This window comes from Amycolatopsis sp. MtRt-6, assembly GCF_017308975.1.
Lineage (GTDB): Bacteria > Actinomycetota > Actinomycetes > Mycobacteriales > Pseudonocardiaceae > Amycolatopsis.
Genome location: NZ_JADWPD010000009.1, coordinates 53,093 through 275,878 on the forward strand (window position 1 = coordinate 53,093; position 222,786 = coordinate 275,878).

Here is a 222,786-nt window from a genome sequence, read left to right on the forward strand (position 1 = left end):
GGGGGAAGGTCGTGAGTGAGAAACAGTGTTAGCACACTGTTTCTCACTCACGACGGCTTTTCACCGGCAGAACGAGACTTCCGGGTAGCCCGGCCGGTCGAGGATCGGCCGCGGTTCGCCACGCAGGTGCCGGTCGAAGAACGCGTTCACGTACGCGCGGGTGATCTCGCTCGCCCGCGCCGCCGCGTTCGGGCCGCGCAGGGGGACGCCGAACTCCTCGGCCAGCAGCCCGACGTCGGTGAAGGACGCGTGCTGCGTGCCCGCCACCTCGATCCACCGCTTCCACCCGGTCAGCTGCGCGTAGTCCCGTTCCCACTCCACGTTGCCCGGCGCGCACTTCGGCACCTGCTCGTGGTTGACGAACAGGAACGGCCGCGACAACCCCGGTGCGGTCAGCGGGACCTTGTTGGACCCGTCGATGTCGATCCCCGCCTTGATCCGGTCGTCCGCGACCATTGCGGGGATGGTGCTCCCGCCGCCCACGGAGTGCCCGGCCATGCCGATCCGCGCGGGGTCGATCAGACCCGGCCGGGAGCGGAGCAGCGAGTCCAGCACGAACGAGACGTCGGCGGCCCGGCCCCGTTCCAGCTTCTGCCAGAACGTGTCATCGTGCGGGACCTCGCAGGAGGCGCACCCGGCGAAGTGCCCGTCCGGGAAGCTCTGGCCGGTGTTCTCGTGCGTGTGGCCGATCAACGCGACCGCGTACCCGTGGCTCGCCAGGTCCTCGGCCAGCGTGCTCAGCGTGGCGCGGGGCTTGGTGTAGCCCGGGGACAGCACGACCAGCGGCAGCCCGCGTCCGGCGGGGCGGGCGTCGGCCACCGAGTTGGTCACCATCGTCGTGAGCAGGTCCGCGGGCACGTCGAGGCCGCTGCCCTGCAGCAACGCCGCCGACTCCGCCGGGGTCAGGTACTGCGTCTTCGGGCCCTTCGCCGACGCGGCCGGGTAGAACAGGGTCACCATCAGTTCCCGGTAGGGGACCGACGGCACCCACGGGTCGGGGCGCGAAGTGTCCTTCAGGTACACCGCCGTGCTGCCCACCAGCCGGTCGCCGGTCGGGGCGGGCAGGTACGGCGTCGACGTCCGGGCGAAGGCGACCTCCGGGTACCGCGCCGACGGCTGGTCCAGCAGCGGCTGCGGCTTGCCGCGCAGGTGCCGGTCGAAGAACGCCCGGACGTACGCCGCGGTGATCGCCTGCCCGCGCACGGCCGGGGTGGTCGCGCCGAAGCCGAGGCCCAGCTGCTCGCCCACCAGGCCGATGTCGGTGAACGACGGGTGCTGCGCGCCGGCCACGGTGAGCCAGCGTTTCCAGCCCTTGAGCTGCGCCCAGTCCCGTTCCCAGGACCCGGCTTCGTCGCCGGTGCCCGGCGTGTACGTGTTCGCCCGGCCCAGGAACAGGAACGGCCGGTCGAGCCCGGGCGCGAGCAGCGGGTCGTCCGTGGTCCCGTCGATGTCGATCCCGGCCTTGAGCCGCGGATCGGCCACCATGGTGCCGATCGCGCTCGCGCCGCCGACGGAGTGCCCGGCCATGCCGATCCGGGTGTTGTCGAGCAGCGGCGCCCACTTCGAGCGCGCCAGCGAGTCCAGGACGAACGAGACGTCCTTCGCCCGGCCGCGCCCCAGCTTCTGCCAGAACTCCAGGTCGTAGCTGCCGCAGGCCGCGCAGCCGGTGACCCGGCCGCCCGGGAAGGTGGTGGCCACGTTCTCGTAGGTGTGGTCGACCAGGATCACCAGGTAGCCGTGGCTCGCCAGGTCTTCGGACAGCGACATCAGCTCGGCGCGGGGTCGCTTGAAGCCGGGGGACAGGACGACGGCGGGCAGCCCGCGCCCGGCCGGCCGCGCGTCGACGACGGCGTCGGTGCGGACCGTCGTCATGACCAACGGCGGGATGCCTTCGATGCCGGCTTCGTCGAAGACGGCCTTCGCTTCGGCCTCCGACATGAACTGCTTTTTCGGCCCTGGTGCGGGAACCGCCGGGTAGAAGAGGGAAACCATCAGCTCGCGGTAGGGCACCGACGGCACCCACGGGTCGGGGCGCGAGGTGTCCTTGAGGTACAGCGACGTCGTGCCGACCGGCCGGTCACCGGTCGGTTCCGCCAGCGCGAGGGCCGGTTCCGCCGAGGCTGTCGATGAGGTCAGCGCGAGCGTGAGTGCGGTGACGACCATGAGGCTCTTCAGTTTCATCCGATGAAGGTCACTTCCGGGTAAGCGGGCGAGGGCGCGGTCAGCAGCGGTTGCGGACGGCAGCGCAGGTGCAGATCGAAGAAAGCGCTTACGTACGTCCGGGTGACGGCCAGCGCGCGGTAGGGGTCGATCGAGTCGCCGATGTCGACGCCCAGCTGCTCGGCGAGCACGCCGAGGTCGGTGAACGACGCGTGGACCGTGCCGGACACCATCAGCCAGCGCTTCCAGCCGGTGAGGTGCGCCCAGTCCGTTTCCCAGTCGTCGTACGGACCGGGAGCGCCCGGGGTGTAGTAGTCCGTGCTGCCCAGGAACAGGAACGGCCGGGCCAGCCCGGACGCCGGAACCGGGACGTGGACACTGCCGTCGATGTCGGCCCCGGCGCGGATCCGGGGATCGGCCAGCATCGCCTGGGTGGTGATCGCGCCACCCGCGGAGTGGCCGGTCATGCCGATCCGGTTGCGGTCGATCAGCGCGCCCCACTGCGAGGACAACAGCGAGTCGAGCACGAACGACGTGTCCTTCGACCGGACCTGCGCGAACTTCTCCCAGAACCCCGGCAGGTCGTCGACCTCGCAGGCGGCGCAGCCGGTGACGTGGCCGTCGGGGAAGGTGGTGGCGCGGTTTTCGTAGGTGTGGTCGATCGCCGCGACGGCGTACCCGCGGCTGGCGAGGTCTTCGGCCAGCGCGGTGAGCGTCGCCCGGGGCTGCGTCCAGCCGGGGGACAGCACGACCAGCGGCAGGCTGTGCCGCCGCCCGGCCGGCTTCGCGTCGACGACGGCGTTCGTCCGGACCGTGCTGAGGACGTCCAGGGGCAGGCCCGGGATGTTCTGCCGCTCGAGGTTGCGGGTGGACTCGAGCGGGGTCATGTACTGCTTCTTCGGCCCGTTCGCCGAGGTCGCCGGGTAGAAGACGGAGACCATCAGCTCCCGGTAGGGTACGGCCGGCACCCACGGGTCGGGGCGCGAAGTGTCCTTGAGGGACAGTGTGGTGACGCCGACGGGCTGGTGCCCGGCCGGGCGGGGCAGAGACGGCGTCGTGGCCGCCGAAGCGGGTGTCGACAAAGCCACGGTCAAGGCGGTGGCCACCGCGAGAGTACGCATGAATCCCCCAGTCGGATTTCGTCAGGACAGGTGGCGGAGACGGCGGAAGCAGAACCAGGTGAGCAGGGCCGTCATGGCGAGGTAGAGCGCGAGTTCGAGCCACTGCAGCGGCCAGAACCGGGACCCCGGCTGGAAGGTCAGGCGCTGCTGGTAGCCGTGCGTGCCCAGCTGGGCCATGCACCGTTCCATCGTGCCGCGCTCCGGCGGGCCCGCACCCGGCCTCGGAGCGCAGACCTGCACGAACTCCGGCAGCGGGTCGGCGACCTGCCCGGCCGGGTCCACCGTTTCGTTCGCCAGCTCCCACGCGCCGGCCGGCTTCCGCACGCCGATCTCGGTGATCCCCTCCTTGTCGTTGCCGGTGATGTTCGTGATGTCCCTGCCGACGATCGGGACCGTCAGCGTCTGCGGCGGCAGCAGGTACGGCCGCACGAAGTTCGGCACCAGGAGCAGCACGGCGGCGAGCGTCACGAGGGTGACGGCCATGGCGGCCACGGTCCGCTTCAGCAGCATCCCGACCGCGACCCCGAGCGCGAGGGCGAAGGCCGCGTAGCCGATCGGGACGATGCCGCGCGCGCCGAACACCACGGGCGCGATGCGGGGCAGCATGCCGCGATCGGTCTGCTGCGCGGCGAGCGCGTCGATCGGGCTCGCCCACCAGGAGACCGCGGCGCTCAGCACCGCGGCGGCGAGCATCGCGGCGAGGAGACCGAACCCGAGCTTGGTCGTGAGCCACTGCTTGCGCGTGACGGTCTGGTTCCAGACGAGACTGTGCGTGCCGCTCTCCAGCTCGCGGGTGATCATCGGGACGCCCCAGAAGACGCCGATCACCGCGGGCAGCAGGTACAGCACCAGGATCGTGCCGCTGAAGAGGACGTCCTGGTCGGAGAAGTCGGTGCGGCCCACCAGATCGGGTCCGGTGACCGCGAGCACGAGGGCGATCGCGATCAGGCCCGCGAACACCGACAGCGCGGGGAGGCGGAACTGGCGCCAGGTCAGCCAGGTCATCGGAGGACCTCCAGGGCGGGGCGGGCGGCGGTGGGGTTGCTCATGTACTCGAGGACGAGGTCCTCCAGGCCGAGCTGCCCGACCGTCCACGCGGGATCGAGGATCGGCGCCTCGGTACGGACGAGGACGGTGGTCTGGCGGTCGGTGTGCTTCGCCGAGACGACGTGCTGGTCGGCCGGCAGCGTGTCGAGGTCGCGGCGCGGCCCGGTGAGCCGGTGGTGCGTGGCGAGCAGCGTCTCCACCTCGCCGATCACGCGGACCTGCGAGGCCACCAGGACGACGAGGTGGTCGCAGACCCGCTCGAGGTCGTGGACCAGGTGGGAGGACATCACGACGGACAGCCCGTGTTCGGCGACGGCTTCCATGAGGTCCTGCAGGAACTCCCGGCGCGCCAGCGGGTCCAGCGCGGCGACCGGCTCGTCGAGCAGCAGCAGCTCGGGGCGCTTGGCGATGCCGATCGTGAGCGCCAGCTGGGCACGCTGGCCACCGGAGAGCTTGCCGGCGTGCTGCTTCGGGTCGAGCCCGAGCCGTTCGACGCGTTTTTCGGCGAGCGAGGCGTCCCAGCCCGGGTTGAGGCGGGCGCCGAGCCGCAGGTGCTCTTCGATGGTCAGTCCACTGTAGACCGGAGTGTTCTGGGCGACGTAGCCGACTTTGGCCAGCTGCTCCGGGCCGCTGCCCGGCACCCCGCCGCACACCTCGATCGTGCCGGTCGTCGGCTCCAGCATGCCGGCCGCGATGTTCAGCAGCGTCGACTTGCCGGCGCCGTTGGGCCCGACGAGCCCGGTGACGTGGCCGGCTTCGATCTCCAGCGTGCAGCCGGTGAGCGCGTGCTTGCGCTGGTACTTCTTGCCCAGTCCCTGGGCGCGCAGGACGGTCACGCTATTCCCTCTCTGGCGGAGTCGCGAAACGTGGACATCAGCAGGGCCTCGATGCTCTCTTCGTCGAGACCGGCCTTGCGGGCCTTGCCCAGCCAGCGGCGCAGCTCCTGCCGCAACGGGCCCATCGCGGCGAACGAGGCGCCGCCGTTGAGCGTCGCCGTCACGAAGGTGCCGACGCCGGGCCGGGCCGCGACGAGGCCGTCGTGCTCCAGCTCGCGGTAGGCCTTCAGCACGGTGTTCGGGTTGATCGCGAGGCTCGTGACGACGTCCTTGACCTTCGGCAGCTGGTCTCCCTCGGACAGCAGGCCGAGGCGCAGCGCGTGCCGCACCTGCTGGACCAGCTGCTGGTACGGCGACAGGCCGGACCTCGTGTCCAGGTGGAACTCGATCATCGGCAACTCCATTTATCTAGTTACCTAGCACTATAGCTAAGTAGTGACGCTGGGTGCCAGTGATCTTTTCGTCGCGGTGGGGCCCGCGGTCGCGTCCGCGGCACCGGCGACTGCGGGAGCGCGGCAAGTGGCCGTGGCTGTTCTCCGACGAGCTGCGCGCGCGGTTCGACCGAGGGCTACGGGCACTCGTCGATGCTCGTGCCGGGCACGTGCACCGAGAAGGCAAGCGGGACTACCGGATCTCGGGGACCTGCCCGGCCGCGGGCACGACCTGCGGGATCGACGACAGTCCCTTCGCGGGCTGATCGGGGCGGGCCGCGCCGGCTTCGGTGCGGCCCGCCGCCACGAAGGCGTCACGTGGGTGCTGCACCGACGCCAGGCTGAGGATGTCGCGGCCGAACAGCGCCTGCGTCAGCCACACCGCGAGCACCCGGACCTTGCGTTCCCAGGTGGGCACGGCGAGCACGTGGTAGCCGCGGTGCATGAGCCACGCCGGCAGGCCCTTGATGACGAGCCGCTTGTACTGGAAGATCCCGCGGCCCAGGCCGAGCGTCGCGATCGCGCCGAGGCTGTGGTGGACGTACGGCTTCGGTTCCCGGCCGCGCAGCGTCGCGACGATGTTGCGGGCCAGCAGCTTTCCCTGCCGGTAGGCGTGCTGGGCGTTGGGCACGGTCCGCGTGCCCGGCACCGGCGAGGTGAGGTCGGGTACGGCGGCGTCGTCCCCGGCGGCCCAGGCGCCGGCCACGCCCTCGACCCGCAGATCCGGCCGCACGACGAGGTAACCGCGTTCGTCGACCGGCAGGTCGGTGTGCCGCCCGACGACCGGGTTGGCGCCGTTGCCCGCGGTCCAGACGATCAGCTCGGCGTCGAACTCCTCGCCGGTCGAAAGCGTCACGTGACCGTCCTTCGCCGACGTCACCAGGGTGTTCAGGTGGACGTGGGCACCGCGGCGCCGCAGTTCCCGCACGACCCAGCGGCCCGGCTCGTCGGTGACCTCGGGCAGGATGCGGTCCGACGCCTCGACGAGGTGGAACCGCAGCTCGTCGCGGTGCAGTTCGGGGTAGCGCTTGAGCAACGCCGTCGCCAGCGACAGCAGCTCGCCGAAGCCCTCGACACCCGAGAAGCCACCGCCGACGAAGGTGACGGTGAGCAGCTTCCGGCGTCGTGGGCCTTCGGGCAGCGCGGCGGCGCGGTCGAAGGCGGTGAGCAGCCGGTCCCGGATCGCGACGGCCTCTTCGACGTGCTTGAGGCCGATGGCCTGGTCGGCGATGCCGGGCACGGGCAGCGTCCGGGTGACCGCGCCGGCGGTGACGACGATCAGGTCGTAGCTCTCTTCGAAGGCTTCGCCGTCGGCAGGCTGCACGGTGACGACGCGGTGGCTGTGGTCGATGGCGGTCACCTTCCCGGCGACGATCCGGGTGCGGCGCAGGTGCCGCCGCAGCGGCACCCCGGCGTGCCGGGCCTCGACCGAGCCGGCCACGACCTCGGGCAGGAACGGCTGGTAGGTCAGGTAGGGCCGCGGGTCGACGAGAGTGACCTCGGCCTCCCCGCGACGCAGCTTCTTCTCGAGCTTCCAGGCGGCGTAAAAACCGGCGTAACCACCACCGACGATCAGGATCCGGCGCATTTCGTCCTCTTTTCTCGCTTCACCCCCTGGACGAGACGGCGGCCGGCGGTGTGACCGCGAGCTGCGTCACAGGGATCGGGCAGAATCCGGGGGTGGCTTCCCGGCATGACGGCGACACCTGGGATCCGGCGTCGAGCGTCGGCGCGACCGCCACGATGGCCGCGGCGGCGCGGGCGATCGCGACCCGCTCGGATCCCGCGCGCGTCGACGACCGGTTCGCCGAACCGCTCGTCCGGGCCGTCGGCGTCGACCTGCTCACCCGGCTGGCGAGCGGCGAAACCGCGCCCGGCGACCTGGTCGAGCAGGTCTGGATCGACGTGGCCAAGGTGCGGACCCGGTTCTACGACGTGTTCTTCCGCGAGTCGACGCTCCCGCAGGTCGTGATCCTGGGCGCGGGGCTGGATTCGCGCGCGTACCGGCTGCCGTGGCCCGCCGGGACCGTCGTGTACGAGGTCGACCGGCCGGAGGTCCTCGAGTTCAAGACCCGCACCCTGGCCGAGTTGGGTGCGGAGCCCACCGCCGACCGGCGGGTGGTCCCGGCCGACCTGCGCGAGGACTGGCCGGCCGCGCTGTACGGCTTCGGCTTCGACCCGCGGCGGCCGACCGCGTGGAGCGCCGAAGGCCTGCTCGGCTACCTGCCGCCCGAGGCGCAGGACCGCCTGCTGGACGTCGTCACCGGGCTCAGCGCGCCGGGCAGCAGGCTGGCGACGGAAAACCGGCCCGGCCCGCGACCGGGCGACGAGGAGAAGACGAAGGCCGGCCTGGACCGGATCTCCGGGCGCTGGCGTGCGGAGGGCTTCGACACGGACATGGCGAAGCTGCGCTATTCCGGTGAACGCAGCGACGTGGAGACCTTCCTGGCGACTCGTGGCTGGGTGCTGCGCGGGAACACCGTCCGCGAGCTGCTCGCCGCTCACGGCCTCGCCCCGCTGGGGGACGACGACCTGCGCACGGGCGACGTGCGGTACGTCAGCGGCGTCCTCCCCCGGGCGTGGCCCCCGGCTTGACAGCGGGCGCCGCGTCTCGCACTATGCGAACAAGTGTTCGATGAGTCTGGGTGCGCCGGTGGGCGTCTCCGGTACGAGTACGTGGTGCTGGAGGTGAGCGGTGGTGGCGGTGCCGGAGGCGCTCACGGCCATCCCGGGGATCCGCACGGCGGCGCAGCTGCGTGAGCCGGGCGACGGGGACGTGCTGACGGTGCTGCCCGAGCTGGCCGGCCTCCTCCCCGGCGGCGGTCTGCGGCGCGGCAGCACGGTCGCGGTCCGCGGCGCGAGGTCCCTGGTGCTGGCTCTCCTCGCGGCGGCAACCCGCAACGGTTCCTGGGCGGCGGTGACGGGCCTGCCGGACCTGGGCCTGGCCGCGGCGGCGGAGCTCGGCGTCGACCTGGAGCGCGTCGCGCTGGTGCCGGACCCGGGCGCGGAGCTGGTGGCGGTGCTGTCGGCCCTGGTAGACGGCTTCGACCTGGTGGTCCTCGGCCCGGCTTCGGTGCCGCCGCAGACGGCTCGCCGGCTGACGGACCGGGTCCGCAACCGGGGAACGGTCCTGCTGAAGGCGGGGGCGTGGCCGGGAGCGGACCTGGAGCTGAAGGTGTCGGGCCGCCGCTGGCACGGCCTGACCCCGGACGGCCACGGCCACCTGCGCACCCGCGACGTGGTGGCGACGAGCCGGGGCCGGGGCGCGGCGGCGCGCCCGTCGTCGGTGGGGTTGCAGCTGCCGGGCCCGGAAGGGGCGGTGGCCGGCGCCGGCTTGCCGGGACGACGGCTGGCCGAGGTGGCCGGGTGACGTCGATGGCAAGCCGGCGAACCCCCGCGGGCGGCCGGGTCGAGGCATGACCACCCGAGTGCCGCTCCCGGTCACGCGAGTGCCGGTCCCGGTCGCGCGGGTTTCGGTCCCGGTCGCGCGGGTTTCGGTCCCGGTCACGCGAGTGCCGCTTCCGGTCGCGCGGGTTTCGGTCCCGGTCACGCGAGATCCGCTTCCGATCACGCGAGTTCCGGTCCCCCTCACGGCCGCGGCGGCAAACCTGCCCGAGCGCCCCCTGCCCGCGGCGCTCCCGCTCCCGCTTCCGCCCCGGCAGCACCCGCCGGCCGCCGGATGAGTGCTGCGCCACGGTTGCTCGTGCTGTGGTGCCCGGACTGGCCGGTCGTCGCCGCCGGGGCCGCTGCCGGCGCCCCACCCACCGCTCCCGCCGCCGTCTTCGCCGGCAACCGCGTCGTGGCCTGCTCCGCCTCCGCGCGGCAGCACGGTGTCGGGCGGGGGATGCGGCGCCGGGATGCCCAGTCGCGCAGTCCGGGGCTCCTCGTGCACCAGCACGATCCCGATCGCGATGCCCGGCTGTTCGAACCCGTGGCCGCCGCCGTCGAAGCGCAGGCCGTCGGGGTCGAGGTCGTGCGGCCGGGCATCGTCGCCGTGCCCGTCGACGGGGCCGCCGGGTACTTCGGCGGGGAGGCCGCCCTCGCCGAGCTGCTCATCGACGAGGTCGCCGCGCGGGCCGGCGTCGAATGCCAGGTCGGGATCGCCGACGGGCTGTTCGCCGCCACCCTCGCCGCCCGGCGGTCGGCTCTCGTGCCACGCGGGAAAGCGAAGGAGTTCCTCGCGCCGCTCTCCATCGCCGAGCTGAACCAGCCGGGTGACGACCGCGGCGAGCTCGTCGACCTGCTCAAGCGGCTCGGCCTGCGCACCCTCGGCGCGTTCGCCGCGCTGGCCGAACGCGACGTCGCCGGCCGCTTCCCGCAGGACGCCATCGCCGCCCACCGGCTCGCCCGTGGCCGCTCCGAACGCCCGCCCCTGCGCCGTGCCCTCCCGCCGGACCTGGCGGTCACCGAAACCTTCGACGACCCCCTGCAAAGAATCGACGAAGCCGCCTTCGTCGCGAAGACCCTCGGCGAACGCTTCTTCGCCGGGCTCGCGAACCACGGTCTCGCCTGCACGCGCCTGGCCATCGTCGCCGTCACCGAAGCCGGCGAAGAACGCGTCCGCGTCTGGCGCTGCGCCGAGCCCCTCACCGCCCGCGCGACGGCCGACCGCGTGCGGTGGCAGTGCGAAGGCTGGCTCACCACGCGGGACCGGCCCACCGCGGGCATCGTCCGGCTGCGCCTCGATCCCGAAGAGGTCGTCGGCGGCCAGGCGCTGCAGCTGCAGCTCGGCTCGGTCGGCCCCGACGCCGGCGCCGCCGAACGCGCCGGCCGCGCCCTGGTCCGCATCCAGGGCTTGCTGGGCCCGGACGCGGTCGTCACCCCGCTGCTGGACGGCGGCCGCGGCCCGGCCGAACGCGTCCGGCTCATCCCGTGGGGCGAGCCGCGCCGCCCCCTCCTCGCGGACCGCCCGTGGCCGGGCCGCCTGCCCGCGCCGTCACCGACGGTCGTGCCGCCCCACCCGGTGCCGGCGGAGGTGCTCGACGCGGTCGGCGACGTCGTCCGCTGCACCGCGCGCGGCGAGCTGGGCTACCCGCCGTCGACGGTCGCGGTCGACGGCGGGCCGCCCCGCCGGGTCCTCGGCTCGGCGGGCCCGTGGCTCGTGCACCCGGCGCTGCCCGGCCGCCGCGGCGAGCGGCCGTTCGCCCGGGTCCAGGTGGTCCTGGAAGGCGACGCCGCGGAAGACGGCGACATCGCGCTGCTGCTGAGCGCCACCGTCGGGGAGGATCCACAGTGGACTGTCGAGGGCTGTTACGACTAGCCACGGAAGTGTGATGGAGCGCTACTGACAGGCACCATTCCGGAGCGCATTTCCCGAAAGCGCAACCGCGCATCAGACTTCCGGCCGATCGACGACGTCCCGGACCGGCGGCTATAACCGAAAGGATCTGCGGGAAAGGAATCGACGTGGCCGGTTCGACGGTTCTGCTGGCGTTGAACGAAATTCCGCCGGGATCGGTGCCCGATGCGCAGCTGGCCCGGATCTGCGAGCACCTCGCGGAAGACGGCCACGACGTCGTGCGCGCCGGCACCGGCGACGACGCGCTGGCTCTCGTGCAGACCCGTGCCGACCTCGCCGCCGCCCTCGTGAGCTGGGACCTCGCGGACGGCGGAAGAGGCAGCGAAGCCGTGCTGAAAGCACTGGTCGGCCGGTTCACCCGGCTCCCGGTGTTCCTGGTGACGACGACGGCGTCGGTGGACGACCTGCCGCTGTGGATTTCGGAAGTGATCTGCGGGTACGTGTGGCTGCTGGAGGACACGCCGGGATTCATCGCCGGCCGGATCGGCGTGGCCGCGCGCCGCTACCGGGACGAAATACTGCCGCCGTTCTTCCGGGAGCTCCGCCGGTTCGACGACACCCACGAATATTCCTGGCACACGCCGGCCCACGCGGGCGGGGTGGCTTTCCTGAAATCGCCGGTCGGGCGGGCGCTGTTCGACTACTACGGCGAACGGCTGTTCCGCACCGATCTCTCGATTTCCGTGGCGGAGCTGGGATCCCTCTTCGAGCACACCGGGCCGATCGGCGACGCCGAGCGCAACGCCGCCCGGATCTTCGGCGCCGACCTGACCTACTTCGTGCTGCACGGCGATTCCACCGGTGACCGCATCGCCCTGCACGCGAGCGTCGCCACCGACGAACTGGTGCTCGTCGACCGCAACTGCCACAAGGCGATCTACCACGGGCTGACGCTCACCGGCGGCCGTCCGGTCTACCTCGTGCCCACGCGCAACGGCTACGGGCTGATGGGCCCGATCCCGCCCGCCGCGCTCACCCGCGAAGCGATCGGTGACCTCGTGCCGCGCAGCCCGTTCGCGGCTGCGAGCGCCGCGCCGGAACCGGTGTACGCGGTCATCACCAACTCGACCTACGACGGCCTGTGCTACGACGCCGTCCACGTCGCCGAGCTGCTGGGCGCCAGCGTGCCGCGGCTCCACCTGGACGAGGCGTGGTTCGCCTACGCCCGGTTCCACCCGCTCTACGCCCGCCGCTACGGCATGGCCGTCGACGGCGACGTCGTGCCCGATGCCGTGCGGCCCACCGTGTTCAGCACCCAGTCCACCCACAAGCTGCTCGCCGCGATGTCCCAGAGCGCGATGCTGCACGTCAAGAGCTCGCCCCGGTCGCCGGTCGACCACCGGCAGTTCAACGAGACGTTCATGATGCACGCGACCACGTCACCGCTCTACCCGATGATCGCCGGGCTCGACGTCGCCGCCGGCATGATGGACGGGCCGGGCGGCCGGTGGCTGGTCGACGAGGCCGTCACCGAAGCCATCCGGTTCCGGCAGGCGGTGGCCCGCATCGGCCGCCGCATCGCCACCGCGGGGGACCGGCCCGCCTGGTTCTTCGGCACGTGGCAGCCGGACGAGGTCGACGATCCGCGCACCGGACAGCGTCACCCGTTCGCGGACGCCCCGCTGGACCTGCTGCGCACCGAGCCGGCCTGCTGGAGCCTCGAACCGGGGGCGGCCTGGCACGGCTTCCCCGGCTTGGAGGCGGGCTACTGCCAGCTGGACCCGGTCAAGGTCAGTGTCACCTGCCCGGGCACCGACGCCGCGGGCACCGTGGCCGAGCAGGGCGTCCCGGCGCGGATCCTCACCGCCTACCTCGAGACCCGGCGCATCGTCGTCGAGAAGACCGACGCGTACACCTGCTTGATCCTCTTCTCGATGGGCATCACCAAGGGCAAGTGGGGCACGCTCATCGACGGGCTCCTCGACTTCAAGGCGCTCTACGACACGGGAGCGCGCCTCGCCGACGTCCTGCCCGCCCTGGTCCGGGCCCACCCCGCCCGCTACGGCGATCTGACCCTGCGGGACCTGTGCGACGAGATGCACGCGCACCTGCGCAGGAGCGACCTCATCCCGCTCCTCGACGCGGCGTTCACCCACCCACCGCGCCCGGAGCTCACCCCGGCACAGACCTACCAGCGGCTGCTGCGCGGCGGCACCGAGCCGGTCCGCCTCGCCGAGCTCGCCCACCGCACGGTCGCCACCCAGGTCGTCACCACCCCGCCGGGCATCCCGGTCCTGATGCCGGGCGAGAACGCCGGCGGCCACGACGAACCCACCTTGCGCTACCTGCGGGCGCTGGAGGACTTCGACCGGCATTTCCCGGGGTTCCCCAGCGAAACCCACGGCGTCACGCGGGACCCCGAGGGCGACTACTGGATCACCTGCCTCCGGGTTTCGTGACCGCTGCGACGCGGGTGACTTCGGTCAGTCCACAGCGAAATCGGTGGGAGCCGGCGGTGGCCTTCGACAACCCGCGCGTGCCGTGGTCCGAAGTGGAGCGGATCGCCTCCGGGCGGCCGCCCGTTCCCGGGGACGGCAACTACGCGGGCCGCCGTGTCCGCTCGCCGTGACGTACGCAGCAGGAGTTGCGTTGACCGCCTGAACCCGCACCGGCGACAGGGCGCAAGCGTCCTGCGGGCAACCGCGGTCCGGCCAGGGACTGAGAGCCCGGTGTCTATACCTTGCTCGCGACCACCATGTAGTTCTCGGCCTCACGATCGAACGTGCTCACTTCCGGCCGGAGTCCGACCCGGTGCAGCTCGACTTCGAGTTCCTCGTACCGGTAGGGCCAGCAGGACAGCAGTTCCGAGCGGACACGAACCAACCCGGTCGCATCAACCTGGGCGATCGCAATCTCGATGTGGTGCTCCTCCTCCCAATGCGGCGCGATCTCCCAGCGGTAGACCACGACGGCATCGCGACCGTTCCGGCGGACGAGCCGGTCACTGATGTCCAGCCGGGAACCTCTGGCCCTCACGAGTTCCCAAGTGCGGGATGTGAGCACCAAGCGCCCGCCAGGGCGCAAGAGCCGTGACATCGACTCCAGAGCAGCGCCCCTGCCTGTCGCGCCCGCGGCATGGTGAAGCGAGTTGCCAACGCAGAACACCATGTCGAACGTGTTGTCCTCGAAATGGCCGGGCAACTCTTCCCAGGTCGCCCGCACGGCCCGGACGGCTGCCCCGAACTCCTCAGCCAACTCTGCAGTCCGTCGGACCATCGCTTCGCTGGCGTCAGTGGCGACAACCTGTATGCCACGACCGGCGAGGCCAACCGCCAACTGTCCGGTTCCGCACGAACAGTCGAGGACGTGAGCGTCCGGCGGCAGGAGACTGATGACGTCGTCGAACGACGCGGCGAACTCGGCCGGAGGCAACTTTGCATCCGAGATGAGCCATTCGTACACCTCGGCAAGCACGTCATAATCCGTCACAACCACTACCTCCGTCACGCAGCAGACTCCCGGCGGGGCGTCAGTCCATCAGCGGAGCAAGCCGAGCACCAATGGTTTTCGCGCGGGCAACCCGTCCGCGCGTGCCGCGGATGGGGCGAGCTGATGCGCTTGGGCATGAAGGCCGCACCCGGCTGCGGTTGCCGAAGCTGACATCCGGCCGAGCCTCGCCGTCGCGGACGGTCATCCGGAGATGATCGGCAGGCCGATGTTCACCGGGCCGCTGCTGCCGCACCTGTTCCAACGCAAGATCGGCTGGCGCAGCGAGATCATCAGCAGCAGGGTTCTCTGCCGGCTGCTCAACGACACCTTGCTACGCGGCGGGTTGACCGACCGCGCCGGCCAACCCTTGCGCTACACATTTACCCGAGATTTCGTGGTAATCGATCCGCGCTGTTCTGTTTGCGCGGTGTCGCCGGCTCCGAACGGTGCCGGGTCGATCCCGGCAGCAGTCAGTCGCGGCGCCGGTGCCTACATCGCAAGGTCTATCGCCCTGGTGGGTAGACACACGGTGAGGCCATCGAAATGGTGGGGCAACAGCTGCCGACGGCATGGCTGACCTCTAGCCAATAGCCGGCCTCATTCCTCGCGACCACCCTGTCGGCGTTGTCAGCCACAGTCGAAAACCCGTTGGCCCCGAGCCAATCGCGGATGCTCGCTTGTAGCCGGTCTATCACTGCCAAGTCGCCTTCCGCTCCAAAGACAACTCGATCCTCGCCAAAGCGATCCTCACCCGGCACGCATTCGCCGGCATGGGAATCGATGCCTGGTTGGCCGGTGTAGCCGACGGTGCCTGTTCCCAAGGAGGCGCCCTGCGGCGCGAGGACCTGCTGCTCGATGTCGTGCAGATAGGCGCCCGTCCTGGCTGCAGCATCGACCGCAGCCAGAGTCGGAGCCGGCACTGCCGGCGGAGCGGTAGCCGAACACGACGCCACGGCGAAGGCGACACCTGCGACCAGGAGCCCCGGCAAGCTGACACGACTGTCGACGCGCATCCGTCCAGTCTGTCAACGAATCCACACCTTCACCAGCGCGCTGACATCAGCATGCCATCCCGCCGCGAGAGGCTGGTCATGGTGTCACCGCCGTGAGACTACGAGATGGTGGTGCGCGCGAGGAGCACGGCGGGCGTGTGGTCGTCGACGGGCAACATCACGTGGACGGTGACGAACGGTGTCCCGCGGTGACCTCGAAGGAGTTCCAGGCAAACGCGCGGGTGTTTCCCGGCGCGTTCACGTTCGATGCCCGCCAGCCGGGCGCGGTGGCGTTCGAGTACTCGTTCGACTGGGGTCCGTTCCAGCAGCTGGCCGCTCAGAACGGGCGCGCCGAGCTGGCCTGGACGCCCCCGCTGCCGCCGGAAGGCTCGGCCGACCACAACCTGCGGGTGCGTACGGTGACGGCCGGCAACGTCTCCTCGCAGGAGATCACGTACTACTTCAACATCTTGAGCGCGCCGTACGTGTCGTCCAAGGAGTACCCGGAAAGCCAGTGGTCGGGCGGTGCCGGCGTGCCGGGCACGTTCACCTTCACGCCGGGGATGCCGGGAATCGTCTCGTACACCTACTCCATCCCGGGTGCCGTGACAGAGGAGGTCACGGTGCCGGCGGACGGTTCGGGCGCGGGGACGATGACGTGGGCCCCGCCGGACCGGGGCAGCTACGCGGTCCTCGTACGGGGCAACACGGCCGACGGAACCAGGTCGGGTGGCATCGGCTACTCGGTGTACGTCAGGTAACCCGCGTGACCAGCGGCCCCGCTCCCCGCCAGGGAGCGGGGCCGCCGGGTGGCTACCGGGTCCGGCGGCCGGGCAGCGTCGCGCCACCGCCGGGCGTGGTCAGAGCGTCGGCTTGCCCGGCCGGTACAGCCAGGTGTCGAAGAACGAGCCGAGGTCGCGGTTGGTCAGCCGCTCGACGAACTCGATGAACTGCCGCGTCGAGACGTTGCCGTATCGGTGCGTTGCCGGCCACAGCGTGAGCAGCCGGAAGAAGTCGCGGTCGCCGATCTTCGTGCGCAGTGCGTGCAGTGTCATCGCGCCGCGGTTGTAGACCAGGTCGTCGAAGATGTGGTCGCGTCCGGGGTCGGCGACTTCGCCGCTCCAGTCCTTCTCGCCGGCGTAGGTCTTCGCGAAGGTCTGTTGCACCGGGATGTTGCTGAACTTCTCCTGGTAGAGCCACTCCGAGTAGGTCGCGAAGCCTTCGTTGAGCCAGATGTCCGACCAGCGCGCCGGGGTGAGGCTGTCGCCGAACCACTGGTGGCCGAGTTCGTGGGCGAGCAGGTCGCCGTCGACGTCGCTGGTGCGCTGGTCGTAGACCGGGCGGCCCTGTGTCTCGAGGGAGTAGCCGACGCCGACGTCGGCGAGGATGCCGCCGGTCGAGTCGAACGGGTACGGCCCGTACAGCGAGGATTCCCATTGGACGATCTGCGCCGTGGTCTCGTTGAACACCTTGCCCTGACCGGGCTTCGTGTCGATCGGCTTGCCGATCGCGGTGATGTTCGGCAGCCCGCCGGCCGCCACGCCGCGGGTGACGTCGTAGCCGCCGATCGCGAGCATGCTCAGCTCGCTGGCCATCGGCCGGTTCATGGACCAGCGGAAGGTGGTCCGGTGATCGCGCGTGGTGGTGGGCCCGGGTTCACCGTTGGCCAGCACGGTGAGCCAGGTCGGCACGGTGATGGTCTGGGTGTAGGTCGCCTTGTCGGTGGGGGTGTCGTTCACCGGGTAGTAGGTCGCGGCGCCGATCGGCTGGTTGAGCGCGACCGCGCCGTCCTTGGTGGCGACCCAGCCGGAGACGCCGAGGGCGGGGTCGTCGACCTTCCGCGGGACGCCGGAGTAGCTCACCGAGACGACGAACGGGCTCCCCTTCCGCAGCCCGTCCGGCGGGGTGATCACCAGCTCCTGGGCGCCGCTGCGGGTGAAGGCGGCGTTCCGGCCGTTCACCGACAGCTTGCTGATCGTCAGCGGTCCCTGGAAATCCAGGTCGAAGCGGGAAAGGTTCTGCGTGGCCGTGGCGAGAACGGTCGTGGTCGCGTCGATCGCCCCGGTTTCGGGGGTGAACGCCAGCCGGATGTCGTAGTGGCCGACGTCGTAGCCGCCGTTGCCCATGTCGGGGAAGTACGGGTCCCCGGCGCCGGGAGCGCCGGGGGAGTACAGCGGTGCCGGCGCTGCTTCCGCCGCCGGGCTCGTCGCGGCCAGCAGACCGGCGGACAGTGCGCAGCAGACGACCCACAGGTGGCCACGGTTGCGGTCGGCGCCTCGCATAGCTCCTCCTCGGCAGTCATCGACGCTGAAGACTAGGACCGATCCGAGACGCGGATCAAGCCTGGTGATCGGCCTCGAAGCCCGATTGGGGCGGTTCGTGTTCCGTTGGGGTGACTGGGATGCGCGCGATCCGCATTGACTTCCGCGACGACCGGTGGTTCTCTCTCTGAGAGCGCTCTCAGCCATCCGTTCGTGCGGGACGAGAGGATGGACCCTTCATGACAGCTCGACGTCTGCGCTGGGCAGCGTGGCCGGTGATCGCCGTGCTCGCCGCGGCGGTGCCGGGAACGGGGGCGACCGCGGGGGCGGCGGCCACGCCCACGGCGACCGTCACCGTCAACGCCCGTGCCGGACTGGCGACCATGCCGGACACCGGGATCGGCGTCAACCACGCGGTGTGGGACAGCCAGCTGGGCACCGATGAAGTCGCCGACCTGCTCGGAGGAGCGGGTGTCCGCGCGATGCGGTACCCCGGCGGCTCCTACGGCGACATCTACCACTGGAAGGACCACACCGCGCCGGGCGGTTACGTCGCGCCCAACACCGATTTCGACACCTTCATGGGCGGGGTCCGAAGAGCCGGGGCACAGCCGATCGTCATCGCCAACTACGGCACCGGCACGCCGGAGGAGGCCGCGGACTGGGTGCGGTACGCCAACGTCACCAAGGGCTACGGCGTCAAGTACTGGGAGATCGGCAACGAGCTCTACGGCAACGGCCACTACGGGGCCAACTGGGAAGCCGACAACCACGCCGACAAGAGCCCGGCCGGGTACGCCGGCCTCGTCGTCGACTACGCCAAGGCCATGAAGGCCGTCGATCCGGGCGTCAAGATCGGTGCCGTGCTGACGACCCCGGCGAACTGGCCGGACGGCATCGTCGGCACCGGCGACGCGGCGACCTGGAACCAGACCGTGCTGTCGATCGCGGGCCCGCACATCGACTTCGTCATCCTGCACTGGTACCCGAGCGGCTCGACGGCCGCCGAATCGCTCACCAGGTCCGAGCAGGTGGACGACATGATCTACCTGGCGCGCGACCAGATCACGCGGTACGCCGGCGCGAACTCGGGCCGGATCGGCATCGCGATGACCGAGATGAACACTTCGGTCGGGATGAACACCCAGCCCGGCGCGCTGTTCGCCGCCGAGGCCTACAGTTCGTTGCTGGCCAACGGCGTCTTCACTGTCGACTGGTGGAACGTGCACAACGGCGCGACCAAACTGTCCACTGTGGCCGGACAGCCCGACTACGGCGACGCCGGCCTGCTCTCCAGCGCGACCTGCTTGGAAGGCGGCTGCGAGCCCGCGCTCAACACGCCGTTCGCGCCCTACTACGCCTTGAAGATGCTGAGCACGTTCGCGCGGCCCGGCGACCAGTTCGTCCGCGCCGGCGCGGACGACCCGCTGGTGAGCGCGCACGCCGTCCGGCGGCCGAACGGCGACCTCGCCGTGCTGCTGCTCAACAAGGACCCCGACCAGGCCAGGACGGTGACGCTGGACTACGCGGGCTACACGCCGGCCGGGGGCGCGCCGCAGGTGTTCACCTTCACCAACGGCGCCACGGCTCTCGCGGAGTCGGCGACCGGGACGAGCACTTCCCAGACGCTGCCGCCGTATTCGCTCACCACCCTCGTGCTGCACCCCGCGGCCGCCGCGTCCGGCGGGCCCGGGACGCCCGGGCAGCCGACCGGGACGGCGACCGACCGGACCGCGACGATCAGCTGGCCCGCGGCCGCGCCGGGCGCCCACCCGATCGCGAAGTACGAGGTCTACCGGCAGGTGGGCGCGGTGAGCGAGCAGTGGGGCGAGACCACCGGCACGTCGCTCGACGTCGGGAACCTCGTGCCCGGCAGCCGGTACACGGTCAACGTGCTGGCGCGCGACACGGCCGGGAACGTCTCAGCGGCCTCCCCGCCGCTGACGCTCACGACCGGCGCGCCGGCGACGAGCAGCTGCACGGTCCGGATGACCGACGTCACCGACTGGGCGAGCGGCTTCGTCGGCGGCATCCGCGTGACGGCGACCGGCGTGGCGGGGGACTGGACGTTGACGTTCAGCTGGCCGACCGCGCGACAGCGGCTCACCGGCGGCTGGAACGGCACCTGGGCGCAGAACGGGACGACGGTGACGGTGTCGTCGTCGGCCCCGACGGCGGCGGGGGTGGATGTCGGGTTCACCGCTGACTACAGCGGGCCGAACATCCTGCCGACGGCGTTCACCCTCAACGGCGTCCTCTGCGCGGCGGGCTGACCGCGGGTTCCTTCCTCCTCATCGGCGGAAGAGGCCGGTGAGGAGGAAGGGCACGCCGAACAGGCCGTCGGCGGGTTCGCCGTTCATGGCCCGGAGTTCGACTTCGGTGTAGCCGTCGAACAGGCGGCGGAGGTCGTCCGGGGCGTAGGCGAGGCCGCCGTCCCGGTCCGGCTGGGCGTCGGGGTTTTCGCCGCCCGAGCAGGGGTGTGTTGAAGCGAGGCCTCCCCTGTCCACAACGGGGCCGGGCTGTGGACAAGGGAGCTCGACCGGCGGTTTCGGGCGACTTTTCGTCGGACGGTCCCGATACGCTGGAGCGGGGACGGACCCCCTGGGAGGGCGGGTCCTGGCTGGGCGGCGGATCAGGGGGCGCCGGCGCGTTCCCGCGCCCAGGCGATCGCGGTCGGCGAAAGGTCGACGGCGTCCACTTCGTAGCCCGCGGCGGCGAGGCGGAGCGCGTTGCGGCCCGGCCCGCAGCCCAGCTCCAGGGCGCGGCCGCCGCGGAGGGAGCCGTCGCGGAGCCAGCCGTCGAGGTTCTCGTCGGGGTTGCTGACGAAGAACGGCACGGGCCGGTCGCGGTCGGCGTAGAAGCGGTCCCAGCGGTCGGGGGCCGGGTGGTCGTCGAAGAGGCCGTCGAGCATCCGCAGCAGGTCGTCGACGGTGCGGACGTCCCGGTTCACCGGCCGCTCTCGACGCGGTCGCGCACGGCCCGCAGCTCCTCGCCGACGACCGCCATCTGCGCGTCGACCGCCGATGGCTCGGTGTCCGTGGGGAAGAACAGGCTGAAGATCAGTTCGGCGCCGGTCAGGTTCGGCACCACGCGGGTGAACAGGCCCAGGTTCGGGGCGTCGGCGCTGACGACGTCGACGACGCCGTGTTCGGCCGCGACGCGCACGGCCACCCGCTGGGGGCCGCTTTCGGTGTGGACGCGCCAGATGTCGTCGTGGTCGTGGTCGACGGCGGTGGCGAAGCCCGGGGCCCATTCGGGGAGGTGCCGCGGGTCGGCGAGGTATTCGACGACCCGCGCGGGCGGGGCGGCGACGGAGATGGTGCGGGTTTCGGCTCGTCCTGGTTTCATGCCGGAAACGATACGCACCTGCGTATGATTTGTCGACGCGTAAAATCCGCCCGGTGAACGAGGACGACGATCTCGGAGCCCTCTGCGCCGGGGCGGGCCGCAGCCTGGCCGAAGCCGAGCGCCCGGTGCTGGCGAGGTACGGGCTCTCGATGTGGCAGTACGTCGTGCTGTCGGCACTGGCCGCCGGGGCGGCGCCCAGTCAGCTGGTGCTGGCCCAGCAGATCCGCTACGACAAGACCCGGTTGATCGGGCTGCTGGACGCGCTGGAGGCGGAGGGCCTGGTGGCCCGCGAGCCGGACCTGGCCGACCGCCGCGCCCGAGTGGTCCGGTTGACGTCGGCGGGCATCGAACGGCACGCGGCGGTCCGGGCGGCGATCCGCGAGGTGGAGGACGCGAAGCTGGCGGGGTTGCCGCCGGAGGTGCGGCGGGTGCTGCGGTCGGCCTTGGCGCACCTGGCGAACTCGGGCTGACCGCAGCGCCTCGCTTCGCCGGCGGCCGAAACTGTCGGTGGTGCCCGGTAAGCTGGAAACCGGGGGCCGGAGGCCCAGCCGACGCGAAAAATCGCAGGCCGGGTCCGGCCGCCGCGGCCGGGGATTCGTTGCCTGGCGGGGGTGGGCGGCCCGCTCGCCACCTCCGAACCTCGGCCGGCCTCGCGTCCGGCGGGTCAGGTCATCTGCCGCCCGCTCGCCACCTCCGAATCCCGGCCCGGCCTCACGCCCGGCGAATCACCTCATCCGCCACCCACTGCGCCACCCCCTCGGGATACGGGCTCGGCAACCCCAGCACGAAATGCCCGAACCCCGCCTCCGCCGCCTCCGCGATCTTCGCCCGCACCACCGCCGGCCGCTCGTAGTCCACCGGCAAGAAGATCGACCGGGTGATCTCCGCCGGGTCGCGGCCGATCTCCGCGCAATACCCGTCCAGTACCCGGCTCCGGGCCGCCAGATCCGAGATTTCCCCGCCGCCCGGGATGTTCCACACGTCCGCGTGCTCGGCCACGACCCGCAGCGTCGCGCTCGCCCGGCCGCCGATCACGATCGGCGGGTGGGGGCGCTGCACCGGCCGGGGGTTCCCGAATGCTCCGGTCAGCGAAACGTGGGAACCCGTGAAGTCGAACGGTTCCGAAGATGTCCACAAGCGACGGATCACCGTGCACGCCTCCGCCAGCGCCGCCACCGCGTCGGCCTGGTCGTGGTACGGCAGGCCGTGTGCGTCGTACTCCCGGCGGGCCAGCGGGTGGCTCGGCCGGGAGCCCGCGCCGATGCCGAAGTCGAGCCGGCCGGCGGACACGATGTCGGCCGTTGTGGCGATCTTGGCCAGCATTGCCGGTGGGCGAAACCGGTTGCTGGTGACCAAAAGACCGACGCGCATCCGTGACGTCTGCGCCGCCAGCGCCGAAAGCAGTGTCCAGCCCTCGAGGATCGGGCCGTCCGGGGCGCCCGCGATCGGCATCAGGTGGTCGAACAGCCACGCGTGCCCGATCTCCGGCACCGTGTCGGCTTCCCGCCAGACGCGCAGGATCTCCTCGTACCCCACCTGCTGCGGTGCGGTCATGATGCCGAAGCTCATCGGCGCCGCCGCAACGACGGGTCGAGCAGCGCCGGCGGGGTGTCGAACTTCTCCTCCGGTGCCAGGTCCACGCCGGGCGCGACGACGGCGTCGATCTCGTCGAGGACGTCGGCCGGCAGCACGGTGCCCGCCGCCGCGAGCTGCGACCGCAGGTGGTCCACGGTCCGCGGGCCGATGAGCGCGCTCGTCACGCCGGGGTGCGCGGTGACGAAGCCGAGCGCCAGCTGGATCAGGGTGAGGCCGGCGGCGTCGGCGAGCTTCGCCAGCTTTTCGACGGCGTCGAGCCGGGCGCGGTTGGCGGGGACGTCGAGGTCGAAGCGCTGCGGTACCACCGCGGCGCGGTTGGTCGTGATCTCCCGGCCCGCGCGGACCACCCCCGACAGCCAGCCCGACGCCAGCGGGCTCCAGGCCAGCACGCCCATGCCGTACTCCTCGGTCACCGGCAGCACGTGGGCTTCGATGCCACGCTGCAGGATCGAATAACTCGGCTGCTCGGTGACGTACCGGCCGAGGCGGTGCTCGCGGGCCGCCCACTGCGCCTGGACGATGCGGTACGCCGGGAACGTCGACGACCCGAAGTAGCGGATCTTGCCCGCGCGCTGGAGGTCGGTCAGGGCGGAAAGCGCTTCCTCGTCGCTCGTCGCCGGGTCCCAGCGGTGAATCTGGTAGAGGTCGACGTGGTCGACGTCGAGGCGGCGCAGGCTGTCCTCCAGCGCGCGGACCAGCCAGCGGCGCGAGTTGCCGCGGTGGTTGCGCTCCTCGCCCATCGGCATGGTCGCCTTCGTGGCCAGCACGATGTCGTCGCGGCGGCCGGCGATCGCCCGGCCGACCATCACCTCCGACTCGCCCTGGCCGTACATGTCCGCGGTGTCGATCAGGTTGACGCCGGCTTCGAGGGCGGCGTCGACGATGGCGGTGGCCTCGTCCTGCGTCGTGTTGCCGATGGCGCCGAAGTTCATCGCGCCGAGCGCGAGGGTGCTGACCTGGACGCCGGTGCGGCCCAAGGTGCGGTACTGCATGGGGGATGCCTCCGTGGCAGGATGAGCAAACGGAACGTTGCTCCGCTAACGATACGGAACACTGCTCCGCTTAGCAAGGAGGATCGGTGGGCAAACCCAAGCGCGCGGATGCCCGGCGCAACGAGAAGACGTTGCTCGACGCGGCGGCCGCGGTCTTCGTCGCTTCCGGTGTCGACGCGCCCGTGCGTGACATCGCGGCGAAGGCCGGCGTCGGGATGGGGACGATCTACCGGCACTTCCCGACCCGGGCCGACCTGGTCATCGCGGTCTTCCGGCACCAGGTGGACGCCTGCGCGGCGGCGGGACCGGCCTTGCTGGCTTCGAACGAATCGCCGTACACCGCGCTGACGCAGTGGATCGACCTGTTCGTGGACTTCCTGGTGACCAAGCACGGGCTCGCCGGGGCGCTCCAGTCGGACAACACCGGCTTCGAGGCACTGCACGCGTACTTCCTGGACCGGCTGGTGCCGGCGTGCGGCGAGCTGCTCGACGCGGCGATCGCGGCCGGCGAGGTCCGGGCCGAGGTGGCGCCCCTGGACCTCATGCGCGGGGTCGGCAACCTCTGCGTCGGCGCGTACGACCCCCGCTACGACGCGCGGGGGATGGTGAAGCTCCTCGTCGCGGGGCTGCGGTGCGGGACCATGGACGCATGACGGCGTGGCGGGAGTTCGAAGCGGCGGAACCGGAGTTCGCGGAGCGGGTGCGCAAGCTGTTCGACGCGCACAAGCACAAGACGATCGCGACCCTGCGGGCGGACGGCTCGCCGCGGATCTCGGGGATCGAGACGGTCTTCGAGGACGGCGAGCTGGTCTTCGGGTCGATGCCGAACGCGCGCAAGGGCGCGGACCTGCGGCGTGACCCGCGGTTCGCGCTGCACAGTGCCACCGTCGACCCGGTCGACGGCGCCGAGGTGCAGTGGCCGGGCGAGGCGAAGATCGCCGGACGGGTGCGCACCGAAGACGGCGAGCGGTTCGTGGCCGACGTCGCCGAGGTCGTGCACACCCACCTGAACGAGGCGGCGACGCTGCTGGTCGTCGAGTGGTGGACGCCCGGTGGCGGGCTGCGCAAGGTCGAGCGCGAATAGGCCCGGTTCGGGCGGTTCCGAGCACTGCTTTGGCCCTCGATTAAGTCAACTGCTTGACTTAATCGAGGATCGTCGCCATCCTCGGGGGGCAGGGGACATTCACCAACGAGAGGCCCGTGATGACGCCAAGCCACACCGACCAGCTGCCGCGTTTCCCGTTCGAGGCCGCCACCGCGCTGGAGCCGCCCGCCGAGTGGGCCGAGTTCCGCGAGAAGTGCCCCGTCGCGCGCGTCGCCCTGGCCAGCGGCGACGAAGCCGCCCTGATCACCCGCTACGACGACGTCAAGAGCGTCCTGTCCGACCCGCGGTTCACCCGGCCGACCGCGCGGGACAAGGCGGCCCGCGTCGCGGACACCGAGTCGGGCGGGGTGTTCAACAGCGAGATGGCGACCGTGCTGCCGCAGCACGGCGAGGACCACCTGACGTGGCGGCGCATGATCGGCAAGTGGTTCACCGCCAAGCGGATGAACGCGCTGCGGCCCGGCATGGCGGCGATGGCCGAGCAGCTCATCGACGAAATGGTCGCCAAGGGCGCGCCCGGCGACCTCAAGGCCGGCCTGGCCTTCCCGCTGCCGGTCTGGGTCATCTGCGACATGCTCGGCGTGCCGGACACCGACCGCGACCGGTTCGCCCACTGGTCCGACGTCATGCTCAGCATGACCCGCTACACCCAGGCGGAGTTCGACGCGGCGCAGGCGGAGTTCGGCCGGTACATGGGCGGGCACATCGCCGCCAAGCGGGCCGAACCGGGTGACGACATCCTCAGCGCGCTGATCGCCGACGGTGCGGACTGGTCCGACGCGAAGCTGGCCGCCACCGGGATCGGCCTGCTCATCGCCGGGCACGAGACCACCGCGAACATGATCGCGAAGATGACGGCGATGCTGCTGGCCGACCGGAGCCGGTGGGAGCAGTTGCTGGCCGATCCGTCGCTCGTGCGCACGGCGGTCGAGGAAGCGCTGCGGGCGGACGCCAACGCGGGGGTCGGCATGACGCGGTACCTCTCCGAGGAGTTCGAGGTCGGCGGCACGGTGCTGCCGGCCGGGACCACGGCGATGTGCAGCATGGCCGCGGCCAACCGCGACGAGGGCGTCTTCACCAACGCCGCCGAAGTCGACCTGACCCGCAGCCCGAACCCGCACCTGGCCTTTGGTGCCGGCGCGCACGCGTGCCTCGGGCAGCCACTGGCCCGCACCGAGCTGCAGGTCGTGCTGGAGGTGCTGCTGCGCAAGCTGCCGACGCTGGAGCTGGCGGTCCCGGCCGACGAGCTGCGCCGGATCGAGGGGCTGGCCGTCGGCGGGCTGCGGGAACTGCCCGTCCGCTGGTGACGGCGCAGGAGACGCGGGAGCGGATCCTGGTCGCGGCGGAGCGCCTCTACGCCGAACACGGCGTGCTGGCCGTTTCGAACCGCCAGATCAGCGAGGTGGCCGGGCAGGGCAACAACACCGCCGTCGGCTACCACTTCGGCACCCGGACCGAGCTGGTGCGGGCCATCGTCCGCAAGCACACCGCGTCGATCGAACGGTTGCGTGGCCGCCGGCTCGACAGCGGTCCCACCCGGCTGCGGGACTGGCTCGAATGCCTCGTCCATCCCACCACCGAGTACCTCGCCGAGCTGGGTGCGCCCAGCTGGTTCGCCCGGTTCGCGGCCCAGGTCCTGACCGAGCCGTCGCTGCGGGCGGTCATCGTCGAAGAGACCCTGACGTCGCCGTCACTGGCGCGGACCGTCGAAGGGCTCTACCGATGCCTGCCCGAGCTGCCCGCCGAGGTCCGCGCCGAGCGCGATGACCTCACTCGCCTCCTGGTGATCCACGCGATGGCCGAGCGGGAACGCGCCCACACCTCGACGGCCGGCTGGCGAGCCACCGCCACCGGCCTCACCGACGCACTGGCCGGGCTGTGGCTCGCGCCGGTCACGAAGTAACCCGAACGAAAGGAACCACCATGAAGGTCACCGTGGACGAAGCCAAGTGCTGCGGGGCGGGCACCTGCGTGATGCTCGCCCCGGACGTGTTCGACCAGCGTGACGACGACGGCATCGTCATCCTGCTCGACGAGCACCCCGGCGAAGAGCTGCACGCCACCGTCCGCGAGGCGGCGAGCGTGTGCCCGGGTGTCGCGATCTCGGTCAGCGAGGAGGGATGACGGGCGACGTCCTGGTCGTCGGCGCCTCGGCCGCCGGGCTCGCGACCGTGGAAGCCCTGCGCCGCAAGGGCTACGCGGGCCGGGTCACCGTGCTGGGTGCCGAGGCGCACCTGCCGTACGACCGGCCGCCGCTGTCCAAGCAGGTTCTCGGCGGCAGCTGGACGCCCGAGCAGACTCAGCTGCGGACACCGGAAGCACTGTCCGCATTGGACACCGAGTTCGTGCTCGGCGACCCCGCGGTACGGCTGGACGCGGGCGCGCGGACCGTGCACACGGCGGCCGGGCGAGCCCTGACCGCGGACGCCGTCGTGCTCGCCACCGGGCTGCGACCGCGCACCCTGCCCGGCCAGGACGGCCTCGCCGGCGTCCACGTGCTGCGCACCCTCGACGACTCGCTGGCCCTGCGCGCGGACCTCGCGCCGGGCAAGCGGGTGGTCGTCGTCGGGGACGGCGTGCTCGGTGCGGAGATCGCCGCGACCGTGTGCGCGGCGGGCGTGCCGGTCACCCTGGCCGGGCCCCAGCCCGCGCCGCTGGCCTCCCAGTTCGGCCCGCTGCCCGCCGGGCTGCTCGCCGAGCTGCACGCGAGCCGCGGCGTCGACCTGCGGCTCGGCGCCGCGGTCACCGGGCTGGCGTCGGACGACGGCCGGGTCACCGGGGTGCGGCTGGCGTCCGGCGAGGTGCTGCCCGCCGACGTCGTCGTCGTGGCCTTCGGCGCCGCGCCGGCGACCGAGTGGCTCGCGGGCAGCGGAGTGCTGTGCGACAACGGTGTCGTCTGCGACTCCCGGTGCCGGGCGGCGGAGGGCGTCTACGCGGCCGGCGACGTCGCCCGCTGGCACCACGAAGGGCTGGACGCGCTGCTGCGGCTGGAAAACCGGACCAACGCCACCGAGCAGGCGGGTGCCGTCGCGGGGAACATCCTCGGCGAGGACCGCCCGTACACGCCGGTGCCCTACTTCTGGACCAACCAGTTCGACGCCCGGATCCACGTGCACGGAACGCTGTCCGCGGACGCCGAGGTGTCTATTGTGGAGGGTGACCCGCGCGAGGGCCGGTTCGTGGCGCAGTACCGCCGCGGCGGTGCCGTCACCGGGGTGCTCGGCTGGAACATGCCGAAGCAGGCCCGGCTGCGGCGCCAGGACATCGCCGGCGCCGTCCTCGCCGGGCGGCCCTAGCGGAATGCGAAACCCGCCGTCCGTCGGTTGACGGCGGTCGGGCGGGGGCCGATCCTGTTCACGTTAACACGTGGGAAGGACCGGCCATGGCCACAAAGAGAACGCTTTCTCGGATCTTCGGCGTGCTGGTGGCCGCGGCGTTGCCGCTGCTGCCCGCCGCGCCCGCCGAGGCGGCCGTGTCCGTGGCCAAGATCGCCGACACCCAGCTCGACGCGAAGGCGTTGTACTTCGTCTCCTACGACGGTCTGGTGAACAACGACTCCTTCCAGCAGAGCGGCATCTTCAGCTACGCGGGCTACCAGTACGCGACCTGGTACACCGCGGACCGCAGTGCGGTGGTCGCCCGGCGGGCCGTGGGTGCCGGCGCGTGGCAGACCGTCGCGCTGCCGCACAAGCTGACCGTCAACGATTCGCACAACGTCATCTCGATGGGCGTCTCGCCGGAAGACGGCCGGCTGCACGTGGCCATGGACACCCACAACAACCAGGTCTACTACGTCCAGTCGGTGGCCGGGCTGCTGTCCGCGCCCGCGTCGCACGCCTGGACGGCGTCGGCATTCGGCGCGGTCCAGCGCACGCTGAACGACGTCGACCTCGGGGCGATCACCTACCCGCAGTTCCTCGTCACGCCGGAGCGGAAGCTGCAGCTCAGCTACCGCACCGGCGGCTCCGGCAACGGCACCAACGAGCTCGCGGAGTACAGCGGCGGCAGCTGGCGCAAGCTGGGGAAGTGGTCGTCGGCGACCGGTTCGTGGACGTCCGGCAACGGCGTCACCAGCACCACACGCAACATGTACCTCCACGGCATCACCTACGGGCCCGGCGGGCGGCTGTACGCCACCTTCACCTGGCGCGAAGGCAACACCGGCGTGCTGTGCAACTCCGGCGGGCTGGCCAACCACGAGACCGGCTACGTCTACAGCGACGACCGCGGCCGGACCTGGCGCAACAACACCGGCACGGTCGTCGGGACGACGGGCGGCACCCAGGTGTCCGTGTCCTCGCCGGGCACGGTCGTCGACCCGCTCGGCGTCGACCACGCGCTGATGAACCAGGAGAGCCAGGCGATCGACTCCGCCGGGCAGCCGCACGCCGTGATCAGCTACGTGCCCGGCCGGTTCACCCAGTGCGTCACGAACTACTCCGCGCAGCGCAAGCAGTACGGCCGCAGCTTCTTCCTCAGCCGGGCCGCCGGCGGCAGCTGGACCAAGCGCGAGGTGCCGGTCGCCCCGGAGTCAACCCAGCGGACGAAGCTGGTGTTCGACCGCGGCGACAACGCCTACCTCGTCATGCCGTACGGCCGGATCGTCGCGGCGACCAGGGCGAGCGGCTGGACCGACTGGAAGACGGTGTACAGCCCGGATCTCAACGCGTTCGGCGAGGTCGACGTCGACGACTCGCGGCTGGCCACCGACGGCGTGATCTCCGTGATGTACCAGCAGGCTTCGAGCGGGACGACGCCCTCGCCGATCCGGGTGGCCGATTTCCGCCTAGGCTGAAGTGTCACTTGAATGTGACAGATTAAGTGCTACTCGACTGTGACAGATTTCGCTAGGTTGCGCGGCTTGTCGATGTCGTAGCCCAGCGTCAGGGCCGCGTGGTAGGCGAGCAGCTGCAGCGGGATGGTGAGCAGGATCGGGTCGAGCTCCGGCTCGGTCTTGGGCACCACGATCCGCGGGACGTCGAGTTCGCCGAAGTCGACGTTCTCGTGGGTGACCGCCAGGACCGCGCCGCCGCGGGCCTTGATCTGCTGGACCGCGGCCAGGTTGCGCTCGGTCAGCTCGTCCGACGGCACGATCGCGACCGTCGGGAGCGACTCGTCGATCAGCGCGAGCGGGCCGTGCTTGAGCTCGGACGTCTGGTACGCCTCGGCGTGGCGGTAGGAGATCTCCTTGAACTTCTGCGCGCCTTCGCGGGCCACCGGGTAGCCGCGGACGCGGCCGACGAAGAACAGGCTCTTCGCGGCGGCGACGGCCTTCGCGTGGTCGGCGATCTCGGGCTCGAAGTCCAGAATGGACTTGATCTGGCCCGGCAGCGCGCGGATCGCGTCGATGATCCGCTGACCGTCCGCATTGGACAGATCGCGCACCCGGCCGAGGGCGAGCGCGATCAGCGCGAACCCGACGGCCATGTTGGTCAGCGCCTTGGTCGAGGCGACCGCGATCTCGGGGCCGGCGTGCAGGTAGACGCCGCCTTCGCAGGCCCGGGCGATGGTCGAGCCGACGACGTTGACCAGGCCCACGACCCGGCCGCCCTTGCGCTTGATCTCCTCGACGGCGAAGGCGGTGTCGATCGTCTCGCCCGACTGGCTGACCGCGATGTAGAGCGTGTCGGCCTCGATGATCGGGTTGCGGTAGCGGAACTCGGACGCGGCTTCGGCGTCGGCCGGGATCCTCGCCAGCTCCTCGATCATCGTCGCGCCGATCTGGCCGACGTAGTAGGCGGAGCCGCAGCCGAGGATCTTCACGCGGGCGAACCCGCGCAGCTCGCGCGGCGTCAGGTTGAGCCCGTCGAGGCGGGCGACGCCGAACCGGTCGTCGAGGCGGCCGCGGATGATCCGCTCGACGCATTCGGGCTGTTCCTGGATCTCCTTGGCCATGTAGTGCGGGTAGCCGCCGAGGTCGAGGTCCTCGGCGTCGATGTCGATCTCGGTGGCCGGCTTGGTGGTGTCGCTCTCGTCGACGGTGAAGGTGCGGTAGCCGGTGGCGAAGACCGTCGCGAACTCGCCGTCGTCGAGGTGCGCGACCTGCGAGGTGTGCCGGACCAGTGCGGCGAGGTCGCTGGCGACGAACATTTCGCGTTCGCCGACGCCGATGATCAGCGGCGAGCCGTTGCGCGCGATGACCAGCCGGTCCGGGTGCGCGCTGTCGGTGACGGCGATCGCGTACGTGCCGGTGACCCGTGAGACCGCCTCCACGACGGCGTCTTCCAGGGTTTCGGCGGCCGAGCGCGCGATCAGGTGGGCGAGGACCTCGGTGTCGGTCTCGGAGGTGAGGGTGACCCCGGCCTCGGCGAGCTGGGCGCGCAGCGTGTCGGCGTTGTCGATGATGCCGTTGTGGACGACGCAGACGCGGCCGTCTTCGGACGTGTGCGGGTGGGCGTTGGCCTCCGACGCGGGGCCGTGCGTGGCCCAGCGCGTGTGCCCGATGCCGGCCTTGCCGGTCAGGCGCTTGGGCAGCGCGGCGGCGAGGTTGCGGACCCGGCCGACGACCCGGTGGACCTGCGGGGCGCCCTTCGCGCCGACGACGGCGATGCCGGCGGAGTCGTACCCGCGGTACTCGAGCCGGGTCAGGCCCTCGATCAGGATGGGGGCGGCGTTCTGGCCGCCGATGTAACCGACGATCCCGCACATGGGAGACCTCTTCCTAGCCGTAGACGATGCGGCGCAGCTGCCGCTCGGAGAGGACGGGCGCGGCCACCAGCCGTCCGCGGAGCTCGGTGGCGATCAGGGGGAAGATTTCGGGGTTCTTCCGGCCCTGGGCCTGCAGCTCGGCGTGCCGGCGGCGCACGTAGTCCTCGGTGGGAGTCCGGTAGAAGGCCAGGACGTCGTCGACCACGCGGGCGGCGACCCCGGGCGGCAGCCCGGTGGACGCGGCCACGCGCTCGACGATGTCGGTGTCCTCCACGTGAGGCATCATGCCCTGCGTGGGACGCGAAGCCCAAATTCTTGCCCGAAATCGGGCAAGTTTAAGGGTTGGACAAGTTAGGGGTCGCCTACGAAGGTGGAGGGCGTGCGACAGGACGAGATTTGGGACGTCGAGGCCGCCGAGCGCTACGACACCCCGGGCGAGGGCGTGTTCGCGCCGGAGGTCGTGGCTCCGATGGTTTCGCGCCTGGCCGAGCTGGCCGAGGGCGGCCGGGCGCTGGAGTTCGCGATCGGCACCGGCCGGGTGGCCGTCCCGCTCGCCGAACGCGGGGTGCCCGTGGCCGGCATCGAGCTGTCCGAGCCGATGCTCGACCGGCTGCGGGCGAAGGCGGCGATCCCGGTGGTCGCCGGCGACATGGCGACCACGCGGGTCGAGGGCCGGTTTTCGCTGGTCTACCTGGTGTACAACACGATCGGGAACCTGCTGACCCAGGACGAGCAGGTGGAGTGCTTCCGCAACGCGGCCCGGCACCTGGACCCCGGCGGCCGGTTCGTGATCGAGCTGGGCGTCCCCGAGCTGCGGCGGCTCCCGCCGGGGCAGGACGCGTTGGTGTTCCACGCCGGCGACGGGTCCGCCGGGATCGACACCTACGACACCGTGCGCCAGCACCTGGTGTCCCACCACTTCACGTTCGGCGCGGGGCGGCAGGCGCGGCTGAGCCGCTGCCCGCAGCGCTACGTCTGGCCGGCCGAGCTGGACCTGATGGGCCGGCTGGCCGGGTTCGAGCTGGAGTCCCGGCACGCGGACTGGACCGGGACGGAGTTCACGACGGAGTCGCGGTCGCACGTTTCGGTGTACCGGCTGCCACCAGCGGGAGCCGCACGCTCGCGTGCGGAATGATCCCCAGCTCGGCCAACGCCGCCTTGGCGTGCACCGCGCCCGGCCCGGCGCGCATGATGCGGTCCGTCAGCGGGAGCAGGTCGTCCTGGACGGCCCTCGCCTTGACCAGATCGCCGTCGCGGACAGTGCGGATCAGGTCGGCCGTGCGGTCGGCAGCCACGTTGGCCACGACGCTGACCAGGCCCGCCGCGCCGCACGCCAGATACGGCAGGTTGAGCTCGTCGATGCCGCAGTAGTACGCCAGTGACGTCCGGGACATGACCGTCATCGCTTCGAACAGGTCGCCCTTCGCGTCCTTGACCGCGCGGATCCGCGGATGTCCCGCCAGTTCGACCAAAGTGGACGGTGACATCGCGACACCCGTGCGCGCCGGGACGTCGTAGAGCATCACCGGCAGCTCGGTCGCGTCCGCCACGGCCACGCAGTGGGCGATCACGCCGGCCTGCGTCGGGCGCGAGTAGTACGGGCAGACGAGCAGCAGCCCGTTCGCGCCCGCCGCCTCGGCTTCGCGGGCACGGCGGATGCTCGCGGCCGTGTCGTACGTGCCGACCCCGGCGATCACCCGCGCCCGGTTCCCCACCTGGGCAGCCACCGCCCGGACGAGGCCGGCGGACTCGGCGTCGGAGAGCGTGGGGGACTCGCCGGTGGTCCCGCCGACGACGAGGCCGTCGCACCCGGTGGCCAGGAGGTGGTCGACGAGCCGCGTGCGGCCGGGTTCGCAGAGCCCGCCGCCGGGCTGCATGGGGGTCACCATCGCGACGAGGTTGGCGCCGAATTCGGTCATGTCCCGACCATGCCCGGCTCGACTGGTGCGGTCCAGCGATGCTTTTTTGCCGGTATTGCGTAGCCTGCCTTCATGATCGAGGTCGGTGCGCTGCGGGCGTTGCGGGCAGTGGCGGCGCTCGGGACGCTGGCGCGGGCCGCCGACGAGCTCGGGTTCACCGCGTCCGCCGTGTCGCAGCAGATCAAGCGGCTCGAACGGCAGGTCGGGGTGCCGGTGCTCGCGCCGGCGGGCCGCGGGGTGGTGCTGACCCCGGCCGGGCAGGCCATCGCCGACTCGGCACCCGAGGTGTTCCAGGCGCTGGAGCGCTGTGCCGAAGCCGCCCAGTCGGTGGCGGAGGGCGCACCGCGCGGCACGCTCCGGGTGGTCGCCTTCTCGACGGCCATCCGCGGCCTGCTCGCGCCGGTCATGCCCCGGCTGGCGGCGCGGTGCCCGGACCTGCGCGTGCAGCTCACCGAGCAGGACCCCGGCGAGGCACTGCACAGCGTCGGCGCGGGAACGGCCGATCTCGCCCTCGTCCACGACGCCGACGGCCTGCTGCCCGCGCCGGTACCGCCGACGCTGACACAGCGGTGGCTGCACACCGACGTCGGCGACGTGGTGATGGCGCGCACGCACCCGCTGGCCCGGCTCGGCGCGCCGCTCGACGAGGCCGCGCTGGCCGGCCACGCGTGGGTGACCAGCCCGCCGGGAACCGTGTGCCACCAATGGTTCCGGCGGCTGTTCGCCGAAGAGCCCGACGTGCGTCACCGGGTCGACGACTTCGCGACGCAGCTGTCGCTGGTGGTGTCCGGCCAGGTGGTCGCGCTGATCCCGCGGCTGGCGCGGCCGCCGCTGGGGGAGAACCTGGTGGCGCGGGAGTTGCGCCGGCCGCCGAAGCGGGAGGTCCAGGCGGTGTGGCGGCGGAGCGCGGAGGCGAGCCCGGCGATCCGGGCCGTGCTGGCCGAGCTGGCACCCGACGACGCTTGACCGGCCCGCGATACGCCCCAATGTGGCCTTGGTTGCGTCTGACGCACCGAAGGCCGCCTTGGGTGCGTTGAGCGCACCGAAGGCCACATTGGGGCGCTTGGGTCGGGCCCGTCAGTCGCCGAAGGCGGCTTCGGCGCTCGGGTAGGTCGGAAAGAAGTCACCGAGGCCGATCAGCCCGAACGTCCGGCCCAGCCGGTCGGGAACCGCCGCCAGCGCGACGCCCGCGCCGGCCGCCTCGGCGACGTTGTGCGCCGCGATCAGCGCGGAAATCCCGCTGGAGTCGCAGAACGTCACCCCGCCGAGGTCCACCACCAGCAGCTGCCCGGCCCTCAGGGCGAGCGCGTCGATCCCGGCGCGGAAACGCGGTGTGGTCGCCACGTCGAGTTCGCCCGCGACGGTCACCACCGCGCCGGTCCCGGTGGTGCGCGTGGTGACGGAGAACGGGGTGCCGGTCACGGTCGATCGCCTCCGGGAAGCGGGATGCTCAACGCCAGCAGGGCCGTGTCGTCCTCGACGCCGTCGCCGAAGCCGGCGAGCAGGCCGGTCACCGCCGTGACCACCGCGGAAGCCGTCGTCGGCGCCAGACCGCTCAGGTAGTCCCGCAGCTGCTCCTCGCTGTAGCGGACGCGGCCCTGCGTGCGGGCTTCGGTCAGCCCGTCGGTGTACAGCAGCAAGGTGTCACCCGGGTGCAGCACGACGTCCGCGGCGGCGAAGCGCGCGCGGGGCAGCGCACCCACCAGCTGGCCGCCCGGGACGGGCAGGAACTCGGCCGTGCCGTCGGCGCGGACCAGCAGCGCCGGCGGGTGGCCGCCGGTGGCCAGGGTGACCGCCGCGCCGTCGCCGTCCGGCCGGATGTGGCCCTGGATGACCGTGCAGTACCGCGGATCGTCGCCGCGGTACTCGTGGTGCAGCACGGTGTTGAGGCGGTCCAGCACGGTGACCGGGTCCGGGTCGTGCACCGCGGCGGCGCGCAGGGTGTAGCGCGCCAGCGAAGTCACCACGGCCGCGGCGGCGCCCTTCCCCGAGACGTCGCCGAGGAAGAAGCCCCACGTGTCGCCGGTGAGCGGGAACAGGTCGTAGAAGTCGCCGCCGACCTCGTCGGCCGACGCCGGGTGGTAGTAGGCCGCGACCGCCACCCCGGGCACCTCGGCCGGCGCGGGCGGCAGCAGCGTCTGCTGCAGCGTGCGCGCGAGCCGCTGCACCCGGTCGCGTTCGCGCTCGGCTTCTTCGCGCGCCCGCAGCAGTTCCTGCTCGTAGGCCCGCCGGTCGCGGGCGTCGAAGATCGTGGTGCGGATCAGCTGCGCCTGCCCGTCGGTGCCGGTCTTGACCGTCGAGGTCACCAGCACCGGCAGCCGGCTGCCGTCCGCGGCCTTCAGCTCGAAGGCGACGCCGCCCAGCTCGCCCTGCATGCGCAGGAGCGGCGCGAAGTGCGTCTCGTGGTAGATCCGGCCGCCGACGGTGAGCAGGTCGGCGAACGTCAGCCGCCCGACGACGTCGTCGCGGGCGTAGCCGAGCCAGCCGAGCAGCGTGGCGTTGATCTTCGCGATCGTGCCGTCCAGCAGCGTCGAGAGGTAGCCGCAGGGCGCGTGCTCGTAGAGGTCTTCCGCGCTGTCCTCCAGCAGGGCCGAGAATTCCGGGCCGGCGCTTTCCCGACCACCCGCGCCGAGGTGGTCTTCGCACATCACGGCCCGCTCACGAACGCCGTGATCGCGGCGGCCGTCGCCTCCGGCGCGCTCAGCTGCGGGCAGTGCCCGGTCGCGTTCAGCGTGACCAGCGTGCTGCCGTCGATCTGCTCGTGGGTGAACCGCCCGACCGCCGGCGGCGCGATGGCGTCGTTCGCGCACTCGAGCACCAGCGTCGGCACGGTGACCTTGGCCAGGTCGGCCCGGTTGTCGGAGAGGAACGTCACCCTGGCGAAGACGCGCGCGATCGCGGGATCGGTGCGGCAGAAGCTGTTCGTCAGCTCCTCGCCCAGCTCCGGGCGCTCGGGGTTGCCCATGATGACCGGCGCCATCGTCGCCGACCAGCCCAGGTAGTTCGATTCGAGCGCGGCGAGCAGCTCGTCGATGTCGGCGCGGCTGAACCCGCCGCGGTAGTCGCCGTCGTCGAGGTAGCACGGCGACGGGGTGAGCAGCACCAGCTTCGCGAACCGGTCCGGTTCCCGGTTGGCCGCCAGCACCGCGATCATCGCGCTGACCGAGTGGCCCACCAGCACGACGTCCCGCAGGCCGAGCTCGTGGCAGATCGCCAGGACGTCGTCGGCGTAGCCGTCGAGACTGCCGTAGCGCTCGGGGGTCCAGGCGGACAGGTCCGAGCGTCCGGCGCCGGTGTGGTCGAACAGCACCACCCGGTACCGCCGCGCGAGCTCCGGGACGACGAGGCGCCACAGGTTCTGGTCGCAGCCGAAGCCGTGCGCGAGCAGCACGACGGGGCCGTCTTCCCGGCCGGTGACGGTGACGTTGTTCCTGCCGCGCATGCTCACCGGGACATCCTGCCACCGGCCGGGCGCGGCGGCGGGCTGAGCGAGCGGGCTGGACATTTCGGGTACGCTGACGGCAGGCAAGATCGACATGGGGGTTCGATGAGTTCTTGGCGTCTTCGCGCGGCAGCGGTGTCGGTTTCGGTACTGGGCGGGGTGCTGGTCGCCACGCCCGCGCAGGCGGGCAGTGGCGATTGCCGCGACTGGTGGACGATCGACGACACGGCCCGCACGGTCTTCACCGACAGCACGCGCTCGGTCCGGTTCTGGGGCCACCGCAGCTGCGGCGGCTCGACGACACCGCAGTACTGGTCGGCGCCGTATCGCCCGGACGAGCCGGGCGACTACACGTGGGAGAGCGTGAAGGCCCTGCACGGCAACGATCCCGGTGCGGTCGCCTACGGTTTCGAGCTGCGCCGGCAGGGGGACGGCTGGGTGGCGGTCGGGTTCGCGGCCAGCCACGGCTGAGGTTCAGCGCCGCCGCACGGCGAAGCCGTCGAGCAGGCAGTCCAGGCCGAGCTCGAACCGGGCGTCCGTGGTGAGGTCCGGCATGTCCGTGAGCCAGGGGGCGAGCGTGTCGTCGGCCATTTCGGCCGCGTACGCCCGCAAGTCCTCGGTCGAGCCGATGCCGAACTCGCCGAGCAGCACGAGTTCCCGGCTGACGCTCATCGCGGTCCCCGTGACGTAGTTGTCGAGCAGCGACGCATAAGCGACGGCGGGTGTGAGGCCCGCGCCTTCGAGCACGGTCATGAGGAAGGCCGCCCGCCGCAGGGTGCGGGGGCCGAACGGTGGCCTGCCGTCCACGAGCTCGGCGTACCAGCGGTGCCGTCCGATCATCGCCCACAGGCTGGTGGCGAGCCCGCGCAGGTCGGCGCGCCAGTCGCCGCTCGGGGTGGCGGGCACCGCGACCTCGGCCGACACCTCGTCGAGCATCAGGTCGACCAGGCCGTCCTTGTTGAGGACGTACCGGTACAGCGACATCGGGGTCGACACGCCGAGCGCGTCGGCCACCTCGCGCATGGTCAGCGCCGCGACCCCGCCGGCGTCGGCCACCTCGATGGCCGTGCGCACCACCGAGGCGCGGGTGAGCGCGTTCTTCCGGCCGGGCGGCTCCGGGTGGTGCCAGATCAGGCGTGACATGCGCCGAGTGTACAGCGTACATTCAAGGTGTACGACGTACATTTCGGAGGCGTTGATGCAGCTCAGGGGAATCAATTACGACACCGGCTTCGGCGGCGCGGTCGGCGACCGGTCGCGCCGGGCGTTCGACCCCGCGGTGGTCCGGCGTGAGCTCGGGATCATCGCGGCGGACCTGCACTGCACCGCGGTCCGGATCAGCGGCGACGACCCGGACCGCCTGGTCGTGGCCGCGCACGCCGCGCTCGACGCCGGGCTGCGCGTGTGGTTTTCGCCGTTCCCGATGGACCTCACGCCGCCAGAGCTGACGCCCTACTTCGCGGACTGCGCGCGGCGAGCGGAGGAGATCCGGGCACGCGACCCGGAGACCGTGCTCGTGCTCGGCTGCGAGATGTCGTTGTTCTGCACCGGGTTCGTCCCCGGCGCTTTCCTCCTGGAGCGGCTGCGCAACGCCGCTGATCCCGCCGCTTGGGCCGGGTTCGAGCACGAATGGGACTTCGGCGAGATGCTGCGGGACATCGCCGGCGCCGCGCGGCAGCACTTCGGCGGCAAGATCACCTACGCCGCCGGGAGCTGGGAGGAAATCGACTGGGCGGAGTTCGACTTCGCCGCCGTCAACCTCTACCGCTCGGCCGCCAACGCCGACGACTTCGCCCGGCACGTGCGAGACCACCGAAGTCACGGAAAGCCGTTGGTCATCACGGAATTCGGCTGCTGCACCCACCGGGGCGCGGCCGACGCGGGCGGCACGGGGTGGTCGATCGTCGACTTCACGGCCGACCCGCGGGCGCTGAACGGCGACCACGTCCGCGACGAGGCCGGCCAAGCGGCGTACTTCACCGAGCTGATGGACGTCTTCGAGGCCGAAGGCGTGCACGGCACGTTCTGGTTCACCTTCGCCGGCTACGAGTATCCGACCGGCCCGGAGCCGCGGCGCGACCTCGACCTGGCGAGCTACGGCGTCGTCAAGGTCCTCGACGGACAGAGCGGCACGGCGTACCCGGGCCTCGCGTGGGAGCCGAAGGAGGTCTTCCACGCCGTCGCGGCCCGGTTCAGCCGGTGAGCGCCTCGTCCCGGGTGGCGGCGACGGCGAGCGCGTCGAGCAGGCCGGTCAGCCGGAGGGTGCGGTGGACGACGCCGGCTTCGGGGGCGACGACCCGGATCCGCGTGCCGGCGCCCGCCTCGCGGCGGGCTTCCAGCAGGACCGTGATGCCGATGGAGGCGAGGAAAGACACGTCGGTCAGGTCGATCACGAGCAGGTCCGGCGCGTTGGCGAGGGCCGTGGTGACCTCGCTGCCGAGCACCGGGGCGCTGAGCAGGTCGACCTCACCCGCCACCGCCAGCACGACGGCACCGTCGGTGTGGTGGGCCGTCACGCGCAGGAGGTCCTGGGGCCGGACGCGATTGCCGTCAGCGGTCACGATCACCCCTGGTGTGCATGCTGGGATCCCTTCTGTGCGCCGGGCGGTTCACTCCGGATCGGTGTTACCCCGGTCGCGTGACGGCGAAACATCGACCGCCGGGGCGGTGGTGCCGCCGAGCGGCATGGCGGGCAGGCCGAGCTTGCGGTGGTCCCACGACCGCGTCCGCTCGACGTCGAGGCGGACGGCGACCCGCTTGGTGAGCATGAACTCGACCATCGGCCGGACCTCTTCGCTGTACGGGCCGTGGTACCGCTCCCAGAGGCCGACGCCGACGGCCCACAGCGCGTCCGGCTCGTCGACGATGGTGGCGCGTCCTTCGAGGGCGACCCCGCGCAGCGCGTCGTAGGTGTCACCGGTTTCGACCAGCACGGTGACGCGGCCGTCCCGGCGCAGGTTCGCGGCCTTCTGCGACTTGGCCTTGGTTTCGAACCACAGCACACCGTCGAGCACGGCGTACCACATGGCGACGAGGTGCGGGTGGCCTGACGGACCGAGGGTGGCGAGGGTGGCGACGCGTTGTTCGTGGAGGAACCCGCTGACCTCGGCCGCGGACATGACGATCTGGTCGCGCTGCTTCACGCTCGGAGTCAAGCGGAAAGCCGGGCCGGCCGCAAGAGACGGGCGACGACCACGGATCGCCGCCTGCCGCGCGCTCACCGCGGTCACGGTGATCGGGTAGGCACCGCGCGTGATCCGAGCCGCGACTCGCGTGATTGAAGCCGGAACTCGCGTGTCTGGAGCCGGAACTCGCGTGATTGGCGGGGCGACTCGCGTGTCTGGAGGGGCATCACACGTGTCTGGAGGGGTATCTCGCGTGTCTGGAGGGGCATCTCGTGTGATTGGCGGGGCGACACGGTGCGGGTCAGGGCAGGGGCTCGGCGCGGTAGCGCCGGATGCGATCGGCCAGTCCCCGCGTGGCCGCGTCGCCGCGGTGCTCGCGCAGCAGGCGCTCCAGCGTGACCAGGCGGTCCTTGGGGCGGACCGAACCCACCTGCCCGGCCAGGTCGACCGCTTCCGCGCCGATCCGGGTGGCCTCGTCGAAGTCGCCGCGGAGCGCGTGGTTCTGGGCCAGCATGATCAACGTCAACGACCGGCTCCGGGCCATGTCCGCGCCGTACCGGTCCGCCGCCGACGTCAGCTGCGTGACCGCTTCGCCGCTGTAGCGGGCCGCCACCGCCGTGGCCAGCTCCGTCAGGACCGTGCCGCGCATCGCCGCCATGTCCGTCTCGCCGAAGAACGCCTCCCACGGCTTCGGCTCCGGCCACGAATCCGCCGTGGCGAAAGCCGTCTCGGCCGCCGCCAGCCGGGTCAGGGCCGCCCGCTCGTCGCCGGCCATGGCGTACGCCCATGCCTCGTTCGCCGTGAGGATCGCCAGTGCCCGCGGGGAACCCGAGCGCCGCGCGGCCTCCCGGCCTCGCGCGAACTCGGCCAACGCGGCGGGGACGTCGTGCTGGTGCAGGTACAGACGGCCGAGGCGGTAGCGGATGTTCGCCACCAGGTTGTCGTTGCCCGCCTCGGCCGCGAGCTCCAGCGCGCGCCCGAAGCGGTGCCGGGCCGGTTCCCCGTGTCCGATGTCGAACTCGGTCCAGCCCAGGAGGTTGTGCACGTCGGCCAGCACCGTGCAGAGCCTGGCGCGCAATGCGTCCGGAACCGTCCCCCAGTTCAGCAGGAGGCTCGCCGTCTTGACCACCCGGACGGCGTCGCGGCAGAACCCGCCGCCCTGCCGGTAGTCCAGGGCCCGCAGGACCCCGACGGCCGCCTCCAGCTCGGCGACGTCGGTGGTCTCGATGCTGATCGGAAGGGGTACGCCATCGCCCGTCGTCGTCACCATGACCTCACCTCGCGCAGCGCACGCGCATGGTCAGTCGTTGTTCCGGCGCCGGGGGAATACCCAGGACGGGCCGCGCGGAAACGGCGTGCCGCCGGGGTTCACCCGTCGGTGAGGCGCAGGAATCGCGCGAGCGTCAGGTACAGCGGCCAGGACACGGCTTCGCCCAGGCCTTCCACCAGGGCCCGGCTGCGCTCGGTGAGGTCGAGCAGGGGAGCTGCTGCTGCCGGGCGACGTCCCCCCAGCACCGCGGGCAGGTCCACGCCGATGGTGCTGACCACCAGGCTGAGCGGCGCGTCCGCGCCGAACCGGGGGCGTCACCAGCACCGGCGCCCACCCTGCGCGCGGACGCCGTCGACCACGGTTGCGAGGTCGGCTCCGGAACTCGCGTGATTGAAGCCGGACCTCGCGTGATTGGACGGGCCGGCCGGGCCGGGTGCTCAGGGGGGCGACCGCGATCCGGCGGGCTTCGACGTCGAGACCGGTAGGGCGATGGTGGCCAGGTTCCGCTGGGCGAAGTCGTTGGTGGCGAACGTGGCGAAGTCGCCCGCCGGGTTCGTCGTGGTCCGGGTGGGGATCTCCGTCACCGGGCCGGGTACGGCCGCGGTGCCGCTGGCCTCGGTCCGCCAGCCCCGTCACGAGATCGGCCGCGCGGCGGCGACGCTGGTCCTCGCCGAGTCGCAGGCGCCGGACGAGCACGAGCACCGGCACGTGGTGTTCACGCCGGAGCTGGTGGTCCGCGAATCCAGCCGCCGTCCACGGCAGCCGAGACGGGTGAGGTGGCCGTGATCTCCTGTCTGATGAGGACTGTTTCACCGATTTTCAGAAAACGCTTTCTGTCGATGCGGCCCGGCAGCTTAACCGTTAAGCAGGTTGGCCGGTTTCTGTCCCGGCGAACGATGTCCACCGCTGGTCTCCCGTGTTACCGTGGGAGCGCTCCCAGCCTGAAACTTTCCTGTCGAGTGGTTCTCCAGGAGGTCGGTAATGAACTGGCGATTCCTCCGCGCGCTCGTGGCCGGCGTGCTGCTGGCCGCCTGCGCCGTCGTGGCTCCGGCGGCGGCCCAAGCGGCCACGCCCACGCGAGTCATGGCGCTGGGCGACTCCATCACCGGGTCACCCGGCTGCTGGCGGGCGCTGCTGTGGAAACACCTGCAGGACACCGGTCACCCGGACGTCGACTTCGTCGGCACCTTGCCCGCCCAGGGCTGCGGCTTCGCCCACGACGGCGAAAACGAGGGCCACGGCGGGTTCCTCGCCACCGGGATCGCCCGCGACAACCAGCTGCCCGGCTGGCTGTCGGCGACGCACCCGGACATCGTCCTCATGCACTTGGGCACCAACGACGTCTGGAACAACATCCCGGCGAGCACGATCCTCGGCGCCTACACCACGCTGCTGGGGCAGATGCGCGCCGCCAACCCGGCGACCAAGCTGATCGTCGCGAAGATCATCCCGATGAACCCGGCCAACTGCGCGGCCTGCGGGCAGCGGGTGGCCGACCTGAACAACGCCATTCCCGGCTGGGCGCAGGCGCATTCGACGGCCGCGTCGCCGATCACCGTCGTCGACCAGTGGACCGGGTTCGACACCGCGGCCGACACCACCGACGGTGTCCACCCGAACGGCACCACCGGCATCCGGAAGATCGAAAGCCGCTGGTACCCCGCTTTGGTGGCGGCACTCGGCCCGGACACGCCCGCCGCGGCCGGTCTGCACGTCGACGGCACCCGGATCGTCGAGGCCGACGGCTCGCCGTTCGTGATGCGCGGGGTGAACCACGCCTACGTCTGGTACCCGAGCCAGAACCGCGCCTTCGCCGACATCAAGTCCTTCGGTGCCAACACGGTCCGCGTCGTCCTCGGCAGCGGGCAGCGGTGGGGCCCGACGCCGGCCGCGGAGGTCACCAGCGTCATCGGGCTGTGCAAGCAGAACCGGCTGATCTGCGTGCTGGAGGTGCACGACACCACCGGCTACGGCGAGCAGAGCGGCGCCGCCACCCTCGACCAGGCGGCCAGTTACTGGATCAGCGTCGCCAGTGCGCTGAAGGGGCAGGAGAACTACGTCGTCGTCAACCTGGGCAACGAGCCGTTCGGCAACAACCAGCAGGTCAGCGCGACCTGGGCCACCGAGACGAGCAACGCGGTCAAGCGGCTGCGGGCCGCCGGGCTGCAGCACCTGCTGATGGCCGACGCGCCGATGTGGGGCCAGGACTGGCAGAACATCATGCGCGACAACGCGGCCACGGTGTTCAACGCCGACCCGCAGCGCAACACGGTCTTCTCCATCCACATGTACGGCGTCTACGACACCGCCGCCGAGATCAACGCCTACTTCGACGCCTTCCGCACCGCCGGGCTGCCCCTGGTCGTCGGCGAGTTCGGGAACATGCACAGCGACGGCAACCCGGACGAGGACACGATCATGGCCCAGGCGCAGGCCCGCGGCCTCGGCTACCTCGGCTGGTCGTGGAGCGGCAACAGCGGCGACGTCGGCTACCTCGACATGACGAACAACTTCGACCCGGCGAGCCTGACGCCGTGGGGTGAGCGGTTCCTCAACGGCGCCAACGGCGTCCGCCAGACGTCGAAGGAAGCCACCGTCTTCGGGGGCGGCCAGGTCGACACCCAGGCACCGTCCGTGCCGGGCACGCCGGTCGTCTCGGGGGTGACGTCCAGTGGCGCCACGCTGAGCTGGGCCGCGTCGACCGACAACGTCGGCGTCACCGGCTACGACGTCCTTCGCGCGCCGGGGGCGAGCGGCGGGACGTTCGCGGTGGTCGGTTCGACCGCGACGACGTCGTACACCGACAGCGGACTGGCCGCGTCGAGCACTTACCGGTACCAGGTACGGGCCCGGGACGCCGCCGGGAACACCTCGGCCGTCTCGGGCGTCGCGACGGCGACGACGAGCGCGGGTGGCGGGTCCGGCGCGTGCAAGGTGACCTATTCCGCGTCGAACTGGGGCGGCGGCAACGGGTTCACCGCCAACGTCACCATCACCAACACGGGCACGAGCGCGGTCAACGGCTGGACGCTGGCCTTCACCTTCGCCGGCGGCCAGCAGGTGACCCTGCCCGGCTGGGGTGCCACCTTCGCCCAGTCCGGCGGTGCCGTCACGGCCAGGAACCTGAGCTGGAACGGCGCGCTGGCCCCGAACGCCTCGACCGGCATCGGCTTCAACGGCACCTATTCCGGCTCGAACCCGGCGCCGACGTCGTTCACGCTCAACGGCGGCACCTGCTCGGCCGGCTGAGCACCCTTCCCATCAGGACAAAGGAGTCCTCATGTCCCTCAGGCAGCGAGCGGTCATCCTCGCCGGTCTGGCCGCGGCCACCCTGGTGCCCGCGCCGGTGACCAGTGCGGCCCCCGCACCGCAGATCGACAGGCTGAACCGCGGCGTGGTCAGCGTCCACACCGCACAGGGCAACACCGTCGGCTGGCGGTTGCTCGCCGACGACCCGGCCGGGGTGGCGTTCAACGTCTACCGCGACGGCACCAGGGTCACCGCGACCCCGGTCAGCGGGCCGACGAGCTTCGTCGACGCGGGCGCGCCGGCGGGCGCCCGGTACACCGTGCGCGCGGTCGTCGGCGGGACCGAGCGGGTGTCCGCCTTCGCGGCGGCGGACTCGCTGACCCTGACCGGCACGGCCGCCGCGAGCACCCGGGACGTCCCGATCCAGCCGCCGTCCGGGGGCACGACCCCGTCCGGCGAGAGCTACACCTACACCGCCAACGACGCCAGCGCCGGCGACCTGGACGGCGACGGCCAGTACGAGCTCGTGCTGAAGTGGGACCCGACCAACGCCAAGGACAACTCGCAGTCCGGCTACACCGGCAACGCCTACGTCGACGCCTACCGGCTCGACGGCACCCGGCTCTGGCGGATCGACCTCGGCCGCAACATCCGGGCCGGCGCGCACTACACGCAGTTCCAGGTCTTCGACTACGACGGCGACGGCAAGGCCGAGGTCGCGATGAAGACCGCGGATGGCACCCGGTCGGGCACCGGCCAGGTCATCGGCAGCGCGAGCGCCGACCACCGCAACTCGAGCGGGTACATCCTGTCCGGGCCGGAGTTCCTGACCGTGTTCAACGGCCAGACCGGCGCCGCGGCGGCCACGGTGAACTACGACCCGCCGCGCGGCACGGTGTCCTCGTGGGGTGACAGCTACGGCAACCGCGTCGACCGGTTCCTCGCCGGGACGGCCTACCTGGACGGGTCGCGGCCGAGCCTGATCATGAGCCGCGGCTACTACACCCGGACCGTGATCGCGGCCTGGGACTTCCGCAACGGCGCGCTGACCAAGCGGTGGACGTTCGACTCGAACTCGGCCGGCTCCCAGTACGCGGGCCAGGGCAACCACCAGCTCTCCGTCGCGGACGTGGACGGCGACGGCCGGGACGAGATCGTCTTCGGCGCCATGGCGATCGACGACACCGGCCGTCCACTGTGGAACACGCGCAACGGCCACGGCGACGCCATGCACGTCGGCGACCTGATCCCCAGCCGGGCGGGCCTGGAAGAGTTCAAAGTGGACGAAGACAAGTCCAAGCCCGCCGCCTGGATGGCCGACGCCCGGACCGGGCAGATCATCTGGCAGAACCCCTCCTGCAACTGCGACAACGGCCGCGGGGTGTCGGCCGACATCCACGCCGGCAGTCCCGGCGCCGAGTCGTGGTCGTCCGCGGTGTCCGGGCTGCTGAACACGAGCGGGCAGAACATCGGGCGCAAGCCGTCGTCGGCGAACTTCGTCGTCTACTGGGACGGTGACGCCCAGCGCGAGCTGCTGGACGGCACGCACATCGACAAGTACGGCACCGGCGGCGACACCCGGCTGCTGACCGCCTCCGGCGTGCACGCGAACAACGGCACGAAGAACACGCCGTCGCTGCAGGCCGACCTGTTCGGCGACTGGCGCGAGGAGGTCGTCTGGCCGACGTCGGACAACCGGGCGCTGCGGATCTACTCGACCACGGACCCGACGAGCATCTCGCACGTGTCGCTGATGCAGGACCGGCAGTACCGCGAGGCCGTGGCGTGGCAGAACTCCGGCTACAACCAGCCGCCGCACCCGAGTTTCGCGCTGGCGAGGTGAGGGCGTGGCCACGCTCCGGAAACGGCCGGTACCGGACGGGGTCGGCACGGTCCGGCCGATCGGGTATTCGTGGCAGCGCAGGTGGGGTGCGCCCACGACGTCGCCGCCGGCGACCGGGCCGGGCAACCTGCGCAACGCCCACGCCGGGACGCTGACGTCGAACATGTCCGGCACGTCCGCCACGGCCAGCTCCCGGAACGTGGGCGTGACGATGTCGGACGCGGGCAGCGGCCTGGTCGACAAGGGCGTCGACGTGGGTCTGCCCTACACCGGGAAGGCGCCGGACCTGGGAGCGTTCGAGTCCTGATCAACTAGGGTGGTGGCGCCTGGGGGTAGGCGAGGACGAGGAGCGAGCGTGCCCACATTGACCGAATTGCCCCAGTGGACGATTCGGACGTCCGGCGACCAGGCCACCTTCACGCACGTCGCCGCGGAGACGCCCGCGGCAGCCCGGGTGCGGGACGGGCGCGGGCTGGCCCTGCGCGAGGAGGACCTCCCCGGCTTCGCCAAGGCGCTCGGCGAGGTGATGAAGCTGCCGACCTACTGGACGGCGCGGGCCCGGGCGGGCCGCCTGACGCTCGACGGCGACCCGGCGTGGTCGGAGCCCCGCCGCGACCCGGACGACGGCCTGGTCCACGTCGCCGGGCCGTGCGATCCGCCCGAGGCCGGCTCCTTCACGGTGGCGTTGGCCGACATCCGCGCCCTGCGCGTGCGGATCGCCGCCTACCTGCACCGGCGGGGGTAGCCCGCGGTTCGGCCCCCGCCGCGGCGGGTAGCCGTGGGCATGGCGATCAGGCTGGGCAGCACGGTGATCAACTGCACGGACCTCGACACGATGACGCGCTTCTGGTGCGCGGCGCTGGACCTCGAACCGACGTCCGAGGCCGAGGACTTCCGCCTGCTGCGCGGAAGGCACGTCAACCTGTCCCTGCAGCGGCCGGCGGCCCCGGTGCCGTCCCGCGACCAGATGCACCTCGACCTCTACACCGACGACCAGCAGTACGAGGTCGACCGCCTGGTCGGCCTGGGTGCCCGGTTCGTGCGGCACGTCGCCGACGACCCGGCGGACGACTGGGTGGTCCTGGCGGATCCGGAGGGCAACTTGTTCTGCGTGTGCGCGAAGCCGGCGGCGGAGGTGCGCGACCCTGGAGCCGGTCCGGCGGCGTAGTCTCGGTCCGTGCCGATGCCGACCGAGCGGGACAGCGGACTGTCCTGGCGGGCCCGCGACCACGTGTGCCGGGGTTACCGGCGGCGCGGCGAGTTCGTGAGCCACGCGCACGAGTCCTGGCCGCCGGCGAACGGGTGCTCGACGTCGCCCCGGGTGACGAGGCCGCGCTGACCGGGCAGCTGCGGGTGGACGAGCGCTGCGACGAGGGCCTGGAACGCGGCGCGGTCCAGGTCGCCTCGGTCGACGCCGGCTACCCCACCGGCGCCGTCGTCGACCCCGCCGGCCTGGACTTCGCCGACCGCCGCAGCCTGGTCGCGCCGGCCGGATACGCCGAGCGGCACGTCACCGCGGTGGTCCTGCGGACGCGGCTGACCGCGCTCGCCCGGCTCGTCGAGCTGCTCGACCTGGCCGGCGTGCGCGTGGAGCGTGCCGCATGAGCCGGGGCCACGACCACGCGGCCGTCCACTACGGCTGCGACGAGGAGCTGCTCGCCGTGGCCGTGCCGTTCCTCGAGGGCGGGCTGGCCGCGGGTGAGCCGACGCTCGTGTCGATGGAGCCGGAACGCGCCGAGCTGGTGCGCGCTGCCCTGCCGTCGTCCGCCCGGGTGGACTACCTGCCGACCCGCGACCGCTACGCCCGGCCCGCCGCGGCGATCAGGTCCTACCGCGAAATGCTGGCCGGGTTCGTCGCCGGCGGCGCCGCCGGCATCCGCGTCTTCGGCGAGATCCCCCGGCTCGCGATCGACACGTCGTGGGACTGGTGGGCCCGCTACGAGGCGACGGTCAACCACGCCTACGGCGAGTTCCCGCTGCGCAGCGTGTGCGCCTACGACACGCGAACCACGCCGAGCCACGTCCTCGACGACGTCACCCGCACCCACCCGTTCGTCGCCACGCCCGGCGGCGGCCACGAGACGAACACCGGCTACGTCGACCCGCGGTCCTTCCTGACCGGTCCCCGGCCGATGACGCCGCTCCCGATCGAAGGCAAGGTACCGCTGGCCGTGCTCACCGACCCCCGCCCGGCGGACGCCCGCCGGGCGGTCGTGGCCAGCGCCCCGGTGGACCTGCCGGCGGCCGAGGTCGACGACCTGGTGCTGGCGGTCAGCGAGGTGGTGGACAACGCCATCCGCCACGGCCGGCCGCCGGTGAAGGTGCGGATCTGGGCGGGCGCCGGGCAGCTGGTGGTGACGGTCCACGACACGGGAGCGGGCCCGGCCGACCCGTTCGCGGGACTCCTGCCGGCCGACCGGACGATCGGCGGCCGGGGACTGTGGATCGCCCACCAGATCTGCAGCGGGGTGACGCTGCACCGCGACGAGACGGGCTTCACCGCGCGGCTCACGGCGGGCCGGCCCTGGTAGCGGCTCAGGCGCAGCGCGGCTGCCCGGGGCAGCTGCGCAGGAACCGCACCAACGGCGCCGCCGGGACCGTCCCGTCCGCTCCCGGCATCCCCTGCGGCCACGCGATCGACAACGCCACCGCCGAAGAGTTGTTGCGGTAGTCCGTCTCCACCAGTGTCCGGTCCGCGTTCACCGTGTTCACCAGGTCGTACGTCCCGGCCGGGACGTGCGTGATGTCCAGCCACTGGAAGTCCACTGTGTACTTGTAGTCGTCGCCCGAGCCGACCGAAATGCCCTCCATCACCTCCAGGGCCGTGGGCTCGTGGTGGCGGCACTGGTTGTCGCGCAGTTTCGCGGCGAGGTCGGCGTCCGCCCCGGTGTCACCCGGGACGTGGGACAACCGGCCGGCGTCGTGGACCTGGAACCGGTCGCCGAGGCAGAAGCCGTTCTTGCGGTCGGTGACCACCGTCTTGCCCTGCCGGGACACCAGCGCGAAGTGCTCGAAGTTCATCAGGTGCCAGTGCTGGTGGGCCAGGGCCGGCTCGTAGTACGTGAACGCCCCGGTCGCGCGCTGCGCCGCCGCGTAGCTGCCCGGGATCGTGCCGTCCGTGCCGTTGCGCAGCGCCTGGCGGACGGTCATCGTCGGCTGGTTCGTGCTCTCGCGGCGGCCGTACAGCAGCAGCGGTCCGTCGCCGATGTTCTCTTCCGCGCTGGTGAACCGGAGCCGGACGGCCTTCGCCACCGACGGCGGGACGCAGCGGCCGTTGGGGGCCTCGGGCTCCATCACCGGGCAGACGTCCCAGGCGGTGCACAGGAGTATTTCGCCGGAGCTGCCGCCGGCGCACCCCGGCGGTGCCTGGCGGAGGTCGGGGAGCAGCAGGTTCGGCGCCGCGTCGGCACGGGGAGCGGAGGCGGAAACGGTGGCCGCGAGCGCCACGAGCGCCAGTACCGCGAATTTCTTGAGCAAGAGCGGGCCGTCCTGTCCGGTATTCCGACCGGGCCATTCTAGGGCGTCCGCATTTCCCCGGTGCGACACCGCATTGTCACACGATCGACTGAGTCGCCACCGGTTTCGCGGTTCCGGTCAGTAGCGTGCGGCGAACTCATCGCCCGAAAGGACCGCACCGCATGTCGACGACCACCGCAGATTTCCGTGCAAGTTCCCCGGCGGTGCGCTCCGCCGGAAGCGGGGGGATCACGCTGGTCTGCGGCACGCGGCCGGAACTGATCAAGCTCGCCCCGCTGATGCGGGTGTTCGGCGACCAGTGCGCCGTCGTCTACACGGGACAGCACTACGACCGGTCGCTGTACTCCCGCATCCGCGCGGACCTGCCGCCGTCCGACCGGTTCCACGAACTCGGCGTGGGCGCCGGCCGCCGCGGCGGCCAGCTAGGCCGGACGATCAGCGCGGTCGACGAGGTCCTGGCGGACCGGCCCGGCCGGGCGGTGGTCGTCCAGGGCGACACGACGTCCGCGCTCGCCGGCGCGCTGGCGGCCAACGCGCACGACCTGCCGCTCGTGCACGTCGAGGCCGGGCTGCGCAGCCACGACCGCGCGATGCCCGAAGAGCACAACCGCGTGCTGATCGACCACCTCGCCGACCTGTGCTGCGCGCCGACGGAGCTCAACCGCGCCCAGCTCCTGGCGGAAAACGTGCCCGCCGAACGGATCGCCGTCACCGGGAACACCGTCGTCGAGGCACTGCAGGCCGCGCTGCCGGCCACGGAGGACAGGCAGGCCGTGCTCGCCGCCCGCGGGCTCGAGCGGGACCGGTTCGTGCTGGCGACCATCCACCGCCCGGAGAACGTCGACGACGCCGGGCGGCTGGCGGTGATCCTGCACGAGCTGGGCCGCCTGCCGCTGCCGGTGGTGTTCCCGCTGCACCCGCGCACGGCCAAGAGCGTCGAGCGGTTCGGGCTGCGGCCCCTGCTCGGCCCGCTCGTCGAGCTGGAGCCGCAGGCCTACCCGGCGTTCCTCGCGCTGGCCGCGGAAGCCGCGGTGCTCGTGTCGGATTCCGGGGGCATCCAAGAGGAAGCGAGTGTCCTCAAGCGACCGGTGGTGGTGGTCCGGCGCAGCACCGAGCGGCCCGAGATCGCCGGCACGTTCGGGACGCGGGTGCTGCCGGGCCCGGCGATCGGGGCGGAGGTCGCCCGCTGGCTCGACGACGTCGCCGGCCACCGCGAGCGCCTCCGCCACCTCCCGTCACCGTACGGCGACGGGTCCGCCGCCGCCCGGATCGTGACGGCCCTGGATGCCCTGCTGGATCAGCGGGCCGGGGCGGCCGCCGGCTGATCCTCGAGCGTGGCGACGACGTCGTTCGCCAGGCCCACGCTCGAATTCCAGCTCGTGACGTCCGGGTAGACGTGGGCGGTGGTGGCCAGCAGGAGGCCGGTGCCGGCCACGCTCACCGGCGGGCGCGCGGCCAGGTAGCCCAGCGGGTACACCGGTTCCACGAACGGCGCCTTGAACACCCGCACCTCCTCGATGCCGTCGGCACCGAGCGCGGGGTACAGGCCGCGCAGCTGCGCCGACCAGCGTTCCGCGATCGCCGTCTCGTCGTCCCGGTACAGCGGTGACTCCCGGTCGGTGTAGCGCATGACGTAGACCAGGTGCCGGCCGCCGGTCAGCGCCGACATCGCGACGACCCCGTCGAACTCGGTGCCCGAGTGCAGCACCGGCGTCCAGTAGTGCTCGGTGACCGGCTGCCGGAGGAAGAACACGCCGGTGACCACGCCCTGGTAGGGCAGGTCGGTCCGCGGCAGCCGGGCGGCGAGCGCCTCGTCGGCGATGCGCCGCAGGAGGGGCAGCGGCACGGTGGAGACGACGTGGCCGGCTTCGATGACCTCGCCGTCGGCCAGCGCGAGGACCGAGCGGTCGCCGGTGCTGCTGAGCCGCCGGACGGGCGCCGACGTGCGCACCACGCCGCCGGCCCGCTCGATCGACGTCCGCAGCGCGTCGATGATCGTCTTGTAGCCGCCGTCCGGGTAGCCGCGGGTGGCGACGTTGCGCTCGCGGCCCAGCCGCTGCCACAGGTACAGCGCGGGAACGTCCCCGAAGGACGGGCCGAACTTCGAGCCGAACATCGGCGCGAAGAGCCGTTCCCAGACGACGTCGCCGTAGAGCCCGCGCAGCCAGTCCTCGGTGCGCAGCGTGTCGAGGTCGCGGCCCTGCCCGAGCCGGCGCAGCAGCAGCGAAACCACGCCGAAGCGGACGCGGTCGGGCAGCCGCAGCGGCGAGAACCGGAGCAGGTCGAGGGCGGAGTTGAACGCGTGGTGCCGGCCGTCGACGACCATGCCCATCGTCGTTTCGCGCCACCGCACGGCGTCCTGCAGGCCGAGTTCGCCGAGCAGTGCCAGCAGGTTCGCGTCCGACGGCATGACGCAGTGGTAGAAGCGCTCGAGCCACCGGCCTTCGTGGGTGAAGAACGTGCCGAGGCCGCCGAGCTGGTCGCTGCCCTCCAGCAGGGTCACGCGGGTGCCGCGGCGGGCGAGGCGGTGGGCGGCGGCGAGGCCGCAGATGCCGCCGCCGATCACGGCGACGTGCGGGGAGTCGGGAGAGGTCACCGGGTCACAGCTTCCGGTAGGGCGCCGGGCTGAGCCGGTCGCGGACGAGCAGTTTCAGGTACTGCGCGACGGTCCGCCGCAGTTTCAGCTTGCTGGGTCCCTGCTTGCGGTCGTACCGCAGGGCCAGCGGGACCTCGGTGATCACCGGGCGGCAGTGGCGCAGCTTGAGCAGCAGCTCCACCATGCAGGCGAAGCCCTGCTCCTCGATCAGCCGCTCGCCCCAGTGCGCCGACGCCCGCGCCAGCAGCGACGCCCGGTAGGCGCGGTAGCCGCTGGTGAAGTCCCGGACGCCGTCGACGTCGAGGGCGCGGTGGAACAGCTGCGCCGCGCCGCGGGAGAGCAGCCGCCGCCCGAACGGGGCGGTCCGGTCGTCGCCGCCCGGGACGAACCGGGAGCAGATGGCGACGTCGGCGCCGGCGGTGATTTCCGCCTGCAGCGCGCGGATCAGCGCCGGGTCGTGCGTGTCGTCGGCGTCCATCACGACGACGATGTCGTCGGGGCCCGCGTCTTCCAGCGCTGCCCGGAGCCCGGACTGCACCGCGCGGCCGAGCCCGAGGTTCACCAGGTGCCGCACGACGCGGACGTCGAGCCCGCCGTAGCTCTGCTCGGCCACGGCGACCGTGGCGTCCGCGGAGCCGTCGTCGACGACCCAGACGGTGACCTGCTCGGTGCGGGCCACGTCGGCGAGCCGGCGCAGCAGCGGCGGCAGGGACGCTTCTTCGTTGAACGCGGGCAGCACGACGTGCGCCCGTCCGCCGGTCCGTCCCACGGTGGGATCGGGTCCGGTGCGGTCCGGTTCGGACAGTGTGGCCAGGATGGTGTCTTCGCGCGCCACGGTTCCCCTCGTCTGGTTGTCCTCGTCTGGTGCCCGTCACCCGGCCGGAATCGGGTTTGGTGGGGCCGTCGAGTCCTATTCGGCTATGTTGTGTGGTTTCTTTAGTGGCCTCGGAAGTCCCCCGGAAGGATGCGCGCCATCAGAACTACATGGTGTTTCCTGAAATCACTGGATCGGGTCGGTCGATCGCCCCGATCGGGTGTATTTGCGGGACCTCGCGGGAAAATTCACTCGATCGGGCCGGTGTTGTCTCGAATGGCTGAGTCGTGAAGAAAGCGAGAATGGAATCCTCATGTCAAGTAGAGGTCGAGACCGGTGACTGAACTCAGAGACTCGGTCGTCACCGAAACGGTGCCGGCGCAGCGGCGGGTGCGACCGGGCGACCGGCCGCGGGACGCCGTCCGCTCCCGGCCGTTCCTCGCGCGCGTCAACGCCGTGGCCGTGCTGCTCGCCGCCGTCGACGGCGGCGCCTGGTTGGCCGCGGTGCTGTGGACCGGCCCCGGCCCGGCGTGCGCCGTGGTGACCGCCGTGGCCCTCGTGGGAGCGCGGGTGGCCGGGCGCGTCCACCGCCGTCGCCTCTGGCTCTCCTGGCTGCAGGACCTCCCGCGCTCGGTCACCGCCACCGCGCTGGCGTTCGCGCTCGTCACCGGCGTCGGGCTGGTGGCCGGGATGGACGGCGACGACACGGCCCGGATGCAGGAACTGGTGCTGTGCTTCGCCGTGCTCAGCGAAGCCGCCCGCCCGGCGGTCTTTGCGTTCGGCCGCTGGGGCCGCCGCCGGCTGCGGCGCTGCGACCGGGCCGTCGTGGTGGGGTCCGGCCGGATCGGCGGCGAGCTGGTCCGCACCATGCTGGAGCACCCGGAGTTCGGCCTGCTGCCGGTAGGCGTCGCGGCGTCCGGCCCGGACCCGGCGCCCACCGGCCTGCCGGTCGAGCGGATCGACGGCGACCTCACCGGGGCCATCGCCCGGCTGCGCGCGGGCACGGTGATCCTCGCCCCCGCCGGCGAGGGCGACGGCGCGATCGTCGACGCCGCCATCACCGCCCACCGCCTCGGCTGCGTCACCCTGGTGCTGCCGCACCTGTTCGAGCTCTGCCCGGACGGCCCGGGCGTCGACCGGCTCCGCAGCTACCCGCTGGTGTGGCTCGGTGGCGCGCCGACCCGCCGGCCGAGCTGGTGGGTCAAGCGCGCCGTCGAGACCGCGCTGGCCGCGGCCGCGCTCGTCGTCCTCGCCCCGGTCATCGCGGTCTGCGCGCTGGCGGTCGCGGTGGAGAGCGGGTTCCCGGTCTTCTTCCGGCAGGTGCGGGTCGGCATGGACGGCGGCACGTTCGTGCTCTTCAAGCTGCGCAGCGTGCGGCAGGCGGCCGTCGACGATTCGCAGACGCGCTGGTCGGTGGTGGGGGACCACCGGGTCGGCCCGGTCGGGCGGTTCCTGCGCCGGTCCTCTTTGGACGAGCTGCCGCAGCTGTGGAACGTGGTGCGCGGCGACATGTCGCTGGTCGGCCCCCGGCCGGAGCGGCCGGTGTTCGTGCACGAGTTCTCCGCCGTCCACGACCTGTACTGGGCGCGGCACCGGGTGCCGACCGGGCTGACCGGGCTGGCACAGGTGCACGGCCTGCGCGGGGACACCTCGATCGCGGACCGGGCGCGCTACGACAACTACTACATCGCGAACTGGTCGTTGTGGCTCGACGTCAAGATCATCATTCTCACGGTGGGAGAACTGCTGTGCCGAAGGCAACGCTGATCCGCCGGCACCCGGTGGTGTCCTGGACGTCCGCGGCCGTGCTGGTGGCGAGCTGCCTGACCGGCTGCGTCGCCAGTTCGGCGCAGGAGATCTCGGCGCCGTCGCCGAAGCCCCTCGCCCCGTGCGCGTGGTGGTACGGGATCGGCCAGCCGCCGACGTCGCGGGAGATCGAGCTGGCGGCCAAGCGGTACCAGGTCGTCGTGTTCAACGCCGACCAGGGCGCGGCCATGCGCCGCCTGCGCCAGCTCAACCCGCGGGTGAAGGTGCTGGTGTACAAGGACTTGTCGAGCACCCGCAACTACCCGGGCGCGGTCGACGGCGGCCAGGACGCGGCGTTCCTGCCGAGCGGGATCGGCTACGTCGCCGCGCAGGAGCACCACCCGGACTGGTTCGCCCTGGACGTCAAGGGGCGGCGGATCGAGTGGCAGGGCTATCCGAAGCACTGGCAGATGGCGGTGTGGAACCCCGACTACCAGCAGGCCTGGACCGACGCCGTCGTCGCGGAGGTCAAGCGCGAGGGCTGGGACGGCGTGCTGGCGGACAACGACTTCAACTCCCTGAGCCACTATTCGCCGGCGGTGCTGGCGGGCACGGCGAACGTGGCGGAGACCGACCGCAAGCTCCGCGACGGCCTGGACGCGTTCTTGGCCAAGGCCGGCGACGCCCTCACGAACTCGGACAAGGTCCTGGTGCCCAACGTGTCCGAGACGCACCTGGTGCCGGGCCGCTGGACCGCGCACTCCCGCTTCGGCGGCGCGATGGAGGAGAACTTCGGGTTCCGCGAGAACGGCGGCACGGGCGGGCTGCTGACATTCCGCGGCAACGAGTTCCAGGAGCTGCGCGCGCAGGCGGCGCTCGGCGAGTCGTGGCTGCTGCTGGTGACGAGGACGCGCAACGCCCGCGAGGAGCGGTCCGGCTACGCGAGCGCGGCCCTGCTGGCGGGACCCCACACGTGCTGGACCCCCGCGACGACGAACGACTACCGCGACCCGGAGTGGTCGTCCCTGCAGGACAGTGGCCTGGGCGAGGCGGTCGACGCGGCGAGCAGGCTGCCGAACGGCGTGTGGACCCGCACGTTCACCCACGGCTGGGTCGCGGTCAACCCGACGGCGTCCACCCAGACGGTGGTCGCCCCCGAAGGCCTGGTCCGCCCAGGCACCCCCACCCCTTCCGCCACGCCTTCCCCCTCCACCACGCCTTCCCCCTCCACCACGGCTCCGCCTTCGCCCACATCAACCGCACCCCCACCCCCACTGACCGTGGAAGCGGCGGACGCGGTGATCCTGGTCGACCCGCAGCAGCTCGTGAAGCGCGGAGCCTGGCGGGTAACCCGCGACGAGTTCCGCGTCGGCCGCCTCTGGGCCCGCTGATGCCCGCCCAATCACGCGAGATGCCTCCCCAATCACGCGAGATACCCGCCCAATCACGCGAGTTCCGCCTTCAATCACGCGGGTTCCGGCCCGAATCACGCGAGTTCGGTCCTGGATCACGCGAGTTCCGGTGATCGGAGGGGCATCACACGTGTCTGGAGGGGCATCTCGCGTGATTGAAGGGGCATCACACGTGATTGGCGGGGCGACACGATGTCGTCAGCTGGTCGTAGAGGTCCAGGTGACGGCGGGCGCAGGCCTCCGGGCGGTAGCGGTCGCGGGCGCGTTCCGCCAGCAGCCGGCCCAGCCGGCCCGGGTCCGGTTCGGCGAACAGGGCCCGTAGCCGGTCGGCGAGCGCCGGGACGTCGCCCGGCGGTGCCAGGAACGCCGGTGCGCCCGGGACGTCGAGCATGGCGGGCACGCCGCCGGTGGCCGTCGCCAGGACCGGCTTGCCCGCGGCCATCGCCTCGGCCACCACCAGCGGCTGTTGCTCCATTGTGGACGGCAGGACCAGCGCGTCCGCGGCGGCGAGCAGGGCGGGGACGTCCGGCCGGAACCCGAGGAACGTCACGCGCCCCGCCAGCGGTGGCTGCCGCGCGGCCCGTTCCGCCGCCGCCCGCTCCGGGCCGTCGCCGATCACCGTCAGGCGCGCGTCCACCGGCAGTACACCCGGGAGCGACAACGCCGCCAACAGGTCGAGCACGCCTTTGCGTTCCACCAGAAGCCCGGCGAAGACGAGGTGCCGCACCGGCCCCCGCGGCGGAACCGGCTCGGCGGCGGCGACGCAGTTGTCGACGTGCACCAGCCGCCCCGCGGGCACCCGCAGCCGACGCCGCAGGAAGGCGCCCATCGCCGACGCCGGCACGACCGTCCGGTCCAGGACGCGGGCGACGACGGCGTCCGCGGCCAGCACCGTCCGCGTGTACGCCGAGGGCCCGGCGGCCCCCCGCGAACCCCGGAACCACGGCTCCGCGACGTCGTCGGGCACGCCGTGATAGGTCTGGACCAGTGCGGCACGCGGACCGCGGGCGAACCGCAGGCCGGCGATCACCAGCCCCGCCCGGCGGTCCTGCGCGTGCACGACGTCGGGCCGCCACGCCCGGAGCGCCGCCCGCGCGCGGCCCGCCGCGGCGAGGTCCTCCTTGTCGGACACCGCCAGTTCCTCGTGCCGGCCCTCGAGCAGCGCGGCACCCCGCGCGGGAACGGGACCGAAGACGCGAACGTCGTGACCGTCGGCGGCGAGCGTGGCGGCCAGCCGCACGGTGACGTCGACCGGGCCGCCCCGGTCCTGGGTGAGCAGATAGGCGATGCGGGTCACGAGAGGCGCTCCGACGGGGTGAGTTTGTCGACGAGGGCGGCGATCTGGTCGGTCATCCGCCCCCGGTCGAAGGACAGTTCCGCGCGGCGGCGGCCGCGTTCGCCTTCGCGCCGGGCCAGCTCGGGGTCGGCGAGGCGCGCGGCGACGGCGTCGGCGAGCAGGCCGAGGTCACCGGGCGGCAGCACCGCGCCGGCGTCCGCGACGCTCTGGCGCATCCCGCCGACGTCGAACCCGACGACCGGCCGCGCGCACGCCATCGCTTCCAGCGGCACCAGCGCCATGCCTTCGGCGCGGGAGGGGAGGACGACGACGTCCGCGGCGGTGTACCAGTCGGCAGGCTCGTCGGTGTGGCCCGGCCAGTGCACGGACGCGTGGCCCGCCACGGGGTGCCGTTCGCGCCACACCGAGCCCAGGGGCCCGTCGCCGGCGAGGAAGAGCTGCGCGCCGGGCAGCCGTCGCAGCACCTCCGGCCACGCCGACAGCAGCTGGTCCTGGCCCTTGAACTCGGCGAGCCGGCCGAGGCAGACGGCGATCGGCGCGTGTTCGGGCAGCCCGAGCCGCCGCCGCGCGGCCGTCCGGTCGCCGGGGACGAAGCGGGTGGTGTCGACGCCGTTGCAGACGACTTCCGCCTCGGCGGTCACCCCGGCGGCCCGGCCGGCGGCCAGTTCGTCGTCGCTCACGCACACGAGGAGATCGGTCCACTGCGACGCGAAGCGCTCCCACGCGGCGGCCGTGCGGCGCAGGAGCCCGCTCGCCGATTCGAAGGACCACATGTGGGGCTGGAACACCGTCGGACGGCCGCCGCGGAGGGCCAGCCGCCCGGCGAGCCCGGCTTTGGAGCTGTGGAGGTGGACGACGTCGGGATCGAGGCCGGCGAGGATCCGGCGCAGCCGCAGCGCTTCGACGAGCGAGCCGGGCCCGGGCGCGCGGCCGGCGGTCCAGCCGCGCACGTCGATGCCGAGGTCGCGGGCGCGTTCGGCGAGCCGGCCGGAGGGCGGGCAGACAACGGTGACGGACCACCCCCGGTCCCGTTGGGCGGCGGCGAGTTCGAGGACAACGGCGGCGACGCCCGCGGTGACGGGCTGGGAGACATGGACGAGCTTCACCGGCGGCCTCCGCGGCGGGGATGGGTGAGGGTGATGGCGGGAGCGGGTTGGGAGATGGGCTGGGGCTGTGGTTGCGGGTTGGGGGATGTGTGGGAGGGCCGCTCGGCGCGGTGCGGCGGAGGCGCCGGCGGCCCGAGGGATGCGCCGGAAGGCTGCTCGGCGCGGTGCGGCGAGAGCCTCGGCGCCGGGGCGAACGACGGGCTTCACCGGAGACCTCCCCGGCGCAGTTCGCCGAGCGCGGTCCGCTGCAGCAGGACCGTCGCCCCGGCGTAGCCGGCGACCAGAACCGCCGCCTCGGCGAGCATCCCCGGCAGCGTCGCCCCGAACCACCGGCCCAGCACCACCGCGGGCGCCGCGCCCGCCACGCACGCCAGCGCGACGCGAACCACCATCCCGCCCAGCTCCGGCACCGGCGGCGCCACCCCGAGCCCGGCCAGCACCCGCCACGCCACCGGCACCACCAGCCACGCCGCCGCGCACTGCGCGACCGCGACCGCGTCGATTCCCGCGTGGGCCGACACCGCCAACCCCGCCGCGAGCAGCGCCAGGTGCGTCGTCTCCAGCGCCAGATACCTTCGGACGTGGCCGGTCGCCTTCACCGCCTGGTACCAGATCTGCAGCAGGCAGATCCCCACGCCGTAGCCGGACAGCAGCACCAGCGGCCCGGCCGCGCCCGCCCACCGCGCGCCCAGCAGCACGACGTGGTCCGCCAGGACCGCGAGCGCCAGGTACAGCCCGCCCGTCACCACGAGGACCGCGCGGGTGAACCGGGTGACCGCCCCGCCGAGCGGTGCGCCCTCGCGTCGCAACCGCGTGAACACCGGGAACGCCACCGCGCCGAGCACGACCGCCACCATGATGTACGGCACCCAGGCGAGCCGGTACGCCAGCGAGTAGACGCCGACCGCGTCCGGGCCGAGCACGTGGCCCACCGCGAAGTAGTCGACGTTGACCAGCAGCGCGCCCACGACCGCCGCCGGGCCCACCACGGCCACCCAGCCCAGCACTTCCCTCGCCGCCGCGGTGTCCCAGCACGGCTGGACCCCGCCGCCGGCCAGCGCTCCCAGCAGCGGCTGCGACACCGCCGTGGCCAGCAGGCCGAGCACCAGTGACACCGGGCCGGCGCCGCACGCGGCGAGCACGACCGTCAGCGCCGCGCCCAGCATCGCGCTGCCGCCGTCGGGCAGCAGCCGGCGCCGGAAGTCCAGCTCGCGGTGCATCAGCCCCATCTGGACGCCGCCCGCGGCGGAAAACGGCAGGCCGAGCGCCGCCAGCCGGACCAGCCCGGCGGCGTCCGGGGTGCCGAGCAGCGCCGTGATCGGGCCGGCCGCCGCCACCAGCGCGACCGCCAGGACGATCCCGGCGCCGACGCTCAGCGTGAGCACCGTGCCCGCCGTCCGGCGCGGGTCGCGTTCGGTGCGGCCGATGACGTCGTAGACGCCGATCGACTGGACGACCTGGCCGAGGTTCACCAGCGCGACGGCCAGCGCCACGGCGCCGAGCTGGCCCTCGGTCAGCAGGGCGGCCAGCACCAGCGTCACCAGCATCTGGCTGCTCTTGCTGACGAGGTTGACCACGCCCAGCCACAGCGAGCCGCGGACCGCGCGGGTCCCGAGCGCGGTCGTCACGAGATCCGCCTCGCGGCGACCACGGCGAGCCCCCACGCGACGACCACCGCGGCACCGTCGACGGTGACCGACGTCCGCGGGTCGAACAGCAAGTCCACTGTGTACAGATGGGCGAACGGGACGGCGAGCGCGAGAACCGCGAGACCGGCCGCGGTCCACCCCGCCTCGCCCCGGCGCCGCCACCACAGCGCGGCCACCGCGCCCATCGCCGGCACGGCGATGAGCACGTCGCCGGGCTGGTGCACCACGCAGACCACGACGGCGAGCACGGTCAGCAGGTCGGCGACCGGTTCCGTCGTCCTCCGGACGAGCAGCGCGCTGCTGACGAGCACGCCGGCCAGGACGGCCAGTTCGATGCCGGCAGGCACCCAGCCGGTGACGCGGAACAGCACCGCGGCGACGTCGATGCGTTGCGACGTCACGGAATCCACCGCGCCGTAGGTGGTGCCGCGGGCGTGGGTGAGGTTCGCGACGATGACGTCGAGGAAGGGCCCGATGCCGCCACCGCGCACGACGAGGAGCACGACGACGGGCAGGCTGGCCGCCGCGGCGATCGCCGTGCCGGTGAGGGCGACCCGCCGCGAGCCGCGGGCGAACAGCAGGACGGCCAGCGGGAAGCCGTACTGGGGTTTCAGCCACGCGAGCGCGAGCGCGACGGCCGCCCAGCCGGGCCGGTCGCGCCGGGCGAGCAGGGCGCCGGCCGCGCCGAGGGCGATCAGCGGGTTGACCTGGCCGACGTAGAGCTGGGCCTTCCCGACCTGGCTGGTCACCAGCAGGGCCGCGACGACGGCGGTGCCGACGACGAACGGAACCGGGAGGTACCGCCGGACGGCGTGCGCGGTCAACGCGGCGAGCGCGACGAGCAGCAGGAGCGAGAAGAGGGTGAACGAGACGGCGCCGACGCGGTAGCCGGGCAGCGCGAACGGCGCGTGCAGCAGGAGGTGGTAGGGCTGGTAGAGGTTGAAGTCCTGGCGGACGGGCCAGTGCGCGAACATCGCCGCGGGGTCGTAGGGGTTGCCGCCGTGGAGGAATTCGCGGATGGGGAAGTAGAGGGCATCGCGGAAGTCCTGCAGCCGCTCTTCGCCGAGGACGGCGGGGGTCGGGAGCGGGACCTGCCAGGAGGGCTTGAGGGCGTGCCACGCACTCGCGGCACCGGCGAGGGTCGCGAGGAGGAGGACGAGCCGCTGCTTCGGGGACAGGCTGGGGTCGCGGGCGAGGAAGGCGGGCCGCCTGGAGTCGGCGCGGTGTTTCGGGTGCGTGCTGCCGGAGTTGGTGGCAGCGGGGGCGGTGTCTTGTCTCGAGGTCATGCCAGCACCACCGCCACCAGCACCGCGTCCGCCGGGAGCACACTCACCGTCGCGGTCAGCTCCTGCCGGCTCCGGCCCGCCGCGGTCACCGCCACCACCGAGGCGCCCGTTCCGCGCTCCTCCGGCAAGCCCGCCGCCAGCTTCGCCGCCGTCTCGGTCAGGTCCGGCGTCACCGCCAGGACCCGCACCGGCCGCGCGGCCGCGCGGCACAACACCGCCAGCCGGTCCGGCGTCGACGGGTCCTTCTCCCGCAGCACCGCCACCGGCCGATGCACGCCTGCCGCGGCCAGTGCGCGGCGCAGGGGGCCCGCGCCGCCCGGTGTCAGCCTGCGTACGGCCGCCGTTGCCAGTCCCGCCGCGATCGCGCCCACCAGGGCCAGCCCCGTCACCAGCGGGACGTCCGGTGCCACCGTGATCACCTCGGGCCTGCTGTCGAGCGTCCGCAGCTTCCCGGCCGGGGCCAGCAGGTCCGCGTCGATCATCGCCTTGCCCAGTGCCGTCGCCGTCGCGCCGGCCTGCGCTGCCGAGGCCGCGCGCACCGACACCCGCGCCAGACCCGAGGCCGGGACCAGCTCGACCGACACGTGCCCGGCCAGCTCGTCGGGCGTATACCCGGACACCGGGGCCGCCGCCGACAGCACCGACGGGCTGCGGGCCAGCTCGACCAGCGCCGGCAACGCCAGCGACACGACCTCGCCGTACGGCGCGCCGTCCGCCGCGGCGGGAGTGGCGAGCAGGCTCACCCGGCCCTGGTACTCCGCGCCGCGCGTCAAGCCGGCGACCAGGACCAGCGCGCCTACCAGCAGCGCCACGCCGACGCTCGAGACAACGGACTTCATCGGGCACCTCGGAGCAACTCGTCGTAGGACTTCATGAGCGTGTGCGGGTCGTAGTCGCGTTCGACGGCCTGAAGTGCCGACCGGCCAACGGTTTCCCGTTCCACGGGGTTGAACAGCAGCGTGTTCAGTGCCGCGGCCGTCGCGGCCGGGTCGGCGCGCGGCACCACGATCCCGCCGCCGCCGGCCAGCACCGCGCCGATCCCGCCGGCGTCCGTCGCGACCACCGGCCGCCCCGCCGCCATCGACTCCAGGACCGCCAGCGGCAGGCCTTCCCAGTCACTCGTCAGCACCGTGACGTCGGCCGCGGCGAGCAGGTCCGGGACGTCCGCGCGGGTCCCGAGGAACTCCACCCGGCGGCCCAGCGCCTGCGCGCGGCGCTCCAGCTCACCCCGCAGGCTGCCGTCGCCGGCCAGCCACAGCACGGCGTCGCCGTCCACCGCGGCCCAGGCGTCCAGCAGCACGTCGTGGCGCTTCTGCGGTTCGAGCCGGGCCAGGCACAGCGCCACCGGCGTCCGCTCCGGGACGCCGAGGGACGCGCGGATCTCCGCGCGGCCGAACACCGGGGGCCGCGGGAACACGGCGTTGGGGATCACCACCGGCCGCTCCAGCCCCGCCGCCGTCAGCCGGTCGGCGGTGGCCGCCGAGACCGCGACGACCTGGGCGGACGTGTGGCGCAGGAACCGGGCCGCGGCCGGGTAATCCGCCTCCGCGACGCCGTGGAACACGGTGATCGGCCGCCGTCCGGCGAGCCGCGTCACCAGGCTCGCGCCGACGTTGTGGGCCAGCACGACGTCGGGCCGGAACCGGGCGATCGCGCGGCGGGTCGCCCACGCCGCCTTCAGTACGCCCGCCTTGCTGCGGCGGGCGAGCGGCACGGGGAACGTCGGCGTGCCGTCCGCGGCCAGCGCGTCGGCGCGGAAGCCGCCGCCGCTGGCGACCGCGGACACCCAGCCGTACTCCTCGCCGCGGGCCACCATGCCGGCCACGAGCGTTTCCGCCCCGCCCGCCCCCATCTCACTGATCACGTGCAGCACCCGCATCGGCACTTCCCTCACTTTCTCGGCAACTCCGGGTTTCGGCCGCGACGGCGAGCGCGGCCAGCGACCACAACGGCAGGTAGTACTGCTCGGACAGGAACGTCGAAGTGACCAGCACGGCGAGCAGTGACGCCTGGATCGCGACCGCCTCCGTCCGCCGCGGCCCGGGCCCGGCCCGCCGGACCGTCCGCTCGCTCGCCACCGCGGCGACGCCGACCACCCCCGCGAACAGCGCGAACCCGGGCAGGCCCAGTTCCGCCGCGACCTCGAGGTACATGTTGTGCGCCACCGGCGTCTGCTCGTCGACCTCGGCGTTGTGCGACTCGGCGGCGTAGTGCTCGCGGAAGCCGCCGGGACCGACGCCGAGCACCGGGTGGGCGGTCAGCATCCGGGCCGCCGCCTGCCAGCGCAGCTCGCGGGTGTCCACATTGGACGCCGCGATGAAGGTTTTCTCCTGCAGCGCCCGGTCCAGCTGCGGCCCGGCGAACAGCAGGGCGGCCACGCCCAGCCCGGCGACCGCCGCGGCCCCGGCGGCGACCACCCGCCACGGCACCACGCGGCGCAGCAGCAGCCAGCCGACCGCGGCGGCCAGGCCCAGCGCGCCGCCGCGGGAGAACGTCGCCGTCGCGCCGGCCACCAGGACGATGCCCGCGGCCGTCAGGAGGAACCCCCGGCCCCGGCGGTGCAGCGCGGCGAGCAGCGGGACGGCGGCGACGAGGAAGTACGCCAGGTCGTTCGGGTCCGGCTGCGGGCCGCTCGCGCGGGCTTCGCCCTCGGCGACCAGGCTGTAGAGCGCGCCCGCGCCGGCGACGGTGGCCCCGGCGGCCGCCGCCAGCAGCAGCCACCGGATCGGGACCTCGCGGCTCGCGACGTCCGCGAGCACCGCGGCGACCACCAGGAACGGCAGCCAGCGCAGCGTGTACTCGGCGGTGAACTCGCCCGCGGCGTGCCGGGACGCGGTCGCCGCCAGCACGACGGCGAGGAGCGCGAGGACGGCGTGCAGCGGCGTCGGGCGCGGCGCCTGCCGCCGGCGGATCCGCACGACGAGCCACACCACGGTGAGCAGGGCGGGCGCGAGCTTGCCGAGCTGGCTCTGCACGGCCGTCAGGTAGCCCTCGACCGGCGCGCACGCGACGGTCGCGCACGCGAGGACCCGCAGCAGGGTCTCCTCGCGAGTACTGGGCCTGACCACCGCGAACGTCGTCATCTTCCGGCGTCCAATGTGGTCACCGGCCGGGTGCGCCGCACGATCGTCCGGCGGACGTACTCCCCGGTGCCGACGACGTCGAAGTGCTCGCGCAGCGCGGAAAGCACCCAGCCGAGCCAGGCCACCTTCTCCGCGCCCGGCACCGCCATGCCGGGGAAGAACTCCATCCCGGGGGCGTCGGTGGCGCCGAGGACGTCGGTCGGGTGCAGCAGCAGCGACGGCGAAACCCCGCGGAGGAGGCAGAGCCGCAGCGCCGTCCGGAAGTACCCGCGGGCCAGCCGCGGCGAGATTCCGTGCAGCTGCAGCAGGTAGGAGCCGTGGATCGGCGTGCGCAGCAGCGGCATCGTCGTCACCGGCAGCTCGACCGGCCCGCGGCCCGCGCCGGTCTGCCAGCGGTAGGCGTGCACCGGTGCCAGCACCCGGGAGAAACCGCCGAACAGCTCGTCGGCGCCTTCTTCGGACGTCTTCGCCGTGCGGTTGTGGTAGGCGCGGGCCAGCGGGCCGATCCACGTCGGCAGCGTGCTGGCGTCGTAGGCGTAACCGCGTTCGGCGAGCAGTTCGACCAGGTCGCGCGTGACGCTGTAGCCGGGGCCGCGGAAGCCGTTCGGCCGGGGCGCGCCCGCGGCGGCGATCGCGTCCTCGGTGCGGCTCAGCTCGGCCTCGAGCCGGTCGCGGGAATAGCGGTGCAGCCAGGGTTCGTGGCCGAAGGAGTGGTTCGCCACCTCGTGCCCGGCCGCGGCGATCTCGGCGACCGCCTTGGCGCCGTCCTCGCGGACGACGTCGGCGCCCACGACGAAGACGGTCGTCGTGAGCCCCTGCGCGCCGAGGATCTCCAGCAGCCGTGGCACCGCGGACGGCAGGAAACTGGGCCGGTCCCGCCAGCCGGGATCGCCGTGGGTCTTGAGGTAGGCCCACAGGTTGTCGAGGTCGACCGAGACGCTCGCCAGCGGCCTCACGCGGCTTCCCCGGCCAGGACGGGCGTCGCGGCGCGCGACTGCACGCCGAGCAGCAGGACACCGCACACGACGACGGCGAGCCCGGCGGCGACCCACGGCCCCTGCCCGCCGACGACGTGGTCGCCGAGGGCGGCGATCCCGGTGACCGACGCCAGCACGATCGTCGTCGCGTCGGCGGTGGCCACGACGGCGGCGGCCGGCCCGCGCTGGAGGGCGGCCGCCATCGAGGCCTGGCCGAGCACCGCGGCCACCAGCATCAGCCAGGTCAGCGGCTTCCCCGGCAGGGCAAGGAGATCGAGGTGGGCGAGGGTGCGGCTGGCGACGGCCACGACGGCGAACGCGACGCCGGACAGGATCGCGGCCGGCAGGAACGTCCCCGCCCGGCCCGCGGGGATCATGGCCAGTCCCGTGCCGAGCACGACGGCCGCCAGCACGGCGACCCCGGCGGGCGGCAGGTCCGTGGCGATCGAGGCCGACGACGAGCCCGCCAGCACGACGAGGCCGGAAGCCAGCAGCAGCAGCGTCAGCACCTCCCCGGTGCGGATCCGCCAGCCGAGGACGACGACCCCGAACGCCGTCGCCAGCCCGATGGCCGACGAAGACGCGGCCTGGACCAGGTACAGCGGCAGGGAAGCCCGTGCGAAGAACGCGAGCGCGAACCCGCCCACCTGACCGGCGAAACCCAGCAGGTACAGGCGATCGGCGGCCAGCCGGGCCAGCAGGCCCAGTCCCGCGCCCGGCCGGTTCCCCGCCCGCCGCGCGGCGACGCTCTGCGCGACGATCCCCACCGCGTAGAGCACCGCGGACGCCACGAGCACCGCGTAATCCACCACGAACGACTCCTCACGTCCCGCACCGCGCACCGGCGCCCCGGCAAAGCGTAGGAACGCGGAAGTGACTTCACTTTCGAAGGATGCCGTTCGGAAATTCGTTACGCTCCGACACTGATCCGGCCGACCCAAGCAACTCCAAAGCGTGACGTGTCGCAGTGTCTCAATACATGGAACACGTTGTGTAGTAACGGGTTCGATGATCACCGGCGCGGCCCTCACGCCGTTCCGGGCGGCTCACCCGGTCGAGCTATCCCGGCCCCGGTCAGGGGTTCGCGCACCCCACACGATCGGTGAACCGGCTGGAACGCGCGCCGGGCCGTCAGTACGTTTTTGTCACCGGGGCGGAACAATGTCCTGAATGCCGCATCGGCAATTGTCTTATCGAGGAGAATTCATGCTGAAGAAAATCGGCTTCGTCGCGGCCGCGATGGCGGCCGGTGCGTTCGTCACCGGCGGGATCGCGGCCGCGGGAACGCCGGACGAAGACCACGGCTGGGACCACACCGGCCAGGTCGGTCTGGCGAACCTGAACAACACCGACGTGCTGCACAACGTGCAGGGCACGCTGGGGTTCTGCGAAAACAACGTCAACGTGCTCGGTGTCCAGGTGCCGATCCACGACTCGCTCAACGGCATCGGCGTGCCGATCCTCTCGCCGGGCGAGCACGAGGCGAGCGGCGAGTCCCCGTACAACTGCGCATCGGGCGGCATCGCCGACGGCGGCACGAGCCAGGGCCACTGAGTCCCCGCGCCGGCCCCGCCCGGCTCATGGCGAAAGCCGCGACCGAACTTCTCCGGTCGCGGCTTTCGCCGTACTCACCGGCGGCCGAGCAGTCTCCCGACGACCCCGCGGCGGCGTCTCGGCTCCGGGACGGGCGTGGTGCCCACCCGCAGCACGATGTCCAGCACGGCTGCCTGCTGTGCACCGGCGGCGCGGGCGAAGCCGGGCGACGCGGTGACGGCGCGGCGAAGGTCGTCGGGGTCGGCGGTGCCGGTGTCGAACCCGGCGACCCGGGTGACGTCGATGGGGCCTCGGCACGGTGTTTCCACGGGAAGGTTCTCCTGCTGTCGGACGGTCCGTATCCCGTTATCGCTCCGTTACCCCGCCGGCGTTACCGTCCCCGTGTCCCTCGGTCAGGTGAGGCCAGTGCGCCCCAATGTGGCCTTCGGTGCGTTCAACGCACCCAATGTGGCCTTCGGTGCGTCAGACGCAACCAAGGCCACATTGGGGCGCTTGCTGTCAGACGCGGCTCCACCTCTGGTTCGCCTGGCCGTTGCAGGTCCACAGGATCGCCCGGGTGCCGTTGGCCGTCGCGGCGCCTTCGACGTCGAGGCACAGTCCTGATTGGACATTGCGGACCGTGCCGTCCGTGCCGAGCGTCCACTTCTGGTTGCTCTGCCCGGTGCACGACCGGCTGTAGACGCGGGCGCCGCTGGTGGTGCCGTCGAGGCACTTGTCGCCGAAGACGCGGATCTCGCCGTTCTCCCAGCTGGTCCAGAGCTGGTTGGCCGAGGTCTGGCAGTCCCAGATCAGGACACCCGCCCCGGAGGCTGTGGAGGCGTTGTCGACGTCGAGGCAGCGGCCCGAACCGGCGTCGCGCAGCCGGGACGTCGTCGCGGCCTGCGGGGTGCCGCCGGACACCCGGAACGCGGCGACGCCGTGAGCGGGCACGCTCGCGCTGATCGCGCCGCCGGACGCCGACGTGCCGCCGGTCCACAGGTCGGTCAGGGTGAACGACGTCCCGTTGAGCCCGATCTGCGCCGCGGTCGTGCTGATGGTCGTCGTGCCGCTGCCGCGGTTGAGCAGCCCGACGGCGACGGACCCGTCGGACAGCGGCTTGGCGAAGACCTCGACGTTGCCGTCGTCGCGGACCCGGCGGCCACCGGCGCCGAGGCTGTCCTGGTTGACCGCCAGCAGCCGCGGGTTGCGCAGGACCGCGCTGATGTCCGCGGACATCGTGCGGATGTCGTTGCCCGCCATGAGCGGCGCCGCCATCAGCGCCCAGAGGGCGAAGTGCGCGCGGGACTCGGTCAGCGACAGGCCGGGGCGGCCGACGACGAGCATGTCCGGGTCGTTCCAGTGCCCGGGACCGGCCTGCGCGGCCAGCGGGGCGGTGACGTCGAGGACGTTGCCGACACCCATGGGGTAGCTGTTCGTGTTGCCGTTCTGCCAGATGTCGAGCAGGTCTTCGGTGGTGCGCCACAGGTCCGCGACCTGCCCCCAGTTGTACTTGTCGCCGGTGATGGCGTGGTAGCTGTTGGGGTTGATGCTGTAGACGATGGGCCGCCCGGTGGCCCGCAGCGCGTCGCGCATCAGGGCGAAGCGGCTGACCTGCTCGTCGCGGGTGCCGGCGGGGGAGCACCAGTCGTACTTGAGGTAGTCGACGCCCCACGAGGCGAACGTGCGGGCGTCCTGGACCTCGTGGCCCTGGCTGCCGGTGGAACCGGGGTAGGTGCCGGTGCGCTGGGCGCACGTGCGGTCGGTCGGCACCTGGTAGATGCCGAACTTCAGGCCGCGGGCGTGGATGTAGTCGCCGAGGGCCTTCATGCCGCCGGGGAACTTCGTGGCGTTGGCGCGCAGATTGCCCTGGGCGTCGCGCTGCGGGTCGAACCAGCAGTCGTCGACGACGACGTACTGGTAGCCCGCGTCGCGCATGCCGGAGGAGACCATCGCGTCGGCCGCTTGGCGGATGGTGCTTTCGCTGACGTTGCAGCCGAAGCTGTTCCAGCTGTTCCAGCCCAGCGGCGGGGTCACCGCCGGGCTGCCGGGCGCGGCGACGGCGGCCGGCGGCACCGCGGCGGACAGCGCCAGCGCGGCGGCCGCCGCGGTGAACAAGTGCAGGATCCGTGAACGGGTTCGAGCGGGCATCGTCGCCCCTTTCCGGACGGGCGGACCGAGAGTTAGCGTTAACAGTTTCGCGGGCACCGGACGCTGTGAAACTTTCCGAAAATTTCGACGGCACCGACCCGGTGGCCCACGTATGTATAGACGAAGGCAGGTACCGCGTCCAGCCTCCTTTCGCGATCATTGCCAAAGGCACGCGCGCATGATTACAGTCCCTTGTCTGGGAGCGCTCCCACTGCTGTGTCATCCGGGGCTCCGCCCCGGGCCGGGGGCTCTGCCACCCGGAACCCCCGAAAACTTCCGCCGGGCTCGACGACGAGGAGATGGCGAATGCGGGCAAGGAAATTCCGGGCTGCTTTGGTGTTACTGGCGGTGACGGCGCTCGGGCTGACGGCGGGTTCCGTTCCCGCGTCCGCCGCCGAGTACGAGCGGTTGCTCAACGGCACGTTCGCCGGCGGCACCCTCGACCCCTGGTGGGCCGGCGCCGGGACCACCGGCCGCGTCACCGGCGGGGAGTTCTGCACCGACGTCACCGGCGGCACGGCCAACGGCTACGACGCCCTGGCCGGCCAGAACGGCGTCCCCTTCGAGGCGGGGCAGCAGTACACGCTGACGTTCGACGCGCACGCGACGACCACCCAGCAGATCTCCGCCGTCGCGGGCGAGGCCGTCTCGCCCTACCGGCAGATCTCCCGCACGGACCTGACGGTCACGCCGGCGACGCAGCACTTCACCGTCACCTTCACGTCCACTTTGGACTTCCCGCCCGCCGGCAACGGCCAGCTGGCCTTCTGGTTCGGCGGCCAGGCGGCGGACAACACCGTCTGCCTGGACAACATCTCGCTGATCGGCGGGGTGATCCCGCCCGGCGGCCTGCCGCCGACGAGCGGCATCCGGGTGAACCAGGAAAGTTACACACCCGGCCTGCCCAAGCACGCCACCCTGATCAGCAGCTCCGCGACGCCGGCGACGTGGACGTTGCGCAACTCCGCCGGCACCGCGGTGGCCACCGGCCAGACCCGGCCGCGCGGCGCGGACGCCCCCTCCGGCGAAAACGTCCACGACATCGACTTTTCCGCCTACGACACCGCGGGCACCGGGTACACCCTCGCCGTCGGCTCGGAGACGAGCTTCCCGTTCGACATCTCCGCGGACGGGCTGAAGAAGCTGCGCTACGACGCGCTGGCGTTCTTCTACCACCAGCGCAGCGGCGTCGCGATCGACGCCCAGTACGTCGGGGCGAACTACGCGCGGCCGGCGGGACACGTCAACGTCGCGCCCAACCAGGGTGACAACAACGTCCCCTGCCGGTCGGACCTGAACTGCGGCTACACCCTCGACGTCCGCGGCGGCTGGTACGACGCGGGCGACCACGGCAAGTACGTCGTCAACGGCGGCATCGCGACCTGGCAGCTGCTCGACGAGTACGAGCGCGCGCTGAAGCTGGGCGACGCGAGCGCGCTGGGCGACGGGAAGCTCGCCATCCCGGAGCGGGGCAACGGCGTCCCCGACATCCTCGACGAGGCCCGCTGGGAGGTCGACTTCCTGCTCTCCATGCAGGTGCCCGACGGCAAGCCGAAGGCGGGCATGGTGCACCACAAGATCCACGACGCGGAGTGGACCGCCCTGCCGACCCGGCCCGAGCTGGACAGCCAGCCGCGCCGGCTCTCCCCGCCGAGCACGGCGGCCACGCTGAACATGGCCGCGGTCGCCGCGCAGGCGTCCCGGCTGTGGAAGACGATCGACCCGGCTTACTCGGCGAAGCTGCTCGCGGCGGCCGAGAAGGCCTACGCGGCGGCGAAGGCCAACCCGAACGTGCTCGCCGACCCGAACGACGGCACCGGCGGCGGCGCCTACGGCGACAACACCGTGACCGACGAGTTCTACTGGGCGGCCGCGGAGCTGTTCGCGACGACGGCGAAGAGCGCCTACCGCGCCGACGTCACCGGATCGTCGCTCTACCGCGGCGTCAGCTTCAACACCCACGGCTTCGACTGGGGCTCGACGGGCGCGCTCGGCGACATCACCCTCGCGCTGGTGCCCACCGACCTGCCCGCGGCGGACGTCGCGGCCATCAAGACGGCGATCACCACGACGGCCGACAGCCACCTCGCCCAGATGGCGGGCATGGGCTACCCCGCGCCCTACCGCTCGGCCGACGGCACCTACGAGTGGGGATCGAACGGCCTGGTGGCCAACAACGGTGTCGTGCTGGCCCTGGCCTACGACTTCACCAAGCAGGACAAGTACCGCGATGGCGCGTTCGGGGCCATGGACTACCTGCTGGGCCGCAACCCGGCGAACTACTCCTACGTCGCCGGCCACGGTGACCGGGCCGTGCAGAACGTGCACCACCGGTTCTGGGCGCACCAGCTGGACCCGGCGCTGCCGACCGCGCCGCCCGGGTCGCTGTCCGGCGGGCCCAACAGCGGCCTGCAGGACCCGACGGCGGCCCGGCTGCTCGCCGGCTGCGCGCCCCAGCGCTGCTTCGTCGACGACATTCAGGCGTACTCGGTGAACGAGGTCGCCGTCAACTGGAACTCGGCGCTGGCCTGGCTGGCGAACTGGGTGGCGGAGAAGTCGCCGTCCGGGGTGGACACGACCGCCCCGGCCGCGGCCGGCAAGCCCGCCGTGTCCGCGGTGTCCGCCACCGGCGCGACGGTGACCTGGACGGCGTCCTCGGACGCGGAGAGCGGGATCAAGAACTACGACGTCGTGAGCGTGACAGGCTCGACCCGCAAGGTCCTCGCCACGGTCACCGGGACGTCCGCGACCTTGACCGGGCTGACGCCGTCGACGGCGTACACCCTGGTCGTGGTGGCCCGCAACGGCGCGGGCCTGACCGGCCCGGATTCGGCGTCGACGCAGTTCACGACGTCGCCGGACTCCTCAGGCGGCTGCTCGGTGACCTACACGTCGTACAACTGGTCCGGCGGCTTCACGGCGTACCTCACGCTGACCAACACCGGAACCACGGCGTGGTCGGACTGGGCGCTGAAGTTCGCCTTCGCGGGGAACCAGAAGGTGTCCCAGGGTTGGTCGGCGACGTGGGCGCAGTCCGGTGCCGAAGTCACCGCCAAGGCGCTGTCGTGGAACGCCGCGGTGGCACCGGGCAAGTCGGTCTCGATCGGCTTCAACGGCAGCTACACGGGCAGCAACCCGGCCCCGTCGCCCTTCGCGGTGAACGGGAAGACCTGCGGCTGACGGTCACTCGATCGGCGAACCTCCGGAGAGTCCGCTAGCGTCACATCCGCGGGCAGGTGCGCCTCCTCCCCCCTCGGCGCACCTGCCCGCACTTACGCTCCTGATCCAGGCTGGCCGGCCCGGGGCCGAGGTCAGCCGGCGAGGCCGGCCTTGATGGCGTCGACGATGCCCTGCTGGGTGACCGCGAGGGAGCGCCGGTCGAACAGGGCGAGGCCGTACTGCCCGTTGTGGCCGTTGTCCCAGTAGACGGTGGCGGCGCCGTACTTCTTGGCCGTCGAGACGACGGCTCGCGCGAAGTCGGCCCGGTACCGGTTGCTGGCCGAATCGAACGCGGACTTGTCGACGGACCCGTATTCCCCGACGACGGCCGGGTAGCCCTTCGAGACGAAGACGTCGCGCACCGCTTTCAGCTGGGCGTCGAGGTAGTCTTCCTGTCCCCAGGTCGACTTCTTCGCCGGATTGGTGGCGTTCCGGCCCCACTGCGTGATGTTGCCGTTTTCTTCGCCGGCGAAGTCCCACGGGCTGTAGTAGTGGACGGAAATCATCAGCCGTTTTTCGGCGGCGGGAATGGACGGGGAACGGAACTGGTCGGTCGGCATCACGAATCCGTAGTTCCCGGTGGTGTAGTCGATATTCGTGTTCCAGCCGGGGACGAGCAGCCACCGCGAAGCGTTGTTCCCGCCGGTCCTGCGCACGGTGTCGACGAAGATCTGGTTGTAGGCGTTGATGTTCGAGTAGCACGGCTGGGTCGGGGTGCCGTACTGCCCGTCGAACTCCTCGTTCATCGACTCCAGGATCAGGTGCTGGTCGTAGCCGGCGAACCGGCTCGCGACCTGCTGCCAGACCTTCTGGTACTTGGCCTTGATGGTGGCCTGGTCGCCGGAGTCGCAGATCAGCCAGGAGCCGTTGACGGTCTTGTAGCCGTCGCCGTGCATGTTGATCAGCACGTACAGGCCGCGCTTGTAGGCGTAGTCGACGACCTGCTGGATCCGGTTCAGCCAGGCGGCGTCGACCTGGTAGTTCGGGCCGGCGCCGATGTGGTTGAGGTAGGACACCGGGATCCGGATGGTCTTGAACCCGGACGCCTTGACCTTGTCGACGAGGGCCTGGGTGATGGTCGGCTGACCCCACGCCGTTTCACTCGGCACACCATTGATGCTGGCTTCCAGCTGATTCCCCAGATTCCACCCGGCGCCCATGTCGGCGACGATCTGCGAAGCATTCAGCCGAGGCGCGGCGGCGGCCGGATTGACCCCGGACACGCTCGCGGCGACAGCCAGTGCGGCGGCAAGCAAGACGGACCGGAGCTTCGTTGCTCGGGAAGTCATGACGGTTACCTCTCATGCCCATTGGTGGACATATTCCAACATGGTTGTTACCCGCCGTCAATGCTCCCGCCGGTGGTCCGCTGACCTGCGGAAGATTGCCGATCGAAGCCGTCGAATAATCGAAAGAATCGACGATAATTCGAAGTGGATCACAGCCAGTTCGTCTCCGCCGGAAGCGGGATGCCGTACCGGCTGGCTTGGGTGATCGCTTCCCGGAACGCGGTCGCCGCGGGAGCCAGCGGGCGGTGGGGGACGCGGACCACCGCGATCCGGCGTTCCATCCGCGGGTCGCCCAGCGGCCGGTGCCGTACGCCGGCGAACGTCATCAGCGGCAGGACGAGCCCCGGCACCGCGGACACGCCCAGCCCGGCCGCCACCAGGCCCGCCACCGCGCTGATGTTGCGGGCCTCGACCGCGTTGCGCGGGCGGGTGCTCGCCTCGGCGAACGCGCGGTCGAGGTGCTGGCGGATGCTCGTCGTGCGGTCGAAGGCGATGAACGCCTCCGCGGCCAGTTCGGTCCAGGTGACCTCGGCCGCGGCCTCGAACGGGTGGCCCGGCGGGAACACGCAGCAGAACCGGTCGGCGGCCACCGGCGTGACGTCGAGGTCGTCGACGGGCTCGCCGGAGACGACCGTGACCGCCAGGTCGACCTCGCCCGCCCGTAGCCGCTCGAGCACCTCGGCCGCGAGTGCGTCCTCTATGGACAGCCGGACGCCGGGGTGGTCGCGCTGGTGGACCGACACGATCGACGGCAGCAGGATCGCCGCCAGCGACGGGAGGGTCGCCACCCGGACCCGGCCGCGCTGCCCGTCGAGGAAGCCGGCGAAGTGCCGCAGGTTCGCGTCGAACGCCGCCACCGTGCTCCGGGCGATCGCGACGAACTCGCGGCCCTCCGCGGTCGGTTCGAGTCTTCGGGTGGTGCGTTCGAAGAGCGCCACGCCGAGCCGGCGCTCCACCTCGAGCACCGTCCTCGACAGCGACGACTGGGCCTGCACCAGCACCTCGGCCGCCGCCGTGAAGCTGCCCGCGTCGTGGACGGCGAGCACCACGCGGAGCTGCTGAACGGTCAGGTCCATGCGCATGACGCATGAATGTATCGGATATTGATGCTTGCTGGGCGGGACGCCGGAACGGGATGGTGAGCGCACTCGAAGGAGGTCAAGGATGCTCGCCGCGAGTGGCTTCGTCACGATCGCCCTGTTCCTGGTCGCCGTGCTGTCCCGCCGGGTCTCGGTGCTCATCGCGCTGACCGCGCTGCCGGTGCTCGTCGCGGTGGCCACCGGGCACGGCGGCGCGCTCGGCACCCTGATCGGCGGCGGCCTGGTCAAGGTCGCGCCGGTCGCGATCATGATCACCTTCGCCGTCCTGTACTTCAGCCTGATGATCGACGCCGGGTTGTTCGACCCCGCCGTCGCGCGGGTGCTGCGGTGGGCGAAGGGCGACCCGCTGAAGATCACCGTCGGCACCGCCGTGCTCACCCTGCTCGTCGCGCTCGACGGCGACGGCGCCTCGACGTTCCTGATCACCGTGTCGGCCCTGCTGCCGATCTACGACCGGCTCGGCATGCGGCGGATCGTGCTCGCGGCCGTCGTCTGCCTCGGCGCCGGCGTGATGAACCTGGTCCCGTGGGGCGGCCCGACCGCCCGGGCCATGGCCGCGCTGCACCTCGGTTCGGGGGACATCTTCGTGCCCGCGATCCCCGCCATGGTCGCGGGCATCCTGTGGGTGCTGCTCGCCGCGTTCCTCATCGGACGATCGGAGCGCAGGCGGCTCGGCGTCGTCGAGCTGGACGACGTCGTGCCCGCGCCGGAACCGCGCACCGGCTGGGCCCGCTTCCGGTTCTGGTTCAACGTCGTGCTGACCCTGGCGCTGGTCGGGGTGCTGCTCGCGCAGCTGTTCCCGCTGGAAGTCGTGTTCGTGGTCGCCTTCGTCGTCGCGGTGATCGTCAACCGGCCGAAGTGGGAGCAGCAGCAGGAGCTGTTCGCCAAGCACGGCAGCAACGTCGTGCTGGTGACCACCATGATCTTCGCCGCGGGCGTGTTCACCGGCATCCTCGGCGGCACCGGCATGATCCAGGCGATGGCGCACTGGCTCGTCGGGATCATCCCGGACGGCGCGGGCGGCGCGCTGCCCGTCCTGGTGGCCGTCACGAGCATGCCGCTGTCGCTCGTGTTCACCCCGGACGCCTACTACTTCGGGGTGCTGCCGGTGCTCGCGGAGACGTCCGCCGCGCTCGGCGGCAGCCCGGCGGAGATCGGGACCGCGGCCATCCTCGGCCAGATGACCACCGGCTTCCCGCTGAGCCCGCTGACCGCGTCCACCTTCATCCTCGTCGGCATGTGCGGCGTCGAGCTCGGCGCGCACCAGCGGTTCGTCTTCAAGTGGGCGTTCGGCACGACGCTGGTGATGACCGTCGTGGCGCTGCTGACCGGCGCCATTTCGTTCTAGGGAGAAACTCGGGTGCGTACCACCAGGATCGGCAGCGGCGCGGGGTTCTCCGGTGACCGGATCGAACCGGCGGAAGACCTGCTCCGCCGGGGGAACCTGGCCGACCTCGTCCTGGAGTGCCTCGGTGAGCGGACGGTCGCCCTCGCCCAGCAGCGCAAGCTGGCCGACCCGGCGCAGGGCTACGAGCGCCGCCTGCCCGCCCGGTTTTCCCGGCTGCTGCCCCTGGCCCGGCGCGCCGGCGTGCGGATCGTGACGAACATGGGTGCCGCCCACCCGCTCGCCGCGGGCCGGATCACCCGGGACCTGCTGGACGCGGCCGGCCTCGGTGGCCGGGTCGCCGTCGTCACCGGCGACGACGTGCTCGACGTCCTCGACCTCGACGCCCCGGCGTGGGAAACCGGGAAACCGCTGCGGGAGCTCGGCGAGATCGTGTCGGCCAACGCCTACCTCGGCGCGGACGCGCTGCTCCCGGCGCTGGCCGCCGACGTGGTGATCACCGGGCGGGTCGCCGACCCGTCGCTGTTCGTCGCCCCGCTCGCGGACCGCTTGGGCTGGGACCTCGGCGACCCGGCCGCGACCGCCGCGGGCACCCTCGCCGGGCACCTCCTGGAGTGCGCGGGCCAGCTCACCGGCGGCTACTTCGCCGACCCCGGCCACCAGGACGTCCCGGACCTGGCCGCGCTCGGGTTCCCGTTCGCCGACGTCGGCTCGGACGGCGTCGCGCGGCTCGGGAAGCTGCCCGGCACCGGCGGGCTGCTGTCCCGCGCGACCGTGCGCGAGCAGCTGCTCTACGAGATCACCGACCCGGCCGCCTACCTGACGCCCGACATCACCCTCGACGTGCGGGACGTCTCGATCGCCGAGACCGGCCCCGACGAGGTGCGCGTGTCAGGGGCCCGCGGCAAGCCCCGGCCGGAGCGGCTGAAGGTGAGCGTCGGCTACCGCGCCGGGTCCAAAGTGGAGGCCGAGATTTCCTATGTCGGCCCCAATGCCGCTCGCCGCGGTGCCCTGGCCGCCGAGGTCGTCACCACCCGGCTGGCCGGCGTGCCGGTGCGGGCCGAGGTGCTCGGCGGCGAGACCGGCTGCCGGCTGCGGGTGGCGGCGATCGGCCACGACCGCGACCTGCTCGACCGCGTCGGCGACGAAGTGGAGTCCTTGTACACCAACGGTCCCGCCGGTGGCGGCGGCGTGCGCGTGCACGTCACCGAGGTGATCGGGATCGCCTCGACGCTCATCCCGCGCGAAGCCGTCCGGCCCGACGTCACCTTCCTGGAGGCTCCCGATGCTGCTGCATGACCTGGCGCACTGCCGCGCGGGGGACAAGGGCGACATCGCGACGCTGTCGGTGTTCCCGCGCGCCGACGAGGACTACCCGCTGCTGGTCCGCGTGCTCACCGCGGCGCGGGTGCGCGCCCACCTCGACGGCCACGTGACCGGCGAGGTCGTCCGCCACGAGCTGCCCGGCCTGTGCGCGCTGCACTTCGTCTGCCACCGGGCCGGCGGCGGCGTCACGACGTCCCTGGACCTGGACACCCACGGCAAGTCGCTCAGCTCGCGCCTGCTCTCCCTGGAGGTCTGACATGAAGTCCTTCGCCTTGGCGTTGGCCCAGGTCGCCGCGCTGGCCACCCCGGCCGCCGCCGAGCCACTCGCCGACCGGTTCTTCGCCTACGACCGCCCCGCGACCTACGGCGTCCACGTCGAACGCACGCGGGTGCCGCTGCGCGACGGCAGTCACCTCGCCTGCGACCTGCACCGCCCGGCCGACGCCGCCGGCCGCCCGGCACCGGGCCGGTTCCCGGCGATCGTTTACGACTTCAACGCCTACGACCAGCTCGAAGCTTTCGGTGCCGCCGCGCGCTCTTATGTGACCCGCGGTTACGTCGCCGCGGTCTGCAACGTCCGCGGGTCCGGCGCGTCACCGGGCCGGCTCGACCCGTTCAGCGCCCAGGAACAGCGCGACAACTACGACCTCGTCGAGTGGTTGGGCACCCGGCCGTGGACGAACGGCTGCGTCGGCCAGGTGGGCGTCAGCTACGGCGGGCACACGGCCCTGCTGGCCGCGGTGAACAAGCCGCCGCACCTGGCCGCGATCATCCCCGTCGACGGGATCAGCGACTGGTACGAGAACACGATCTACCGCGGCGGCATCTATTCCGCCCGCATCCGCGACTGGCAGCGCGCCACCGCGCCGGACACGCTGGTCACCTACCCGCAGCACCCGCTCTACGACGACTTCTGGCGCGAGCGCAGCGTCAAGGACCGCTGGGCCGACCTCGACGTGCCGACGCTCGAGATCGCCGGCTGGTACGACCGCTACCGCGACGGCATGGTCGCGAACTACCAGGCGCGCAAGCGGAACGTGTGGCTGGTCGCGGGTCCGTGGCAGCACGGCATGCCGGCCGGTCAGTACGCCGACATCGGCACCGGCGGGTTCCTCGCGTGGTTCGACCGCTGGCTCGGCGGGCGGCCCGCCCCGCTGCCCGCGAAGAAGATCACGTCGTTCGAGCTGCCGTCCGGCGGCTGGCGCCAGTACGACGACTGGCCGGCGGCCGCGGCCCACCCACGCCGGTTCGCCCTCGCCGGCGACGGCACCCTCGCGGCGGGGCCGGGCACGCCGTTCGCCGGCTCGTTCGAGGTCAACACCGAGCCCGGACCCGGCCGCCCGGACCAGCGGCTCGCGTTCACGACCGGCCCGCTGCGCCACGACCTCGTCCTCGCGGGCGGGATCGAGGCGAGGATCCGCGCCGCGTTCACGGCGACCGACGGCAACCTCGCGGTGATCGTGTCGGACGTCGCGCCGGACGGCACGGCCACACGCATCACGCAGGGCTGGCTGAAGGCGAGCCACCGCCACGGCCACGAACGGCGGGCGGCCGTCGTGCCGGGCGTGGCCTACGACCTGCCAATCCACGTCTGGCCGACCCACTACCGGCTCGGCGCGGGACATCGGCTCCAGGTCACGGTGAGCAGCGACGACTACCCGGAGATCGACTCCGACGCCCCCGCCGGACGCGTCACCGTCACACGGGGGAGCGTCGAGTTCACAACCGGCTGACGCCGAGGTCGCGGACCACGGCGACGAGGGCGTCGACCATCGCGCTCTCGGTGTCGCTGCGCCACACCAGTCCCCAGCGCAGGCCCGGCCAGTCGTGGATCGGCACGTACACGATGTCGGGCCGGGCGTGGTAGCGCGCCACGTGACCGCCGAGGTTGTGGAAGCCTTCGCCGTTGCCGACGTGGGTGAAGATGTCGTCGAGGCTCGCGATGTCGGGCGGGTGGCGGTCGATCGGCCGGCCGCTCTGGGTCTGGAACGGCGTGAACGCGTCGGCCCAGTAGTCGGGGCCGGGCGGGCCCTGCAGGATGCCGCGGTCCCCGAACACCTCCAGCGACACCGACTTCTCGCCGGCCAGCGCGTGGTCCGGCGCCAGGAGCAGCACACTGTGTTCGGTGTAGACGGTCGGGCCGGTCGTCAGATCGGGCTCCTCCACCGGCAGCCAGGCGACGAGCACGTCGATGTCGCCGTTGCGGATCGGGGCGAACGCGTTGACGAAGGGGTTGTGGCGGATGTGCAGGCCCCACTGCGGGTGCCGGGCGCGGAAGGCCTCCCAGTACGGCCGCAGGTCGTGGGCGTTGGCCGGCAGCATGCCGACCCGCAGCACGCCGGTCTTGCCCTCGGCGGCCAGCCGGGCGCGTGCCATGCCCTCCCGCAGGGAGCGGAAGGCGGGCAACAGGTCGGCGCGCAGCTGCACGCCGACCGGCGTCAGCCGCACCGACCGGCTGGTGCGCTCGAACAGCGGGGCGCCGACGCCGCGTTCCTGCTTCTTGATCGCCTGGCTCACCCGGGCCTGTGACACGTGCAGCCGGGCCGCGGTGCGGCCGAAGTGCAGTTCTTCGGCGAGTGTCAGGAATATCTCGATGTCCCGCAGTTCCAACCCGTGTCCCCAGGATCGATAAGTGCCGTGTTATGCCCAAGATGCCAGAATCGCCGTTGTTCCCGAGCCGGTTCGCGGCGAAGCTCGGAGGCATGTCACAGACAGTGAGTTTTTCGGGCCGGCTCCGCGACACGCTGAGCCGGCACGTCGAGGTCGGCACGGTGCCCGGGCTGGTCGCGCTGGTGAGCCGCGGCGACGAGGTGCGGGTCGAGGCGCTGGGGACGTTGCACGAAGGTGGCACCACGCCGATGGGCCGGGACACGATCTTCCGGATGGCGTCGCTGACCAAGCCGGTCACGGCGGCCGCGGTGATGATCCTGGTGGAGGAGTGCCGGCTGCGGCTCGACGACCCGGTCGAGACGTGGCTGCCCGAGCTGGGCGGACGGCAGGTGCTGGCCCGGATCGACGGGCCGCTGGACGACACGGTCCCGGCGGCCCGGTCGATCACCGTGCGCGACCTGCTGACGCTGACCTTCGGCTTCGGCGTGGTGTTCGCGCCGCACCCGATCCTGGAGGCGGCGCTCGCGCTGGGTGTCGTCGGCGACGGCACCGCGAACTGGCCGACGATGGGCCAGGACGAGTGGCTGCGCCGGCTGGGCACGCTCCCGCTGATGTACCAGCCGGGGGAGCGCTGGCAGTACCACGTCGGCTCGGACGTGCTGGGCGTGCTCGTGTCGCGGGTGGCGGCCCGGCCGTTCGGCGAGTTCCTGGCGGAGCGCCTGTTCGGCCCGCTCGGCATGGTGGACACGGGTTTCCACGTGCCCCCGGGCAAGATCCACCGGCTCCCGGCGAGCTACGCCCACGACCCGACGACGGGTGAGCTGACGGTGTGGGACGAGGCGGCGGGCGGCAAGTACAGCCGCCCACCGGCGTTCGAAGCGGGCGGCGACGGGCTGGTGTCCACAGTGGACGACTACCACGCGTTCCTGCGCATGCTGGCGTCCGGCGGCGGGGGCGTGCTGTCCCGCGCGACGGTGGCGTTGATGACGATGGACCACCTGACGCCGGGGCAGAAGGAGGAGAAGGACAGGTACGGAGACCACTTCGGCCGGCACGGCGGGTACGGCTTCGGGATGGCGGTCCGGACGCACCGGCGCGACCTGGCGTCACCGGGCCAGTTCGGCTGGGACGGCGGGCTCGGCACGACCGCGTACGCCGACCCGGCGGAGGACATGGTGGGGATCCTGCTGACCCAGACGGCCATGGATTCCCCGGACACACCCCGCCTGCACCAGGACTTCTGGACGGCGGCTTATCAGTCCCTGGACGCCTGAGCGGGCCCGGCTCGGGCGGGTGGGCGCGCTCGGCCCCGCCCGCCCGGACGCCGGTCGACTCGCTGGGTACGCGCGCCGGCCGCTCGGACTGCCCGCGTGGGCGAGCCGTCCAACCGGCCGGGCAGGTCGCCGCCCTCCCGCATAAGGTGGGCTGGTCGATCATCCGGGCGAGCGGAGGAGTTTCCCATGGAAGGCATCAACCCCGCGGTGCCGCCCAGTGGCACCGGTTGCGCCGACTGCGAGGCCGCCGATCCACAGGGCTGGTGGTTCCACCTGCGCCGGTGCGCCGAATGTGGCCGCATCGGGTGCTGTGACTCCTCGCCCGGCCAGCACGCCAGCCGCCACGCCGCCGCCGCGGGGCACCGGATCGCGCGCAGCTTCGAGCCCGATGAGGAATGGTTCTGGGACTACGGCGAAGAAGTGCTGTACGAATCCGGCCCCGCCCTCGCCGCTCCCGAACACCGGCCGCTCAGCCAAGCTGCGCCCGGGCCCGCCGGACGGGTGCCCGCCGACTGGACCCAGCGGCTGCACCAATAGCCGCTGACCGCGCCCGGAATCTGTGCCCGCGACCCGGTCGGCCCCGAGGCGATGCGGGCGGCCCATGACTCCGGTGACCACCTCCACCCGAGCGACGCCGGGCACCACGCCATGGCCGCCGCCGTCCCGCTCGACCGGCTGTGACCGTCCACTTCGGAGTAGTACCGCGGTACCACCGCCGGTCCCGGATTCCGACGGCGGTACCACGGATCGCGCCGGTCCCGCTCCTAGCGTGGGGACGAGACGGGCCGGGAGGACGGCCCGCGTGACCACACAGGGGACCGGCGATGATCGAGGCACTGCAGCTCACCAAGCGGTACGGGGAAAAGACGGCGGTCGACCACCTGGACTTCACCGTCCGGCCCGGCACCGTCACCGGCTTCCTGGGCCCGAACGGGGCGGGCAAGTCCACCACGATGCGGATGATCATCGGGCTGGACGCGCCGACCGGTGGCACCGTCCGCGTCAACGGCCGGCACTACGCGCGGCACAGCGCCCCGCTGCAGGAGGTCGGGGCGCTGCTGGAGGCCAGGTCCATCCACCCCGGCCGGTCCGCGTTCGACCACCTGCTGGCGCAGGCCCACACGCACGGGATCCCGCGGCGGCGGGTCGACGAAGTCATCGAGCTGGCCGGGCTGCAGTCCGTGGCCAGGAAGCGGGCCGGCGGGTTCTCCCTCGGCATGGGCCAGCGCCTCGGCATCGCCGCGGCGCTGCTCGGCGACCCGGCGACGGTGCTGCTCGACGAGCCGGTCAACGGCCTGGACCCCGAGGGCGTCCTGTGGATCCGCACCCTGCTCGGCGGGCTCGCCGCGGAGGGGCGCACGGTCTTCGTGTCCTCGCACCTGATGTCGGAGATGGCGCTGGTCGCCGAGCACCTCGTCATCGTCGGCCGCGGCCGGCTGCTCGCCGACACCACCGTGGCCGACCTGGTCCGCGAGGCCGGCGGCAGCACGGTGCAGGTCGCCACCGCCGACCCGGCCCGGCTGCGCGGGGTCCTGGCCGGCCCGGGCGTCGAGATCACCGGGCAGGCCGGTTCCGAGCAGCTGCAGGTGACCGGCCTGTCCGCCCGCGCGATCGGGGCGAAGGCCGCCGCGCACGGCATCGCGCTGTCCGAGCTCACCGCCCGGACCGTCTCCCTGGAGCAGGCCTTCATGGACCTGACCAGGGACGCCGTCGAGTACCACGGCACCGGCGTCGAGAGCATCGGGAGGGCGGCATGAGCACCGTCGCCGACCGGCCGGTCTACCGGGTGACCGGGCCGCGGGTGCTGCGCTCGGAGTGGACGAAGCTGTGGTCGCTGCGCTCGACGTGGATCACCTTCGCGCTCGGCCTGGCGTTCCTGATCGCCTTCGGCCTGATCGCCGCGGCGCAGTACACGCCCCAGGCGAGCGCCGGCCCGGGGCTGCAGAGCGAGCTCGCCGGCGCCACCGCCGTCAGCCTGTCGCTGTTCGGCCTGACCTTCGCGCAGCTGGCGCTCGGTGTCCTCGGGGTGCTGGTCACCGCGGGCGAGTACTCCACCGGCATGATCCGCTCGACGCTGGCCGCCGTCCCGCGCCGCCTGCCGGTGCTGTGGGCGAAGTCGGCGGTGTTCGGCGTGGTGGCCCTGGTCCTCGGCGTGGCCGGGGTGTTCGTCACCTTCGTGATCGCCGGCGGCCTGGTGAGCGGCACGCCCGCGGCGCTGACGCTTTCGGACGCCGGCGTGCTGCGCAGCCTGCTCGGCGCGGGCCTCTACCTCGGCCTGGTCGGGGTGATCGGGGCGGCGCTCGGCGCCCTGCTGCGCTCGGTCGCGGGCGGCATCTCGGTGCTGGTCGCGGTCCTGATGCTGATCCCCGGCCTGATGTCGCTGCTGCCGGCGAGCTGGCAGGACCGGATCGGCCCGTACCTGCCGAGCAACGCCGGCCAGTCGATGTACGCGCTGACCCACGACAGCGCGTCCCTGTCGCCCACGGCCGGGCTGCTGGTGTTCCTGGGCTGGACCGCGCTGGTACTGGCCGGAGCCGCCTGGCGGCTGCGGCGGACGGACGCCTGAGGTTTCGTCCACCATGGACAGGTGACCGAGGTGAGCGGCGACGACACCGGCGCCCTGGCCGGGCAGCCACTGGTCGCACGGGCGGTCCGGCTCGGGCGGCGGCTGCGCCGGGTGGACCGCGCCCACCCGTGGCTGCTCGACGCGGCCGTGGTCGCGGTGGTCGGCCTGCTGTTCGGCGTGCCGGAGTTCGCGCACTACGACGACGGCCGTGACCCGCTGCCGATCACTTTTGCGCAGCTGCCGGTCGCCGGCACGCTGGCCCTTCAGGCGGGCCTGGTGCTGCCCCTGCTGTGGCGGCGCCGGGCCCCGTCGGCGGCGTTCGGCGTGATCGCGGCGGTGTTCGTGCTGCAGTGGTCGCTGGGGGTGTTCCTGCGGGCCGACGTGGCCCTGCTCGTGGCGCTCTACAGCGTCACGCTGCACGGCCGCGTCCGGCACCTGCCCTGGGTCGGCCTGGTCACGGCCGGGCTGCTGGTCCCGGTCGCGGTGCGCGTCTCGGCGGTGGTGTCCGTGTGGGGCGCGCTGTTCTTCCTGATCAGCACCGGGATCGCGGCCGTCGCGCTGGGGTTCGCGGTGCGGGTCCGGCGAGCCCAGCTCGCCGGCCTGCGCGAGCGCGCCGCCCGCCTGGAGGTCGAACGCGACCAGCGCAGCAGGCTGGCCACCGCGACCGAACGCACGCGGGTGGCCCGGGAGATGCACGACATCATCGGCCACAACCTGTCGGTCATCATCAGCCTGGCCGACGGCGGCGCGTACGCGGCCGAGGCGTCGCCGGAGCGGAGCCGGGAGGCACTGCGGCTCGTCGGGGAGTCCGGTCGTCAGGCTCTCGGCGAGCTCCGGCGCATGCTGGGTGTCCTGCGCGAGCAGGCCGGCACCCCGGAGCTGCACCCGCAGCCCGGCATCGCGGACATCGCGGCGCTGTGCGCCCGGCTGCGCGCGGCCGGGCCGGAGGTCGTCCACCGCTCGGGCGGGGAGCTGGAGTCCGTGGACCGCGGGGTGCAGCTGATGGCGTACCGGATCGTCCAGGAAGCGCTCACCAACACCCTCAAGCACGCCGGCCCCGGCACCCGCGTCCACGTCACGGTCGCCGTCGAAGGGCCGGGGTTGCGGATTTCCGTCGAGGACAGCGGATCGCCGGGCGGCGGTCGCGGTGCGCCGGGGGAGGGGCACGGGCTGACCGGGATGCGGGAGCGCGCGGCCCTTTACGGTGGCATGCTCTCCGCGGGGCCGGCACCCGGCGGCGGGTGGGCCGTGCGGGCCGTCATCCCGCTCCCGGGAGGCTCGGAGTGATCAGCGTGCTCATCGTCGACGACCAGGCGCTGCAGCGCTTCGGCTTCCGGATGCTGCTGGACGCGACACCCGACACCGAGGTGGTCGGCGAAGCGGCACACGGCGGGGAGGCCGTGCGCCGGACGGCCGAGCTGCGGCCCGACGTCGTCCTGATGGACATCCGGATGCCCGGGATGGACGGCATCGAAGCCACCCGCCGCATCGTCGCCGGCGGCGGGCGCTCGCGAGTCCTGGTGCTGACGACGTTCGACCTCGACGAGTACGCGCACGCGGCGCTGCGGGCGGGCGCGAGCGGGTTTCTCCTGAAGGACGCGCACCCGGAGGAGCTGCTGGCGGGCATCCGCGCGGTCGCCCGGGGCGACGCGGTCGTCGCCCCGGCCCTCACCCGGCGGCTCCTCGACGCCTACGCCCACCACCTGCCGGCCGCGTCCGGCGGCGCTCCGGACGACCCGCGCTGGGCGGCGCTGACCGAGCGCGAGCGGGAGATCCTGGTCGCCATCGGCCAGGGCCGGACCAACGGCGAGATAGCGTCGCGGCTGGTCCTGTCGGAGTCGACGGTCAAGACCCACGTGGGCCGGGTCCTGGCGAAGATCGGCGCCCGCGACCGCATCCAGGCGGTCATCATCGCCTACGACCTCGGCCTGACCCGTGCCAACGACCCCGGAGGTTCCCGTGCTGAGTGACGAAGAGCGCCGAGCGGCGAAGAACGCGTACAAGCAGCGCGCCCGCGACGAGATGTGGGACCGGCTCGGCCTGGACGCCGGACAGCTCGCCGACCTGCTCGACCACCTCGACGAAGACGCCGACGGCTGCGACGGCGAGCTCACCCGGACCCGCGAGTGGGCGCTCGACGCGGGCCTCGGCTGGCCGCCGCTCGAAGAGCGGCTGCGCGAGCTCGGCGGCGGGTGCGACTGCGAGGTGCTCGCGAACCTGGACCCGGCGGCCTGGCTGTGAAACCCGCGCCTCACAGCCGGCGGAACCGGGCCTCCAGCAGGGCGAACACCCCGAACACCGCGATGCCCGCGGCGAGCGCCAGCAGCAGCGCCTGCCCGTAGGGCTGCGCGGCCAGCGTCTTCAACGCCGGGTCCAGGCCGCCGGCCTTCGCGGGGTCGTAGCGGACCGCCGCCAGGACGAGCATCGCGCCCACCGTCGCGTACAGCACCCCCACCGCGCACCAGCCGACCTGGCCGAGCCGGGTGGTCGACAGCCGCAGGGTCCGGGACGCACCGCCGAAGTCGAGGTCGCGGAGGAACTTCTTGCGCGCCCCGCGGTAGGCCAGCCAGGCCGCGATCGCGATGACCAGGACGCCCGCCGCGATCACCGCGACCGCGCCCCACGACCAGCCGAGCACGGTCGCGACCACCGATCCCGCCTTGCCGGACGCACCTGTCGCGGTCTTGCCCGCGCTGTAGGCGACGAGGCCGTAGAGCACCACTTCGACGCCGCTGATCGATCGCCGCACCCAGCGCCGCCGGGGTTCGGCCTGCCGGTGGCCGGTGACGGCCTCGGCGAGCTGCCACAGCGCCAGCACCCCGGTGCCGGCGGCGACCAGCCAGAGCAGCCACGCCCCGCCTTCGGCCGCGACGATCTGCAGCGCGCCCGCCTTGTCGGCCCGCTCGTTGTCGCCGAGCGCCACCTGGACGGCCAGCCATGCGACGATCAGATGCACGGCCGCATAGCAGGTCAGCCCGATCCGGGCAAGCAGGCCGAAAACTCTCAGTTCGGGCATGGGGGTGAGTTTTGCTCACCTCGCCCGCTTTGGCCAGACGCGATCGCAAAGCCGGTGAACAGGGCGCATGGGACGAACCCGCGGTTATGGGAGGTACAAGCTCAACCCCCCTTACGCCGGGCCCGGTGGCTACCGTCGAAGGCATGGACCAGCGAGCCGAGCACGAATCCTTTGTGGACAGAGCGGCCGACGCGGGGCTGTCGCGGCGCACCTTCGTCGTGGCCGGCGCGGTGGCGGCCGCCTCGACGTCGCTGCTGGGCGCCCAGCCCGCCGCGGCCGCCGAGACCGGTATGAGCTCCCGGGTTTCCCTGACCATCAACGGAACGCGGCACACCGTCACGGTCGACAACCGCACGTCGCTGCTGGACCTGCTGCGGGAGCACCTCGGGCTCACCGGCACGAAGAAGGGCTGCGACGCGGGCGCGTGCGGGGCCTGCACCGTGCTGGTGAACGGCCGCCGGGTCAACGGGTGCCTGACGCTCGCGGTGCGGCTGGAGGGCGCCGACGTCACCACGATCGAAGGCCTCGCGCCCGGCGAGGACGACCGCCTGCACCCGCTCCAGCAGGCGTTCATCGACCAGGACGCGTTCCAGTGCGGCTACTGCACCCCGGGGCAGATCATGTCCGGGATCGGCTGCCTCCGCGAAGGCCACACCGGTTCGCGCGAAGAGATCCGCGAATGGATGAGCGGCAACATCTGCCGCTGCGGCTGCTACGTGAAGATCGTCAACGCGATCGAGCAGGCCGGGAAGGGGAGCTGACGTGGAACCCTTCACCTACACCAGGGTCTCCGGCACCCGGGACGCCGTGGCGGCCGGGCAGCGCGGTGGCCGGTACATCGCCGGCGGTACCACCCTGGTCGACCTCATGCGCGAGACCGTCGAACGCCCCACGGCCCTGGTCGACATCACCGGGCTCCCGCTGCGCGACACCACCGTCGCCGCGGACGGCACGCTGCGCATCGGCGCCCTCGTGACCATGGCCGACGCCGCGGCCGACCCGCGGGTCCGCACGGCCTACCCGGTGATCTCGCAGGCACTCGAGCTGAGCGCGTCGGCGCAGCTGCGCAACATGGCCACCCTCGGCGGGAACGTCATGCAGCGCACGCGGTGCGCCTACTTCCGCGATGTCACGGCCGCCTGCAACAAGCGCACCCCGGGAGCCGGCTGCGCGGCGCTGCACGGCGTCAACCGCGCCCACGCCATCCTCGGCACCTCCGAGCACTGCGTGGCCACCCATCCCTCCGACGTGGCCGTGGCGTTCGCGGCGCTCGAAGCAGGAGTCCGGCTCCTCGGCCCGGACGGCGAACGCACCGTGGCGTTCCGGGACTTCCTGCTCCCGCCGGGCACGACCCCGCAGCGGGAACAGGCGATCCACCCCGGCGAGCTGATCACCGCCGTGGAGATCCCGGCGCACCCGCGGCCGCTGCGCTCGGGCTACCTCAAGGTCCGCGACCGCCAGTCCTACGAGTTCGCGCTGACCTCGGCCGCGGTCGCCCTGCATGTCGAGGGCGGGGTCGTCCGCGCGGCCAAGGTCGCGGCCGGCGGCGTGGGCACCGTGCCGTGGAAGCTCACGGCCGTCGAGCAGTACCTGACCGGCAAGCCGCCGTCCCCGCGGCTGTGGCGCGACGCCGCCGCCCGCGCGGCCGGCGGCGCGCGTCCCCTGGAACACAACGGCTTCAAGGTCGAGCTGCTCGAGCGGACCGTGGAACGCCAGCTCCGGATCGTGGGAGGCACCCGATGAGCCTGCAACCCCGGCGGGCGGTCGGCACGCCCGCGTCCCGAGTGGACGGACGGCGGAAGGTGACCGGACGCGCCACCTACGCCGCCGAGCACGTCGTCGACGGCGCGGTCCACGCCGTGGTCGTCGACGCCGGTGTGGGCGCGGGCCGCATCACCGCGATCGACACCCGCGCGGCGCTGGCCCACCCCGGCGTCCTGGCCGTGATCAGCCACCTCAACGCACCCCGGCTCGCCTACCGCGACGTCCCGGCGTCCATCGACCCCGAAGGCACCCGGCTGCGGGTCTTCCAGGACGACCGGGTCCGGTTCTTCGGGCAGCCCGTCGCCGTCGTCGTCGCGTCCACTTTGGAGTCCGCGCAGCACGCGGCGCGGCTGGTGGAGGTCGGCTACGACGCCCGGCCGCCGGTCACCGACCTGGGCTCGGCTCCCGCCGGCGAGCCCGGCACCTACGCGCGCGGCGACGCCGATGCGGCGTTCGACGGCGCCGCGGTCAAGCTGGACCTGACCTACGACCTCGCGCGCAACCACCACAACCCGATGGAACCGCACGCGACCATCGCCCGCTGGGCCGGCGACACGTTGACGATCTGGGACAAGACCCAGTGGATCGGCGGCACCCAGCGCGAGATCGCGGCGGTGTTCGGCATCCCGGACACCGCCGTGCGGGTGATCTCGCCGTTCGTCGGCGGCGGGTTCGGCAGCGGCCTGCGCGGCTGGCCGCACGTCACCATCGCGGCGCTGGCCGCCCGGCAGACGGGACGGCCGGTCAAGCTCGTGCTGAGCAGGCGGCAGCTGTACTTCGGCACCGGCTTCCGGCCCCGCTACCGCTACCGCCTGCGGGTCGGCGCGGACCGGCGCGGCCGGCTGAGCGCGATGATCCACGACATCGACCACGAGACGTCGTCCTACGAGAACTTCGTCGAAGCCGCCATGCTCCCCGGGCAGATGCTCTACAGCATGCCGAACGTCCGGCAGGCCTACCGGACGGTGCCGCTCGACGTGAACACGCCGATCTGGATGCGCGGGCCGGGCTACGCGAGCGCGGCGTTCGCGCTCGAATGCGCGATCGACGAGCTCGCCCAGACGCTGCGGCTGGACCCGATCGAGCTGCGGCAGCGCAACGAACCGGCGAACGACGAGTCCACCGGGCAGCCGTTCTCCACCCGGCGGCTGCGGGAGTGCTACACCGTCGGCGCCCGCGAGTTCGGCTGGCACCACCGCAACCCCGCGCCGGGGACCACCCGCGACGGCGACTGGCTGATCGGCACCGGGATGGCCACCGCCCTCTACGACACCGCCCGCGCCACGGCGCAGGCGTACGCCCGGATCGACGCGAACGGCCGCGCCCTGGTCCAGTCGGCGACCAGCGACATGGGCCCCGGCACGTACACGTCGATGACCCAGGTCGCCGCCGACGCCCTCGGCCTGGCCATGGCCGAGGTGGAGTTCCAGCTCGGTGACTCGCTGATGCCGCCCACGCCGCCGCACGGCGCGTCCATGACGATGGCCAGCGTCGGCTCGGCGGTGCTGGCCGGCTGCGACAAGGTCCGCGAGCAGGCCGTCACGTTGGCCGTCCACGACCCGAGGTCACCGTTGCACGGCGCCGATCCGCGGGACGTGGTCGTCCGCAATGGACGGTTGGCCGTGAAGAACGACCCGCGCCGCGGGGAGACCTACCGGCAGCTGCTGACCCGCAACAACCGGCCCCACCTGGAGGCCCTCGGCGCGTTCACGCCGGCGGAGGAGCACCGGGCGTCGATGTACGCCTACGGCGCGGTGTTCGCCGAAGTCGCCGTCGACGCGCGGCTCGGCCTGGTCCGGGTCCGGCGCATGCTCGGGGTCTACGACGCGGGCCGGATCGTCAGCCCGAAGCTCGCCGACAGCCAGGCGCTCGGCGGCATGGTCGGCGGGATCGGCCAGGCGTTGCTCGAGCACACCGTCACCGACCATCGAGACGGCCGCGTCGTCAACGCCAACCTCGCCGACTACCTCGTGCCGGTCAACGCGGACATCCCCGACCTCCGCGCGATCTACCTGGACGGCGACGACCCGCAGGCCAACCCGATCGGCGTCAAGGGCCTCGGCGAGGTCGTCCTGGTCGGGGTGGCGCCGGCCGTGGCCAACGCGGTGTCCCACGCCACCGGCCGCCGGATCCGGAGCTTCCCGATCACGGCGGAGGCCCTGCTGTGACGGGCGTGGCCGGCCACCGGGAGCTACGGTGAGCGGCATGGAACAGCGGGCCGAGATCCGGGACTTCCTGGCGAGCCGCCGAGCGAGGCTGACGCCGGCCCAGGTCGGCCTGCCGACCAGCGGCCGCCGCCGCGTCCCGGGCCTGCGGCGCGAGGAGGTCGCGGTGCTGGCCGGCGTCAGCACGGAGTGGTACATCCGGCTGGAGAAGGGCCATATCAGCGGCGTGTCCGAGGACGTCCTCGAGGCGGTGGCCCGGGCACTGAAGCTGGACGAGGACGAGCGGACGTACTTGTTCGACCTGGCCAGGGCGGCCCGGCCAAGCCGCCGAACGCAGTCCCGCCGCAAGGACGTCCAGGTCCCGCCCAGGATCCAGTGGATGCTGGACTCGATGACGCTGTCGTGCGCCTTCGTCCGCAACGGCCGCCAGGACGTGGTGGCGAGCAACGCGCTGGCCTGGGCCATGCAGTCGCCGATATTGGAGAGCGAAACAGCCGCCGGCCGCGCCCACCCCAACATCGCCCGCTACATCTTCCTGGACCCGGGCGCCCAGACGTACTTCGTCGACTGGGACTCGGCGGCGGCGATCACCACGGCGTTGTTGCGAGCCGAAGCGGCCCGGGAGCCGCACGACCGCGCCCTGCGCGCCCTGATCGGCGAGCTGTCGACACTCAGCCCGGAGTTCCGCACCCAGTGGGCGGCCCACGACGTCCGCATCCGCCACGACGGGGCGAAGCGCCTGCGCCACCCGGAGGTGGGGGACCTGGATCTGACGTACCAGACGCTGGACCTGCCGATCGCCCACCGGGCCGTGCACGAGCTGACGATCTACACGGCCGAGCCGGGGACGGACTCGGAGGACCGGCTCAAGCTCTTGGCGAGCCTGGCGGCTTCCGAGTCCCAGACTGCCGACTAGGGCTGGGGTGGCAGTGCCGATTTCTCACGCTTCGGTTGTCCTGCCGTGGTTTTCGGTGTTCTCGGGTGCGGACAGCGGCTTTACCTTTTGTTCCCACCGCATCGAGTGATGACCCTGTGTTCGATCGCCGGTAACTTGGAGACATGACCAACGACGCGACCCAGTCCCCCGAGGCGGTGGCTCTCGCCGACCGCCTCGGCGAACTGGTCGCGCGCATGCGGTCCGCTGAAGCGGAACTTGGTGCGGTGCTGGTGGAAATCGAGCAGCGGGGTGTGATGGAGCTGTTCGGCTACCGCTCCGCCGCCCGCCTGCTGGAGCACCTCGCCGATATGCCGAAGCCGGCTACGGAACGGCTGATCAAACGCGCCCGCCTGCTCAACCCCGGCCGCAACCTCGACGGCAGCCCCATCCCCGCACTCGCGCCCGCCACCGGTGTTGCGGCCCGCGCGGGACGGTTGAGCAACCCGATGATCGACGTGATCACCTCGGTCCTGAGCCAGGTCCCGCCCGAGCACTGCGTGAGCGCCGAGACCAACCTGCTGGCTTTCGCCGAGGAGGCCGGGCACAAACAGGTCGCCACCCTCGGTGCCCGCATCCTCGCCCCCGACGGCCCCGCACCCGACGACACCGAACCCGTGGTTCCCACCCGGGAACTGTTCCTGCGCCGCAAAAGAACCGGGATCTGGGAACTGAGCGGCCGGTTCGATGATGAGACCGGCACCCGCGCCCACGCATTGCTGGATGCTTTGGCCGAACGCCGCACCGGCGACGAGGGTCCCGACTTCCGCACCGCCCCGCAGCGCTACGGCGATGCCTTCTCCGATGCCGTTGACCTCGCCCTGAATTCTCCGGAGTTGCCGATGCAGGCCGGGGAACGAGCCCACGTCATGGTCGCGGTGTCGTTGGAGGATCTGAAGTCCGGTGTCGGCAAGGCCACCCTCGGCGACACCGGCACCATGTCGGCCGCCGAAGCCCGGGTGCATGCGTGCGACGCCATGATCATCCCCGCCGTCCTCGGCGACAAAAGCGAACCGCTGAACCTCGGCCGACTCCGCCGGTTGATCTCCGCCGGACTCCGCCGCGCCCTGTTCCTCCGGGACCGGGGCTGCGCGTTCCCGGGCTGTCATCGGCCACCCCGGCACTGTCAAGGCCACCATGTTCGTCACTGGGCAGACGGTGGCCCCACCGATCTCACCAACCTGGTGCTGATGTGCGCCCACCACCACCGGCTATTGCACCGCTCAGGGTGGGAAGTCCGCATCGCCGCCGACGGCCTCCCCGAATTCCTCCCACCGGTATTCATCGACCGGCGCCGCAAACCCAGGCGCAACAACCTGCACGAACCACTGCCATTCGCAGCCTGAACACGGGAAAGGCCCGCAGCCCAACGGCTACGGGCCTACACCCATGAGCGCACCACAGCCCACCTGTTGATCGCGGCGGAAACCGCCTGACAAAATGAAAGGCCCTTTCGGTCGTGACGATCAGCGCTCCGGAATCTCCGCCTCCTGGAAGGCTTCACGCACCAGCTTCGGCAGTTCTACCCGCACCGCTGCTTGTAGTCCTCGTAAACCCAGAACATGTAACCACCAACCTGCGCCCGGTCGCCCAGCTGCGCCCAGCGCTTCCGGCGCTTCTCCGCCTGCCACTTCCCGCTGCCCTCGACCTCCGGGCTGTCGTGCGTCCCCGGCACCGACCATGTCCCGTTCTCCGTGATCAGGATCGGCTTGCCCAGGTACGCCGCGGCGACCGCGTCGAACGCCGGGTCGTTGGTGGTGCTGGACGCCCACGTCACCGGGCGGCGCCGCGGGTCCACCGCGCCCACCGCCGCCTTCGTTTCCGCCGGCCACGCGCGGTACGTCTCCTTGTCCACTTCGGACTGCATTCCGCAGTGCCCACATCACCACCGACGGGTGGGGTCGGCGACCCCTCCTGCACGCGGTTGAGCCACATGTTGCCGCAGTCGTCCAGCACCAGCATGCCGTGCCGGTCGACGCCGATCGCGGCCATCCCGCCCAGCTCGGTGTCGTACTCGGCCGGTGTCATCGACGCGCCGTGCGCGGCCCGGCGCCTGCTCCATCAGTAGGGCGCGTCGCCGCCGAGCGAGCGTTCGTGCGGGTCGGGGTAGGAGTCGTCGGAGATGACGTCCTGGTGGCCTCGGCCCGGCGGCGGACGGTAACTTCGAGTCATGGTCATCCGAGCGGTGGTGTTCGACATCGGCGGGGTTCTGGAGATCACCGGGCCCATGGATTTCACGCGGACGTGGGAGACCAAGCTGGGCCTCGCCCCGGACGAAATCCGGAGCAGGCTCGCCGACATGTGGGCGGCCGGCGCCATCGGCGGGGTGACGGAGGCCGCCCTGCGCGAAGCCACCGCCGAGCGGCTCGGCATCGCCACCGCCGAGGTCGACCTGATGATGGCCGACTTCTGGACGCAGTACCTCGGGGTCGCCAACACCGAGCTGATCGGTTACGTCCGCGGGCTGCGGCCGCGATTCCGGACGGGCATCCTCAGCAACAGCTTCGTCGGCGCCCGGGAACGTGAGCAGGCGGCCTACGGCCTCGAGTCGCTGGTCGACGACCTCGTGTATTCGCACGAGGTCGGGATCAGCAAGCCGGAGGCCCGCATCTACGAGCTGACTTGCGGACGTCACGGGGTAGCGCCCGGCGAACTGGTCTTCGTCGACGACCTGGAGGTCAACGTCGCCGCCGCCCGGTCGCTGGGCATCCACGCGGTGCACTACCGGGACAACACCCAGGCGATCGCCGGCATCGAGGAGATCATCGCCGCGGAAGAAGGCGGCCTGCGCCCGGGAGACATCGCGGCCAGGCCGGTGACAAGCGAGGGCGGTCAGTCCTCGGTGGCCGGGTGAGCGCCGCGATTGCGGGCCAGCACGTCGAGGTAATGCGGGTTGTAGGTCAGGCTGAGCACATTCCCGAACGGATCGACCACCGAGGCACTGACGAACCCGCCCTCGAAAGTCGTCTTCGGCTCGTGTTCGACGGCCCCCATGTCCGCGAGCCGCTTCAGTGCGGCGTCGATGTCGTCGACGTGCCAAGCCACGGCCACCCCGCCCGGCCGGTCGGGGGAGGCCGGGGCGTAGCGGCGGTCGAGGATGCCGAGCTCGTGCTCGTAGTCACCTACGCGGAACTCGACGTAGGCGGGGTTCTCGGCGTCCGGGCGCAGGAAATACGGCTCGATGCCGAGCAGGTCCGCGTACCACCTGGCGGCGGCCCGGACGTCGTCTGCGACATAGCCGGCGGTGGCGAGTCCGCGCAACATGGAAACTCCTCTTCCCCGGGGACAACGTGACGACGACGCTATCGGCGGTATAGGTCACTTTCCGTCCTCCAAGCGGACGGCGGCCAGGCTGATTCCGGGAATCAGGCGCCGCCGAACTCCGAGAGCCGCCGCCGGCTGCGTTCGGCCTCCGTGGTGCGGTGCTGGGTCGAGTAGAGCTCGGCCGCCCGCGTCCACGCGGCGCGGGCCTCCTCGTGCTCGCCCAGTGCGACGTGGACTTCGCCGAGCTGCTCGAGCGTGGTGGCTTCGGCGTTACCAAACAATGTGAATCCGGAGCGAGGAGAACAGCGATGACGACGAAACGCCTTGTCGCACTGGCCGTTGCGGCCTTCGCGAGCCTGACGCTGACGACCGTCGCCGCGGCCCCGGCCCAGGCGGACGAGGTGTCGAGCTGCAAGAGCGGCCAGAACCGGACCATCGCCCTGCCGGGCAAGACCGACGTCGTGGTCTGGTCCGACGTCTGCACCCGCCGCGACCTCACGCACATCAAGCCCTACGGCGACATCACGTGGGAGTACGCCGGGCCGCCGCTGGGCGCCGTGGTGCGCAAGTTCCACCACTTCGAACAGGAGATCCGGCTGGAGCGCCGGTCGTGCTCGTCGTGCGGCGACACCGTGGTCCAGCGGTACACCAGGGACCTGACGGCGTTCATGAACCGGGAGTACGAACCGGGAAGCTGGAGCGGCTACACCGGCAACTGGGCGACCATGGCCACCGGCTACTTCTATTCGGCGGACGTGACGATCCGGTACGACATCCAGGACGACGGCGCGGGCCAGATCAGCTGGAACCTGACCGGATCGCCGCTCATCTGACCTGCTGAGAAGCTCGCCACGATGTCTTGACGCAGCCAGGTATGGGAGCGCGGTCGCGACTTCCACCGCAGCCACGGTGATGGCGAGGCCTGCGGTGGCGAGGTAACCCGTCACCTCCGTCGTCGCGGTCCGGGGCGTGGAAACAACTTTTCGGACCCACCGGGCGAGGCCGGCGCCGGAATCGGTCAGCGCGGCGGTCCGTCCACGACGGGTGCCAGGTGGGTGCGGTAGGTGGCGGCATCGGGTTCGGTGTGGGCGCGGTCCGACTGGATGCCGCCGGATTTCGGAACCAGGATCGACGGCGGGCACTCCGCCGGGACGTGATCGGGTCCCGGGCCGTCGATCCGGAAAGACCCGACGTGGCGGGCCGTCTGTGCCTCGTAGACCTCCACCAGGTACCGCCCCTGGTAGGTCGCCCGGTGGTAGTCGCCCTGGTAGTCACAGCCCTTGATCGCCGGGCCCTCCCCGATCAGGACCGCGCAGCCGACGAGCTGGACCGTGGCCACCTCCGTGTCGGGGACCGGTTCGTAGTGGCTGAAGCCCGCGGTGTCGAACACGACCGCCGGGTGCGGGGCGGCGCCCTCGTAGGCCGCGGTCCGGCCGAACGAACGGCCGCCCTCGCACATCCGTGCCAGCTGGGCGACCTTGAGCGGGCGCTCGCCCAGCAGGACGTGGGCCGCGATCGGGACGGCGGCGAACCAGGTCGCGGCGGCCGTCGCGAGCACCGTGACGGTCAGGCCGGTGATCCGGCGGCGGGTCCAGGTGCCGACCGCGGCGCGCCGCTCGATCGCCGCCCGCAGGTCACCCGCGCAGCACACGCCGTGCGCCGGGACGTCACGCGCTTCGGCCCAGGTGGCGGTCCGCACCGAGCCGCGCTGCCAGGTGACCAGGCCGCCGTGCGCGACGCCGACCCAGCGGCGGCCGCCGGAGACCGGGCCGACGTGGCCGACGAGGTAGGTGAGTCCCGCGAGCGCGGACCACAGCAGCAGCGGCCACTGCCAGGTCGTGACGGCTTCGGACAGCATGATGAGCGTCGCGATCCCGGCGGGGACGCTGCCGATGGCGACCACGACGCCCAGCCCGGTCACCACGGCGCCCCCGCCGTGCCCGCGGTGGATCCGGACGAGCTCGCCCAAGCCGGCGGACCGCGCCGCTTCGGCGAGCTTCCGGCGTCGCTGTCGTGGTTCCATCCCCGCCCCCTCGCCTCATGATCGTAGGCGACGGGACCGGAACCGCGGCGGTCAGCGGGTCAAGGTGACCCGCCAGGCGGGGTGATCCGTCCCCGGGATCGACGTCCTGCCGGAACTCGCGAACCCGAACGCGCCACCGGCGATGATGTGCTGGACGCTGCCGTCGCCCTTGCGGAACGAGCCGGCCGGGACGCAGGCCTGCGCACTCGGGTCGCCCGGGTACCGCAGGTTGAGGTCCCCGCCGAACACGGTCGCGGGTCCGTACTTCGTCAGCAGTGCCTTCAGCTCCGCGCACTGCCGTTCGACCGCGGGCAGCTTCGTGGACAAGTGGGTGGTGCAGGCGTTGACCGTGCCGAACTTCGCGCACAGATAGGCCCGCTGCTCGCGCCCGCCGTCCTGCGCCGCGTAGTAGCCGCCTTCACGCGCCTGCAGCCCGCCGACGTCCTGCCTGACCAGCACCGCGATGCTGTATTCGCCCCGGCCGCCGGTGCACGGCAGCGGTTCGGTCCGCCCGTCCTGCAGCTTCCCGACCGCCTGCCGGACCAGCGTGTACACCCGGCCCGACTGCGCCTGCACGTCGTCGGCCAGCTTTGCCGTCTCGGCGGAACAGACCTCGTTCAAGGTCACGACGGCCGGGTTCGCCGCGACGATCGTGCTCGCCGCCTTCGCCATCGGGTTCGTCCCGCCCTGGTCGAAGCAGCCGGCCACGCCGCTGCGGCAGAGGTTCAGCTGCAGCACGGTGAAGTCCGCCGCCGCGGCGGCGGCCGGCGCGCTCGTGCCCAGGAGGAGGGCGGCCACCGCGAGTACCGATTTCATGCCAGGCTTCCTTCCGGTTCGGATCCGAGGGGCGATTCGGCGGACAGCAGGGCCACGCCGAGACGGGTGAGCCGGTGCACGATGGCGCTTCCCTGCCGTTCGCTGGTGACGAGCCCGGCCGCGCGCAGCACGGCCGCCTGCTTGCTGGCCGTGCCGATCGAGGTGCCGAGGCAGGCGGCCAGCTTGCTGGTCGTGCGGGGAACGCGGAGCACGCCGAGGCTTTCGGCCCGGGTTCGCCCGAGCAGCGCGACGAGCCCCGCCGATCCGTCGCCCGGCCGGGCGACGATGTCCCGCGCGGGGTAGATCAGGACCGGTGGCAGCTCCGGGTCGATGAGCGTCACCGGTCTGCCCGCGCAGAAGTAGCTCGGCACGAGTGTCAGTCCTCTTCCCGCGAGCCGCACGGTTCGCGAGGCCGGGTACGCGACGTCGAGCAGTTCGCCGTCCCAGCGGCGGACGCCGGGGATGCCCTTCAGCAGCGCCCCCACCCCGTCCCTGCCCAGCACGCCGACCCGGGCCGCCCGGTCGGCGCCGACGGTGTCGCGCACGTGGTGCAGGCACGGCGAGATCAGCAGGTCGTAGGCGGCACGGAGGGCACCGACGACCGTGTGGAGCTGCTCGCGATCGCCCGCCGCGAGCCGGCGCACCCAGTCCGGCGCGGTCGTGGTGAACACCTTCTTCAGATCGGTCAGCAACCGCGGGCGCGGGGTACAGGCGACCTCCTCGCAGCCGCTTTCGACGTCGGTGGCCCGGCCCGGCGGGGTGAGGAAGTCCGGGAAGCCGCCCCGTGCCGGGACCAGCGTGAACAAGGTCTTCAGCACCCGGGCTTCTGGGCGCGCGGCGAGCCTGGCGCGGTACCCCCACGCCGCGTGGCGCGCCGAAACCGGGTTCTCCCGCAGCCGGTGCAGGCTCAGCACGAGCTCCCACATCGGATCCGGTGCGGCCGCCACCCGGACCCGCAGCAGATCGTCGCGGTCGAAAACCATGCGCAAAGTCACGTCACGTCCCCCTCTGGACGGCAGCCGCCTCCCCGGCGCAACCCAAACCTGTCCGGGCCGATCCGGGCAAGCAGCGCCGCCGGATCCGGGACGCTGAGACGAGATCACGGCGCTGACCAGCGGGAACGCGGCCGCGTGGGATGTCCGGGAGCTGCGTCCGGTGTCCTGGGGCAGCCGATGTTTTCCCCCGGCGGAAAAGGGATGGTCCGGCCCGCAGTGCGTCCGCGACCTTTGTGGACGTCGCGAAGGGAACGCGGCGAGTGACTGACGAGGGAGGAAACAGCATGGGTACCAGGATGCGAACGGCGGCGGGGATCGTCGGCGTGCTGGGGGCGCTGGCGCTGGGCTTTCCGGGCACCGCGAGCGCGGCGGCTCCGGGCGGGAAGATCTGGGTGAGCAGCTACAACGCCAACAGCGCCAAGGGCTACGCGGAGGACACCGCGTCCGATGGCTACTGCGTTCAGGCGAGGCTCACCTGGTTCGGGTCCGGCGGCAAGCAGGACACCGACTGGTCGGAGCAGGCCTGCCCGAAGGGGGAGAAGGCGCACTTCGAGAAGGCACCGGGAGACGGGACGCACTGGAAGGCGACCAGGCTCACCGTCGAAAAGTGCTTCATCAAGGACGGCAGCAGTGACTGCACGAAGGTGTTCGACGAGTCCCTCGGCTGAGCTTCGCCCCTTGCGCCCCGTGAGATCATCGGGGCGGAAGGGGAGGCACGGTTGGGGGAAGACGCCCGAGCCCTGGCGGAGCTGCTCGAGGAGCTGAAACGCCGTAGTGGCTACAGCTACGAACGGATCGGCGTCAAGACCCATCTGAGCCGCTCGACGGTGCACCGCTATTGCCGGGGCAGCAGCCTTCCGGCGGCTTTCGGGCCGCTGGAACGCATCGCGACCGTCTGCGGCGCTGATCGCGGCGAGCTGTCGAAGCTCTACCGGTTGTGGGAACGCGCGGACGTGGCACGCGACAACGCGGCCACGTCCGCGCCGTTCGCACCCGAGCCGGTCCCGGCTCCGGAGCCGGTCTCCCCTCCGCTTCCGGAGCCGGGTCCCGGCCCGGCCCCGGTCCCCGTCGCCCGGGGGCGGAAACGGCGGTGGTCACTGCTGGCCGCCACGCTGGCCCTGGTCACGCTGGTCGGCGCGAGCTCGTTGCCCACGGTGACCGCCGAACCGCCGCCGGCGAGGCGGATCCTGGCTCCGATGTGGACCCTCCGGCCCCAGCCGGTGGCGCGGGAACTGCTGGGGGTGACGGTGAGCAGCGCGACCGGCATGATGCCGGCGTTCGGCGTCGGCTCGGTCCGGTTGTGGGATTCGCGGACGCGCTGGCAGAACATCGAGCCGGCGCGGGAGCGGTTCGACTGGTCGACCCTCGACGGGCTGGTCGAAGGGGCGCGCAAGGCGGGCTTCCCGGTGCTGTTCGTCTTCGGCGGAACACCGCGCTGGGCCAGTCCGAGCGCTCCGCCGACGGCCTACCCGGACGGCTCGAGGGCCGCGCCCCCCGACGACCTGGCGGACTGGGATCGCTTCGTCGGGAAGGTGGTCGAGCGCTACCGCGGTCGCATCGAGGCGTACGAACTGTGGGACATGGCCAACCACCCGAAGTTCTTCACCGGCCCGGTCGAGCGGCTGGTGGAGATGACCCGGCGGGCGAGCCGGATCATCAGAGCGGCGGATCCGGAAGCGACGGTCGTGTGCCCGTCGATGGGACAGCTCGCCGAGCCCGCCTCCCGCAGGGTGCTCGAACGCTTCGGCGAGCTCGGAGGTTACGAGAGCTGTGACGCGGCGGCGGTCAAGCTGCACGCCCGGCGCGCGGCCGACCCACCCGAGACCATGCTCGCCATGGCCGACGAGCTCGAGCAGATCTTCCACCGGACAGGCGGGCACGCCAACCTGTGGAGCACCGGAACGGACTTCGAGACGCCGTACCAGCCCCCGGTCGACCCGGACACCGCGGCCGACCACGCGGCCCGTTTCTACCTGACCGGTCTGTACGCCCGCTACCAGCGCATGTACTTCTACAGCTGGGGCAGCGCACGCGTGCCGATAGTCCTGCAACCAGCTGGCGGCCCACCCACAAAGGCGGCGGCGTACGTCGAACGGCTCGGCCAGTGGCTGGCCGGCGCCCGGATCACCTCCTGCCGCAAGGGAGCACAGGCCGGTTTGCCGGAGAACCTCTGGCAGTGCGATTTCGAACGGAACGGCGAGCGGTTCCGGATCTGCTGGACCCACGAAGGCACGGCCCGCCTGCCGGCATCGGGCCCAGCCGAGCGCCTGGACGGCACCCGCGTCGAAACCGGCGAGATCACCGGAACCCCGGCACTGCTGCGAGCGGCAAGCAGCTGACGGCTCACGCCCGGCGCCGCCACAGCGCGCCGACAAGCACCACAGCCACCAACCCGGCGCCGACGACGGCCGGCGCAACGATCACCGAGATCGTCGAGCCGGACAGGGAAGGCGGGTCACAGCTGCTCAGGCCACATCCGTCCGACGTTCTGTTCGTCAGCGGATCTCACACGTGCAGTGGCTGCGAGGACATCGACGCGGTGGGTGGCCGGCTTCCCGCGGCGACGGGGAGCTGCCACGGGCGATCGCCGGTGCTGCCCAGCAGGACGTCGCGGTGGGTGGCGGCGAGCGCGGCGCCGGGTTCGACACCCAGTTCGCGGACGATGATCGTGCGGGCCCGGCGGTAGGCGGCGAGCGCCTCGCCGCGCTGACCGGATTCGGCCAGTGCGCGGACCAGGCGGGCCCAGATCTGTTCCCGCAACGGGTCTTCGTCGAGCAGGTCGTGCAGCAGCGGCAGCGCGTCGAGGTGGCGGCCGAGTGCGTGGTGGGCGTCGGCCAGGTCCGCGCGCAGCTGGGCGTGGAGGCGTTGCAGCCGGGCGGTTTCAGTGCGGGCGGCCGGGGTCCGGAGTTCGTCGAACGGCGTGCCGCGCCACAGGCGCAGTGCCGGCGTGAGCAGTTCTGCTGCGCGCTCGGGGGTTCCGGCGCGCAGTGCCCGGCGGGCCCGGTCCCCGTCGTGTTCGACGCGGTCGGCGTCGACCTGGCCGTGGTCGACGACGACGCGGTAGCCGCCGGGCCTGCTCTCGATGCGTGCTCCGCTCGCCGCGGGGGCCAGGGTGGCGCGCAGCCCGCAGACGTAGGACTTGAGGTTTCCCCGTGCCGAGGCGGGTGGGGTCCGATCCGGCCAGGCGGCGTCGATCAGCCGGTCCACGCCGACCCACTTGCCGCGCTCGAGCAGCAATGCGGCGAGCACGGCGGTCGGCTTGCCCGGCTTGATCGCGAGTTCCCGCCCTCCGGGCGCGTGGGCTTCGAGCGGCCCGAGGATGTGGAACAACATCCGGCGTCCCCCTGTGCGTGTGTTCTGCGGTGCGCAGAACGAGCATGCCGGGACCGGCCTGAGGATTCCGTGACAGTGGCTTTCCGCCGGGTGGGCGTCGCCGGTGAATCGGCGCTGAACCGTCGCTGAACCGGCCCCGTGCAGTGTTGCCCGGGGCGAAAGGGGAGTGACTGGCATGGCGTCGGACAAGGGTGTCGATGTGCCGCGTGTCGTGGGTCAGGTGACCGGCGGGGCGGCGTTGGCGGTGTTCTTCGGGCTGGCGACAGCGGCGACGGCGAACGCGAAGGACGTCCACGGATTGGCGCCACAGCGTGCGGTGCTGCACCCCTCCTGTCTCGAGGGCAAGGGCGGTTGCTCCCCCGGCGGCCGCGAGGCGGCGGCGCGGAAGAAGATGTCGGACCGGGCAGTCGAAGCCGAGTCGTTGTCGAAATTCAAGGCGGAGCCGGCGGAGAAGAAGCCCACATCGGCGGAGAAGAAACCCGCCTCGCGCAAGAAGCCGAGCGGCAGCAGCGCGAAACCGGAAAGCAAGCACGAAGACAAGAACGACGATCGGCGGAAAGACAAGGACGGCAGGGACGAGGAGAAGCACGAGGACAAGAACAGGGACAAGGACAGGGATAAGGACAGGGATAAGGACAAGGACAAGGACAGGCATAAGGACGAGGACGAGGACGAAGACGGCGGCAAGAAGGACGATCGGCGGAAGGATTCCGGCAAGCGCGACGACGAGGACGACCACCGCGACGAGCCGGTGAAGCGGACCAGTCGCGCGAGAACCGCGCAGGCACTTCCGGCCACCTCGGTTCCGCGGTACCCCGCTTCCCGCTCCGGGAAGTCCTCGGCGAGCGCGAGAACCGTTCCCGTCGGCTGGTCACCCGGAAGTGATGAGGAAGTCCGCGATGCGGTGAGCCGGGCGCTGGCGTCGCTGGCCGATTCCGTGGCGCGCAACCCCGAGGCGGCGGCGGGTGTGGCGCTGGGCAGCGGCATGATGGCCACCGGGGGATCGGCGGCGCTCGTGGGCGGGGGCCTGACGGCGACCGGTCCGGGTGCGGTCGCCGGGGTGCCGATGACGCTCGGCGGCGGCACGGTGGCCGGCGTCGGCGCGGCCATCGCCGGGATCGGCGGTCTGCAGATCGCCTTGGACGCGCTGGGGCACTACGACGCCGGAACGCCGGTCGTGCCCGCGCCGGCGCCTCTGGTCGGCAGCCCACCCGCGCAGCCGGGGCTGCCGAGCGTGGTTTCACCGGTCCCGCCGACGTCGATGCCGACCCTGCCGCCGGGCGCGCCCGGCCTGATGCCGCCAGAGCCGCCCCCTCGGATCCCGCCCGTGGTGCCGGGCCTGGGCGAGCAGGAGCCGGGCGTCCCCGGGGCGCCGTCGCCGCGAGACCGGCCGGAAACGCCCGGCTCGCCGGAGCGACCTGGTCGCCCGGACTCGCCACCGGCGGATCCGGACTCCCCGGTACCGGACTCGCCGGGCCGGTCCGGTGGTCCGCGGCCGTTGCCAGGAGACCCGGACTTCCCGGGCCAGTCCGGGAGTCCGCGGCCTGCGCCGGTGGATCCGGACTCGCCGGGCCGGTCCGGGAGTCCGCGGCCTGCGCCGGTGGATCCGGACTCGCCGGGCCGGTCCGGGAGTCCGCGGCCCGCACCGGCGGATCCGGACTCCCCGGCCCGGCCCGTGCGGCCGGTGCCGCTCGATGCGCCGCAGTCTCCCGAGCCGCCCGGCGCGCCGGCTCCCCCGGAGCGGCCCGAGCGCGTCCGGCGGGATGCACCGCTGGCTCCGGTGGTGCCCTTCGCACCCACCGACGGCGAGGAGTACCTCGCCCCGCCACGACTGCCCGGCCGGTCGACCGCGACCAGCTCGCCGGAGACCGAAGGCGGCGACTACGACAGTGCGGACACCGCGGAGTCCGGCCCGTCCGCGGAAAAACCTCGCACCGCGGACGCGAAGCGACCACCCACCACGGGCCGGCCTGCCGGCTCCGGCGCGGGATTGGGCGAGATCGGCACACAGCTCTCAGGCGTCCTCAGCACGACGGACGAGGGCCGCCGGGCGTTGAGCCAGGCGGGCGATGCCCTCTACGACGCGCACCTGTACCTCCTGCAGACGCTGGAGGGCTCGACCGACCCGGGAACGCAGGAGGCCCTGGACCTCATCGCCACGGCCCGGGCGGGCATCGAGGACGCCCTGCGGCTCCCGCAGCTGGCCGACGCCCGGATCCGCGAGTACCGCGACAGCCTCGGCGTCAGCACTGAAGCGAGCACCGCCGCCGGCGGCAAACCCGCACCGGCGGGCGACACGAAACCGGGCGCCGGCCGGCAGCCGACGGAGCGCGGCGGGCAGCTCCGGCACCCGGACGGGCGGTACCGGACCGATCCGGACCGGCCTGTCACCGATTCGACGTACCAGCGGGTCACCTTGCGCGAATCCACGAAACAGGCGATCCGCGACGAAGCGCCGAAGACCTCTGATGGGGACTACATCGACCCGAACACCGGTCAGGTCATTCCGGCAGCGGGGCCGTTCCATTACGGCCACAGAAAGAATTATGAATACTGGCGAAATCGCGATCGGGCGCAAGCCGACGGGTGGTCGCGCGGGGAGTTCGTGGAGTACGAGAACGACCCGAGCCACTACCAGATCGAGGACCCGTACAATAATCTGAGCCATCGCTTCGAAGAGCACTAGGGGAAAACGACATGGTCGACCGACAAGGACGCTCGGAGTTGCACTACAGCGCGCTGGAGGGCACCGGCGAGCAGGCACGGGCGCTCCTCGCCGCCGGTGAAGACCCCAACCTGGGCGACCGAGACGGCTTCACGCCGCTGCACATGGCCGCCGAGGAGGGCAACCTCGAGGTCGCGACCGTGCTGCTGGACGCGGGTGCTCAAGTCGATCCGGTCAACAAGTACGGGAATTCGCCCCTCTTCGTAGCGGTTTTCAATTCCCGGGGCCGCGGCGAACTCATCAAGCTGCTCCGACGGCATGGAGCCGATCCGCGCAAAGCGAACGCATCCGGTCAGACTCCGGTCGGGCTGGCGCGGCTGATCGCGAACTACGACGTCAAGCAATTTTTCGAAGACGTCGAATGACTTCCGGATGGGTCCGGCGCGTCTCTCGATTCTTTCCCGGTGCAATTGGGGTCAGCGTGCCCCGGTGACGGCCTGCAGCGCGAGGCCGGTGGCGGCGACGGCGATCCACAGCAGGCCGCCGAGCAGCAGCGGCCGGGCACCGCGTGGCGCATGTCCGCCGGGCGCAGGGAACGCCCGATGCCGGACAGGGCCATGGTGGTCACGAACGTGCCCAGCGTCGACAGCGCGGGGTGCCAGGAACCGGGAACGACGCCGAGGCTGTTGAGCGCGGCCGCGGCGATGAACCCCAGCAGGGACAGCGGGACGATCCGCCGCCACGGCCGCGTGCGAAGGCTGAACCCGGGACCGGCCTCGCGGCGGGTCTGCAGAAACGCCGGCGTGGTCACGACGGGGATGAGGGCGAGCGTCCGGGTGAGCTTGACGACGATGCAGTGTTGGCTGGCGTCACCGCCGTAGACGAAGGCGGCCGCGGTCACCGGCGAGGTGTCGTTGATTGCCGTGCCCGCCACTGGCCGAAGGCCTCCGGGCTCAGTCCGAGCGGGGTATCGCCGCGGACGCCGGGTCAACGGCCGAGGAGCAGGCGCCGCCGAGCATGACCGGCAACGATCGGCCGCCGACCTGGAGCACCTGCCGCAGTGACAGGCGGTGCCGAGGACGACGACGGATAGCTGCACCGTGCTCACGGCGGACACCTGCACCAGCGTCCTGCCCTGCCTGGCGCAGCAAGCAGCGGATGCCACGGTGGCACTCGTCCGGCGCGCCGGGTGCCGGCGCGGAGCCAAGATCCGCGAGCACTGCTGGTGACGGCCAGTCACTGAACCGGGGTGACACGTCGGCTGCACATACGAGCAAAGCCCACCGACAGCGACCCTGAAATTGCAGGGAAACCGTTGGTGGGCTTTGCTTTCCGACTGTGCGCCATCAGGGACTCGAACCCCGAACCCGCTGGTTAAGAGCCAGCTGCTCTGCCAATTGAGCTAATGGCGCCGGTGTCTGCCGGAGGCTTCCCTCGGCGACGTGGAAAACATTAGCACCCCGCTCCGAGGCCCGTTTCAGGGGGGTCCCCTCAACCCGGTTCCGGCATTGCCGCCCCGGCGTCCCGGCTGGTCGGGCACACTGTAGTCGGACATCGACGGCGAAACAGGCGGGTGGGCATGCGGGGTATGAAGGCGCGGCTGCTGGTGGCCGCGGGGGTGATCGGCCTCACGGTGGCCGGGTGCAGCAGTAACCCTTCGGGTGAACCTCCTCGACAGACGGCGCCGCCGTCCAGTGAGACCAAGCCCGCGCCGAAGCCGGCCGTGCTCAGCCTGACGCCCGCCAAGGACGCGAAGGACGTCGCGCCCGGGGAGCCGGTGAGCGTCGTCGTCAAGGACGGGAAGGTCGGGGAGGTCAAGCTCACCGGGGCCGACGGCAAGGTCGTGGCCGGGAAGCCGCGGGCCGACGGCTCCGGGTGGGACTCCGCCGAGCCGCTCGGCTACAACAAGACCTACAAGCTGACCGCGACCGCCACCGGGACCGACGGCAAGCCGGTCACGTCGGAGTCGACCTTCAGCACCGTCAAGCCCGCCCGGCAGCTCGGCGTCTCGGTGAACCTCGCCGAAGGGGAGACCGTCGGGGTCGGGCTGCCGCTGATCTTCACCTTCACCGGGAACGTCACCGACAAGCCCGCGGCCGAGAAGGCGCTGAAGGTCACCGCGGAGCCGGCCACCGAGGGTGCCTTCCGCTGGTTCGGCGACAAGCAGGTCACCTGGCGGCCGAAGGAGTACTGGAAGAGCGGCACGAAGATCAAGGTCGACGCCGCCGTGTACGGCAAGCCGCTCGGCGGCGGCAGCTACGGCCGCGAGGACAAGACCATCACCGGCACGGTCGGCGACAAGCTCGTCGCCGTCGCCGACGGCGGGACCCACCAGATGAAGGTCAGCATCAACGACAAGGAGGTCAAGACCATGCCGACCTCCATGGGCAAGCCCGGCCACAACACGCCGCACGGCACCTACACCGTCATGAGCGAGCACAACGGCTACACGATGAACTCCGCCACCTACGGCGTGCCCGAAGACTCGCCCGACGGCTACAGCACCTTCGTCCAGTACGCGGTCCGCCTGTCCTACAGCGGCATCTTCTACCACTCCGCGCCGTGGTCGGTGCGGCAGCAGGGCCACAGCAACGTCAGCCACGGCTGCCTGAACCTGTCCACCGAGAACACGAAGTGGCTGATGGACACCTCGAAGAAGGGGGACATCGTCACGGTGCAGAACAGCGGTGGCCCGAAGCTCGAGCCGACCGACGGCTGGAGCGTGTGGCAGCTGTCCTGGGACGAGTGGCGGACGGCGGCGAACTAGCCCGACCCGCGGACCAGCTCCCGCGCTTCGGCCTCGGTCGACACCGCGGGCCCCGAGCCCCACAGCGGCTTGTTCGCCGTCTCGCGGCTGAAGTACACCGCGACGGCGCCGATCGCGCCGGCCGCCATCAAGTACCAGGCCGGCCAGAAGTCGTGGCCGGTGGCGGAGATCAGCGACTGCATCACCAGCGGCGTCGTGCCGCCGAAGAGCGACACCGAGATGTTGAACGCGATGGACAGCGCGCCGTAGCGGATCGCCGTGGGGAACAGCGCGGGCAGCGCCGCGGGCATCGACACCTCGAAGCAGAGCAGCAGCAGGCCGAGGCCCATCAGCCCGAGGAAGGTGAGGACGAGGCCGCCGTCGTGCACGAGCAGCATCAGCGGCCACGACAGCACGAGGAACCCGAGGCAGCCGGCCATCATCACCGGCTTGCGGCCGACGTGGTCGGTGATCCGCCCGCCGACCATGATGATGAGCATCATCACGACCATGACGACGATGATCAGCAGCAGCCCGTGGGTGGCGTCGAGGTGCAGCTGCTCGGACAGGTACGTCGGCATGTACGACAGCAGCATGTAGTCGGTGACGTTGAACACGAGCACCAGGCCGACGCAGATGAGCAGTGCGGGCCAGTACTCGGTGAACATCTTCCAGAACGGCTCCCCGGCCCGCCCCCGCTTCTCGGCTTCCTCGGCGTGCTTCTGGAACGCGGGCGTCTCCTCCAGCTTGAGCCGCATGTAGAGCCCGATGATGCCGAGCGGCCCGGCGACCAGGAACGGAACGCGCCAGCCCCAGTCGAGCAGGGTCTCGTGCGGAACCCAGGCCTTCATCCCGGTGACGACGGACGCCCCCAGCACGTACCCGGACAGCGTCCCGAACTCGAGCCACGACCCCATGAACCCCCGCCGCTTGTCGGGCGAGTACTCGGCGATGAAGGTGGTGGCGCCCCCGTACTCGCCCCCGGTGGAGAACCCCTGAACCATCCGGGCGAGCACGAGCAGGATGGGCGACCAGACCCCGATCGAGCTGTACGACGGGATCAACCCGATGCACAGCGTCCCGATGGCCATCATGATCATGGTGACGGCCAGCACCTTCTGCCGCCCGATCCGATCCCCCAGCGGCCCGAAGACAAGGCCCCCGAGCGGTCGCATCAGGAAGGCGGCGGTGAAGGCCCCGAAGGTCCCGATCAGCCGGACCCCAGGAGAGACACTGGCCGGGAAGAACACCTCGGCGATGGTGTCGGCGATGTAGGCGTACACGCCGAAGTCGAACCACTCCATGGCATTGCCGAGCGCGGCGGCCCCCACCGCCCGCTTGAGCAGGGACTGGTCGACGACGGTGATGTCTTCGTACCGCAGTTTCTTCCGGTTGCGCATCTTCGGTCGTGAACGTTCCACCAGAACACCGTGCACCCGGTTGGCGGTTCGCGCAGGCTGAGCCGCCTGGTCGTGAGGGTTGCCACGGCCGGGCGAAGTGCGGTTGCGACGTGGTGGTTTGCCTACACTGCGTGCTCGCGCTTCGGAGGGGGATCTGATGGCGGCGAACGTGGTGTGCGACGCGCCGGTCGAGCGGCGGCTTCCGGCGCCGCTGTGGTGGGTGGTGTCGTCCGGTGTGCTGTTGCTCATGGTGTTCGCCGGGTACACGACCTGGTCGGGTGTCTGGGCGAAAACGGGTGTCCACCTGGAGGACTTCCGGACCTACCTGGCTGCCGGTCAGGCGCTCCGGGACGGAGCTCCGCTGTACGAACCCGGGGCGGCGCGGTTGCCGACGATCGCAGGGACGTTCAAGTATCCGCCGTTCGCCGCCGAGGTCTTCTTGCCGTTGACGTTGCTGCCGAAGGTGCTGTTGCCGTTGGTGGCCGTGCTGGTGAACTTGTTCGCGCTGGTGCTGGTGGTCTGGGTGGCGCTGGGCCGGCAGGGGTACGCGGCCGATCACGGCCGGGTGGCGGCGACGGCGGCGCTGAGCGCGTTGGCGTTGCCGATGCAGCCGGTGCTGCTGAACTTCACCGTGGGCCAGGTGAATCTGCTGCTGTTGTTGCTGATCCTGCTGGATCTGACGGGCCGCGATCGCTGGTGGACGGGCGCCGGCGTGGGTGTGGCGGCCGGGATCAAGCTGATGCCGGCGGTCTTCGTGCTCTACCTGCTGGCGGCACGCAGGTTCCGGGCGGCGGCAGTGGCCGTCGGAGCCTTCGGTTTGACGGTGGCGGCGGGCTTCGCGGCATTGCCGGCGGAGTCGGCGAAGTTCTGGGCGGCAAGCGTGGTCGACCCGGCCCGGATCACGGGCAGCACCGACGCATTGGCCCCGGAAAACCAGTCGATCCGGGGAGCACTGGCCCGGGCCCTGAACATCCCGGACGTCCCATCCAGGATCTGGATCCCGGTAGCGGCAGCAGTAGCACTGGCAGCGTTGTGGACAGCAGTCCGGGCTCACAACAGGAACCAGGAGCTCCTGGCGGTGAGCGTCACGGGAGTCCTGATGGTCCTGGTGACCCCATGGACCTGGACGCACTACTGGGTCTGGTTCATCCCGTTCTTCGTGATGGCGGCATGCGCAGCCCACCGAACCCGCAAATGGCGGCCGGCCGCAGCCCTGACACTGGTCTACCTCCTGCTCTTCCCCTGGCGAGTGGGAACAGGCCGCGACGGAGTCCCCCTGGTAGGCCTGGTAATCCTCCCAGAACACCACCCACCAGCACTCCAGGCGGCAGCACACGCCCTCTACGTAACCTTGGCCGCAGCACTACTAATCCTGGCAGCAGCACACCCCACCTGGCTGAACCCGCCCACCACACAACCCGCACCCGCACCCGCCATCCAAACGCAACCACACGGACGGGGGTCCGGGGGCTAGACGAGTAATGCGTAAGTCTGGGTGGTGACCGGATACGGACGAAGGGTGTCCAAGATCCGTTTGTGACGACAGACCTGAACACCCTTCTCACCGCACTCTACGTCAAGATCGATGACCGCCTCGCGGGCAGGCGACGGATAGGCAGACCACCGAAGCTGACCGACGCCGAGCTGGTGACCCTGGCGGTGGCCCAAGCTTTGCTGGGGTTCACCTCTGAGGCCCGCTGGCTGCGGTTCCTGCCGGCCCGGATGCCCGGCGCGTTCCGGTACCTGCCCGGCCAGTCCGGCTACAACCGCCGGCTGCGTGCCGCGTTGCCGCTGGTCAAGCAGGTGATGCGCTGGCTGGCAGCCGATACCGACCTGTGGACCGACACGACCTGGATCGTCGACTCCACCCCGGTCGAATGCGGCCGATCCCGGCCCACAGTGAAACGCTCAGAGCTGGCCGGCTGGGCCCAATACGGCTACTGCCGCTCCCACTCCCGCTGGTTCTGGGGCCTGCGACTGCACCTGGTCTGCACCCCGGCCGGGCTGCCGGTCGCCTGGGCCCTGGCCGACCCCAAGGGTCGACGAGCGGCAGGTGCTCATGGCCATCTGCGACCACGAACCCCACCTGCTCACCGAACGCCCCGGCCTGCTCATCATCGCCGACAAAGGCTACGTCTCCCGCGAACTCGACCACTACCTCACCGAACGCGGAGTCCGGCTAATCCGCCCCTCCTACCGCAACCGCAAGCCCCACCCCGGCGAACCGCTGCTCAAATCCATCCGCCAGCTCATCGAGTCGGTCAACGACACCCTCAAAGGCCAACTGGATCTGGAACAGCACGGCGGACGCACCATCGAAGGCGTCGGCGTCCGCATCGCCCAACGCCTCCTGGCCCTCACCGCCACCATCTGGCACAACCGCGCCACCAGCCAACCCATCACCCGATCACTGACCGCCTACGACCACTGACCGAGTTACGCATTACTCGTCTAGCCCCCGGCGGGGGCGTGGGGGTTCGACCCCCACAAAAAGGCGAAACCCCAGCCTGGGGGAGGGCCCGCCAGGGCCCGACCAAACCGGGGTGATGGGGTGAGCGACGGGTTTCGAACCCGCGACCTCCTGGACCACAACCAGGTGCTCTACCAGCTGAGCTACGCCCACCATCGCCAAGGGGATCCACTTGCGATCACCTCGCTGGGAGTAATCGTAGCGGGTGCCCTCGACCGGTTTTCAGGGGGTCACCTTTGGTGCTGTTCCTGCACTTCAGCGGCGGCGGCTTTGGCTTCTTCGCTGGTCGGGCCGGGCTGGGGGACGAAGGCGACGCGCCGGTAGTAGTCGAGTTCGCCGATGGATTCGCGGATGTCGGCGAGCGCGCGGTGGGCGAGGCCCTTCTCGGGCTTGGCGTAGTAGATGCGCGGGTACCAGCGGCGGACGAGCTCCTTGACGGAGGAGACGTCGACCATGCGGTAGTGCAGGTGGGCGTCGAGGGCGGGCATGTCGCGGGCGATGAAGCCGCGGTCGGTCGCGATGGAGTTGCCGGCGAGGGGTGCGGTGCCGGACTCGGGGACGTGCTCGCGGATGTACTCGAGGACACGGCGTTCGGCTTCTTCGAGGGTCACGGTGGAGCGGCGGACTTCTTCGGTGAGGCCGGAGTGGGCGTGCATCTCGCGGACGACTTCGGGCATCCCGGCGAGTTTGTCCTCGTCGGCGTGGATGACGATGTCGACTCCTTCGCCGAGCACGTTCAGGTCCGCGTCGGTGACGAGGGCGGCGATTTCGATCAACGCTTCCTTGCCGAGGTCGAGCCCCGTCATTTCGCAGTCGATCCAGACTAGGCGGTCGGTCACCTGGTGACCCTAACCCGACACGGGGATGTGAAGGGCGTTACCTGCGCGTACGGCGCGTTACGCTCCCGATGTGGTCCAGGACACACTATCGGGGAGCAGCGAGTGACCGAGCAGGAGTCGCCGGCGGGGGAGATCGCCGCTGGTTATGCGAGTGAGGGTGCCGCGCTGGAGCTGGGCGCGGTGGTGATCGACGGGCAGGTGGACGCGGCGGCGGCCGTGCGGCTGCCGTTGGCGACGCTGAACCGGCACGGGCTGGTCGCGGGGGCGACCGGCACGGGCAAGACGAAGACGTTGCAGCTGATCTCCGAGCAGCTGTCGGCGGCCGGGGTGCCGGTGGTGCTCGCGGACGTGAAGGGCGACCTGTCCGGGCTGGCCGCGGCCGGCGAGGCGAACGACAAGGTCACGAAGCGTTCGCAGGAGCTCGGCGACGACTGGGCGGGCACGGCGTTCCCGGTGCAGTTCCTGTCGCTGGGCACCGGCGGGAAGGGCTCGCCGATCCGGGCGACGATCACGAGCTTCGGGCCGGTGCTGCTGGCCAAGGTGCTGGGGCTGAACGAGACGCAGGAGTCGACGCTCGGCCTGATCTTCCACTGGGCGGACCAGCGCGGCCTGGCGCTGCTGGACACGAAGGACCTCCGGTCGGTGATCACGCACCTGACCGGCGACGAGGGCAAGGAGGACCTCAAGGGCATCGGCGGGGTCTCGGCGGCGACGGCCGGGGTGATCCTGCGTGCGCTGTCCAATCTGGAGGCCCAGGGCGGCGAGGACTTCTTCGGCGAGCCCGAGCTGGACGTGCACGACCTCATGCGCCAAGCCGACGGCAGGGGCGTCGTGACGCTGCTGGAGCTGGACAACCTGCAGGCCAAGCCGGCGTTGTTCTCGACGTTCCTGATGTGGCTGCTGGCCGAGCTGTTCGAGGAGCTGCCCGAGGAGGGCGATCTCGACCAGCCGAAGCTCGTCTTCTTCTTCGACGAGGCCCACCTGCTGTTCGCCGACGCGTCGAAGGCGTTCCTCGAGCGCATCGAGCAGACCGTGAAGCTGATCCGGTCGAAGGGTGTCGGCGTCTTCTTCTGCACGCAGCTGCCCACGGACATCCCGAACGCCGTGCTCTCCCAGCTCGGCGCGCGGATCCAGCACGCGCTGCGGGCCTTCACCCCGGACGACCAGGCGGCGCTGGCCAAGACGGTCAAGACCTACCCGAAGACGAAGTTCTACGAGCTCGACGACGTGTTGACGTCGCTGGGCATCGGCGAGGCCGTCGTCACGGTGCTGTCGGAGGGGGGTGCGCCGACGCCGGTGGCGTGGACGCGGCTGCGGGCGCCGCGGTCGAAGATGGGCTCGATCGGCGACGAGGCCGTCGCCGCCGCGGTGTCTTCGTCCGACCTGCACGCGAAGTACGCCGGGACGATCGATCGGGAGTCGGCCTACGAGAAGCTGGCCGCGAAGGTCGCCGCGGCGCCCGCGCCCGAATCCGCTCCCGAGGCGCCGGCGCCCGCGAAGGAAGAGCCCGGTTTCCTGGAATCCGCCATGAAGAACCCCGCCGTGAAGTCGTTCATGCGGTCCGCGGCGAGCGCGCTGGGCCGGGAGATCACGCGCGGGTTGTTCGGCAACCGGAGGCGCTGACAAAACCTGACGCAACCTGTCAGGTATGGCTGGGACGCTGGTGGCCACATCGAAGAAGGGAACACCATGACCAGCACCGCCACCGCGTCGTTCACCGTCGACAAGTGGGAGCCCCAGGCGACCGACGAGTTCGCCGGCACCGAGCTCGCGCGGGTGATGATCGCCAAGACGTTCACCGGGGCGGTCGAGGGAACCAGCCACGTCGAGCTCCTGACGGCGAACAACGCGACTTCGCGCGCGTACGTCGGTTTCGAGCGGCTCGAGGTTGCGGTCGACGGCCGCAAGGGCAGCTTCGTCCTGCACCACACCGCCGGCGAGGAGTCCGGCATGACGGTGTCGATCCTCCCCGGTTCCGGGACGGGCGAGCTGACCGGCATCACCGGGAAGGCGGACATCGAGATCGACGGCGACGACCACCGCTTGACCCTCACCTACACGCTGTGAGCAGCACGAAGGCCGCTTCGAGAGCCCCCGATTGACTCTCGAAACGGCCTTCGCGTGTTCTCCCGCTCCCCGAAGCGGGGGGACGGGCCGCCCCGACCACGGCCCGTCCGCGTCCTAGTTGTTCACGATCTGGTCGACGATCTTCTTGGCGTCGTTGATCGGGATGGCGAAGCCGATCCCGACGCTGCCCGCCGAGCCGTTGGCCGAGGCCGTGGGGCTGTACAGCGCCGAGTTGATGCCGATCACGTTGCCCTGGGCGTCGACCAGCGCGCCACCGGAGTTGCCCTGGTTGATCGCGGCGTCGGTCTGGATCGCGGTGTAGCTGGGCGAGTCTTCGCTCTGGTTCGACGTGCGGCTGAACGGCGAGCGCTGCTGCTGCTCGCCCTGCCCGATGTCGGACAGGTTCCGGTTCAGCGCGCTGACGATGCCGGTGGTGACGGTGTTCTGCAGGCCGCCCGGCGAGCCGATCGCGACCACTTCCTGGCCGACGACGAGCTTGCTCGAGTCGCCCAGGCTGGCCGCGGTCAGGCCGCTGGCGTTCTGGGCCTGGACCACGGCGATGTCCGCCTTGGTGTCGGCGCCGACCACGCTGGCCTGGTACTTCTTGCCGTCGGACGTGATGATGACGACGTTCTGGGCGCCGTTGACGACGTGCGCGTTGGTCAGGATCCGGCCGTCGGAGGTGAGGATGACGCCGGAGCCGATGGCCTCGCCCTGGCCGGTCGTGACGTTGATCTGGACGACGCTCGGCGTCACCTTCGCCGCGACGGCGCTGACGTCGCCGGAGGTCGGGTTCGAGACCGTCTGCCCGTTCGCCGCCGGTGTGCTGACCGACGTCGTCGCGCCGTCCGCCGAGTTCGTCGTGAGCCCGACGATCGCCGCGCCGCCGACGCCGCCGACCAGCGCGGCACCGAGCGCGGTCGCGCTGACGATCATCGCGACCCGGCCGCCCTTGCGCGGCTTCGCCTTCAGTGCCGTGGGGGCCTGGCCGCCCGGGGGCTGCGGGGTGAAGAGCGGATTCGGCGCCGCCTGCTGCTGGTAGGCGTGCTGCGCGTACGGCCCGTACTGCGGGGTGGTGTGCTGGTGCGGCTGGTGCCCACCGGGTGAGGCGGGGCCGGGCCGGCTCTCGTTCTCGGTCATGGCACCAGATTCGCGCCCGTGCTTGTGAGCAGCCTGTGGAAATACCTCAGGCTTTGCTGAGAAGAATCAGCTGAGAAAACTCAGCCGATCCTCAGGTGTCAGGCGAAGAACGACGGGATGTCCAGCGCACCTCCCGCCGCCTCGAACTCGTCGTGCACTGCCTGCCGCAGCTCGGCGTCGCCGAGGTAGTCGGCGGCGGTCAGGGCCAGCCCGAGTGCGCCGTCACGGACTCCCGCGTCGCCCGTCTCCGACCCGGCCGCGGCCGCGAACTCCTTGGTGTGCAACGCAACCGTCGGCCCCGAGACCGCGAGCATGGGGTGCAGCGCGGGCATGCGGTACGAGAGGTTGCCCAGGTCGGTGGAGCCGGTGAGCGACTCCGGCACGATGCCCGGTGGCAGCGGCTTGCGGCCGGTGATCACCTGGTTGGCCGACCAGCGTCCGGCGAGCGCGGTGTTGAACCGGATCGGCAGGTAGGCCGCCTGGGCGTCCCAGATCAGCTCGACACCGCAGCCGGTCATCGCCGCGGCGCCTTCGGCGATCGACGTCATGCGCGCGGCGAGGTCGCGCAGGGTCTCCGGGGTCTGGGACCGCAGGTAGAACAGCAACGCGGCCCGCGCCGGGATGACGTTGGGCCGGGCGCCGCCGTCGGTGAACACGCCGTGGACGCGGTCGCTCTGCGGGAGCTGCTGGCGCAGTGCCGAGACGCCTTGGTACGCGGCGACGGCGGCGTCGAGCGCGTTGCGGCCCATGAACGGCTGGGCGCTCGCGTGCGCGCCGACGCCGTGGAAGACCATCTCCAGCTGGCGCCGCCCGAGGAACGGGTGCAGCGCGATGTCGTGGCTGAACGGGTGCAGCATGATCACCGCGTCGACGTCGTCGAACACGCCGGCGCGGGCGAGGATCTCCTTGCCGCCCCCGCCTTCTTCGGCGGGCGTGCCGATCAGGCTGACGCGGCCGCCGAGCCGCTCGGCGACGGTGGCGGCGCCGAGGAAGCCGCCCGCGGCGGTGGTGCAGATGATGTTGTGGCCGCACGCGTGGCCGAGCCCGGGCAGCGCGTCGTACTCGGCGAGGACGGCGATGTGCGGGCCGTCCCGCTTCGGTGTGCTGACGCGCAGCGCGGTGTCGAGCCCGCCGACACCGACCGTGGCTTCGTGGCCGTGGCGGTTCAGGAGGTCGGCGAGCGCGCGTACGGACCGGTGCTCGGCGAACCCCTCTTCGGGGTGGGCGTGCAGATCTTGGCTCAACGCCACCAGATCGGGTGAGCTGCGCTCGACGGCGGCGGTCACTTCGGCCCGCGTCGCCTCGTCCGCGCCGGTGTGTGGCGAGGACAGCGGTTCGGCGGCCGCGACGGCGTCGGCGGTGGCCTCGACCAGGGAACGCAGGTAGCTGTCGTCGGGCGGGACGGGGTCGGTGTGGGTCATGGGGCGATGCTAACCGGGACCCCCGACAATCCGCGGTGCTCAGCCGAGCCGGCCCGCGACGATCTGCGTGACGCCGGCGTACCGTTCGCTGATTTCCGTGAAGCCGCGGGCGCGCAGGTTCGCCGCGATTTCCCCGCGGTCGAACATCTTCTGACCGCTCACGAGCCCGCCGGCCGATTCGAGCAGGCGGGCGGGCTGCCGGCTGCGGCGGGCGCTGGTCAGCAGCACGATCCGGCCGCCCGGTTTCAGTACACGCGCGAAGGAGTCCAACGCGGTCTCCGGCTCGGCGAACATGTGAAGCGCGGCGAAGCAGCAGAGTCCATCCACAGTGGACGGTTTCAGTGGCAGGTGCACGGCGTCCGCGCGCAGGTAGGCGACGGTGTCCGAACCGCCCTCGGCCACGGCCTTGGCGAGCATGGTGCGGGCGCCGTCGAGCCCGATGGCGAGCCCGTCCGGGCCGACGGCCGCGCCGAACGCGCGGGTGAACCGGCCGGTTCCGCAGGCCACGTCGAGCGCGGTGTGACCCGGCTGCAGGGCGAGGTGCTGCGTGGCGAGCCGGATTTCCCCCGCCATGCTCGGCCCGAGCGGGCCTTTGAGCGCCCGGCCGAGGGTGGGGCGCCAGTAGCGCTCGTAGACCTGCGGGAGCAGGGTCGTGCGCATCAGGCGCTGTGTGAGCCCGGTCGGCGGCCCGGCCTGGTCCGCGGCGCCCAGCAGGTCGAGGTAGCCGTTCTCCGCCTCGGCCGGCGTCCCGAGCAGGGACTGGAGGCGGTCGGAAGCGCTGGTCGGCACGGGTCCTCCCGGGATTCGGATACCGGCAGTATGCCAACTCTCCGGCCACTCGATCGAGTGAACAAATCCGCGCTCAGGCGTTCGACGCCCGGAATTGTCGGTCCCCCTTCCTAGCGTCGCGGCCAAGGTTCCGATCCGATCCGAGGAGGAGAGATGACGACGATTTCCCGCCCGTGTGGCGAGATCGCGGTGCACGGCGAGTTCGACCTGGCCGCGGCGGCCCGCTTCCTGACCGGCTTCGCCCCCGCCGGGCAGCCGGAGTCCGAGCCCGGCGCACTCCGGGTGGCGTTCGCGTTGGAGGGCGAATGGACACCGGTGGGAGCGGTGCTGCGGCAGAGATCGCCCGGCGAGGTCACGGTCGAGGTCCACGGCCCGGCCGACCACACCGAAGCGGTGGTGGCACAGGTGCGGAGGGTGTGTTCGCTGGACATCGACGCCACGGCGTTCCCGGAGGTAGGCGCCCGGGATCCGGTGGTGTCTCTGCTGCAGGGGCTGCACCCGGGCCTGCGCCCGGTGTTGTTCGCATCGCCGTACGAGGCGGCGTGCTGGGCGGTGCTGAGCCACCGCATCTGGATGACGCAGGCGGTCCGGCTGCGCCGGCGCTTGACCGAGCGCTACGGCACGGAGGTCGAGGTGGGCGGCTGCAGGCTGCGGACGTTCCCGACGCCGGCGGCACTGGCGAAGCTGGAGTACCTGCCGGGTCTCCCGGGCTCGAAGCTGCCACGCCTGCGAGCGATAGCCGAGGCGGCGGCCGAGGGAAGGCTGGACGCGGCGGCGTTGCGCGCCATGCCGGCCGAGGAGGCGTTGAAGGAACTGCAGCTGTTGCCCGGCATCGGCCGCTTCAGCGCGGAGCTGACCCTGATCCGCGGAGCCGGCCACCCGGACGTGTTCCCTCACGGCGAAACCCGCCTCCACGAGATCCTGCGCGACGCGTACCACCTCCCGGACGCGGGAGCCGAGGAGCTGGCGGAGATCGCCCAGGCCTGGGCGCCGTTCCGGAGCTGGGTGTCGTTTTTGTTCCGGGTGGAGGGAGAGGCGCGGATGCGGGAGTCGCGATGAGCCGATCTTGGCGGCGGCCCGCCGTCCGCCGGCGGCTGGTCTGCTCGCCGGGTTCGGATCCGGTTCGCGCGGCGATGCCTCGGTCCGTGCGCTGAGGCTGATCGGTCTCGGAGACCGCGTGCGGGCCGGTCCACACCGGTCACCCAGACAGAGAGGAGAACACCACGACCCAATACCGGAACCCGCGAAGCGGCGATCGGTGGGGACTCACAGTAGCCAGATATCGCCTGTGGTGAGGTGTCCGGGTGAGCTCGCCCGTTCCTCTCGCGCTCGGCGGCCCGGCCGGTGACGCCCTGTCAGCGTTCCCCGCGGCTGCCGCCACCGACCCCTCGGCGGCCGGTTCGCTGCTCGAACAGGCCCAGGCCCCCGCGGTGATCACGCTGGTCGCCGGCGGTGTCGCCCTGCTGGTGGTGCTGGTCGGCGGAACGGCGTGGCGGCGGGCGCGCAACGTCGTCACGATGGTGCACGAGGCCGGCCACGCGCTGGCCGCGGTGCTGGTCGGACGGCGGCTGCAGGGCATCAAGCTGCACTCGGACACCTCGGGCGTCACCGTCTCGCGCGGCAAGCCCGAGGGCCCGGGCATGGCCTTCACCGCGATGGCCGGGTACCTGGCGCCGTCGGTCCTGGGACTGCTGTTCGCGAGCCTGCTGGGCGCCGACCTGGTCGGCACGGTGCTGGTCCTGATCGCGCTGCTACTGCTCGGCGTACTGGTGATGGTCCGCAACGCCTACGGGGTGTTCACGGTCGTCGCCAGCGCGGCGGTGCTCGCGCTGGTCGCGTTCGTCGCGCCCGTCGAGGTCCAGGCGCCGTTCAGCTACCTGGTGACGTGGTTCCTGCTGTTCGGAGGCGTGCGCCCGGTGGTGGAGCTGCAGATCAAGCGACGCCGCGGCCAGGCCCGCGACTCCGACGCGGACCAGCTGGGCCGCCTCACGGCAGTGCCGCCGGTCCTGTGGGTCCTGGTCTTCGCGGTGGCAACGATCAGCTGCCTCCTGGCCGGCGCGCTGTGGCTGCTGGAGCCCGTCGCCAAGTAGCCCGCCGACGGCTCCGTTGTGGCCACCCGGCGCGGGTGCTGCTCGCTGGTCCCCGCTGCGGCCGGGGCAAGGCTTCGACCGCACGGCACTGAGTCCGCACGGCACCGACCACCGCCGCGGCCATCGGTCGCTGCCGGAGAACGCGCAGCCGCCCGCCCGGCGTCCCGTCGCGGAGTGCGCTGCCGGCCACCCTCGGTGCGTGCCGGCCACGCACGGGCGACGGCGGCCCCGGCCCGTGACCGGCAGCAGAGCCCCTGGCCGGCCGGTGTCCGGCATGCGGCAAACTGGTGGTCCGCGCGGAGGGAGACGAAAACGATGGACGAGGTCGCCAAGGCTGTCGAGGAGTGCGCACGGGCGGCGAAGCTGGCCGCGCCGTCGCTGGCCGCTGCGAGCACTCAGGCCGTCGACGCCGCTCTCACCGGGATGGCCGAACGGCTGCTCGCGCACCGCGACGAGATCCTCGAAGCCAACCAGGCCGACGTCGAGCGTGCGAAGGCCGACGGGATGAGCGCCGGTCTGCTCGACCGGCTCACCATCACCCCCGAGCGCCTCACCGGCATGGCCGAACAGCTGCGGCTGCTCGCCGGCGCCCCGCACCAGGAACGCTCGGTCGACGTGTCCACCCTGGACGGCGGGCTGCGGCTGGTCGAGCGGCGGCGTCCGGTCGGCGTCATCGGCGCGAACTACGAGGCGCGGCCGAACGTCACCGTCGACGTGGCCTCCCAGCTGGTCAAGTCGCGCAACGCCGGCGTCCTGCGCACCGGCTCGGCGGCGCTCGGGTCGGCCCAGCGGCTGCGCGAGGTCGTCATCGCGCCGGCGCTCGCGGCGGCGGGCATCGACGCCGACTGCGTGCAGCTCGTCCCGCGGGTCGAGCGGGAGGCGGCGTCCGCGCTCGTGCGGCTGCCCGGCCTCGTGCCGCTGGTCATCCTGCGCGGCAGCGGGGACAGCACCCGCGCCCTCGCCACCGAGGCCGCGGTCCACGGCGTGCGCACCCTCGCCCACGCCGATGGCGGCGGTGTCCTCTACGTCGACCGCGGGGCGGACGTCACCAAGGCGCGCGACCTCGTCCACGCCAGCCTCGACCGGCTGGGCGTCTGCAACCGGCTGAACCTGCTGCTCATCCACGAGGACATCCACGACGACGCCTGGCCCGCGCTCTCGGACGCCCTCGCCGAGCGCGGGGTCACGCCGTCGCTGGCTCCGCACGAGCACCCCATCGGCTACGAGTGGGCGCTGGACTCCGACCGGGAGGCGACCGTCACGGTCGCCAAGGTCGGCTCGCTCGGCGACGCCGTCGAGATCGCCAACGAGCGTACCTCCGGCCTGGCGGCGGGCATCGCCACCGAGGACGAGTCGGCCGCCGACGCCTTCTTCGACGGCTACACCGGCACGGGCGTCTTCTGGAACGCCCCGACCCGCCTCCTCGACGGCTTCAAGCTGCTCGCGGTCCCGGAAACCGGCATCAACCTCGACAAGGTCCCCGGCCCGCGCGGCCCGGTGACGTACACGGACCTCTACGTCCGCCAGTACGCGGTCCTGCCGGGCTGAGCCGCGGTCGCCGCGGCGGACCCGCCGGCCTCGTCGCTTCGAGGCGGACTCGCCGGCCGCGCGGGCGCTGCTCGCCCGGTTCCAGGCCGGTGCCGCGCCCGCCGAGGGTGATCCCGGCAGCCGAGCCAAGCCGGGCCCGGTCAGCGCGTCGGCGGAACACCCGCCAGCTTGCGGAGCTCCTTCACCGTGTCCGCGGCGTTGGTGACCAGCTCGGCGGGCTCGCCGGTGTTGCCGGAATACGAATAGATCGCCGTCGGGCCGTCGCTGATGGCGATGGCCGCGACCAGGCGGCCTTCGGGGTCGCGGGTGAGTCCGGTCGTCACCGACACTTCCCGGCCGACGGTGTCGACCGTGGTGAGCGTCCGCTCCTTGTACCAGCCTCGCGTGGTCATGTTGGGCAGCTCCGGGGGATGGGCACGACAGGGGGATACGTCGTAGGACGCGGGGACCGCCCCGGGCGTTACGGCATACTGGGCCGGGTGATCTCCCGGCCGCACGTCCTGTTGTCCGCCGCGCAGTCGCTCGACGGCTACCTCGACGACACCTCGCCCGAGCGGCTCGTTCTGTCCACAGAGGACGACTTCGCGGTCGTCGACCGGCTGCGGGCCGAGGCCGACGCCGTCTTCGTCGGGGCCGGGACCGTGCGGGCCGACAACCCGCGGCTGCTCGTCCGCTCGCCCGAGCTGCGGCGGCAACGGCTCGAGCGGGGGAAGCGCGAACAGCCCGTCAAGGTCACCGTGACCACCCGCGGCCTCGACCCGGACGCCCAGTTCTTCACCGTCGGCGACACCGAAAAGATCGTCTACGCGCCGCCCGGGGCCGCCGACGCGCTCAAGCACGTGGCCACCGTCGTCGACGCCGGGGATCCGCCGGACTTCGGGCGCATCCTCGACGACCTCGGCGCGCGCGGCATCGGACACCTGCTGGTCGAGGGCGGCGGCGCGATCCACACGCGGTTCCTCACCGAGGGTCTCGCCGACGAGCTGCGGCTGGCCGTCGCGCCGTTCTTCGTCGGGCAGCCGGACGCGCCGCGGTTCGTCGGGCCGGGACTTTACCCGCGGCCGCTCATCCTGACCGCCGCGAACGAGTTGCAGGGGATGGCGATCCTCGAATACCGCGCCGCCGCCGAACCGACCGGCCGGGATGTCCGGCGCCTGCGGGAAGCCATCGCGCTCGCCGCCGAATGCCCGCCCAGCCACACCTTCCGGGTCGGCGCCGTGATCACCGACGCCGACGGCGAGGTCGTCGCCACCGGGCATTCCGGCGAAGGCGACCCGAACAACCACGCCGAAGAAGCCGCGCTGGCCAAGTGCGCCGGCGATCCGCGGCTGGCCGGGGCGACCATGTACAGCTCGCTGGAACCGTGCAGTCACCGCAGTTCCCACCCGCGCAGCTGCACCCAGCTCGTCCTCGACGCCGGGATCCCGCGGGTCGTGTTCGCCTGGCGCGAGCCGCCCGTCTTCGTCGACGCCCAGGGCACCGAGCTGCTGCGGCAGGCCGGACGGCACGTCGTCGAAGTGCCCGCGCTGACGCCAGAGGTCCAGCGCGAGAACACCCACCTCGACTTCTGAGACTTCAGGGTGCCGCCGCCCGGCGTCGTCTTCTCACGCCGCCGGCAGCGACACGACCACCACCAGCCCGCCCTCCGGCCGGGCGCGGGCCACCACTTCGCCGCCGTGCGCGTGCGCCACCGACCGCACGATCGACAACCCGAGCCCCGCCCCCTCCGCGGCCACCCGGGCCCGCCGGTGGAACGGGTCGAACAGCGCCGGCACCTCGGCCGGCGGGATCACCGGGCCGCTGTTGGCCACCTCCAGCTCCACCCATCCCGGCACCGAGCGGGTCGTCACGCGCACCCAGCCGCCGGGCACGTTGTGCCGGGTCGCGTTCTCCACCAGGTTGTGCGCCAGCCGCTCCAGGAGCAGCGCGTCGCCGATCGTCGTCGCCTCGGCCAGGGACTGCTCCGCCGACGGCGGTGCCACGTGCGCCGCCACCGCCGCCAGGTCGACCGGGCCGCGCTCGGTCAGCGCGCTCTCCGACTTCGCCAGCAGGAGCAACCCGCTGATCAGCTTCTCGTGCCGCGCGTTGATCTGCAGCAGCTTGCCGCCGAGCTCCCGGACGTCGCTGCCGCGGCGCATCGCCACCTCGACCAGCGACCGGTTCAGCGTCAGGGGCGTGCGCAGCTCGTGCGACGCGTTCGCGACGAAGCGGCGTTGCGCGTCGAACGAGCGGTCCAGGCGCTCGACCATCACGTCGAACGCGTCCGCCAGGTTCTTCACCTCGTCTTCGGGCCCGCGCAAGGCGATCCGCGCGTGCCCGCCCGGGTCGGCCGCCGCGGCGATGCGGCGGGCGGTGTCCGTCACCTGGCGCAACGGGGCCAGGGCCCGCCCTGCCACCAGCCAGCCGAGGCCGGCCGCCAGCACCGCCACCGCGGCGAGCGCGATCGCGCCCTGCGTCAGCAACGACGTCGCCGCCGCCGCGCGCAGCTGGTGGGCCTGGTTGTCCAGCGCCTCCAGCGAAGGCAGCGGGGGCGCGCCGGGGGGCGGGCTGCCCGAGATCACCGCCACCCGCTGCCCGACCTGCCGGGTGAACAGCAGGTACGTGACGCCCAGCAGCGCCACGCCCGCCAGCAGGAACAGGCCGCCGTAGAGCACGGTCAGCCGCAGGCGGAGGTTCACCGGAGGCGGTAGCCGACGCCGGTGACCGTCTCCACCAGCGGTGGGTCGCCGAGCTTGCGGCGCAGCTTGAGGATCGTCAGCCGGACGGCGCCGGTGAACGGGTCCGCGTGCTCGTCCCACGCCTTCTCCAGCAGGTGTTCGGCGGACACGGCGGCGCCGTCGGCGCGCAGCAGCTCGGCGAGCACGGCGAACTCCTTTTTGGACAGTGGCAGGTAACGCCCGTCGCGGAACACCTCGTGCCGCGCCGGGTCGAGTGTGACGCCGGAGCGGCGCAGCACCGGTGCCGCGGCCGGGCGGCAGCGGCGGCCCAGCGACTGGATGCGCGCGGCCAGCTCGGGGAACGCGAACGGCTTCGCCAGGTAGTCGTCGGCGCCGAGGGACAGCCCGGCGACGCGGTCGGTGACCTCCGCGGCCGCGGTCAGCATCAGCACCCGCGTGTCCGCCCGCGCCGACACCAGCTCGCGGCAGACGTCGTCGCCGTGCACGACCGGCAGGTCCCGGTCGAGCACGACGACGTCGTAGCTGTGCACGGCGATCCGCTCGAGCGCCGCGCCGCCGTCGTGGGCGATGTCGACCGCGTGGGCGTCGTCGCGCAGCCACTGGGCGATCGCGTCCGCGAGCATCGGCTCGTCCTCCACCACCAGGACCCGCATGCCCCGATGATCGCGATGGCGGTGTTTCTTCGCCGTTAGCACCGGTAGAGGGTGTCCGCGCCGCCGACGAGCCGCACCTGACCGGCCGGGGACCGCCCGCCGTAGGCCGCGGGGTCGACGACCGCGCAGTGCTGGTCGATCCAGCGCCGCCGCGCTTCCTGCACAGGACTCCGCGGCGGCCCGGCCTGCGGGGTACCCGCGCTGCTCAGCACGAACCGCAGCTTGCCTTCGGCGAGCCACCGGTCGAGCTGTGCGACCGACGGCGCGTCGTCGCGGCCGCCGAAGCCGCCCATGCCGATCACGGTGGCGTCGGAGCCGATGAGGAACGGCGCGACCGTCCCCGCTTCGGCGTTCACCGCCAGGGTGATCTCGGTGCCGTTCCGGCGGGCGTAGTCGAGGATGCGGCGTTGTTCGCCGGACAGCGTGGTGGCGCCGTCGCCGCCCGCGAGCATCAACCTCGGCCCACCGGACGACGGTGGCGGCATCGGCCCGGGTCCGCCTCCGGGCAGAGTCGCGGGGCCGGCGGCCGGCAGCGTCCCGGCGGTGGTGCTCTGCGCCGCCGCGGACGACCAGACGGCGGGCGTGAGCAGTAGCGGCACCAGCCCGGCGACGAGCGTCAGCCGGCTTCGCGTGACCAGGAGCCCGGCGACGGCGGCGACGGCCGTGCCGAGCACCGCCCAGCGCGTCCAGCCGTGGAAGGACGTGTCCCGCGATGTCAGCACGAACGCCCAAGCCGCGGTCACCGCGATCGCCAGGGGCAGCAGGGTCCGCCGGTGGTGCCGCCACAGCAGCGCGAGCCCGGCGGCGGAGACCGCGGCGACGGCAGGCGCCATCGCCGTCGTGTAGTACGGGTGCCAGATGCCGCCGGCGAAGCTGAACACCGCCGTCGTCACCAGCAGCCAGCCGCCCCAGAGCAGCCAGCCGGCGTTCCGCCACCGGCGCCCGATGACGACCAGGACGAGCAGCGAAAGCGGCAGCAGCCACGAGATCTGCCCGCCGACGAGGTCGTTGAACATCCGGCCGGGTCCGGGGTCGCCACCGAACGACGACATGGTCTGCTGCCCGTTCCGCATGATCATCATGCCGCCGCCCCCGCCATCGCCGGAGAGGCGGCCGAAGCCGTTGTAGCCGAACACGAGGTCCCAGGCCGAGCCGTCCCGGCTGCCGCCCATGTACGGCTTGGCACCGGGCCACCAGTCGTACAGGGCGATCCACCAGAACGACGAGACGACCAGCACGACCCCGGCGCCGAGCAGGTCGAGGAGACGGCGCTTGGCGGGCCCGGTCGTCCCGGCGAAGTACGCGACAGCCAGGGCGGGCACGACGATCCACGCCTGCAGCATCTTGGTCAGGAAGCCGCAGCCGACGAAGAAGGCGCACCAGAACAGCCACTTCCGCCCGTCTTCGAGCGCGCGGGTCAGCGCGTACGCGGCGGCGACGAGGAACAGGACGAGCAGGGTGTCGGGGTTGTTGCCGCGGTTGATGACCACGGTCACCGGCGTGAGCGCCAGGATGACCGCGGCCAGCAGGGCGACGTGCTCGCCGGCCCACCGCCGGACCGTCCGGTGCAGCAGGAACACCGCCGCGACGCCTTCGAGCACCTGCGGCAGCAGGAGTGCCCAGCCGTGGTAGCCGAAGACCAGCGTGGAGAGCGCCTGCGGCCACAGCGCGAACGGCGGTTTGTCGACCGTGACGACGCCGTAGGGGTCGAAGGAGCCGAAGAGGAAGTTGGTGAAGCTCTCCGTCATCGACTTGGCTGCGGCGGAGTAGTAGGTGTTGCCGAGCTGGCCGTCGCCGATCTTCCAGGCGTAGAGGACGGCGGCGCCGAGGCAGACGAGGGGAAGCGCCCAGGGGCGGGTTCTCGGAGGGGCGGCGGTGATCATGACCGCCACCCAACTCCGGCCCGCGTTTCCCGGGCGTTTCTACTCCGACTCGAGGTCGCCCTCCAGCGACAGGTACACCTCGCGCATCTTCGCCAGCAGCTCCGGGTCCGGTTCCGCCCACAGGCCGCGGTCCGCCGCCTCGTTCAGGCGTTCCACGATCCCGCGCAGCGCCCACGGGTTCGCCTGGCGCAGGAACTCCTGGTTCACCTCGTCCAGCACGTACGACTCGGTCAGCTTCTCGTACATCCAGTCGCCGACCACGCCGGCCGTGGCGTCGAAGCCGAACAGGTAGTCCACGGTGGCCGCCAGCTCGAACGCTCCCTTGTAACCGTGCCGGCGCATCGCCGCCAGCCATCGGGGGTTCACCACGCGCGCCCGGAACACCCGGGCCGTCTCCTCGCCCAGCGTGCGCGTGCGGACCGCGTCCGGCGACGTGCTGTCGCCCACATAGGACGCCGGTGCCGCGCCCGTCAGCGCGCGGACCGTCGCGATCATCCCGCCGTGGTACTGGAAGTAGTCGTCGGAGTCCGCGATGTCGTGCTCGCGCGTGTCGGTGTTCTTCGCCGCCACCACGATGCGCTTGTACGAGCTTTCCATGTCCTCGCGTGCCGGGCGGCCGTCCAGGTCCCGGCCGTACGCGAAGCCGCCCCACACCGCGTACACCTCCGCCAGATCCTTGTCGTCGCGCCAGTTGCCGCTGTCCATCAGCGGCAGCAGGCCCGCGCCGTACGCACCCGGCTTCGACCCGAAGATCCGGGTCGTCGCGCGGCGGGCGTCGCCATGGGCGGCCAGGTCGGAAGTGACGTGCGCGCGGACGAAGTTCTGGTCCAGCGGTTCGTCCAGAGAGGCCACGAGCCGCACCGCGTCGTCCAGCAACGTGATCACGTGCGGGAACGCGTCGCGGAAGAACCCGCTGATCCGGACCGTGACGTCGATCCGGGGCCGGCCCAGCTCGGCCAAGGGGATCGCCTCGATGCCGGTGACGCGCCGGGAAGCTTCGTCCCACACCGGCTGGACACCCAGCAGCGCCAGCACTTCCGCCGCGTCGTCGCCGGACGTCCGCATCGCCGACGTGCCCCACACCGACAGCCCCACCGACCGCGGCCAGTCGCCGGTGTCCTCCCGGTACCGGCGAAGCAGCGAATCGGCGAGGGCCTGGCCGGTTTCCCAGGCGAGCCGGCTCGGGATGGCCTTCGGGTCGACGGTGTAGAAGTTCCGGCCGGTCGGCAGCACGTTGATCAGCCCGCGCAACGGCGACCCGCTCGGCCCGGCCGGGATGTACCCGCCGTCCAGCGCGTGCAGCACCGCGTCCAGCTCGGCGGACGTCCCCGCGAGCCGGGGCACGATTTCCTCGGCGGCGAACGAAAGCACCTTCGCCACCTGGGCGTCCGGGGCGACCGACGCGACCGCCGTCGCGTCCCAGCCCCGCATCTCCATCGTCTGGACGAGCTCACGGGCCGTCTTCTCGACCGCGTCCACTTCGGACATCGGCGCGTCTTCCTTGAGCCCCAGTGCCGACCGCAGGCCGGGCACCGCGCCCTGCTTGCCGCCCCACATCTGGGCCGCGCGCAGCATCGCCAGCACCAGGTTGACGCGCGCTTCACCCGTGGGCGCCGCACCCAGCACATGGAGCCCGTCGCGGATCTGCGCGTCCTTGACCTCGCACAGCCAGCCGTCGATGTGCAGCAGGAAGTCGTCGAACTCCGCGTCGTGCGGCCGTTCCTCGACGCCGAGGTCGTGGTCGAGCTTCGCGGCCTGGATCAGCGTCCAGATCTGCTGGCGCACGGCCGGCAGCTTCGCCGGGTCCATCGCCGCGATGTTCGCGTGCTCGTCGAGCAGCTGCTCCAGCCGCGCCATGTCGCCGTAGGACTCCGCGCGCGCCATCGGCGGGATCAGGTGGTCGACGATCGTCGCGTGCGCCCGCCGCTTGGCCTGCGCGCCCTCGCCGGGGTCGTTGATCAGGAACGGGTAGACCAGCGGCAGGTTCCCGAGCACGGCGTCCGGGGCGCACGACGCCGAGAGCCCCGCGGTCTTGCCCGGCAGCCATTCGAGGGACCCGTGCTTGCCCAGGTGGACGACGGCGTGGGCGCCGAACTCCTCCTCCAGCCACCGGTACGCGGCCAGGTAGTGGTGGCTCGGCGGCAGGTCGGGGTTGTGGTAGATCGCGACCGGGTTCTCGCCGAACCCGCGCGGCGGCTGGATCATGATGATCACGTTGCCGCTCTGCAGGGACGCCAGCACGATGTCGCCGTTGTCGACGTACAGCTGGCCCGGCGCCGGGCCCCAGTGCTCCTCGACGCCTTCACGCAGCTCGGCGGGGAGCGCGTCGAACCACGAGCGGTAGCGCTCGGCGGGGACCCGGATCGGGTTCCCGGCCAGCTGTTCCTCGGTGAGCCACTCCGGGTCCTGCCCACCGGCGGCGATCAGCGCGTGGATCAGCGCATCACCGTCGGGCTGGTCGGTGCCGGTCGGGTCGACGCCCGGGAAGGCGTCCGGCCCCAGGTCGTAGCCCTGGGCACGCATCCGCCGCAGCAGCTCGATCGCCGACGCGGGCGTGTCCAGCCCGACCGCGTTGCCGACGCGAGAGTGCTTCGTCGGGTACGCGGACAGCATCAGCGCGATGCGACGCTGCGAAGGCGGCGTGTGCCGCAGCCGGGCGTGCGCCAGCGCGATGCGGGCGACGCGGGACGCGCGCTCGGCGTCCGGCACGTACCGGGGGAGGCCGTCTTCGTCGAGCTCCTTGAACGAGAACGGCACGGTGATCAGCCGTCCGTCGAACTCCGGCACGGCCATCTGGTTCCCGGCGTCGAGCGGCGAGAGGCCGTCGTCGTTGGCCGCCCACGTCTCGCGGTCGCTGGTCAGGCACAGCGCCTGCAGGATCGGGACGTCGAGGGCGGCCATCTCGGCGACGTCCCAGGCCTCGTCGTCACCGCCGGCGCCCACCTCGGACGGCCGCGTGCCGCCGGCCGCGAGCACTGTGACCAGCAGCGCGTCCACGGAAGCCAGCTCCGCCATCATCTTCGGCTCGCGCGTACGCAGCGAAGCACAGTAGATCGGCAACGCGCGCCCGCCCGCGGCTTCGATCTCGTCGGCGAGGGCGTGCACGAACGCCGTGTTCCCGGACAGGTGATGCGCCCGATAGTAGAGGATCCCGATGACCGGGCCGTCGCCGCGCGAAGGACGTTCGAGCACGCCCCACGCGGGCTGCGCCGCGGGCGGCTCGAAGCCGTCGCCGGTGAGCAGGAGCGTGTCGGAGAGGAACCGGTGCAGCTGGGTGAGGTTCGCCGGGCCGCCCTGCGCGAGGTAGGCGTGGGCCTCGGCGGCGATGCCGGCCGGGACGGTCGAGAGCTTCATCAGCTCGGCGTCCGGCGTCTGCTCCCCGCCCAGGACGACGACGTGCGCGCCGGACGCCCGCAGCGTGTCGAGGCCGTCCTGCCAGCTCCGCGGCGTGCCGAGGATCCGCGCGACGACGATCTGCACGCCGTCGAGCAGCGCCGGCAGCTCGGCGACGTCGAGCCGGGCGGGGTTGCCGAGCCGGTACTCGCCACCGGACGAGCGGGCGCTGAGCAGGTCGGTGTCCGAAGTGGACAGAAGCAGGATCACGAGGTTCCTCCTCGGGGTCCGCGCCCCGGGTAGACGGGCGCGCCGGCCGGAGTTCCTGGCTCCCGGAGACTCCGCCGACGCACTCCCTCCCGCGGAGGGGTCATCGAGACAGCTCCGGTCACAGTGGCGGGACCGCCCCGGACTCTCACCGGGTTCCTCCACCTGCCGACGCGTGGGTATCGCCCTCACTCTCCGGTGTGCGTGGGTGCACGTCAAGGTGACGTTGGCCGGGGCTGGGTAGCCTGGAGGCTTGGAATCACTGCTCCGGAGCTTCACCGCCGCGCAGTCCGCGCGGCAGCCCTACCGCCACCCCACGGCGGCCGAACTCGAAACCGCCGCAACCGGCTTCGCCGCCGTCCTCGACGGCGACTCCCACCACCTCCGTGACCTGGGCTTCTCCGTCCACGACGGCTCGCTCGCCGTCCAGGAGCCCGGCAGCGAGCGGGCCTGGGGGCTTTACGCGATCGACCGGTCCGCGCCGCCGTCACTGGTCGTCGAGGTGCCGCACCCCTCGTCCGACCTGCGGACCGACCTGATCGGCCTGGCGCTCTTCCGGCGGGTGCCCGGCGCCGTCCTCGCGGTGGCCGGCGCCCACCGCCACCGTGAGGACCCCGCGCACGACACGCGGACCGTCTTCCACGTCGTCACCACGCTCCTGGCCCGCCGCGGCCTCCCGCAGGTCCAGCTGCACGGCTTCAAGGACCGGACCCTGCCCGCCGCCGACGTCGTCGTCTCGGCCGGGGCCGCGGCGGCCGGTGACGCGGCTCGCCGGGCGGCGGACCGGCTCGCCGAAGCCGGGTTCCGCGTTCGCCGGGCCTGGGCCGAACCGTGCCGGGGCCTGGCCGGGACGACGAACGTCCAGAGCCAGGCCGCCGGCGGCACGCCGTTCCTGCACGTCGAACTCAACCGGACCGTCCGCGAGACGCGGCGCGCCGACATCGTCGAGGCCCTGGCCGCGGCCGATCTGGCGACTGAACCACAGCGTCCCGAGATCTCCGGAAGAAGGTTCCACGATCGCCGGAAATGGGAGATTTCCGGCGAAACCTCTTCTTAGGGTCTTCATTACCCATCCATTGGTGATGAAAGGAAGGCCCGATGCGCAACACCGCGCGTACATTGACCGCGATCGCCCTCGCCGCCGGCGCGACGCTGGCCGCGGCGCCGGCCGCGATGGCGGCGAACCACTTCGTCCTCTTCAGCAACCGGTCCGCTTTCGTCATGACGTCCTGTTACACCGCGACGGACGCGCAGGGCAGGCAGCTCGCCCACGACTGCGACCAGGTGGCGGCCGCCCAGAAGTCCACCTTCTGGGTGCCGAGCGCGGCGACGCAGACCCGGGTGACGGTGTCCGACCGGGGCACCCAGATGTTCGGCCGGACCCACCCCAACACCCGGGACCTGTGCATCCGTGCCTCCGCGACCGGATCGGTGCACGAGGCCACCGAACAGGCCTGCACCCCGAACTGACGAACCATCGCGGGGTCGTCCGGCGGCCGGAGTCCTGGCCGCCGGATCGGCGCCGCCGGCGGCCTGTACCGGCCCTAGGCGGACCGTTCCCCCAAGCGGGGGAACGGCTTCGTCGAGAACAGCACTTCCACGGAGACCTCGAAGAACTCCGCGATCCGCAGGGCCAGGTACAGCGAAGGGCTGTACTCGCCGCGCTCGAGGTAGCCGATCGTCTGGTAGTGCACCCCGAGGGCGTCGGCCAGCTGCCGTCGCGAGATCGACCGCTCCGCGCGCAGCATCGCTATCCGGTTGTAGACGACCTCGCTCATGACTGTTCACTACCCCACACGCTGCATGGCCTTCTCCCGCCGTTCGGCCACCGACGAACCCGCTTCGCGCCGCGCCATGCGGCGGAGCAGGATCGGCGCCAGCACCAATCCGATCACGGACCACGCGACGAGCACCGCCAGGGTCGGCAGTGGCCGCCACGACTGGCCGATCTCGACGACGACCGTACTGTCCGGCAGCAGCGCCGAGCGCATCCCGAGACCCAGCCAGTACATCGGGAACACCTGCGCGACGCCCTGCACCCACTCCGGCAGCGCGGTGATCGGGTAGAAGATCCCGGAGATCGCGCCCAGCCCCATGATCGGCAGCACGATCAGTCCCACCGACCGCGCGCTCTTGACCAGCGAACCCAGCGCGGCGCCGATCGGGATGGTCGCGAACAGCCCGATCGCCAGCACCCACAGCAGGTGCAGGTACGACCAGACGCCGCCCGGGGCCAGCCCGGTGAACAGGAACAGGCACGGGATCAGCACCAGCACCAGCGACGTGATCTGGCTCAGCGCCACGGCCGTGGTCTTCCCGACCAGGTAGCCGAGCATGCCGTGCGGAGTCGCCTTCGCCCGCAGGAGCGTGCCGTCTTCGCGGTCGACGGCGAGGTAGCCCGCTGCGCCGGCCAGGCCGTTGAACACGACGCCGGCGCCGAGCACGCTGGGCACGGTCGCCGCGCCGAGCGAGAACGACGTGCCGGGCAGGGTCGCGTTGCGCATGAAGAACAGCGTGCCGAGGAAGAGGGCTATGAAGACGATCTGGCCGACCAAGTCGTCGCTGTTGGTCCACGTCTGCTTGAACTCGATCCAGCCGCGCGCCAGCCCGGAGCGCAGTGCCGCGGCCTTGGCGTTCATCGCGCACCCGCTTCCTGGAGGCCGAGCTCCGTCTCGCCGCCGGTCTCCGCGCGCCGGACCAGCGTCATGTAGGTGTCCTCCAGCGACGCCCGGCGGACCTCGAGGTCCGCGACGGCCTCGCCGTGCTGCTTGAACAGGTCGTACACGTACTTCGTCGCTTCGGTCGTGGAGTGGACGAAGCGCTGCCCGCCGACGCTCCAGCGGACTTCGGCCTCGCCGGAGATCTGCCGGCTGAGCTGGTCGGCCGAGCCGTCGGCGATGATCCGGCCGCCGTTGAGGATGAGGATCCGGTCGGCCAGCTTCTCGGCCTCGTCGAGGTCGTGCGTGGTCAGCAGGATCGTGGTGTCGAGCTCGTCGGACAGGCGGTGCACCAGGTCGTGGAACTCGCGCCGGGCCTCGGGGTCGAAGCCCGCGGTCGGCTCGTCGAGGAACAGCAGCTCGGGCCGCCCGACGATGCCGATGGCGACGTCGAGCCGCCGCCGCTGGCCGCCGGAGAGCTGCTTGAGCTTCTTGTGCGCGTGCTCGGTGAGCCCGACCGTGGCGATCAGCTCGTCGGCGTCCCACGGCCGCGGGTGCGCGGCCGTCGAGTACGGCACGTAGTACCGGCCGAGGTGCGCGAGAAGCTCGCGGACGTGCCACTTCCCGTGGTCGCGCCACGACTGGAGCACGACCCCCAGCCGCGCCCGCCAGTCTTCGCCGCCGTGCGCGGGATCGGCGCCCAGCACGCTCACCTCGCCCGCCGACCGCATGCGGAAGCCCTCGAGGATCTCGATCGTCGTGGTCTTGCCCGCGCCGTTCGGCCCGAGCAGGCCGACGACCTCGCCCCGGAACGCCTCGAAGTCGACGCCGTGGAGCACGTCGTTCGTGCCGTACCGCATCCGCAGCCCCCGCACGCGGACGACGGGATCGGCTGGATCTCTCATCGCGATCACCCCCATCTGAATGATGCGATCGAATGTAGCACACCTACTACATTCGATGAGAGTTCTACTGCCCCGGGAACTTGACCCACGGTCACCCGGTTCGCCGGGCATGGGAACTTGGCTGGGGCTCGCCCTTCCGGGCGGCGTCGTGATCCTGCTGGTCATGGCCGCGATCGAACTGCGGCCGCGCAAGAACGGCTCGCGCTTCAAGGCGCGGCTGTCCGCCACGTACATCGAAGAGACGACCGCGTTCCTGTACGGGACCAAGCGACGTGAGCTGGAACACCGGGAAACGATGTCGATGCTCGTCGAGCAGGACGCCGAAGGCGCACCACCCTGGCGTGACGTGGACCTGGACGCCGGAACCGCCCGGATCCGGCCGCGTTCGGACCCGCCGGGGCCGGAGAACCGCCAGCTACAGTGACCTCATGCCGACCCCAGCACGTGTGCGAGCCGACGCGTGCCCCGGTGTTTTCGCACCCCACGAAGCCGCCGACGGTCCGTTGGCCCGCGTGCGGCTGCCCGGCGGCACGATTTCCGCAGTACAGCTGCGAGCCTTGGCGGACGCGGCCGAAGCGTGCGGCGACGGCGACCTCCACCTCACCTCGCGCGGCAACGTCCAGCTGCGCGGCGTCACCCGGCCCGGCTTGGCGGCCCGGCTGACCGACGCCGGGCTCCTGCCTTCGCCGTCGCACGAACGCGTCCGCAACGTGCTCGCGTCGCCGTTGAGCGGGCTGCGCGGCGGCCTCGCCGACGTCCGCGGCTTGGCGGCCGCGCTGGATGTCGCGCTGTGTTCGACGCCGGAGCTGGCGGACCTGCCCGGGCGGTTCCTCTTCGCCTTCGACGACGGACGCTCCGACGTCGCCGGCGAAGGCGCCGACGTCTGCTGGCGCGCCACCGGTTCGGCCGAGGGCACGCTGCTGCTCGCGGGCGGCGACACCGGACGGCGGGTGGCCCGCGCCGGCGCCGTCGCAGCGCTCCTCGAAGTCGCGCTGGAGTTCGGCCGGGTGCGGGGGTCCGCCTGGCGCGTCGCCGAGCTTGACGACCCGGCCTGGCGCGGGACGCCGGTGCCGCCGGCCTCGGCCGAGGTCCCGGCCGGGCTGATCGAACGGGACGGCGGCTTCGCGGCCGGTGTCGTGCCGCGCTTCGGGCACCTGTCCGCGGCCCAGGCGCGGGCGCTGGCGGAGTTCGGCCCGGCGCTGGTGACGCCGTGGAAGTCCGTGGTGCTGCCCGACGTGCCTCCGGATGTCTTCGCGCGGCTGGGTTTCGGTGCCGTCGCCTGGGGGACCACCGCGTGCATCGGCCGTCCCGGCTGCGCGAAGTCGCGCGCCGACGTCCGGGCCGACGCGGTGTTCCGGCCCGGCCTGCGCGCGCACTTCTCGGGCTGCGAACGGCGGTGCGGGAAGCCGTCGCAGTCCCATGTGGACGTTGTCGCCGAAGCGGGGGGCTACCGCATCGACGGCCGCTGGGTGCCGCTCGACGAGATGGAAGGGAACCTGTGATCGACTACCTGCGGGACGGTGCCGAGATCTACCGGCACTCGTTCGCCACGATCCGCGAGGAGGCGGACCTGGCGATCCTGCCCGACGACGTGGCCGGGCTGGCGGTCCGGATGATCCACGCCTGCGGCATGGTCGATCTGGTCGACGACCTGCGCTACACGCTCGACGTCGTCGAGTCCGGCCGCGCCGCGCTCGAAGCCGGCGCGCCGATCCTGTGCGACGCGCAGATGATCGCCAGCGGCGTCACCCGGCGCCGGCTGCCCGCGGCCAACGAGGTGCTCTGCACGCTGTCGGACCCCGGCGTGCCCGGGCTCGCCGAGCGGATGGGCACCACGCGCTCGGCGGCGGCGCTGGAACTGTGGCGCGACAAGCTGCCCGGCTCGGTGGTGGCGATCGGCAACGCGCCGACGGCGTTGTTCCGCCTGCTGGAGATCCTCGACGAAGGCGTCGGCGCGCCCGCGGCGATCATCGGCGTCCCGGTCGGGTTCGTCGGCGCGGTGGAGTCCAAAGTGGAGCTGGCCAAGCGGGCCCCGGCACCGTACCTGGTGGTGCACGGACGGCGCGGCGGCAGCGCGATGGCCGTCGCGGCGATCAACGCACTCGCGAGCGCCGAAGAATGACGGGCACGCTGTACGGCGTCGGGCTCGGCCCCGGCGACCCGGAACTGATGACGGTCAAGGCGGCGCGCCTCATCTCGGAAGCGTCGGTGATCGCGTACCACTGCGCGCGCCACGGCCGCAGCATCGCGCGGTCGGTCGCCGAGCCGTACCTGCGCGAGGGGCAGTTCGAGGAGAAGCTCGTCTACCCGGTCACGACGGAGACGACCGACCACCCGGGCGGGTACGAAGGCGCGATCGCCGACTTCTACGAGCTGTGTGCGAAGCGGCTGGCCGAGCACCTCGACGCGGGCCGCGACGTGGTGCTGCTCTGCGAAGGCGACCCGTTCTTCTACGGCTCGTACATGTACATGCACGAACGGCTTTCCGGCCGCTTCGAGGCGGTGGTCGTCCCGGGCGTGACGTCGGTGAGCGCGGCGTCGTCGGTGATCGGCCGCCCGCTGGTGCAGCGCGACGAGGTGCTGACGGTGCTCCCGGGCACGCTGCCGGCCCCGGAGCTGGCCCGTCGCCTCGCGGACACCGACGCGGCGGCGGTGCTGAAGCTGGGCCGGACGTTCTCGTCCGTGCGGGAGGCCTTCGCGGAGGCGGGCAAGCTCGACGACGCCGTCTACGTCGAGCGCGCGACGTGGGGGCAGCAGCGGATCGAGCCGCTGGCTTCGGTGGACCCCTCGACGGTGCCGTACTTCTCGCTGGCGTTGCTGCCCTCGCCGGCTTATGCGTCCCGGGTTTCTCCCGTGGCTCCCGTTCCTTCGCCTTCTTCGGCCGGCGAAGTCGTCGTCGTGGGTCTCGGCCCGGCGGGCCCGGAGTGGCTGACGCCCGAGGCCGCCGCGGAACTTGCGGCCGTCGAGCACATCGTCGGGTACGGGCCGTATGTGGCGCGGGTGCCGCAGAAGGCGGGCCAGCAGCGGCACGCGTCGGGCAACCGGGTCGAGGCGGATCGCGCGCGCGAGGCGTTGTCCCTGGCTGCTGCCGGCTCGCGGGTCGCCGTGGTGTCCTCGGGCGACCCGGGGGTGTTCGCGATGGCGTCGGCGGTGCTGGAGCAGGTGGCGGAGGGCCACGGCGCGGGGGTCCGCGTCCGGATCGTCCCGGGCGTGACGGCGGCCCAGGCGGCGGCGTCCCGCGTCGGCGCGCCGCTGGGCCACGACTACTGCGTGCTCTCGCTGTCGGACCGGTTGAAGCCGTGGGAGATCATCGAGAAGCGTCTCGACGCGGCGGGCGCGGCGGACCTGGTGCTGGCGCTGTACAACCCGGCGTCCCGGACCCGGACGACCCAGCTGGCCGACGCGCGTGCCGTGCTCCTCCGCCATCGCGCTCCGGAGACGCCGGTCGTGGTCGCGCGGGACGTCGGCGGGGCCGAGGAGGACATCCGGATCACCACGCTGGGCGACCTGGATCCGTCCACAGTGGACATGCGCTGCCTGCTGATCGTGGGGTCCAGCCGCACCCGGGTGGACGGCGGTGTCGTCTGGACCCCTCGCAGCTACTAGCGGAGGGAATCCCCCGCGGGGTGGACGACGATGTCGTCGAGCCGCGTGCGGGCGTGGATCTCGACCTGGCCGCCGGGCGTGGCCGGCAGCGAGTTGCGGACCGAGCCCTTGGTGCTCTCGGCGTCCACCGAGGCGCTGACGCCCGCGCCGACGCCGACGTCGATGCCGCCGGCGGCGTTGGCCAGCTCCACCCGGCCGCCGGTGACCCGGCCGATCCGGATGGGGCAGTGGCCGGCACTGGCGACGACGTCGCCGTCGGCGCGTTCGACGTCGAAGCGGCCGCTCGCGCTGCCGAACCGGACGTCGGATCGGGCGTGGCCGATCCGGACCCGCCCGATCGAGCCCTCGTACCCGAGGACGCCTTCGATCTCGCCGATCCGCAGCCCGGCGGCGCCGCCCTCGATGCCGGCGGCCCCGGCGACGTGCCCGACCTCGACGTCACCGGCCGCCAGGTTCGCCCGCAGCCCGGCGACGCGGTCGAGCCGGACCTGCCCCGAGGCCAGGTTGAGTTCGCAGTCGCCGAGCGGGCCGTCGGCGTGCACGTCGGTCCACGCCGTGTTCAGGACCAGCCCGGACCCGGCCGGCAGTTCGACCGTGACGGCGACGGACCCGGTCTTGGCTCCCGACTTCGTCGTCTTGATCGACAGCGCGCCGTCGGTGAACTCGACCTTGGTCTGCTCGGCGACCTTCACGTCCGTCTTGTTCGCGGGGTCGACGGGCTCGACCCGCACAACCGTGTCCGTGCGCTCGCTCGCGGCGACGCGGATGCGGGCGCCCGCGGTGGTCATCGTGGCGGTGATCGGCTTCGGAGTGGCGAAGGTGTTCATGGTGTTTCCCCTTGCTGTGTGCCGGTGGCGGTGATGGGTTCACCATCGCCGCCCCGCCGGACACACAGCTGACACCGGCCTGACACGGTGCTACCGCGTCGGGTCCTTGCCGTTCGGCTGGCGCGGCCCCGGGCCCGGTGACCACCAGCCCGGCACGGTCTTCTCCCCGCGGATCACCGTCGGGGCGATGCCCTCGGTGAACGGCTCGATCTGCAGCAGCTGGCCCCAGGACTGGCTCGGCTGGCCGATCAGGTAGCTCGGGACCTCCGGCTCCTCGGCCAGCTCCTCCAGCCAGCCGATCGGGCCGCCGTTCGTCGAGGACGCCCACTGGGCCTCGTCCGCCAGGCCGCCCGCCGTGATGCGGTAGTCCGGGACCTGCGAGATCCCGTCGTGCGACGTCACCGGCTGGACGCACGGGTACACGAACGACGCCGGCCAGTCCACGTACACCGGCTTCGAGCCGATGCGGTCCGTCAGCGTCGTGAACGTCGGGACGCGCGGGGCCGACGCCGCGATCCAGCCGTCCTCCGTCAGGTCGTTGTCGACGATGTTGACGCGGACCGCGTTCGTCTCCGGCGGCAGGTCGCGCAGGTTGATGCGCGTGTCGTTCCAGCCGTTGGTGCCCGCGCCCGGCGGCAGCATGAACTGGCTGCGCAGCACCTTCACGCCGTCCGGGGTGTTGACGCCGTAGTCGAGGCTGACCGACGTCGGACGGCGGGCCGCACCCGCCGTCGCCACCACGATCTGGCCGTCCGCCGGCTTCTCCGTCAGGGCGTACCAGTCGCTGCGCAGCCGCCCGGCGCGCGTCTCCGGGTCGAGGAAGCTCGACCACATCGGCACCTTGTCCGGGGTGAACCCGTGCGGCGGCTCGGCCAGGGGGTCCTTGTCGTCGACCGGGCGGGTGTGGAAGCCGGTCTGGACGCGGCCGTTGTCCTGGTCGGGGTTCGGCAGCGGCGACTCGGGCTCCTTGGGCTTCTCCGCGACGGTCCGCTGCTCGGCCTGCGGGTGCAGGATGCTCGTCGCCGCGTCGCGCTCGACCATCACGTGGTCGGCGAGGTTGCAGCTCTTGCCGAACAGGTGCCCGACGTTCGCCGCGCCCAGGCTGTAGCTGCCGGACTGGTTGTGGATCGCCCACGCCATCGTGACGAACTCGCCCGCCGCCACCAGGCCGCAGACCACCACCAGCGACAGCGACCCGAGCCGCAGCGCCCGCAGCCGGCCTTCCTGCGGCTGGGCTGCCAGGCCGGGCCGGTGCGCGCGGACGTTCTCGACGAACGCGTAGATCCCGGCGATCGCGGCCGCCGCCAGCAGGATCGTCGACAGCGGGATGCCGCCGACCGACGGCGCCACGTTCGTCCACTGGACGCCGAGGCGCGAGACGAACCAGTAGGTGTTCGGGCCGGTCGCGGCGAGCGCGGCGACCACCAGCAGGGCCGCGAGGAACGCCGCGCGGTTGCGTTGGGAGCGCAGCACGGTCGAACTGGTGGCGAGCGCGGCCAGTGCGGCCATCGACGCGCCGACCGCGGCGAAGGCGCCGAAGTGGTGCGTCCACTTCGTCGGCGTCAGGGCCAGGAGCAGGAAGAACAGCGCCGTCGTGCCGATCAGGCGGCGCGCCGGGCCGAGCGACGCGCCGGGGATGCGGCCGCGGCGCAGCAGCACCACCAGGCAGGTGGCCGTGCACAGCACGACCAGCAGCACCGGGAAGCGGCGCGGCGCCGAGCCGTCCGGCAGGCTTTCGAACAGCAGCTGGTAGCGCGCGAGCTCCTGGAACCACGACAGGTTCGGGCCGACCTGGGTGCGGATCCGGGTCGCCTCCTGGACGGTCGCGAACGTCTGGTCGGCGAACACCACGACCAGCACCAGCAGCCCGGCCGCGGCGACCGGCGCGAGCACCGGCAGCCAGCCGTTCTCGTTGGCGCGCTGGCGCACCAGCTTGAACAGCGGACGCGCGGCGACCAGGAACGGCGCCACCGCGATCAGCCCGGTCGGCGTCGCGGCCAGGGTGAACCCGGCCGCGGTCAGGCCGAGGCACAGCGGCAGCAGCCGGCGCGTCACCAGCGCGCGCTCGACGGCGCAGATCGCCAGCAGCGAGCCGAGCGCGGCCACCGGTTCCGGCCGGACGCCGTTGTTGTAGGGCATCCACCAGATCAGGAACACCGTCGCGGCGGCCCAGCTGGCCGGGCGGCTGGTGCGGATCTGGGTACCCAGCCGCGGCATCACCTCGCGGCTGATCAGCAGCCAGCTGAGCACGCCGAGCAGGAACGACGGCAGCCGGATCCACGGCGGCACCGTGCTGACGTGCGTCATCAGCTCGAACACGTGGTAGAACCAGCCGAACGGCGCCTCCGCGACGCCGAACCAGCGGTGGTAGTTCGTCAGGTAGCCGGTCGCCTCGGTGACGCGGGCCATCGTGAGGATGTAGCCGTCGTCCGAGGTCACCGGGCCGATGAAGACCCACGCGCCGAGCGCGGCGATCACCGTGACGTCCCGCAGCGTCAGCCGCCACCAGCCGATCGGGGCCCAGCGCGGGGCGCGGCGCGCGAAGCCGGAGTCGCGGCGCCAGACCGCGATCAGGCAGCCGATCAGCGACAGCACGGCGAGCACGCCGACGACGATCTTCAGCGCGGTCGGCGACGTCTGGTACCGCGTGTCCGGCACGACCGAGACGTGCAGGCCGGCGATCGGGTCCCGGCTCGAGTTGATCGACGAGTAGATGCCGACCAGGCGCGGGCGGACGTCCCCGCCGGCGTGGAAGATGGGCGTCCCGGCCACGGCCAGGGTCATCTGCGTCGCGTCGACGTCCAGCTCGACGTCGCACTTCTCGGCCGGCAGCGGCTGCTGGGCGATCTGCTGGCCCTGGCTGGACGCGAACAGCACACCGTTGTCGATGCGCAGCTGCAGGCCGACGCCCTTGCCGGCGTTCGGGTCGGTGCGGCCGTCCGGCACGGTGGCGAACAGCAGGCCCGGACCGTTCGTGCGGGCGTCGACCGAGCGGATGGTCGCGCACGGCACCTCGGCCCGCAGGTCCTGGGCCCAGTACCCGGTCAAGGGCGCGTTGACGGAGCGGGTGTCGCTGCCGGTCGGCCAGACGACCTCCGCCGTGTCCTGCACCACCGGCAGGAAGGGGAAAGCCAGCGCGCACAAGGCCGAGAGCAGCCCCAGCGCTACGGCAATCAGACGCATCGGCGCAACGCTAACGGGTCAGAGGTCGGCGGTTGACGCAGCCCCCGGGTCACGCGGGGTGAACCGTCCGTGGTGTATCGCCGCGGACAGGGGACGGCGGCTGCGCCAACCGTGGCGTTCCAGGTCGGGCACGGTCTCCAGCCTGCTCACCGGCCCGGCACAGAGCCACGCGACCGGCCGGACGCCGTCCGGGATGCCGAGCAGCTCGCTCAGGAACGGCTCGCGGTAGAAGCTCACCCACCCGACGCCGAGGCCTTCCGCGGTGGCGGCGAGCCAGAGGTTCTGGATGGCGAGGCACACCGAGTACAGGCCGGCGTCGGCGATGGCGTGCCGCCCGAGCACGTCGGGCGCGCCGCGCGCGGGGTCGTAGGTGACGACGATGCCGAGGCTCGCCTCGAGGATGCCCTCGATCTTGATGTTCGCGAAGGTGCTCGCGCGGTCTTCGGCGAGCTGCCCGGCGAAGACCTCACGCTCGTCGTGGACGTGCTTCGCGAACTTCTCCCGCGTCGCGACGTCGTCGACCAGCACGAAGTCCCACGGCTGCGTGAGCCCGACGCTCGGCGCGGCGTGCGCGGCCCCGAGGATCCGCAGGAGCGTGGCTTCGGGGATCGGCTCGCCGGTGAACTCGCCGCGGACGTCCCGCCGCTTGCGCAGGACTTCGTAGAACTCTTCGATCATCGGTGCAGGACCCATTCGACGGCTTCGGGGACGGTTTCGGCGGTCTCGGTCACCGGGCGCGGCGGGCGCCGGACGACGACGACGGGCTTGCCGAGCTCACGGGCCGCGGTCAGCTTCGCGCTGGTCTGCGGGCCACCGGAGTCCTTGGTGACCAGGACGTCGACCCGCCCGAGCAGCTCCCGCTCGGCGGCGACCTCGTACGGCCCGCGGGCGAGGAGGAGTTCGTGGTGCCGCGGCAGCGGCGGCTCGGGCGGGTCGACGCAGCGGATGAGGAACCACAGGTCGTCGAGGTGCGCGAAGGCCGGCAGGCCTTGGCGGCCGCTGGTGAGGAAGACGCGTTTCCCGAGGCCGGGGAGCTTTTGCGCGGCATCGGCGAGGTCGTCGGCCCAGTGCCAGACGTCCCGCGGCCCCGCCTGCCAGCAGGGCCGCGCGAGCCGCAGCAGGGGCGTCTTCGTCAGCTCGGCCGCTTCCGCCGCGTTGGCGCCGATGCGTTCGGCGAAGGGGTGGGTCGCGTCCACGACGGCGTCGACCCGGTTCTCGCGCAGGTACCGCGCGAGACCTTCCGGGCCGCCGAAGCCACCTACGCGTACCTCGCCGACGGGGAGCCTTGGCCGTGCCACACGTCCCGCCAGCGAAGAGACAACGCGCACTTCGCGCGCTTCCAGGGCTTCGGCGAGCTGCCGGGCTTCGCCGGTGCCGCCGAGGATGAGGATCACGAGGAACGTCCGTAGCCGACGGCCTCGCGCCAGCGGTCCAGCGTACGCAGGTTGGCGAGGGTTTCCGCCCAGGTCAGCTCGGGTGCCTGCCGGTCTCCGACGTGCGCGGCGACGTGGTCGGCCTCCCGGGCGAAGACGCTCTGGGTGGCTTCGACCTCGATGACCTCCGGCTCGCCCCCGGCCGGGGTCAGGATGATCCGCGAGACGCCGGGGCCCCGCAGCGGGTGGATCCACGCGGGCTGCGGAACGTGGAGCTGCCCCGCCGAGCCGAAGACGCGGATGCCGTCCTCCCGGGTGAGCCGGATCCCGCACGAGATCGTCGCGAGGATGTCCCCGGGCAGGCGCAGCAGGCCGGTCGCCCACTCGTCGACGCCGGTGGCGGACAGGTGCGCCATCCCGCTGACCTCGGACGGCTCGACGACGTCCTGCCCGGTCGCCGCCTGCGCGACCAAGCGGGCCAGCGACGTGCAGTAGCAGCCGACGTCGAGGATCCCACCGCCGCCGAGCGCCGGGTCGCTGAGCCGGGCGGTCTCCTCCGGGTTGCCGGCGAAGGAGAAGGTGGTGTCCACCGCGCGGACCTCGCCGATGGCACCGGCCGAGATCAGCTCGGTCAGCCGCCGCGTCTGCGGGTGCAGCCGGTACATGAACCCTTCCATCAGGAAGACGTCGTTCGCGCGCGCGGCGGCGATCACCTCCTCGGCGTCGGCCGCGGTGATCGTCAGCGGCTTCTCGCACAGCACGTGCTTCCCGGCTTCGGCGGCGGCGATGGCCCACTGCTTGTGCAGCGAGTGCGGCGTCGAGACGTACACGGCGTCGACGTCCGGATCGGCGAGGAGCTCTTCGTAGCTGCCGTAGGCCTTCGGGATGTCGAAGCGCGAGGCGAAGTCCCGCGCCCGCCCGGCGTCCCGCGCCGCGACGGCGCCGAGGACGCCGTGTTCGCTTTCGTCGACGCCCGCGGCGAAGTGGGCGGCGATCGTCCCGGCGGCCAGCAGGCCCCAGCGCAGTTCCGTCACAACGACTCCGGTTGGTTCGCCCGGTCACGGGCACTCGAGTAGAGGAAGCTGTCGGGAAAGTTCGTGGCGGCGAGCACCCGCCCGACGAAGATGGTGGCAGCACGCGTCATCCCGGCCGCGCGGACCAGCGCGGGCAGCTCGCCGAGCACCCCGCGCACGACGGTTTCCCCGGCCTGGCTCGCGAGCGCGACGACGGCGACGGGACAGTCCGCGCCGTAGTGCGGCGTCAGCTCGCCGGCCACCCGCTCGACGTGGTTGACGGCGAGGTGCAGCGCGAGCGTGGCGCCGGTCGCGGCGAACGCGGCCAGCGTCTCGCCGGGCGGCATCTTGGTCGAGCGCGCCTGGACACGGGTGATCACCAGGCTCTGCCCGATTTCGGGCACGGTGAGCTCCCGCCGCAGCACCGCGGCCGACGCGGCGAAGGCGGGCACCCCCGGCACGACGTCGTAGGGCACGCCGGCCGCGTCGAGCCGCCGCATCTGCTCGGCGACGGCGCTGTAGAGCGACGGGTCGCCCGAACACAGCCGGGCGACGTCGTGCCCGGAGTGGTGGGCGTCGACGAGCTTCGCGACGATCTGCTCGAGGCTGAGGTTCGCCGTGTCGACCAGCTCGGCGCCGGCCGGGCAGTACGTGAGCAGGTCGGGCGGCGTCATGCTGCCGGGGTAGAGGCAGACACCGCAGCGGGCCAGCAGGTCCCGGCCGCGCACGGTGATGAGGTCGGCGGCCCCGGGGCCGGCGCCGATGAAGTGCACGGTCATCGGCTGCTCCACTGGGTCACGGCCCGCGCCGGGGTCCAGCCCGTGAAGCCGCCCAGCGGGGCCGCCCGCTCGACACCGATCCGCAGCAGCTCCCCTCCGTGCTCCTCGTACGCTCGTGCCAGGACCTGCTCGGCCTCCAGCGTCACCCCGTGCGCCACCACTCGCGCGCCCGTGGCCACGCACGCGTCCAGTACGCCCGGCGCCGTCACGCCGCCTCCGATGAAGACCGCGTCCGGCGCGGGCAGCGCGCTCAGCGCTTCCGGTGCTTCTCCCGTCACCACCTCCAATTCCGGTACTCCCAGGTCCAATGCGTTGCGCCCGATCCGTTCGGCCCGCTCCGCCGAGCGTTCGATCGCGATCGCGCGATTGAGGCCGTGCAGCCGCGACCACTCGATGCCGACGCTGCCCGCGCCCGCGCCGACGTCCCACAACAGCTCGCCGGGACTCGGCGCGAGGCGGGCCAGCGCCGACACTCGGAGGTCTCGCTTGGTCAGCTGCCCGTCGTGGGCGTACACGTCGTCCGGGATGCCGATCAGCGGCAACGCCGGACCCGCGCACTCCAGCGCGAACACCGTCAGCGGTCCGGGATCGCCGGCCCAGCCGTCGGAGACGCGCTCGTCGGGCCCGCCCAGGTTCTCCAACGCGATCAGCTCGCTCTCGCCATAACCCCGCACGGTGAGCAGGGAGCGCAAAGCGGGCGCGTCGGCACCCAGGACGAGCACCCGCCGGCGCGGCGCCAGCACCCGGGCGACGCGGGCGGACGACCGGCCGACGATGGTGACCACCTCGGTCTCCTCGGCGGACCAGCCCAGCCGTGCCCGGGCCAGTGTCACCGAGGAGAGCGCGGGCAGCGCCTCGACCTCGTATCCATGGGCCACCAGTGTGGCACCCACCCCCGACAAAAACGGATCTCCGCTGGCCAGGACGCAGATCCGGGCGCCCTCGTGCTCGGCGATGACCGCGTCCAGCCCCGGCAGCAACGGTGTCGGCCACGCCTGCGCCGGGACGTCTTCGGGCAGGTAACCGAGTTGCCGGGGCGCCCCCAGCACGACCTCGGCGGCGAGCACCGCGGCCCGCGCCTGTTCCGACAGTCCGGACCAGCCGTCCGCCCCGATCCCGACCACGGTGAGGCGGTTCGCCGAAGCCGCCGGCCGACGTGATGTTTCGCGCACGATTTCCCACCCTAAGCGAGGCGGGCGCTGTGCGATGATCGGCCGGTCGCCGACCACAGGAGCGCTGTTGAAGCCGTACCCGTTCACCGCCGTCGTCGGGCTGCCGGACCTGCGCCTGGCGCTGGTCCTCTCCTCGATCTCACCCGCTGTCGGCGGAGTGCTGGTGCGCGGCGAAAAGGGCACCGCGAAGTCGACCATGGTCCGCGCGCTCGCGGGCCTGCTGCCGAGTGTCGACGTCGTCGACGGCTGCCGGTTCTCGTGCGATCCCGCGGGCCCCGACCCGCGTTGCCCGGACGGTCCGCACGACGGCGCGCGGAGCCACCGACGGCCCGCGAAGCTGGTCGAACTCCCAGTCGGCGCCGCCGAAGACCGCGTCATCGGGAGCCTGCACCTGGAACGCGCGCTCGCCGAAGGCGTCACGGACTTCCAGCCCGGCCTGCTCGCCGCCGCGCACCGCGGGCTGCTCTACGTCGACGAGGTCAACCTGCTGCACGACCACCTCGTCGACACGCTCCTGGACGCCGCCGCGATGGGCCGCGCGACCGTCGAGCGCGAAGGCGTTTCGGTCTCGCACGCGGCGCGGTTCGTGCTGATCGGCACCATGAACCCCGAAGAGGGCGAGCTGCGGCCACAGCTGCTCGACCGGTTCGGGCTGACCGTCGAGGTCGCCTCCAGCCGTGACCCGGAGCAGCGCGTCGAGGTCGTCCGCCGCCGCTTGGCCTACGAAGCCGATCCCGACGCTTTCGCCGCGCAGTACGCGGAAGAAGACGCCAAGCTCGCCGCGGACATCGAAGCGGCGCAACGGCTTCTGCCCGCCGTCAAGCTCCCCGACGAGGCCCTGCGCCAGATCGCCGAGATCTGCGCCTCCTTCGAGGTCGACGGCATGCGCGCGGACATCGTCACCGCGCGCACCGCGGTCGCGCACGCGGCCTGGGCCGGCCGCGACGAGGTGACCACCGAGGACGTCCGCGTCGCCGCGCGGCTCGCGCTGCCGCACCGGCGCCGTCGCAACCCGTTCGACGCGCCGGGCATCTCCGAAGAGCAGCTGGAGCAGGCGCTCCAGGACGCTCAACCGGACCCGGGGCCCGAGGACGACGGTCCTGGTTCGGGCTCTGAGCCGCCGTCAGAAGCTCCCGAACCGCCGCAGGGCGGCGAAAACGCGCCGCAAGGCCAGCCGCAGCAGAACGCGGGCGGGCAGCAGAAGACCGTCGGCGCCGGTGAGACGTTCAAGGCCCGCGTCTTCCGCGTCAAGGGCATGGGCGAAGGCGAGCGTGGCCGCCGGTCGCGTGCGATCACCGACAGCGGACGGACCGTCGGCGTCCAGCCCGCGAGTGTCCGCGAAGGCCGGCCCCACCTGGTCGCCACCGTGAAAGCCGCGGCGCCGCACCAGAAAGCCCGTGGCCGAGACGGCGCCGGTCTGAAGCTGCGGCCGGAAGACGTCCGCTACGCACTGCGCGAAGGCCGCGAAGGCAACCTCGTCCTCTTCTGCGTCGACGCGTCCGGCTCGATGGGCGCCAAGGCCCGGATGCGCGAGGTCAAGTCCGCCGTCCTGTCGCTGCTGCTCGACGCCTACCAGCGCCGCGACAAGGTCGGGCTCGTCACCTTCCGCGGCAACGCGGCCGAACTCGCGTTGCCGCCGACGATCAGCGTCGACGCGGCCGCGGCCCGCCTCGAAGGCCTGCCGACCGGCGGCCGGACACCGCTGGCCGAAGGACTCCTGGAGGCCGCGCGCGTGCTGCGTGTCGAGGAAATCCGCGACCCCCGGCGCCGTCCGCTGCTGGTCGTGGTCACCGACGGGCGGGCCACCAGCGGCCCCGACGCCGTCGCGCGCGCCCAGGCCGCTGCCGGGCTCCTGGCCGGCGTCACGACGATCGTGATGGACTGCGAGAGCGGCAAGATGCGGCTCGGCCTGGCCGCCGACCTCGCCGCCCACCTCGGCGCGGAACACGTTCCCCTCGCCGACGTCGCCGCCGAAGCGCTGGCGGACGCCGTCCGCGCCCGGACCGGAAGGGCTGCCTGATGCCGCAGGGAAAACCGGCGGTGGTGCCGGCGGACGGCCTGACCACGCGCCAGCGCCGCAACCGGCCGCTGCTCGCCGTGCACACCGGCGAGATGAAGGGCAAGTCGACGGCCGCGTTCGGCATGGCCCTGCGCGCCTGGAACCAGGGCTGGTCGATCGGGGTGTTCCAGTTCGTCAAGTCGGCGAAGTGGCGCGTCGGCGAGGAAGCCGCGTTCCGCGCGCTCGGGAAGCTGCACGAGGACACCGGCCAGGGCGGGCCGGTCGAGTGGCACAAGATGGGCGAGGGCTGGAGCTGGGCGCGCAAGTCCGGCACCGACGAGGACCACGCCGAAAACGCGCGTGAGGGCTGGGCGGAGATCAAGCGCCGGCTCGCCGCGGAGACGCACGATTTCTACGTCCTCGACGAGTTCTCCTACCTGCTCAAGTGGGGCTGGCTCGACGTCGACGACGTCGTGTCCACGCTGGTCTCGCGACCCGGGCACCAGCACGTCGTCATCACCGGCCGGTACGCGCCGCCGGAGCTCGTCGAGGCCGCCGACCTGGTCGCCGAGATGACCAAGGTCAAGCACCCGATGGACGCCGGGCAGAAGGGCCAGCGGGGGATCGAGTGGTAGCGCGGGTGGTCGTCGCCGCGCCCGGTTCCGGGCACGGCAAGACCACGATCGCCGCCGGGCTGATGGCGGCGCTGCGCGCGGCCGGGCACCGGGTGTCCGGGCACAAGGTCGGGCCGGACTTCATCGATCCGTCCTACCACGCCCTCGCCACCGGACGCCCCGCGCGCAACCTCGACCCCTTCCTGCAGGGCGAGGAACAGCTGATCCCGTTGCTGCGGCACGGGTCCCACGGCGCCGACATCGCCGTCATCGAAGGCGTGATGGGCCTGTTCGACGGGGCACTGGGCACCGAGGGCTACGCGTCGACCGCGCACGTGGCCCGGCTCCTGGACGCGCCGGTCGTACTGGTCGTCGACGCCTCGGCCGCCTCCCGCAGCGTCGCCGCGACCGTGCTCGGCTTCGCGCACTACGACAACCGCGTGCGGCTCGCCGGCGTCATCCTCAACAAGCTGGGCTCGCGGCGGCACCTCGACGAGATCGCGTCCGCGCTGGAGGCCACCGGCGTCCCGCTGCTGGGAGCGTTGTACCGCAACGAGGAGATCCACGCGCCGAGCCGTCACCTCGGGCTCGTCCCGGCCGCGGAACGGGCGGCGGAGGCGCGGAACGTGCTGCCCGCGCTGGCCGCGTGGGTGCGCGACGGCGTCGACCTGGAAGCGATCGTCCGGATTGCTTCCGAGGCGCCGCGGCTTTCTTCGCCGCCGTGGGAACCGTCCGGTGTGGACGGTCCGCCGGTGACGATCGCGGCTGCCGGCGGGCCGGCGTTCACCTTCCGGTACACGGAGAACATCGAACTGCTGGCCGCGTGCGGGGTTTCGGTGGTGGACGTCGATCCGTTGCGGGACCAGGCGTTGCCCGACGGGTGCGCCGGCCTGTACTTCGGCGGCGGGTTCCCGGAGGTGCACGCGGCAGAACTGTCGGCGAACACGGCGTTGCGGTCGGCGGTCGCTTCGGCCATCCAGGGTGGGATGCCGGTGAGCGCCGAGTGCGCGGGGCTGCTGTACCTGTGCCAGTCGCTGGACGGCGTGCCCATGGTCGGCGCGGTGCCCGCGGACGCCAAGATGACCGCCCGCGGCAAGCTCGGCTACCGGCGCGCGGTCGCCGTCGAGGACAACCTGCTGGCGACGGCCGGGCAGCGGGTGACCGGGCACGAGTTCCACCGCACCGAGGTGACGCCGTCGCACGGCGCCTCGGCGGCTTGGGGCTGGGATCGGCAGCTGGACGGCTTCGCGACGCCGACGCTGCACGCGTCCTACCTGCACGTCCACTGGGCGGGGTATCCGGAGCTGGCTCAGCGGTTCGCGGCGCGGGTCCGTGCCCATGCGTGACTACGACCTGCACCACCACGGCGATCGCGAGGTCGGGCCGGGGCTGGTCGACCTCGCCGTGAACGTCCGGTTGCCGCGACCGCCCGCTTGGCTGCGGGACGAACTGGCGTCCGCGGTGGACTCGCTGGCCGCCTATCCGTCCACTGTGGATGCCGTGCGGGCGGTGGCCGCGCGCCACGGCCGGGCGTCCTCGGAAGTCCTGGTCACGGCCGGTGCCGCCGAGGCTTTCACGCTGCTGGCCTCGGCTTTCCGGCCCCGGCACGCCGTGGTCGTGCACCCGCAGTTCACCGAGCCGGAGGCCGCGCTGCGCGCCGCGGGACAAGCGGTCTCGCGGGTGATCCTGTCCGAGACGGCCGGGTTCGTCCTCGATCCGGCATTGGTCCCGGCCGACGCCGACCTGGTGTTCGTCGGCAATCCGACCAATCCGACGTCGGTCCTGCACCCCGCGCCGGCGTTGCTTTCCCTGGCCCGCCCCGGCCGGGTGCTCGTGGTGGACGAGGCGTTCCTGGACGCGGTGCCCGGCGAGGTCGAGAGCCTGGCGGCCGGCCACCCGGGTGTCGTCGTGCTGCGCAGCCTGACGAAGACGTGGGGCCTGGCCGGGCTGCGGGCGGGGTACGTGCTCGGTCCGGCGGACGTCGTCGAGCGGCTGCGGGCCGTGCAGGTGCCGTGGTCGGTGTCCACGCTGGCCGGGGTGGCGACGGTGGCGTGCTGCCGTCCGTCCGCTTTGGAGGAGGCGGAGAAGCTGGCGGTGGCCGCGGAAGCGGACCGGGAGTACCTGGTGTCGGGCCTGGCGGCGGCGGGTGTGCCGGTGCTGGGCGAGCCGCGCGGGCCCTTCGTGCTGGTGCGCGTTCCCGATGGTGAGTCCCTGCGCGCGCGGCTGCGCGAAGCCGGCTATGCCGTGCGGCGTGGGGACACCTTTCCCGGCCTCGGACCGGACCACCTGCGGCTGGCGGTCCGCGACCGCGCGACCACCGATGCCTTCCTCGCTGCTTTTCGGGAAGTTTCGTAAACACCGACAGGGGGTTGTCGCTGCCGACACCGAGAGTGGACGTCGACCGGGAACCACCCGGCGTGGCAGTGAGAGGAACGACATGCCCCGATTCAACGACGTGGCCTGGTTCGAGATCGGCACCGACGATCCGGCGGCCGCCGAACAGTTCTACGGCGAGGTCTTCGGCTGGACCGTCGCCCAGGACGAGTCGGCGAGCACCGATGCCGCCTACCGCGTCATCGACACCGGCGGCTCACGCGGTGGCTTGTTCACCGGCCAGGAGAACTACGCGATCTTCACCGTGCTGGTCGAGGACGTCGAGGCCACCTGCCGCCAGGTCGAGAAGGCCGGCGGGCAGGTGCGGCGGCCACCGAGCGTCAACCCGGTCGGCGTGACGTTCGCGCACGTGCTCGACCCGGCGGGCAACCACTTCTCCGTGTTCACCCCGCCAAAGTGAGCTGCTGGACGTCGCCGTAGGGGATGTCGAGGTCCTCGGGCCGCAATCGGCGAAGCGGCGGCACCTCTGCTGTCACGGTGAAGGAGGCGATGCGGTCGGTGCGGAACGCCCGGATCTCCCGGCGCAGCCGGCACCACGCGATGAGGTACCAGTGCTCGGGCTTGCCGACGTAGCCGAGCGGCTCGATCTCCCGCCGGGTGACGGTGCCTTCGCGGTCGGCGTACCGGATGCGCAGGACACGGCGGATGGTGAGCACGGGCGGCATCGGCGGGATCGGACCGGCGCCGAGCAGGTGGACACAGGCGGCGAGGTCCTGCGCCGCGTCCGCGTCCTCCCGGCGCATCGCGGCGACCAGCTTGCGCAGCGCCGAGCGCCCTTCCGCCCGGAACGGGGTGCCGTCGAGGTGTTTCAGGGCGAGCGCCATGGCGACGGCCTCGCCGGGTGTCAGGTTGACCGGCGGCATCGTGTGCGCCTTGTCGAGGCAGTAGCCGCCGGTGCGGCCGGGCTCGGCGTAGATCGGCGTGCCGGACTGCTGCAGGGCGCTGATGTCCCGTTCGACAGTGCGGACGCTGACCTCGAACCGGTCCGCGAGCCAGCGGGCGCTGCGTGGCCGGGGCGCGACGGCGCGCAGTTCTTCGACGATGGCGTAGAGACGATCGGTTCGGTTCACGTGGATCACGGTAAGGAGGGGGTACGACAGTTTCGGTTAATCGCAGAGCTGCTTGAACTCCGCCGCGCCGGGTCGCAGGCGGAACCGGACCTCGTGGCCGAGGTCGTCGCGGAACACCGCGTCGGCCGGTGAGGTGAGCGTCATCGTGCCTTTCTGGTAGGGGTTGTCCCAGCCGGGAGGGGCGCTGCGGGCCGGGCCGATCAGCGGCGTCTCGGCTTCGTAGAACCGGTCGCCGATCTTCGCCTCGTCGACGCCGCAGTGCGTCAGGAGCGCGAAGTTCGGCAAGACCACGGGGGTGAGGGAGGGGGCGGGCGGGGGCGGGGTGGCCGGAGGCGCGGTCCCCGCCTCGGGCCGGGTGGCGACGACGGCGATTGCGCCCGCGACGAGCACGGTCGCGGCCGCCGCCACCAGCGGGGCGACCAGCCGCCGGCGGGGCGTGGGTGCTGGCGCGGGCCGGACGTCCACGGTGTCGGCGAGGGCGTGGAAGGCGCGTCGCAGGCGGTCCTCGACGTCGGTCATCGGAGTTCTCCTTCCAGCTTGGCCAGTGCGCGCGAGGCGCAGGTCTTGACGGTGCCGCGCGAGACGCCGAGCGTGTCGGCGATCTCGGCTTCGGAGAGGCCGGCCCAGTACCGGAGCACGAGCACCTCCCGTTGCCGCCGGGGCAGCCGGCGCACGGCGGCGAGCACCTCCCGGTGCTCCTCGTCGAGCAGGACGCCGGTGTCGGCGGGTGGCGCGTCGTCGCGGTCGCCGGTGCGGTGCCGCAGCCGCCGTGCCGCGCGCCGGTGTGCGGAGCGAGCGCCGTTGACGACCGAGACGCGGAGGTAGCCACCTGCCCCGTCCGGGTCGTCGAGCGGCCGGCGGCGGAAGAGGGCGAGGAAGGCGTCCTGCACGACGTCCTCGGCGAGCTCGCGGTCGCCGAGCAGCAGCACGGCGAGCCGGACCAGGCCGGGGCGGTGCGTGCGGAAGAGCTCCGCCGGGTCGAGGACGGTATCGGTGCCCAGGGTGACCTCCTTTACCAGGTACACGCCGGGCACCGGGCCTAGGTTGACAACGCGACAAAGGCGGTTGCGACAGCGGCTTCGACAGCGGCACCGAGGACGTCGCCGGTGACGCCGCCGAGCCGCTTGGTGCAGCGCCACAGGAGTGCGCCGGCGACGGCGTAGGAGAGGAGGACGGCAAGCGGCCCGCGCCACCAGGGCAGCCCGGGCAACAGCGCGGCGAGCCCGGCCGCGGCGAGCCCGACGACGACCGCGGCGGCGCGCGGGACCGAGCCGGCGACGGTCGCGCCGAGCCCGTCGGCGCGCGCCGACGGAACACCCCGCGCACAAGCCATCGACAACGTGCACCGGCCGATGAGCACGCCCGCGGCCGCCGTGGCCGGGGTGGCCGCGGTCAGCGCACCGACCTGGACGAGGAGGACCAAGACGAGGGTCGCGACCCCGGTGGGACCGGAGTCCCCGCGGCGCATGACGTCGAGGGCCTTGGCGCGGTCGTAGGAGGCCCCGAGGCCGTCGGCGGTGTCGGCGAGCCCGTCGAGGTGCAGCCCACGGCTGCCGAGCGCCACGGCCCCGAGGGCGAGCGCGGCAGTGGCGAGCGAGGACAGCCCGACGGCGGAACCGGCCCAGACGATCCCCCCGGCCACGGCGGCCAGGGGAATCGCGGCGAGGGGAGCGAGCAGCATGGCCCGCGCGGCCACCTGCCGATCGATGACGCGCGGCGCCGGCACCGGCACGGTGGTCAGCGTCCCGGCGGCCATCCGCGCGGCATCGACCCAGCGGGTCATGCCAGGTCGGCCAGCAAGCCCATGTCGGCCAGGATCGCCCGCGCCGCGCGCAGCGTCGGCACCGCCTGGACCGCTCCGCTGCCCTCGCCGAGCCGCAGCCCGAAGTCGAGGATCGGCTCCAAGCCCAGCGCCTTCAACGCGAACGCCTGCGAAGGTTCCGTCGAACGGTGGCCGGCCAGCCACCACTGCTCCGCGCCCGGGGCGATGTCCCGCGCCACCAACGCCGCCGCGCCGGAGAAGACTCCGTCCAGCACCACCGGGATCCCGAGCACCGCCGCCTGGACCAGGAAGCCCGCCGTGGCGGCGAGGCACGCGCTGCCCAGCGCCGTCAGCCGCTCGAACGGGTCCTCCGTGCGGCCCGCCGCCCGCGTCAACGCCGCCGCGACCGCCGCCGTCTTGCGCTCCAGGCCGGCCGCGTCGACTCCGGTTCCCGTGCCGACCACCTCGGCCGCCGGGAGGCCCAGCGAGGCCGCCACCAGTGCCGCGCACACCGCCGTGTTGCCGATGCCCATGTCGCCCGGGATCAGGACGTCCGCGTCGCGCTCCTCCAGGGCGAGAGCCCGGCCCGCTTCGAACGCCGACCGCGCTTCGCCCGGCAGGAGCGCGTCTTCGACGTCGATCGAGCCCGAACCGCGGCGGATCTTGTGCGCCGTCACCGACGCGGGCACGTCCGCGCCGTCCCAGTCGACGGCGATGTCCGCGACCCGCACGCGCGCCCCGACCTGGGCGGCGAGCACGTTCACGCCGCTCTTCCCGGCCAGGAACACCCGCACCATCGCCGCCGTCACCTCGCGGGGGTACGCCGAGAGCGCGGACACGCCGTGGTCGCCCGCGAAGACGACCACGCGGACGTCGTCGAGCGGGCGCGGTGGCACGGTGCCGTGCGCGGCGGCCAGCCACGCGGCGATTTCCTCGAGCCTGCCGAGCGCGCCGAGCGGCTTGACCAGTCCGTCGAGCCGGTCCAGCGCGGCCGCGCGGGCGGCGGGGTCGGGCACGGGTACGTCGAACACGGGCGCCTCCTGGCTACAGGTCGAGCGCCCGGCCCGCGACGACCAGCACGACCCGGTCGGCGTCGGCGGACACCCGGTTGTTGAGTGCGCCCAGCACATCACGGAACAGCCGTCCGGACGACGTTGCGGGCACCACACCGCTGCCGACCTCGTTGCTGACCGCGACCACCGGCACCCGCGTCGCGGCCCACGCGGCGAGGAAGTCCTCGAGCCGGTCGTCCAGGCGGTGCTCCCAGCCCGGCTTCTGCCGCCACGCGCCGACGTCGTCCAGCACGCGGGACAGCCAGGTGCCGAGGCAGTCGATCAGCAGCGGCTCGGTCGCCGTGCGCAGGATCCCGGCCAGGTCGGTCGTCTCGACGGTCTTCCAGTTCGCCGGCCGCCGCGCCTGGTGCGCGGCCACCCGCGCGGCCCATTCGGGGTCGTCTTCGCCCGCGGGCAGGCCGGGCGCGACGTAGACGAGGTGCGGGTGGTGGGCGACGAGCCGCTCGGCGTGCCGTGACTTCCCCGAGCGGACGCCGCCGAGGACCAGCACCTTGCCTTCGTCGCGCCCGTACCGGCGGAGGGCGCGAGCCAGGGTTTCCAGGTACCCGGCGAGCCGGTGCGTCAGCTTCGTCATACCGGCATTCTGGTGCACGCGCTACCGTGCGCCACGTGCCACTCCGTCTAGGGACAACCGCGGCCGGACTCGTGACCGGATACGTCGCCGACGCTCTGTTCGGTGACCCCCGAACGGGCCATCCGGTCGCCCTGTTCGGTGCCGCCGCGACTCGTGTGGAACACCGTCTGTGGGCCGATTCGAAGCCGCGCGGAGCCGCGTACGCAGCGCTGTGCACCTCCGCCGCCGTCGGCCTCGGCGTCGCGCTTCAGACGGCGACGCGGCGGCGTCCCTTCGCGCGCTTCGTCCTCACTGCCGCGTCCACGTGGGTCGTGCTCGGCGGCCGCGGGCTCGCCGCCGAAGGGGCCGAAATGGCCCGGCTGCTCGAAGCGGGCGAAGTGCCCGAAGCGCGTCAGAGGCTCTCGCACCTCTGCGCGCGCGACGCGACGACGCTCGACTCCGCCGAGCTGACCCGCGCGGCCACCGAGTCGATTGCCGAGAACACGTCGGACGCCGTGGTCGCGCCGCTGTTCTGGGGCGCCGTTGCCGGGATGCCGGGCCTCCTCGGCTACCGCGCGCTGAATACGCTGGACGCCATGGTCGGCTACCGCTCACCCCGCTACCGCCGCTTCGGCTGGGCCGCGGCCCGGGCCGACGACGTCGTCAACCTCGTGCCGTCGCGGATCGGCGCGGCGCTCACCGCGTTGTGCGCGGGCGGCCGGGCGCGGGAGTCGTGGCGGACGTGGCGCCGCGACGGCAGCCGGCACCCGAGCCCCAACGCGGGCCAGGTGGAGGCGGCCTTCGCGGGCGCGCTGGACATCCGGCTCGGCGGCACGAACAGCTACGGCGGCGAGGTCGAGAGCCGAGCGAGCCTGGGCGAAGGCCGGGCCCCGGAGCCGGTGGACCTCCGGCGAGCGGTGCGCTTGTCCCGCCGCGTGGGAGCGGCCGCGGTGGCCATCGCCGCCCTCACGGCCGTGGACAACCGCCGATGAGCGGCCTGCTCGTCGCCGGGACGACGTCCGATGCCGGGAAAAGCCTGGTCACCGCCGGGATTTGCCGGTGGCTTGCGCGGCGGGGCGTGCGGGTGGCGCCGTTCAAGGCGCAGAACATGTCCAACAACTCCATGGTCTGCGCCGACGGTGCCGAGATCGGCCGCGCCCAGTGGGTGCAGGCGCGGGCCGCCGGCGTCGAACCCGAAGCGGCGATGAACCCGGTGCTGCTCAAGCCGGGCAGCGACCGGCGCAGCCACGTCGTCGCGCTCGGCAAACCGTTCGGCACGCTCGAAGCGGGCGAGTACGCCACCGGCCGGGCCGGGCTGGCCGAGATCGCCTTCGGGGCGTTCGAAGACCTCAGCTCGCGCTACGACGTCGTCGTCTGCGAAGGCGCCGGGAGCCCGGCGGAGATCAACCTGCGCGGCGGCGACTACGTCAACATGGGGCTCGCGCGGCGGTTCGGGCTGCCGGTGCTGGTCGTCGGCGACATCGACCGCGGCGGCGTGCTGGCCGCGATGTTCGGCACCCTCGCGCTGCTTTCGGCCGAGGACCAGGCCCTCGTCGCGGGCTGGGTGGTCAACAAGTTCCGTGGCGACGTCGGGTTGCTGCGACCCGGTCTCGACAGCCTCGAGAAGGTCACCGGCCGGCCGGTGCTGGGCGTGCTGCCGTGGCTGGACCGGGTGTGGATCGACTCGGAGGACGCCCTCGCGGTGGCGGGCTGGCGCCGGGAAGCGCCCGGTGGAGGACTCGGCGTGGCGGTCGTCCGGTTCCCGCGCGCGTCCAACGCCACCGACGTCGACGCGCTGGCCGCCGAACCCGGGGTCACGGTGACGCTCACGGCCGACCCCGACGTCGTCGCGGCGGCGGACGTCGTGGTGCTGCCCGGGTCGCGTGCCACGGTGGCCGACCTGGCCTGGCTGCGCGACCGAGGTCTCGACACGGCGGTGACGGCGCGGGCCGTCGCGGGCCGCCCGGTCCTCGGCATCTGCGGCGGCTACCAGATGCTGGCGGAGTCCATTGTGGACGACTTCGAATCCGGCGCGGGCGAGGTGGCGGGCCTGGGTCTGCTGCCGGCGCGGGTGACTTTCGCCGCGGAGAAGGTCCTCGCCCGGCCCACGGGAACGTGGCGCGGAAACCGGGTGGACGCCTACGAGATCCACCACGGCTCGGTGGCCACCACGGCACCGGCGGAGTCCTTTCTGGACGGCCTGCGTGCCGGCGCGGTCTGGGGCACGATGTGGCACGGCGCCTTCGAGAACGACGGGTTCCGCCGCGCCTGGCTGACCAAGGCGGCAGCACAGGCGAGAGCGACGTGGGCCCCGGCACCGGACGCCCCCGGCTTCGCCGACCTCCGCGAGCAAATGCTGGGGAAGCTGGCGGACGCGATCGACGAGCACCTGGACACGGCGATGCTACGGACGCTGCTGGACAGCGGGGCGCCCCGGGCCCTGCCGTTCGTCCCGCCTGGCGCGCCCTAGCAGAGGGGCCGGTTGTCGCCCAGCGCCGGAGGGCAAGGCAGCGGCGGTGGAAGGGCTGCCGCCCGGCGTGTCTCACCAGTGGCGGGAGCGCGGCCGTCCGGCGTGCCTCACCAGTGCCGAGAACGCGGCCGCCCGGTGCGCGTCGCCCTTGTCAGGACCCGGCGATCCGGCCGCTCCGGCGCTGCATCCCACACGTGCCGTTCCGCTTCCCCTCCGCCCAGGCCTTCTCGTCCGGGGCGTAGCCGACCACGACCACCTCCGGGGGCAGCTCCAGCGCGTCCGCGCCGTGGAACAACGTGTCCAGGCGATCCTGGCAGCTGCGTTCCACCGCGGCCGCCGCTTCTTTCTCGCCCGGGTACGGCGTGTTCGGGCCGGCCATCGTGAACGCGTCGAGCACCAGGCCGTCGTGCTCGCCCGCGCAGGTTACGCGGACCGCGTCGTGGCCGGGGCGGGCCTTGTTGTAGCAGTTGTCGATCTCCAGGGCCGCTATCGGTGCGTTCGAGGCGCTGAGCAGGTTGGCCACCACCAGGAACACCGCGACCGGCAGGGCGACCGCCCAGACCGCGCTCGCCGCGATTCCGCCGATGGCCAGCCCGCGGCCGCGTCCGCCGGTCCGGTTGATCCGGACCAGCGCGGCGATGCCGAAGCCCACCCCCAGCACCGCCGTGACCCCGAAGAACCCCAGCACTCCGGTGATCAAGGACGCGACCGCGAACCCGTCCCGCTTGGCGGGCACGTCTTCGTTCATGAATTCCCCCTCGAGACTCCCCTGGAGAAGAGCCTAAAGGGACGAACGGGACCGCCGCTTAACGATTCGGTCAGGCCGCGACCGCGGTGCGGCGGGTCAGCGTCTTCTCCGCGAACGCGCCGAACGCCAGGCCCAGCGCCAGCCACAGCGTCACCTGGGTGCCGACCGATGCCGTCCGGAAGCTCCACAGTGTCGCGGCCGGGAACGTCGCCGGGACCTCGTCGACCACCGGCATCAGCCAGGCCACCACGCCGATCACGACGAGGTAGCCCGCCGCGGCCAGCAGGAAGCCGTTCCACGCGCCGAGGCGGTCCGCGAGCTTGCGGCCGAACACCGTCGCGAAGATGCCGACGAGCAGCGAAACCGCGACGAAGCCGAAGTACAGCTCGGTCCGGGAACCGATCGTGCCCGGCTGGCCCACCGCGGGCGGGTTGGCCGGGTACTTCAGGAACGGCACCAGGAAGACCACGGTGAACGCGCCCGCCGTCAGCAGCAGCGCCGTCACCCGCGGGCGCAGCGAGCCGAGCCGTCCCTGGGCGAACGCGAAGGCCAGCGAGAGCAGGCCGCCGATCGCGACGCCGTAGACGAGCACACCGGTCAGCAGGCCGAGCGTGCTCTGGATGTCGCGGGGGACGAGCTCTTCCTCCTCCGAAGGAGCGGGAGCCGAGGCGTCGTGCGAGTGCGCGTGGCCGCCGCCGGACTCCTCGAGCCCGATGGCGGCGTTCACCGACGGCTCACCGAAGGCGTAGGCGAACCCGAACGCGAGCACGCCGGCGATCAGGCCCGCGAGCATGCCGCGGACCAGCAAGGTCTTCATCATGGGAGTGCGTGCCCGCCGATCAGTGGCAGGGGAAGGCCAGCAGGTGCCGGCCGTCGTGCACGAACTCGTGGACGTACATGTTCGCGAACACCGCCGTGGCGCCCTGCTCGGCGCTCACGAAGTACAGCGCGATCAGGGCGAGGAGCACCACGAACCCTGCCCACGGCACGATCTCACGGATCGGGATGCGGATCGGGAGCGGAACGGCGGGAGCTGCCGTCTGGGTCATGGCGTGGCCTCCTCGGGCTTTCGCGGCCTCATCGGGGTCGAGCACGACGGTCCGGGTCTGGCTTCCCCCTGGCGGGAGTCACAGTGGCGCGACCGCGCGGACTTGCACCGCGTTCCGGAATCCGTCGTCTGGCCGGTTGAGCGTAGGTGCGCCGTTCGGGGCGCGTCAATGTGACACCGCAACTATCGGTGCGAGTTCCATCCCCATGGGGTAGCGAGCCCTCGGCTACAGTGATCGCCGTGCAGGCCCGCTACCGCTATCGACTCGAACCCGACGAGGTTCAGCGGGGAATGCTGGCGCGGACGTTCGGATGTGCCCGGGTGGTGTTCAACGACGCCATCAGGTGCCGGGACGACGCCTACCGGCTCGGGGTGAATTTGTCACCGGCCGAGGTGCAGCGACAGGTGATCACGGAGGCGAAGGCTCGCGACGAGCGGGCTTGGTTGTCCGAGGTGGCCAGCGTGGCGCTGGTGCAATCGGTGCGGGACGCGCATCGGGCGTTCTCGAACTTCTTCGCCTCGGTGAGAGGCAGACGTCGGGGCCGGAAGATCGGGCGTCCGCGGTTCAAATCGAGGAAGGACAACAGGCAGTCGTTCCGGCTCACCCGGAACGGCTTCAGCCTGCGTCCGAACGGGCGGCTGTATCTGGCGAAGGTGGGGGAGGTGCGGGTGCGCTGGTCCCGTGCTTTGCCGTCGGAGCCCAGTTCGGTCACGATCATTCGTGAACCGGACGGCGGGTACTACGCGTCCTTCGTGGTCGAGGTCGAACGGACCCCGCTCCCGCCGGTCGAACGGGAAGCAGGGGTGGATCTGGGGATCACGCGCCTGGCGACGATCGCCGACACGACGGCACGTCGATTGGAGATTCCGAACCCGAAACACCTCTCGCGCAAGCTGCGGAAACTGGCTCGGCTGGAGCGTGAAAAGGCACGGCGCGTCAAAGGTTCGGCGAACCGGGCGAAGACACGTCACCGGGTCGCTGTCCAGCACGGCAAAGTTGCTCGCGCCCGGCGGGACCACCACCACAAGCAGGCCCTCGTCCTGGTCCGCGAAAACCAAGCGGTTCACGTCGAGGACCTGAACATCGCGGGGATGGTCGGCAACCACCGGTTGGCGCGGGCGATACTCGATGCCGGGTGGGCCCAGTTCGTCAGGCTCCTCGAAGAGAAAGCCGAACGACACGGCCGTACTGTGCACAAGGTGTCTCGCTGGCTGCCCAGCTCGAAAACGTGCTCAGGCTGCGGGCACGTGCTGGCCTCCATACCGCTCAAGATCCGAGAATGGTCCTGCCCCGGCTGTGGGACCGTCCACGATCGGGACCACAACGCAGCGCTCAACATCCTCGCCGCCGGGCAGGCGGAGAGGCTAAACGCCGGTGGAGCTCCGGTAAGTCCTTCCTCCAGGGAGGTGCAGGGCGATGAAGCAGGAAGCAACCCGGACGCGGCATAGCCGCGCAGGAATCCCCGGCTCTGCTGCCGGGGAGCGTGCCAATCGAATGGTGGCGGCCCTCGATGTGGGCGGGACGACGATCAAGGCGGCGCTGCTCGACGAGCAGCTCCGGCCCCAAGCGGCACTGCGCGCGGAGACGGCTCGCAGTGCCGACGGGACGGCGCTGGCCGCGCAGACCGTGGACATCGTCGCCGCCCTGGCCGAACAGGCCGGGACCGAACGGCCCGACGCGGTCGGGGTTGTCGTGCCGGGGATCGTCGACGAACGGACTCGCGTCTGCCACTTCTCGGCCAACCTCGACTGGCGGGACGTGCACTTCGGCGAGCTGCTGGAAGAGCGGCTCGGGCTGCCCGTCGCGTTCGGGCACGACGTCACCGCCGGCGGGATCGCCGAGTTCCGCGTCGGTGCCGGGCGGGGGGCGACGAACGCCGCGTTCATCCCCGTCGGCACCGGGATCGCCGCCGCCTTGCTGCTCGACGGCCGGATCCACCGGGCGCACGGGCAGGCCGGCGAGGTCGGGCACATCGACGTCGGCCACTCCGGCAAGTGCGGCTGTGGGGCGATCGGCTGCCTGGAGGCCATCTCCTCGGCCGCCGCGATCGCGCGCCGCTACACCGAACGCACCGGGCGGCCGGCCGATGGCGCGCGCGAGGTCGTGGAGCTGGCCCGGCGCGGTGACGAGGTCGCCGTCGCCGTGGTGCAGGACGCGCTCGACGGGCTCGGCCACGGGATCCGGACGCTGCTGACGTTGCTGGGCCCGGATGTGATCGTCCTGGGCGGCGGCCTCTTCACGGCCGCCGACTACGTGCTGGAACCGGTGCGGGAGTGGCTGGCCGCGCACCTGACCTTCCAGAAGATGCCGGAGCTGCGGATCGCCGAGCTGGGCGACGAAGCCGGGCGGCTGGGCGCCGGCCTGCTGGCTTTCGACCTGCTCCAAGCGTGACGCCGGCGGCCACCACCACCGGCTGTGGTGGTGGCCGGACGGCGGTCAGAGCGCGCGCAGGAAGGCCAGCGACGGCATGAAGAAGTACTCGCCGCCCCGCAGCGTCACCGACTGCGGCACCGGGCCGGCCGTCTGCTGCGTGGCGCCGCCCCAGTCGACCGTGTAGTCGGACGAACCGCGCTCGCCCTGGCCGATCACCGGGTCGAGGCCCGGCGTGACGCCGTCGACGATCGGGAAGCGCGGGTTGTTCGCCCAGATCGCCTGCGTGAACTCGAACTGGTTGCCCAGCGCGGAGTTGAACGCCATGAACAGCAGGCCCACGCCGCCGCTCGGCCGGGCCGCGGGCGGCACGTCGGCGTTCGGGTCGTCCGGGCGGTCGCCGTACGTGACGCCGCGGCGGGCCATCAGGTGCCGCCGCTCGCCGGCCGGGTCTTCGGCGCCGCCGGAGCCGCGTGGGTTCGTCTTGCGGATGTGGGCCTGGAACGGGCACTTCAGCGCGGCGCGGTCGCTGTCGTAGGTGAAGTTGTTGGACACCGGGCTTTCCGCGCCGTCTTCCCGCTGGGTTGTCAGCGGCGTGCCGTCCTCGAACCGGCCGATGATCATCGCCCCGGCGCGCTCGCGATCTTCGCCGACGAGGCCGAGCGTGTCGGCCAGATCCGCTTCGGCCTGCTTGAACCGCCGGACGTTCTGTTCCAGTTTGCGGAAAACGAAATAGCTGCCGAAATGCACGCCGGGATCCGGCGCCGCGGGGTCGGGAACCAGGACCTGGTCCAATGGTGCCGCCGGGTTCCACACGTTGATGCCGTCGGTGTTGTTCTTCTCCGCGTCGACGTCTTCGGTGAGGAACAACGGCTGGCTGCGGCCGTCGACGTAGCCGAAGTGCTCGATGCCTTCGCCGCGCGCGTTGACGCGGCCGAGGCCGGTTTCCTCCGCGAGTACCGCGGCCGAATCCGGCAGCAGGCCGAGGATTTCGTTGCGGCGCGCGGTCATCGCCTTGTCGGTGGCGTCCCCGACGAGCACGACGGCGTGGATTTCCGCGCGGTAGCCCGGATCGAACGTCGAGCGCGGCGGGTCGGCCAGCTGCCGCCGCGTGTCCGGAGCGGCCATCCCGCGCAGGAACGCCTCGTCCTGGGGGAGGTTTTCGACGCCGAGAGCGCGGTAGCCGGCCGCGGTGAGCCCGACGCCGACGTACGGCGTTCCCCCGCCGCCTTCGGTCTTGAACGCGCTCACCTCGTCGAGGTGTGCCTTGGCGGACTTCATCTTCCCGGTGACCGAAACCAGGAAGGCGCGCGCCTCCGCGGCGTCGCCGAACGCGAGGAACAAAGCGGACAGATGGTCGCGGACGTGGGCCTTGAGGATGTTCGGCTGTAGTTCGCCGAGCATCGTCGCGGCATCGCCGGACGCCGTGGTCCAGGACAGCGTGGTGGACAGATCGATACTCATTCCGGTTCCCCTCCCCTTGTGTGCGCCCGCCTCTCGGCGGCCACCCGGCCGACCGGAATCCCCCCTCGGCCGACCGGGTCCCCTGAATACAGAGTGCAACGACGGAGGCCGGTGCTGCCACCCGTTTGCCGGATTCACACGAAAGATTAAGTTGAGCGTGAAACAGTTTCTCTGCGGAAAGAATTTGCCGCCGTGGACGACCCGGGAAATGCCCGTCGGTAATCGCCCGGTGACACACCGAACTGCTTCAAGAAGTGGTGACGCAGGTTGTTCGCGGTGCCGAGCCCGCTCAGTGCGGCGATTTTCTCCATCGCCAGCCCGGTCGACTCCAGGAGCGTCTGCGCCCGGGCGAGGCGCTGGTTGAGCAGCCACTGCAGCGGCGTCGTCCCGGTGGCGCGCCGCAGCTGCCGGTAGAAGGTGCGCGGGCTGACCGCGGCCCGGCGGGCCATGTCCTCGATCGTCAGGGGGCGGTCGAGGTGCGCGCGGGCCCAGTCCAGCACCGGGGCGAGGCCCGCGGAGTCGGTGGCGGGGACGGACAGGTCGACGTACTGCGCCTGGCCGCCGGGGCGGTGTGCGGGCACGACCAGCCGGCGGGCCAGCTGGTTGGCGACGTGCGCGCCGAGGTCGCGGCGGACCAGGTGCAGGCAGAGGTCGAGGCCGGCGGTCATCCCGGCGCTGGTGAGCACGTCGCCGTCGTCGACGTAGAGGACCGAGTCGTCGACCAGTACCGCCGGGTGGCGTTCGGCGAGCTGGGCGGTGTGCATCCAGTGGGCGGTGGCGCGGCGGCCGTCGAGCAGCCCGGCCGCGGCGAGCGCGAAGGCGCCGGTGCACAGCGACACCATCCTCGCGCCGTTGCGGTGGGCGCTGCGGAGGGCCGCGACGAGGTCGTCGGGCACCGGCACGCCGTCCTCGACGCAGGCGTCCGGGACCGAGGGCACGATGACCGTGCCGGCGCCGTCCAGGCCGTCGAGCCCGTACGGCGTCCGCAGGGCCAGGCCGGGTACGCCCGGCGGTGCGGAGCCGGCACCGCAGATCCGCAGGTCGTACCAGGGATCGGCCAGGTCGGGCTGTGGCACGCCGAACACCGTGGCGGCGATGCTCACCTCGTACAGGTCCCAGGACCGCAGCCCGATTTCCTCGGGCACGACCAGGGCGACGGATCCCGCGTTCATGCCTCGATCGTATGGCAGGAATTTGGTGACAGTGGTCAGTGGCGCCACTGGTTGGGTGCTCCCGGCGCTGCGAATCTGGCCGCAGAAGATCGGCAACCACTTGAGGAGCAACGAGATGAAGCAGCCTGTGACCGTCCTCGGCCTGGGGTCGATGGGCTCGGCACTGGCCGGGGCCCTGCTGGACCACGGTCACCCGGTGACCGTCTGGAACCGCACGGCGGAGAAGGCGGCGCCGCTGACGCGCCGGGGAGCGCGGCTCGCGGCCACGCCCGCGGACGCGATCGCGGCGAGCCCGCTCGTGGTCGCCTGCGTGCTCGACTACGGCGTGCTGCGCGCGTTGGTCGAGCCGGAGTCGTTGCGGGGCAAGGACTTCGTCAACCTGACGTCCGGTTCGCCGGAGCAGGCGGCGGAAGCGGCGGAGTGGTTCGGCGAGCGCGGTGCGGGGTACCTCGACGGCGCGATCATGACCACCCCGGAGGGCGTGGGCTCGGCGGAGGTGATGTTCCTGTACAGCGGGCCGCGGCCGGTGTTCGACGCGCACTCGCCGGCGCTGGCGGCCCTGGGCGACCCGGTGTACCTGGGGGAGGAGCCGGGCCGGGCGTCCCTGTACGACGCGGCCCTGCTGGGCCTGATGTGGTCGGCGATGGCCGGCTGGCTCCACGGCGCGGCGCTGGTGGGGGCGGAGAAGACGACGGCGGCGGAGTTCACGCCGGTGGCGATCCGCTGGCTGGGAACGGTGAACCGGTTCCTGACGCGCTACGCGGACCAGGTCGACGAGGGCCGGTACCCGGGCGACGACGCCACGGTGGACGTGCAGGTGGCGGCGATCGGGCACCTCATCCACGCGGCCGGGGCGCGCGGGGTGGACAACGCGTTGCCGGAGTTGCTGAAGGAGATGATGGAACGGGCGAGCGCGGCCGGGCACGGGGCGGACAGCTTCGCGAGCCTGGTGGAGGTGTTCGCGGGCCGGGTGGCGGCGAGGTAGGGGAACCGGGTGGGCCGGGTCCGGCGGTGCGGTGGCCGGTCCGGCTTGCGCAACCGCGACCACTGGGGAACTCGGGGTTGACGTGGCTAGTTGTTTCAGTCGAGACTGAAACAACAAGACCCCTCGGCCCCGGAGGAGAGCGGTGGCCCCCCCGGGCGACCAGGACGAGGTGCTGCGGTGGATCGAGCGGGTGGCCACGTTCTGCGTGGAGGAATGGGCGCTCCCGCCGATCACCGGGCGCATCCTCGGCCTGCTGATGATCTGCGACCCGCCCGAGCGCTCCGCCGGCATGATCGCCGAGACGATCCACGCCAGCCGCGCTTCGCTGACCTCGAACATGCGGTTCCTCGCCGCCATCGGGCTGGTCCGCAAGGTTCGCGTGCCGGGTGACCGCACCACCTACTACCGCATCGAGGACGACGCCTGGCACAAGGTGATCCAGCGCAAGCTCGACAGCCTCGGTGCCTTCGGCGACATCGCCGACGAGGGCGCGAAACTCGCCGGCGGCCGCGGGCCCCGGACCGAACGCATCCGCGCCGCCCAGCGGTCCCTGACCTGGCTGCGTGACATCGCCGCCCGCCATCCCCCGAAACCCTGAGGACTTCCCGTGCAAACTCCGGACCTGGATCCGCTCCGGGAAACCTTGCTGCTCACCCTCTACGCGAGGGCTCTGGACGCCGAGCTGCCCCAGCCGATCCTCGGCGACACCCACTCCGCGGGCATCGCCGGCTCGATCGACTACGACTTCGCCAAGCTCAGGCTCAAGCCCAGCCTCGTCTGCGGGACTGCCCTGCGCGCCAAGAAACTCGACGAAGCGGTCCGGGCCTTCGTCGCCGCCCACCCGGACGCCGTCGTCCTCGACCTCGGGTGCGGGCTCGACACCCGCGTCCTCCGCTGCGACCCGCCCGCCGGCGTCGACTGGTACGACGTCGACTTCCCCGACGTCGTCGCCCTGCGGCCGCGGTTCGTCCCGGACCGGTCCCGGTGCGTCGGCGCCGACCTGACCACCTCGGGCTGGCTCGACCCGCTGCCCCGCGACCGGCCGGCCATGATCGTCGCCGAAGGCCTGCTGCCGTTCCTGCCCGGCGACGCCTTCCAGCGGATGACCCGCGAGCTGACCGCGCACTTCGGCACCGGCGAACTCGCCGTCAACGGCTACACCCGCTTCGCCGCCTGGTCGATGAAGTACCACCCGACGATCAAGGCCATCGGCATCACCGCCGCGCAGGGCTTCGACGATCCGCACGAGCCCGAGACCTGGGACGCCGGCCTGACCCTGGTCGAGGAACAACTGCTCGCCCGTGCCCCGGAAGTCGACGGCTTCCCCCAGCCGCTGCGCGCGGCCACCCGGCTCATGAGCCACAGCACCGCACTGTCCCGGCAGGGCACGCGCATCCTCCGCTACCGGTTCTGAAAGGTGGGACAGCGCCGGCGGCGGTGGCGACGATGACACCTCCGCCGGCGCCGGGTCTTACGCGATCGGCCGGTCCGTCGGCGCGATCGGGCGGGGCAGGACGTCACGTCCGGTCAGGTAGGCGTCGACGCCGGCCGCGGCGCTGCGGCCCTCCGCGATCGCCCACACGATCAGCGACTGGCCGCGGCCCATGTCGCCGGCCACGAACACGTTGTCCAGGCTCGTCTTGAACGCCTTGTCGCGCGCCACGTTCCCACGCGCGTCCAGCTCGACGCCGAGGTCGGAGAGCAGGCCCTCCTTCTGCGGCCCGAGGAAGCCCATCGCCAGCAGGACCAGCTGCGCGGGCAGCTCGCGTTCCGTGCCGGGCACGGGGACGAACTTACCGCCCTCGTTGCGGACCTCGACGAGCTTCAACGCCCGCACGCGGCCGTCGGAATCACCCAGGAACTCCTGCGTGTTCACCGCGTACAGCCGCTCGCCGCCCTCTTCGTGCGCCGAGGACACCCGGTAGATCATCGGGTACGTCGGCCACGGGTGCGCGTCCGAACGCGTCTCGGGCGGCTTGGGCATGATCTCCAGCTGCGTCACCGAACGCGCGCCCTGGCGGTGCGACGTGCCGACGCAGTCCGCGCCCGTGTCACCGCCGCCGATGACCACGACGTCGAGGCCCTTGGCGTCGAAGGGGGAGACGTCGAGCTCGCCCGAAGCCACCCGGTTCGCCGGCGGCAGGAACTCCATCGCCTGGTGGATGCCGGCCAGCTCGCGGCCGGGGATCGGCAGGTCGCGCCAGTCGGTCGCGCCACCGGCGAGAACCACGGCGTCGTAACCCAAAAGCTCGGCGACCGGCATGTCCACGCCGACGTTCACCGACGCCCGGAACTCCGTCCCCTCGGCGCGCATCTGGTCGAGCCGCCGGTCCAGGCGCGACTTCTCCATCTTGAACTCGGGGATGCCGTAGCGCAGCAGCCCGCCGATCTTGTCGGCCCGCTCGAGGACCACGACGCTGTGGCCCGCGCGCGTCAGCTGCTGCGCCGCGGCGAGACCCGACGGGCCGGAGCCGACCACGGCGACCTTCTTGCCCGTGAGAGCCGTAGGCGGCTGCGGCGTCACCCAGCCCTCGTCGAAGGCCCGGTCGATGATCGAGATCTCGACCCGCTTGATCGTCACCGGGTCGTCGTTGATCCCGAGCACACAAGCCGTTTCGCACGGTGCCGGGCACAGCGTCCCGGTGAACTCCGGGAAGTTGTTCGTCGCGTGCAGCCGTTCGATGGCCTGCTGCCAGTCCTCGCGCCAGGTCAGCGTGTTCCACTCCGGGATGAGGTTCCCGAGCGGGCAGCCCTGGTGGCAGAACGGGATGCCGCAGTCCATGCAACGGCCGGCCTGCTTCTGCAGCTTCGTGGTGGCGAAGTCCTCGTAGACCTCGCGCCAGTCCATCAGCCGCAGGTCGACCGGACGGCGCTTCGGCTCTTCGCGGGTGGTGGTCAGAAAGCCCTTGGGGTCAGCCATGTGCGGCCTCCATGATCGCCTCGTTCACGTCGCGCCCGTCACGCTCGGCCTGCACCTGCGCCGCGAGCACGCGCTTGTAGTCCTTCGGCATGACCTTCCCGAAGCGGTCGATGCCCGCGTCCCAGTCGGCCAGCAGTTCCCGCGCGACCGCGGATTCCGTTTCGTCGTAGTGCTTTTCCAGCGTCTCCCGCAGGAAGTCCGCGTCGTCGGAGTCGAGCGGGTCGAGGTCGACCATCTCCGGGTTGACGCGGTGCGCGGGCAGGTCCAGCACGTAGGCGATGCCACCGGACATACCGGCCGCGAAGTTGCGCCCGATCGGGCCGAGCACGACCATCCGGCCGCCCGTCATGTACTCGCCGCCGTGGTCGCCGACGCCTTCGACGACGGCCAGCGCACCCGAGTTGCGCACGCAGAACCGCTCGCCGACCTTGCCGCGGATGAAGATCTCGCCGCTGGTCGCGCCGTAGGCGATGACGTTGCCGGCGATGATGTGGTCCTCGGCGGCGTACTGCGCCTCCCGCGGCGGCCGCACGATCAGCCGGCCGCCGGAGAGGCCCTTGCCGACGTAGTCGTTGCCGTCGCCGTACAGGCGCAGCGTGATGCCCTTCGGCACGAACGCGCCGAACGACTGGCCCGCGGTGCCGGTGAAGGTGACGTCGATGGTGTCGTCGGGCAGGCCTTCGCCGCCCCACCGCTTGGTCAGCTCCGAGCCGAGCATGGTGCCGACGGTCCGGTTCACGTTGCGCACCGGCAGTTCCAGCCGCACCTTGTCGCCGGAGTTCAACGCGCCCTCGGCCAGCTGGATCAGCGTGTTGTCGAGCGCCTTCTCCAGGCCGTGGTCCTGCTTGGTCTGCTGCAGCCGCAGCCCGGCCGGGGCCATGTCGGGCACGTGGAAGATCGGCGACAGGTCGAGCCCGGACGCCTTCCAGTGGTCGATGGCCTTGCGCTTGTCGAGGAACTCGGCGTGCCCGACGGCCTCGGCGATCGACCGGAAGCCCAGCTCCGCCAGGTACTCGCGCACTTCCTGGGCGATGAACTCGAAGAAGTTGACGACGTACTCGGCCTTGCCGCTGAACTTCTCGCGCAGCTTCGGGTTCTGCGTCGCGACGCCCACCGGGCACGTGTCGAGGTGGCAGACGCGCATCATGATGCAGCCCGACACCACGAGCGGCGCGGTCGCGAAGCCGAACTCCTCGGCGCCGAGCAGCGCCGCGACGACGACGTCGCGGCCGGTCTTCAGCTGGCCGTCGGTCTGCACCACGATCCGGTCGCGCAGCCGGTTGGCCAGCAGCGTCTGCTGCGTCTCGGCCAGGCCGAGCTCCCACGGGCCACCCGCGTGCTTGATCGAGGACAGGGGCGACGCGCCCGTCCCGCCGTCGTGACCCGAGATGAGCACCACGTCGGCGTGCGCCTTGGAGACGCCCGCCGCGACCGTGCCGACGCCGACCTCGGACACGAGCTTCACGTGGATGCGCGCGTTCGGGTTGGCGTTCTTGAGGTCGTGGATCAGCTGCGCCAGGTCCTCGATCGAGTAGATGTCGTGGTGCGGCGGCGGCGAAATCAGGCCGACACCCGGCGTCGAGAACCGCGTCTTCGCGATCCACGGGTACACCTTCGCGCCGGGCAGCTGCCCGCCTTCGCCGGGCTTCGCGCCCTGCGCCATCTTGATCTGGATGTCGTCGGCGTTGACGAGGTACTCGCTCGTGACGCCGAACCGGCCGGACGCGACCTGTTTGACGGCGCTTCGCCGCTCCGGGTCGTAGAGCCGCTCCGCGTCTTCGCCGCCCTCACCGGTGTTGGACTTGCCGCCGAGGCGGTTCATCGCGATGGCGAGGGTCTGGTGCATCTCCATCGAGATCGAGCCGTAGGAGATCGCGCCGGTGGCGAACCGCTTGACGATCTCGGAGACCGGCTCGACCTCCTCGATCGGCACCGGCGCGCGCTTGCCGTACTTGAAGTCGAACAGGCCGCGCAGCGTCAGCAGCTTCTCGGCCTGGTCGTCGACGGCCTTCGTGTACTCCTTGAAGATCTCGTACTTCCCGGACCGCGTGGAGTGCTGGAGCTTGAAGACGGTCTGCGGGTTGAACAGGTGCGGCTCGCCTTCGCGGCGCCACTGGTAGTCCGCGCCGGTCTCCAGCTCGCGGTGGGCGGCCCGGACGCCGTCGGCCGGGAACGCGTACTTGTGCCGCTTCGCGACTTCGTCGGCGAGGGTTTCGAAGCCGACGCCGCCGAGGCGGGACGTCGTGCCGGTGAAGCAGTTCTCGATGACCTCTTCGCCGAGCCCGATCGCCTCGAAGATCTGCGCGCCGGTGTAGGACGCGACGGTCGAAACGCCCATCTTGGACATCGTCTTGCGGACGCCCTTGCCGAGCGCCTTGATCAGGTTCTGCGTGGCCTGCTTCGGCGTCACACCCGGGATCAGGCCCTGGTGCGCCATCTCCTCGACGGTCGCCATCGCCAGGTACGGGTTCACCGCGGCGACGCCGTAGCCGATCAGCAGCGCGATGTGGTGCACCTCGCGCGCGTCGCCGGCCTCGACGATGAGGCCGACCTGCGTGCGCGTCTTCTCTCGGACGAGGTGGTGGTGCACCGCGCCGGTGAGCAGCAGCGAGGGGATCGGCGCGTGGTTTTCGTCGACGCCGCGGTCGGACAGCACGATCAGCCGGGCGCCGTCCTCGATCGCCTCCGAAACCTCGGCGCGGATCTCGTCCAGCCGCTTGACCAGCGCGTCGCCGCCGCCGTGCACGTTGTACCGGCCGAGCACGGTGACCGCCTGGAACTCCGGCAGGTCGCCGTCGTCGTTGACGTGCACCAGCTTGGCGAACTGGTCGTTGTCGAGCACCGGGAACGGCAGCACGATCCGGCGGCAGCTGGCCGCGTTGCCCTCCAGGAGGTTCGGCTCCGCGCCGATCTGGGTGCCGAGCGCGGTGACGAGCTCCTCGCGGATGGCGTCCAGCGGCGGGTTCGTCACCTGGGCGAACAGCTGGGTGAAGTAGTCGAAGATCAGCCGCGGCCGGCTCGAGAGCGGGGCGAGCGGCGAGTCGTTGCCCATCGAGCCGATCGGCTCCGCGCCGGTGCGGGCCATCGGCTCGAGGATGGCTTCGAGCTCTTCCTCGGTGTAGCCGAACGCCTGCTGGCGGCGGACGAGCGCGGCGTGCAGCGGGACCTCGCGGTCGCGCTCGGGCAGGTCTTCCAGGTGCACGAGACCGGCGTCGACCCATTCGTCGTACGGGTGCGCGGTGGCCAGTTCGGTCTTGACCTCTTCGTCCTCGATGATCCGGCCTTCGACGGTGTCCACGAGGAACATCCGGCCGGGTTCGAGGCGTCCCTTCCGGACGATCGTCGCCGGGTCGATGTCGAGCACACCGACTTCGGAGGCGAGCACGACGAGGCCGTCGTCGGTCACCCAGTACCGGCCGGGGCGCAGGCCGTTGCGGTCGAGGACCGCCCCGATCTGGCTGCCGTCGGTGAAGGCGACCAGCGCCGGGCCGTCCCACGGCTCCATCAGCGTCGAGTGGAACTCGTAGAACGCGCGCCGCGCGGGGTCCATCTCCTGGTGGTTCTCCCAGGCCTCCGGGATCATCATCAGGACGGCGTGGGGCAGCGAGCGGCCACCGAGGTGCAGCAGTTCGAGGACCTCGTCGAAGCTCGCCGAGTCGCTGGCGCCGCGGGTGATCACCGGGTAGACGCGCTTGAGGTCGCCCGGGATGAGGTCGGTTTCCAGCAGCGCCTCGCGGGCGTCCATCCAGTTGCGGTTGCCGCGCAACGTGTTGATCTCGCCGTTGTGCGCCACGTACCGGTACGGGTGGGCCAGCGGCCACGACGGGAACGTGTTGGTGGAGAACCGGGAGTGCACCAGGCCGATGGCGCTGGTGACGCGCTCGTCGGTGAGGTCGGCGAAGAACCGCTCGACCTGCGGCTCGGTGAGCATTCCTTTGTAGACGATCGTGCGCGAGGACAGCGACGGGAAGTACACGTCGTCCTCGACGAGCTCGTGCTCGGCGCGCTTGCGGACGCAGAACGCGCTGCGCTCGATGTGCAGCGGGTCCGAGTGCTCCGGCTTCGGGCGGCGCGCGGCGAGGAACAGCTGCGTGAAGTGCGGCATGGTCTCGGCCGCGGTCGGCCCGCAGTGCTCGGTGTGCACCGGCAGCTCGCGCCAGCCGAGGACGCGCATGTCCTCCTCGGCGGCGATGCGCTCGATGGTCGTCATGGCCCGGCCGCGGCGCTTTTCGTCCTGCGGCAGGAAAGCCGTGCCGACGGCGTAGGCGCCGGGCTCGGGGAGCTCGAAGTCCACGACCGCGCGGTAGAACTCGTCCGGGATCTGGATCAGCAGGCCGGCGCCGTCGCCGGTGTCCGGTTCGGCGCCACGAGCCCCGCGATGTTCCAGATTGCGCAACGCGACCAGGGCCTTGGCGACGATCGCATGATCGCGGCGTCCGGTCAGATCGGCGACGAAGGCGACACCGCAGGCGTCGTGTTCGTAGTCGCTCCGGTAGAGGCCCTCGGCCTCGGCGTTGCTGAGCTGCTCCCGGGACGGGGGCAGGGAACTGGCACGGTGGGTCACGGCTGGCCGCCTCCCAAGGCGTTGGCGCGACCGGTACTCACTCCATCGAGTGGTTCGAAGCTGAACCGGTTAACGAAGTGGTCCGGTACCGCGATGGTCAGTCGAGAACAGTTGTGGTTCTGCTCGAAGTGCAAGATGCCGCGAGTCATCGGCCGGGCTGCAAGCCCGGAAACGGTCATCTGGGAGGCCGCACAACACTGGGCAGCCGAACATGTCGGGTGCTGCGAGCGCGCACAGGTCGGCCACTGTGGTGGGGGCCGTCCGGAGCGCGCGGTGTTACTCCCGGGTTCGCCGGGTCTTATGACGATAGTGTGAATTCGCTGTTATCGACATACGTCGTTGCGTCCGGGTGGGAAATGCCACGCTTGCGTTGACGCGTCACGGGGTAGTCCCATATGCCGGGCTGGGTCTCCCGTAGAGCGGGCTATAGCGTCGCTGACCTGCGCAAACGTCCGTCCGAAGTGGTTCGGGGCGGCTGCCGGGCGCCCGCTTCGGGGTGGCAAGCTGGACACATGGCGGACTCCTCCGATGACTGATCGTTATCTCTCCGTGGCTCGCGAAGCGGTCCACGAGATCGAGATCAAGCGCTCGAGGTTCCTCTGCGCGCTCGCTCCGGTGACGTCGGAAGAGGCGGCGCGCGCGTTCATCGCGGCCCGCCGCCGCGCGGATCCGGGCGCGCGGCACCACTGCCACGCGTTCGTTTTGGGGCCAGACGGGCGAACCCGGCGGTCCAGTGACGACGGTGAGCCGGCGGGCACGGCGGGCACGCCGATGCTGGAGGTGCTGCGCCGCCGCGAGCTGACCGACACGGTCGCGGTGGTGACGCGCTACTTCGGCGGGGTCCTGCTCGGCGCGGGCGGGCTGATCCGCGCGTACGGTCAGTCCGTTTCGGACGCTGTGGAAGTTGTTGGTGTACTAGAACACCGGCGTCTCAGCCTGGTCGAGGTGGCGGTGAGCTACGACCGTGCGGGCCGGCTGGAGAACGACCTGCGCGCGTCGCCGTACCTGCTCCACGCAACCCGCTTCGACGAGCTGGCTCGCTTCCAGATCGGCCTGGCGCCGGGCGAAGCCGACGCTTTCCGCGGCTGGCTCGCCGACCTCACCAACGGCGAAGCGACGACGACGGAACTCGGCGACCACTGGGTGACCCGTCGTGAGTGAGAAACAGTGTTATAAAACAGTTTTATAAATACGAACCTGAGTGGGAGTAACCAACCAGGCCCCCCGGGGGGCCCCCGGTTGGAGGCAAAAACCGTGTACCCACCTGTTTACCCCCCCCACGCCCGGCTGCGGCAGACCACTCCTCGCGGGTGATGCCGTACTCGACCTCGCCGTGCTCGCTGCCGGGCGCCCGCTCGTGCTCCGGGAACTCCTCGGAGTACGTCCGGACGAACTTCATCCCCAGTTTTTCCATCACCCGGCGCGAGCCCTTGTTCACCGTCATGGTGGACGCGCTCACCCGGCGGACCCCCAGTTCGGTGAAGCCCTTCGCGAGCAGTGCCGCCGAGCCTTCGGTGGCGTAGCCCTTGCCCCACGCCTTCCGGTGCAGCCGGTAGCCGAGTTCGGGCTCGTCCGGCGGATCTTGCGGGCGCGGGCGGAAATGGAACCACCCCAGGAAGTCACCGGTGCTCTTTTCGATCGCCGCCCAGAACCCGTAACCGGGGAAACGCTCGTAGTAACCGAGGAACGCGGGGAGATCCAGGGTGACGATCTCGGTGCGGTCCGCCGGCTGTCCCCCATTGAGGTACTTCATCACGGCCGGGTCGTCGTAGAGCTCGAAGAGCGCGTCGGCGTCGTTCTCGGTGAACCGGCGGAGGATCAGCCGCTCGGTTTCGAGGAATACGTGCATCGGGTGATGCTGGCAGTGACCCCAGTGTGTGGCAACGTGATTACGCGGCGGGGGTCAGGGCCTCGCCCAGCGAACGCGAGCCGTCCTCGGTGAGCAGGGCGGGCACCAGCTCGCCGCACTTGCCGGGGCGGGCCGGCGCGATCAGGCCGAGCCGCGCGAGCCGGTGCACGGTGGACTGGTCGCAGCAGCTCAGGCCGTCGATGAACAGGTCGGGTTCGCAGCTGCAGCTGATCTCGGCGTGGCCCCCGGCCACGGCTCTCAACGTGGCCCGCTCACGATGGTTCAAGGTGGTGATCATGGCGGCGCCTCCTTTCCCTCGTGCTCATTAGACGCCCCACCACCGACAGTTTCCGCCTTCGAGCGTGCGAACCGGGGTATTTCGGGGGTCCACGTAGGGGTGGCGTGTCGTGCCGTTCCGGGGTGCACCCCGAGTACCCCTACGGGAGCGGTTCAAGCGTCGTCTTCCGCAGGTGCCGGAAAACGATCGACGTCCGGAACCCGACGATCTCCCGGCGCAACGCGAGCCGGTCGGTCAGGAATGCGTGCAACGCGTCGATGTCCGGTGTGGTCACTTCGATCAGGAAATCGTCGTTGCCGGCCGTGACGTACACCGAGAGCACTTCCGGGAGATCGGCGATCGACCGCTGGAAGGAATCGATCACCGCGCGGCTCAGCGGCCGCACCTGCGCCGTGACGAGCGCCCGGACGCCGCGGTTGAGGCTCGGCAGGTCGACGTCGGCGTGGTAGCCGCGGATGACGCCGCGTTCACGCAGCAGCCGGATGCGTTCCAGGCACGTCGAGGGCGCGATGCCGACCTTCCGGGCGATGTCCCGGTTGGTCTGGCGCGCGTCCTCCTGCAGGTGCCGCACGATCGCCGAATCAAGTTCGTCCAGCACCGGGCCCTCCGAGTTCTCGCCGAATTTCGTTCGGCAGCCGGTCTCCACTGCCGACTGTCACCCTAACTTCGGCGTCCATGACCGCACATGAGCAGCTCGTAGCCCGCCGGGGCCGTCGTTCCGGCATCACCACGATGGTCGCGATCCACTCGACCGCGCTCGGCCCCGCCGTCGGCGGCTGCCGCTTCAAGCCCTACGCCACGCTCGACGAAGCCGTCGGCGACGTCCTGCGCCTGTCGGCCGCCATGACGGCGAAGTGCGCCGTCGCCGGGCTGGCCTTCGGCGGCGGCAAGAGCGTCATCGCGCCCGAGCCCGGCCGCGTCCTTTCGCCCGAAGAGCGCCGGGCCGTCCTGCTCGACCACGCCGACCTGATCGCCGAGTTCGGCGGCCGCTACCAGGCCGGCCCGGACGTGGGCACCGGCCCGGCCGACATGCTGGTGCTCCGCGAAGCCTCGCCGTACGCGTTCTGCGCGCCCGAGTCCGCGGGCGGAACCGGTTCCTCCAGCGGCCCGACCGCCGTCGGGGTGCTGGCCGCGCTCCGGGCGGCGGCCGGCTCGGCGGACATGATCGGCCGCCGGGTGGTGATCAGCGGCTACGGCTCGGTGGGCGTCCACCTCGCGGCGAGCCTCCGGGCCGCGGGCGCCGACGTCGTCGTCTCGGACATCGACCCGGCCAAGCGGGCCGGCGCCGAACAGCAGGGCCTGACCTGGGTGGAGCCGGAGAAGGCGCTCACCCTCACCGCCGACGTGGTGGTCCCGGCGGCGGTCGGCGGGGTGCTGAGCCCCGAGAGCGTGGCCCGGCTCGACACGCCGCTCGTCGTCGGCCCCGCCAACAACCAGCTCACCGACGACGCCGTCGCCGACGACCTCGCCGCGCGCGGCATCCTGTGGATCCCGGACTACGTGGCCAGTGCGGGTGGGATCCTGTACACACTTTCGCGCGAAGCCGAGGGCTTGGACCACGACGCCGCGCTCGCCCGGGTCGAGACGATCGAGGACACCGTGCGCACCCTCCTCGAAGCCGCGAAGGCCAACGCGACCACCCCGCTCCACGAGGCAGCCGCGCTGGCCGGACGAAGGCTCACTTCTGGTGCGGAGCCACGTACTCCTTCGCTTCCGGAGCTTCGAACAACGGCTTGACGTACTTGACGCCGCCCTCGGCGGAGGCGTCCGGGGTGGCCGCGTACACCTGGCGCGTCGCCGGCGTTCCCGGCTTCGAGAAGTCGAGCGCCGCGACCAGGTCGTCCGTGTCCGCCGACGTCGTCTGCTTCAGCGCCGCCGCGATGCCGTCGCGGGTGAGGTCCTTGTTGTCGCACGCCTTCTTCAGGACCGCGCCCCACACCTCGCCGACCGCGTAGCCGTACGGGACGCCGCCGTTGGGGGTTTCCTTGTACGTGGCCTTGTACTTCGCCGCCACGTCCTTCGCCTTCGGGATGTCCGCGGAGAACGGCACGCTGCTGGCGACGATCGTCAGCTTGTCGAGCGCCGCGGCGGCCGGGCTCTTCAGCAGCGCCGGGTCGAACGTCGGGTTGTTGCCCAGCACCGGCACGTTCAGCCCGAGTGCCTTGTTCGCCCCGACCGTCGAGCCGGTCTGCGTCGGCGTGGTCGTCAGCACGATCGCCTTGACGCCGTCGCCCTTCAGCCCGGTGACGATGTTGGTCAGGTCGCTGTCGGTCGAGGTGATCTTCACTTCCTTGAGCGTCAGGCTGTGCTTCTTGGCGTAGAACTGCGAGCCGCGCAGGCCGTTCTTGCCGTACTCGCCGTCGATGTAGATGTGCCCGATCGTGTCGCCGTCCTTGAGCTGTCCCTGCTCCTGCAGGTACGACAGGCCGTCGATGATCTCCAGGTCGTAGGTCGTGCCGACGATCATCACGTACGGGTTGTCGAGCAGCTCGGACGACCACGACGCCGGCGCGGCGGTCGTCTTGTCCGTCGCCAGGTTCTGCTTCAGCGCGGCCACCACCGGCGAGCCGAGCAGCTGCACGAACCCGAGCACCTTCGGCTCGATCTGCGGGTACAGCGTCTTCGCCGTGTCGGCCTTGTAGCCGTGGTCGACCTGCTCGAGCTTCACCTGCCGCCCGCACACGCCGCCGGCGGCGTTGAAGTCCTTGGCCCACAGCTCGTTGCCCTGCGTGATGCCGAGGCCGAGGTTCTTGAACACGCCGGACTTGTCGGTCATCACCCCGAGCGTCACCTCGGTCGCCGTCACCCCCTTGCCGGTCTTGACGCCGGAGCTGTCCGAACCCGACGAGCCCGAGTCGTTCGCTTTCGTGCTGCACGCCGAGAGCGCGAGGACGGCCACCAGCGCCGCCGCCAGGTGTGTGCGTTTCATGATTCCTCCGGGGGTTGACGGCGAGCACGGGTGAGCCGGCGGCCGATCGCGGCGAGCCCGCCCGGTTCGAACAGCACGACGAGGATGATCGCGGCGCCGTAGACGAACGAGCTGACCAGGATCGGGGTCAGCGCGCCGTCGCCGGTGCCGGTGAACCAGCCCAGGTCGGCCGAGTACAGGGCGAGGACCTGCGGCAGCCCGTTGACGATCAGCGCGCCGACCAGCGCTCCCGGGACCGAGCCGAGGCCGCCGATGATGACCATCGCCAGGTAGGCGATCGACACGTTGATGCCGTAGGTGCCGAATTCGCTCTCGTCCGGCTTGAGGATGTCGAACCACAGCACGGTCATCGCGCCGGCGAGGCCGCCGTAGGCCGACGAGACGGCGAACGCGCCCGCCTTGGCACGCAGCACGCTGACGCCCATCACCGCGGCCGCGGCCTCGTTGTCGCGCACCGCCCGCCACGACCGCCCGACCCGGCCGCGGACCGCGCCGCGGGCGATGACGAAGGCGAGCACGGTGAGCAGCAGGAACAGGTACCACATGCGTTCGGCCTGCTGGATCGGCACGCCGAGGACGGTGATCTCCGGACCGCCGCCCGCGAACGGGAAACCGAACAGTGAGAACGACGCCGGGGTGCGCCCGGTCGACGTCCCGCCGGTGAGCTCCTCGGCGGACTGTCCGAAGTAGAGGCCCAGAAACACCAGCGCCAGCGACGCGACGCCGAGGTAGATCCCGCGCAGCCGTCCGGCGACCGGCGCGAAGGCCAGCCCTAGCAAAGCGGCAACGGCCACCGCGCCCAGCAGCGAGAGGGCCGGGTCGAGGCCGAAGCCGATGACGCGCTCGTCGCCGGTCGGTCCGGACAGGACGGTGTAGGCGGTGCCGCCGGCGAGCAGGAAGAACGCGTGGGCCAGGGACAGCTGCCCGGCCTGCCCGACCACCAGGGTCAGCCCGATCGCGCCGACCGCGCCGATCATCATGTACTGCCCGGCCTTGAGCCAGGCGGTGTCGATGTAGAGCGGCAGGGCGAGGAGCACCACGAGCAGCGCCAGCCACGCGGCCTTGCGCACCAGGCTCGCCGGGGTGCGGCGTGGGCGCGCCGGCTCGGCCGCCGCGGGCTGGGTGTCCACTTCGGACACGGCTTGGTCAGACACGTGTTCGCTCCCTCGTGCCGAACAGCCCCGAGGGCCGCACCACCAGGACCACCAGCATCACCAGGAACACCGCGCTCTTGGAGAAGTCGAACGAGACGTACTGCGCCGACAGTGCTTCGGCGATCCCGACGACCAGCCCGCCGACCACCGCGCCCGCCGTCGAGTCGAGCCCGCCGAGGATCGCCGCGGGGAACGCGGCCAGCGCGATCGAGTGCGTTCCGCGCGACAGCCCGGCGCCGGAGAAGTCCTGCGTCGCGATGAAGAGGACGGCCACCCCGGCCAGCATCCCGGCGACCACCCACGCGGTCGCGGTGACGCGAGAGCTGCGGATGCCCATCAGCGCGGCGGCTTCGCGGTTCTCCGCCTGGGCCCGCATGGCCACGCCCCAGTTCGAGTACTTGAAGGCCAGCCAGAAGGCCGTGATCAGCACCGCGGCCACCACGAGCGCGACCAGCTGCGTGCGGAACAGCGTGATCCCGCCGAGCTGGAACGGCTTGGCGTCCCACGCGTCGCCGAGGAAGGGCAGCGTGACGCCGAGGCGGCGGACGATCTCCTCGGTGATGATGACGTCGACGCCGATGGTGAGCAGGGCCAGGCTGTTGGCGTCGGCGTGCCGGGAGCGCGACAGCAGCAGCCGTTCCAGCAGCAGCCCCAGCAAGCCGGCCGAGACGATCCCGACGAGCGACGCGCCCGCCCAGCCCAGCGCGTCCTTCGTCACCACGACGAGGTAGCCGCCGAAGAGCACGAGCGAGCCGTGCGCGAAGTTGACCACCTCGGTGGCCTTGAAGATGATCACGAACCCCAGTGCGAGCAGGGCGAACACCGCGCCCTTGCCGAGGCCGTTCACCACGAGCTGCAGGAAAGTGTTCACGCCGCCTCCGTGCCCAGGTAGGCCTTGATGACGTCCGGATCGGCCTGGACCTGCGCCGGGGTGCCGTCGGCGATGCGCCTGCCGAAGTCGAGCACCGTGACGCGGTCGGCGATGCCCATCACCAGGCCCATGTCGTGTTCGACGAGCAGGATCGAGATGCCGAGCTCCGCGCGGATCCCGGTGATCGTGCCGGCCAGCTCGGCGGTCTCGGCCGCGTTCATCCCGGCGGCGGGCTCGTCGAGCAGGAGCAGCACCGGTTCGACGGCCAGCGCGCGGGCGAGGTCGACGCGCTTGACGATGCCGTAGGGCAGCGCGCCCACGGGTGCGTCGACGACCGGCCCCAGCCCGAGGAACGCGCAGATCTCGCGGGCCCGCTCGGCGTGCCGTCGTTCGGCGCGGACCGTCCACGGCAGCCGCAGCCCGACTTCGAGGAACCCGCCGCGGGTGAGCGCGTGCCGGCCGAGCATGACGTTGTCCAGCACGGTCGAGCCGGGGGAGAGGGCGGCGTTCTGGAACGACCGCCCGACGCCGAGGCCGGCGAGCTTGTGCGGGGCCAGCCCGGTGAGCTCGGTGTCCCCCAGCTGGACGTGGCCCGAGTTCGCCCGGTAGAGACCGCTGATCACGTTGAAGCAGCTGGACTTCCCGGCGCCGTTCGGCCCGATCAGCGCGTGCAGCGAGCCGGGGGCGACGGTGAAGCTCACGTCGTCGAGCGCCCGGATCCCGCCGAACCGCAGCGAGACGTTCTCGACCCGCAGTTCCGGCGGCGTCATCCGACCCACCTCGACAGCGTCCGGCCGGCCAGGCTCTTGCGGGCATTCTCCGCCTCGGCGTCGGCGGTTTCCTGCGATTCGGCGTGCCCGCCGAGGTAGAGCCGCTGGACGTCCTGGCTGGCGGCGAGCTCGGCCGCGGTCCCGGCCAGCGCCACCCGGCCGGCTTCCAGCACCACGGCGTGGTCGGCGACGTTCAGCGCCATCACGGCGTTCTGCTCGACCAGCACCACGGCGGTGCCCTGCTCGTGGATCTCCCGGATGGTCCGGCCGATCTGCTCGACGATCTTCGGGGCGAGGCCCAGCGACGGCTCGTCGAGCAGCAGCAGCTTCGGCGCGGACATCAGCGCCCGGCCGATGGCCAGCATCTGCTGCTCGCCGCCGGACAGCAGGCCCGCGCGCTGCCTGGCGCGTTCGGTGAGCACCGGGAACAGCTCGTCGACCCGCTTGCGCGCGGTGGTCCGTTCCGCGGCGGTCCGGGCGCCGATGCCGCCGGCCCGCAGGTTCTCCTCGACGGTCATCCGCGCGAAGACCTGCCGGCCTTCGGGTACGCCGACGACGCCGAGCCGCACGATCCGGGCCGGGTCGAGCTTGCCGAGCGCGTGTCCGTCGTAGCGGATCTCGCCGTCGTCGATCGAGCCGCGGTGCATGCGGAGGGTGCCGGAGACGGCTCTGAGCAAAGTGGACTTCCCGGCCCCGTTGCTGCCCAGCACGGCCAGCACGCCGTCGGCGGAGACGTCGAGGTCGACCCCGTGCAGCGCGGGCGTCGACCGGCCGTACCGCACCCGCAGGCCACGCACGGTCAGCACGGACTCACTCCAGGACGCAACAGGCCTCCTTCGCTCGTGTGACGTGAGTCACGGTCGGTGGCGGTCATCCTGCGTTCGGCGGGAGTGATCCGATACCCCCACCTGGAGACCTCGCAGGCTACGAAACGGACACGGCGGACTCCCGCAGCGCCGCGAAGACCTCCGGTGCGGTCGTGTGCTCGCCGAGGCGGACGGGCTTGCGGTCGCCGTGGAAGTCGCTGGAGCCGGTCGCGAGCAACCCCAGGTCCGCGGCCACTTCGCGGAGGCGCTCGCGGACCTCCGGTGGCTGCTCCGGGTGGTCCGCTTCGAGCCCGGCGAGCCCGGCTGAAGCGAGTGCCGCCAGCTGCGTGTCCGACACCGAAGCGCGCCGCTTCACCGAGCGCGGATGAGCCAGCACCGCGACACCCCCGGCCGCGCGGACCAGCGCGACCGCGTCCACAGTGGACAAGACGTGCTTGGGCACGTCGGCGCGGCCGCCGTCGGCGATCCAGTCGGCCGTGAACGCGTCGGTGATGCCCACCGCGGCCAGTGCCGCGGCGATGTGGGGACGGCCCAGTGGCGCACCCGCGGCGATCGCCTCGACCTGCGCGAGGGTGATCGGCGCGCCGAGTTCCCGGCAGCGCTCGACCATCCGGACCCCGCGGCGAACCCGGTCGGTGCGGATCAGCTCCAGCTCGGCCGACAGCGGCTCGGACCGCGGGTCGACGAAGAGGCCGAGCAGGTGCACCTCCGCGTCGTCGAGCCGGCAGGAGATCTCGACACCGGGCACGATTTCGACGTCGGAAGCGGTGGCGGTGGCGGCGGCCAGGCCCGCGAAGGTGTCGTGGTCGGTGAGGGCGAGCACCGTGAGCCCGGCTTCGGCGGCCAGCCGCGGCAGCGAAGCGGGCGGTGTCGTGCCGTCGGAGGCCGTGCTGTGCGTGTGCAGGTCGATCGTCACCCGGCCGAGGATGTCACAACAGCCCGGCTTCGCTGGCCTTCCCGATCGCCTCGACGCGGTTGCGCGCGCCCAGCTTGTGCAGCGCCGACTGCAGGTACGTCTTCACCGTGTTCCGGGCCAGGCCGGTCGACTCCGCGATCTCCGGGTTCGTCTGGCCCTGGGCGGCGAGCCGCAGGACCTCGTACTCGCGGCGGGTCAGGCCGCTGCGGGCCAGGGCGTCCGAGCGTTGCCCGGCGTCGGGGAGGATCCGCGGGTCGACCACGCGCTCGCCGCGCAGCACCCGGCGCAGCTCGGTCACCAGCTGCGCGCCCGCGGCGTCCTTGAGCAGGCAGCCGTGCGCACCCGACTCCAGCGCGGCCAGCACGCCCTGGTGGTCGCCGTGCGCGGTGAAGACCACGATCTTGCCCTCGGGGTGCACCCGGCGCAGCTCGGTGACGACCTCCGGCGCGAGCATGTCCGGCAGCCGGAGGTCGAGCAGGATCAGGTCCGGGGTCAGCGACGCCACCCGCTCGATCGCCAGCCGCCCGGACTCCGCCGAGCCGACCACGTTCAGGCACGGGTCCGAGCGCAGGAGCAGCGTCACGCCGTCGCGGACCACCGGGTGGTCGTCGACGACGAACACGCTCGCCGGCTTCGTGGGAGTCACCGTCGCACCAGCGGCACCCAGGCACGCAGGGTGCAGCCGTCGTCGTCGTCGCGGACGAGACTCACCCGGCCGCCGAGCCGCGCGGCCCGCCCGGTGAGCGTCCGCAGGCCCATGCCGGTGCCGGGAGCGGCGCCGGTGCCCGTGCCGTCGTCCGCGACGACCACCTGGACGCCGTCGTCGCTGGGCAGCAGGCTGACGATCACCGAAGACGCCCGCGCGTGCTTCTCGACGTTGAGCAGCCCTTCGCGGACCGCCGCCACCAGGAGCGCGGTGCGTTCGGCGTCCAGCGGCGGCACCGCCGCGAGCTGCACGAACCGCGCCGGGACGCCGCAGCGCGCCTGGAACGAGCGGCAGTGCTCGGCCAGCTCGACCGGCAGCGCCCGCTCCGGGCTGGACTCCGACAGCGCCAGCAGCGACTCCCGCAGCGCGCCCGCGGCCGCCGAGACGTCGCCTTCGAGCCGCCGCAGCCGCGCCTCCAGACCCGGGAGCTCGCGCAGCTCCTCGTGCAGGTCACGCACCTGGACGCCGATGGAGAACAGCAGCGCGCCGACGGAGTCGTGCAGCGCGCTCTGCATGCGCAGCCGCTCGCCGGCCACCGCGGCCGTGCGGTCGGTCTCGGCCACCTTCGCCAGGTGCAACGCCGTCCCGGCCTCGCGCGCGACCTCCTCCATCCGCCGGACGGCGTCGTCGCCGAAGTCGGCCGGCTCGCGCATGGCGGCGTAGGCGATGGCGACGGTCTCGCCGCGCGCGACGATCGGGACGGCGAGCATCGCGGCCAGGCCCTCGCCGCGCACCTGGGCGTCGAACTGGTGGGTGATCGCCGGCGAGCTGACGTAGTCGGTGACCTTCACGGGCCGGCCCAGCGCCAGCACCCGGCCGCCGATGCCCTGGCCGACGGGCACTTCGAGGTCCTGGAGCGCGTCGGTGCGGTTGCCGGACATCCAGCGGATCACGGCCAGTCCCGGCTCGGTGAGCTCGCCGACGAACCCGGCCTTCGCCCCGACCGTCTCCCGGATCAGGCGCGCGGTCCCGTGCAGCGCGGCGACCCGGTCGAGCGTGCCGAGCAGCTTCTCGCGCTCGCGCAGCAGCTCGCCCAGCACCACGCTGTACTCGGCAACGTGCTCCTTTGCCGTCACTCGATCACGATGGCACACGGAGTGTGGTTCCGGACATACCCGGCTGGAGAGGTACGACGGCGCCCGGGCGGCTTGAATGGACGGGTGGAGATCCTCACCGACGCCGCCACGCTCGCGCTGTACACGACCGACGCCTCCAACTACCGCCACGTGCCCCGCGGCGTGGTGCTGCCGCGGACCGTCGACGACGTCGTCGCGGCGGTCGCCGCCGCCCGCGATCGTGACCTGCCGGTGATCGCCCGCGGCGGCGGCACGAGCGTCGCCGGGAACGCGTGCGGGCCGGGGCTGGTGATCGACACGTCCAGGCACCTCGGCGGGGTGCTCTCGGTGGACCCGTCGGCGCGGCTGGCGCGCGTGCTGCCGGGCACGGTGCTCGACGACCTGCAGGCCGTCGCGGCCCCGCACGGCCTGCGGTTCGGCCCGGACCCGTCGACGCACAGCCGCTGCACGCTCGGCGGGATGATCGGCAACAACGCGTGCGGCTCCCACTCGGTGGCGTGGGGGCGCACGGTCGACGTCGTCCGCTCCCTCGAGGTCCTGCTCTACGACGGCACGCGGCTGCGGATCGGCCCGGACGAACCCACCGAGGGGCGGATCTTCGACGAGCTGCGCGCGCTGGTGCGCGACAACCTGGCGGTGCTGCGCAAGGAACTCTCGACGTGGCCGCGTCGCGTGTCCGGCTACGGGCTCGAACACCTGTTGCCGGAGAACGGCTTCGACGTCGCCAAGGCCCTGGTGGGCAGCGAGGGCACCTGCGTGACGATCCTCGAAGCGACGGTTTCGCTCGCCGAGCTGCCGCGCGAGAAGGTGCTCGCGGTGCTCGGCTTTCCGTCCGACATCGCGGCGGCCGACGCGGTGCCGTCGATCCTGCCGTGGTCGCCGCTGACCGTCGAAGGCGTGGACGCCGAGCTGGTCGCGATGCTCCCCGGGCGGGCCGGCGACCTTCCGCCGGGCGGGGCGTGGCTGTTCGTCGAGCTGGCCGGCGACGACCCGGCCGCGCGGGCCCGTTCACTGGCGGCTTCGCTCGATCTCACCGGCTTCGCGATCCTCGACGACCTGGCCGCGCAACGCCGGCTGTGGCGCATCCGCGAGGAAGGCGCCGGGCTCGCGACGCGGCTCGCCGACGGGTCGGAGGCGTGGCCGGGCTGGGAGGACGCCGCCGTCCCGCCCGAGCGGCTCGGCGCGTACCTGCGCGAGTTCAAGGAGCTCATGCGCGCGCACGGCCGTCGCAGTGTGGTCTACGGCCACTACGGCGAAGGCTGCCTGCACCTGCGGCTGGACTTCGACCTGCTGTCCGCGTCCGGCGTGGCGGGCTTCCGGCGGTTCCTGGAGGAAGCCGCGGACCTCGTCGCGGCGCACGGCGGCTCGCTGTCCGGGGAGCACGGCGACGGCCAGGCACGCTCGGAGCTGCTGTCCCGGATGTACAGCCGGGAGATGCTGGACGTCTTCGCGCGGTTCAAGGCGATCTTCGACCCGGCCGGCCGGATGAACCCCGGCATCCTGGTGGCGCCCCGGCCGATCGACGCGGACCTGCGCGTGCGGTCGACGTCGAAGTCCTTCGAGGACAGTGTGTTCCTCGGCTACCCGGAGGACCGGGGGAGTTTCGGCCAGGCGATGCGGCGCTGCGTCGGCGTGGGGAAGTGCCGCAACACCAGTGGTGGCGGCGTGATGTGCCCGAGCTACCGGGCCACCCGCGAGGAGAAGCACTCGACGCGCGGCCGGGCGCACCTGCTCGCCGAGATGATCAACGGCGAAGTGGTCAAGGACGGCTGGCGTTCGTCGGAAGTGCGCGAAGCACTCGATTTGTGCCTGTCCTGCAAGGGATGTCTCTCCGACTGCCCGGTCGACGTCGACATGGCGACGTACAAGGCCGAGTTCCTGCACCAGCACTACCGGCGGCGGCTGCGGCCGGCGTCGCACTACTCGATGGGCTGGCTGCCGCTGTGGCTGCGGGTCAGCGGTTTTGCTCCGCGCTTGGCCAACGCTGTCGGACGGTCTCGCTTGGCGGCCCTGGTGAAGCGGCTCGGCGGAATCGCGCCGGAACGCTCGCTGCCGACCTTCGCTCCTTCCCCTTTCACGTCGTCGCGCGCGGATCTCCGGCGCCGGGCGACGGGGGAGCGTCGCGTGGTGCTGTGGCCGGATTCGTTCAACAACTACCTGACGCCATCGGTGCTCGACGCCGCCCACGAGGTGCTCACCGCGGCCGGGTACGACGTCGTGCTGCCGGACCGAGGAGTCTGTTGTGGACTGACGTGGGTGTCGACCGGCCAGCTCGGCGTCGCGCGGCGCGTCCTGGACCGGACCCTTTCCGTGCTGGCGCCTTACCTGGAGGACGGCTACGAGGTCGCGGGCCTGGAACCGAGCTGCACGGCGTTGTTCCGCGGCGACCTGCCCGCACTCATGCCGGGCGACGCACGCGCGGAACTGCTGGCTTCGCGGACGTTCACGTTCGCCGAGCTGCTGGAGCGGGCGCCGATCCCGTTCGCGGCGCTCGACGTCGACGCGATCACGCAGGTGCACTGCCACCAGCACGCGGTCCTCGGCTTCGGCGCCGACGAGTCCGCGCTGCAGGCCGCGGGTGTCCGCAACACCACCCTGGACTCGGGCTGCTGCGGCCTGGCGGGCAACTTCGGCTTCGAGCGCGGCCACTACGACGTCTCGAAGGCCGTGGCGGAGGACCGGATGCTGCCCGCGATCCGCGCGGCCGCCCCGGACACCGTGGTGGTGTCCGACGGCTTCAGCTGCCGGACGCAGATCGCCCAGGAGTCGGGCCGGACACCGGTGCACCTGGCGGAACTGCTGCGGCGCGCGCTGCCGTGATCACTCGGCGCGTTCCAGCAGCGTCCGCACGGCGGTGACGACGAGCCTGACGATGTCGTCGGGGTCGGCGCCGGCCAGCGGCTGCTTGCCGGTGAGCTCGCGGACCACCCCGATGCCCATCAGCCAGGCCAGCGCGAGGTCGGCGCGCAGCTCGGCGTCCGGGGCGTCGGTCAGCGAGGCGAGGATCCGGGTGTACTCGTCGCCGATCTCCGCGCGCAGCACGGCCCCGACGTCGCCGCTGCCCGACGAGCGCAGGTACGTCTCCAGCGTGCGGTTCCGGTCGCCGCCCGGCTCGAGCATGCTGCGCAGCGACGCGCTGAGCAGCCGCTCCGGCGGGTGCGTTTCGAGGTGCTCGCGCCCGCTGCGGGCGATGGCCGCCTCGAACAGCGCTTCCTTGCTGCCGAAGTAGCGGAAGAGCAGCGCCTGGTTGACCCCGGCCAGATCGGCGATCTCCCGCACGGTCGTCCGGTCGAAGCCGCGCTCGGCGAACAGCTTCGCGCCGGCGTCGAGCAACGCCTGCCGCGTCGCGGCCGCGTCCCGCCGGCGGCCAGGCTGCTCACTCATCGGAGCAGGCTAACCGGCGCGGCGGGACTCGACAGCGCTAGCCGCCGGAAACGCGGATCGCGGCGGCCGGGCAGGTCAGTTCCGCCTGTCGGACGGCGTCCTCCTGCTCGGCCGGCGGCTCGGCGGCGAGCAGGACGACCGTGCCGTCGTCCTCGTTCTGGTCGAACGTCTCCGGCGCGAGCAGCACGCACTGGCCGGAGGAGACGCAGCTTCCCGTGTCGACGGTGATCTTCACGCTCACCACTCCACCGGAACGCGCTCGACGCCGCCGGCCACGCGGTTGGTGCGGACCGGGATCTCGCCGACGTCGACGGCCAGCCGCAGGCCGGGGAAGCGGCGGAACAGCTTCGGGAACACCGTCCGCAGCTCGGTGCGGGCGAGGTTGGCGCCGATGCAGACGTGCGCGCCGGTGCCGAAGGCGAGGTGCACGTTCGGCGTCCGGTCCGGGTCGAACCCGTCCGGGTCGGCGAACACCGACGCGTCCCGGTTGGCCGCGTCGCTGGAGATGAGCACGGCGTCGCCGCGCATGATACGCGTCCCGGCGATCTCGACGTCCTCGTGCGCGTACCGCAGCAGGCCGGTGCCGCTGGTCGCGGTCAGCCGCAGGATCTCCTCGACGGTCTGGTTGACCTGGCCGTCGGGATCGGCGGCGAAGCGGTCGCGGCGGGCGGTGTCGGCGAGCAGGAACAGCGTGCCCATCGCGATGCGCGTCGAAGTCGTCTCGTGGCCGGCGAACAGCAGGCCGGCGCCCATCCGGGCGAGGTCCTCCTCGGTGAAGGTCGGGTCTTCGGCCTGGAACGCGACCATGTCGGAGATGACGTCGGGCTGCGGGTCGGCGCGCTTGGCGTCGGCCAGCTTCGTCATGTACGCCATGAACTCCGCCATGGCCGCCTGGGCGTCCTCGCCGCCGTCCATGACCGCGATCCGCTCGGACAGGCCGCGGAAGTGCTCGCGGTCGGCGTAGGGCACGCCGAGCAGCTCGCAGATCACCAGCACCGGCAACGGGAAGGCGAGGAAGTCGGTCAGGTCGACGGGCCCGGCTCCGCGGGCGGCTTCCATGTCGTCGAGGCAGCGGTCGGTCAGCGCGGCGATGTGGTCGCCGAGGGCGCGCATGCGGGGCGCGGAGAAGGCGGGCGCGAGCATCCGGCGCATCCGCTTGTGCTCGCGCTCTTCGTTTTCGAAGTCGCCGCTCGGGCCGTCCTGCACCGCGGCGTAGGAGATCCGCGACGCCTGCTCCGGCGCCGGGTGCGACCGGCCGAAGCGGCGGTCGCGGAAGACCTCCTTGGCCTCCTCGTACGACGTCACCAGCCAGGCCGGGTCGCCGGCCGGGGTGAGCACGCGGGTCACCGGCGCCTGCCGGCGGAGCACCTCGTAGTCCGGGGCGATGGCGAGCGCGTCCGCGCGGGCGAAGGGGAGGCGGGGCGTCTCTTCGGTGGTGGTCATGCGGGTTCCCTCGGATCGGTGGTGAGGTCGGCGAGCCAGCGGAGCTCGGCGTCGAACTTCCCGAGCACGTGGTGCAGCGCGGCGCGGCTCCAGGGATCGGCCTGGCCGGCCGCGAGCCCGGTGAGCCGGGCCTGCTCGGCGATGAGCGCGTTCTTGCGGACTTCGAGCACGCGGGCTCGTTCGTCCGGGTGCAGCCAGGCGAAGTTCCCGACGCGGGCGAGGAACTCCGGCTCGTTGAGCGCCAGGTCGGCCGGGAAGTCCGCGAGCATGTCGTGCAGCAGTTCCCGGCCGACCTCGGTGATCGTGTAGACGTGCCGCGGCGGTTTGGCCTCCTGCTCCTCGGCGCTGCGGCTCACCGCGCCCGCGTCGACGAAGCGCCGCAGGGTCGGGTAGAGCGAGTTGTTCGACAGGGTGTGGCCCGTCGAGGCCTCCACCGCCTTGCGCAGTTCGTAGCCGTGCATCGGCTCGACGGCCAGCTTGGACAGCAAGAGGATTTCGATCCACACCTAGGTCACCGTAACCTAAGGTTCGGTGACGGGGCAATGGCGGATCGTGACAGGCGGGGAGAAACTGTGTAGCTTTGTAAGCAGCTGCTTACAACCGGAGCACAGGGGGTACTTCCGCATGACCGCCACGCACGCCGAGCCGCTCTCCTACCCCTTCAACGAAGAAGCCGGGCTGGACCTCAACGAGGCCTACGCCGCCGCCCGCGAAGCCGAGGGCATGATCCGGGTGAAGCTGCCCTACGGGGAGCCGGCCTGGCTGGCCGCCCGCTACGCCGACGCCCGGCTGGTGCTCGGCGACCGCCGGTTCTCGCGGGCCATGGAGAAGGAGAAGGACGCGCCCCGCAGCGTGCCCGTGGTGCAGGACGGCGGCATCCTGCAGATGGACCCGCCCGACCACACGCGGCTGCGCACGCTGGTCGCGAAGGCGTTCACCGTGCGCCGCGTCGAGCAGCTGCGGCCGCGCGTCGCCGCGCTGGCCACGGGCCTGATCGCGGACCTGAAGGCGGCCGGCCCGCCCGCCGACCTCGTCGACGCGTACGCGTTGCCGATCCCGGTCGCGGTGATCTGCGAGCTGCTCGGCGTCCCGGTCGCCGACCGGCCGAAGTTCCGCGTGTGGAGCGACGCGGCGCTGTCGACCAGCGGGCTGACGATGGCGGAGTTCGAGCGCAACCGCGAAGAGCTGCGGGACTACATGCGCGGCCTGATCGCCGAACACCGTGCGCAGCCGCGCGACGACCTGATGACGGCGCTCATCGAGGCCCGCGACGTCCGGGACCGGCTGACCGAGCTGGAGCTGGTCGACCTGTGCGTCGGCATCCTCGTCGCCGGCCACGAGACGACCGCGAGCCAGATCCCGAACTTCGTCTACGCGCTGCTGGACCAGCACGAGCACTGGGAGCGGCTGTGCGCCGACCCGGGCCTGGTGCCGGCCGCGGTCGAGGAGCTGATGCGGTTCGTGCCGCTGGGCGCCGGCGCGGCGTTCCCGCGGTACGCCACCGAAGACGTGCAGGTCGGCGACGTGCTGGTGCGGGCGGGCGAGCCGGTGCTGGTGGCGGTCGGCGCGGCCAACCGCGACGGGCTGCAGTTCGCCGACGCCGACAAGCTGCGGTTCGACCGCGGCGACACCCACCACCTGGGGTTCGGCCACGGCGTCCACCACTGCCTCGGCGCGCCGCTGGCCCGGCTGGAGCTGCAGGAGGCGCTGCGCGCGTTGGTCACCGAGCTGCCGGGCCTGCACCTGGCCGGCGATATCGTGTGGAAGACGCAGATGATCGTCCGCGGACCGCGGTCGATGCCGATCGGATGGTGACCATGAGCTGGGACGTGGAGATCGACGAGCACACCTGCATCGGCTCGGGCATGTGCGCCGCGCTGGTGCCGGAGGTGTTCGCGCTCGACGGCGCGGTGGCGCACACGCTGACGTCGTCGGTCGAGGCCGACGAGACCGTGCTCGACGCGGCGGACTCCTGCCCGGCGATGGCGATCACGGTGACCGACGGCGGTCGCGAGATCGGCCCTCGCCCCTGAAGATCCCCTCTTCGGTGACCACGGCCGTGATCAGGTCGAACGGCGTGACGTCGAAGGCGGGGTTGAAGGCCCGCGCGCCCTCCGGGGTGTGTTCGGTGAGTTCGCCGGCGTCGCGTTCCTCGATGGTGATGCCCGCGCCGTCCGCGAGCTTGCTGTCCACAGTGGACGAAGGAGCGACCACGACGAACGGGATCTCGTGGTGCTTCGCGGCGATGGCGAGGCCGTAGGTGCCGATCTTGTTGGCGACGTCGCCGTTCGCGGCGATCCGGTCGGCACCGACGAGCACGCAGTCGACCATCCCCCGCGCCATGGCGGCCGCGGCGGCGCCGTCGGGCTGGACGCGGTAGGGCACCTGCGCCTGGGCGAGTTCCCACGCGGTCAGCCGGGCGCCCTGGAGCAGCGGGCGCGTCTCGTCGACGAGGACTTCTTCGACGAGCCCCTGTTCGTGCAGGTGCCAGACGACGCCGAGGGCACTGCCCCAGCCGACGGTCGCGAGCCGCCCGGCGTTGCAGTGGCTGAGCAGCCGCAGGGGGCGCCGGGGACATTCGGCGAGCACGACCTCGGCAGCGTGCTTCGAGGCGGTCTTGTTGAGGTGCTCGTCTTCGTCGAGCACGGCGAGCGCTTCGGCGAGCACGGCGTCCTTGCCCTGAGCCAGTTTCCCGAGCGCGCGTTCGACACCCCAGGCGAGGTTGACGGCGGTCGGCCGGGCGGTGGCGAGGAGTTCGGCGTCTCGCCGGACATCGCGGTCCTGGTGGGCGGACAGGGCAACACCGAGCGCCCCGGCGGCCCCGAGCGCGGGCGCACCCCGGACGGCGAGCCGTTGGACGGCGTCGACTAGCCCGGCGACGGTGTCGAGTTCGAGCAGCCGGAATTCGCCGGGCAGCGCGGTCTGATCGATGATGACGACGGAGCCGTCACCCCAGTCGATGGTCCTGCGCACAAGCCCTCCCAGGGGTTTTCGCTTGCCCGGCCGGTGAAGATGGGGTCGTGACCATTAAACGGCAGAACCCGCCCGGCATGCACGTCCCGCCGGGCTACCACCACGTGACGGTGACATCGGCACCCCGGACGGTGTATTTGGCGGGCCAGTGCCCCCTGCTGCCGGACGGTTCCCTGGCGGCGGGCGGCGTCCTGGCCCAGACGGACCAGGTAGCGGCGAACACGGCAAGGGCACTGGAGCACGCGGGAGCAACCCCGGCGGACGTCGTCCGCACGGTGATCTACGTGGTGACCGAGGACAGAGAGGTGTTGTCATCGGTGTGGGCGCGGTTGAACGCGTCGCCGATCGCGGCGGCGTTCAGCTCGGCGAGCACGTTGCTGGGGGTGGCCCAGCTGGGGTTCCCGGGCCAGCTGGTGGAGCTGGACGTCACGGCCGCACTGGAGTAAGGGTTTCGCCTGCGGTGCCGTGGGGGCGGGTGGTTTCCGGGCCCGATCACGCGAGTTCCGGCTTCAGTCACGCGAGTTACGGGTTCAGTCACGCGGATTCGGTGTACCGGAACGGCGAACTCGCGTACCTGGAGGGTCGGTTCGCGTGATGGGGGCCGGGATTCGCGTGATTGGAGGCGGATCTCGCGTGATTGAAGGGGTATCTCGCGTGATTGGAGAGCGATCTCGCGTGATTGAAGGGGCATCTCGCGTGATTGGCGGGACGACACGGGAGACCAGCCAACCGATCGAGCCGGCTGACAGCTCCTGGCCTGCCCAACCGGTTACTCTCGCCCCCGGCCCCCGGCCCCCGGCCCCCGGCCCCCGGCCCCCGGCCCCCGGCCCCCGGGTCAGAGGCCGGCCATCAGGTCTGTCTCCGTGATTCCTGGTCCCTGGCCCGCCCGGATGAACCACTCCGTGCCGAAGGCGAACGTGAACGCGTCGTCCGGCATGGCCAGCATGAACATGTCCTCGCTGATCTGGCTCGGGTGGGCGCGCATCGCCGCGCGCTTGACCGATGCGTACTTCGACACGTCCACCGCCGCGGTGATCTCCGCCTCCGGCTTGCCGAATTCGACGTTCTCCGGCGGTTCCGGGGCCGCCTCCGGGGGGATCAGGCCGTCTGCCACCGCCGCCTCGAAGCCGCGCTGCATGAACTCGCGGTTGAACGTCGCCTGGTACACGCGGGCGGTGCCGGCCAGCTCCGCCGCGCGGACGCCGACGCGGTGGACCTGGATGTGGTCCGGGTGGCCGTAGTCGCCGTTGTCGTCGTACACCGTGAGCACGTCGGCCGACTCCTCGCGCAGGATCGCCGCGAGCTGCTCCGCCGCCTTTTCGACGTCGGCGCGCCAGAAGCACGACGGGTCGTCGTTCGTCGGCTCGCCCATCATGCCCGAGTCGCGGTAGCCGAGGAACTCGACGCGTTCGACGCCGAGGATCGCCGCGGCCGCGTACGACTCCTGGACGCGCCTGTCCTCGAGTTTCTCGCCCTCGGCGAGGAATCCGTCGGGTACCTCGCCGACCTCGCCCTTGGTGGCGACGACGAGCACGACCCGGTGCCCCTCTTCGACGGCTTTGCGCATGACGCCCGCGGTGCGGAGGCACTCGTCGTCCGGGTGGGCGTGGAAGGTGACCAGGGTTGCCATGTCCGCGACGGTACCGGCAACCCCCGACAAAACCGTCCGCCAGGATGCGCGATCGGCGCCGGGTGCCGGACGGCCGCGGTCGTCAGGGCCGCCGATCGCGCCGGGCCGGCAGCAGTGCCGGGAGGACCACCACGGCGGTGAGCGCGAAGGTCATCGAGTACCCCGCCGAGCTGATCAGCAGGCCCGCGCCCAGCGCGCCGGCTGCCATGCCGAGGTCGTAGGCCGCGTTCCAGATCGCGCTCACCGCGCTCTCGCCGCCGGCCGGGACCCGGGCGTACATCAGTGTCAGCGTCGCGTTCTGCAGCGCGCCGAACCCGGCGCCGAACACGAGCGCGCCGCCGATCACCGCGGCCGGGCTGGTGGTGAACCGCCGCGGCCGACACCGCGAAGATCGTCGCGGGCCGGGTCAGCACCGGGTTGCGCAGGCCGGTCAGCACGCCGTGCCCGCCGTCCTCCTTCGCCGTCACGGAGTGGCGCGGCAGGCCCGGCACCGACAGCAGGGCGAGCAGGGTCGCCACGGTCGTCACCACGAACACGGGCGAGTGCCCAGGCCGTCGCCCAGACGCCGCGGCTGAGCAGTTGAGCGGCGGTCAGGAACGGCTCGCGGCGGCGGTGGTCTCCCAGGTGAACCCGTCCGGGTCGGTGAACGCCTCGGCCGCGCCGCCGACCGCGATCCGGTGCGAGCCGCTGCCATCGGGAGTGACGCCGGCGTCCTTCGCGAGCGCCTTGCGCCGGTAGAGGGCCAGCTTGACCGGGCTGTCCCCGGCCTCGAACTCGACGTACATCCGGCCGAAGCTCTTGCCGACGGTCAGGCCGCGCTCGGCGTAGAACTTCTTGCTCGCGGCCACGTCGGCGGCGCCCAGCAGCAGCACGATGGCGTCGATCTCGCGGGTGGCCGGGCCGGTGTTCTTCTTGGCGGAGGTCGCGAGCTTCCAGATGGACCCGTCCGGCGCCCGGACCGTGCCGCCGTAGCCCCACATCGACTTCGTGGCCGGCTTGATCGTCGTGGCGCCGGCCGCGAGCGCGGTCTCGATCAGGGAGTCGACGTCGGCGGGCTGCGGCACGGTGAGGGAGAGGGTGTACCCGCGGAAGCCGTCGCTCGGCGCGTCGGAGACCCGGAACCGCAGCTGGGTGGTGAGCCCGAAGGCATCGGCGTAGAAGCGCTCGGCGGCGGCGGTGTCGGCAACTTCGAGGGTGATGGTTTCGATGTTCGTCATGCCGGTAACGCTAGGTCCGGGCCGCTGACCGGCGCTTCTCGATTCCTGACCGGTCCGCGCGGCCGCCGGCGGAAAAGCGGTGGGCGGGACGTGCGACGGCCTGATAGCTTGCCCCTTGACCGTGACCCGGCCCGAGGAGGTGAGACCCGTGAACGTTGTAGTCCAGTGGGTGCTCCCCTCGTCGTCACGGGCGGGCGGCTGACGTAGGTGTCGCCGGGAGCCCTCTCCCGAAAGGCGACACCATGAATCATCTGCACGAGCGGCCGGACGTGGCCGGCCGCGGAGAAGTGTCCCGGCGACCGGATGGACGCCTCTTCCTCAGCATCGACACGTGGGACGACGCGGACTTCGCGCTGCTCGCGGCGGACATGCTGCCTGTCCTGCCGAGACCGCTGTACACAGTGGTCGACGAAGCCGACGCGGAACTCCGGTCCCGCTGGGAATCGGCCGGGTTCACGATCCGGCGCCGTGAACGGGAGTACGTGGTTCCCACGGCACCGGGCGTGGTTGCCGTTCCCGCGGGGGTGACGATCGGCCCGCCGTCCGACGAGCGGCTGCTGAGCTCGGCCGAAGACGTGATCCGCGCCGAAGTCGAGGCGGCGGTGGGCTGGCAGGAGATGCCGGCGGAGATCCTGCCCCGCCCGGACGTCCCGGACATCGGCAAGTACACCGTGGCCGCGACCGAGGACGGTTACGTGGGCCTGCTCCGCCTGGCGGCGGTGCCGCGGCAGCCGCGGATCGGCCTGATCGCGGTCCGCGCGGATCGGCAGCGCGCCGGGATCGGCCGCGCGCTGCTCACCCACGTCCTGGACGTCTTGCACCACAAGGGAATCCCGACGGCCACGGCCGAGGTGAACGAAGCGAATCCGGCGGCGGTCGCGTTGTTCGAGGGCGCCGGAGCCCGCCGCGCCGGTGGCAACGTCGAGCTGGTGTTGCGCTGATGGCGGGCAACGCGGGCGGCATCGAAGTGGAGGGCACGGTCGTCGAGTGCCTGCGCAACGCGACGTTCCGGGTGGAGCTGGAGAACGGGCACAAGGTCCTCGCCCACATCAGCGGCAAGATCCGGAAGAACTTCATCAAGATCCTGCCGTTCGACCGGGTCCTGGTGGAGCTGAGCCCGTACGACCTGAACCGCGGCCGGATCCTGTTCCGTTACCGGACGTAGGATTTCCGGATGCAGTACCTGGTTTCCGTGATCGATGACAAGAGCAACCCCGGCCGCACGGACCGGCAGCCCGCCATCAGTGCCTTCAACGAACGGCTGATCGCCGAGGGCTACTGGGTCTTCGCGGGCGGGCTCGCGGACACCGGCGCGGCCACGGTCGTCGACAACCGGGGCGCGGAGGCCGTGTTCACCGACGGGCCGTACGTCGAGACGAAGGAGTACCTCGCCGGTGTCTGGGTGTGGGAGGCGCCCGACCTGGACGTGGCCCTCAGGCTCGCCGCGGAGGCGTCGAAGGTCTGCGACCGGAAGATCGAGGTACGACCGTTCCGGTGAGCGACGTCGACGAGGCGGTCACCCGCGCCCACCACACCGAGTGGGCGCGGGTGGTCGCCACCCTCACCCGGCGCTTCGGTGACCTCGACATCGCCGAAGAGGCGGCCGCCGAGGCGTTCGCGACCGCCGTCGAACGGTGGCCCGCCGACGGCGTCCCGCCACATCCCGGCGCCTGGCTCACCACCACCGCCACCCGCAAGGCCATCGACCGCGTCCGGCGCGAAAACAAGCGTGACGACAAGCAGAAGGCGGCTCTCGCGGGCCACGACGCCGACCCGCCCGAGCCGCCCGGCGCCGTCGACGACGACCGGCTGCGGCTGGTCTTCACCTGCTGTCACCCGGCGTTGGCCGTGCCCGCCCGCGTGGCGCTGACCCTGCGCCTGCTCGGCGGCCTGACCGTGCCCGAGATCGCGCGTGCCTTCCTGGTCCGGGAGACCGCGCTGGAGCAGCGGATCACCCGGGCGAAGGCCAAGATCAAGGCGGCCCGCGTCCCCTACCGGGTGCCGTCCGCCGAGGACCTCCCCGTGCGCGTCCCGGCCGTGCTCGTCGTGCTGTACCTCGTCTTCAACGAGGGCTACCTGGCGACCGGCCCCGGCACCGATCCGGTGCGCCACGACCTCACCGCCGAGGCGATCCGGCTCACCCGCCTGGTCCACGCCCTCCTGCCGGACGACGGCGAGGTGACCGGCCTGCTGGCGCTGATGCTCCTCATCGAGGCCCGCCGCCCGGCGCGGGTTTCGGCGGGCGAGCTCGTCGCGCTCGACGAGCAGGACCGCGGGGCGTGGGACGCGGAGCTGATCGCCGAGGGACACCGGCTGGTGCGCGAGCGCCTCGCCACCGGGGTGGCGCCGGGCCGCTACCAGGTCCTCGCGGCGATCAACGCCGTGCACACGTCCGCCCGCGATGCCCGCGACACCGACTGGGCGCAGATCCTCGCCCTCTACGACCAGCTCCTCCGCCTCGACCCCTCGCCGATCGTCGCGCTCAACCGGGCCGTCGCGGTCGCCGAGCTCGACGGCCCGGAGGTGGCGCTCGCGGCCGTCGACCGGCTCGAGGACGAGCTGGCCGGCTACCACGCCTACCACGTGACCCGCGCCGACCTGCTACGCCGGCTGGGCCGCGGCGAGCAAGCACGCGCGGCCTACGGCAAGGCCATCGAGCTGGCGGGCAACACCGCCGAGATAGCGCACCTGACCCGGCGCCGGGACCAGCTGGGGTGACCCGGATCGGGGCTCAGCCGTGTCACCGCCGTGATCACCGCGCCCCAGGCTGTACCAGATGCGAACCGGGGTCTTCCTGCGCTGGACGGCGCATCCGCTGACGGTCGGCGCCACCGTGGTGCTGCTGCTCAACGACCACGTGCTCAAGCAGGCGTGGCCGGGTTTCGTCACCGGCAAACTCAGCGACGTGGCCGGGCTGGTGGCGGCACCACCGGTGCTCGGGCTGCTGCTCGGCCTCTTCCGCACCGCCCGGGTCGCCGCCGCGGCCGCGGTGCTCGCGACGGGAGCGGGGTTCGCGGTCGTCAAGCTGACCGCGGCCGGCGCCGGCGTCGCTTCGGCGGCGTGGTCGGTCGTCAACGGGCCGTCGGTGATCCTGGCCGATCCGACCGACCTGATCGCGCTGCCCGCGCTGGGCGTTTCCTGGTGGGCCTGGCGCCGGGTGACGGCGGCCCCGCCCCTGCCGTTCCGGCTGCGGGTGGTCGTCGCGCTGCCGTTCACCGTGCTGGCGATCACCGCGACGTCGGCGCCTGCCACGACGCTGCCGTCGGTCGACTCCGTGGAGAGCGAAGGCACGCAAGTGGTGATCGAGGCGGACGGAGCGTTGTACGGCTCCGTCTCGGGCGTCGACGGCTGGCGCTACCTGTCGCCGGCGCCTCCGGCTCCCGAGCCGCGGCCCCGGAAGCGGGTCGAGGCCTGCGCACCGGAGGCCGCCGCGCACTGCTACCGGGTGCACGGCGCCGACGTCGTCGACTCCGGAGACACGCGCGGGGGTCGCCTGCTCGGCGTCGACGAGACGACCGACGGCGGCCGGACCTGGCACACCGCGTGGGAGGTGCCCGCCGTCCGGTGGGAGTTCGTCCAGCGGCAGCACCCGTTCCCCGGTTCGGTGACCCGGGTGTCCAAACTGGCCAGTACGGAGCTCTCCGTCCGTGCCGTCGCGGGTGGACACCAGGTGATCGTGGCCAACGGCGTGGAGGGGCTGGCGGTCCGCGGTCCCGACGGGACCTGGCGCCGCACGCCGGTCGTGGTCGCCGAAACCGGGCTGGCCCTCCGGCCGGTGCCGTTCACCGCGTTCGGCCGGGCGATCGGGCGCGACGTCAGCATGGCCGGGCTGCTCGCCCTGCTCGCGCTGCTGGCCGGGACGACGGTGGCGGCCGGCCGGGTGCGCGCCCGCCACGGCCGTGGGCTCGTCGCCGCGGTTCCCCTCGCCGCGTACCTCGTCGTGGCCCTCTCGGTCACCGGCATGGTGGCGGTGTTCGGCTCGGACGCCGGGGAGACGACGGGCCTCTGGCTGGTGACCGCCCTGTGCCTGTTCGGCGTCGGTACCGTGGTCGTCCTGGCGCCACGGCGGCCGCTGGTCCGGTCACGCATGCTGGTGGTGGTCGCGGCCGCCGTCGTGGCCGGGCTGGCGTACACCGGGCCCGCGCTGACCTGGACGCTGGGCTACCCGCGGGAGTACGCCGCGACGGCCGGCCTCGGCCTGATCCTCGCCGCGGCCTGCCTGCCGGTGGTCGTCGCGGCCGGCTGGTGGGCGGGCGCGCGCGACCCGGAGCTGCCGGTGGAACCGCCGTGGCCGCCCGTGCCGGTGCCGCCCCGGTGATGAGTTTCCGCGCCCGCGGCCGTCATACCTGCGACGGAACACGACGAAGCGGGAGAATGACGTGATGAGTGCGGACTCACGGCCGGCTGACCTGCGCGAAGCCGACGAGCCGGTGTTTTCCGGGCTGGCCGAGCGGCACCGGCGGGAGCTGCACGTGCACTGCTACCGGATGCTCGGGTCGTTCGAGGACGCCGAAGACACCGTGCAGGAGACGTTCCTGCGTGCCTGGCGGCGGCGCGAGACCTTCGCGGGGCGGTCGACGTTCCGGGCCTGGCTGTCCCGGATCGCCACCAACGCCTGCCTGGACCTGCTGGCCAAGTGCCGTCCGGAGCCCGCGACCGGCGGCGAGGTGCCGTGGCTGCAGCCCTACCCGGACCGGCTGCTCGACGAGCTGCCCGCGGGCGGCGCGGACGAGCCGGAGGCCGTCGCCGTCGCGCGGGAGACGATCGAACTGGCGTACCTGGTCGCCGTCCAGCACCTCGCGCCGCGGCCGCGGGCCGTGCTGATCCTGCGTGACGTGCTCGGCTGGCCGGCGAAGGACGTCGCGGAGCTGCTCGGGGACTCCGTCAACTCCGTGAACAGCGCGCTGCAGCGGGCCCGCGCCGGCATGCGGGAGCACCTGCCCGCCGAGCGGCAGGACTGGACCGGCGGCGAGGAGGACGCCGGGACGCGCGAGGTGGTGCGCCGCTACACCGAGGCCAGCGTGGCCGTCGACATCGACGGGATCGCCGCGCTGCTGCGGGAGGACGTCCGCAGCTCGATGCCGTCGACGCCGGGCTTGTTCGTCGGCCGCGACGCGGTGGTGAAGGACTGGGTCGACGGCGGTTTCCCGGAGCTGAAGGGCCTGCGTGCCGTTCCCACCGCCGTGAACCGGCAGCCTGCCCTCGCGTTCTACCTCCGGCAGGAGGACGGCGCGTACCTGCCGCTGACGATCGACGTCCTGCGCGTCACCGGCGGGGCGATCACCGAGATCATCACGTTCGACGCCGATCGGTTCCCGCCGCTGGGGCTGCCGGAGCGACTGGGGGCGTAGTCCCGGCCGGAGCGCCGCCTCCCCAGCGGCGGGGGAGGCGGCCCCACAGCGACGCGGCGGCGACGGACACGGCCAGCAGCGCGACACTGCCCGCGATGTCGAGGACGTAGTGGTTCGCCGTGGCGAGCACGTCGGCCGCCATGAGGAGCGGGAACAGCCACGACAGCAGCGCCAGGCGTGGGTGCGCGCCGCGCAGCGCGGACCAGACGGCGTACGCGCACCACAGCGACCAGCCCACGTGCATGCTGGGCATGGCCGTGTAGTGCGTGGGTTTCGTCCAGCTCTCCTGGGCGAAGATGTCGTGGACCGCGACGATGTCGACGGCACCCGGCAGCGCGGACCGCGGCGGCGCCAGCGGAACCGCCCAGTAGACCGGCAGGACGAGGACCATCATCGCGACCATCGTCCGGCGGACCCGCCGGTAGACCTCGGCGTGCCGGACGAACACCCAGAGCAGCACGCCGGCGATCACGAGGTAGTACAGCCGATACACGTACACCGCCGCCTGCGCGAGCACCGGATGCGCGGCCAGCCAGCCGTTGACGCTCAGCTCGATGTCGAGGTGCACGGCGTGTTCGGCGGACCGGAGCGCCAGCGCGTGGGCGTTGGCGGCCGCGAGGTCCGTGCCCACGGCGGCGGCGAGCCGCGCGAAGAGCAGGAACCACAGCACGAGGAAGATCAGCTCGACGAGCGCGCCGGGTCGTCCGCCGGTGCCCCGCAGGAGTACGTTCGCCCATCGTCGGGGAGTCTCGGCCGGCGGATGCACGCGGTCACCCTAGCCGACCACTGTGCCACGTGGGCCGGATGTAACTTTCACGTCCGTACTGTCCTCTATGGACATACGACAGTGTCCTGACGTGGCACTGTGTCTGGCGTCCGCGAGCGCCCTGGGGTGCGCATTGACAATTCTTCACCGGGAAGACCAGGCTGGCTCGGCGCGTGTTAGCGATAACAGCCGGCTCGCTCAACGTGGATCCGAAGCTGACTGGGAGAAGGTCGTCATGAACAGAGGACGTATCAGCCGTAGACGTCGTTCCTTGATCGCGGCGTTCACCGCCGCGGCGACGGTCGCGGTGGCGGCGGCGGTGGGCGTGACGCTGGGCGCCGACCCAGCGCTGGCCGACGTCACCGGCGCACTGCGCGGTGTCGCTTCGAGCCGGTGCCTGGACGTCCCGAACGGGAGCCAGGCCGACGGTGCCGCCGTGCAGATCTCCGACTGCTCGGGCGGGGCGAGCCAGCAGTGGACGTCGACGTCCGCGGGCCTGTTGACGGTGTACGGCAACAAGTGCCTCGACGTCCCGGGCAGCGCGACGACCGCCGGCACCCGGTTGCAGATCTGGACCTGTCACGGCGGGGCCAACCAGCAGTGGCGGGTGAACGCCGACGGCTCGGTGGTCGGCGTGCAGTCCGGGCTCTGCCTGGACGTGGCCGGCGCGGCGACGGCGAGCGGCACCGCGGTGCAGATCTGGACGTGCCACGGCGGCACCAACCAGAAGTGGACGGGCCTGTCGGGCCCGCCGCCGACGACCACGACCCCGACCGGCAGCGGCTGCACCCTCCCGTCGACCTACCGCTGGTCGTCGTCGGGTGTGCTGGCGCAGCCGAAGAACGGGTGGCTTTCGCTCAAGGACTTCACCAACGTCGTCTACAACGGCAAGCACCTGGTCTACGGGTCGACGGTCAACTCGTCGGCGCAGTACGGCTCGATGGCCTTCAGCCCCTTCACGAACTGGTCCGACATGGCTTCGGCCGGCCAGAACGGGATGAACTCCGGCACCGTCGCGCCCACGCTGTTCTACTTCGCGCCGAAGAACATCTGGGTGCTGGCGTACCAGTGGGGCCAGTGGCCGTTCATCTACCGCACCTCGAGCGACCCGACCAACCCCAACGGGTGGTCCGCGCCGCAGCCGCTGTTCACCGGCAGCATCTCCGGTTCCGACACCGGCCCGATCGACCAGACCCTGATCGCCGACGGCTCGAACATGTACCTGTTCTTCGCCGGTGACAACGGCAAGATCTACCGGGCCAGCATGCCGATCGGGAACTTCCCGAGCAGCTTCGGGTCGTCCTACACGACGATCATGAGCGACACGAAGGCCAACCTGTTCGAAGCGGTCGAGGTCTACAAGGTCCAGGGCCAGAACCAGTACCTGATGATCGTCGAGGCGATGGGGGCGAACGGACGGTACTTCCGGTCGTTCACGTCCAGCAGCCTGAACGGTTCGTGGACGCCGCAGGCCGCCACCGAGAGCCGGCCCTTCGCCGGCAAGGCCAACAGCGGTGCCACCTGGACCAACGACATCAGCCACGGTGACCTGGTCCGCACCAACCCGGACCAGACCAAGACCATCGACCCGTGCAACCTCCAGTTGCTCTACCAGGGCAAGGACCCCGCGGCCGGCGGCGAGTACAACCGGCTCCCGTGGCGGCCGGGCCTGTTGACGCTGCAGCGATAGCCTCTCCCGGAAGCGCCTGCCCCCGTTCGCGCGGGGGCAGGCGCTTTCCCGTGTCACCGGCTTTCGAAGGACACGCTTTCCCCGCCCACGAACGGCAGCAGGCGCCGCGCCTCGTCCTCGAGCGCGGTGCGCTCGGCGGCCGGCAGCGGCCGGAACGGCGTCAACCGCAGCTCCCCGCCGGACAGCGACCAGCTGCCGTGCACCCGGCCGTCGAGCAGGAACGCCGGCCGCACCAGTGCGCGGCCGGGCATGATCCGCTTCCGGTCCTCGGCGGAGATGATCCGGGCGCGGTCGGCGTGGCCCAGCAGGGCGTTGTCGAACCCCGGCAGCAGCCGTACGGGGGCCGGGGTATCGGGGTCGGGCAACCGGGCGTCGGCCAGGTCGAACAGCTCCCCGCCCTGCGGGGCCCGGTAGCGCCGCAGCTCGCCGCGCATGGTCTCGACGATCTCGCCCAGCCGGGTCAGCCCGCTCCACGCCTGCACGTCCTTGACGCTCGCCGGCCCGAACGCCGCGAGGTACCGGCGGATCAGCTCCGCGGCGCTCGCCGGCTCGCCGACGTCGGCGGCGGTCACCGCAACGGACGACCGGGTGCCCCAGGCGCCCCAGCCGGCGGTGGCCGGGTCGTGGACCAACGCGGTCCGCAGCTCCACCTCGCCGGCCAGGAGCCGGCCGTCGCGGCCGGGGTGCTCCGCCGCCAGCCGGCGGGCCAGCTCCTTGCGCGGCACCGCGTGCTCGCCGAGGATCCGCAGCCCGGCCGCCACCAGCTCGCCGGTGTCCAGGCCGGCGTTGCCGCGCCGGAAGTAAGCGGCGCTCGCGGTGCGGTCGAGCACCGGTTGCAGCAGCGGCCGGAATCGGCGGAAGTCGCCGGCCACCGCGAGGTGCTGGGTACTGCGCAGCAGACCCGAGCGCACGACCTGCCCGGCCGCCAGCAAGGTCGTGAGCCCGGCGTGCTCGAAGTCCCGGATTCGGCTCCACAGCCCGACGAACGGCCAGTTCGGCTCCTGGGCCTGCATGGCGACCAGCCGCCCGAGCACCGCCGCCGGAGTACCGCCGGTGCGCTCCAGCAGGAACTGCCGCTGCAGCAGGGCGCGGTTCAGCGCACGAAGCGACAGTGCGGTCACGTCGGCTCCCTCCGGTCGGTTTCGGCCTGCGACGAGAACACTAGGGAAGCTTCCGGTCACTTTTTGTCCGCAAGGTCTGTCAGGATGGCGAAATGGCGAACACCAGCTCCCGCGCCCTGCGTCTGCTGTCGCTCCTGCAGACCCATCGGCACTGGCCGGGCCCCGAACTGGCCGGACGGCTCGAGGTGTCCGAGCGCACGCTGCGCCGTGACGTCGACCGGCTGCGCGAGCTGGGCTACCCGGTCCTGGCCACCCGCGGCACCGACGGCGGCTACCAGCTGGCGCCGGGCGCGGTGCTGCCTCCGTTGGTGCTGGACGACGAAGAGGCGGTCGCGCTCGCGGTCGGCATGGGTGACGCCGCGCAGAGCGGGGTCGCCGGGATCGAGGACGCGGCCGTCCGGGCGTTGACCAAGGTGGTGCGGGTCCTGCCGCCGCGGCTGCGTGCCCGGGTGGACGCGGTGCGCGCGATGACGGTTTCGCCGACGGCGACCGGCCCGATCGTCGCGGCCGGCGTGCTCACCGTGGTCGCCCAGGCGTGCCGCGACGAGGAGCGGCTCCGGTTCGGTTACGCGGCAAGGGGTGCGGCGCCGGCGGAGCGCGAGGTCGAGCCCCACCGGCTGGTGCCACAGGGCGGCCGCTGGTACCTGGTGGCGTACGACCTGACCCGGCACGGCTGGCGCAGCTTCCGCCTGGACCGCCTGACCGAGCCGCGCCCGACGGGCGCCCGGTTCCGGCCACGCCCGCTCCCCGCGGCGGACGCGGCGGCGTTCGTGCGGACCAGCACCGGCGCGCCCGCCGCGCACACGGTCCGGGTGATCGTCCACGCGCCCGAGGCCCGGGTGCGTCAGGTGATCGGCCAGTGGGGCACGGTCGAACCCGCGGGGGAGGACCGCTGCCACGTCACGATGACGGCGGCGAGCTGGGACTGGCCGGCGCAGGCGCTGGGCAACGTGGGCGCGGAGTTCGAGGTGCTGGGGCCCCCGGAGTTCACCGCGCACGTCCGCGAGTGGGGCGCCCGCTTCGTCCGGGCGGGCGGGGCGATGCCGTGAGCGCGCCGGAGTTCAGTGAAGATCGAGGAGCACGAGGGTGCTTTCCTCGACACGGGCGTGCCCGGTTTCGACGAGATCGGCGGCACGCGTGAGAAACGATTCCGACCACGGTCCACCGGTACCAGGCGGGTTGCCCGACCGGGGCGGGCGCGAACTCGTTCACGACGGCGGCCCGGTGAGGCAGTACTGCAGGAGGGGCCCGAACCGGCCGGCCAGTTCGCCGGGCGGCGCGGAGGCGAGCGGTTCGAGCCGCATGATGTAGCGCGCCACCGTGAGGCCGAGGATCTGGGCGTTGACCATGGCCGCCCGCAGTGCCGCGTCCGGGGTGTCGAGCAGCGCCGCGAGCCGGTCGGTGATCTCCCGGTCGATGAACTCGCGCAGCAGTGCTTCGGACTGCGGGTCGGTCGGCGCCGACCTGGTCAGCATCACCAGGGGTGCGCGATCGGACTTGTCGAGGTTCGCCACCAGCGTCCGGACGATGCGTTCGCCGATGCCGTCGAGGCCCTCGGCGAAGATCGACTCGATGGCGGGCGGGACGCTGCCGGCGATGTCGATGACGGCGCTGAACAGGCCCTGCTTGGTCTTGAAGAAGTAGAACACCATCGCCGGGTCGACCCCCGCCGCGGTGGCGATCGCGCGCACGGACGTGGCGCCGTAGCCGTGCCTGCCGAACAGTTCGCGAGCGGTCTCGAGGATCCGCTGCCTGCTCTCCGCGCCGGACCGCCAGCGTCCGGGGCGGCCGTGGGTGCCGTTTTCCGTCATGACGGCCGCAGCCTAGCACTCGTTCTTCACCGCCTGGTGGAGTTTGCGGTAGCGTGTTCTTCATCGGTTGGTGAAGAAAGGGGTGGCGCGATGCGGGTGGTCGTGATCGGCGCTGGTCTCGGCGGGTTGACGCTGGCGCACGGGCTGCGTCGGGCGGGGATCGACGTCGCGGTGTACGAGCGCGATGGCGCACGGGGCCGTCCGCAGGGGGTGAGCCTGCACATCGACGGCCGGGGCGCGGCGGCGCTGCGGGCGTGCCTGCCCCCGGCGCACGCCGCCATGGTCGCGGCCACCACGGGCGGGCCGCGCACGCGGACCCTGCTGCTGTCCGAAGTGGACGGCGAGCTCGCCGTCGCGGGCACCCGGCCCGCCGACGGCGTGGCGGGCCGGGCGCGGCCGGGCCGGCAGGTCCACCGCCCCCTGCTCCGGGCCGTGTTGCTGACGGGGCTGGGGGACGCGGTGCGGTTCGGGGCGGAGTTCACGCGGTTCGAGCGCCGCGCCGACGGCCGGGTCCGGGTGTGGTTCGCCGATGGCGCCACGGACACCGCGGACGTCCTGGTGGGCGCCGACGGGATCGGATCGGCGGTGCGCGCCCGGTTCCTGCCGGACGTGCGGGTGGCCGACACCGGAAGACGCATGATCATGGGTGCGACGCCGGTGCGGGCCGTGGCCGGCACCGGGCTGCCGGAGCTGGCCGGCGACAGCCCGGCCGTCGTGCGGGTGCGCGGCACGACGATGGTGCTGGGCGTGCTGCGGTTCGCCGAGCAGCCGAAGATCGCGCGGGAGAAATGGCTGCCCGCACTGCGCGTCCCGGACGTCGAGGACTACGTGATGTGGGCGTTGCCCGTCGCTCGCGAGCGGCTCGGTCCGCCGGGTGCGGTGTGGCACCGGGCGCGGGAGCTGGCCGCGGACCTGCACCCGGCGTTGCGGGAGGTCGTCGCCGAGGCGTGGCCGGAGGTCACGGTCGCCCTGCGGATCGGGATGATCCCGGCGGTGCCGGCCTGGCCCGCAAGTCCGGTGACGCTCATCGGCGACGCCATCCACCCGGCTCCGGGGTTCGGCGCCAACTTGGCGATGCGGGACGCGGACCGCCTCCGCGCCGCACTGGCCGGCGCCCACCGCGGCCGGCACGCGCTGCTCGACGCGATCGGAGCGTACGAGGAAACCATGCGCCGCGACAGCTTCACACCCGCGGCGGCGAGCGCATGAGCTTCGACGTGCTGACCGGGAAGTCGCTGTCGCTGTTCAACGCGGTCGGTGGCTGGCGCACGGTCGCCGAAGCCGTGGCGTCCCGCGCGGTGTTCCTGATCGCCTACCTGCTGACCGGCCGGGTGTGGACGGCGGCACTGATCGCCATCGGCGGAGTGGCGGTCCTCGCGGTCGTGCGGGTGTGCGCGGAGCGGCGTTACCTGCCGGCGGCGATCGCGCTCGCCATCGTCGTGGGGTCGGCCCTGCTGGCCGGCGTGACCGGGCAGGCGATCGACTTCTACTTTCCGGCGGTGGTCATCCAGTCGGTCCAGGGCACGGTGTTCCTGCTGTCGATACTGCTGCGGTGGCCGGTGGTCGGGCTGGCACTGGGCGCACTGCGGCGCGACCGGTTCGGCTGGCGCCGCGAGCCGGCACTGCGCAGGCGGTACCAGCTGTGCACGGCGATCTTCGTGGTGAAGTGCGCGATCGCCACGGCGGTGCAGCTGCCGCTGTACCTGGCCGGCCAGACCATGGCACTCGGGATAGCGGCGACACTCCTGGGCGGCGCACCCGCGGCGGGCTGCTGCCTTTACCTGTGCTGGCGAATCCTCCGGGAAAACTGATCTCCGCGGAAGGCCGCACCGCCGCCGCCGTTCGGCGGGCACTCGACCGGAGCACGATTTTCCCTTTGTAACAACGGAAATCCGCCGGCCGACGTGATGGGTGCCGGCGCGCCGGGCGCCGTCGCTGTCCTGGGGAGACGCCTTGATCGACCTACCTGTCGGCTACATCGAGCAGCCGGAGCAGCACCTTTGCTGGTACACCGCGCTGCGGATGATCTTCGAATACCGGCGCGGTGTCGGGACCGCGGTCGTCGGGCACGCCAAGGCGCTGGCGGAAGGCAGGGCGCAGGCGGCGAAACGGGCCGCGATCGAGGCCAAGCGCGGGGAGGCCGGTGTCTCGGCGACGCGCAAGGCGCTGAGCAGGGAACCGCCACGGGGGTTGGCGGACGACGAAACCACCGAGCTGGCCGAGGCGAACGGGATGCGGGAACTGGTCACGCCGGAGGGTGGCTGGACCAGCGCCTCGCTCGAGCAGGCGCTGCGGGAGCACGGCCCGTTGTGGTGCGCGGTCCAGCACGACGGGGCCGCCACCAAGCACGTGGTCGTCGCCAAGGGGGTGAACGAGGCCGGGCAGGTGCTGCTCCACGATCCGAAGTTCGGCCCGAACCTGCCCTGGGAGGTGGTGAACTTCAACAAGCGCCTGCTCACTGTGTCGCACTCCCTCCTGTACCTCCCCGGGTAAGTCCGATGCGGTGGTGCGGGGGCGCCGGTAACCTCGTGGCGGCTTTCCCTCCACCGGAACCGAGGACAGACGTGGGCGTCGACGTGTTGCTGATGGCTGTGCGGCAGCGGGGCACCAGCCCGAAGGGGCGCCAGGTGCGCCCGGTGGAGGTGCTACTGGATCCGGGCGACCGGTTCGCCGGCCTGTGCACGTCGAGCCGGCGTCCGACGCTCAGCCGGGTGCACCCGTGGAAGTCGCTGATCCTGACCCGCGCCGACATGCCCCAGTTCATTTCCGAGGTGGAGGCCGAGCTCGCCGAGGCCGGCGACCGCGAAGTGAAAGACCTCCTGCGGCGTGTCCTCGGCCTCGCGCGGGAGTGCGCGGCGCACGAGACGTACGAACTGCATCTCGACGGCGACTGAAGTGACCGTCGAAACGACTCCCGCGATCGACGCCGCCCTGGCGCGACGGCTGGTCGGCACGCAGTTCCCGCGCTGGGCCGGCCTGCCGCTGCGCCGGCTCGCGCCGGCCGGCTCGGATCATGTCATCTACCGGCTCGGCGAGCACCTTTCCGTCCGCCTGCCGCGCCATTCCGGCGCCATCGGCCAGGCGGAGAAGGAAGCGGAATGGCTGCCACGGCTGGCCCCGCACCTGCCGCTGGCCGTACCGGAACCGGTGGGCGTGGGCGAACCGGACTTCGGCTATCCCTGGCCGTGGGCGGTGTCGCGCTGGCTGGACGGCGAAGTGGCGACCGTCGACGCCCTCGCCGGCTCGCGCGCGGCCGCCGGCGTGCTCGCCGGGTTCCTGACCGCGCTCCACCGGTTCGACGCCGAACCGCCCGCGGACCTCGCCGGCCGCCCGCTGGCCGCGCGGGACGCGGCGACGCGGTCCGCCATCGCGAAGGCCGGAGACGCGTTCGACGCCACCGCGTTGACGCGGCTGTGGGACAACGCCCTGGCCGCCCCGGAGTGGGACCGGCCGCCGGTCTGGTTCCACGGCGACTTCCACACCGGCAACCTGCTGACGACCGGCGGCAGGCTCAGCGCCGTCATCGACTTCGGTGAACTCGGTGCCGGTGATCCCGCCTGCGACCTGATCATCGCCTTCACCCTGATGACGGCCGAGACGCGGGCCTGCTTCCGCGCCGCCCTCGACGTGGACGACGCCACCTGGACCCGCGGCCGCGGGTGGGCCCTCGCCACCGGTCTGAACGCCTATGTCACCTACGCCGCCGTCAACCCCCGCGTCGCCGCCCAGACCACCCGGCAGATCACCGAGGCCCTCGCCGGCTGACGGCGCGCCCACCGTGGGTGGCAGAATGGCCGGTCGCCCGCGACGCGAGGGAGGGAACACCGGTGGCACGTCTGCACGTCGGCTGCGCGATGTGGACCCACAAGGCGTGGCCCGGCCGGTTCCTGCCGCCGTCGCTGCCGGCCAAGGACCGCCTGCGGGCGTACGCCGGCTGGTGCAACGCGGTCGAAGGCAACACCACCTTCTACGCGACCCCCGCCCGCGCCACCGTCACGGCGTGGGCGCAGCAGACCGACGCCGCGTTCCGGTTCGTCGTCAAGCTGCCCAAGCTCGTCACGCACGAGCGCCGGTTCGCCGGGGTCGAGACCGAGATGCGGGCGTTCCTGGACGCGATCGAACCCCTCGGCGACCGGGCGGTCCTGTGGACCCAGCTGCCGGGCTCGTTCGGCCCCGCGGACGTCGACGCCCTCGCCCGCTTCCTGCGCCGGCTCCCGGCCGGCCGCCGCCGCGCCGTGGAGGTGCGCCACCCCGGGTTCTTCACCGACGCCGGCGCGACGTCGCTGCTGGAGGGCGCGCTCGCCGCCGCGGACGCCGAGTGGGTGCCGTTCGACACCACCGTCTTCTTCCAGCGCCCACCGGTCAGCGAAGCCGAGCAGGACGCCTGGGCCAAGAAACCGCGGCTGCCACGGCGGACGCGGGCGCTGACCGACCGGCCGATCGTCCGCTACCTGGGCCGCGACTCGGCCGAGGAGACGGCCGCGGGCTGGCGGCCGTGGACGGAAGTGGTCGCCGGCTGGCTGCGCGAGGGCCGGTCACCGACGGTTTTCGTGCACACGCCCGACAACGCCGAGGCACCGGCGCTCGCCCGCCGCTTCCACGACGACGCGCGGGCGCTGGTGCCCGGCCTCGACGCGCTGCCCGAGCCGGAGCCGGTCGAGCCCGCGACGCTGTTCTGAGTGGTCGCCGCGGCCGCCCCCACCCGGGGCGGGTGAGGGCGGCCGGGCGGTCAGCGTTGCAGGGTCAGCACGCCGGGCCGCCAGGGCAGCTTGTTGTAGTCGAGGCCGTCGGAGCTCGGGTCCCTTCCCTGGTAGAGCAGCTGCAGGTTGCAGGGGTCGATGGTCTTGGTCTGGTCGGGGTTGGTGCGGACGAGGTCGCCGTGGCTGATGTCGTTGGTCCAGGTCGCGCCGCTGTTGGCCTTGCCCGCGAAGGGGTTGCTTTCGGTGGCGGCCTGCGGGGTCCACGTGCCACCCAGGCTGCTGGCGGTGAACGAGCGGAAGAAGCGCCCGTTCGTGCCCATCGCCTCGACCAGCATGAGGTACTGGTTCTGGCCCTGGACCTTGTAGACCTCGACGGCTTCGAAGAGGTTGGCGGTGGTGTCGCTCATGATCGTCGTGTAGTTCGCGCCGAAGCTGCCCGGGAAGTTCCCGATGGGCATGCTGGCGCGGTAGATCTTGCCGTTGTCACCGGCGAAGAACATGTACATGTTCGTGCCGTCGGCGATGAGCGTCTGGTCCAGCGGCGCCGAGCCGGGGATGGTCCCGGTGAACAGCTCCTGCGGCGACGACCAGCCGTTCGCGTTGGTGGGGTCGCTCGACGTCCGGTAGCTGAACGTGGTCGGGCCCCACTGGTAGGCGAGCACCCAGATGTTCTTCGGCGCGAAGTAGAACAGCGTGGGCGCGACGTTGCCGATGGTCATCCCGGTCTGGCCGGCCGAGGCCATGTCGGACCAGTTCGTGAAGGGCGCGAAGGCCATCGAGCCGTACGCCCCCGACGCGGTCACGGTCGACCCGTACACGATGTGCTTGCCGTTGTGGACGACGGTGCTGAAGTCCTTGAGCGCGATCCAGTCCGGCTTCGGGTTCGCCAGCGAACCCGTCGAGGACCAGCGGTAGGTCGACGGGAGCGAGCACGAGCCGGCGTCGCCCACCCGGACGAGCTGCCACTGCTGGTTGGCGCCCTTCCAGTCGCCGTACTGGACGACGGCCGCGCCGTCCGCGGTCGACGCGCCGGTGACCTCCACGGCCTTGCCGCTGTTGCGGTTGAGCAGCCGGACGTAGCCGCCGTCGGAGTCGGCGAGGCTGAACTGCTGGTTGGTGCCGTTGAGGTCGGTCCACTGCTGGACCTTCGCGCCGTCGGCGGTCGACCAGTTGCCGATGTCGAGGACCTTGCCGGAGTTCTTCGACTTCAGCCGGTAGTAGCCGTTGCCGGAGTCGACGAACTGCCACTGCTGGTTGGCGCCGTCGTGGCGGGACCACTGGTGCACCGCCGCGCCGTCGGCGGTGGAGACGCCGGAGACGTCCATCGCCTTGCCGCTGTTGCGGTTGACGAGCAGGTACCACGCACTGGTGTCGACGGACGCCGCCGACGCCGCACCGCTGCCGGCCACGACCGCCGCGCCGGCCGCGAGAACGGTCGTGAGCCCGGTGATCAACGTCCGCTTCCAGCGGCTCCGCCCGGCGCCGCGGGGTGGGGCATGAACCGTCGAATTCATGGTGGTTCTCCATTCATCGTCAGTGATGCATGGCGGCTCGGTTTGTTAGCGTTAACATTTGCGTTCGCAGAACTTGACGGCGCCAACCGGAGCAGTGCGGGGAACGGTGAGTTTCGAGTCAATGTAACCAGTACGGCCAGCGCGGTCAACGGGAGAACACCAGGTCGGCGCCAATGTTTGCGTGCCGAGGAAATCGCGCGGCCATACGCGTCGGGCTGTGACCTTGTCGAATGGCATTCGACGCGCTTGCCGATCCGAACCATTCCGTTTTTGCGCCGAAGCGGTCAGCCGGCTCGGGATTGACCCGCGCGCACCAGGCCTTCGAGCAATTCGACGGCCCGCCGGGCGGCAGGGTGCCGCGCAATGGACTTCTTCACCGCGAGACCGAGGTGCCGGACCGGCGTGGGCGCCACCAGCGGGACGGTCGTCAGCCCGGCCGGCAGCTCGCCGATGCCGAGTGACGGCACCACGGTCAGGCCGATTCCCGTGGCCACGAAGGACATCGCCGTCCGGTAGTCGTGGGTTTCGACCACGAAACCCGGCGAGAACCCGGCTTGCGCGCACGCGTTGAGCAGCACCTGGCGGCACGGCCCTTCGCGGAGGTCGTTGTCCACCCAGTGCCGCCGGGCGAGGTCCGCCAGCGGCACCTGCGACAGCCCGGCGAGCGGGTCGTCCGCGCGGACGACGGCGAGGTAGGGATCGTCGGCGAGCTCGCGGACCTCGACCGAGCCCGGGCGCTCGACGCCGGTCTCCGCCACGAAGATGTCGACGTCCGGCTCGCCCGGGGTGAACTCGGTCAGCAGCAGGTCCAGCCGGAGGTCCGGGAACTCGGCGCGCAGCGCGGCGACGGTGGGCGCCAGCCAGGCCGCGCCGGCCGAACCGAAGTAGCCGATCGACAGGCTGCCGACGCGGCCGGCGCGCAGGTCGCCGACCACCCGCTCGACCCGGCTGAAGGCCTCGAACAACGTGTCGGCCTCGGCGGCCAGGGTGCGGCCGGCCGCCGTGGGCTCGATGCCGCGACCGGATCGCTCGAACAGCTGCAGCCCGGTTTCCCGTTGCAGGGCCGCGAGCTGCTGGCTCACCGCGGACGGCGTGTAGCCGAGCGAGGCGGCGCTCGCGCGGATCGAGCCCGTCGCGATCACCGCCCGCAGGACGCGGAGCCGGGAGATGTCGAGCATGGTTTCCGAATGTACAGAATCACTTAACAGAGGTCCAGAACTAATCGCTTGTGCTGTACAGACGTCCCGGGTGACGATCACCTGCGTGACCGATCTTCTCGAGACCACCCGCCCGGCCGGCGCCGGCAAGACCGACATCGGCAAGATCGCGGCGGCCGCCGGGCTCGCGGTCGTACTGTGGGGTTCGTCGTTCGTCGCCATCCGCGGCATCGCGCACGCGCTGTCCCCGGGACCGCTGGCGCTGCTGCGGCTCGCCGTCGCGGCCGTCACCCTGACGGCGATCGCGCTGACCCGGCGGCCGGTCCGGGTCCGGGTGACGCGCACGGCGTTCCTCCTGGTCGCGGCCTACGCCGTGGTGTGGCTCGCCGGCTACACCGTGGCCCTCAACGCGGGCGAGCAGCACGTCGACGCGGGGACGGCGGCCCTGCTGGTCAACCTGGCGCCGCTGCTGGTCGCGGTCGCGGCCGGGAAGTTCCTCGGCGAGGGCTTCTCGCGCTCCCTGGTCGTCGGCTCGCTGGTGGCGCTGGGCGGAGCGGCGCTCATCGCGACGGCGGCCACCGGGCAGCGCAACTGGGCGGGCGTCCTGCTGTGCTTGCTGGCCGCCGTGCTGTACGCCGCGGGCGTGATGGTCCAGAAGGTGGCCTTGCGTCACGTCGACGGCCTCACGGCGATCTGGCTCGGCTGCGTCGTCGCCACGGTGGTCCTGCTGCCGTGGGCACCCCAGCTGATCGGCGAGCTGCGGGCGGCGTCGGGAACGGCCGTGCTGGGCGCGGTCTACCTCGGCGTGTTCCCCACGGCGATCGGGTTCACGGCGTGGGCGTACGCGCTGCGCCGCATGGACGCCGGCCGGCTGACGACGGTGACCTACGCGGTGCCGGCCGCGTCGGTGCTGTTGTCGTGGCTGCTGCTGGGGGAGATCCCCACGCTGTACGGACTCATCGGCGGGGCGCTCTGCCTGGCCGGGGTTGCCATCTCCCGCAGGCGGTGAGCGGCCGTTCGGCGCTTTACGGGCCAGGGGAATGGTGCCTACGGTGCGCTCGCACCCATGCGGCCGGTCCGTGCCGACCACGGCTGAAGGAGGTCAGGTGTTCCGCAAACACAGACGCAGTACCCGCGCCACCGTCACGGTGCTCGCGGCGGCGATCCTGCTCGCGGTTCCCGCGTTCGCCGCCAGTAGCAGTGCCGCCGTCGATCCGGGCTCCGCGCCCTGGCTGGACGCCCGGCGGCCGGTGCCGGCGCGGGTCGAGGCGCTGCTGCACGCCATGACACTGCCCGAAAAGGCCGGGCAGATGAACCAGCAGCTGGTCACCACGCTGACCGACCCGAACGGCACCACGTGCGGGAACAACGGTTTCAACCTGCCCAACCCCGAGTGCATGCGAAAGATCCTCGTCGACGCGCACGTCGGGTCGATTCTCGCGGGTGGCACCGAAAACCCGGTCGACACCACGGGCAAGGGCGGTGTCGGCAACACCGGCTACGACTGGGCCACCGAGTACAACATCATCCAGCAGTTCGCGATCAAGAACTCGCGCCTGCACATCCCCGTGGTGTTCGGCATCGATGCGGTGCACGGCTTCGGCCACCCGTGGCAGGCGCCGCTGTTCCCGCACTCGATCGGCATGGGCGCCACCTGGAACCCCGCGCTCGCCCAGGCCGGCGGCAAGGCGACCGCGGACGCCCTGCGCGCCACCGGCTGGACCTGGAACTACGCCCCGGTCCAGGACATCGCGCGCGACAACCGGTGGGGCCGCACCTACGAGACCTGGGCCGAGCAACCGGTCCTGTCGTCCGCGCTGGGCGCCGCGAACGTCAAGGGCCTGCAGACGCCCGGCAAGCGCGGTGAGCTGAACGTCGGCGCGACGGTCAAGCACTTCGCCGGCTACTCGCAGTCGATCAACGGCCACGACCGGGTCGAGGCGCTGCTCCCGATGAACTACCTCCAGACGACGATCCTGCCGCCGTACGCCGCCGGGATCGACGCGGGCGCCCGGACGGTGATGGTCAACTCCGGTTCGATCAACGGCGTTCCCGCCACCGCGTCGCGCTACCTGCTGACCGACATCCTGCGCAACCAGATGCGCTTCCAGGGTGTCGTGATCAGCGACTACCAGGACGTCACCGCGTTGCAGACCGCCTACCACATCGCGCCGGACCTGCCGGGTGCCATCGCCGCCGCCGTGAACGCGGGCGTCGACATGAGCATGCAGGTGTCCGACGCGGCCGGGTGGCAGGCCGCGATCCTGCAGGCCGTCAACACGGGCCAGATCTCGCGCGCGCGGATCGACCAGGCCGTGCGCCGCATCCTCACGCTGAAGTTCCAGCTCGGCCTGTTCGACCAGCCGTGCGTGGCCGACCCGGCGAAACCGTGCGTCGACGCGAACGCCGCCAACGCCGCCGTCACCGCGGGCCGCGACCAGACGCTGCAGGCCGCGCGGGAGTCGATCACCCTGCTGCGCAACGAAAACAACGCGCTGCCGTTGCCGGCCGGCGCGAAGGTCGTGGTCACCGGTCCGAGCGCGGACTCGATGACCAACCAGCTCGGCGGCTGGAGCGTGAGCTGGCAGGGCGTGGCGGGTGCCGGGCACGTGTGCTGCATGGGCCCCGAGAACCAGATCCCGCCGGGCACCACCGTGCTGGACGGCATCCGGGCCGCGAACCCGGCCGCGGTCCACGCGCCGGACCAGGCCAGCGCCGTCGCGGCCGCGGCGGACACCAGCGCCTATGTGGCGGTCGTGGGGGAGAAGGCCTATGCGGAAGGGCTGGGCGACAACCCGGCGCCGGCCCTGCCGCCCGACCAGCAGGCCCTCATCTCGGCGCTCCAAGCGACCGGCAAGCCGGTGATCGTCGTGGTCGTCGCGGGCCGGCCGGTCGGGCTGGGCCCGGCGAAACAGGCGAACGCGGTGCTGATGGCCTACCAGGGCGGCACGGAAACCGGCACGGCCGTGGCGGATGTGCTGTTCGGCAAGGTGAACCCCGGGGGCAAGCTGCCGATCAGCTGGCCGTCCGACGCGCCGGCCGTCGGCGGCGACTTCGCCGGCACGGCGCCGTCCCCGCTGGGGGACCAGCCGAAGTTCTTCGACCAGCTGCCCAGCACGGCGTCCGGTCAGGGCAACGCCTACAACCCGCAATTCCCGTTCGGTTACGGCCTGTCGTACACGACGTTCACCCACACGAACCTGGCGGTGACACCGAAGGTCGCGCGCGACGGCACGGCCACCGCGACGTTCACCGTCACCAACACCGGTACCCGCGCGGGCACCGACATCGTGCCGGTGTACGTGGCCCAGCCGGTGAGCCAGGTGGTCGTCCCGCCGCAACGGCTGGTCGGCTTCGCGCGGGTGACGCTCGACCCGGGCCGGTCCCAGGTCGTGCGCGTGTCCTTCCCGGCGTCGGCGCTGGCCGTGAGCGCGGGGGACATCAACGCGTCCGGCCCGCCCGTCGTTCTGCCGGGCAACTACGTGCTGCAGCTGAACAAGAACACCACGACGCCGTACGCGGTGGACGTGTCGGCGCCGTTCGTGATCCGGTAGCGCCGGGCCGGCCCGCGGGGGCGACGCCGACATCGCCCCCGCAGGCCGGTCAGGCCAGCCCGAACCGCTCGGAGTGCACTCGCCGGGCGGGAACATCCAGCTCGCGCAGGGCGGCGAGCACGGCCGAGGTCATCGCCGGCGGGCCGCAGACGTACACGTCCCGCTCGGCGATGTCGGGGACCAGGGCACGGAGGGCGTCCGGCGCGAACGGCGTCGCGCCCTCACTCGTCCGACCGGTGAGCAGGTGCAGGCGCCCGCCGCGGTCCGCGACCAGGGTCCGCACCTCGTCGGCCAGCACGGCGTCGGCTTCGCCGCGCACCCGGTGGAGCACGACGACGTCGCCCGCCGGTTCTTCCTCCAGCAGGGCCCGGATCGGCGTGATCCCCACTCCGCCGGCGATCAGCAGGGCGCCGGGCCGCGTCCGGTGCACCGAGGTGAACGCGCCGTACGGTCCCTCGACGAACACGCGGCTCCCGACCGGGACGTGCCGGAGGCCGGCGCTGGCCGTCCCGGCCGCCTTGGCGGTCAGGCGCAGCGAGCGGCCGTCGGGTGCCGCCGACAGCGAGAACGGATTCGCCAGCCACCAGCGGTTGTGCCCGGGGAACCGCCAGATGCAGAACTGGCCGGCCCGCGCCGGGAACCGGTCGAGCCGGCGGCCGGTGACGTACACCGACACCACGTCCTCCGCCTCCGGCACGACCGCCGAGACCCGGAACCGGTGATAGGCGTTGCGCCACAGGGGCAGCACGATCCGGCCGGCGACCAGGGCGCCGAACGCGAACAGCCACAGGACCCACCAGTACGCCGTCGCGAACACGGACGAGCTGAAGGTCGTGGTCTCGAGCAGCTGGTGGACGAACGCCAGCCCCAGCGCCAGGTACAGCAGCAGGTGCACGCCGTGCCAGGTCTCGTACCGCAGCCGCCGGCGCACCGACCGGGCGGAGACCGCGGCGACCACGACGACGATCGTCGCGGCGCAGATCCCGAGCAGGGACGCCGGCACGCCGGCCAGCGCGAAGAACGTCTTCACCATCGGCGCGCCGTCCAGCAGCGCGTAGCCCAGCACCACCAGTACGGCGTGGGTGAGGATCGTCCACAGCAGCGTGAAGCCGGCCCACCGGTGCCACACCGTCAACCGGTCCATCCCGATCCGGCGGTCGAGCCACGGCAGGCGGGCCACCAGCAGCAGCTGGAACAGCATCAGCACGGCGGCGTGCAAGCCGACGAACTTGGCGACCGTGAGCACGCCGTTCTTGCCGGTCCCGGCGGTGAGGAAAAGGGCCTCGACGATCACCAGGTTGACGAGGACGAAGATCCACAGCGCCCCCCGGCCCGCGGCGGCGGGAGGCACGGGGCGGTGCCGCACCCGGGGAACCGTCGCGTTCACCGCCGGCCCTCTCGTGTCCACATGAGGCATCGCTCCAGACCCGGCGGCCGTCGCCGGTAGTGGGTACATGGATAGCACGCCTGCCCGGTTCGGTTCTGCCAAGCCGGCCGGCTGAATCGGACGCTGTCACGGCCGCACCGCGTTCTGACGTGCGTCCTCCGGCGTGGGGTCGACTCGTTCGAGCTTCGTCCAGCCGGTCCAACCGCGCGTCCTCAGCAGCTCGATCAGCCGGCGAGCCGGCGGGGCCGTGTCGAAGGCCAGCCTGTCCATCAGTTCGGCGAACGGTGGCTCGACATCGGTGTCGCCGGCACCGTCCTCGGCCAGCTGCGTGATGTAGGTGGCCAGCTTGTCGGCCAGCTCGACCAGCTCCGCGTCATCATCGGCGTGGTCGAGAGCCTGTCCCAGGGTGCGGTAGAAGTCGATGAGCGGTGGATCGGCGACCTGCTCCCGCTTGCGCGCCGCCCACTGCGGGATTCGCTCGGGTGAGTGCGCGGCGAGCAGGATCCAGCCGTCCCGCTCGACCTGGACGATCCGCTCGTCGACGCCGAGCGCCCGCAGCCGGTCGAGGATCCCGGCCACCTCCGGGGGCAGCGCCAGAGTGTCGCCGGAGGCGAGGCGGCGGATCCGCTCGCGATGCAGCTGCCGCTCCCGGATTTCTGCCCGGAGCTGCCTGTCGACGTCGGTGATCGCCGCGCCGAACTCCTCCTCGCCGGCGTGGAGCAGTTCCCGTACCCGCGAGAGCGGGACCCCGGCCTCGGCGAGGGTCCTGATCCTGATCAGCTCGACCACGGCACCGGCGTCGTACCTCCGGTACCCGGAGCGGTCGCGCTCGGGTTCCGGCAGCAGCCCCTTGGCGTGGTAGTGCCGCACCGCCCGCACGGTGACCCCCGCGTACGACGCCAGCTCGCCGATGGTCAGCATCGGTCCAGTGTCCACGGCCACGGCACAGCGCGGATCAGCCGGGCGATCTCCGGAGCGTGGGTGATGACGAGCCGGTGGTCGGCGTCGAGCCACGACGTGGCGACGTGCGGCCGTGCGCGGACGAGCCGCTCGACGCCCGCCCGCCAGTTCCGGTTGCGCCACTGCGTACGCACGTCACCGCTGTTGCCCGCCATCGAGGTCGACATGATCATGTGGACCGGGCGGTCGATCTCCTGGTACCGGTCGAGGATGCCGGAGCGCACCGCCTCGATCTCGAGGTTGAGGCCGAGGAAGTCCTGAGGGGTCAGCAGCACCTGACGCGCGGTGCCCGTGGCCCGCTCGAACTCGTGCCGCAGTCCTTCCGCCATCGCGCGGAACTCCGGCAGGCCGGCTTCGGTGAGGAACGGCGCGGGAACCGGGTTCGCGCCGTCGACGAGAACGAGCCCGGCCACGGCGCCCGGGTGCCCGGCGGCGTAGTGCACGGCCAGGTCCGCGCCCAGCGAATGGCCGACGAGAAGTGGCGAGCAATGTCCCAGCGCCGTCATGACGGCGTCGAGATCGCCGAGGAACGCCTCGAAGGTGTACCGGTCGGCGGGCGAGGAGAGCCCGTGGCCCCTGAGGTCGAAGGTCACCACGTCGTAGCCACGGCGCAGCAGGTCGATCAGCTCGTGCAGGTCGGCCTGGGTGGTGAGGAGCCCGGGGCACAGGACCAGCGGCTGTCCCCGGCCGCCGCGCGAGACCGATATCGAGACGCCGTTGTGGTGGACTTCGAACTGACTGGCTTTCGGAGTCATGGCAACCATGCTGAGGGGTTGACCTTGCGTCAGGGTCAACCCCTCAGCAGCGCGAAGATCTCTCCGCCCCGCCGCACGAGCAGCTGACTACGCCGGCAGCGTCCGCCGCAGGAACTCGGTGGTCAGCTCCCAGGACCGGGCCGCCGCTTCGGGGTGGTGGAACATCGGCGCCACGTTGTTGTGGAACGCGTGCCCGGCCTCCTCCTGCACGTGGATTTCCGCCCGCGGGTGGGCAGCCACGGCCGCCTCCACCACGGCCACGTCGGAGCGCGGGATGTACGGGTCCTGCCCGCCGAAGTGGAACTGGATCGGGCACTCGACCCGGGACAGCCCGTCGATCTGTTCCGGCACCCGCGAGCCGTAGAACGACACCGCCACGTCCGGGTCGCCCTCGGCCGCCGCCGCGAAGGTCAGCGAGCCGCCCAGGCAGAAGCCCAGGACGCCCACGCCGCCGGTCACCGACGGCAGCGAACGCAGGTGGGCGATCGTGGCCAGGACGTCCGACAGCCCCAGCTCCGGGTCGAAGGACCCCGCGACCTCCATCGAAGCGGCGACCCCGGCTTCGTCGTGCGTCGACGACCAGCCGGGCGCGGTCCGCCAGAACAGTTCGGGGACCGCCACCACGTATCCCGCGGCGGCGAGGTCGGCCGCGACCGAACGCAGGTAGTCGTCCAGGCCGAAGATCTCCTGGACCAGCACCAGGCCCGGACCGCGGCCGGACGGCGGGAGCCACAACGGAAGCTTTGTCAGCACACTCTCCATCCGGGTCACCGTACTGGTTCCGCGGCCGGGCGCGTCTTAAGTTGAGGTGCCGACCAAGGAGGTTCGATGGCTGAGCAGACCAAGTACGTCCTGGACGAAAGCGATCTCCCCACCCAGTGGTACAACGTCATCCCCGACCTGCCCGAGCCCCCGCCGCCACCGCTGCACCCCGGCACGCGCGAGCCCGTCGGCCCGGACGACCTCGCCCCGCTGTTCCCGCAGGCGCTCATCGCCCAGGAGGTGACGACTGATCGCTATGTCGACATCCCGGAGGAGGTGCGGGAGGTCTACCGGCTCTGGCGCCCGTCGCCGCTGTTCCGCGCGCGACGGCTGGAGAAGGCGCTGGGCACCCCGGCGCGGATCTACTACAAGTACGAAGGCGTCAGCCCGGTCGGCTCCCACAAGCCGAACACCGCTGTGCCGCAGGCGTTCTACAACGCGGCCGAGGGCGTCACGCGGCTGACCACCGAGACCGGCGCGGGCCAGTGGGGGAGCGCGCTCGCCTTCGCCTGCGCCCAGTACGGCCTCGAGTGCGAGGTCTGGCAGGTGCGCGCGTCCTACGACCAGAAGCCCTACCGCAAGCTGATGATGGAGACGTTCGGCGCGACCGTCCACCCGAGCCCGTCCGAGCTGACCGAGTCCGGTCGCGCGATCCTCAAGGACCACCCGGACTCCACCGGCAGTCTCGGCATCGCGATCAGCGAAGCCGTCGAGCAGGCGGCGCAGGACCCGGACGCGCGGTACGCGCTCGGCAGCGTGCTCAACCACGTGCTGCTGCACCAGACCGTCATCGGCGAGGAGGCGCTTCGCCAGTTCCGGCTGGCGGGCGACACGCCGGACGTCCTGGTCGGCTGCACCGGCGGCGGCTCCAACTTCGGCGGGCTCGCCTTCCCGTTCCTGCGCGAGAAGCTGGCCGGCCGGATGGACCCGGTGATCCGCGCGGTCGAGCCGGCCGCCTGCCCGTCGCTGACGCGCGGCAAGTACGCCTACGACTTCGGCGACACGGCCGGGCTCACGCCGCTGCTCAAGATGCACACGCTCGGCCACGAGTTCATCCCGGACCCGATCCACGCGGGCGGCCTGCGCTACCACGGGATGTCGCCGCTCATCTCGCACATCTACGAGCTCGGCCTGATCGAGGCGCTCGCCATCGGGCAGCAGGAGTGCTTCGCGGCGGGAGTGCGGTTCGCGCGGGCCGAGGGCATCATCCCGGCTCCCGAGCCGACGCACGCGCTCGCCGCGTGCATCCAGGAAGCGTTGCGGTGCAAGGAAACCGGCGAGGAGAAGGTGATCCTCACGGCGCTGTGCGGCCACGCCCACCTCGACCTGCCCGCCTACGGCGCCTACCTGGCCGGGAACATGGTGGACGACGAACTGTCCGAGGCGACCCTGGAAACCTCGCTCGCCACCCTGCCTTAGCGCCCGCTTCAAGCGCCCCAATGTGGCCTTGGTTGCGCTCAACGCACCGAAGGCCACATTGGGTGCGTTGGACGCACCGAAGGCCACATTGGGGCGCTAGTGGACGTCCGGGATCTCCGGACGGGTCAGCTCGGTGCGGGCGGTCGCCAGGACCACGCGGTCGCGGCCGCCCGCCTTCGCCTCGAACACCGCGTCGTCCGCGGCCTGCAGCAGGATCGTGTACTCCGTGGCCGTTTCCGGGTACACCGCCGCGCCGATCGAGGCCGTCAGGCCGCTGATCACCTCGGGCTTGCCCGGCCGGACGACCGGGACCGGCACCTCGATCCGGGCGATCGCCGTGCGGATGCGGTCGGCGACGGACGCGATCTCCGCGCTCGTGGTGCCCGGCAGCAGCACCACGAACTCGTCGCCGCCGAAGCGGCCCACGTAGTCGCCGCCGCGGACCGAGCCCTGGATCGCCGCCGCGACCGCGCGCAGGACCTCGTCGCCGGCCAGGTGGCCGTTGCCGTCGTCGATGGCCTTGAAGTGGTCGATGTCGATCATCAGCACGCCGGCCGTCGAGGACAGCTCCGCGGCGCGCGCCAGTTCGTTGCGGGCCAGCTGGACCCAGAACTCCGGCGCGAGCAGCGCTGTCTTGGAGTCCGTGCGCGCGGCCGCCTGGAACTGGGGGAGCAGCAGGCCGATGTGGAGCGCCACCGGCGTCACCATGAGCACGGGCAGCAGCCACGGCCGGACCGTCATCACCAGCGCGATCCCGCAGCCGACACCGACCGCGGCCAGCACGATCAGCACGTCGGACGGGTTGCCGA

At 72.1% G+C, this 222,786-nt stretch carries 215 protein-coding genes, 2 tRNA genes, 3 pseudogenes and 1 riboswitch (1 of these 221 running past the window's edge); of the genes and pseudogenes, 106 read left to right on the forward strand and 114 right to left on the reverse strand.

Translation table 11 applies throughout. The features are described from left to right. Nucleotides 1-60 precede the first annotated feature (60 nt). From I4Q55_RS50585 to I4Q55_RS17230, 6 genes are all read right to left on the reverse strand, one after another. A complete protein-coding gene (locus I4Q55_RS50585) occupies nucleotides 61-2,181 on the reverse strand; it encodes an esterase (protein ID WP_206788941.1) in 2,121 nt (706 codons plus the stop codon). After that, on the reverse strand, nucleotides 2,178-3,281 hold the full coding sequence (locus tag I4Q55_RS17210) for an alpha/beta hydrolase (protein WP_206788943.1): 1,104 nt from the start codon (nucleotides 3,279-3,281) through the stop codon (nucleotides 2,178-2,180). The genes I4Q55_RS50585 and I4Q55_RS17210 overlap by 4 nt, the downstream gene beginning before the upstream one ends. A gap of 21 nt (nucleotides 3,282-3,302) precedes the next feature. Beyond that, complete coding sequence (locus I4Q55_RS17215) at nucleotides 3,303-4,286, reverse strand: ABC transporter permease subunit (RefSeq protein WP_206788945.1); 984 nt, start codon at nucleotides 4,284-4,286, stop codon at nucleotides 3,303-3,305. Then, nucleotides 4,283-5,164: an ABC transporter ATP-binding protein gene (locus tag I4Q55_RS17220; protein WP_206788947.1), complete on the reverse strand. Its 882-nt coding sequence runs from the start codon at nucleotides 5,162-5,164 to the stop codon at nucleotides 4,283-4,285. Before I4Q55_RS17220 ends, I4Q55_RS17215 begins: the two co-directional genes overlap by 4 nt. Next, nucleotides 5,161-5,556 (reverse strand): GntR family transcriptional regulator, encoded by a 396-nt coding sequence (locus tag I4Q55_RS17225; RefSeq protein ID WP_206788948.1) that lies wholly within the window; start codon nucleotides 5,554-5,556, stop codon nucleotides 5,161-5,163. Before I4Q55_RS17225 ends, I4Q55_RS17220 begins: the two co-directional genes overlap by 4 nt. Nucleotides 5,557-5,788: 232 nt before the next feature. Beyond that, entirely contained in the window at nucleotides 5,789-7,183 is a 1,395-nt protein-coding gene (locus I4Q55_RS17230; RefSeq protein ID WP_206788950.1) for an NAD(P)/FAD-dependent oxidoreductase, read from the reverse strand. A gap of 92 nt (nucleotides 7,184-7,275) precedes the next feature. On the opposite strand from I4Q55_RS17230, the gene I4Q55_RS17235 reads away from it, so the two are divergent. The 4 genes from I4Q55_RS17235 to I4Q55_RS17250 all read left to right on the forward strand — a co-directional run bounded on the left by I4Q55_RS17235 (nucleotide 7,276) and on the right by I4Q55_RS17250 (nucleotide 13,293). Continuing rightward, nucleotides 7,276-8,190, forward strand: a complete 915-nt coding sequence (locus I4Q55_RS17235; RefSeq protein WP_374194474.1) for an SAM-dependent methyltransferase — start codon at nucleotides 7,276-7,278, stop codon at nucleotides 8,188-8,190. Between the two features lie 103 nt (nucleotides 8,191-8,293). Then, entirely contained in the window at nucleotides 8,294-8,965 is a 672-nt protein-coding gene (locus I4Q55_RS17240) for a hypothetical protein (protein ID WP_206788951.1), read from the forward strand. Between the two features lie 309 nt (nucleotides 8,966-9,274). Further along, entirely contained in the window at nucleotides 9,275-10,855 is a 1,581-nt protein-coding gene (locus I4Q55_RS17245) for a DNA polymerase Y family protein (protein ID WP_206788952.1), read from the forward strand. A gap of 146 nt (nucleotides 10,856-11,001) precedes the next feature. Beyond that, entirely contained in the window at nucleotides 11,002-13,293 is a 2,292-nt protein-coding gene (locus I4Q55_RS17250; RefSeq protein WP_206788953.1) for an Orn/Lys/Arg decarboxylase N-terminal domain-containing protein, read from the forward strand. Between the two features lie 274 nt (nucleotides 13,294-13,567). Here the strand turns inward: I4Q55_RS17250 and I4Q55_RS17255 are convergent, their stop codons facing one another. Continuing rightward, complete coding sequence (locus I4Q55_RS17255) at nucleotides 13,568-14,341, reverse strand: class I SAM-dependent methyltransferase (RefSeq protein WP_307793234.1); 774 nt, start codon at nucleotides 14,339-14,341, stop codon at nucleotides 13,568-13,570. 193 nt (nucleotides 14,342-14,534) lie between these two features. Here I4Q55_RS17255 and I4Q55_RS17260 point away from each other — a divergent pair, with 193 nt between their 5' ends. Together I4Q55_RS17260 and I4Q55_RS17265 are read left to right on the forward strand one after the other, a co-directional pair. Next, nucleotides 14,535-14,900, forward strand: coding sequence for a hypothetical protein (locus I4Q55_RS17260; protein WP_206788954.1), 366 nt, complete (start codon nucleotides 14,535-14,537; stop codon nucleotides 14,898-14,900). Nucleotides 14,901-15,524: 624 nt separating this feature from the next. Further along, entirely contained in the window at nucleotides 15,525-16,076 is a 552-nt protein-coding gene (locus I4Q55_RS17265; protein ID WP_206788955.1) for a hypothetical protein, read from the forward strand. 99 nt (nucleotides 16,077-16,175) lie between these two features. Here I4Q55_RS17265 and I4Q55_RS17270 read toward each other — a convergent pair whose 3' ends face one another. Continuing rightward, nucleotides 16,176-17,597, reverse strand: a complete 1,422-nt coding sequence (locus I4Q55_RS17270) for a M1 family metallopeptidase (protein ID WP_206788956.1) — start codon at nucleotides 17,595-17,597, stop codon at nucleotides 16,176-16,178. A 218-nt stretch (nucleotides 17,598-17,815) separates the two neighbouring features. Between I4Q55_RS17270 and I4Q55_RS17275 the strand changes: the two genes are divergently transcribed. Beyond that, nucleotides 17,816-19,849, forward strand: coding sequence for a cellulose binding domain-containing protein (locus I4Q55_RS17275; RefSeq protein WP_242546183.1), 2,034 nt, complete (start codon nucleotides 17,816-17,818; stop codon nucleotides 19,847-19,849). A gap of 18 nt (nucleotides 19,850-19,867) precedes the next feature. Here the strand turns inward: I4Q55_RS17275 and I4Q55_RS17280 are convergent, their stop codons facing one another. From I4Q55_RS17280 to I4Q55_RS17290, 3 genes are all read right to left on the reverse strand, one after another. Further along, nucleotides 19,868-20,083, reverse strand: coding sequence for a hypothetical protein (locus I4Q55_RS17280; protein ID WP_206788957.1), 216 nt, complete (start codon nucleotides 20,081-20,083; stop codon nucleotides 19,868-19,870). Nucleotides 20,084-20,208: 125 nt separating this feature from the next. Continuing rightward, entirely contained in the window at nucleotides 20,209-20,526 is a 318-nt protein-coding gene (locus I4Q55_RS17285) for a methyltransferase domain-containing protein (protein ID WP_307793235.1), read from the reverse strand. Then, nucleotides 20,523-20,924: an SRPBCC family protein gene (locus tag I4Q55_RS17290; protein ID WP_206788959.1), complete on the reverse strand. Its 402-nt coding sequence runs from the start codon at nucleotides 20,922-20,924 to the stop codon at nucleotides 20,523-20,525. Before I4Q55_RS17290 ends, I4Q55_RS17285 begins: the two co-directional genes overlap by 4 nt. Nucleotides 20,925-20,977: 53 nt before the next feature. Here I4Q55_RS17290 and I4Q55_RS17295 point away from each other — a divergent pair, with 53 nt between their 5' ends. Next, on the forward strand, nucleotides 20,978-21,394 hold the full coding sequence (locus I4Q55_RS17295; protein ID WP_206788961.1) for a MarR family winged helix-turn-helix transcriptional regulator: 417 nt from the start codon (nucleotides 20,978-20,980) through the stop codon (nucleotides 21,392-21,394). 241 nt (nucleotides 21,395-21,635) lie between these two features. Here the strand turns inward: I4Q55_RS17295 and I4Q55_RS17300 are convergent, their stop codons facing one another. Both I4Q55_RS17300 and I4Q55_RS17305 read right to left on the reverse strand, forming a co-directional pair. Continuing rightward, nucleotides 21,636-22,493, reverse strand: coding sequence for an LLM class flavin-dependent oxidoreductase (locus I4Q55_RS17300; protein ID WP_206788962.1), 858 nt, complete (start codon nucleotides 22,491-22,493; stop codon nucleotides 21,636-21,638). Next, the gene (locus I4Q55_RS17305) at nucleotides 22,490-23,512 is read right to left on the reverse strand and encodes an aldo/keto reductase (protein ID WP_206788963.1); all 1,023 of its coding nucleotides are present in this window, start codon (nucleotides 23,510-23,512) and stop codon (nucleotides 22,490-22,492) included. The genes I4Q55_RS17300 and I4Q55_RS17305 overlap by 4 nt, the downstream gene beginning before the upstream one ends. Nucleotides 23,513-23,598: 86 nt before the next feature. On the opposite strand from I4Q55_RS17305, the gene I4Q55_RS17310 reads away from it, so the two are divergent. From I4Q55_RS17310 to I4Q55_RS17340, 7 genes are all read left to right on the forward strand, one after another. After that, nucleotides 23,599-24,165, forward strand: coding sequence for a TetR/AcrR family transcriptional regulator (locus tag I4Q55_RS17310; RefSeq protein WP_206788964.1), 567 nt, complete (start codon nucleotides 23,599-23,601; stop codon nucleotides 24,163-24,165). Next, the gene (locus I4Q55_RS17315; protein WP_206788965.1) at nucleotides 24,162-24,596 is read left to right on the forward strand and encodes a pyridoxamine 5'-phosphate oxidase family protein; all 435 of its coding nucleotides are present in this window, start codon (nucleotides 24,162-24,164) and stop codon (nucleotides 24,594-24,596) included. Before I4Q55_RS17310 ends, I4Q55_RS17315 begins: the two co-directional genes overlap by 4 nt. 119 nt (nucleotides 24,597-24,715) lie before the next feature. Continuing rightward, nucleotides 24,716-25,924, forward strand: coding sequence for a cytochrome P450 (locus I4Q55_RS17320; RefSeq protein WP_206789218.1), 1,209 nt, complete (start codon nucleotides 24,716-24,718; stop codon nucleotides 25,922-25,924). After that, nucleotides 25,921-26,520, forward strand: coding sequence for a TetR/AcrR family transcriptional regulator (locus tag I4Q55_RS17325; protein WP_206788966.1), 600 nt, complete (start codon nucleotides 25,921-25,923; stop codon nucleotides 26,518-26,520). The genes I4Q55_RS17320 and I4Q55_RS17325 overlap by 4 nt, the downstream gene beginning before the upstream one ends. 20 nt (nucleotides 26,521-26,540) lie before the next feature. Continuing rightward, the gene (locus I4Q55_RS17330; RefSeq protein WP_206788967.1) at nucleotides 26,541-26,741 is read left to right on the forward strand and encodes a ferredoxin; all 201 of its coding nucleotides are present in this window, start codon (nucleotides 26,541-26,543) and stop codon (nucleotides 26,739-26,741) included. Then, nucleotides 26,738-27,913 carry an NAD(P)/FAD-dependent oxidoreductase gene (locus I4Q55_RS17335; protein WP_206788968.1) on the forward strand — a complete coding sequence of 392 codons (1,176 nt, stop codon included), beginning with the start codon at nucleotides 26,738-26,740 and terminating at the stop codon, nucleotides 27,911-27,913. The genes I4Q55_RS17330 and I4Q55_RS17335 overlap by 4 nt, the downstream gene beginning before the upstream one ends. Nucleotides 27,914-27,999: 86 nt before the next feature. Then, nucleotides 28,000-29,412: a BNR repeat-containing protein gene (locus tag I4Q55_RS17340; protein ID WP_206788970.1), complete on the forward strand. Its 1,413-nt coding sequence runs from the start codon at nucleotides 28,000-28,002 to the stop codon at nucleotides 29,410-29,412. Between the two features lie 29 nt (nucleotides 29,413-29,441). Here I4Q55_RS17340 and glmS read toward each other — a convergent pair whose 3' ends face one another. Continuing rightward, nucleotides 29,442-31,265 (reverse strand): glutamine--fructose-6-phosphate transaminase (isomerizing), encoded by a 1,824-nt coding sequence (gene glmS / locus I4Q55_RS17345; RefSeq protein ID WP_206788971.1) that lies wholly within the window; start codon nucleotides 31,263-31,265, stop codon nucleotides 29,442-29,444. A 13-nt stretch (nucleotides 31,266-31,278) separates the two neighbouring features. Continuing rightward, entirely contained in the window at nucleotides 31,279-31,551 is a 273-nt protein-coding gene (locus I4Q55_RS17350; protein ID WP_206788973.1) for a hypothetical protein, read from the reverse strand. A 93-nt stretch (nucleotides 31,552-31,644) separates the two neighbouring features. On the opposite strand from I4Q55_RS17350, the gene I4Q55_RS17355 reads away from it, so the two are divergent. Next, nucleotides 31,645-32,400, forward strand: a complete 756-nt coding sequence (locus tag I4Q55_RS17355; protein WP_206788975.1) for a class I SAM-dependent methyltransferase — start codon at nucleotides 31,645-31,647, stop codon at nucleotides 32,398-32,400. On the opposite strand, the gene dapA is transcribed toward I4Q55_RS17355, so the two are convergent. Then, nucleotides 32,324-33,184, reverse strand: coding sequence for a 4-hydroxy-tetrahydrodipicolinate synthase (gene dapA, locus I4Q55_RS17360; protein ID WP_206788977.1), 861 nt, complete (start codon nucleotides 33,182-33,184; stop codon nucleotides 32,324-32,326). The genes I4Q55_RS17355 and dapA overlap by 77 nt on opposite strands. A gap of 72 nt (nucleotides 33,185-33,256) precedes the next feature. On the opposite strand from dapA, the gene I4Q55_RS17365 reads away from it, so the two are divergent. After that, the gene (locus I4Q55_RS17365; RefSeq protein ID WP_206788978.1) at nucleotides 33,257-34,150 is read left to right on the forward strand and encodes a LysR family transcriptional regulator; all 894 of its coding nucleotides are present in this window, start codon (nucleotides 33,257-33,259) and stop codon (nucleotides 34,148-34,150) included. A gap of 111 nt (nucleotides 34,151-34,261) precedes the next feature. On the opposite strand, the gene I4Q55_RS17370 is transcribed toward I4Q55_RS17365, so the two are convergent. From I4Q55_RS17370 to I4Q55_RS17380, 3 genes are read right to left on the reverse strand one after another with little or no spacing between them, the layout of a single operon-like run. Continuing rightward, entirely contained in the window at nucleotides 34,262-34,606 is a 345-nt protein-coding gene (locus I4Q55_RS17370; RefSeq protein WP_206788980.1) for an STAS domain-containing protein, read from the reverse strand. After that, the gene (locus I4Q55_RS17375) at nucleotides 34,603-35,832 is read right to left on the reverse strand and encodes a PP2C family protein-serine/threonine phosphatase (RefSeq protein WP_242546184.1); all 1,230 of its coding nucleotides are present in this window, start codon (nucleotides 35,830-35,832) and stop codon (nucleotides 34,603-34,605) included. Before I4Q55_RS17375 ends, I4Q55_RS17370 begins: the two co-directional genes overlap by 4 nt. Beyond that, nucleotides 35,832-36,632 (reverse strand): alpha/beta fold hydrolase, encoded by an 801-nt coding sequence (locus tag I4Q55_RS17380; protein WP_206789220.1) that lies wholly within the window; start codon nucleotides 36,630-36,632, stop codon nucleotides 35,832-35,834. Before I4Q55_RS17380 ends, I4Q55_RS17375 begins: the two co-directional genes overlap by 1 nt. A gap of 99 nt (nucleotides 36,633-36,731) precedes the next feature. Between I4Q55_RS17380 and I4Q55_RS17385 the strand changes: the two genes are divergently transcribed. Continuing rightward, nucleotides 36,732-37,097, forward strand: coding sequence for a hypothetical protein (locus I4Q55_RS17385; protein WP_206788982.1), 366 nt, complete (start codon nucleotides 36,732-36,734; stop codon nucleotides 37,095-37,097). A gap of 3 nt (nucleotides 37,098-37,100) precedes the next feature. Here I4Q55_RS17385 and I4Q55_RS17390 read toward each other — a convergent pair whose 3' ends face one another. After that, nucleotides 37,101-37,769 carry a TetR/AcrR family transcriptional regulator gene (locus I4Q55_RS17390; protein ID WP_206788984.1) on the reverse strand — a complete coding sequence of 223 codons (669 nt, stop codon included), beginning with the start codon at nucleotides 37,767-37,769 and terminating at the stop codon, nucleotides 37,101-37,103. 55 nt (nucleotides 37,770-37,824) lie between these two features. On the opposite strand from I4Q55_RS17390, the gene I4Q55_RS17395 reads away from it, so the two are divergent. After that, nucleotides 37,825-38,829, forward strand: a complete 1,005-nt coding sequence (locus tag I4Q55_RS17395) for a hypothetical protein (protein WP_206788986.1) — start codon at nucleotides 37,825-37,827, stop codon at nucleotides 38,827-38,829. Here the strand turns inward: I4Q55_RS17395 and I4Q55_RS17400 are convergent. The 4 genes from I4Q55_RS17400 to I4Q55_RS17415 form a co-directional block, all read right to left on the reverse strand. Next, complete coding sequence (locus I4Q55_RS17400) at nucleotides 38,819-39,187, reverse strand: STAS domain-containing protein (protein ID WP_307793236.1); 369 nt, start codon at nucleotides 39,185-39,187, stop codon at nucleotides 38,819-38,821. The two genes, I4Q55_RS17395 and I4Q55_RS17400, sit on opposite strands and share 11 nt — an antisense overlap. Nucleotides 39,188-39,235: 48 nt before the next feature. Next, nucleotides 39,236-39,745 (reverse strand): pyridoxamine 5'-phosphate oxidase family protein, encoded by a 510-nt coding sequence (locus tag I4Q55_RS17405; protein ID WP_206789221.1) that lies wholly within the window; start codon nucleotides 39,743-39,745, stop codon nucleotides 39,236-39,238. Between the two features lie 307 nt (nucleotides 39,746-40,052). Then, nucleotides 40,053-41,021, reverse strand: a complete 969-nt coding sequence (locus I4Q55_RS17410; RefSeq protein ID WP_206788990.1) for a hypothetical protein — start codon at nucleotides 41,019-41,021, stop codon at nucleotides 40,053-40,055. A gap of 98 nt (nucleotides 41,022-41,119) precedes the next feature. Continuing rightward, complete coding sequence (locus tag I4Q55_RS17415; protein ID WP_206788992.1) at nucleotides 41,120-41,299, reverse strand: hypothetical protein; 180 nt, start codon at nucleotides 41,297-41,299, stop codon at nucleotides 41,120-41,122. Between the two features lie 319 nt (nucleotides 41,300-41,618). Between I4Q55_RS17415 and I4Q55_RS17420 the strand changes: the two are divergent. From I4Q55_RS17420 to I4Q55_RS17460, 9 genes and pseudogenes are all read left to right on the forward strand, one after another. Beyond that, nucleotides 41,619-41,807: pseudogene (locus I4Q55_RS17420) on the forward strand (substrate-binding domain-containing protein); the annotation flags it as partial. A 195-nt stretch (nucleotides 41,808-42,002) separates the two neighbouring features. Then, entirely contained in the window at nucleotides 42,003-44,270 is a 2,268-nt protein-coding gene (locus I4Q55_RS17425) for a cellulase family glycosylhydrolase (protein ID WP_206788993.1), read from the forward strand. 31 nt (nucleotides 44,271-44,301) lie between these two features. Beyond that, nucleotides 44,302-46,113 carry a rhamnogalacturonan lyase gene (locus I4Q55_RS17430; protein ID WP_206788994.1) on the forward strand — a complete coding sequence of 604 codons (1,812 nt, stop codon included), beginning with the start codon at nucleotides 44,302-44,304 and terminating at the stop codon, nucleotides 46,111-46,113. Nucleotides 46,114-46,117: 4 nt separating this feature from the next. After that, on the forward strand, nucleotides 46,118-46,420 hold the full coding sequence (locus I4Q55_RS17435) for a hypothetical protein (protein WP_242546186.1): 303 nt from the start codon (nucleotides 46,118-46,120) through the stop codon (nucleotides 46,418-46,420). A gap of 48 nt (nucleotides 46,421-46,468) precedes the next feature. Then, on the forward strand, nucleotides 46,469-46,858 hold the full coding sequence (locus tag I4Q55_RS17440; protein WP_206788995.1) for a hypothetical protein: 390 nt from the start codon (nucleotides 46,469-46,471) through the stop codon (nucleotides 46,856-46,858). Between the two features lie 39 nt (nucleotides 46,859-46,897). Then, nucleotides 46,898-47,281 carry a VOC family protein gene (locus I4Q55_RS17445; RefSeq protein ID WP_206788996.1) on the forward strand — a complete coding sequence of 128 codons (384 nt, stop codon included), beginning with the start codon at nucleotides 46,898-46,900 and terminating at the stop codon, nucleotides 47,279-47,281. Between the two features lie 9 nt (nucleotides 47,282-47,290). Then, on the forward strand, nucleotides 47,291-47,452 hold the full coding sequence (locus tag I4Q55_RS17450) for a hypothetical protein (protein ID WP_206788997.1): 162 nt from the start codon (nucleotides 47,291-47,293) through the stop codon (nucleotides 47,450-47,452). Then, nucleotides 47,416-47,718, forward strand: a complete 303-nt coding sequence (locus I4Q55_RS17455) for a hypothetical protein (RefSeq protein ID WP_206788998.1) — start codon at nucleotides 47,416-47,418, stop codon at nucleotides 47,716-47,718. The genes I4Q55_RS17450 and I4Q55_RS17455 overlap by 37 nt, the downstream gene beginning before the upstream one ends. Beyond that, nucleotides 47,715-48,644 carry a sensor histidine kinase gene (locus I4Q55_RS17460; RefSeq protein ID WP_206788999.1) on the forward strand — a complete coding sequence of 310 codons (930 nt, stop codon included), beginning with the start codon at nucleotides 47,715-47,717 and terminating at the stop codon, nucleotides 48,642-48,644. Before I4Q55_RS17455 ends, I4Q55_RS17460 begins: the two co-directional genes overlap by 4 nt. 4 nt (nucleotides 48,645-48,648) lie before the next feature. On the opposite strand, the gene I4Q55_RS17465 is transcribed toward I4Q55_RS17460, so the two are convergent. Next, nucleotides 48,649-49,590: a lysyl oxidase family protein gene (locus tag I4Q55_RS17465; protein WP_206789000.1), complete on the reverse strand. Its 942-nt coding sequence runs from the start codon at nucleotides 49,588-49,590 to the stop codon at nucleotides 48,649-48,651. A 161-nt stretch (nucleotides 49,591-49,751) separates the two neighbouring features. Between I4Q55_RS17465 and wecB the strand changes: the two genes are divergently transcribed. Further along, nucleotides 49,752-50,915 carry a non-hydrolyzing UDP-N-acetylglucosamine 2-epimerase gene (gene wecB / locus I4Q55_RS17470; protein ID WP_206789002.1) on the forward strand — a complete coding sequence of 388 codons (1,164 nt, stop codon included), beginning with the start codon at nucleotides 49,752-49,754 and terminating at the stop codon, nucleotides 50,913-50,915. Here the strand turns inward: wecB and I4Q55_RS17475 are convergent. Continuing rightward, nucleotides 50,888-52,186 carry an NAD(P)/FAD-dependent oxidoreductase gene (locus I4Q55_RS17475; protein WP_206789004.1) on the reverse strand — a complete coding sequence of 433 codons (1,299 nt, stop codon included), beginning with the start codon at nucleotides 52,184-52,186 and terminating at the stop codon, nucleotides 50,888-50,890. The two genes, wecB and I4Q55_RS17475, sit on opposite strands and share 28 nt — an antisense overlap. Before the next feature lie 4 nt (nucleotides 52,187-52,190). After that, entirely contained in the window at nucleotides 52,191-53,021 is an 831-nt protein-coding gene (locus I4Q55_RS17480; RefSeq protein WP_206789006.1) for a glycosyltransferase, read from the reverse strand. A gap of 315 nt (nucleotides 53,022-53,336) precedes the next feature. Here I4Q55_RS17480 and I4Q55_RS17485 point away from each other — a divergent pair, with 315 nt between their 5' ends. Continuing rightward, complete coding sequence (locus I4Q55_RS17485; protein WP_206789013.1) at nucleotides 53,337-54,767, forward strand: exopolysaccharide biosynthesis polyprenyl glycosylphosphotransferase; 1,431 nt, start codon at nucleotides 53,337-53,339, stop codon at nucleotides 54,765-54,767. Next, entirely contained in the window at nucleotides 54,749-56,137 is a 1,389-nt protein-coding gene (locus I4Q55_RS17490) for a putative glycoside hydrolase family 15 protein (RefSeq protein WP_206789014.1), read from the forward strand. The genes I4Q55_RS17485 and I4Q55_RS17490 overlap by 19 nt, the downstream gene beginning before the upstream one ends. Nucleotides 56,138-56,324: 187 nt before the next feature. Here I4Q55_RS17490 and I4Q55_RS17495 read toward each other — a convergent pair whose 3' ends face one another. The 9 genes from I4Q55_RS17495 to I4Q55_RS17535 all read right to left on the reverse strand — a co-directional run bounded on the left by I4Q55_RS17495 (nucleotide 56,325) and on the right by I4Q55_RS17535 (nucleotide 66,368). Further along, a complete protein-coding gene (locus I4Q55_RS17495) occupies nucleotides 56,325-57,455 on the reverse strand; it encodes a glycosyltransferase family 4 protein (RefSeq protein WP_206789015.1) in 1,131 nt (376 codons plus the stop codon). Further along, nucleotides 57,452-58,561 (reverse strand): glycosyltransferase, encoded by a 1,110-nt coding sequence (locus I4Q55_RS50180; RefSeq protein ID WP_206789016.1) that lies wholly within the window; start codon nucleotides 58,559-58,561, stop codon nucleotides 57,452-57,454. The genes I4Q55_RS17495 and I4Q55_RS50180 overlap by 4 nt, the downstream gene beginning before the upstream one ends. Nucleotides 58,562-58,764: 203 nt before the next feature. Next, entirely contained in the window at nucleotides 58,765-60,189 is a 1,425-nt protein-coding gene (locus I4Q55_RS17505; protein WP_307793237.1) for an oligosaccharide flippase family protein, read from the reverse strand. Further along, nucleotides 60,186-61,496, reverse strand: coding sequence for a glycosyltransferase 87 family protein (locus I4Q55_RS17510; RefSeq protein ID WP_242546187.1), 1,311 nt, complete (start codon nucleotides 61,494-61,496; stop codon nucleotides 60,186-60,188). The genes I4Q55_RS17505 and I4Q55_RS17510 overlap by 4 nt, the downstream gene beginning before the upstream one ends. After that, nucleotides 61,493-62,335 (reverse strand): hypothetical protein, encoded by an 843-nt coding sequence (locus I4Q55_RS17515; RefSeq protein ID WP_206789019.1) that lies wholly within the window; start codon nucleotides 62,333-62,335, stop codon nucleotides 61,493-61,495. The genes I4Q55_RS17510 and I4Q55_RS17515 overlap by 4 nt, the downstream gene beginning before the upstream one ends. After that, a complete protein-coding gene (locus tag I4Q55_RS17520) occupies nucleotides 62,332-63,375 on the reverse strand; it encodes a glycosyltransferase (protein ID WP_242546188.1) in 1,044 nt (347 codons plus the stop codon). The genes I4Q55_RS17515 and I4Q55_RS17520 overlap by 4 nt, the downstream gene beginning before the upstream one ends. Beyond that, the gene (locus I4Q55_RS17525; protein ID WP_206789020.1) at nucleotides 63,350-64,579 is read right to left on the reverse strand and encodes an O-antigen ligase; all 1,230 of its coding nucleotides are present in this window, start codon (nucleotides 64,577-64,579) and stop codon (nucleotides 63,350-63,352) included. Before I4Q55_RS17525 ends, I4Q55_RS17520 begins: the two co-directional genes overlap by 26 nt. Continuing rightward, nucleotides 64,576-65,535, reverse strand: a complete 960-nt coding sequence (locus I4Q55_RS17530) for a polysaccharide deacetylase family protein (protein ID WP_206789021.1) — start codon at nucleotides 65,533-65,535, stop codon at nucleotides 64,576-64,578. The genes I4Q55_RS17525 and I4Q55_RS17530 overlap by 4 nt, the downstream gene beginning before the upstream one ends. After that, a complete protein-coding gene (locus I4Q55_RS17535; RefSeq protein ID WP_206789022.1) occupies nucleotides 65,532-66,368 on the reverse strand; it encodes a hypothetical protein in 837 nt (278 codons plus the stop codon). Before I4Q55_RS17535 ends, I4Q55_RS17530 begins: the two co-directional genes overlap by 4 nt. Nucleotides 66,369-66,762: 394 nt before the next feature. Here I4Q55_RS17535 and I4Q55_RS17540 point away from each other — a divergent pair, with 394 nt between their 5' ends. Continuing rightward, on the forward strand, nucleotides 66,763-67,110 hold the full coding sequence (locus I4Q55_RS17540) for a hypothetical protein (RefSeq protein ID WP_206789023.1): 348 nt from the start codon (nucleotides 66,763-66,765) through the stop codon (nucleotides 67,108-67,110). A gap of 74 nt (nucleotides 67,111-67,184) precedes the next feature. Here the strand turns inward: I4Q55_RS17540 and I4Q55_RS17545 are convergent, their stop codons facing one another. Both I4Q55_RS17545 and I4Q55_RS17550 read right to left on the reverse strand, forming a co-directional pair. Next, on the reverse strand, nucleotides 67,185-67,418 hold the full coding sequence (locus I4Q55_RS17545; protein ID WP_206789024.1) for a hypothetical protein: 234 nt from the start codon (nucleotides 67,416-67,418) through the stop codon (nucleotides 67,185-67,187). 190 nt (nucleotides 67,419-67,608) lie between these two features. Beyond that, a complete protein-coding gene (locus tag I4Q55_RS17550; protein ID WP_206789025.1) occupies nucleotides 67,609-69,237 on the reverse strand; it encodes a ricin-type beta-trefoil lectin domain protein in 1,629 nt (542 codons plus the stop codon). A gap of 306 nt (nucleotides 69,238-69,543) precedes the next feature. Here I4Q55_RS17550 and I4Q55_RS17555 point away from each other — a divergent pair, with 306 nt between their 5' ends. After that, nucleotides 69,544-72,417 carry a glycoside hydrolase family 9 protein gene (locus I4Q55_RS17555; RefSeq protein WP_206789026.1) on the forward strand — a complete coding sequence of 958 codons (2,874 nt, stop codon included), beginning with the start codon at nucleotides 69,544-69,546 and terminating at the stop codon, nucleotides 72,415-72,417. Between the two features lie 131 nt (nucleotides 72,418-72,548). Here I4Q55_RS17555 and I4Q55_RS17560 read toward each other — a convergent pair whose 3' ends face one another. Next, a complete protein-coding gene (locus I4Q55_RS17560) occupies nucleotides 72,549-73,565 on the reverse strand; it encodes a glycoside hydrolase family 5 protein (RefSeq protein WP_307793238.1) in 1,017 nt (338 codons plus the stop codon). A 329-nt stretch (nucleotides 73,566-73,894) separates the two neighbouring features. After that, on the reverse strand, nucleotides 73,895-74,827 hold the full coding sequence (locus I4Q55_RS17565; protein WP_206789029.1) for a LysR family transcriptional regulator: 933 nt from the start codon (nucleotides 74,825-74,827) through the stop codon (nucleotides 73,895-73,897). Nucleotides 74,828-74,909: 82 nt separating this feature from the next. On the opposite strand from I4Q55_RS17565, the gene I4Q55_RS17570 reads away from it, so the two are divergent. The 4 genes from I4Q55_RS17570 to I4Q55_RS17585 are packed head-to-tail and all read left to right on the forward strand — an operon-like array spanning nucleotide 74,910 to nucleotide 79,249. Beyond that, complete coding sequence (locus I4Q55_RS17570; protein WP_206789031.1) at nucleotides 74,910-76,193, forward strand: CitMHS family transporter; 1,284 nt, start codon at nucleotides 74,910-74,912, stop codon at nucleotides 76,191-76,193. A gap of 12 nt (nucleotides 76,194-76,205) precedes the next feature. Next, entirely contained in the window at nucleotides 76,206-77,489 is a 1,284-nt protein-coding gene (locus tag I4Q55_RS17575) for an acyclic terpene utilization AtuA family protein (RefSeq protein ID WP_206789033.1), read from the forward strand. After that, nucleotides 77,476-77,772, forward strand: coding sequence for a hypothetical protein (locus I4Q55_RS17580; RefSeq protein ID WP_206789035.1), 297 nt, complete (start codon nucleotides 77,476-77,478; stop codon nucleotides 77,770-77,772). The genes I4Q55_RS17575 and I4Q55_RS17580 overlap by 14 nt, the downstream gene beginning before the upstream one ends. A gap of 1 nt (nucleotide 77,773) precedes the next feature. Next, nucleotides 77,774-79,249: a CocE/NonD family hydrolase gene (locus I4Q55_RS17585; RefSeq protein ID WP_206789037.1), complete on the forward strand. Its 1,476-nt coding sequence runs from the start codon at nucleotides 77,774-77,776 to the stop codon at nucleotides 79,247-79,249. On the opposite strand, the gene I4Q55_RS17590 is transcribed toward I4Q55_RS17585, so the two are convergent. Further along, on the reverse strand, nucleotides 79,236-80,126 hold the full coding sequence (locus I4Q55_RS17590; protein WP_206789040.1) for a LysR family transcriptional regulator: 891 nt from the start codon (nucleotides 80,124-80,126) through the stop codon (nucleotides 79,236-79,238). The genes I4Q55_RS17585 and I4Q55_RS17590 overlap by 14 nt on opposite strands. Before the next feature lie 92 nt (nucleotides 80,127-80,218). Here I4Q55_RS17590 and I4Q55_RS17595 point away from each other — a divergent pair, with 92 nt between their 5' ends. The 7 genes from I4Q55_RS17595 to I4Q55_RS17625 all read left to right on the forward strand — a co-directional run bounded on the left by I4Q55_RS17595 (nucleotide 80,219) and on the right by I4Q55_RS17625 (nucleotide 86,207). Beyond that, on the forward strand, nucleotides 80,219-81,400 hold the full coding sequence (locus I4Q55_RS17595; RefSeq protein WP_206789041.1) for a serine hydrolase: 1,182 nt from the start codon (nucleotides 80,219-80,221) through the stop codon (nucleotides 81,398-81,400). Nucleotides 81,401-81,586: 186 nt separating this feature from the next. Next, nucleotides 81,587-81,937 carry a UBP-type zinc finger domain-containing protein gene (locus tag I4Q55_RS17600; protein ID WP_206789042.1) on the forward strand — a complete coding sequence of 117 codons (351 nt, stop codon included), beginning with the start codon at nucleotides 81,587-81,589 and terminating at the stop codon, nucleotides 81,935-81,937. A gap of 287 nt (nucleotides 81,938-82,224) precedes the next feature. Then, the gene (locus tag I4Q55_RS17605; RefSeq protein WP_206789043.1) at nucleotides 82,225-83,157 is read left to right on the forward strand and encodes an ABC transporter ATP-binding protein; all 933 of its coding nucleotides are present in this window, start codon (nucleotides 82,225-82,227) and stop codon (nucleotides 83,155-83,157) included. Next, a complete protein-coding gene (locus I4Q55_RS17610; RefSeq protein WP_206789044.1) occupies nucleotides 83,154-83,966 on the forward strand; it encodes an ABC transporter permease in 813 nt (270 codons plus the stop codon). Before I4Q55_RS17605 ends, I4Q55_RS17610 begins: the two co-directional genes overlap by 4 nt. A gap of 21 nt (nucleotides 83,967-83,987) precedes the next feature. After that, the gene (locus I4Q55_RS17615; protein WP_206789045.1) at nucleotides 83,988-85,253 is read left to right on the forward strand and encodes a sensor histidine kinase; all 1,266 of its coding nucleotides are present in this window, start codon (nucleotides 83,988-83,990) and stop codon (nucleotides 85,251-85,253) included. Beyond that, complete coding sequence (locus I4Q55_RS17620; protein ID WP_206789046.1) at nucleotides 85,250-85,936, forward strand: response regulator transcription factor; 687 nt, start codon at nucleotides 85,250-85,252, stop codon at nucleotides 85,934-85,936. The genes I4Q55_RS17615 and I4Q55_RS17620 overlap by 4 nt, the downstream gene beginning before the upstream one ends. Continuing rightward, nucleotides 85,926-86,207 carry a DUF2695 domain-containing protein gene (locus I4Q55_RS17625; RefSeq protein ID WP_206789048.1) on the forward strand — a complete coding sequence of 94 codons (282 nt, stop codon included), beginning with the start codon at nucleotides 85,926-85,928 and terminating at the stop codon, nucleotides 86,205-86,207. Before I4Q55_RS17620 ends, I4Q55_RS17625 begins: the two co-directional genes overlap by 11 nt. Before the next feature lie 10 nt (nucleotides 86,208-86,217). Here the strand turns inward: I4Q55_RS17625 and I4Q55_RS17630 are convergent, their stop codons facing one another. Further along, nucleotides 86,218-86,982, reverse strand: coding sequence for a DUF1206 domain-containing protein (locus tag I4Q55_RS17630; RefSeq protein WP_206789049.1), 765 nt, complete (start codon nucleotides 86,980-86,982; stop codon nucleotides 86,218-86,220). Between the two features lie 143 nt (nucleotides 86,983-87,125). Here I4Q55_RS17630 and I4Q55_RS17635 point away from each other — a divergent pair, with 143 nt between their 5' ends. The 5 genes from I4Q55_RS17635 (at nucleotide 87,126) to I4Q55_RS17655 (ending at nucleotide 93,191) form a co-directional block, all read left to right on the forward strand. Continuing rightward, on the forward strand, nucleotides 87,126-87,743 hold the full coding sequence (locus I4Q55_RS17635; protein WP_206789050.1) for a (2Fe-2S)-binding protein: 618 nt from the start codon (nucleotides 87,126-87,128) through the stop codon (nucleotides 87,741-87,743). 1 nt (nucleotide 87,744) lies between these two features. Further along, nucleotides 87,745-88,725 (forward strand): xanthine dehydrogenase family protein subunit M, encoded by a 981-nt coding sequence (locus I4Q55_RS17640; protein WP_206789051.1) that lies wholly within the window; start codon nucleotides 87,745-87,747, stop codon nucleotides 88,723-88,725. Then, nucleotides 88,722-90,914, forward strand: coding sequence for a xanthine dehydrogenase family protein molybdopterin-binding subunit (locus tag I4Q55_RS17645; RefSeq protein WP_206789052.1), 2,193 nt, complete (start codon nucleotides 88,722-88,724; stop codon nucleotides 90,912-90,914). Before I4Q55_RS17640 ends, I4Q55_RS17645 begins: the two co-directional genes overlap by 4 nt. A gap of 37 nt (nucleotides 90,915-90,951) precedes the next feature. Beyond that, nucleotides 90,952-91,827 carry a helix-turn-helix transcriptional regulator gene (locus I4Q55_RS17650; RefSeq protein ID WP_206789053.1) on the forward strand — a complete coding sequence of 292 codons (876 nt, stop codon included), beginning with the start codon at nucleotides 90,952-90,954 and terminating at the stop codon, nucleotides 91,825-91,827. A 143-nt stretch (nucleotides 91,828-91,970) separates the two neighbouring features. Continuing rightward, nucleotides 91,971-93,191 (forward strand): HNH endonuclease signature motif containing protein, encoded by a 1,221-nt coding sequence (locus I4Q55_RS17655; protein ID WP_206789054.1) that lies wholly within the window; start codon nucleotides 91,971-91,973, stop codon nucleotides 93,189-93,191. Nucleotides 93,192-93,367: 176 nt separating this feature from the next. Here the strand turns inward: I4Q55_RS17655 and I4Q55_RS17660 are convergent, their stop codons facing one another. Then, a complete protein-coding gene (locus I4Q55_RS17660; RefSeq protein ID WP_206789055.1) occupies nucleotides 93,368-93,712 on the reverse strand; it encodes a hypothetical protein in 345 nt (114 codons plus the stop codon). A gap of 66 nt (nucleotides 93,713-93,778) precedes the next feature. On the opposite strand from I4Q55_RS17660, the gene I4Q55_RS50185 reads away from it, so the two are divergent. Next, nucleotides 93,779-93,913, forward strand: coding sequence for a hypothetical protein (locus I4Q55_RS50185; protein ID WP_277991924.1), 135 nt, complete (start codon nucleotides 93,779-93,781; stop codon nucleotides 93,911-93,913). A gap of 102 nt (nucleotides 93,914-94,015) precedes the next feature. Next, complete coding sequence (locus I4Q55_RS17665) at nucleotides 94,016-94,699, forward strand: HAD family phosphatase (RefSeq protein WP_206789056.1); 684 nt, start codon at nucleotides 94,016-94,018, stop codon at nucleotides 94,697-94,699. Here I4Q55_RS17665 and I4Q55_RS17670 read toward each other — a convergent pair. Both I4Q55_RS17670 and I4Q55_RS17675 read right to left on the reverse strand, forming a co-directional pair. Beyond that, nucleotides 94,678-95,109: a VOC family protein gene (locus tag I4Q55_RS17670; protein ID WP_206789058.1), complete on the reverse strand. Its 432-nt coding sequence runs from the start codon at nucleotides 95,107-95,109 to the stop codon at nucleotides 94,678-94,680. The genes I4Q55_RS17665 and I4Q55_RS17670 overlap by 22 nt on opposite strands. Before the next feature lie 101 nt (nucleotides 95,110-95,210). Further along, the gene (locus I4Q55_RS17675; RefSeq protein ID WP_206789059.1) at nucleotides 95,211-95,390 is read right to left on the reverse strand and encodes a hypothetical protein; all 180 of its coding nucleotides are present in this window, start codon (nucleotides 95,388-95,390) and stop codon (nucleotides 95,211-95,213) included. 27 nt (nucleotides 95,391-95,417) lie between these two features. Between I4Q55_RS17675 and I4Q55_RS17680 the strand changes: the two genes are divergently transcribed. Beyond that, nucleotides 95,418-95,942, forward strand: coding sequence for a hypothetical protein (locus I4Q55_RS17680; protein WP_206789060.1), 525 nt, complete (start codon nucleotides 95,418-95,420; stop codon nucleotides 95,940-95,942). Nucleotides 95,943-96,127: 185 nt separating this feature from the next. Here I4Q55_RS17680 and I4Q55_RS17685 read toward each other — a convergent pair whose 3' ends face one another. The 3 genes from I4Q55_RS17685 to I4Q55_RS17695 are packed head-to-tail and all read right to left on the reverse strand — an operon-like array spanning nucleotide 96,128 to nucleotide 98,943. Then, nucleotides 96,128-97,132, reverse strand: a complete 1,005-nt coding sequence (locus I4Q55_RS17685; protein ID WP_206789061.1) for a hypothetical protein — start codon at nucleotides 97,130-97,132, stop codon at nucleotides 96,128-96,130. A gap of 51 nt (nucleotides 97,133-97,183) precedes the next feature. Continuing rightward, on the reverse strand, nucleotides 97,184-97,948 hold the full coding sequence (locus I4Q55_RS17690) for an endonuclease/exonuclease/phosphatase family protein (protein ID WP_206789062.1): 765 nt from the start codon (nucleotides 97,946-97,948) through the stop codon (nucleotides 97,184-97,186). Further along, nucleotides 97,945-98,943 carry a helix-turn-helix transcriptional regulator gene (locus I4Q55_RS17695; RefSeq protein WP_206789063.1) on the reverse strand — a complete coding sequence of 333 codons (999 nt, stop codon included), beginning with the start codon at nucleotides 98,941-98,943 and terminating at the stop codon, nucleotides 97,945-97,947. Before I4Q55_RS17695 ends, I4Q55_RS17690 begins: the two co-directional genes overlap by 4 nt. A 284-nt stretch (nucleotides 98,944-99,227) precedes the next feature. Here I4Q55_RS17695 and I4Q55_RS17700 point away from each other — a divergent pair, with 284 nt between their 5' ends. Both I4Q55_RS17700 and I4Q55_RS17705 read left to right on the forward strand, forming a co-directional pair. Continuing rightward, nucleotides 99,228-99,611, forward strand: a complete 384-nt coding sequence (locus I4Q55_RS17700; RefSeq protein ID WP_206789064.1) for a hypothetical protein — start codon at nucleotides 99,228-99,230, stop codon at nucleotides 99,609-99,611. A 51-nt stretch (nucleotides 99,612-99,662) separates the two neighbouring features. Beyond that, nucleotides 99,663-101,282, forward strand: coding sequence for a helix-turn-helix domain-containing protein (locus I4Q55_RS17705; protein ID WP_206789065.1), 1,620 nt, complete (start codon nucleotides 99,663-99,665; stop codon nucleotides 101,280-101,282). A gap of 166 nt (nucleotides 101,283-101,448) precedes the next feature. Here the strand turns inward: I4Q55_RS17705 and I4Q55_RS17710 are convergent, their stop codons facing one another. Then, on the reverse strand, nucleotides 101,449-102,276 hold the full coding sequence (locus I4Q55_RS17710; RefSeq protein WP_206789067.1) for an AfsR/SARP family transcriptional regulator: 828 nt from the start codon (nucleotides 102,274-102,276) through the stop codon (nucleotides 101,449-101,451). A 175-nt stretch (nucleotides 102,277-102,451) separates the two neighbouring features. On the opposite strand from I4Q55_RS17710, the gene I4Q55_RS17715 reads away from it, so the two are divergent. After that, nucleotides 102,452-104,962, forward strand: coding sequence for an HNH/ENDO VII family nuclease (locus I4Q55_RS17715; RefSeq protein ID WP_206789069.1), 2,511 nt, complete (start codon nucleotides 102,452-102,454; stop codon nucleotides 104,960-104,962). A gap of 11 nt (nucleotides 104,963-104,973) precedes the next feature. Beyond that, nucleotides 104,974-105,366 carry an ankyrin repeat domain-containing protein gene (locus I4Q55_RS17720; RefSeq protein WP_206789071.1) on the forward strand — a complete coding sequence of 131 codons (393 nt, stop codon included), beginning with the start codon at nucleotides 104,974-104,976 and terminating at the stop codon, nucleotides 105,364-105,366. On the opposite strand, the gene I4Q55_RS17725 is transcribed toward I4Q55_RS17720, so the two are convergent. Both I4Q55_RS17725 and I4Q55_RS17730 read right to left on the reverse strand, forming a co-directional pair. Next, nucleotides 105,330-105,842: a putative sulfate exporter family transporter gene (locus I4Q55_RS17725; RefSeq protein WP_307793239.1), complete on the reverse strand. Its 513-nt coding sequence runs from the start codon at nucleotides 105,840-105,842 to the stop codon at nucleotides 105,330-105,332. The two genes, I4Q55_RS17720 and I4Q55_RS17725, sit on opposite strands and share 37 nt — an antisense overlap. A 438-nt stretch (nucleotides 105,843-106,280) precedes the next feature. Further along, nucleotides 106,281-106,353 (reverse strand) — tRNA-Lys (locus I4Q55_RS17730). 167 nt (nucleotides 106,354-106,520) lie between these two features. Here I4Q55_RS17730 and I4Q55_RS17735 point away from each other — a divergent pair. Further along, a complete protein-coding gene (locus I4Q55_RS17735) occupies nucleotides 106,521-107,708 on the forward strand; it encodes an Ig-like domain-containing protein (protein WP_206789073.1) in 1,188 nt (395 codons plus the stop codon). On the opposite strand, the gene proP is transcribed toward I4Q55_RS17735, so the two are convergent. Beyond that, nucleotides 107,705-109,087, reverse strand: coding sequence for a glycine betaine/L-proline transporter ProP (gene proP, locus I4Q55_RS17740; protein WP_206789224.1), 1,383 nt, complete (start codon nucleotides 109,085-109,087; stop codon nucleotides 107,705-107,707). The genes I4Q55_RS17735 and proP overlap by 4 nt on opposite strands. Before the next feature lie 157 nt (nucleotides 109,088-109,244). Here proP and I4Q55_RS17745 point away from each other — a divergent pair, with 157 nt between their 5' ends. After that, a complete protein-coding gene (locus I4Q55_RS17745; RefSeq protein ID WP_206789075.1) occupies nucleotides 109,245-110,561 on the forward strand; it encodes a glycosyltransferase 87 family protein in 1,317 nt (438 codons plus the stop codon). A gap of 62 nt (nucleotides 110,562-110,623) precedes the next feature. Beyond that, nucleotides 110,624-111,518, forward strand: a pseudogene (locus tag I4Q55_RS17750) (IS982 family transposase). Nucleotides 111,519-111,634: 116 nt separating this feature from the next. Here the strand turns inward: I4Q55_RS17750 and I4Q55_RS17755 are convergent. Next, nucleotides 111,635-111,710, reverse strand: a tRNA-His gene (locus I4Q55_RS17755). Nucleotides 111,711-111,787: 77 nt separating this feature from the next. Continuing rightward, nucleotides 111,788-112,396, reverse strand: a complete 609-nt coding sequence (orn, locus tag I4Q55_RS17760) for an oligoribonuclease (protein ID WP_206789077.1) — start codon at nucleotides 112,394-112,396, stop codon at nucleotides 111,788-111,790. A gap of 102 nt (nucleotides 112,397-112,498) precedes the next feature. On the opposite strand from orn, the gene I4Q55_RS17765 reads away from it, so the two are divergent. Then, the gene (locus I4Q55_RS17765; protein WP_206789078.1) at nucleotides 112,499-114,019 is read left to right on the forward strand and encodes a helicase HerA-like domain-containing protein; all 1,521 of its coding nucleotides are present in this window, start codon (nucleotides 112,499-112,501) and stop codon (nucleotides 114,017-114,019) included. A 66-nt stretch (nucleotides 114,020-114,085) separates the two neighbouring features. Then, nucleotides 114,086-114,463, forward strand: a complete 378-nt coding sequence (locus I4Q55_RS17770) for a DUF3224 domain-containing protein (protein ID WP_206789079.1) — start codon at nucleotides 114,086-114,088, stop codon at nucleotides 114,461-114,463. Between the two features lie 114 nt (nucleotides 114,464-114,577). On the opposite strand, the gene I4Q55_RS17775 is transcribed toward I4Q55_RS17770, so the two are convergent. The 3 genes from I4Q55_RS17775 to I4Q55_RS17785 all read right to left on the reverse strand — a co-directional run bounded on the left by I4Q55_RS17775 (nucleotide 114,578) and on the right by I4Q55_RS17785 (nucleotide 117,813). After that, nucleotides 114,578-115,603, reverse strand: coding sequence for a S1C family serine protease (locus I4Q55_RS17775; protein ID WP_206789080.1), 1,026 nt, complete (start codon nucleotides 115,601-115,603; stop codon nucleotides 114,578-114,580). Nucleotides 115,604-115,701: 98 nt separating this feature from the next. Continuing rightward, complete coding sequence (locus tag I4Q55_RS17780) at nucleotides 115,702-117,024, reverse strand: M20 family metallopeptidase (RefSeq protein ID WP_206789081.1); 1,323 nt, start codon at nucleotides 117,022-117,024, stop codon at nucleotides 115,702-115,704. Nucleotides 117,025-117,063: 39 nt separating this feature from the next. Further along, entirely contained in the window at nucleotides 117,064-117,813 is a 750-nt protein-coding gene (locus tag I4Q55_RS17785) for a class I SAM-dependent methyltransferase (protein ID WP_206789082.1), read from the reverse strand. Between the two features lie 153 nt (nucleotides 117,814-117,966). On the opposite strand from I4Q55_RS17785, the gene I4Q55_RS17790 reads away from it, so the two are divergent. The 3 genes from I4Q55_RS17790 to I4Q55_RS17800 all read left to right on the forward strand — a co-directional run bounded on the left by I4Q55_RS17790 (nucleotide 117,967) and on the right by I4Q55_RS17800 (nucleotide 121,451). Continuing rightward, the gene (locus I4Q55_RS17790; RefSeq protein WP_206789083.1) at nucleotides 117,967-118,872 is read left to right on the forward strand and encodes a DNA-3-methyladenine glycosylase; all 906 of its coding nucleotides are present in this window, start codon (nucleotides 117,967-117,969) and stop codon (nucleotides 118,870-118,872) included. A 245-nt stretch (nucleotides 118,873-119,117) separates the two neighbouring features. After that, nucleotides 119,118-119,903, forward strand: a complete 786-nt coding sequence (locus I4Q55_RS17795; protein ID WP_206789084.1) for a M50 family metallopeptidase — start codon at nucleotides 119,118-119,120, stop codon at nucleotides 119,901-119,903. A gap of 315 nt (nucleotides 119,904-120,218) precedes the next feature. Next, entirely contained in the window at nucleotides 120,219-121,451 is a 1,233-nt protein-coding gene (locus tag I4Q55_RS17800) for an aldehyde dehydrogenase family protein (RefSeq protein WP_206789085.1), read from the forward strand. A gap of 140 nt (nucleotides 121,452-121,591) precedes the next feature. On the opposite strand, the gene I4Q55_RS17805 is transcribed toward I4Q55_RS17800, so the two are convergent. After that, the gene (locus I4Q55_RS17805) at nucleotides 121,592-121,843 is read right to left on the reverse strand and encodes a hypothetical protein (RefSeq protein WP_206789086.1); all 252 of its coding nucleotides are present in this window, start codon (nucleotides 121,841-121,843) and stop codon (nucleotides 121,592-121,594) included. 87 nt (nucleotides 121,844-121,930) lie between these two features. Here I4Q55_RS17805 and I4Q55_RS17810 point away from each other — a divergent pair, with 87 nt between their 5' ends. Further along, nucleotides 121,931-123,022 (forward strand): dihydrofolate reductase family protein, encoded by a 1,092-nt coding sequence (locus I4Q55_RS17810; RefSeq protein ID WP_206789087.1) that lies wholly within the window; start codon nucleotides 121,931-121,933, stop codon nucleotides 123,020-123,022. A 33-nt stretch (nucleotides 123,023-123,055) separates the two neighbouring features. Here the strand turns inward: I4Q55_RS17810 and I4Q55_RS17815 are convergent, their stop codons facing one another. The 4 genes from I4Q55_RS17815 to cobN are packed head-to-tail and all read right to left on the reverse strand — an operon-like array spanning nucleotide 123,056 to nucleotide 130,268. Beyond that, entirely contained in the window at nucleotides 123,056-124,129 is a 1,074-nt protein-coding gene (locus I4Q55_RS17815; RefSeq protein ID WP_206789088.1) for a cell wall metabolism sensor histidine kinase WalK, read from the reverse strand. Next, nucleotides 124,126-124,782 carry a response regulator transcription factor gene (locus tag I4Q55_RS17820; RefSeq protein WP_206789089.1) on the reverse strand — a complete coding sequence of 219 codons (657 nt, stop codon included), beginning with the start codon at nucleotides 124,780-124,782 and terminating at the stop codon, nucleotides 124,126-124,128. Before I4Q55_RS17820 ends, I4Q55_RS17815 begins: the two co-directional genes overlap by 4 nt. Before the next feature lie 35 nt (nucleotides 124,783-124,817). Next, a complete protein-coding gene (locus I4Q55_RS17825) occupies nucleotides 124,818-126,665 on the reverse strand; it encodes a glycosyltransferase family 39 protein (RefSeq protein ID WP_206789090.1) in 1,848 nt (615 codons plus the stop codon). 39 nt (nucleotides 126,666-126,704) lie between these two features. Then, nucleotides 126,705-130,268, reverse strand: coding sequence for a cobaltochelatase subunit CobN (gene cobN, locus I4Q55_RS17830; protein WP_206789091.1), 3,564 nt, complete (start codon nucleotides 130,266-130,268; stop codon nucleotides 126,705-126,707). 49 nt (nucleotides 130,269-130,317) lie between these two features. Continuing rightward, nucleotides 130,318-130,427, reverse strand: a riboswitch (cobalamin riboswitch). 91 nt (nucleotides 130,428-130,518) lie between these two features. Between cobN and I4Q55_RS17835 the strand changes: the two genes are divergently transcribed. After that, nucleotides 130,519-131,322: a hypothetical protein gene (locus I4Q55_RS17835; protein ID WP_242546189.1), complete on the forward strand. Its 804-nt coding sequence runs from the start codon at nucleotides 130,519-130,521 to the stop codon at nucleotides 131,320-131,322. 41 nt (nucleotides 131,323-131,363) lie between these two features. After that, the gene (locus tag I4Q55_RS17840; RefSeq protein WP_206789092.1) at nucleotides 131,364-131,735 is read left to right on the forward strand and encodes a hypothetical protein; all 372 of its coding nucleotides are present in this window, start codon (nucleotides 131,364-131,366) and stop codon (nucleotides 131,733-131,735) included. Between the two features lie 74 nt (nucleotides 131,736-131,809). Here the strand turns inward: I4Q55_RS17840 and I4Q55_RS17845 are convergent, their stop codons facing one another. Genes I4Q55_RS17845 through I4Q55_RS17855 form a run of 3 tightly spaced genes read right to left on the reverse strand, consistent with a single transcriptional unit; the run spans nucleotide 131,810 to nucleotide 133,827 of the window. Next, nucleotides 131,810-132,043, reverse strand: a complete 234-nt coding sequence (locus I4Q55_RS17845; protein WP_086857807.1) for a helix-turn-helix transcriptional regulator — start codon at nucleotides 132,041-132,043, stop codon at nucleotides 131,810-131,812. A gap of 9 nt (nucleotides 132,044-132,052) precedes the next feature. Further along, complete coding sequence (locus I4Q55_RS17850) at nucleotides 132,053-132,904, reverse strand: ABC transporter permease (RefSeq protein WP_206789094.1); 852 nt, start codon at nucleotides 132,902-132,904, stop codon at nucleotides 132,053-132,055. Then, nucleotides 132,901-133,827 (reverse strand): ABC transporter ATP-binding protein, encoded by a 927-nt coding sequence (locus I4Q55_RS17855; protein WP_206789096.1) that lies wholly within the window; start codon nucleotides 133,825-133,827, stop codon nucleotides 132,901-132,903. The genes I4Q55_RS17850 and I4Q55_RS17855 overlap by 4 nt, the downstream gene beginning before the upstream one ends. Nucleotides 133,828-133,936: 109 nt before the next feature. Here I4Q55_RS17855 and I4Q55_RS17860 point away from each other — a divergent pair, with 109 nt between their 5' ends. From I4Q55_RS17860 to I4Q55_RS17875, 4 genes are read left to right on the forward strand one after another with little or no spacing between them, the layout of a single operon-like run. Continuing rightward, nucleotides 133,937-134,251: a DUF6191 domain-containing protein gene (locus I4Q55_RS17860; protein WP_206789097.1), complete on the forward strand. Its 315-nt coding sequence runs from the start codon at nucleotides 133,937-133,939 to the stop codon at nucleotides 134,249-134,251. Nucleotides 134,252-134,255: 4 nt separating this feature from the next. Continuing rightward, the gene (locus I4Q55_RS17865) at nucleotides 134,256-135,329 is read left to right on the forward strand and encodes a precorrin-3B synthase (RefSeq protein ID WP_206789098.1); all 1,074 of its coding nucleotides are present in this window, start codon (nucleotides 134,256-134,258) and stop codon (nucleotides 135,327-135,329) included. Then, nucleotides 135,326-135,949, forward strand: coding sequence for a precorrin-8X methylmutase (locus tag I4Q55_RS17870; protein WP_206789099.1), 624 nt, complete (start codon nucleotides 135,326-135,328; stop codon nucleotides 135,947-135,949). Before I4Q55_RS17865 ends, I4Q55_RS17870 begins: the two co-directional genes overlap by 4 nt. After that, a complete protein-coding gene (locus tag I4Q55_RS17875) occupies nucleotides 135,946-137,433 on the forward strand; it encodes a precorrin-2 C(20)-methyltransferase (RefSeq protein ID WP_206789100.1) in 1,488 nt (495 codons plus the stop codon). The genes I4Q55_RS17870 and I4Q55_RS17875 overlap by 4 nt, the downstream gene beginning before the upstream one ends. On the opposite strand, the gene I4Q55_RS17880 is transcribed toward I4Q55_RS17875, so the two are convergent. From I4Q55_RS17880 to cbiE, 7 genes are all read right to left on the reverse strand, one after another. Further along, the gene (locus tag I4Q55_RS17880; protein ID WP_206789101.1) at nucleotides 137,430-138,260 is read right to left on the reverse strand and encodes a hypothetical protein; all 831 of its coding nucleotides are present in this window, start codon (nucleotides 138,258-138,260) and stop codon (nucleotides 137,430-137,432) included. The genes I4Q55_RS17875 and I4Q55_RS17880 overlap by 4 nt on opposite strands. A gap of 90 nt (nucleotides 138,261-138,350) precedes the next feature. Continuing rightward, nucleotides 138,351-141,443, reverse strand: a complete 3,093-nt coding sequence (locus tag I4Q55_RS17885) for an arabinosyltransferase domain-containing protein (RefSeq protein WP_206789102.1) — start codon at nucleotides 141,441-141,443, stop codon at nucleotides 138,351-138,353. An 18-nt stretch (nucleotides 141,444-141,461) separates the two neighbouring features. Then, the gene (bluB, locus tag I4Q55_RS17890; RefSeq protein WP_206789104.1) at nucleotides 141,462-142,121 is read right to left on the reverse strand and encodes a 5,6-dimethylbenzimidazole synthase; all 660 of its coding nucleotides are present in this window, start codon (nucleotides 142,119-142,121) and stop codon (nucleotides 141,462-141,464) included. Next, complete coding sequence (locus I4Q55_RS17895) at nucleotides 142,118-142,837, reverse strand: cobalt-precorrin-6A reductase (RefSeq protein ID WP_206789105.1); 720 nt, start codon at nucleotides 142,835-142,837, stop codon at nucleotides 142,118-142,120. The genes bluB and I4Q55_RS17895 overlap by 4 nt, the downstream gene beginning before the upstream one ends. After that, nucleotides 142,834-143,850, reverse strand: a complete 1,017-nt coding sequence (locus I4Q55_RS17900) for a Gfo/Idh/MocA family protein (RefSeq protein ID WP_206789106.1) — start codon at nucleotides 143,848-143,850, stop codon at nucleotides 142,834-142,836. The genes I4Q55_RS17895 and I4Q55_RS17900 overlap by 4 nt, the downstream gene beginning before the upstream one ends. Further along, nucleotides 143,847-144,608 (reverse strand): precorrin-4 C(11)-methyltransferase, encoded by a 762-nt coding sequence (cobM, locus tag I4Q55_RS17905; protein WP_206789107.1) that lies wholly within the window; start codon nucleotides 144,606-144,608, stop codon nucleotides 143,847-143,849. The genes I4Q55_RS17900 and cobM overlap by 4 nt, the downstream gene beginning before the upstream one ends. Beyond that, the gene (gene cbiE / locus I4Q55_RS17910) at nucleotides 144,605-145,780 is read right to left on the reverse strand and encodes a precorrin-6y C5,15-methyltransferase (decarboxylating) subunit CbiE (RefSeq protein WP_206789108.1); all 1,176 of its coding nucleotides are present in this window, start codon (nucleotides 145,778-145,780) and stop codon (nucleotides 144,605-144,607) included. Before cbiE ends, cobM begins: the two co-directional genes overlap by 4 nt. A gap of 67 nt (nucleotides 145,781-145,847) precedes the next feature. On the opposite strand from cbiE, the gene I4Q55_RS17915 reads away from it, so the two are divergent. From I4Q55_RS17915 to I4Q55_RS17935, 5 genes are all read left to right on the forward strand, one after another. Then, the gene (locus I4Q55_RS17915; RefSeq protein WP_206789109.1) at nucleotides 145,848-147,800 is read left to right on the forward strand and encodes a putative cobaltochelatase; all 1,953 of its coding nucleotides are present in this window, start codon (nucleotides 145,848-145,850) and stop codon (nucleotides 147,798-147,800) included. After that, a complete protein-coding gene (gene cobO, locus I4Q55_RS17920) occupies nucleotides 147,800-148,414 on the forward strand; it encodes a cob(I)yrinic acid a,c-diamide adenosyltransferase (protein WP_206789110.1) in 615 nt (204 codons plus the stop codon). The genes I4Q55_RS17915 and cobO overlap by 1 nt, the downstream gene beginning before the upstream one ends. Further along, entirely contained in the window at nucleotides 148,408-149,739 is a 1,332-nt protein-coding gene (locus I4Q55_RS17925) for a cobyrinate a,c-diamide synthase (protein ID WP_206789111.1), read from the forward strand. Before cobO ends, I4Q55_RS17925 begins: the two co-directional genes overlap by 7 nt. Further along, nucleotides 149,732-150,748, forward strand: a complete 1,017-nt coding sequence (gene cobC / locus I4Q55_RS17930) for an Rv2231c family pyridoxal phosphate-dependent protein CobC (RefSeq protein ID WP_206789113.1) — start codon at nucleotides 149,732-149,734, stop codon at nucleotides 150,746-150,748. Before I4Q55_RS17925 ends, cobC begins: the two co-directional genes overlap by 8 nt. An 82-nt stretch (nucleotides 150,749-150,830) precedes the next feature. Further along, nucleotides 150,831-151,187, forward strand: a complete 357-nt coding sequence (locus I4Q55_RS17935; RefSeq protein WP_206789115.1) for a VOC family protein — start codon at nucleotides 150,831-150,833, stop codon at nucleotides 151,185-151,187. Here the strand turns inward: I4Q55_RS17935 and I4Q55_RS17940 are convergent. From I4Q55_RS17940 to I4Q55_RS17965, 6 genes are read right to left on the reverse strand one after another with little or no spacing between them, the layout of a single operon-like run. After that, nucleotides 151,171-151,857 (reverse strand): YafY family protein, encoded by a 687-nt coding sequence (locus tag I4Q55_RS17940; RefSeq protein ID WP_307793240.1) that lies wholly within the window; start codon nucleotides 151,855-151,857, stop codon nucleotides 151,171-151,173. The two genes, I4Q55_RS17935 and I4Q55_RS17940, sit on opposite strands and share 17 nt — an antisense overlap. Before the next feature lie 36 nt (nucleotides 151,858-151,893). Then, nucleotides 151,894-152,376, reverse strand: coding sequence for a hypothetical protein (locus tag I4Q55_RS17945; RefSeq protein ID WP_206789119.1), 483 nt, complete (start codon nucleotides 152,374-152,376; stop codon nucleotides 151,894-151,896). Then, nucleotides 152,373-152,891: a SigE family RNA polymerase sigma factor gene (locus tag I4Q55_RS17950; protein WP_307793241.1), complete on the reverse strand. Its 519-nt coding sequence runs from the start codon at nucleotides 152,889-152,891 to the stop codon at nucleotides 152,373-152,375. The genes I4Q55_RS17945 and I4Q55_RS17950 overlap by 4 nt, the downstream gene beginning before the upstream one ends. 5 nt (nucleotides 152,892-152,896) lie before the next feature. Beyond that, nucleotides 152,897-153,640 carry an adenosylcobinamide-GDP ribazoletransferase gene (locus tag I4Q55_RS17955; protein ID WP_242546190.1) on the reverse strand — a complete coding sequence of 248 codons (744 nt, stop codon included), beginning with the start codon at nucleotides 153,638-153,640 and terminating at the stop codon, nucleotides 152,897-152,899. Next, nucleotides 153,637-154,650, reverse strand: coding sequence for a nicotinate-nucleotide--dimethylbenzimidazole phosphoribosyltransferase (cobT, locus tag I4Q55_RS17960; RefSeq protein ID WP_206789121.1), 1,014 nt, complete (start codon nucleotides 154,648-154,650; stop codon nucleotides 153,637-153,639). The genes I4Q55_RS17955 and cobT overlap by 4 nt, the downstream gene beginning before the upstream one ends. 13 nt (nucleotides 154,651-154,663) lie before the next feature. After that, complete coding sequence (locus I4Q55_RS17965; protein ID WP_206789122.1) at nucleotides 154,664-155,266, reverse strand: bifunctional adenosylcobinamide kinase/adenosylcobinamide-phosphate guanylyltransferase; 603 nt, start codon at nucleotides 155,264-155,266, stop codon at nucleotides 154,664-154,666. 35 nt (nucleotides 155,267-155,301) lie between these two features. On the opposite strand from I4Q55_RS17965, the gene I4Q55_RS17970 reads away from it, so the two are divergent. Both I4Q55_RS17970 and I4Q55_RS17975 read left to right on the forward strand, forming a co-directional pair. Continuing rightward, nucleotides 155,302-156,237: a cobalamin biosynthesis protein gene (locus tag I4Q55_RS17970; protein ID WP_206789123.1), complete on the forward strand. Its 936-nt coding sequence runs from the start codon at nucleotides 155,302-155,304 to the stop codon at nucleotides 156,235-156,237. Continuing rightward, nucleotides 156,234-157,715: a cobyric acid synthase gene (locus I4Q55_RS17975; protein ID WP_206789124.1), complete on the forward strand. Its 1,482-nt coding sequence runs from the start codon at nucleotides 156,234-156,236 to the stop codon at nucleotides 157,713-157,715. The genes I4Q55_RS17970 and I4Q55_RS17975 overlap by 4 nt, the downstream gene beginning before the upstream one ends. 151 nt (nucleotides 157,716-157,866) lie before the next feature. On the opposite strand, the gene I4Q55_RS17980 is transcribed toward I4Q55_RS17975, so the two are convergent. The 3 genes from I4Q55_RS17980 to I4Q55_RS17990 form a co-directional block, all read right to left on the reverse strand. Beyond that, on the reverse strand, nucleotides 157,867-158,463 hold the full coding sequence (locus I4Q55_RS17980; RefSeq protein ID WP_206789125.1) for a DUF4190 domain-containing protein: 597 nt from the start codon (nucleotides 158,461-158,463) through the stop codon (nucleotides 157,867-157,869). A 70-nt stretch (nucleotides 158,464-158,533) separates the two neighbouring features. Continuing rightward, complete coding sequence (locus I4Q55_RS17985; protein ID WP_206789126.1) at nucleotides 158,534-159,283, reverse strand: CbtA family protein; 750 nt, start codon at nucleotides 159,281-159,283, stop codon at nucleotides 158,534-158,536. A gap of 19 nt (nucleotides 159,284-159,302) precedes the next feature. After that, nucleotides 159,303-159,512, reverse strand: coding sequence for a CbtB-domain containing protein (locus tag I4Q55_RS17990; RefSeq protein ID WP_206789127.1), 210 nt, complete (start codon nucleotides 159,510-159,512; stop codon nucleotides 159,303-159,305). Between the two features lie 239 nt (nucleotides 159,513-159,751). Here I4Q55_RS17990 and I4Q55_RS17995 point away from each other — a divergent pair, with 239 nt between their 5' ends. Further along, nucleotides 159,752-160,960, forward strand: a complete 1,209-nt coding sequence (locus tag I4Q55_RS17995; RefSeq protein WP_206789128.1) for an RNA-guided endonuclease TnpB family protein — start codon at nucleotides 159,752-159,754, stop codon at nucleotides 160,958-160,960. Nucleotides 160,961-161,006: 46 nt separating this feature from the next. After that, the gene (locus I4Q55_RS18000; RefSeq protein WP_206789130.1) at nucleotides 161,007-161,903 is read left to right on the forward strand and encodes an ROK family protein; all 897 of its coding nucleotides are present in this window, start codon (nucleotides 161,007-161,009) and stop codon (nucleotides 161,901-161,903) included. Between the two features lie 45 nt (nucleotides 161,904-161,948). Here I4Q55_RS18000 and I4Q55_RS18005 read toward each other — a convergent pair whose 3' ends face one another. Continuing rightward, nucleotides 161,949-163,346: a Dyp-type peroxidase gene (locus I4Q55_RS18005; RefSeq protein WP_206789132.1), complete on the reverse strand. Its 1,398-nt coding sequence runs from the start codon at nucleotides 163,344-163,346 to the stop codon at nucleotides 161,949-161,951. A 146-nt stretch (nucleotides 163,347-163,492) separates the two neighbouring features. Then, entirely contained in the window at nucleotides 163,493-164,518 is a 1,026-nt protein-coding gene (locus tag I4Q55_RS18010) for a helix-turn-helix domain-containing protein (protein ID WP_206789133.1), read from the reverse strand. A gap of 115 nt (nucleotides 164,519-164,633) precedes the next feature. On the opposite strand from I4Q55_RS18010, the gene I4Q55_RS18015 reads away from it, so the two are divergent. The 3 genes from I4Q55_RS18015 to I4Q55_RS18025 all read left to right on the forward strand — a co-directional run bounded on the left by I4Q55_RS18015 (nucleotide 164,634) and on the right by I4Q55_RS18025 (nucleotide 166,917). Next, on the forward strand, nucleotides 164,634-165,503 hold the full coding sequence (locus I4Q55_RS18015; protein ID WP_206789134.1) for an NAD(P)-dependent oxidoreductase: 870 nt from the start codon (nucleotides 164,634-164,636) through the stop codon (nucleotides 165,501-165,503). Nucleotides 165,504-165,645: 142 nt separating this feature from the next. Then, nucleotides 165,646-166,101, forward strand: a complete 456-nt coding sequence (locus tag I4Q55_RS18020) for a GbsR/MarR family transcriptional regulator (protein ID WP_206789135.1) — start codon at nucleotides 165,646-165,648, stop codon at nucleotides 166,099-166,101. A 9-nt stretch (nucleotides 166,102-166,110) separates the two neighbouring features. Next, nucleotides 166,111-166,917, forward strand: coding sequence for a class I SAM-dependent methyltransferase (locus I4Q55_RS18025; protein WP_206789136.1), 807 nt, complete (start codon nucleotides 166,111-166,113; stop codon nucleotides 166,915-166,917). A gap of 57 nt (nucleotides 166,918-166,974) precedes the next feature. On the opposite strand, the gene I4Q55_RS18030 is transcribed toward I4Q55_RS18025, so the two are convergent. Both I4Q55_RS18030 and gltB read right to left on the reverse strand, forming a co-directional pair. Then, complete coding sequence (locus tag I4Q55_RS18030) at nucleotides 166,975-168,423, reverse strand: glutamate synthase subunit beta (protein WP_206789137.1); 1,449 nt, start codon at nucleotides 168,421-168,423, stop codon at nucleotides 166,975-166,977. Further along, nucleotides 168,416-172,987 (reverse strand): glutamate synthase large subunit, encoded by a 4,572-nt coding sequence (gltB, locus tag I4Q55_RS18035; RefSeq protein ID WP_206789138.1) that lies wholly within the window; start codon nucleotides 172,985-172,987, stop codon nucleotides 168,416-168,418. Before gltB ends, I4Q55_RS18030 begins: the two co-directional genes overlap by 8 nt. Nucleotides 172,988-173,515: 528 nt before the next feature. Between gltB and I4Q55_RS18040 the strand changes: the two genes are divergently transcribed. Further along, on the forward strand, nucleotides 173,516-174,148 hold the full coding sequence (locus tag I4Q55_RS18040; RefSeq protein WP_206789139.1) for a YigZ family protein: 633 nt from the start codon (nucleotides 173,516-173,518) through the stop codon (nucleotides 174,146-174,148). Between the two features lie 121 nt (nucleotides 174,149-174,269). On the opposite strand, the pseudogene I4Q55_RS18045 reads toward I4Q55_RS18040, so the two are convergent. From I4Q55_RS18045 to I4Q55_RS18055, 3 genes and pseudogenes are all read right to left on the reverse strand, one after another. Continuing rightward, nucleotides 174,270-174,836 (reverse strand): annotated as a pseudogene (locus I4Q55_RS18045) (GNAT family N-acetyltransferase); the annotation flags it as partial. Between the two features lie 40 nt (nucleotides 174,837-174,876). Further along, nucleotides 174,877-175,134 carry a hypothetical protein gene (locus tag I4Q55_RS18050; protein ID WP_206789141.1) on the reverse strand — a complete coding sequence of 86 codons (258 nt, stop codon included), beginning with the start codon at nucleotides 175,132-175,134 and terminating at the stop codon, nucleotides 174,877-174,879. A 139-nt stretch (nucleotides 175,135-175,273) separates the two neighbouring features. Further along, nucleotides 175,274-175,729, reverse strand: a complete 456-nt coding sequence (locus tag I4Q55_RS18055; protein ID WP_206789230.1) for an Lrp/AsnC family transcriptional regulator — start codon at nucleotides 175,727-175,729, stop codon at nucleotides 175,274-175,276. Nucleotides 175,730-175,809: 80 nt separating this feature from the next. On the opposite strand from I4Q55_RS18055, the gene I4Q55_RS18060 reads away from it, so the two are divergent. Next, nucleotides 175,810-176,871, forward strand: coding sequence for a Glu/Leu/Phe/Val dehydrogenase (locus I4Q55_RS18060; protein ID WP_206789143.1), 1,062 nt, complete (start codon nucleotides 175,810-175,812; stop codon nucleotides 176,869-176,871). Here I4Q55_RS18060 and I4Q55_RS18065 read toward each other — a convergent pair. The 8 genes from I4Q55_RS18065 to I4Q55_RS18100 all read right to left on the reverse strand — a co-directional run bounded on the left by I4Q55_RS18065 (nucleotide 176,813) and on the right by I4Q55_RS18100 (nucleotide 184,383). Next, the gene (locus I4Q55_RS18065) at nucleotides 176,813-178,063 is read right to left on the reverse strand and encodes an ABC transporter substrate-binding protein (RefSeq protein ID WP_206789145.1); all 1,251 of its coding nucleotides are present in this window, start codon (nucleotides 178,061-178,063) and stop codon (nucleotides 176,813-176,815) included. The two genes, I4Q55_RS18060 and I4Q55_RS18065, sit on opposite strands and share 59 nt — an antisense overlap. After that, the gene (locus I4Q55_RS18070; protein ID WP_374194475.1) at nucleotides 178,060-179,217 is read right to left on the reverse strand and encodes a branched-chain amino acid ABC transporter permease; all 1,158 of its coding nucleotides are present in this window, start codon (nucleotides 179,215-179,217) and stop codon (nucleotides 178,060-178,062) included. The genes I4Q55_RS18065 and I4Q55_RS18070 overlap by 4 nt, the downstream gene beginning before the upstream one ends. After that, nucleotides 179,210-180,088, reverse strand: a complete 879-nt coding sequence (locus I4Q55_RS18075) for a branched-chain amino acid ABC transporter permease (RefSeq protein WP_206789146.1) — start codon at nucleotides 180,086-180,088, stop codon at nucleotides 179,210-179,212. Before I4Q55_RS18075 ends, I4Q55_RS18070 begins: the two co-directional genes overlap by 8 nt. Then, entirely contained in the window at nucleotides 180,085-180,858 is a 774-nt protein-coding gene (locus I4Q55_RS18080) for an ABC transporter ATP-binding protein (protein ID WP_206789147.1), read from the reverse strand. The genes I4Q55_RS18075 and I4Q55_RS18080 overlap by 4 nt, the downstream gene beginning before the upstream one ends. Further along, a complete protein-coding gene (locus I4Q55_RS18085) occupies nucleotides 180,855-181,664 on the reverse strand; it encodes an ABC transporter ATP-binding protein (RefSeq protein ID WP_206789148.1) in 810 nt (269 codons plus the stop codon). The genes I4Q55_RS18080 and I4Q55_RS18085 overlap by 4 nt, the downstream gene beginning before the upstream one ends. 118 nt (nucleotides 181,665-181,782) lie before the next feature. Further along, nucleotides 181,783-182,601 carry a PHP domain-containing protein gene (locus I4Q55_RS18090; protein WP_206789149.1) on the reverse strand — a complete coding sequence of 273 codons (819 nt, stop codon included), beginning with the start codon at nucleotides 182,599-182,601 and terminating at the stop codon, nucleotides 181,783-181,785. A 13-nt stretch (nucleotides 182,602-182,614) separates the two neighbouring features. Further along, entirely contained in the window at nucleotides 182,615-183,247 is a 633-nt protein-coding gene (locus tag I4Q55_RS18095; protein WP_206789150.1) for a response regulator transcription factor, read from the reverse strand. Next, nucleotides 183,244-184,383 (reverse strand): GAF domain-containing protein, encoded by a 1,140-nt coding sequence (locus I4Q55_RS18100; RefSeq protein ID WP_206789151.1) that lies wholly within the window; start codon nucleotides 184,381-184,383, stop codon nucleotides 183,244-183,246. The genes I4Q55_RS18095 and I4Q55_RS18100 overlap by 4 nt, the downstream gene beginning before the upstream one ends. A gap of 84 nt (nucleotides 184,384-184,467) precedes the next feature. Between I4Q55_RS18100 and I4Q55_RS18105 the strand changes: the two genes are divergently transcribed. After that, nucleotides 184,468-187,203 (forward strand): FAD-binding and (Fe-S)-binding domain-containing protein, encoded by a 2,736-nt coding sequence (locus I4Q55_RS18105; RefSeq protein WP_206789152.1) that lies wholly within the window; start codon nucleotides 184,468-184,470, stop codon nucleotides 187,201-187,203. Here the strand turns inward: I4Q55_RS18105 and I4Q55_RS18110 are convergent, their stop codons facing one another. From I4Q55_RS18110 to I4Q55_RS18125, 4 genes are read right to left on the reverse strand one after another with little or no spacing between them, the layout of a single operon-like run. Continuing rightward, nucleotides 187,204-187,767 carry a TetR/AcrR family transcriptional regulator gene (locus tag I4Q55_RS18110; protein WP_206789154.1) on the reverse strand — a complete coding sequence of 188 codons (564 nt, stop codon included), beginning with the start codon at nucleotides 187,765-187,767 and terminating at the stop codon, nucleotides 187,204-187,206. A gap of 37 nt (nucleotides 187,768-187,804) precedes the next feature. Continuing rightward, nucleotides 187,805-188,002, reverse strand: a complete 198-nt coding sequence (locus tag I4Q55_RS18115) for a ferredoxin (RefSeq protein WP_206789155.1) — start codon at nucleotides 188,000-188,002, stop codon at nucleotides 187,805-187,807. Between the two features lie 2 nt (nucleotides 188,003-188,004). Continuing rightward, the gene (locus I4Q55_RS18120) at nucleotides 188,005-189,210 is read right to left on the reverse strand and encodes a cytochrome P450 (RefSeq protein WP_206789156.1); all 1,206 of its coding nucleotides are present in this window, start codon (nucleotides 189,208-189,210) and stop codon (nucleotides 188,005-188,007) included. After that, nucleotides 189,207-189,716 carry a PadR family transcriptional regulator gene (locus I4Q55_RS18125; protein WP_206789157.1) on the reverse strand — a complete coding sequence of 170 codons (510 nt, stop codon included), beginning with the start codon at nucleotides 189,714-189,716 and terminating at the stop codon, nucleotides 189,207-189,209. Before I4Q55_RS18125 ends, I4Q55_RS18120 begins: the two co-directional genes overlap by 4 nt. A gap of 118 nt (nucleotides 189,717-189,834) precedes the next feature. Between I4Q55_RS18125 and I4Q55_RS18130 the strand changes: the two genes are divergently transcribed. Next, nucleotides 189,835-191,025 (forward strand): cytochrome P450, encoded by a 1,191-nt coding sequence (locus I4Q55_RS18130; RefSeq protein ID WP_206789158.1) that lies wholly within the window; start codon nucleotides 189,835-189,837, stop codon nucleotides 191,023-191,025. Next, the gene (locus I4Q55_RS18135; RefSeq protein WP_206789159.1) at nucleotides 191,019-191,243 is read left to right on the forward strand and encodes a ferredoxin; all 225 of its coding nucleotides are present in this window, start codon (nucleotides 191,019-191,021) and stop codon (nucleotides 191,241-191,243) included. Before I4Q55_RS18130 ends, I4Q55_RS18135 begins: the two co-directional genes overlap by 7 nt. Here I4Q55_RS18135 and mtnA read toward each other — a convergent pair. Next, the gene (gene mtnA / locus I4Q55_RS18140) at nucleotides 191,200-192,183 is read right to left on the reverse strand and encodes an S-methyl-5-thioribose-1-phosphate isomerase (protein WP_206789160.1); all 984 of its coding nucleotides are present in this window, start codon (nucleotides 192,181-192,183) and stop codon (nucleotides 191,200-191,202) included. The two genes, I4Q55_RS18135 and mtnA, sit on opposite strands and share 44 nt — an antisense overlap. 47 nt (nucleotides 192,184-192,230) lie before the next feature. Between mtnA and I4Q55_RS18145 the strand changes: the two genes are divergently transcribed. Beyond that, complete coding sequence (locus tag I4Q55_RS18145; protein WP_206789161.1) at nucleotides 192,231-192,629, forward strand: RidA family protein; 399 nt, start codon at nucleotides 192,231-192,233, stop codon at nucleotides 192,627-192,629. 389 nt (nucleotides 192,630-193,018) lie between these two features. On the opposite strand, the gene I4Q55_RS18150 is transcribed toward I4Q55_RS18145, so the two are convergent. The 3 genes from I4Q55_RS18150 to I4Q55_RS18160 form a co-directional block, all read right to left on the reverse strand. Continuing rightward, on the reverse strand, nucleotides 193,019-193,813 hold the full coding sequence (locus I4Q55_RS18150; protein ID WP_206789162.1) for a PIG-L family deacetylase: 795 nt from the start codon (nucleotides 193,811-193,813) through the stop codon (nucleotides 193,019-193,021). Nucleotides 193,814-193,895: 82 nt separating this feature from the next. Further along, complete coding sequence (locus tag I4Q55_RS49230; protein ID WP_242546192.1) at nucleotides 193,896-194,159, reverse strand: hypothetical protein; 264 nt, start codon at nucleotides 194,157-194,159, stop codon at nucleotides 193,896-193,898. A gap of 244 nt (nucleotides 194,160-194,403) precedes the next feature. Further along, entirely contained in the window at nucleotides 194,404-195,030 is a 627-nt protein-coding gene (locus tag I4Q55_RS18160; RefSeq protein ID WP_206789164.1) for a glyoxalase, read from the reverse strand. Nucleotides 195,031-195,272: 242 nt separating this feature from the next. Between I4Q55_RS18160 and I4Q55_RS18165 the strand changes: the two genes are divergently transcribed. The 6 genes from I4Q55_RS18165 (at nucleotide 195,273) to I4Q55_RS18190 (ending at nucleotide 200,381) form a co-directional block, all read left to right on the forward strand. After that, nucleotides 195,273-195,971 (forward strand): N-acetyltransferase, encoded by a 699-nt coding sequence (locus I4Q55_RS18165; RefSeq protein ID WP_206789166.1) that lies wholly within the window; start codon nucleotides 195,273-195,275, stop codon nucleotides 195,969-195,971. Next, nucleotides 195,971-196,195 carry a translation initiation factor IF-1 gene (infA, locus tag I4Q55_RS18170; protein ID WP_206789168.1) on the forward strand — a complete coding sequence of 75 codons (225 nt, stop codon included), beginning with the start codon at nucleotides 195,971-195,973 and terminating at the stop codon, nucleotides 196,193-196,195. Before I4Q55_RS18165 ends, infA begins: the two co-directional genes overlap by 1 nt. A gap of 9 nt (nucleotides 196,196-196,204) precedes the next feature. After that, nucleotides 196,205-196,528, forward strand: a complete 324-nt coding sequence (locus I4Q55_RS18175) for a YciI family protein (protein ID WP_206789169.1) — start codon at nucleotides 196,205-196,207, stop codon at nucleotides 196,526-196,528. After that, nucleotides 196,525-197,748 carry an RNA polymerase sigma factor gene (locus I4Q55_RS18180; RefSeq protein ID WP_206789170.1) on the forward strand — a complete coding sequence of 408 codons (1,224 nt, stop codon included), beginning with the start codon at nucleotides 196,525-196,527 and terminating at the stop codon, nucleotides 197,746-197,748. The genes I4Q55_RS18175 and I4Q55_RS18180 overlap by 4 nt, the downstream gene beginning before the upstream one ends. Nucleotides 197,749-197,806: 58 nt before the next feature. Then, nucleotides 197,807-199,348, forward strand: a complete 1,542-nt coding sequence (locus tag I4Q55_RS18185) for a hypothetical protein (protein ID WP_206789171.1) — start codon at nucleotides 197,807-197,809, stop codon at nucleotides 199,346-199,348. Between the two features lie 64 nt (nucleotides 199,349-199,412). Beyond that, the gene (locus I4Q55_RS18190; protein ID WP_206789172.1) at nucleotides 199,413-200,381 is read left to right on the forward strand and encodes an RNA polymerase subunit sigma-70; all 969 of its coding nucleotides are present in this window, start codon (nucleotides 199,413-199,415) and stop codon (nucleotides 200,379-200,381) included. Here I4Q55_RS18190 and I4Q55_RS18195 read toward each other — a convergent pair. Continuing rightward, on the reverse strand, nucleotides 200,323-201,147 hold the full coding sequence (locus I4Q55_RS18195; RefSeq protein ID WP_206789173.1) for a phosphatase PAP2 family protein: 825 nt from the start codon (nucleotides 201,145-201,147) through the stop codon (nucleotides 200,323-200,325). The genes I4Q55_RS18190 and I4Q55_RS18195 overlap by 59 nt on opposite strands. A 235-nt stretch (nucleotides 201,148-201,382) precedes the next feature. Here I4Q55_RS18195 and I4Q55_RS18200 point away from each other — a divergent pair, with 235 nt between their 5' ends. Continuing rightward, nucleotides 201,383-202,837 (forward strand): non-reducing end alpha-L-arabinofuranosidase family hydrolase, encoded by a 1,455-nt coding sequence (locus I4Q55_RS18200; protein WP_206789174.1) that lies wholly within the window; start codon nucleotides 201,383-201,385, stop codon nucleotides 202,835-202,837. 53 nt (nucleotides 202,838-202,890) lie between these two features. Here the strand turns inward: I4Q55_RS18200 and I4Q55_RS18205 are convergent, their stop codons facing one another. Then, nucleotides 202,891-203,958, reverse strand: coding sequence for a winged helix DNA-binding domain-containing protein (locus tag I4Q55_RS18205; protein ID WP_206789175.1), 1,068 nt, complete (start codon nucleotides 203,956-203,958; stop codon nucleotides 202,891-202,893). 92 nt (nucleotides 203,959-204,050) lie between these two features. Between I4Q55_RS18205 and I4Q55_RS18210 the strand changes: the two genes are divergently transcribed. After that, nucleotides 204,051-205,007 carry a YafY family protein gene (locus I4Q55_RS18210; protein ID WP_206789176.1) on the forward strand — a complete coding sequence of 319 codons (957 nt, stop codon included), beginning with the start codon at nucleotides 204,051-204,053 and terminating at the stop codon, nucleotides 205,005-205,007. A gap of 159 nt (nucleotides 205,008-205,166) precedes the next feature. Here I4Q55_RS18210 and I4Q55_RS18215 read toward each other — a convergent pair whose 3' ends face one another. After that, the gene (locus tag I4Q55_RS18215; RefSeq protein WP_206789178.1) at nucleotides 205,167-205,769 is read right to left on the reverse strand and encodes a TetR/AcrR family transcriptional regulator; all 603 of its coding nucleotides are present in this window, start codon (nucleotides 205,767-205,769) and stop codon (nucleotides 205,167-205,169) included. 90 nt (nucleotides 205,770-205,859) lie between these two features. Here I4Q55_RS18215 and I4Q55_RS18220 point away from each other — a divergent pair, with 90 nt between their 5' ends. From I4Q55_RS18220 to I4Q55_RS18245, 6 genes are all read left to right on the forward strand, one after another. Continuing rightward, nucleotides 205,860-206,978 (forward strand): NAD(P)/FAD-dependent oxidoreductase, encoded by a 1,119-nt coding sequence (locus I4Q55_RS18220; RefSeq protein WP_242546193.1) that lies wholly within the window; start codon nucleotides 205,860-205,862, stop codon nucleotides 206,976-206,978. After that, nucleotides 206,975-207,580 (forward strand): DUF3159 domain-containing protein, encoded by a 606-nt coding sequence (locus tag I4Q55_RS18225; protein ID WP_206789181.1) that lies wholly within the window; start codon nucleotides 206,975-206,977, stop codon nucleotides 207,578-207,580. Before I4Q55_RS18220 ends, I4Q55_RS18225 begins: the two co-directional genes overlap by 4 nt. Nucleotides 207,581-207,722: 142 nt before the next feature. Continuing rightward, complete coding sequence (locus I4Q55_RS18230) at nucleotides 207,723-208,262, forward strand: papain-like cysteine protease family protein (RefSeq protein WP_206789183.1); 540 nt, start codon at nucleotides 207,723-207,725, stop codon at nucleotides 208,260-208,262. A gap of 71 nt (nucleotides 208,263-208,333) precedes the next feature. Further along, on the forward strand, nucleotides 208,334-208,663 hold the full coding sequence (locus tag I4Q55_RS18235) for a hypothetical protein (RefSeq protein WP_206789184.1): 330 nt from the start codon (nucleotides 208,334-208,336) through the stop codon (nucleotides 208,661-208,663). Nucleotide 208,664: 1 nt separating this feature from the next. Then, on the forward strand, nucleotides 208,665-209,534 hold the full coding sequence (locus I4Q55_RS18240; protein ID WP_206789185.1) for an aminoglycoside phosphotransferase family protein: 870 nt from the start codon (nucleotides 208,665-208,667) through the stop codon (nucleotides 209,532-209,534). A gap of 89 nt (nucleotides 209,535-209,623) precedes the next feature. Then, nucleotides 209,624-210,448: a DUF72 domain-containing protein gene (locus I4Q55_RS18245; protein WP_206789237.1), complete on the forward strand. Its 825-nt coding sequence runs from the start codon at nucleotides 209,624-209,626 to the stop codon at nucleotides 210,446-210,448. A 50-nt stretch (nucleotides 210,449-210,498) separates the two neighbouring features. Here the strand turns inward: I4Q55_RS18245 and I4Q55_RS18250 are convergent, their stop codons facing one another. Then, nucleotides 210,499-211,983 carry a non-reducing end alpha-L-arabinofuranosidase family hydrolase gene (locus I4Q55_RS18250; protein ID WP_206789186.1) on the reverse strand — a complete coding sequence of 495 codons (1,485 nt, stop codon included), beginning with the start codon at nucleotides 211,981-211,983 and terminating at the stop codon, nucleotides 210,499-210,501. Nucleotides 211,984-212,267: 284 nt separating this feature from the next. Then, entirely contained in the window at nucleotides 212,268-213,161 is an 894-nt protein-coding gene (locus I4Q55_RS18255; RefSeq protein WP_206789187.1) for a LysR family transcriptional regulator, read from the reverse strand. An 85-nt stretch (nucleotides 213,162-213,246) separates the two neighbouring features. On the opposite strand from I4Q55_RS18255, the gene I4Q55_RS18260 reads away from it, so the two are divergent. Next, nucleotides 213,247-214,149: a DMT family transporter gene (locus I4Q55_RS18260; RefSeq protein ID WP_307793242.1), complete on the forward strand. Its 903-nt coding sequence runs from the start codon at nucleotides 213,247-213,249 to the stop codon at nucleotides 214,147-214,149. Between the two features lie 97 nt (nucleotides 214,150-214,246). Beyond that, on the forward strand, nucleotides 214,247-216,694 hold the full coding sequence (locus I4Q55_RS18265; protein ID WP_206789189.1) for a glycoside hydrolase family 3 N-terminal domain-containing protein: 2,448 nt from the start codon (nucleotides 214,247-214,249) through the stop codon (nucleotides 216,692-216,694). Between the two features lie 49 nt (nucleotides 216,695-216,743). Here the strand turns inward: I4Q55_RS18265 and I4Q55_RS18270 are convergent, their stop codons facing one another. The 4 genes from I4Q55_RS18270 to I4Q55_RS18285 form a co-directional block, all read right to left on the reverse strand. Further along, complete coding sequence (locus I4Q55_RS18270; protein WP_307793243.1) at nucleotides 216,744-218,060, reverse strand: ferredoxin reductase family protein; 1,317 nt, start codon at nucleotides 218,058-218,060, stop codon at nucleotides 216,744-216,746. A gap of 147 nt (nucleotides 218,061-218,207) precedes the next feature. Continuing rightward, nucleotides 218,208-219,002 carry a MerR family transcriptional regulator gene (locus I4Q55_RS18275; protein WP_206789192.1) on the reverse strand — a complete coding sequence of 265 codons (795 nt, stop codon included), beginning with the start codon at nucleotides 219,000-219,002 and terminating at the stop codon, nucleotides 218,208-218,210. Continuing rightward, nucleotides 218,996-219,796 (reverse strand): alpha/beta fold hydrolase, encoded by an 801-nt coding sequence (locus I4Q55_RS18280; protein ID WP_206789193.1) that lies wholly within the window; start codon nucleotides 219,794-219,796, stop codon nucleotides 218,996-218,998. The genes I4Q55_RS18275 and I4Q55_RS18280 overlap by 7 nt, the downstream gene beginning before the upstream one ends. Before the next feature lie 87 nt (nucleotides 219,797-219,883). Next, nucleotides 219,884-220,558, reverse strand: a complete 675-nt coding sequence (locus I4Q55_RS18285; protein ID WP_206789194.1) for a dienelactone hydrolase family protein — start codon at nucleotides 220,556-220,558, stop codon at nucleotides 219,884-219,886. 66 nt (nucleotides 220,559-220,624) lie between these two features. On the opposite strand from I4Q55_RS18285, the gene I4Q55_RS18290 reads away from it, so the two are divergent. Next, the gene (locus tag I4Q55_RS18290) at nucleotides 220,625-221,977 is read left to right on the forward strand and encodes a TrpB-like pyridoxal phosphate-dependent enzyme (protein WP_206789195.1); all 1,353 of its coding nucleotides are present in this window, start codon (nucleotides 220,625-220,627) and stop codon (nucleotides 221,975-221,977) included. A 96-nt stretch (nucleotides 221,978-222,073) separates the two neighbouring features. Here the strand turns inward: I4Q55_RS18290 and I4Q55_RS18295 are convergent, their stop codons facing one another. Then, nucleotides 222,074-222,786, reverse strand: partial view of a diguanylate cyclase gene (locus tag I4Q55_RS18295; protein WP_206789196.1) — the 3' portion only. It continues 562 nt past the right edge of the window; only the last 713 of its 1,275 coding nucleotides appear in the window; its start codon lies beyond the right edge, outside the window; it ends in the stop codon at nucleotides 222,074-222,076.

Excerpts from the sequence above, each read along its gene's own strand:
- I4Q55_RS17515 (WP_206789019.1), bottom strand. The coding sequence starts at position 62,335 with ATGAAGTCCGTTGTCTCGAGCGTCGGCGTGGCGCTGCTGGTAGGCGCG.
- infA (WP_206789168.1), top strand. The coding sequence starts at position 195,971 with ATGGCGGGCAACGCGGGCGGCATCGAAGTGGAGGGCACGGTCGTCGAG.
- I4Q55_RS18160 (WP_206789164.1), bottom strand. The coding sequence starts at position 195,030 with ATGACGAACATCGAAACCATCACCCTCGAAGTTGCCGACACCGCCGCC.
- I4Q55_RS18275 (WP_206789192.1), bottom strand. The coding sequence starts at position 219,002 with ATGCTGACCATCGGCGAGCTGGCGTCGTACGCGGGGGTCACCGTGCGG.
- I4Q55_RS18080 (WP_206789147.1), bottom strand. The coding sequence starts at position 180,858 with ATGACGCCGCCGGAACTGCGGGTCGAGAACGTCTCGCTGCGGTTCGGC.
- I4Q55_RS17555 (WP_206789026.1), top strand. The coding sequence starts at position 69,544 with ATGCGGGCAAGGAAATTCCGGGCTGCTTTGGTGTTACTGGCGGTGACG.
- I4Q55_RS17540 (WP_206789023.1), top strand. The coding sequence starts at position 66,763 with ATGCTGAAGAAAATCGGCTTCGTCGCGGCCGCGATGGCGGCCGGTGCG.
- I4Q55_RS18110 (WP_206789154.1), bottom strand. The coding sequence starts at position 187,767 with ATGAGTGAGCAGCCTGGCCGCCGGCGGGACGCGGCCGCGACGCGGCAG.
- I4Q55_RS17395 (WP_206788986.1), top strand. The coding sequence starts at position 37,825 with ATGCAGCTCAGGGGAATCAATTACGACACCGGCTTCGGCGGCGCGGTC.
- I4Q55_RS18220 (WP_242546193.1), top strand. The coding sequence starts at position 205,860 with ATGCGGGTGGTCGTGATCGGCGCTGGTCTCGGCGGGTTGACGCTGGCG.
- I4Q55_RS17520 (WP_242546188.1), bottom strand. The coding sequence starts at position 63,375 with ATGCGGGTGCTGCACGTGATCAGTGAGATGGGGGCGGGCGGGGCGGAA.
- I4Q55_RS17975 (WP_206789124.1), top strand. The coding sequence starts at position 156,234 with ATGAGCGGCCTGCTCGTCGCCGGGACGACGTCCGATGCCGGGAAAAGC.
- I4Q55_RS18150 (WP_206789162.1), bottom strand. The coding sequence starts at position 193,813 with ATGGCAACCCTGGTCACCTTCCACGCCCACCCGGACGACGAGTGCCTC.
- I4Q55_RS18000 (WP_206789130.1), top strand. The coding sequence starts at position 161,007 with ATGGTGGCGGCCCTCGATGTGGGCGGGACGACGATCAAGGCGGCGCTG.
- I4Q55_RS17605 (WP_206789043.1), top strand. The coding sequence starts at position 82,225 with ATGATCGAGGCACTGCAGCTCACCAAGCGGTACGGGGAAAAGACGGCG.
- I4Q55_RS17365 (WP_206788978.1), top strand. The coding sequence starts at position 33,257 with ATGATCGAGGTCGGTGCGCTGCGGGCGTTGCGGGCAGTGGCGGCGCTC.
- I4Q55_RS17600 (WP_206789042.1), top strand. The coding sequence starts at position 81,587 with ATGGAAGGCATCAACCCCGCGGTGCCGCCCAGTGGCACCGGTTGCGCC.
- I4Q55_RS17375 (WP_242546184.1), bottom strand. The coding sequence starts at position 35,832 with ATGTGCGAAGACCACCTCGGCGCGGGTGGTCGGGAAAGCGCCGGCCCG.
- I4Q55_RS17720 (WP_206789071.1), top strand. The coding sequence starts at position 104,974 with ATGGTCGACCGACAAGGACGCTCGGAGTTGCACTACAGCGCGCTGGAG.
- I4Q55_RS17630 (WP_206789049.1), bottom strand. The coding sequence starts at position 86,982 with ATGCCCGAACTGAGAGTTTTCGGCCTGCTTGCCCGGATCGGGCTGACC.
- I4Q55_RS17275 (WP_242546183.1), top strand. The coding sequence starts at position 17,816 with ATGACAGCTCGACGTCTGCGCTGGGCAGCGTGGCCGGTGATCGCCGTG.
- I4Q55_RS17775 (WP_206789080.1), bottom strand. The coding sequence starts at position 115,603 with ATGACCGAGAACGAGAGCCGGCCCGGCCCCGCCTCACCCGGTGGGCAC.
- I4Q55_RS17410 (WP_206788990.1), bottom strand. The coding sequence starts at position 41,021 with ATGGTGACGACGACGGGCGATGGCGTACCCCTTCCGATCAGCATCGAG.
- I4Q55_RS18120 (WP_206789156.1), bottom strand. The coding sequence starts at position 189,210 with ATGACCACCACCGAAGAGACGCCCCGCCTCCCCTTCGCCCGCGCGGAC.
- I4Q55_RS17680 (WP_206789060.1), top strand. The coding sequence starts at position 95,418 with ATGACGACGAAACGCCTTGTCGCACTGGCCGTTGCGGCCTTCGCGAGC.
- I4Q55_RS18130 (WP_206789158.1), top strand. The coding sequence starts at position 189,835 with ATGACCGCCACGCACGCCGAGCCGCTCTCCTACCCCTTCAACGAAGAA.
- I4Q55_RS50585 (WP_206788941.1), bottom strand. The coding sequence starts at position 2,181 with ATGAAACTGAAGAGCCTCATGGTCGTCACCGCACTCACGCTCGCGCTG.
- I4Q55_RS18215 (WP_206789178.1), bottom strand. The coding sequence starts at position 205,769 with ATGACGGAAAACGGCACCCACGGCCGCCCCGGACGCTGGCGGTCCGGC.
- I4Q55_RS17665 (WP_206789056.1), top strand. The coding sequence starts at position 94,016 with ATGGTCATCCGAGCGGTGGTGTTCGACATCGGCGGGGTTCTGGAGATC.
- I4Q55_RS17985 (WP_206789126.1), bottom strand. The coding sequence starts at position 159,283 with ATGATGAAGACCTTGCTGGTCCGCGGCATGCTCGCGGGCCTGATCGCC.
- I4Q55_RS17660 (WP_206789055.1), bottom strand. The coding sequence starts at position 93,712 with ATGCAGTCCGAAGTGGACAAGGAGACGTACCGCGCGTGGCCGGCGGAA.
- I4Q55_RS17270 (WP_206788956.1), bottom strand. The coding sequence starts at position 17,597 with ATGCGAGGCGCCGACCGCAACCGTGGCCACCTGTGGGTCGTCTGCTGC.
- I4Q55_RS17855 (WP_206789096.1), bottom strand. The coding sequence starts at position 133,827 with ATGAGAGATCCAGCCGATCCCGTCGTCCGCGTGCGGGGGCTGCGGATG.
- I4Q55_RS18190 (WP_206789172.1), top strand. The coding sequence starts at position 199,413 with ATGAGTGCGGACTCACGGCCGGCTGACCTGCGCGAAGCCGACGAGCCG.
- wecB (WP_206789002.1), top strand. The coding sequence starts at position 49,752 with ATGTCGACGACCACCGCAGATTTCCGTGCAAGTTCCCCGGCGGTGCGC.
- I4Q55_RS17430 (WP_206788994.1), top strand. The coding sequence starts at position 44,302 with ATGTCCCTCAGGCAGCGAGCGGTCATCCTCGCCGGTCTGGCCGCGGCC.
- bluB (WP_206789104.1), bottom strand. The coding sequence starts at position 142,121 with ATGATCGAAGAGTTCTACGAAGTCCTGCGCAAGCGGCGGGACGTCCGC.
- I4Q55_RS17300 (WP_206788962.1), bottom strand. The coding sequence starts at position 22,493 with ATGAGCTTCGGCATCATGACCGCACCGCAGCAGGTGGGGTACGAGGAG.
- I4Q55_RS17645 (WP_206789052.1), top strand. The coding sequence starts at position 88,722 with ATGAGCCTGCAACCCCGGCGGGCGGTCGGCACGCCCGCGTCCCGAGTG.
- I4Q55_RS17780 (WP_206789081.1), bottom strand. The coding sequence starts at position 117,024 with ATGACCCACACCGACCCCGTCCCGCCCGACGACAGCTACCTGCGTTCC.
- I4Q55_RS17580 (WP_206789035.1), top strand. The coding sequence starts at position 77,476 with ATGCTGCTGCATGACCTGGCGCACTGCCGCGCGGGGGACAAGGGCGAC.
- I4Q55_RS18060 (WP_206789143.1), top strand. The coding sequence starts at position 175,810 with ATGACCGCACATGAGCAGCTCGTAGCCCGCCGGGGCCGTCGTTCCGGC.
- I4Q55_RS17340 (WP_206788970.1), top strand. The coding sequence starts at position 28,000 with ATGGCCACAAAGAGAACGCTTTCTCGGATCTTCGGCGTGCTGGTGGCC.
- I4Q55_RS17230 (WP_206788950.1), bottom strand. The coding sequence starts at position 7,183 with ATGCGCCGGATCCTGATCGTCGGTGGTGGTTACGCCGGTTTTTACGCC.
- I4Q55_RS17805 (WP_206789086.1), bottom strand. The coding sequence starts at position 121,843 with ATGACCACGCGAGGCTGGTACAAGGAGCGGACGCTCACCACGGTCGAC.
- I4Q55_RS17210 (WP_206788943.1), bottom strand. The coding sequence starts at position 3,281 with ATGCGTACTCTCGCGGTGGCCACCGCCTTGACCGTGGCTTTGTCGACA.
- I4Q55_RS17735 (WP_206789073.1), top strand. The coding sequence starts at position 106,521 with ATGCGGGGTATGAAGGCGCGGCTGCTGGTGGCCGCGGGGGTGATCGGC.
- I4Q55_RS17510 (WP_242546187.1), bottom strand. The coding sequence starts at position 61,496 with ATGACCTCGAGACAAGACACCGCCCCCGCTGCCACCAACTCCGGCAGC.
- I4Q55_RS17610 (WP_206789044.1), top strand. The coding sequence starts at position 83,154 with ATGAGCACCGTCGCCGACCGGCCGGTCTACCGGGTGACCGGGCCGCGG.
- cobM (WP_206789107.1), bottom strand. The coding sequence starts at position 144,608 with ATGACCGTGCACTTCATCGGCGCCGGCCCCGGGGCCGCCGACCTCATC.
- I4Q55_RS17215 (WP_206788945.1), bottom strand. The coding sequence starts at position 4,286 with ATGACCTGGCTGACCTGGCGCCAGTTCCGCCTCCCCGCGCTGTCGGTG.
- I4Q55_RS17335 (WP_206788968.1), top strand. The coding sequence starts at position 26,738 with ATGACGGGCGACGTCCTGGTCGTCGGCGCCTCGGCCGCCGGGCTCGCG.
- I4Q55_RS17820 (WP_206789089.1), bottom strand. The coding sequence starts at position 124,782 with ATGCGGGTCCTGGTGGTGGAGGACGAGCCGATGCTCGCGGACGCGATC.
- I4Q55_RS17595 (WP_206789041.1), top strand. The coding sequence starts at position 80,219 with ATGTCACAGACAGTGAGTTTTTCGGGCCGGCTCCGCGACACGCTGAGC.
- I4Q55_RS17800 (WP_206789085.1), top strand. The coding sequence starts at position 120,219 with ATGGACGAGGTCGCCAAGGCTGTCGAGGAGTGCGCACGGGCGGCGAAG.
- I4Q55_RS17585 (WP_206789037.1), top strand. The coding sequence starts at position 77,774 with ATGAAGTCCTTCGCCTTGGCGTTGGCCCAGGTCGCCGCGCTGGCCACC.
- I4Q55_RS18245 (WP_206789237.1), top strand. The coding sequence starts at position 209,624 with ATGTGGACCCACAAGGCGTGGCCCGGCCGGTTCCTGCCGCCGTCGCTG.
- I4Q55_RS18030 (WP_206789137.1), bottom strand. The coding sequence starts at position 168,423 with ATGGCTGACCCCAAGGGCTTTCTGACCACCACCCGCGAAGAGCCGAAG.
- I4Q55_RS17850 (WP_206789094.1), bottom strand. The coding sequence starts at position 132,904 with ATGAACGCCAAGGCCGCGGCACTGCGCTCCGGGCTGGCGCGCGGCTGG.
- I4Q55_RS17880 (WP_206789101.1), bottom strand. The coding sequence starts at position 138,260 with ATGAACACCTTCGCCACTCCGAAGCCGATCACCGCCACGATGACCACC.
- I4Q55_RS18065 (WP_206789145.1), bottom strand. The coding sequence starts at position 178,063 with ATGAAACGCACACACCTGGCGGCGGCGCTGGTGGCCGTCCTCGCGCTC.
- I4Q55_RS17685 (WP_206789061.1), bottom strand. The coding sequence starts at position 97,132 with ATGGAACCACGACAGCGACGCCGGAAGCTCGCCGAAGCGGCGCGGTCC.
- dapA (WP_206788977.1), bottom strand. The coding sequence starts at position 33,184 with ATGACCGAATTCGGCGCCAACCTCGTCGCGATGGTGACCCCCATGCAG.
- cobO (WP_206789110.1), top strand. The coding sequence starts at position 147,800 with ATGCCGCAGGGAAAACCGGCGGTGGTGCCGGCGGACGGCCTGACCACG.
- I4Q55_RS17260 (WP_206788954.1), top strand. The coding sequence starts at position 14,535 with ATGATCGGCAGGCCGATGTTCACCGGGCCGCTGCTGCCGCACCTGTTC.
- I4Q55_RS17565 (WP_206789029.1), bottom strand. The coding sequence starts at position 74,827 with ATGCGCATGGACCTGACCGTTCAGCAGCTCCGCGTGGTGCTCGCCGTC.
- I4Q55_RS18015 (WP_206789134.1), top strand. The coding sequence starts at position 164,634 with ATGAAGCAGCCTGTGACCGTCCTCGGCCTGGGGTCGATGGGCTCGGCA.
- I4Q55_RS17460 (WP_206788999.1), top strand. The coding sequence starts at position 47,715 with ATGAGCCGGGGCCACGACCACGCGGCCGTCCACTACGGCTGCGACGAG.
- I4Q55_RS17715 (WP_206789069.1), top strand. The coding sequence starts at position 102,452 with ATGGCGTCGGACAAGGGTGTCGATGTGCCGCGTGTCGTGGGTCAGGTG.
- I4Q55_RS17945 (WP_206789119.1), bottom strand. The coding sequence starts at position 152,376 with ATGACCGACGTCGAGGACCGCCTGCGACGCGCCTTCCACGCCCTCGCC.
- I4Q55_RS17245 (WP_206788952.1), top strand. The coding sequence starts at position 9,275 with ATGAGTGCTGCGCCACGGTTGCTCGTGCTGTGGTGCCCGGACTGGCCG.
- I4Q55_RS17570 (WP_206789031.1), top strand. The coding sequence starts at position 74,910 with ATGCTCGCCGCGAGTGGCTTCGTCACGATCGCCCTGTTCCTGGTCGCC.
- glmS (WP_206788971.1), bottom strand. The coding sequence starts at position 31,265 with ATGTGCGGGATCGTCGGTTACATCGGCGGCCAGAACGCCGCCCCCATC.
- I4Q55_RS17385 (WP_206788982.1), top strand. The coding sequence starts at position 36,732 with ATGAGTTCTTGGCGTCTTCGCGCGGCAGCGGTGTCGGTTTCGGTACTG.
- I4Q55_RS17445 (WP_206788996.1), top strand. The coding sequence starts at position 46,898 with ATGGCGATCAGGCTGGGCAGCACGGTGATCAACTGCACGGACCTCGAC.
- I4Q55_RS17845 (WP_086857807.1), bottom strand. The coding sequence starts at position 132,043 with ATGAGCGAGGTCGTCTACAACCGGATAGCGATGCTGCGCGCGGAGCGG.
- I4Q55_RS18225 (WP_206789181.1), top strand. The coding sequence starts at position 206,975 with ATGAGCTTCGACGTGCTGACCGGGAAGTCGCTGTCGCTGTTCAACGCG.
- cobC (WP_206789113.1), top strand. The coding sequence starts at position 149,732 with ATGCGTGACTACGACCTGCACCACCACGGCGATCGCGAGGTCGGGCCG.
- I4Q55_RS17350 (WP_206788973.1), bottom strand. The coding sequence starts at position 31,551 with ATGATGCCTCACGTGGAGGACACCGACATCGTCGAGCGCGTGGCCGCG.
- I4Q55_RS50185 (WP_277991924.1), top strand. The coding sequence starts at position 93,779 with ATGTTGCCGCAGTCGTCCAGCACCAGCATGCCGTGCCGGTCGACGCCG.
- I4Q55_RS17860 (WP_206789097.1), top strand. The coding sequence starts at position 133,937 with ATGGGAACTTGGCTGGGGCTCGCCCTTCCGGGCGGCGTCGTGATCCTG.
- I4Q55_RS17315 (WP_206788965.1), top strand. The coding sequence starts at position 24,162 with ATGACGGCGTGGCGGGAGTTCGAAGCGGCGGAACCGGAGTTCGCGGAG.
- I4Q55_RS18005 (WP_206789132.1), bottom strand. The coding sequence starts at position 163,346 with ATGAGTATCGATCTGTCCACCACGCTGTCCTGGACCACGGCGTCCGGC.
- I4Q55_RS17865 (WP_206789098.1), top strand. The coding sequence starts at position 134,256 with ATGCCGACCCCAGCACGTGTGCGAGCCGACGCGTGCCCCGGTGTTTTC.
- I4Q55_RS18210 (WP_206789176.1), top strand. The coding sequence starts at position 204,051 with ATGGCGAACACCAGCTCCCGCGCCCTGCGTCTGCTGTCGCTCCTGCAG.
- I4Q55_RS17320 (WP_206789218.1), top strand. The coding sequence starts at position 24,716 with ATGACGCCAAGCCACACCGACCAGCTGCCGCGTTTCCCGTTCGAGGCC.
- I4Q55_RS17290 (WP_206788959.1), bottom strand. The coding sequence starts at position 20,924 with ATGAAACCAGGACGAGCCGAAACCCGCACCATCTCCGTCGCCGCCCCG.
- I4Q55_RS18040 (WP_206789139.1), top strand. The coding sequence starts at position 173,516 with ATGACTGATCGTTATCTCTCCGTGGCTCGCGAAGCGGTCCACGAGATC.
- I4Q55_RS18135 (WP_206789159.1), top strand. The coding sequence starts at position 191,019 with ATGGTGACCATGAGCTGGGACGTGGAGATCGACGAGCACACCTGCATC.
- I4Q55_RS17225 (WP_206788948.1), bottom strand. The coding sequence starts at position 5,556 with ATGATCGAGTTCCACCTGGACACGAGGTCCGGCCTGTCGCCGTACCAG.
- I4Q55_RS18050 (WP_206789141.1), bottom strand. The coding sequence starts at position 175,134 with ATGATCACCACCTTGAACCATCGTGAGCGGGCCACGTTGAGAGCCGTG.
- I4Q55_RS17655 (WP_206789054.1), top strand. The coding sequence starts at position 91,971 with ATGACCAACGACGCGACCCAGTCCCCCGAGGCGGTGGCTCTCGCCGAC.
- I4Q55_RS17690 (WP_206789062.1), bottom strand. The coding sequence starts at position 97,948 with ATGAAATCGGTACTCGCGGTGGCCGCCCTCCTCCTGGGCACGAGCGCG.
- I4Q55_RS17935 (WP_206789115.1), top strand. The coding sequence starts at position 150,831 with ATGCCCCGATTCAACGACGTGGCCTGGTTCGAGATCGGCACCGACGAT.
- I4Q55_RS17700 (WP_206789064.1), top strand. The coding sequence starts at position 99,228 with ATGGGTACCAGGATGCGAACGGCGGCGGGGATCGTCGGCGTGCTGGGG.
- I4Q55_RS18290 (WP_206789195.1), top strand. The coding sequence starts at position 220,625 with ATGGCTGAGCAGACCAAGTACGTCCTGGACGAAAGCGATCTCCCCACC.
- I4Q55_RS17390 (WP_206788984.1), bottom strand. The coding sequence starts at position 37,769 with ATGTCACGCCTGATCTGGCACCACCCGGAGCCGCCCGGCCGGAAGAAC.
- I4Q55_RS17955 (WP_242546190.1), bottom strand. The coding sequence starts at position 153,640 with ATGACCCGCTGGGTCGATGCCGCGCGGATGGCCGCCGGGACGCTGACC.
- I4Q55_RS18285 (WP_206789194.1), bottom strand. The coding sequence starts at position 220,558 with ATGGAGAGTGTGCTGACAAAGCTTCCGTTGTGGCTCCCGCCGTCCGGC.
- I4Q55_RS17305 (WP_206788963.1), bottom strand. The coding sequence starts at position 23,512 with ATGCAGTACCGCACCTTGGGCCGCACCGGCGTCCAGGTCAGCACCCTC.
- I4Q55_RS18010 (WP_206789133.1), bottom strand. The coding sequence starts at position 164,518 with ATGAACGCGGGATCCGTCGCCCTGGTCGTGCCCGAGGAAATCGGGCTG.
- I4Q55_RS17635 (WP_206789050.1), top strand. The coding sequence starts at position 87,126 with ATGGACCAGCGAGCCGAGCACGAATCCTTTGTGGACAGAGCGGCCGAC.
- I4Q55_RS18165 (WP_206789166.1), top strand. The coding sequence starts at position 195,273 with ATGAATCATCTGCACGAGCGGCCGGACGTGGCCGGCCGCGGAGAAGTG.
- I4Q55_RS17885 (WP_206789102.1), bottom strand. The coding sequence starts at position 141,443 with ATGCGTCTGATTGCCGTAGCGCTGGGGCTGCTCTCGGCCTTGTGCGCG.
- I4Q55_RS17965 (WP_206789122.1), bottom strand. The coding sequence starts at position 155,266 with ATGACGAAGCTGACGCACCGGCTCGCCGGGTACCTGGAAACCCTGGCT.
- I4Q55_RS18280 (WP_206789193.1), bottom strand. The coding sequence starts at position 219,796 with ATGACTCCGAAAGCCAGTCAGTTCGAAGTCCACCACAACGGCGTCTCG.
- I4Q55_RS17525 (WP_206789020.1), bottom strand. The coding sequence starts at position 64,579 with ATGACGACGTTCGCGGTGGTCAGGCCCAGTACTCGCGAGGAGACCCTG.
- I4Q55_RS17825 (WP_206789090.1), bottom strand. The coding sequence starts at position 126,665 with ATGATCACCGCCGCCCCTCCGAGAACCCGCCCCTGGGCGCTTCCCCTC.
- I4Q55_RS18185 (WP_206789171.1), top strand. The coding sequence starts at position 197,807 with ATGCGAACCGGGGTCTTCCTGCGCTGGACGGCGCATCCGCTGACGGTC.
- I4Q55_RS17770 (WP_206789079.1), top strand. The coding sequence starts at position 114,086 with ATGACCAGCACCGCCACCGCGTCGTTCACCGTCGACAAGTGGGAGCCC.
- I4Q55_RS18250 (WP_206789186.1), bottom strand. The coding sequence starts at position 211,983 with ATGAATTCGACGGTTCATGCCCCACCCCGCGGCGCCGGGCGGAGCCGC.
- I4Q55_RS17745 (WP_206789075.1), top strand. The coding sequence starts at position 109,245 with ATGGCGGCGAACGTGGTGTGCGACGCGCCGGTCGAGCGGCGGCTTCCG.
- proP (WP_206789224.1), bottom strand. The coding sequence starts at position 109,087 with ATGCGCAACCGGAAGAAACTGCGGTACGAAGACATCACCGTCGTCGAC.
- I4Q55_RS17670 (WP_206789058.1), bottom strand. The coding sequence starts at position 95,109 with ATGTTGCGCGGACTCGCCACCGCCGGCTATGTCGCAGACGACGTCCGG.
- I4Q55_RS17330 (WP_206788967.1), top strand. The coding sequence starts at position 26,541 with ATGAAGGTCACCGTGGACGAAGCCAAGTGCTGCGGGGCGGGCACCTGC.
- I4Q55_RS17875 (WP_206789100.1), top strand. The coding sequence starts at position 135,946 with ATGACGGGCACGCTGTACGGCGTCGGGCTCGGCCCCGGCGACCCGGAA.
- I4Q55_RS17425 (WP_206788993.1), top strand. The coding sequence starts at position 42,003 with ATGAACTGGCGATTCCTCCGCGCGCTCGTGGCCGGCGTGCTGCTGGCC.
- I4Q55_RS18255 (WP_206789187.1), bottom strand. The coding sequence starts at position 213,161 with ATGCTCGACATCTCCCGGCTCCGCGTCCTGCGGGCGGTGATCGCGACG.
- I4Q55_RS17840 (WP_206789092.1), top strand. The coding sequence starts at position 131,364 with ATGCGCAACACCGCGCGTACATTGACCGCGATCGCCCTCGCCGCCGGC.
- I4Q55_RS17710 (WP_206789067.1), bottom strand. The coding sequence starts at position 102,276 with ATGTTGTTCCACATCCTCGGGCCGCTCGAAGCCCACGCGCCCGGAGGG.
- I4Q55_RS17650 (WP_206789053.1), top strand. The coding sequence starts at position 90,952 with ATGGAACAGCGGGCCGAGATCCGGGACTTCCTGGCGAGCCGCCGAGCG.
- I4Q55_RS17990 (WP_206789127.1), bottom strand. The coding sequence starts at position 159,512 with ATGACCCAGACGGCAGCTCCCGCCGTTCCGCTCCCGATCCGCATCCCG.
- I4Q55_RS18175 (WP_206789169.1), top strand. The coding sequence starts at position 196,205 with ATGCAGTACCTGGTTTCCGTGATCGATGACAAGAGCAACCCCGGCCGC.
- I4Q55_RS17790 (WP_206789083.1), top strand. The coding sequence starts at position 117,967 with ATGACGACGATTTCCCGCCCGTGTGGCGAGATCGCGGTGCACGGCGAG.
- I4Q55_RS17405 (WP_206789221.1), bottom strand. The coding sequence starts at position 39,745 with ATGTCCGCGGCCGAGGTCAGCGGGTTCCTCCACGAACAACGCGTCGCC.
- I4Q55_RS18200 (WP_206789174.1), top strand. The coding sequence starts at position 201,383 with ATGAACAGAGGACGTATCAGCCGTAGACGTCGTTCCTTGATCGCGGCG.
- I4Q55_RS17550 (WP_206789025.1), bottom strand. The coding sequence starts at position 69,237 with ATGCCCGCTCGAACCCGTTCACGGATCCTGCACTTGTTCACCGCGGCG.
- I4Q55_RS17980 (WP_206789125.1), bottom strand. The coding sequence starts at position 158,463 with ATGAACGAAGACGTGCCCGCCAAGCGGGACGGGTTCGCGGTCGCGTCC.